The organism is Simiduia agarivorans SA1 = DSM 21679 (assembly GCF_000305785.2).
In the GTDB taxonomy this organism is placed as follows: domain Bacteria; phylum Pseudomonadota; class Gammaproteobacteria; order Pseudomonadales; family Cellvibrionaceae; genus Simiduia; species Simiduia agarivorans.
The window spans coordinates 1,040,001-1,270,686 of record NC_018868.3; the positions used below are offsets into that span (position 1 = coordinate 1,040,001).

Annotated in this window: 212 protein-coding genes and 1 tRNA gene (1 of these 213 running past the window's edge); 99 read left to right on the forward strand and 114 right to left on the reverse strand. The window is 56.2% G+C overall.

All coding sequences use genetic code 11. The features are described 5' to 3' along the window. Positions 1–26 precede the first annotated feature (26 nt). The 19 genes from der to trmJ all read right to left on the reverse strand — a co-directional run bounded on the left by der (position 27) and on the right by trmJ (position 18,032). On the reverse strand, positions 27–1,598 hold the full coding sequence (gene der, locus M5M_RS04680) for a ribosome biogenesis GTPase Der (RefSeq protein ID WP_015046315.1): 1,572 nt from the start codon (positions 1,596–1,598) through the stop codon (positions 27–29). Positions 1,599–1,675: 77 nt separating this feature from the next. Next, positions 1,676–2,866, reverse strand: coding sequence for an outer membrane protein assembly factor BamB (bamB, locus tag M5M_RS04685; protein WP_015046316.1), 1,191 nt, complete (start codon positions 2,864–2,866; stop codon positions 1,676–1,678). Continuing rightward, positions 2,866–3,534, reverse strand: a complete 669-nt coding sequence (locus tag M5M_RS04690; protein ID WP_015046317.1) for a YfgM family protein — start codon at positions 3,532–3,534, stop codon at positions 2,866–2,868. Before M5M_RS04690 ends, bamB begins: the two co-directional genes overlap by 1 nt. Positions 3,535–3,582: 48 nt before the next feature. Continuing rightward, the gene (gene hisS / locus M5M_RS04695; protein ID WP_016389221.1) at positions 3,583–4,851 is read right to left on the reverse strand and encodes a histidine--tRNA ligase; all 1,269 of its coding nucleotides are present in this window, start codon (positions 4,849–4,851) and stop codon (positions 3,583–3,585) included. 28 nt (positions 4,852–4,879) lie between these two features. Beyond that, entirely contained in the window at positions 4,880–5,992 is a 1,113-nt protein-coding gene (gene ispG, locus M5M_RS04700) for a flavodoxin-dependent (E)-4-hydroxy-3-methylbut-2-enyl-diphosphate synthase (RefSeq protein ID WP_015046319.1), read from the reverse strand. Between the two features lie 27 nt (positions 5,993–6,019). Beyond that, positions 6,020–6,910 carry a RodZ domain-containing protein gene (locus M5M_RS04705; RefSeq protein WP_015046320.1) on the reverse strand — a complete coding sequence of 297 codons (891 nt, stop codon included), beginning with the start codon at positions 6,908–6,910 and terminating at the stop codon, positions 6,020–6,022. A 32-nt stretch (positions 6,911–6,942) separates the two neighbouring features. Further along, positions 6,943–7,701 carry a type IV pilus biogenesis/stability protein PilW gene (gene pilW, locus M5M_RS04710; protein WP_015046321.1) on the reverse strand — a complete coding sequence of 253 codons (759 nt, stop codon included), beginning with the start codon at positions 7,699–7,701 and terminating at the stop codon, positions 6,943–6,945. Between the two features lie 11 nt (positions 7,702–7,712). Further along, positions 7,713–8,870 carry a dual-specificity RNA methyltransferase RlmN gene (gene rlmN, locus M5M_RS04715; RefSeq protein ID WP_015046322.1) on the reverse strand — a complete coding sequence of 386 codons (1,158 nt, stop codon included), beginning with the start codon at positions 8,868–8,870 and terminating at the stop codon, positions 7,713–7,715. A 27-nt stretch (positions 8,871–8,897) separates the two neighbouring features. Then, positions 8,898–9,323, reverse strand: a complete 426-nt coding sequence (gene ndk / locus M5M_RS04720; protein WP_015046323.1) for a nucleoside-diphosphate kinase — start codon at positions 9,321–9,323, stop codon at positions 8,898–8,900. A 137-nt stretch (positions 9,324–9,460) separates the two neighbouring features. Then, a complete protein-coding gene (locus M5M_RS04725) occupies positions 9,461–9,871 on the reverse strand; it encodes a SufE family protein (RefSeq protein ID WP_015046324.1) in 411 nt (136 codons plus the stop codon). An 18-nt stretch (positions 9,872–9,889) separates the two neighbouring features. Continuing rightward, positions 9,890–10,417: a putative Fe-S cluster assembly protein SufT gene (gene sufT, locus M5M_RS04730; RefSeq protein ID WP_015046325.1), complete on the reverse strand. Its 528-nt coding sequence runs from the start codon at positions 10,415–10,417 to the stop codon at positions 9,890–9,892. Continuing rightward, positions 10,417–10,776, reverse strand: a complete 360-nt coding sequence (locus M5M_RS04735) for a HesB/IscA family protein (RefSeq protein ID WP_015046326.1) — start codon at positions 10,774–10,776, stop codon at positions 10,417–10,419. The genes sufT and M5M_RS04735 overlap by 1 nt, the downstream gene beginning before the upstream one ends. A 9-nt stretch (positions 10,777–10,785) precedes the next feature. Further along, positions 10,786–12,009: an aminotransferase class V-fold PLP-dependent enzyme gene (locus M5M_RS04740; RefSeq protein WP_015046327.1), complete on the reverse strand. Its 1,224-nt coding sequence runs from the start codon at positions 12,007–12,009 to the stop codon at positions 10,786–10,788. Beyond that, entirely contained in the window at positions 12,006–13,232 is a 1,227-nt protein-coding gene (sufD, locus tag M5M_RS04745) for a Fe-S cluster assembly protein SufD (protein WP_015046328.1), read from the reverse strand. Before sufD ends, M5M_RS04740 begins: the two co-directional genes overlap by 4 nt. Then, a complete protein-coding gene (gene sufC / locus M5M_RS04750; protein WP_015046329.1) occupies positions 13,232–13,987 on the reverse strand; it encodes a Fe-S cluster assembly ATPase SufC in 756 nt (251 codons plus the stop codon). Before sufC ends, sufD begins: the two co-directional genes overlap by 1 nt. Positions 13,988–14,011: 24 nt before the next feature. Then, the gene (sufB, locus tag M5M_RS04755) at positions 14,012–15,448 is read right to left on the reverse strand and encodes a Fe-S cluster assembly protein SufB (RefSeq protein WP_015046330.1); all 1,437 of its coding nucleotides are present in this window, start codon (positions 15,446–15,448) and stop codon (positions 14,012–14,014) included. 60 nt (positions 15,449–15,508) lie between these two features. Then, positions 15,509–16,657 carry an aminotransferase class V-fold PLP-dependent enzyme gene (locus tag M5M_RS04760; RefSeq protein WP_015046331.1) on the reverse strand — a complete coding sequence of 383 codons (1,149 nt, stop codon included), beginning with the start codon at positions 16,655–16,657 and terminating at the stop codon, positions 15,509–15,511. Continuing rightward, entirely contained in the window at positions 16,654–17,139 is a 486-nt protein-coding gene (gene iscR / locus M5M_RS04765; protein WP_015046332.1) for a Fe-S cluster assembly transcriptional regulator IscR, read from the reverse strand. Before iscR ends, M5M_RS04760 begins: the two co-directional genes overlap by 4 nt. A 101-nt stretch (positions 17,140–17,240) precedes the next feature. After that, positions 17,241–18,032 (reverse strand): tRNA (cytosine(32)/uridine(32)-2'-O)-methyltransferase TrmJ, encoded by a 792-nt coding sequence (trmJ, locus tag M5M_RS04770; protein WP_015046333.1) that lies wholly within the window; start codon positions 18,030–18,032, stop codon positions 17,241–17,243. 223 nt (positions 18,033–18,255) lie between these two features. On the opposite strand from trmJ, the gene M5M_RS04775 reads away from it, so the two are divergent. Then, on the forward strand, positions 18,256–19,065 hold the full coding sequence (locus M5M_RS04775; RefSeq protein ID WP_015046334.1) for an inositol monophosphatase family protein: 810 nt from the start codon (positions 18,256–18,258) through the stop codon (positions 19,063–19,065). Positions 19,066–19,183: 118 nt separating this feature from the next. Here M5M_RS04775 and M5M_RS04780 read toward each other — a convergent pair whose 3' ends face one another. From M5M_RS04780 to M5M_RS04810, 6 genes are all read right to left on the reverse strand, one after another. After that, on the reverse strand, positions 19,184–21,208 hold the full coding sequence (locus tag M5M_RS04780) for a PAS domain-containing hybrid sensor histidine kinase/response regulator (RefSeq protein ID WP_015046335.1): 2,025 nt from the start codon (positions 21,206–21,208) through the stop codon (positions 19,184–19,186). A gap of 103 nt (positions 21,209–21,311) precedes the next feature. Beyond that, a complete protein-coding gene (gene secF, locus M5M_RS04785) occupies positions 21,312–22,232 on the reverse strand; it encodes a protein translocase subunit SecF (RefSeq protein ID WP_015046336.1) in 921 nt (306 codons plus the stop codon). A gap of 10 nt (positions 22,233–22,242) precedes the next feature. Next, entirely contained in the window at positions 22,243–24,117 is a 1,875-nt protein-coding gene (secD, locus tag M5M_RS04790; RefSeq protein WP_015046337.1) for a protein translocase subunit SecD, read from the reverse strand. 153 nt (positions 24,118–24,270) lie between these two features. Continuing rightward, positions 24,271–25,398: a tRNA guanosine(34) transglycosylase Tgt gene (gene tgt / locus M5M_RS04795; protein WP_015046338.1), complete on the reverse strand. Its 1,128-nt coding sequence runs from the start codon at positions 25,396–25,398 to the stop codon at positions 24,271–24,273. A gap of 18 nt (positions 25,399–25,416) precedes the next feature. Further along, a complete protein-coding gene (gene queA / locus M5M_RS04800; protein WP_015046339.1) occupies positions 25,417–26,472 on the reverse strand; it encodes a tRNA preQ1(34) S-adenosylmethionine ribosyltransferase-isomerase QueA in 1,056 nt (351 codons plus the stop codon). 525 nt (positions 26,473–26,997) lie between these two features. After that, positions 26,998–27,084, reverse strand: a tRNA-Leu gene (locus M5M_RS04810). A 201-nt stretch (positions 27,085–27,285) separates the two neighbouring features. Here M5M_RS04810 and M5M_RS04815 point away from each other — a divergent pair. Continuing rightward, entirely contained in the window at positions 27,286–29,157 is a 1,872-nt protein-coding gene (locus M5M_RS04815) for a DUF885 domain-containing protein (protein ID WP_015046341.1), read from the forward strand. A gap of 85 nt (positions 29,158–29,242) precedes the next feature. On the opposite strand, the gene M5M_RS04820 is transcribed toward M5M_RS04815, so the two are convergent. Then, positions 29,243–30,529 (reverse strand): aminotransferase class V-fold PLP-dependent enzyme, encoded by a 1,287-nt coding sequence (locus M5M_RS04820; protein WP_016389222.1) that lies wholly within the window; start codon positions 30,527–30,529, stop codon positions 29,243–29,245. Positions 30,530–30,713: 184 nt separating this feature from the next. Between M5M_RS04820 and M5M_RS04825 the strand changes: the two genes are divergently transcribed. Genes M5M_RS04825 through maiA form a run of 4 tightly spaced genes read left to right on the forward strand, consistent with a single transcriptional unit; the run spans position 30,714 to position 34,534 of the window. Next, positions 30,714–31,193, forward strand: a complete 480-nt coding sequence (locus M5M_RS04825; RefSeq protein ID WP_015046343.1) for a MarR family winged helix-turn-helix transcriptional regulator — start codon at positions 30,714–30,716, stop codon at positions 31,191–31,193. Positions 31,194–31,251: 58 nt separating this feature from the next. Beyond that, positions 31,252–32,553, forward strand: coding sequence for a homogentisate 1,2-dioxygenase (gene hmgA, locus M5M_RS04830; RefSeq protein ID WP_015046344.1), 1,302 nt, complete (start codon positions 31,252–31,254; stop codon positions 32,551–32,553). Between the two features lie 27 nt (positions 32,554–32,580). Continuing rightward, positions 32,581–33,891 (forward strand): fumarylacetoacetase, encoded by a 1,311-nt coding sequence (gene fahA / locus M5M_RS04835; protein ID WP_015046345.1) that lies wholly within the window; start codon positions 32,581–32,583, stop codon positions 33,889–33,891. Between the two features lie 13 nt (positions 33,892–33,904). After that, positions 33,905–34,534, forward strand: a complete 630-nt coding sequence (gene maiA / locus M5M_RS04840) for a maleylacetoacetate isomerase (RefSeq protein ID WP_015046346.1) — start codon at positions 33,905–33,907, stop codon at positions 34,532–34,534. 33 nt (positions 34,535–34,567) lie between these two features. Here maiA and tpx read toward each other — a convergent pair whose 3' ends face one another. Then, the gene (tpx, locus tag M5M_RS04845; protein ID WP_015046347.1) at positions 34,568–35,065 is read right to left on the reverse strand and encodes a thiol peroxidase; all 498 of its coding nucleotides are present in this window, start codon (positions 35,063–35,065) and stop codon (positions 34,568–34,570) included. Between the two features lie 163 nt (positions 35,066–35,228). Between tpx and M5M_RS04850 the strand changes: the two genes are divergently transcribed. Both M5M_RS04850 and M5M_RS04855 read left to right on the forward strand, forming a co-directional pair. Continuing rightward, the gene (locus M5M_RS04850; RefSeq protein ID WP_015046348.1) at positions 35,229–36,122 is read left to right on the forward strand and encodes an adenylate/guanylate cyclase domain-containing protein; all 894 of its coding nucleotides are present in this window, start codon (positions 35,229–35,231) and stop codon (positions 36,120–36,122) included. A gap of 2 nt (positions 36,123–36,124) precedes the next feature. Beyond that, a complete protein-coding gene (locus tag M5M_RS04855) occupies positions 36,125–36,571 on the forward strand; it encodes an RDD family protein (protein WP_015046349.1) in 447 nt (148 codons plus the stop codon). A 9-nt stretch (positions 36,572–36,580) separates the two neighbouring features. Here M5M_RS04855 and M5M_RS04860 read toward each other — a convergent pair whose 3' ends face one another. From M5M_RS04860 to M5M_RS19320, 3 genes are all read right to left on the reverse strand, one after another. Then, a complete protein-coding gene (locus tag M5M_RS04860; protein WP_015046350.1) occupies positions 36,581–36,766 on the reverse strand; it encodes a hypothetical protein in 186 nt (61 codons plus the stop codon). 27 nt (positions 36,767–36,793) lie between these two features. After that, complete coding sequence (locus tag M5M_RS04865) at positions 36,794–37,834, reverse strand: M15 family metallopeptidase (protein ID WP_015046351.1); 1,041 nt, start codon at positions 37,832–37,834, stop codon at positions 36,794–36,796. Between the two features lie 291 nt (positions 37,835–38,125). Then, the gene (locus M5M_RS19320; RefSeq protein WP_015046352.1) at positions 38,126–38,800 is read right to left on the reverse strand and encodes an outer membrane protein; all 675 of its coding nucleotides are present in this window, start codon (positions 38,798–38,800) and stop codon (positions 38,126–38,128) included. A 99-nt stretch (positions 38,801–38,899) separates the two neighbouring features. On the opposite strand from M5M_RS19320, the gene M5M_RS04880 reads away from it, so the two are divergent. After that, a complete protein-coding gene (locus M5M_RS04880; RefSeq protein ID WP_015046353.1) occupies positions 38,900–39,655 on the forward strand; it encodes a substrate-binding periplasmic protein in 756 nt (251 codons plus the stop codon). 68 nt (positions 39,656–39,723) lie between these two features. Continuing rightward, positions 39,724–42,732 carry a D-2-hydroxyglutarate dehydrogenase YdiJ gene (gene ydiJ, locus M5M_RS04885; RefSeq protein ID WP_015046354.1) on the forward strand — a complete coding sequence of 1,003 codons (3,009 nt, stop codon included), beginning with the start codon at positions 39,724–39,726 and terminating at the stop codon, positions 42,730–42,732. A 27-nt stretch (positions 42,733–42,759) separates the two neighbouring features. Here ydiJ and M5M_RS04890 read toward each other — a convergent pair whose 3' ends face one another. The 3 genes from M5M_RS04890 to M5M_RS04900 all read right to left on the reverse strand — a co-directional run bounded on the left by M5M_RS04890 (position 42,760) and on the right by M5M_RS04900 (position 47,470). Next, positions 42,760–44,385, reverse strand: coding sequence for a thiamine pyrophosphate-binding protein (locus tag M5M_RS04890; protein WP_015046355.1), 1,626 nt, complete (start codon positions 44,383–44,385; stop codon positions 42,760–42,762). A 169-nt stretch (positions 44,386–44,554) separates the two neighbouring features. Then, positions 44,555–46,576: an oxidoreductase gene (locus M5M_RS04895; RefSeq protein WP_015046356.1), complete on the reverse strand. Its 2,022-nt coding sequence runs from the start codon at positions 46,574–46,576 to the stop codon at positions 44,555–44,557. Positions 46,577–46,600: 24 nt separating this feature from the next. Further along, on the reverse strand, positions 46,601–47,470 hold the full coding sequence (locus M5M_RS04900) for a crotonase/enoyl-CoA hydratase family protein (protein ID WP_015046357.1): 870 nt from the start codon (positions 47,468–47,470) through the stop codon (positions 46,601–46,603). 95 nt (positions 47,471–47,565) lie between these two features. Here M5M_RS04900 and M5M_RS04905 point away from each other — a divergent pair, with 95 nt between their 5' ends. Next, complete coding sequence (locus tag M5M_RS04905) at positions 47,566–48,177, forward strand: TetR/AcrR family transcriptional regulator (protein WP_029879881.1); 612 nt, start codon at positions 47,566–47,568, stop codon at positions 48,175–48,177. A gap of 97 nt (positions 48,178–48,274) precedes the next feature. Next, the gene (locus M5M_RS04910; protein WP_016389223.1) at positions 48,275–50,233 is read left to right on the forward strand and encodes a VacB/RNase II family 3'-5' exoribonuclease; all 1,959 of its coding nucleotides are present in this window, start codon (positions 48,275–48,277) and stop codon (positions 50,231–50,233) included. Positions 50,234–50,287: 54 nt separating this feature from the next. On the opposite strand, the gene rpoS is transcribed toward M5M_RS04910, so the two are convergent. From rpoS to M5M_RS04975, 13 genes are all read right to left on the reverse strand, one after another. Then, positions 50,288–51,298, reverse strand: coding sequence for an RNA polymerase sigma factor RpoS (rpoS, locus tag M5M_RS04915; protein ID WP_016389224.1), 1,011 nt, complete (start codon positions 51,296–51,298; stop codon positions 50,288–50,290). A gap of 193 nt (positions 51,299–51,491) precedes the next feature. Then, complete coding sequence (locus M5M_RS04920; protein WP_015046361.1) at positions 51,492–52,298, reverse strand: peptidoglycan DD-metalloendopeptidase family protein; 807 nt, start codon at positions 52,296–52,298, stop codon at positions 51,492–51,494. Between the two features lie 87 nt (positions 52,299–52,385). Next, on the reverse strand, positions 52,386–53,348 hold the full coding sequence (locus M5M_RS04925; protein ID WP_029879878.1) for a polyprenyl-phosphate transporter: 963 nt from the start codon (positions 53,346–53,348) through the stop codon (positions 52,386–52,388). Positions 53,349–53,361: 13 nt separating this feature from the next. Beyond that, entirely contained in the window at positions 53,362–54,003 is a 642-nt protein-coding gene (locus tag M5M_RS04930) for a protein-L-isoaspartate(D-aspartate) O-methyltransferase (protein WP_015046363.1), read from the reverse strand. A gap of 93 nt (positions 54,004–54,096) precedes the next feature. Beyond that, positions 54,097–55,056, reverse strand: a complete 960-nt coding sequence (gene truD, locus M5M_RS04935; protein WP_015046364.1) for a tRNA pseudouridine(13) synthase TruD — start codon at positions 55,054–55,056, stop codon at positions 54,097–54,099. Further along, a complete protein-coding gene (gene ispF / locus M5M_RS04940) occupies positions 55,053–55,532 on the reverse strand; it encodes a 2-C-methyl-D-erythritol 2,4-cyclodiphosphate synthase (RefSeq protein ID WP_015046365.1) in 480 nt (159 codons plus the stop codon). Before ispF ends, truD begins: the two co-directional genes overlap by 4 nt. Next, the gene (gene ispD / locus M5M_RS04945) at positions 55,532–56,233 is read right to left on the reverse strand and encodes a 2-C-methyl-D-erythritol 4-phosphate cytidylyltransferase (RefSeq protein WP_015046366.1); all 702 of its coding nucleotides are present in this window, start codon (positions 56,231–56,233) and stop codon (positions 55,532–55,534) included. Before ispD ends, ispF begins: the two co-directional genes overlap by 1 nt. After that, positions 56,230–56,523, reverse strand: coding sequence for a cell division protein FtsB (ftsB, locus tag M5M_RS04950; protein ID WP_015046367.1), 294 nt, complete (start codon positions 56,521–56,523; stop codon positions 56,230–56,232). Before ftsB ends, ispD begins: the two co-directional genes overlap by 4 nt. Before the next feature lie 80 nt (positions 56,524–56,603). Next, positions 56,604–57,896, reverse strand: a complete 1,293-nt coding sequence (gene eno / locus M5M_RS04955; RefSeq protein ID WP_015046368.1) for a phosphopyruvate hydratase — start codon at positions 57,894–57,896, stop codon at positions 56,604–56,606. Between the two features lie 91 nt (positions 57,897–57,987). Next, positions 57,988–58,836, reverse strand: coding sequence for a 3-deoxy-8-phosphooctulonate synthase (gene kdsA / locus M5M_RS04960; protein WP_015046369.1), 849 nt, complete (start codon positions 58,834–58,836; stop codon positions 57,988–57,990). A gap of 12 nt (positions 58,837–58,848) precedes the next feature. Beyond that, on the reverse strand, positions 58,849–60,483 hold the full coding sequence (locus M5M_RS04965; RefSeq protein WP_015046370.1) for a CTP synthase: 1,635 nt from the start codon (positions 60,481–60,483) through the stop codon (positions 58,849–58,851). Between the two features lie 253 nt (positions 60,484–60,736). Continuing rightward, positions 60,737–62,068, reverse strand: a complete 1,332-nt coding sequence (gene tilS, locus M5M_RS04970) for a tRNA lysidine(34) synthetase TilS (RefSeq protein ID WP_015046371.1) — start codon at positions 62,066–62,068, stop codon at positions 60,737–60,739. A gap of 215 nt (positions 62,069–62,283) precedes the next feature. Beyond that, positions 62,284–63,723: a phospholipid carrier-dependent glycosyltransferase gene (locus M5M_RS04975; protein WP_015046372.1), complete on the reverse strand. Its 1,440-nt coding sequence runs from the start codon at positions 63,721–63,723 to the stop codon at positions 62,284–62,286. Between the two features lie 169 nt (positions 63,724–63,892). On the opposite strand from M5M_RS04975, the gene M5M_RS04980 reads away from it, so the two are divergent. Further along, a complete protein-coding gene (locus tag M5M_RS04980) occupies positions 63,893–65,827 on the forward strand; it encodes a prolyl oligopeptidase family serine peptidase (protein WP_016389226.1) in 1,935 nt (644 codons plus the stop codon). Here the strand turns inward: M5M_RS04980 and M5M_RS04985 are convergent. Further along, positions 65,809–66,585, reverse strand: a complete 777-nt coding sequence (locus tag M5M_RS04985; RefSeq protein ID WP_015046375.1) for a hypothetical protein — start codon at positions 66,583–66,585, stop codon at positions 65,809–65,811. The two genes, M5M_RS04980 and M5M_RS04985, sit on opposite strands and share 19 nt — an antisense overlap. A gap of 8 nt (positions 66,586–66,593) precedes the next feature. Then, entirely contained in the window at positions 66,594–69,278 is a 2,685-nt protein-coding gene (locus M5M_RS19325; RefSeq protein ID WP_024330383.1) for a protein kinase domain-containing protein, read from the reverse strand. 227 nt (positions 69,279–69,505) lie between these two features. On the opposite strand from M5M_RS19325, the gene M5M_RS04995 reads away from it, so the two are divergent. From M5M_RS04995 to M5M_RS05005, 3 genes are read left to right on the forward strand one after another with little or no spacing between them, the layout of a single operon-like run. Beyond that, entirely contained in the window at positions 69,506–70,972 is a 1,467-nt protein-coding gene (locus M5M_RS04995) for an aminoacyl-histidine dipeptidase (protein WP_015046377.1), read from the forward strand. Between the two features lie 47 nt (positions 70,973–71,019). Beyond that, entirely contained in the window at positions 71,020–71,373 is a 354-nt protein-coding gene (locus tag M5M_RS05000; RefSeq protein ID WP_015046378.1) for a glycine zipper family protein, read from the forward strand. Between the two features lie 19 nt (positions 71,374–71,392). Continuing rightward, positions 71,393–72,517 carry a M14 family metallopeptidase gene (locus tag M5M_RS05005; RefSeq protein ID WP_015046379.1) on the forward strand — a complete coding sequence of 375 codons (1,125 nt, stop codon included), beginning with the start codon at positions 71,393–71,395 and terminating at the stop codon, positions 72,515–72,517. A gap of 84 nt (positions 72,518–72,601) precedes the next feature. Here M5M_RS05005 and M5M_RS05010 read toward each other — a convergent pair whose 3' ends face one another. The 5 genes from M5M_RS05010 to grxD all read right to left on the reverse strand — a co-directional run bounded on the left by M5M_RS05010 (position 72,602) and on the right by grxD (position 77,569). Then, positions 72,602–73,342, reverse strand: coding sequence for a PepSY domain-containing protein (locus tag M5M_RS05010; protein ID WP_081640108.1), 741 nt, complete (start codon positions 73,340–73,342; stop codon positions 72,602–72,604). Next, on the reverse strand, positions 73,279–73,854 hold the full coding sequence (locus M5M_RS05015) for an FMN-binding protein (RefSeq protein ID WP_015046381.1): 576 nt from the start codon (positions 73,852–73,854) through the stop codon (positions 73,279–73,281). The genes M5M_RS05010 and M5M_RS05015 overlap by 64 nt, the downstream gene beginning before the upstream one ends. Positions 73,855–73,905: 51 nt before the next feature. After that, the gene (locus M5M_RS05020) at positions 73,906–75,138 is read right to left on the reverse strand and encodes a porin (RefSeq protein WP_015046382.1); all 1,233 of its coding nucleotides are present in this window, start codon (positions 75,136–75,138) and stop codon (positions 73,906–73,908) included. 141 nt (positions 75,139–75,279) lie between these two features. Next, positions 75,280–77,082, reverse strand: a complete 1,803-nt coding sequence (locus tag M5M_RS05025; protein WP_015046383.1) for an SLC13 family permease — start codon at positions 77,080–77,082, stop codon at positions 75,280–75,282. A gap of 163 nt (positions 77,083–77,245) precedes the next feature. Beyond that, positions 77,246–77,569, reverse strand: coding sequence for a Grx4 family monothiol glutaredoxin (gene grxD, locus M5M_RS05030; protein WP_015046384.1), 324 nt, complete (start codon positions 77,567–77,569; stop codon positions 77,246–77,248). A 195-nt stretch (positions 77,570–77,764) separates the two neighbouring features. Here grxD and M5M_RS05035 point away from each other — a divergent pair, with 195 nt between their 5' ends. The 3 genes from M5M_RS05035 to argF all read left to right on the forward strand — a co-directional run bounded on the left by M5M_RS05035 (position 77,765) and on the right by argF (position 81,313). Further along, positions 77,765–79,048, forward strand: coding sequence for a flavohemoglobin expression-modulating QEGLA motif protein (locus tag M5M_RS05035; protein WP_015046385.1), 1,284 nt, complete (start codon positions 77,765–77,767; stop codon positions 79,046–79,048). Positions 79,049–79,175: 127 nt separating this feature from the next. Continuing rightward, positions 79,176–80,351: an acetylornithine transaminase gene (locus M5M_RS05040; protein ID WP_015046386.1), complete on the forward strand. Its 1,176-nt coding sequence runs from the start codon at positions 79,176–79,178 to the stop codon at positions 80,349–80,351. Positions 80,352–80,389: 38 nt separating this feature from the next. Next, the gene (gene argF, locus M5M_RS05045; RefSeq protein WP_015046387.1) at positions 80,390–81,313 is read left to right on the forward strand and encodes an ornithine carbamoyltransferase; all 924 of its coding nucleotides are present in this window, start codon (positions 80,390–80,392) and stop codon (positions 81,311–81,313) included. An 18-nt stretch (positions 81,314–81,331) separates the two neighbouring features. On the opposite strand, the gene M5M_RS05050 is transcribed toward argF, so the two are convergent. After that, on the reverse strand, positions 81,332–82,561 hold the full coding sequence (locus M5M_RS05050; RefSeq protein ID WP_015046388.1) for a glycosyltransferase: 1,230 nt from the start codon (positions 82,559–82,561) through the stop codon (positions 81,332–81,334). 90 nt (positions 82,562–82,651) lie between these two features. Here M5M_RS05050 and M5M_RS05055 point away from each other — a divergent pair, with 90 nt between their 5' ends. The 5 genes from M5M_RS05055 (at position 82,652) to M5M_RS05075 (ending at position 87,998) form a co-directional block, all read left to right on the forward strand. Then, positions 82,652–83,134 (forward strand): asparaginase domain-containing protein, encoded by a 483-nt coding sequence (locus tag M5M_RS05055; protein ID WP_015046389.1) that lies wholly within the window; start codon positions 82,652–82,654, stop codon positions 83,132–83,134. Positions 83,135–83,242: 108 nt separating this feature from the next. Beyond that, complete coding sequence (locus M5M_RS05060) at positions 83,243–84,169, forward strand: kinase-like protein (RefSeq protein ID WP_015046390.1); 927 nt, start codon at positions 83,243–83,245, stop codon at positions 84,167–84,169. Beyond that, complete coding sequence (locus M5M_RS05065; protein ID WP_015046391.1) at positions 84,135–85,007, forward strand: HAD-IIB family hydrolase; 873 nt, start codon at positions 84,135–84,137, stop codon at positions 85,005–85,007. Before M5M_RS05060 ends, M5M_RS05065 begins: the two co-directional genes overlap by 35 nt. 2 nt (positions 85,008–85,009) lie before the next feature. Further along, positions 85,010–86,230 carry a glycosyltransferase family protein gene (locus tag M5M_RS05070; RefSeq protein WP_015046392.1) on the forward strand — a complete coding sequence of 407 codons (1,221 nt, stop codon included), beginning with the start codon at positions 85,010–85,012 and terminating at the stop codon, positions 86,228–86,230. A gap of 19 nt (positions 86,231–86,249) precedes the next feature. Then, the gene (locus M5M_RS05075; protein ID WP_015046393.1) at positions 86,250–87,998 is read left to right on the forward strand and encodes a sugar phosphorylase; all 1,749 of its coding nucleotides are present in this window, start codon (positions 86,250–86,252) and stop codon (positions 87,996–87,998) included. Positions 87,999–88,014: 16 nt separating this feature from the next. On the opposite strand, the gene M5M_RS05080 is transcribed toward M5M_RS05075, so the two are convergent. Continuing rightward, positions 88,015–88,386 (reverse strand): diacylglycerol kinase, encoded by a 372-nt coding sequence (locus M5M_RS05080; RefSeq protein WP_015046394.1) that lies wholly within the window; start codon positions 88,384–88,386, stop codon positions 88,015–88,017. A gap of 570 nt (positions 88,387–88,956) precedes the next feature. Here M5M_RS05080 and M5M_RS05085 point away from each other — a divergent pair. The 3 genes from M5M_RS05085 to M5M_RS19330 all read left to right on the forward strand — a co-directional run bounded on the left by M5M_RS05085 (position 88,957) and on the right by M5M_RS19330 (position 93,791). Further along, the gene (locus M5M_RS05085; RefSeq protein WP_016389227.1) at positions 88,957–91,848 is read left to right on the forward strand and encodes a ribonucleoside-diphosphate reductase subunit alpha; all 2,892 of its coding nucleotides are present in this window, start codon (positions 88,957–88,959) and stop codon (positions 91,846–91,848) included. A 420-nt stretch (positions 91,849–92,268) separates the two neighbouring features. Further along, positions 92,269–93,048 carry an SIMPL domain-containing protein gene (locus tag M5M_RS05090; RefSeq protein WP_015046396.1) on the forward strand — a complete coding sequence of 260 codons (780 nt, stop codon included), beginning with the start codon at positions 92,269–92,271 and terminating at the stop codon, positions 93,046–93,048. Next, positions 93,048–93,791 (forward strand): sterol desaturase family protein, encoded by a 744-nt coding sequence (locus M5M_RS19330; RefSeq protein ID WP_015046397.1) that lies wholly within the window; start codon positions 93,048–93,050, stop codon positions 93,789–93,791. Before M5M_RS05090 ends, M5M_RS19330 begins: the two co-directional genes overlap by 1 nt. 87 nt (positions 93,792–93,878) lie before the next feature. On the opposite strand, the gene M5M_RS05100 is transcribed toward M5M_RS19330, so the two are convergent. Further along, positions 93,879–95,201 carry a spinster family MFS transporter gene (locus tag M5M_RS05100; protein WP_015046398.1) on the reverse strand — a complete coding sequence of 441 codons (1,323 nt, stop codon included), beginning with the start codon at positions 95,199–95,201 and terminating at the stop codon, positions 93,879–93,881. Then, positions 95,198–96,349 (reverse strand): mechanosensitive ion channel family protein, encoded by a 1,152-nt coding sequence (locus M5M_RS05105; RefSeq protein ID WP_015046399.1) that lies wholly within the window; start codon positions 96,347–96,349, stop codon positions 95,198–95,200. The genes M5M_RS05100 and M5M_RS05105 overlap by 4 nt, the downstream gene beginning before the upstream one ends. 217 nt (positions 96,350–96,566) lie before the next feature. Between M5M_RS05105 and M5M_RS05110 the strand changes: the two genes are divergently transcribed. The 11 genes from M5M_RS05110 (at position 96,567) to M5M_RS19340 (ending at position 105,542) form a co-directional block, all read left to right on the forward strand. Next, positions 96,567–98,048, forward strand: coding sequence for a type VI secretion system contractile sheath domain-containing protein (locus tag M5M_RS05110; RefSeq protein ID WP_015046400.1), 1,482 nt, complete (start codon positions 96,567–96,569; stop codon positions 98,046–98,048). Between the two features lie 120 nt (positions 98,049–98,168). Then, entirely contained in the window at positions 98,169–98,774 is a 606-nt protein-coding gene (locus tag M5M_RS05115) for a DNA-3-methyladenine glycosylase I (protein WP_015046401.1), read from the forward strand. Positions 98,775–98,783: 9 nt separating this feature from the next. Further along, complete coding sequence (locus M5M_RS05120) at positions 98,784–99,245, forward strand: OsmC family protein (protein ID WP_015046402.1); 462 nt, start codon at positions 98,784–98,786, stop codon at positions 99,243–99,245. A gap of 9 nt (positions 99,246–99,254) precedes the next feature. After that, positions 99,255–99,482, forward strand: a complete 228-nt coding sequence (locus tag M5M_RS05125; protein WP_015046403.1) for a hypothetical protein — start codon at positions 99,255–99,257, stop codon at positions 99,480–99,482. Positions 99,483–99,626: 144 nt separating this feature from the next. Then, positions 99,627–100,052: an NINE protein gene (locus M5M_RS05130; RefSeq protein ID WP_015046404.1), complete on the forward strand. Its 426-nt coding sequence runs from the start codon at positions 99,627–99,629 to the stop codon at positions 100,050–100,052. Next, positions 100,049–100,522: a lysozyme inhibitor LprI family protein gene (locus M5M_RS19335; RefSeq protein WP_015046405.1), complete on the forward strand. Its 474-nt coding sequence runs from the start codon at positions 100,049–100,051 to the stop codon at positions 100,520–100,522. The genes M5M_RS05130 and M5M_RS19335 overlap by 4 nt, the downstream gene beginning before the upstream one ends. A gap of 119 nt (positions 100,523–100,641) precedes the next feature. Next, entirely contained in the window at positions 100,642–101,604 is a 963-nt protein-coding gene (locus tag M5M_RS05140) for a DMT family transporter (protein ID WP_015046406.1), read from the forward strand. A gap of 39 nt (positions 101,605–101,643) precedes the next feature. Beyond that, positions 101,644–102,486 (forward strand): hypothetical protein, encoded by an 843-nt coding sequence (locus M5M_RS05145; protein WP_015046407.1) that lies wholly within the window; start codon positions 101,644–101,646, stop codon positions 102,484–102,486. Between the two features lie 32 nt (positions 102,487–102,518). Next, positions 102,519–102,797, forward strand: a complete 279-nt coding sequence (locus M5M_RS05150; RefSeq protein WP_015046408.1) for a hypothetical protein — start codon at positions 102,519–102,521, stop codon at positions 102,795–102,797. 14 nt (positions 102,798–102,811) lie between these two features. Continuing rightward, positions 102,812–104,164: a M28 family metallopeptidase gene (locus tag M5M_RS05155; RefSeq protein WP_015046409.1), complete on the forward strand. Its 1,353-nt coding sequence runs from the start codon at positions 102,812–102,814 to the stop codon at positions 104,162–104,164. An 88-nt stretch (positions 104,165–104,252) separates the two neighbouring features. Further along, a complete protein-coding gene (locus M5M_RS19340; RefSeq protein ID WP_144062393.1) occupies positions 104,253–105,542 on the forward strand; it encodes a serine/threonine-protein kinase in 1,290 nt (429 codons plus the stop codon). 244 nt (positions 105,543–105,786) lie between these two features. On the opposite strand, the gene M5M_RS05165 is transcribed toward M5M_RS19340, so the two are convergent. Continuing rightward, positions 105,787–106,068: a peptidylprolyl isomerase gene (locus tag M5M_RS05165; protein ID WP_015046411.1), complete on the reverse strand. Its 282-nt coding sequence runs from the start codon at positions 106,066–106,068 to the stop codon at positions 105,787–105,789. A 71-nt stretch (positions 106,069–106,139) separates the two neighbouring features. On the opposite strand from M5M_RS05165, the gene M5M_RS05170 reads away from it, so the two are divergent. Further along, positions 106,140–106,553 (forward strand): glutathione S-transferase N-terminal domain-containing protein, encoded by a 414-nt coding sequence (locus M5M_RS05170; RefSeq protein WP_015046412.1) that lies wholly within the window; start codon positions 106,140–106,142, stop codon positions 106,551–106,553. A 69-nt stretch (positions 106,554–106,622) separates the two neighbouring features. On the opposite strand, the gene M5M_RS05175 is transcribed toward M5M_RS05170, so the two are convergent. The 3 genes from M5M_RS05175 to M5M_RS05185 form a co-directional block, all read right to left on the reverse strand. Beyond that, positions 106,623–106,955 carry a glutaredoxin family protein gene (locus M5M_RS05175; protein WP_016389228.1) on the reverse strand — a complete coding sequence of 111 codons (333 nt, stop codon included), beginning with the start codon at positions 106,953–106,955 and terminating at the stop codon, positions 106,623–106,625. Between the two features lie 81 nt (positions 106,956–107,036). Continuing rightward, positions 107,037–107,984 (reverse strand): acetyl-CoA carboxylase carboxyltransferase subunit alpha, encoded by a 948-nt coding sequence (locus M5M_RS05180; RefSeq protein ID WP_015046414.1) that lies wholly within the window; start codon positions 107,982–107,984, stop codon positions 107,037–107,039. 203 nt (positions 107,985–108,187) lie between these two features. Then, on the reverse strand, positions 108,188–108,946 hold the full coding sequence (locus M5M_RS05185; protein ID WP_015046415.1) for an oxygen-binding di-iron domain-containing protein: 759 nt from the start codon (positions 108,944–108,946) through the stop codon (positions 108,188–108,190). A gap of 273 nt (positions 108,947–109,219) precedes the next feature. Here M5M_RS05185 and M5M_RS05190 point away from each other — a divergent pair, with 273 nt between their 5' ends. After that, positions 109,220–109,870, forward strand: coding sequence for an OmpW/AlkL family protein (locus M5M_RS05190; RefSeq protein WP_015046416.1), 651 nt, complete (start codon positions 109,220–109,222; stop codon positions 109,868–109,870). 119 nt (positions 109,871–109,989) lie between these two features. On the opposite strand, the gene dnaE is transcribed toward M5M_RS05190, so the two are convergent. Both dnaE and rnhB read right to left on the reverse strand, forming a co-directional pair. Further along, positions 109,990–113,613, reverse strand: a complete 3,624-nt coding sequence (gene dnaE / locus M5M_RS05195) for a DNA polymerase III subunit alpha (protein WP_015046417.1) — start codon at positions 113,611–113,613, stop codon at positions 109,990–109,992. Beyond that, positions 113,613–114,233 (reverse strand): ribonuclease HII, encoded by a 621-nt coding sequence (gene rnhB / locus M5M_RS05200; RefSeq protein WP_015046418.1) that lies wholly within the window; start codon positions 114,231–114,233, stop codon positions 113,613–113,615. Before rnhB ends, dnaE begins: the two co-directional genes overlap by 1 nt. 112 nt (positions 114,234–114,345) lie before the next feature. Between rnhB and M5M_RS05205 the strand changes: the two genes are divergently transcribed. The 3 genes from M5M_RS05205 to lpxB are packed head-to-tail and all read left to right on the forward strand — an operon-like array spanning position 114,346 to position 117,546. Continuing rightward, positions 114,346–115,284 carry a Gfo/Idh/MocA family protein gene (locus M5M_RS05205; RefSeq protein ID WP_015046419.1) on the forward strand — a complete coding sequence of 313 codons (939 nt, stop codon included), beginning with the start codon at positions 114,346–114,348 and terminating at the stop codon, positions 115,282–115,284. Positions 115,285–115,309: 25 nt separating this feature from the next. Next, a complete protein-coding gene (locus M5M_RS05210; protein WP_015046420.1) occupies positions 115,310–116,404 on the forward strand; it encodes a DegT/DnrJ/EryC1/StrS family aminotransferase in 1,095 nt (364 codons plus the stop codon). Then, positions 116,401–117,546, forward strand: a complete 1,146-nt coding sequence (lpxB, locus tag M5M_RS05215) for a lipid-A-disaccharide synthase (RefSeq protein ID WP_015046421.1) — start codon at positions 116,401–116,403, stop codon at positions 117,544–117,546. Before M5M_RS05210 ends, lpxB begins: the two co-directional genes overlap by 4 nt. Before the next feature lie 27 nt (positions 117,547–117,573). Here lpxB and M5M_RS05220 read toward each other — a convergent pair whose 3' ends face one another. Then, positions 117,574–118,473: a LysR family transcriptional regulator gene (locus M5M_RS05220; RefSeq protein ID WP_015046422.1), complete on the reverse strand. Its 900-nt coding sequence runs from the start codon at positions 118,471–118,473 to the stop codon at positions 117,574–117,576. Positions 118,474–118,573: 100 nt separating this feature from the next. Between M5M_RS05220 and M5M_RS05225 the strand changes: the two genes are divergently transcribed. The 4 genes from M5M_RS05225 to M5M_RS05240 all read left to right on the forward strand — a co-directional run bounded on the left by M5M_RS05225 (position 118,574) and on the right by M5M_RS05240 (position 123,768). After that, entirely contained in the window at positions 118,574–119,425 is an 852-nt protein-coding gene (locus M5M_RS05225; protein WP_015046423.1) for an SDR family oxidoreductase, read from the forward strand. 274 nt (positions 119,426–119,699) lie between these two features. Then, positions 119,700–121,883, forward strand: a complete 2,184-nt coding sequence (katG, locus tag M5M_RS05230) for a catalase/peroxidase HPI (protein WP_015046424.1) — start codon at positions 119,700–119,702, stop codon at positions 121,881–121,883. A gap of 89 nt (positions 121,884–121,972) precedes the next feature. Beyond that, positions 121,973–122,503, forward strand: coding sequence for a DUF6265 family protein (locus M5M_RS05235; RefSeq protein ID WP_144062394.1), 531 nt, complete (start codon positions 121,973–121,975; stop codon positions 122,501–122,503). 32 nt (positions 122,504–122,535) lie between these two features. Further along, positions 122,536–123,768 carry a Xaa-Pro dipeptidase gene (locus M5M_RS05240; protein ID WP_015046426.1) on the forward strand — a complete coding sequence of 411 codons (1,233 nt, stop codon included), beginning with the start codon at positions 122,536–122,538 and terminating at the stop codon, positions 123,766–123,768. Here the strand turns inward: M5M_RS05240 and M5M_RS05245 are convergent. Next, on the reverse strand, positions 123,758–125,206 hold the full coding sequence (locus tag M5M_RS05245; RefSeq protein WP_015046427.1) for an aminotransferase class V-fold PLP-dependent enzyme: 1,449 nt from the start codon (positions 125,204–125,206) through the stop codon (positions 123,758–123,760). The genes M5M_RS05240 and M5M_RS05245 overlap by 11 nt on opposite strands. Before the next feature lie 139 nt (positions 125,207–125,345). Between M5M_RS05245 and M5M_RS05250 the strand changes: the two genes are divergently transcribed. Further along, positions 125,346–125,798, forward strand: coding sequence for an Lrp/AsnC family transcriptional regulator (locus tag M5M_RS05250; protein ID WP_015046428.1), 453 nt, complete (start codon positions 125,346–125,348; stop codon positions 125,796–125,798). 30 nt (positions 125,799–125,828) lie between these two features. On the opposite strand, the gene lpxL is transcribed toward M5M_RS05250, so the two are convergent. The 15 genes from lpxL to rpsB form a co-directional block, all read right to left on the reverse strand. Continuing rightward, positions 125,829–126,746, reverse strand: a complete 918-nt coding sequence (gene lpxL, locus M5M_RS05255; RefSeq protein WP_015046429.1) for an LpxL/LpxP family Kdo(2)-lipid IV(A) lauroyl/palmitoleoyl acyltransferase — start codon at positions 126,744–126,746, stop codon at positions 125,829–125,831. Beyond that, positions 126,746–127,516 carry an acyl-ACP--UDP-N-acetylglucosamine O-acyltransferase gene (gene lpxA, locus M5M_RS05260; protein WP_015046430.1) on the reverse strand — a complete coding sequence of 257 codons (771 nt, stop codon included), beginning with the start codon at positions 127,514–127,516 and terminating at the stop codon, positions 126,746–126,748. Before lpxA (M5M_RS05260) ends, lpxL begins: the two co-directional genes overlap by 1 nt. 11 nt (positions 127,517–127,527) lie before the next feature. Beyond that, complete coding sequence (gene lpxA, locus M5M_RS05265) at positions 127,528–128,331, reverse strand: acyl-ACP--UDP-N-acetylglucosamine O-acyltransferase (protein ID WP_015046431.1); 804 nt, start codon at positions 128,329–128,331, stop codon at positions 127,528–127,530. 36 nt (positions 128,332–128,367) lie between these two features. Beyond that, on the reverse strand, positions 128,368–128,805 hold the full coding sequence (fabZ, locus tag M5M_RS05270; RefSeq protein ID WP_015046432.1) for a 3-hydroxyacyl-ACP dehydratase FabZ: 438 nt from the start codon (positions 128,803–128,805) through the stop codon (positions 128,368–128,370). Between the two features lie 36 nt (positions 128,806–128,841). After that, the gene (lpxD, locus tag M5M_RS05275) at positions 128,842–129,861 is read right to left on the reverse strand and encodes a UDP-3-O-(3-hydroxymyristoyl)glucosamine N-acyltransferase (RefSeq protein ID WP_015046433.1); all 1,020 of its coding nucleotides are present in this window, start codon (positions 129,859–129,861) and stop codon (positions 128,842–128,844) included. Between the two features lie 93 nt (positions 129,862–129,954). Further along, positions 129,955–130,458 carry an OmpH/Skp family outer membrane protein gene (locus tag M5M_RS05280; RefSeq protein ID WP_024330376.1) on the reverse strand — a complete coding sequence of 168 codons (504 nt, stop codon included), beginning with the start codon at positions 130,456–130,458 and terminating at the stop codon, positions 129,955–129,957. Between the two features lie 38 nt (positions 130,459–130,496). After that, positions 130,497–133,151 (reverse strand): outer membrane protein assembly factor BamA, encoded by a 2,655-nt coding sequence (gene bamA, locus M5M_RS05285; protein ID WP_015046435.1) that lies wholly within the window; start codon positions 133,149–133,151, stop codon positions 130,497–130,499. 63 nt (positions 133,152–133,214) lie between these two features. Further along, on the reverse strand, positions 133,215–134,570 hold the full coding sequence (rseP, locus tag M5M_RS05290) for an RIP metalloprotease RseP (protein WP_015046436.1): 1,356 nt from the start codon (positions 134,568–134,570) through the stop codon (positions 133,215–133,217). A gap of 10 nt (positions 134,571–134,580) precedes the next feature. Next, positions 134,581–135,771, reverse strand: a complete 1,191-nt coding sequence (ispC, locus tag M5M_RS05295; protein WP_015046437.1) for a 1-deoxy-D-xylulose-5-phosphate reductoisomerase — start codon at positions 135,769–135,771, stop codon at positions 134,581–134,583. Next, positions 135,768–136,601 (reverse strand): phosphatidate cytidylyltransferase, encoded by an 834-nt coding sequence (locus M5M_RS05300; RefSeq protein WP_015046438.1) that lies wholly within the window; start codon positions 136,599–136,601, stop codon positions 135,768–135,770. Before M5M_RS05300 ends, ispC begins: the two co-directional genes overlap by 4 nt. Continuing rightward, a complete protein-coding gene (gene uppS / locus M5M_RS05305) occupies positions 136,594–137,289 on the reverse strand; it encodes a polyprenyl diphosphate synthase (protein ID WP_042455427.1) in 696 nt (231 codons plus the stop codon). The genes M5M_RS05300 and uppS overlap by 8 nt, the downstream gene beginning before the upstream one ends. A gap of 62 nt (positions 137,290–137,351) precedes the next feature. Beyond that, on the reverse strand, positions 137,352–137,909 hold the full coding sequence (frr, locus tag M5M_RS05310) for a ribosome recycling factor (protein ID WP_015046440.1): 558 nt from the start codon (positions 137,907–137,909) through the stop codon (positions 137,352–137,354). Between the two features lie 2 nt (positions 137,910–137,911). Continuing rightward, positions 137,912–138,652: a UMP kinase gene (gene pyrH, locus M5M_RS05315; RefSeq protein WP_015046441.1), complete on the reverse strand. Its 741-nt coding sequence runs from the start codon at positions 138,650–138,652 to the stop codon at positions 137,912–137,914. A 126-nt stretch (positions 138,653–138,778) separates the two neighbouring features. Next, positions 138,779–139,654, reverse strand: a complete 876-nt coding sequence (gene tsf / locus M5M_RS05320; protein WP_015046442.1) for a translation elongation factor Ts — start codon at positions 139,652–139,654, stop codon at positions 138,779–138,781. A 102-nt stretch (positions 139,655–139,756) separates the two neighbouring features. Further along, positions 139,757–140,503, reverse strand: a complete 747-nt coding sequence (gene rpsB, locus M5M_RS05325; protein ID WP_015046443.1) for a 30S ribosomal protein S2 — start codon at positions 140,501–140,503, stop codon at positions 139,757–139,759. A gap of 286 nt (positions 140,504–140,789) precedes the next feature. On the opposite strand from rpsB, the gene map reads away from it, so the two are divergent. From map to nth, 4 genes are read left to right on the forward strand one after another with little or no spacing between them, the layout of a single operon-like run. Then, positions 140,790–141,560, forward strand: a complete 771-nt coding sequence (map, locus tag M5M_RS05330) for a type I methionyl aminopeptidase (RefSeq protein ID WP_015046444.1) — start codon at positions 140,790–140,792, stop codon at positions 141,558–141,560. Next, positions 141,560–144,253: a [protein-PII] uridylyltransferase gene (locus M5M_RS05335; RefSeq protein WP_015046445.1), complete on the forward strand. Its 2,694-nt coding sequence runs from the start codon at positions 141,560–141,562 to the stop codon at positions 144,251–144,253. Before map ends, M5M_RS05335 begins: the two co-directional genes overlap by 1 nt. Before the next feature lie 44 nt (positions 144,254–144,297). Then, positions 144,298–145,491, forward strand: a complete 1,194-nt coding sequence (gene dapC, locus M5M_RS05340; protein WP_015046446.1) for a succinyldiaminopimelate transaminase — start codon at positions 144,298–144,300, stop codon at positions 145,489–145,491. Then, positions 145,488–146,159, forward strand: coding sequence for an endonuclease III (gene nth, locus M5M_RS05345; RefSeq protein ID WP_015046447.1), 672 nt, complete (start codon positions 145,488–145,490; stop codon positions 146,157–146,159). The genes dapC and nth overlap by 4 nt, the downstream gene beginning before the upstream one ends. Before the next feature lie 25 nt (positions 146,160–146,184). Here nth and M5M_RS05350 read toward each other — a convergent pair whose 3' ends face one another. Beyond that, positions 146,185–146,640, reverse strand: a complete 456-nt coding sequence (locus M5M_RS05350; RefSeq protein ID WP_015046448.1) for a hypothetical protein — start codon at positions 146,638–146,640, stop codon at positions 146,185–146,187. Between the two features lie 253 nt (positions 146,641–146,893). On the opposite strand from M5M_RS05350, the gene M5M_RS05355 reads away from it, so the two are divergent. Continuing rightward, positions 146,894–147,232 (forward strand): ArsC family reductase, encoded by a 339-nt coding sequence (locus M5M_RS05355; RefSeq protein WP_024330375.1) that lies wholly within the window; start codon positions 146,894–146,896, stop codon positions 147,230–147,232. A 22-nt stretch (positions 147,233–147,254) separates the two neighbouring features. Beyond that, positions 147,255–148,274 carry a 2,3,4,5-tetrahydropyridine-2,6-dicarboxylate N-succinyltransferase gene (dapD, locus tag M5M_RS05360; RefSeq protein WP_015046450.1) on the forward strand — a complete coding sequence of 340 codons (1,020 nt, stop codon included), beginning with the start codon at positions 147,255–147,257 and terminating at the stop codon, positions 148,272–148,274. A 60-nt stretch (positions 148,275–148,334) separates the two neighbouring features. Here dapD and M5M_RS05365 read toward each other — a convergent pair whose 3' ends face one another. Beyond that, positions 148,335–151,268 (reverse strand): PAS domain-containing hybrid sensor histidine kinase/response regulator, encoded by a 2,934-nt coding sequence (locus tag M5M_RS05365; protein WP_015046451.1) that lies wholly within the window; start codon positions 151,266–151,268, stop codon positions 148,335–148,337. Between the two features lie 111 nt (positions 151,269–151,379). Here M5M_RS05365 and dapE point away from each other — a divergent pair, with 111 nt between their 5' ends. The 8 genes from dapE (at position 151,380) to M5M_RS05405 (ending at position 161,660) form a co-directional block, all read left to right on the forward strand. Next, positions 151,380–152,510, forward strand: a complete 1,131-nt coding sequence (gene dapE, locus M5M_RS05370; RefSeq protein ID WP_015046452.1) for a succinyl-diaminopimelate desuccinylase — start codon at positions 151,380–151,382, stop codon at positions 152,508–152,510. An 84-nt stretch (positions 152,511–152,594) separates the two neighbouring features. Continuing rightward, positions 152,595–153,980: an oxygen-independent coproporphyrinogen III oxidase gene (gene hemN, locus M5M_RS05375; RefSeq protein ID WP_015046453.1), complete on the forward strand. Its 1,386-nt coding sequence runs from the start codon at positions 152,595–152,597 to the stop codon at positions 153,978–153,980. A gap of 32 nt (positions 153,981–154,012) precedes the next feature. After that, a complete protein-coding gene (gene moaC, locus M5M_RS05380; RefSeq protein WP_015046454.1) occupies positions 154,013–154,504 on the forward strand; it encodes a cyclic pyranopterin monophosphate synthase MoaC in 492 nt (163 codons plus the stop codon). After that, the gene (moaD, locus tag M5M_RS05385; RefSeq protein WP_015046455.1) at positions 154,497–154,745 is read left to right on the forward strand and encodes a molybdopterin converting factor subunit 1; all 249 of its coding nucleotides are present in this window, start codon (positions 154,497–154,499) and stop codon (positions 154,743–154,745) included. The genes moaC and moaD overlap by 8 nt, the downstream gene beginning before the upstream one ends. A 1-nt stretch (position 154,746) precedes the next feature. Then, a complete protein-coding gene (moaE, locus tag M5M_RS05390) occupies positions 154,747–155,202 on the forward strand; it encodes a molybdopterin synthase catalytic subunit MoaE (protein WP_015046456.1) in 456 nt (151 codons plus the stop codon). 323 nt (positions 155,203–155,525) lie between these two features. Beyond that, a complete protein-coding gene (locus tag M5M_RS05395; RefSeq protein ID WP_015046457.1) occupies positions 155,526–158,510 on the forward strand; it encodes a TonB-dependent receptor in 2,985 nt (994 codons plus the stop codon). Positions 158,511–158,610: 100 nt separating this feature from the next. Further along, complete coding sequence (locus M5M_RS05400) at positions 158,611–160,143, forward strand: tryptophan halogenase family protein (protein WP_211217006.1); 1,533 nt, start codon at positions 158,611–158,613, stop codon at positions 160,141–160,143. Continuing rightward, a complete protein-coding gene (locus M5M_RS05405; protein WP_015046459.1) occupies positions 160,140–161,660 on the forward strand; it encodes a tryptophan halogenase family protein in 1,521 nt (506 codons plus the stop codon). The genes M5M_RS05400 and M5M_RS05405 overlap by 4 nt, the downstream gene beginning before the upstream one ends. On the opposite strand, the gene M5M_RS05410 is transcribed toward M5M_RS05405, so the two are convergent. After that, positions 161,645–163,144: a tryptophan halogenase family protein gene (locus M5M_RS05410; RefSeq protein ID WP_015046460.1), complete on the reverse strand. Its 1,500-nt coding sequence runs from the start codon at positions 163,142–163,144 to the stop codon at positions 161,645–161,647. The genes M5M_RS05405 and M5M_RS05410 overlap by 16 nt on opposite strands. Before the next feature lie 66 nt (positions 163,145–163,210). Beyond that, positions 163,211–163,753 (reverse strand): dihydrofolate reductase family protein, encoded by a 543-nt coding sequence (locus M5M_RS05415; RefSeq protein WP_015046461.1) that lies wholly within the window; start codon positions 163,751–163,753, stop codon positions 163,211–163,213. A gap of 175 nt (positions 163,754–163,928) precedes the next feature. Between M5M_RS05415 and M5M_RS05420 the strand changes: the two genes are divergently transcribed. Together M5M_RS05420 and M5M_RS05425 are read left to right on the forward strand one after the other, a co-directional pair. Further along, positions 163,929–165,317: an L-serine ammonia-lyase gene (locus M5M_RS05420; protein ID WP_015046462.1), complete on the forward strand. Its 1,389-nt coding sequence runs from the start codon at positions 163,929–163,931 to the stop codon at positions 165,315–165,317. Positions 165,318–165,425: 108 nt separating this feature from the next. Beyond that, positions 165,426–166,040, forward strand: a complete 615-nt coding sequence (locus tag M5M_RS05425; protein WP_015046463.1) for a DNA-3-methyladenine glycosylase family protein — start codon at positions 165,426–165,428, stop codon at positions 166,038–166,040. Here M5M_RS05425 and M5M_RS19345 read toward each other — a convergent pair whose 3' ends face one another. From M5M_RS19345 to M5M_RS05440, 3 genes are all read right to left on the reverse strand, one after another. Then, positions 166,041–166,652, reverse strand: coding sequence for a hemerythrin domain-containing protein (locus tag M5M_RS19345; RefSeq protein ID WP_015046464.1), 612 nt, complete (start codon positions 166,650–166,652; stop codon positions 166,041–166,043). Positions 166,653–166,749: 97 nt separating this feature from the next. Then, the gene (phrB, locus tag M5M_RS05435) at positions 166,750–168,177 is read right to left on the reverse strand and encodes a deoxyribodipyrimidine photo-lyase (protein ID WP_016389231.1); all 1,428 of its coding nucleotides are present in this window, start codon (positions 168,175–168,177) and stop codon (positions 166,750–166,752) included. Positions 168,178–168,182: 5 nt separating this feature from the next. After that, positions 168,183–169,181 carry a YbgA family protein gene (locus M5M_RS05440; RefSeq protein ID WP_015046466.1) on the reverse strand — a complete coding sequence of 333 codons (999 nt, stop codon included), beginning with the start codon at positions 169,179–169,181 and terminating at the stop codon, positions 168,183–168,185. 68 nt (positions 169,182–169,249) lie between these two features. Here M5M_RS05440 and M5M_RS20095 point away from each other — a divergent pair, with 68 nt between their 5' ends. Then, positions 169,250–169,534 carry a hypothetical protein gene (locus tag M5M_RS20095; protein ID WP_015046467.1) on the forward strand — a complete coding sequence of 95 codons (285 nt, stop codon included), beginning with the start codon at positions 169,250–169,252 and terminating at the stop codon, positions 169,532–169,534. Between the two features lie 3 nt (positions 169,535–169,537). Here the strand turns inward: M5M_RS20095 and M5M_RS05450 are convergent, their stop codons facing one another. Continuing rightward, the gene (locus tag M5M_RS05450; RefSeq protein WP_015046468.1) at positions 169,538–170,350 is read right to left on the reverse strand and encodes a class I SAM-dependent methyltransferase; all 813 of its coding nucleotides are present in this window, start codon (positions 170,348–170,350) and stop codon (positions 169,538–169,540) included. A 21-nt stretch (positions 170,351–170,371) separates the two neighbouring features. Next, on the reverse strand, positions 170,372–171,580 hold the full coding sequence (locus M5M_RS05455) for a M24 family metallopeptidase (protein ID WP_015046469.1): 1,209 nt from the start codon (positions 171,578–171,580) through the stop codon (positions 170,372–170,374). Positions 171,581–171,799: 219 nt separating this feature from the next. Between M5M_RS05455 and M5M_RS05460 the strand changes: the two genes are divergently transcribed. After that, positions 171,800–173,158, forward strand: coding sequence for a substrate-binding domain-containing protein (locus M5M_RS05460; protein ID WP_015046470.1), 1,359 nt, complete (start codon positions 171,800–171,802; stop codon positions 173,156–173,158). A 7-nt stretch (positions 173,159–173,165) separates the two neighbouring features. Here the strand turns inward: M5M_RS05460 and M5M_RS19835 are convergent, their stop codons facing one another. After that, entirely contained in the window at positions 173,166–173,585 is a 420-nt protein-coding gene (locus M5M_RS19835) for a hypothetical protein (protein ID WP_144062395.1), read from the reverse strand. Then, entirely contained in the window at positions 173,582–174,238 is a 657-nt protein-coding gene (locus tag M5M_RS05470) for a YiaD family glycine zipper/OmpA-like lipoprotein (protein ID WP_015046472.1), read from the reverse strand. Before M5M_RS05470 ends, M5M_RS19835 begins: the two co-directional genes overlap by 4 nt. Before the next feature lie 162 nt (positions 174,239–174,400). Between M5M_RS05470 and M5M_RS05475 the strand changes: the two genes are divergently transcribed. Further along, positions 174,401–174,910: a leucine-rich repeat domain-containing protein gene (locus M5M_RS05475; RefSeq protein ID WP_015046473.1), complete on the forward strand. Its 510-nt coding sequence runs from the start codon at positions 174,401–174,403 to the stop codon at positions 174,908–174,910. A gap of 9 nt (positions 174,911–174,919) precedes the next feature. Here the strand turns inward: M5M_RS05475 and M5M_RS05480 are convergent, their stop codons facing one another. Continuing rightward, positions 174,920–175,192, reverse strand: a complete 273-nt coding sequence (locus M5M_RS05480) for a PilZ domain-containing protein (RefSeq protein WP_015046474.1) — start codon at positions 175,190–175,192, stop codon at positions 174,920–174,922. A gap of 766 nt (positions 175,193–175,958) precedes the next feature. Continuing rightward, entirely contained in the window at positions 175,959–176,561 is a 603-nt protein-coding gene (locus tag M5M_RS05485) for a peroxiredoxin (RefSeq protein WP_015046475.1), read from the reverse strand. Positions 176,562–176,861: 300 nt separating this feature from the next. Here M5M_RS05485 and M5M_RS05490 point away from each other — a divergent pair, with 300 nt between their 5' ends. Both M5M_RS05490 and bfr read left to right on the forward strand, forming a co-directional pair. Next, positions 176,862–177,068: a bacterioferritin-associated ferredoxin gene (locus M5M_RS05490; RefSeq protein WP_015046476.1), complete on the forward strand. Its 207-nt coding sequence runs from the start codon at positions 176,862–176,864 to the stop codon at positions 177,066–177,068. A 155-nt stretch (positions 177,069–177,223) separates the two neighbouring features. After that, positions 177,224–177,694 (forward strand): bacterioferritin, encoded by a 471-nt coding sequence (gene bfr / locus M5M_RS05495; RefSeq protein ID WP_015046477.1) that lies wholly within the window; start codon positions 177,224–177,226, stop codon positions 177,692–177,694. A 25-nt stretch (positions 177,695–177,719) separates the two neighbouring features. Here bfr and M5M_RS05500 read toward each other — a convergent pair whose 3' ends face one another. Next, entirely contained in the window at positions 177,720–178,142 is a 423-nt protein-coding gene (locus M5M_RS05500) for an HIT domain-containing protein (RefSeq protein ID WP_015046478.1), read from the reverse strand. 165 nt (positions 178,143–178,307) lie between these two features. Here M5M_RS05500 and M5M_RS05505 point away from each other — a divergent pair, with 165 nt between their 5' ends. After that, the gene (locus tag M5M_RS05505; RefSeq protein WP_015046479.1) at positions 178,308–180,032 is read left to right on the forward strand and encodes a proline--tRNA ligase; all 1,725 of its coding nucleotides are present in this window, start codon (positions 178,308–178,310) and stop codon (positions 180,030–180,032) included. Continuing rightward, positions 180,032–180,592: a lytic transglycosylase domain-containing protein gene (locus tag M5M_RS05510; RefSeq protein WP_015046480.1), complete on the forward strand. Its 561-nt coding sequence runs from the start codon at positions 180,032–180,034 to the stop codon at positions 180,590–180,592. Before M5M_RS05505 ends, M5M_RS05510 begins: the two co-directional genes overlap by 1 nt. On the opposite strand, the gene M5M_RS19355 is transcribed toward M5M_RS05510, so the two are convergent. The 4 genes from M5M_RS19355 to M5M_RS05530 form a co-directional block, all read right to left on the reverse strand. Next, a complete protein-coding gene (locus M5M_RS19355; protein ID WP_015046481.1) occupies positions 180,593–181,048 on the reverse strand; it encodes a BLUF domain-containing protein in 456 nt (151 codons plus the stop codon). Between the two features lie 69 nt (positions 181,049–181,117). After that, positions 181,118–182,407, reverse strand: a complete 1,290-nt coding sequence (locus tag M5M_RS05520) for an NAD(P)/FAD-dependent oxidoreductase (protein WP_016389233.1) — start codon at positions 182,405–182,407, stop codon at positions 181,118–181,120. A 69-nt stretch (positions 182,408–182,476) separates the two neighbouring features. Then, the gene (locus tag M5M_RS05525; RefSeq protein ID WP_015046483.1) at positions 182,477–183,745 is read right to left on the reverse strand and encodes a valine--pyruvate transaminase; all 1,269 of its coding nucleotides are present in this window, start codon (positions 183,743–183,745) and stop codon (positions 182,477–182,479) included. A gap of 40 nt (positions 183,746–183,785) precedes the next feature. After that, the gene (locus M5M_RS05530) at positions 183,786–184,673 is read right to left on the reverse strand and encodes a LysR family transcriptional regulator (RefSeq protein WP_015046484.1); all 888 of its coding nucleotides are present in this window, start codon (positions 184,671–184,673) and stop codon (positions 183,786–183,788) included. A gap of 52 nt (positions 184,674–184,725) precedes the next feature. Between M5M_RS05530 and M5M_RS05535 the strand changes: the two genes are divergently transcribed. Then, entirely contained in the window at positions 184,726–185,400 is a 675-nt protein-coding gene (locus M5M_RS05535) for a histidine phosphatase family protein (RefSeq protein WP_015046485.1), read from the forward strand. 15 nt (positions 185,401–185,415) lie between these two features. On the opposite strand, the gene M5M_RS05540 is transcribed toward M5M_RS05535, so the two are convergent. The 4 genes from M5M_RS05540 to M5M_RS05555 form a co-directional block, all read right to left on the reverse strand. After that, a complete protein-coding gene (locus M5M_RS05540; RefSeq protein WP_015046486.1) occupies positions 185,416–186,027 on the reverse strand; it encodes an MCP methylation inhibitor CheC in 612 nt (203 codons plus the stop codon). 9 nt (positions 186,028–186,036) lie between these two features. Next, entirely contained in the window at positions 186,037–186,402 is a 366-nt protein-coding gene (locus M5M_RS05545) for a response regulator (protein WP_024330371.1), read from the reverse strand. 64 nt (positions 186,403–186,466) lie between these two features. Next, the gene (locus M5M_RS05550) at positions 186,467–186,916 is read right to left on the reverse strand and encodes a TlpA family protein disulfide reductase (RefSeq protein WP_015046488.1); all 450 of its coding nucleotides are present in this window, start codon (positions 186,914–186,916) and stop codon (positions 186,467–186,469) included. Further along, positions 186,913–188,256, reverse strand: a complete 1,344-nt coding sequence (locus M5M_RS05555; protein ID WP_244431074.1) for a YihY family inner membrane protein — start codon at positions 188,254–188,256, stop codon at positions 186,913–186,915. The genes M5M_RS05550 and M5M_RS05555 overlap by 4 nt, the downstream gene beginning before the upstream one ends. 128 nt (positions 188,257–188,384) lie before the next feature. On the opposite strand from M5M_RS05555, the gene arsC reads away from it, so the two are divergent. The 5 genes from arsC (at position 188,385) to M5M_RS05580 (ending at position 192,023) form a co-directional block, all read left to right on the forward strand. Further along, positions 188,385–188,729 carry an arsenate reductase (glutaredoxin) gene (arsC, locus tag M5M_RS05560; protein ID WP_015046490.1) on the forward strand — a complete coding sequence of 115 codons (345 nt, stop codon included), beginning with the start codon at positions 188,385–188,387 and terminating at the stop codon, positions 188,727–188,729. A 1-nt stretch (position 188,730) separates the two neighbouring features. Next, positions 188,731–189,324: an NAD(P)H:quinone oxidoreductase gene (gene wrbA / locus M5M_RS05565; RefSeq protein ID WP_016389234.1), complete on the forward strand. Its 594-nt coding sequence runs from the start codon at positions 188,731–188,733 to the stop codon at positions 189,322–189,324. Further along, entirely contained in the window at positions 189,321–189,716 is a 396-nt protein-coding gene (locus M5M_RS05570) for a DUF2069 domain-containing protein (protein WP_015046492.1), read from the forward strand. The genes wrbA and M5M_RS05570 overlap by 4 nt, the downstream gene beginning before the upstream one ends. A gap of 42 nt (positions 189,717–189,758) precedes the next feature. After that, a complete protein-coding gene (gene sppA / locus M5M_RS05575; protein WP_015046493.1) occupies positions 189,759–191,582 on the forward strand; it encodes a signal peptide peptidase SppA in 1,824 nt (607 codons plus the stop codon). Between the two features lie 87 nt (positions 191,583–191,669). Further along, positions 191,670–192,023: a hypothetical protein gene (locus M5M_RS05580; RefSeq protein ID WP_015046494.1), complete on the forward strand. Its 354-nt coding sequence runs from the start codon at positions 191,670–191,672 to the stop codon at positions 192,021–192,023. Here the strand turns inward: M5M_RS05580 and M5M_RS19360 are convergent. Genes M5M_RS19360 through M5M_RS05595 form a run of 3 tightly spaced genes read right to left on the reverse strand, consistent with a single transcriptional unit; the run spans position 192,020 to position 195,357 of the window. Further along, entirely contained in the window at positions 192,020–193,522 is a 1,503-nt protein-coding gene (locus M5M_RS19360) for an alpha/beta hydrolase (protein WP_015046495.1), read from the reverse strand. The two genes, M5M_RS05580 and M5M_RS19360, sit on opposite strands and share 4 nt — an antisense overlap. A gap of 27 nt (positions 193,523–193,549) precedes the next feature. Further along, positions 193,550–194,275, reverse strand: coding sequence for a DnaA regulatory inactivator Hda (hda, locus tag M5M_RS05590; RefSeq protein WP_015046496.1), 726 nt, complete (start codon positions 194,273–194,275; stop codon positions 193,550–193,552). Then, positions 194,275–195,357: a DUF2066 domain-containing protein gene (locus M5M_RS05595; protein ID WP_015046497.1), complete on the reverse strand. Its 1,083-nt coding sequence runs from the start codon at positions 195,355–195,357 to the stop codon at positions 194,275–194,277. Before M5M_RS05595 ends, hda begins: the two co-directional genes overlap by 1 nt. 151 nt (positions 195,358–195,508) lie before the next feature. Between M5M_RS05595 and purM the strand changes: the two genes are divergently transcribed. The 10 genes from purM to M5M_RS05645 all read left to right on the forward strand — a co-directional run bounded on the left by purM (position 195,509) and on the right by M5M_RS05645 (position 203,183). Further along, complete coding sequence (gene purM / locus M5M_RS05600) at positions 195,509–196,558, forward strand: phosphoribosylformylglycinamidine cyclo-ligase (protein WP_015046498.1); 1,050 nt, start codon at positions 195,509–195,511, stop codon at positions 196,556–196,558. After that, positions 196,558–197,211: a phosphoribosylglycinamide formyltransferase gene (gene purN, locus M5M_RS05605; protein ID WP_015046499.1), complete on the forward strand. Its 654-nt coding sequence runs from the start codon at positions 196,558–196,560 to the stop codon at positions 197,209–197,211. The genes purM and purN overlap by 1 nt, the downstream gene beginning before the upstream one ends. Before the next feature lie 11 nt (positions 197,212–197,222). Beyond that, a complete protein-coding gene (locus M5M_RS05610) occupies positions 197,223–197,993 on the forward strand; it encodes a DUF3108 domain-containing protein (protein ID WP_015046500.1) in 771 nt (256 codons plus the stop codon). Positions 197,994–198,040: 47 nt separating this feature from the next. Beyond that, positions 198,041–198,529, forward strand: coding sequence for an FKBP-type peptidyl-prolyl cis-trans isomerase (locus tag M5M_RS05615; protein ID WP_015046501.1), 489 nt, complete (start codon positions 198,041–198,043; stop codon positions 198,527–198,529). A gap of 168 nt (positions 198,530–198,697) precedes the next feature. Then, positions 198,698–198,871, forward strand: a complete 174-nt coding sequence (locus M5M_RS05620; RefSeq protein ID WP_015046502.1) for a periplasmic nitrate reductase, NapE protein — start codon at positions 198,698–198,700, stop codon at positions 198,869–198,871. Positions 198,872–198,881: 10 nt separating this feature from the next. Further along, entirely contained in the window at positions 198,882–199,349 is a 468-nt protein-coding gene (locus tag M5M_RS05625; RefSeq protein WP_015046503.1) for a ferredoxin-type protein NapF, read from the forward strand. After that, positions 199,346–199,651 (forward strand): chaperone NapD, encoded by a 306-nt coding sequence (locus M5M_RS05630; protein WP_015046504.1) that lies wholly within the window; start codon positions 199,346–199,348, stop codon positions 199,649–199,651. Before M5M_RS05625 ends, M5M_RS05630 begins: the two co-directional genes overlap by 4 nt. Next, positions 199,638–202,124, forward strand: coding sequence for a nitrate reductase catalytic subunit NapA (napA, locus tag M5M_RS05635; protein ID WP_015046505.1), 2,487 nt, complete (start codon positions 199,638–199,640; stop codon positions 202,122–202,124). The genes M5M_RS05630 and napA overlap by 14 nt, the downstream gene beginning before the upstream one ends. A 10-nt stretch (positions 202,125–202,134) precedes the next feature. Continuing rightward, a complete protein-coding gene (locus M5M_RS05640; protein ID WP_015046506.1) occupies positions 202,135–202,587 on the forward strand; it encodes a nitrate reductase cytochrome c-type subunit in 453 nt (150 codons plus the stop codon). A gap of 8 nt (positions 202,588–202,595) precedes the next feature. Then, positions 202,596–203,183 carry a cytochrome c3 family protein gene (locus M5M_RS05645; RefSeq protein ID WP_015046507.1) on the forward strand — a complete coding sequence of 196 codons (588 nt, stop codon included), beginning with the start codon at positions 202,596–202,598 and terminating at the stop codon, positions 203,181–203,183. A gap of 49 nt (positions 203,184–203,232) precedes the next feature. On the opposite strand, the gene lptG is transcribed toward M5M_RS05645, so the two are convergent. Next, a complete protein-coding gene (gene lptG / locus M5M_RS05650) occupies positions 203,233–204,297 on the reverse strand; it encodes an LPS export ABC transporter permease LptG (protein WP_015046508.1) in 1,065 nt (354 codons plus the stop codon). After that, positions 204,290–205,420: an LPS export ABC transporter permease LptF gene (gene lptF / locus M5M_RS05655; protein WP_015046509.1), complete on the reverse strand. Its 1,131-nt coding sequence runs from the start codon at positions 205,418–205,420 to the stop codon at positions 204,290–204,292. Before lptF ends, lptG begins: the two co-directional genes overlap by 8 nt. A 172-nt stretch (positions 205,421–205,592) precedes the next feature. On the opposite strand from lptF, the gene M5M_RS05660 reads away from it, so the two are divergent. From M5M_RS05660 to M5M_RS05680, 5 genes are all read left to right on the forward strand, one after another. Next, complete coding sequence (locus M5M_RS05660) at positions 205,593–207,065, forward strand: leucyl aminopeptidase (RefSeq protein ID WP_015046510.1); 1,473 nt, start codon at positions 205,593–205,595, stop codon at positions 207,063–207,065. Then, complete coding sequence (locus M5M_RS05665; protein WP_015046511.1) at positions 207,065–207,484, forward strand: DNA polymerase III subunit chi; 420 nt, start codon at positions 207,065–207,067, stop codon at positions 207,482–207,484. The genes M5M_RS05660 and M5M_RS05665 overlap by 1 nt, the downstream gene beginning before the upstream one ends. A gap of 15 nt (positions 207,485–207,499) precedes the next feature. After that, on the forward strand, positions 207,500–208,456 hold the full coding sequence (locus M5M_RS05670) for a hypothetical protein (RefSeq protein WP_015046512.1): 957 nt from the start codon (positions 207,500–207,502) through the stop codon (positions 208,454–208,456). A gap of 49 nt (positions 208,457–208,505) precedes the next feature. Then, positions 208,506–211,268 (forward strand): valine--tRNA ligase, encoded by a 2,763-nt coding sequence (locus tag M5M_RS05675; protein ID WP_015046513.1) that lies wholly within the window; start codon positions 208,506–208,508, stop codon positions 211,266–211,268. Between the two features lie 255 nt (positions 211,269–211,523). Continuing rightward, complete coding sequence (locus tag M5M_RS05680) at positions 211,524–212,486, forward strand: coiled-coil domain-containing protein (RefSeq protein ID WP_015046514.1); 963 nt, start codon at positions 211,524–211,526, stop codon at positions 212,484–212,486. A gap of 21 nt (positions 212,487–212,507) precedes the next feature. On the opposite strand, the gene M5M_RS05685 is transcribed toward M5M_RS05680, so the two are convergent. Beyond that, positions 212,508–212,744, reverse strand: a complete 237-nt coding sequence (locus M5M_RS05685; protein WP_016389236.1) for a DUF2789 domain-containing protein — start codon at positions 212,742–212,744, stop codon at positions 212,508–212,510. 219 nt (positions 212,745–212,963) lie between these two features. Between M5M_RS05685 and M5M_RS05690 the strand changes: the two genes are divergently transcribed. Then, positions 212,964–213,506, forward strand: coding sequence for a porin family protein (locus M5M_RS05690; protein ID WP_015046516.1), 543 nt, complete (start codon positions 212,964–212,966; stop codon positions 213,504–213,506). A gap of 59 nt (positions 213,507–213,565) precedes the next feature. Here the strand turns inward: M5M_RS05690 and M5M_RS05695 are convergent, their stop codons facing one another. Continuing rightward, positions 213,566–216,541, reverse strand: a complete 2,976-nt coding sequence (locus M5M_RS05695) for a TonB-dependent receptor (RefSeq protein ID WP_015046517.1) — start codon at positions 216,539–216,541, stop codon at positions 213,566–213,568. Positions 216,542–216,867: 326 nt separating this feature from the next. On the opposite strand from M5M_RS05695, the gene M5M_RS05700 reads away from it, so the two are divergent. Next, positions 216,868–218,049: a PilT/PilU family type 4a pilus ATPase gene (locus tag M5M_RS05700; RefSeq protein WP_015046518.1), complete on the forward strand. Its 1,182-nt coding sequence runs from the start codon at positions 216,868–216,870 to the stop codon at positions 218,047–218,049. Positions 218,050–218,247: 198 nt separating this feature from the next. Then, entirely contained in the window at positions 218,248–218,796 is a 549-nt protein-coding gene (locus M5M_RS05705; protein ID WP_016389237.1) for an outer membrane beta-barrel protein, read from the forward strand. Between the two features lie 63 nt (positions 218,797–218,859). Here M5M_RS05705 and M5M_RS05710 read toward each other — a convergent pair whose 3' ends face one another. Both M5M_RS05710 and M5M_RS05715 read right to left on the reverse strand, forming a co-directional pair. Continuing rightward, positions 218,860–219,189 carry a hypothetical protein gene (locus M5M_RS05710; protein WP_015046520.1) on the reverse strand — a complete coding sequence of 110 codons (330 nt, stop codon included), beginning with the start codon at positions 219,187–219,189 and terminating at the stop codon, positions 218,860–218,862. A gap of 139 nt (positions 219,190–219,328) precedes the next feature. Further along, positions 219,329–221,485, reverse strand: coding sequence for a S9 family peptidase (locus tag M5M_RS05715; RefSeq protein ID WP_015046521.1), 2,157 nt, complete (start codon positions 221,483–221,485; stop codon positions 219,329–219,331). 360 nt (positions 221,486–221,845) lie between these two features. Here M5M_RS05715 and M5M_RS05720 point away from each other — a divergent pair, with 360 nt between their 5' ends. Continuing rightward, complete coding sequence (locus M5M_RS05720; protein ID WP_016389238.1) at positions 221,846–223,303, forward strand: right-handed parallel beta-helix repeat-containing protein; 1,458 nt, start codon at positions 221,846–221,848, stop codon at positions 223,301–223,303. A 63-nt stretch (positions 223,304–223,366) separates the two neighbouring features. Here M5M_RS05720 and M5M_RS05725 read toward each other — a convergent pair whose 3' ends face one another. After that, a complete protein-coding gene (locus tag M5M_RS05725) occupies positions 223,367–224,800 on the reverse strand; it encodes an amidohydrolase family protein (RefSeq protein WP_015046523.1) in 1,434 nt (477 codons plus the stop codon). Positions 224,801–224,859: 59 nt separating this feature from the next. Continuing rightward, positions 224,860–225,924: an AraC family transcriptional regulator gene (locus M5M_RS05730; protein ID WP_016389239.1), complete on the reverse strand. Its 1,065-nt coding sequence runs from the start codon at positions 225,922–225,924 to the stop codon at positions 224,860–224,862. Between the two features lie 115 nt (positions 225,925–226,039). Here M5M_RS05730 and M5M_RS05735 point away from each other — a divergent pair, with 115 nt between their 5' ends. Further along, positions 226,040–226,648 carry a hypothetical protein gene (locus tag M5M_RS05735; protein ID WP_016389240.1) on the forward strand — a complete coding sequence of 203 codons (609 nt, stop codon included), beginning with the start codon at positions 226,040–226,042 and terminating at the stop codon, positions 226,646–226,648. Positions 226,649–226,680: 32 nt separating this feature from the next. Here the strand turns inward: M5M_RS05735 and M5M_RS05740 are convergent, their stop codons facing one another. Beyond that, positions 226,681–227,823, reverse strand: coding sequence for a pectin acetylesterase-family hydrolase (locus M5M_RS05740; RefSeq protein ID WP_211217007.1), 1,143 nt, complete (start codon positions 227,821–227,823; stop codon positions 226,681–226,683). Positions 227,824–228,559: 736 nt separating this feature from the next. On the opposite strand from M5M_RS05740, the gene M5M_RS05745 reads away from it, so the two are divergent. Further along, a complete protein-coding gene (locus M5M_RS05745) occupies positions 228,560–229,330 on the forward strand; it encodes a hypothetical protein (RefSeq protein WP_015046527.1) in 771 nt (256 codons plus the stop codon). Between the two features lie 266 nt (positions 229,331–229,596). Then, positions 229,597–230,686: the 5' portion of a protein kinase domain-containing protein gene (locus M5M_RS19365; RefSeq protein ID WP_016389242.1), read on the forward strand. 443 nt of this gene lie beyond the right edge of the window; the window shows 1,090 of its 1,533 coding nt (coding positions 1–1,090); the start codon lies at positions 229,597–229,599; its stop codon lies off the right edge, out of view.

The window sequence follows — 230,686 nt, forward strand, 5'->3', positions numbered from 1 at the left end:
CGGGTGTTTTTTCGCCAGATCGGTCCTTATCTGGGCTTATTACCGGACGGTTTAGTCACATGGGTAGGCTTACGACGGGTCTGCCCCGCCCCTCCACGCACCGCGGGCTTGGCAACCGCCGGCTTCGCTTTGGGCTTGGCCGTACTCGCCGGCTTTTTGGTGCCCGGCTTCACTGCCGGGTCATTGCCTTTACGAGCCTGATAGCTGCGTTTGGTCTCTCCCGCCTGCCGCTTACCAGTCTGTATCTTGCCATCCCGTCTGCGCACCTTGGGTTTGGCCTTTTCTTCGTAGGGGTTTTCGCTGGAACGGAATTCCAGGCGGACGGGAGTGCCGTGCAGATCCAGCGCCCGACGGTAGGTACGCTCCAGGTACTTCACATAGGCATCAGGCAGCTCACCGGTCTGGTTGCCATGAATCACTATGATAGGTGGATTATTGCCACCGGGATGCGCATAGCGCAGCTTGATCCGGTGCCCCCGAATCATGGGCGGCTGATGCTCCCGCACTGCATCCTGTAACACCCGGGTCAAAAAGTTAGTAGACATCTTCTCGGTGGCAGCCTGATACGCCCGCTCAATGGAGTCATACAGGTGTCCGACACCAGTCCCGTGTTTGGCGGAAATGTAATGGATGTCTGCAAAATCGATGAAACGTAACCGGCGATCAAGTTCGTTTTTAACATACTCTTTGTGAGAGTCTTCCAGACCATCCCACTTGTTCAGAGCAATAACCAAGGCACGGCCAGCCTCAATGGTGTGCCCTAGCAAGTGCAAGTCCTGCTCCACCAAACCTTCGCTGGCATCGCACAAGAGCACGACCACATTGGCGTCGTCGATCGCTTGTAACGTTTTGACAATAGAAAACTTTTCAACAGTTTCTTTAACATTTTTGCGCCGCCGGATACCGGCTGTATCAATGAGCGTGTAATTGGCGCCGTGCCGCTCATAGTTAATGTAGATACTGTCCCGGGTCGTGCCGGGCATATCAAACACCACCACCCGATCCTCACCTAACAGTCGGTTTACCAAGGTAGACTTGCCGACGTTCGGGCGACCGACCACAGCAATTTTGACCCCCTGAGGTGTTTCAACTTCCTCAGCTTCCGGCTCGGGGAATTCGGAAAGCACCGCATCCAGCATGGCCCTGACACCTTTGCGGTGGGTAGCCGTAGTGGGAAATATTTTACCCAGCCCCATCTCATAAAAAGGCGCCAGGGCAATATCCGGGTTGGTGCCATCGACTTTATTGGCCACCACAAACGTGGGTTTGTTGCGGGTACGCAGATGGCGGGCAATCATTTCATCAGCAGGCGTCAGGCCGGCCTTACAGTCCACCAGAAACAGCACCGCATCGGATTCTTCAATGGCCTGCAACGACTGACCCGCCATCACGCTATCGATACCTTCCTCTTCACCACTGATACCGCCGGTGTCGATCACCATAAAACTGCGGCCACCCACTTCACCCTCGCCGTACTTCCGGTCGCGGGTCAAGCCAGCATAGTCGGCCACCAGCGCATCGCGGCTGCGGGTAAGGCAATTAAACAGGGTGGACTTACCCACATTGGGGCGGCCAACCAAGGCCAGCACAGGAACCATAAAATCTTCTCTGCAACAAAAGCAAAGCCAGAAGAGCAACTCTTCTGGCTGTTATTAAACGGAGGATAGCTAAAAAATCAGCGGGGCTTATTGCGCCACGCGCTCAATTCGCCATCATTATCAAGGACATACAATAAATCGCCATCCACCAGGAGCCTGCCACGCACAGCTGCACCCAACTGCTCCCGACCCGCCATCGCGCCGGTGTTGCGATCCAGTAAATGCAAATAGCCGTCAAGGTCGACTACGGCGACATAACTGCCCCACACCATGGGTGCAGACAACTCCCGCCGCAATAGGTCGGTATTCTCCCACTGCAGTACTCCTGTACTGCTCGAAAAGGCCTGCACTTTATCCATCGCACCGGCAATGTAGACCTGATTATAGTCCGAACTCGGGCCCTGAACCGAACTGGCGTCCTCACCCCACAAAGGGCGGCCGGTACTGGCTGCAAAGGCCACCAAGCGACCTTGGTAACTGACAACATACAACAGATCACCGGCAAGTCTCGGGGTGCCGTCAATATCTACAATGCGCTCCAGCTCTGACTTGCCCTTGGGAATGGCCACTCGCTGTTCCCACTGTATCAGTCCGGTTTCCGCTTCAAACGCGTAGATTTTGCCATTATCAAATGCGGCCAGTACCGTATCACCCATAACCACCGGCGCACTGGTGCCCCGCAACGTCAGCACCGGCTGCACGCTTTCGAACATCCACTTTTCTTTACCGGTCTCGGCATCCAGACCATAGAGCTTGCCGTCACTGGTGGTGGCAACCACTACACCCGCTGTTTCGGCCGGTTCGGACAGGATCTCGGAAGACAACTGGGTACGCCACAGGAGTTCGCCATTATTACGATCCAGCGCAATTAACTCGCCCTTATAGCTTCCTAACAACAGTCGCTCGCTGGATACACCGATGCCGGCACTGACGGGTACTGGCTTAGGGGAAGACCAGAGCGCGCTGAAAAAGCCCGTTGCCTCAACGCTGTCTTCAAGCGCCACCTCCCAACGGATCTTGCCGTTGGTTTTATCCAGTGCAAACACGCGGCCTTCGATATCGGCAGCATAGATCGTATCGCCATAAATCGCTGGTACCAGGCGGGTGTAGCGAGCATCCTGACCACTGCCCACGTCTCTCGACCACACGTCGTCCAAGGTGACCGACTCTGCAAACTCTTCAAGTTCTTTGGGTTCAAGTTCCAGTTCTTCAGTGGATGCACAGGCACCCAACAGCAGTGCAGCCAGCACCAGGGTGTATAACTTCATTAAAGGCTCCCGGCCGCAACTGGTTGCAGGCTGTTAAGCTTCATGCGAAGCCCTGCCGCCAACCCTGCTTGTTCTGGCGTCAAGGCATCCAGAGCAGCCTGATAAGCCTCCGAGGCCGCCGCTGTGTCACCCTTGGCAGCTAACGCATCGGCCTTTAACTCGATGTACAACGCTTTGAACGCCGGGCCAACGGTCTGCTGAGCTATTGCCAATGCGTCATCGCGCTTGTCCTGTGCCAGCAACACGCGTCCTAGACGCAAGTTAACCAGCTGCTTGACGTTTGCAGTATCGGCCTTGGATTCCGCCCAACGTAACTCCGATTCTGCTGTCGCCAGATCATTGGCCTCAACCGCCTGCTTGGCCAATAACATAGCAGCCTGCACGCCGTAGAAGGTATCTGCGTGCCCCTGCTTCAGTTCCTGCGCCAGATGCGACAAGGTGCTCTTATTCTCGTCGGTCAGGGCTTCCTGTTGACGCAATAATTCGGTGATTTCTTCATACTTGGCGGACGCTATTTCTGCGTTTTGCTGGCGGCTATCCTGCCAGCCGTTATAGCCAACGTAACCACCCACACCCAGCACAACCGCAATAACCAGTGATTTGCCATTTTCAGACCACCAACGTTTGAGGGCCTCTAATTGTTCTTCTTCGGTCAAATGTGCTGACACAGTCTATCTCCAACAAGTCGTGTTTCAATTATTCGATGAATGCGCCTATCAAAGCGCCTTTAACAAGTCTGACAACGCAGCCCAGGCAATAGTTTCCTGCTCGCGCCCATCCCTTAAATACTTAACCGCCACTGTACGCGCGGCCACCTCATCCTCACCCAGGATCAAAGCCACCGAAGCGCCGCTTTTGTCGGCCTTTTTGAACTGGCTTTTAAAGCTGCCACCGCCACAATTGAGCTGCACGGCCATGAAAGGCAGCTCATCGCGCAGAGTTTCAGCCAGCGCCAGAGCGGCTGCCCCCACCTCGCCGACCGCGACAATATACACGTCTGGCGTCTGGCTGGCAGCATCAGGTACTACATTCAATGCTTCCAGCAACAGCACCAGTCGCTCAACGCCCATGGCACAACCCACGGCAGGGGTGGGGCGACCACCCAACTGCTCTACCAGGCCATCATAGCGGCCACCGGCACATACTGTGCCCTGGGCACCGAGTTTGTCGGTTACCCATTCGAATACGGTTTTGGAGTAATAATCCAGCCCCCGCACCAGGCGGGTATTGATCTCATAGGTGACCCCTGCCGCATCCAGCAACAGGCACAGCGACTCGAAGTGCGCCCGGGATTCGTCATCGAGATAATCCGACAGCCGGGGAGCCTCGGCCAGCAGCGCCTGCGTTGCGGCATTTTTTGAATCGAGGATCCGCAGCGGGTTGCTGCCCAGACGCCGCTGACTGTCTTCGTCCAGCTGCTCTTTGCGCGCAGACAGGAATTGCACCAGTGCCTCGCGATAGGTCGCCCTCGCCTCCGGGGTCCCCAGGCTATTCAGCTGCAACGTCACTGCGTCGGCAACACCCAACTCCTTCCACAACCGGTGGGTAAGAATAATAACTTCCGCATCAATATCCGGCCCCTGCATACCAAAAGCTTCGATACCGATCTGATGAAACTGGCGTAAACGCCCTTTCTGCGGTTTTTCATAGCGGAACATGGGGCCCATGTACCAAAGCTTTTGCACCTGATTGTACAAAAGCCCGTGTTCTTCACAGGCCCGCACACAACAGGCCGTACCTTCAGGCCGCAAGGTCACACTTTCTTCATTGCGGTCGAGAAACGTGTACATTTCTTTTTCCACAATATCGGTCACTTCACCGATAGAACGCTTAAACAGCTCCGTTTGCTCGAGCACGGGAAAACGAATTTCCTGATAAGCATACCGACGTAATACATCGGAGACTGTATTTTCCAGGTACTGCCACAGGCCGGATTGCGCCGGCAGCAGATCATTCATTCCACGTATCGCTTGAATCTTCTTCACATCAACTTCCTGATTGCAGCATCCAACATCAATCGCGGGCAATAATCGCTGCGTCTTGTTCCGCTTTCTGGGCGGCTTTTTTGCGAATAAGTTGCTCCAACTCATCCACCAGATTATCGGCCTTCAACTTGGAGTTGGGTTCGCCGTCAATATAAACCAGATTATTGGGTGTACCGCCGGCCAGTCCGATGTCGGCTTCCTTTGCCTCACCCGGCCCGTTGACCACACACCCGATCACCGCCACATCCATCGGGGTGGTAATATCTTCCAGGCGGTTTTCCAATTCATTCATGGTCTTAACCACGTCGAAATTCTGGCGCGAACAGCTTGGGCAGGCAATAAAGTTAATGCCCTTGGAACGAAGGCGCAGGCTTTTCAGCATATCCCAGCCCACTTTCACTTCTTCAACCGGATCTGCAGCGAGCGACACGCGAATGGTATCGCCTATGCCATCCATCAATAGCAAGCCCAGTCCAATGGAGGACTTTACCGTACCAGACCGGAAACCACCGGCTTCTGTTATACCGAGATGCAATGGCTGTTCTATCTGAGTGGCCAATTTGCGATACGCCGCAACGGCCATGAATACGTCAGAGGCTTTAACGCTGACTTTAAAGTCCTGAAAATCGTAGCGATCCAGGAACTCAACATGACGCAGCGCAGACTCCACCAACGCGTCGGGCGTAGGTTCACCGTACTTTTTCTGCAAATCTTTTTCCAACGACCCCGCATTCACGCCAATGCGAATGGGAATGCCAAGATCCTTGGCTTTGGAAACAACAGCCTCAATGCGCTTTTCCCGACCGATATTGCCCGGATTTATGCGCAAGCAATCAACGCCCAGGTCAGCCACCCGCAGCGCGATACGATAATCAAAGTGGATATCTGCCACGAGTGGCACAGGCGACTGCTTTCGAATCAAACCGAAAGCCTCCGCCGCTTCCATACTGGGAACAGACACCCGCACGATATCAGCTCCGGCCTGCGCAAGACGCTGAATCTGCGCAACGGTCGCCTGCACATCGGTGGTTTCCGTATTGGTCATGCTCTGAATGGAAATCGGTGCATCACCGCCCACGGGGACATTGCCAACCATGATCTGGCGGGATTTCCGACGCTTAATGGGAGATTCAAAATGCATATACTACTCGCCTGAGCCCTGGCTCAACTATTCAACCTGTATTCGCAACGCGCGATTGGCGCCGTTTGGCGTGGTATCCACCGGACGTCCGTTTAATACCACGCTGGCCGCCCTGGCGTTACCTAACATCACATTAAACGGCGCGGTGCCCCGCAACTCCACACGGTCGCCTGATTGCTTGAGATCTGCGGCCAGCACGTCGCCTTTTGCGTCACTGACTTCAAACCAGCACTCTTCCGAAAATACCACTGTGAGTACATCACCAATAACTGTCGGATCGCGCTCTACCGCATCGCGAGTAACCACTGGCGTTTGCGTTTGTGCGGGCTCAACCCCCTGTGGACGTTCATCCGGCAGGACCGGCGCCTTATCTTCCAACGGTGCAGCCCCATCGGCCGACACCGTCACGTCCGGGCCTGATGATTGCGCACTATCCGGCACTGCGACTTGAGCTGACACCGGTGCGGGCCTGTTCTCGTCCATACGAGCCTGCTCTGGTTGCAGCCAAAACCACCCTGCAACCAGTACCACCAATATAAAGGGCACAAACCAGAACCGTGCAAGCACCGGTTTAAACATTTGCGCCGGTGTCACCTGTGGCGATTCCACCAGCTGACTCACCTCGCGGTTGGCGGCAAGGAATTCCTCGTATCGACCGATCATCTCAGCCTCGTCCAACCCAACCAGCTTGCAGTAAGCGCGGATATAGCCCCGCACAAATGCCTCCGCAGGCATATCCGCATATTGATCGGATTCCAGCGCTTGCAGCTTGGCGCGACTGATACGCAATACATTAGCCACCGTCTCCAGCGACAGTGACTTGCTCTCTCGCGCCTGCTGTAATGCCGCGCCCGGACTTAGCAATGCCTCAGCGGGATTCGCGTTATCTCCCGCCTCAGGCGTATTTTGATTGATCATGGTCTTGGCCGTAGTGGTTTTTATTGTTGGGTTTAACGGCTTTCCTTGCTTTTCTTATATTCCAGATATTCCTTGCTGTAGGGAAACAGATTCTTCAGCGACAACGCCTGACTGGCCTCTTTGTCCTTGTTACCGAAAATCCGCTCGATCTGGATACCCACCCAGAGACTTCTAGATGACGCTTTTGCATAACGTTCAAATTGGTTTAACGAACGCTTGGCTTCCGCGTACCGCTTCTCTTTTAAATGATACTCGGCCAGCTCCAGATGCGCCGCGGCCAAAGAGGGTTGCAGCAGTACAGCGTGTTCAAACGCAGCGACAGCTCGCTCCTCGCGATCCAGCTTTAACGCGGACACACCAACGCCATACAAACACACGGCCCGGCGCTCATAGTTCAGGTCTTCACTGGCCTTCTGATAGTGGTCATAGGCCTCCTGAAACCGGTCATGGTTGAACAGGAAGGTAGCGTAATTCAATCTGGCCTGCGTAAAAGAGGGATTCTTGCGCAAGGCCTGCTTAAAGTGCTTTTCAGCCAATTCCGGCTCGCCTTCCAACTGGTACAACAAGCCCCGGCCATTCAGCATGCCCGGATCGTCTGAATCCAGCTCGTACGCCTTATTCAAATGAAAGCGTGCGGAATCAAGATTTTTCTCGCCAATGTAGCCCAACCCCAGCTTGACGTGCGTCGCCAACGCCTTTTCCGGGTTTGGCTTGGAAACATCCTTTTCCATGGTGGTAATGCAGCCCGACAGAGCCAACACCAGGACCGCGAAAAACATTGCTTTTTGCATGTACACTCCGGCTAGTTTCCTACAATTCTCACAGCTTCTTCCTGCTGCGCCATCTGCCGGCGATAGCGTTCCGCCCGCCGGGTCAAATCATTTACGCTACCGGCCAACTGACCGCAGGCAGCGTCAATATCGTCGCCACGCGTGGTACGTACCGTGGTGACATAACCCGATTCAATCAGGATGGTCTGGAACCGGCGCAAGGCATTGTTGCTCACGCGCTTGTAATCCGACTGACTGAAAGGGTTGAATGGAATCAGGTTGATCTTGACCGGCACGTCGCGTAACAATTCAGCCAGTTCATGCGCATGCTCTGGCCGATCATTCACATGATCGATCAGGGTATATTCGATGGTTATTTTGCGATGGGTATCCGGCAGCTGCTCAATGTAGCGCTTGGCCGAGTCGAGTAACATCGCAATCGGGTATTTCTTGTTAATTGGCACCAATTCATTGCGCAGTGCGTCATTCGGCGCATGCAAGGAAATCGCAAGACATGCATCGGTGTATTCGCCCAAGCGATCCAACGCCGGCACTACACCAGACGTACTGAGCGTCACCCGACGCTTCGAAATACCATAACAATTATCGTGCATCATCAGGCTCATGGCATCCACCACATTGTCGAAATTCAACAAGGGTTCGCCCATACCCATCAACACAACGTTGGTCACTTTACGCGGGCCATTTACGCCCAACTGACCAAAGGATTTAGCCGCAATCCAAACCTGCGCGATAATCTCAGCGGCGGTCAGATCGCGATTGAAGCCCTGCTTTCCGGTGGCGCAGAAACTGCAGTCGAGCGAACAGCCGATTTGTGATGACACACACAAGGTGCCCCGCTCGCCGTCCGGAATGAACACCGTTTCAACGGCACTGCCACCTTCAACCTTGATAAGGAATTTGCGGGTACCGTCCACCGAGTCAAGCTGCTTCATGACTTCGGGGAAACGAATCTCCGCAACATCTTTCAACTTGTTGCGGAGATCCTTGCTGATATTGGTCATCTCGTCAAAGTCGACCACTCCCAGCTGGTGAATCCATTTCAATACCTGTTGGGCACGGAAGCGCTTTTCGCCAATGGACTCAAAAAACGCTTCCATTTTCGATTGCGACAAACCCAGCAAATTCGTTTTTGCCGGTACGCTTGCGACTTCCTGCACTTCAACCATGGGATTCACCTCAACGACTACCCGCGATTAGCGTGGGCAGATTTCAGTTACGGCGAAGAAATAGGCAACTTCACGCGCAGCAGAGGTTGTAGAGTCAGAACCGTGAACGGCGTTCGCATCGATGCTCTCTGCAAAATCCGCGCGAATGGTGCCGGCCGCCGCTTCTTTGGGGTTGGTTGCACCCATCAGCTCACGGTTTTTCAACACCGCACCTTCACCTTCCAGCACCTGCACCATGACAGGACCAGAGGTCATGAAGGCCACCAGGTCAGCAAAGAAACCGCGCTCTTTGTGCTCGGCGTAGAAGCCTTCAGCTTCAGCTTTGGACAGGTGTTTCATCTTGGAGGCCACCACTTTCAGGCCAGCCTTCTCGAAACGGGTGTAGATCTCACCGATTACATTCTTGGCTACAGCATCTGGCTTGATGATGGACAGGGTACGTTCAACGGCCATTTAAAACTCCGAAATAGACTTCAGTTTGTTGGAAATTGCGGAAAACGCCATAAACTCGCGATTTACAGCTTTCCCATACTAAAAACCCGCCGATTATACGCGGGTTTCTGGGGATTTTGTATGGATGGGGTCAGATTCTACGCAGCGGCCGCCGCCAGGGTTTTGATCCGGGCCACCATGGCCCGCAGGCCATTGCCACGGGTCGGACTCAGGTGCCGCTCCAGATCGAGTCGGGCAAAGTAGCCATCGATATCAAACGCGAGGATCTCGGCCGGGGCCCGGTCGTTATAAGCCGCCAGCACCAGCGCCACCAGCCCGCGGACGATCACCGCGTCGCTGTCTGCCAGGAACTGTAATTTGCCCGCTTCAACCCGTGGTTCTATCCACACATTGGACTGGCAGCCTTTGACCAGGCGCTCGGGGGTCTTCAGCGCGTCGCACATCACAGGCAAGGCCTTACCCAGATCAATGATGTATTTGTAGCGCTCTTCCCAATCGTCGAAAAACGCCAGGTCTTCCAGTATGTCGTCTACAGCGGGCAGGGTCATGACAGTGTCTATCCAGAATTAAAAAAACAGGCCGGCTTCCAGCTGAGCCTCTTCGCTCATCATCTCGCGCGACCAGGGCGGATCAAACACCAGATTGACCACCACCTTCGCCACGTTTGGCACCTTGCCGACGCGGTACTCCACGTCGCTCACCAAGACAGGCCCCATACCGCAGCCAGGGGCCGTCAGCGTCATATCGATACTCACTTGCCCCCCTTCTACTTCGACCTTATAAATCAGGCCGAGCGAGACAAGATTAATGGGTATTTCGGGGTCGTAAATGGTCTCCAGCGCCGCCCACACCTGTGCTTCCTGGACCCGACCGGATCCATCATCGGTAAAATCGAGCTTCTCCGGCTCACAGCCAATGGCGTCGGCATCCGTCCCGTCAATGCGCAACATATTGCCCTGCCAGGTAACCGTGTAGTTACCGCCCAGGCTTTGCCGGATATTGACGAACTCGCCTTCCGGAATGTCTACCGGCACGCCAGACGGCACTCTGCGCGCAGGCGTCTGCCGGCGGGTTACCACCATTTGCTGCTGCATTATTCCTGCACCGAAAAGCTTTCACCACAACCGCACTCAGCCACCACATTGGGGTTGTGGTACTTGATGACGCGATTCACCCCCTCAATGGCCATATCGATTTCCGTGCCGCGAATCACCGGAACAGCTTCCGGGCTGACAGCCAGCTGCAATTCAGGCGACACCTGCACCAGATGATCACCGGGCTCGGCGGATTCCACGGTATCCAGTACATAGGCAAAACCGGTGCATCCGCTGTTCTTTATCGACAAGCGGACCAGCTTGCCACCCTGCGATTGCAGCTTGCTGACAAAGTGGCGGGCCGCCTTGTCGGTTACTGATATAACGGGGGCATTGGGATCAAACGTCGCAACACTCACTGTATTACCTCACGCCAGCATAAACCTGACTTTGTCGAGCGCCGCGAAAAGCGCATCCACTTCGTCAAGCCGATTGTATATAGAAAAAGACGCACGCGCCGTCCCCGGCACACCCAAACGGTTCATCAGAGGCTCGGCACAGTGATGGCCGGTGCGGATGGCGATACCCTGTCGATCCAACAGGAATCCCACATCGGCCGGGTGCCCGCCGTCCATCAGGAAACTGAGCACACCGGCTTTTTGCGGTGCAGTGCCCACAACCCGTAAACCGTCAAAATCAGTGGCCAGTGCTTCCGCCCTCGCCAGCAATGCTGCCTCATGGGATTGAAGGCCGGCCAGATCCAACTCACCGAACCACCGCACCGCCTCTCCCAACCCGATAACACCGGCAATATTGGGCGTACCCGCTTCCAGCCGGTAAGGCAACCGATTCCACTCGGCAGACTGATAGCTCACGCTACTGATCATTTCACCACCGGTTTGCCACACCGGCCATTCAGCCAGAATCGATTCACGCCCCCACAACACACCAACCCCGGTGGGGCCAAACAATTTGTGCCCGGAAAATGCGTAAAAGTCACACCCCAATGCCTGCACGTCAACACCGCCGTGGGCGACACCTTGCGCGCCATCCACCAACACCAGCGCGCGCGGGGCCAGCTCGCGCACTTTAGCCACCATGGTCCCGACGGGATTCACAGTACCCAGCGAGTTGGACACATGGGGAAACGCAACCAACCGGGTGCGGTTACTGAGGCAGGCAGCAAAAGCATGCTGGTCCAATTCGCCAGTATCGAATATGGGCGCGATGTTAAGCGTGGCACCAGCTTTGGCACACGCCTGCTGCCAGGTCACCAGGTTGGCATGGTGCTCCAACTCGGTCGCGACCACTTCGTCACCAGCAGACAATTGCTGCGCCAGCCCGTGTGCCACAATATTGATCGCTTCGGTAGTACCGCTGGTCCAGATGACTTCCTCGCGCTGACCGGCATTGATAAACCGGGCCACCTGATCACGCGCCGCTTCAAACCGGGTAGTTGCCTCGTCGGCAAGGCGATGTGCCCCGCGGTGCACATTGGAATTACATTGAGTGTAGTAGTCCACCAGCGCATCAATCACACACTGGGGTTTTTGGGTGGTGGCAGCGTTGTCCAGATACACCAAAGGATTGCCATCAATCCGGCGGGACAGTATCGGAAACTGCGCCCTGACGGCTTCTACATCAAAACTCATTGCGCTTCCATCCTCGCGAAACGCTCGCGCAAACGAGGCCGCAACCATTCTGCTAGCGCGGCGTTAGGCATTGCATCCACCAGCTCATTGATAAATCCGAAGTTGAGCATGATCTGTGCTTGCGCCTTGCTGATTCCTCGGCTCTGCAAATAATAAAGCGCCTGCTTGTCAGTTTCGGCAATGGTGGCACCGTGCGCACAGCGTACATCGTCGGCGTAGATTTCGAGCTCGGGCTTGGTATTGACCTCCGCGCCCTCGGACAAAAGCAGATTGCGGTTATTCAATTCAGCCAGGGTTTTTTGTGCATCGCGATGAATGTGAATGCGACCATTGAAAACCGCACGCGCCTTATCCGCCACGATACCGCGAACATTTTCTTCCGTGGTCCCATTGGGCGATGCGTGCTCAATGGTGGTATGGAGGTCGAACAATTCGCTGCCATCCAATAAATAAATTGCATTCATGGCAGCCGTGGCAAACTGGCCTGCGTGGATCACGTCCACGTCCAGACGGGACAAGTCGGATCCGAAACCCACCAAAGTGGAATTGAGTTCGCTTTTACCGGCCAGTGAAAAATGACAACCGCCAATGTGCAGCGCCGCACCACCGTTCAGAACGAAACGGTAGTGTTCGAGGTGTGCTGATTCCTCCAGCAGATACTCCGCATAGGCGCAAGTAAAACTTTCAACCGCGGACTCACTGTGTTCAATCACGGTGGCACGGGCACCGGCAGCCAACTTCACCAGCACACGCTGCTGAACCTGCTCACCCTCGCCAGCCTGATATACCACCCGCAACGGCCGCTCGACTTCGACGCCGGCCGCCACCTCGATATACACACCGGTGGTTGCCAAGAGGTCGTTAACCAGGCCGAATAAATGGCGCTCGGGCTTGACGCTGCCAAACAGGGAAACGGCCTTGGCATCTGACAAGAAGGCAATACTCACACCTTCTGGCAATCCCTCGGGCAGGATTGGCATGCCATCGCGCAGCACAATATCCAGCGTCTCCAGATTTCCGATCGCGGGTGCCGGTTCAGCGGGCAACGTTGCCTGCACAAATGCCGATTTCTCCAGCGCGCGCACGGGCGTGTAGCGCCAGTCTTCCACTTTACGCCCCGGCCAGCGGGCAACGCTTAACGCTTCCCGCGCGCGAGCACGCTGAACCTGAAGACCGTCTTCCACAGCGGGCCGGTCAAGCACCTGGTTAAGCCAATTACTCATCAGGCGCTTACCTCGTGCCCTGCCAACCAGCTATAGCCCTGAGCTTCCAGCTCTTTGGCGAGCTCAGGACCACCACTGCGGACAATTTTTCCATCCGCCAATACATGAACATAGTCTGGTTTGATGTAATCCAGCAGACGCTGGTAGTGCGTGACCACAACAAACGCACGCTGCTCACTGCGCTGACTGTTAACACCTTCAGCCACCACTTTAAGCGCATCGATATCCAGACCAGAGTCGGTTTCGTCGAGAATACACAAGCTGGGCTCAAGCAAAATCATCTGCATGATTTCGTTGCGCTTTTTCTCACCGCCGGAAAAACCTTCGTTGACGCCGCGCTTGAGAAACTCAGCCGGCAGATTAACCTGTTTGCAGGCCGCACGCGCAAGCTTCAGAAAATCGGCAGAACTCAGAGCATCTTCGCCGCGGGCCTTGCGAACAGCATCCACTGAGGCCTTGAGAAACTCCAGGTTGGACACGCCAGGGATTTCTACCGGATACTGGAACGCGAGAAACAGACCTGCACGCGCGCGCTCTTCGGTTTCCAACGCCAGCAAATCAGTGCCATTGAGCATGGCACTGCCCTGCTCTACCTCATAGCCATCGCGGCCCGACAATACATAACCCAAGGTGCTTTTGCCGGCGCCGTTCGGCCCCATAATGGCGTGCACTTCACCCGGCTTCACCTCAAGGTTGAGACCTTTCAGGATGGTTTTTTCTTCTACCCGGGCATGTAAATTTTTAATCGATAACATTCTACTGACTCTCCAATGCCCGCCTTAACCGACAGAACCTTCTAAACTGATTTCCAATAACTTGCCCGCTTCAACGGCAAACTCCATGGGCAACTCTTTAAACACTTCCTTACAAAAACCGTTCACGATCATCGACACAGCCTTCTCTGCATCCAGCCCGCGCTGCTGGCACAAAAATAACTGATCATCGCTGACCTTTGAGGTGGTTGCCTCGTGCTCGACAATCGCGGATGGATTGCGGCTTTCAACGTAAGGGAAAGTGTGCGCACCGCACTGATCGCCAATCAGCAGCGAGTCGCATTGCGTAAAGTTGCGAGCCCCTTGCGCACCGGGGTTCATGCGTACCAGGCCGCGATAGCTGTTGTTGCTCCGACCGGCCGAGATACCCTTGGAGATAATGGTCGAGCGGGTATTTTTACCGAGATGAATCATTTTTGTCCCGGTGTCGGCCTGCTGCTTGCCACGGGTCAGGGCAACGGAGTAAAACTCGCCCACACTGTCATCGCCTTTGAGCACACAGCTGGGGTATTTCCAGGTGACTGCCGAGCCGGTTTCAACCTGGGTCCAGCTGATCTTCGCGCGGTTATGGCACACGCCACGTTTGGTCACGAAGTTATAGATACCGCCCCGACCCTCTTCGTCGCCCGGATACCAGTTTTGTACCGTGGAGTATTTAATTTCGGCATCGTCCAGCGCCACCAATTCCACCACCGCTGCGTGCAACTGGTTTTCATCGCGCTGGGGCGCCGTGCATCCTTCGAGGTAACTCACATAGCTGCCTTCGTCAGCCACAATCAAGGTACGCTCAAACTGGCCGGTATTCTGTTCGTTAATGCGGAAATAGGTGGACAATTCCATCGGGCAACGGGTGCCCTTGGGAATGTACACAAAGGACCCGTCCGTAAAGACTGCGCAATTGAGCGCCGCAAAAAAGTTGTCCTTTGTGGGCACTACGCTGCCCAGGTATTTTTGCACCAACTCGGGATACTTATGCACTGCTTCTGAAATGGGGCAGAAAATAACCCCGGCTTCGGCGAGCTTTTCGCGAAAAGTCGTCACCACAGACACCGAATCGAACACCGCATCCACGGCGACGCCCGCGAGCATCTGTTGCTCCACCAGCGGGATACCGAGTTTTTCATAGGTCCGCAGCAATTCCGGGTCCACCTCGTCCAGCGACTTGGGCTTGTCTTTCATGGACTTGGGCGCGGAGTAGTAGGAAATGGCCTGGTAGTTGATTTTGTCGTATACCACGTGCGCCCACTCGGGCTCTTCCATGTCCTGCCACACGCGAAACGCCTTGAGTCGCCATTCCAACATCCATTCAGGCTCGCCTTTCATGGCCGAAATGCGACGGATCACATCTTCATCTAAACCGGGCGCAAAGGTTTCCGATTCAATGGCCGACACAAAGCCCGCTTCATATTCGCGCTTGAGTGCTTTATCAATTTGCTCTGTCATAGGCTCTACTGCTTTTTTCACTGGGGCCGGCTGCGGACTCCGCGCCGCCGGACACCTGGTTCAGGCGACGGCCAGTTTGCCGATCACCGTACGTATATGTTCTATGGCCCGGTCCACATCGGCCATGGTTGTGAAACGGCCCAGCGAAATCCGCACGGAGCTGTGCGCATCCGCATCGGATAAACCCATGGCCTTGAGCACATAAGACGGCTCCATACTGGCCGAGGTGCAGGCCGAACCGCTGGAAATCGCTATGTCCCGCAAGGACAGCAGCAAGGTTTCACTGTCGATACCACTGAAACACACATTCAGATGAATCGGGCTCATGGCTTGCGGGCAACCATTGCGCTTCACGCCAGCCAGGCCGGCAATCCCCGACCACAAATGGTCGCGCAGCCGGGCCGTTCGCTCACTGTCTTCGGCCAGCTGATTTCGGGCAATCGCCGCCGCTTCACCCAACCCGACCAATTGGTGAGTGGGCAAGGTGCCGGAACGAAGCCCCCGCTCGTGCCCACCGCCGTGTATCTGCGGCGCCAATTGCCGTGCAATAGCGCGGCGCACATACAATGCCCCCACGCCCTTGGGTCCGTAAAATTTGTGGGCCGACAGACTCAGCAAATCCACCTGAAGCGCTTCCATATCCAAAGCAAGCTTTCCCGCTGATTGGGCGGCATCCACATGAAACAGAACGCTCTCCTGCCGGCACAGCGCGCCAATCTCGGCCACCGGATTCACCGAACCGACCTCATTGTTGACGTGCATAAGCGACACCAAGCGGGTATCAGGCCGCAGTGCTGCGCGCACGTCCGCGACCGGCACCACACCATTGGCATCGGGCCGCAACCAGGTCACGTCCACCCCGCGCGCCTCGAGCCACTTGGCCGGATCGATCACCGCCTTATGTTCGCAGACACTGGTGACCAGATGCCCCTTGTAGCCAGCCGCCTCGAAAACGCCCTTTATCGCTAAATTGTTGGACTCAGTGGCACCGCTGGTCCACACCACTTCGCGAGGGTCGGCCACCAACAAATCGGCCACCTGACGGCGCGCATGCTCCACCTTCTCTTCTGCCTGCCAACCATAGATATGCGAGCGCGAGGCAGGGTTGGCAAACACGCCCTCTTGGGTCAGGCAGGCTGCCATGGCCGAAGCGACCCTAGGGTCCACGGGCGTAGTGGCGGCATAATCCAGATAAACAGGCAAGCTCACTGAGGCGCTGCCTCCAGATTTTTCTCAACCAGGGTAATGGGTTCCAACAGGGTATCCTGCCGGCTGCACACTTCGCGCACATCGTGCCGTTCCATCAATGCTGACAGGCTGATGGAATTCAAGAACTGGTGAATTTGTTCGGACAGGTCTTTCCAAAGATGATGTGTCAGGCACACCTTGCCATTCTGGCAGTTGCCACTGCCACCACAATTGGTGGCGTCGATAGATTCATTCACCGCATCGATAATCTGCGCGACAAATATGCGCTCAGCGGGACGACTCAGGCGGTATCCGCCGCCGGGGCCCCGCACACTGGTGACCAATTCAGACTGCCGGAGCTTGGAGAACAGCTGCTCAAGGTAAGACAGGGAGATCTCCTGGCGCTTGGAGATATCGGCCAGACTGGTGGGGCCCTCCTGCATGTGCATGGCCAAATCCAGCATTGCAGTCACGGCATAACGGCCTTTGGTGGTTAATCTCATCAGCAAATTCCTGTAATCAGCGGCCCGACGCGGCCGGCATTATAAATAACCCACTAACTTAGTCAAGAATATAACATACTAAATTACTAGGGTATTATTGGCTAGTCCTTGGCCTTCTGATCCAGCGCCCTGAGCTTGTTGTCCGTGTGATAGATATAGTTCTGGGTCGCAGTGAGTATGCCCCGGATAATATTCAGCTCCATCTGGTCCAGACGGGCCCGATTGTACAGGCGCCGCAGTCGGGTCATGGTCTGACGGGGGTTTTCCTGGGTAATAAAGTCGAGCTTCTCCAGCGTCTCCTGCAGATGCTTGTAATAGTATTCAAGCTCCTGACTGTTGGCCGGCGGCTGATCCCACTCATCGTAATGCGGTTCTTTGCCCTGACTGTCAGTCAACCAGGCCATGCGCAGCTCATAGCACACCACCTGTACTGCCGTTGCGAGGTTAAGCGCACTGTATTCCTCGTTAGCTGGTATATGCAGGTGCAAGTTACACACCTGCAACTCCTCGTTGGTCAAGCCCCGATCCTCGCGGCCAAACACAATGGCCACTTTATGACGCCGGGCTTCCACTGGCATTGTGGCAGCGGTTTCGCGGGGCGTCTGAATCGGCCAGGGGATACTGCGACCACGGGCACTGGTTCCGATCACCAGACCACAGTCGGCGACCGCCTCTTCAAGGGTTGCCACAACGGTGGCAGAATCCAGCACATCGGTAGCATTGCCGGCTCGCCAGGTGGCCTCCTCGGCCGGGTATTCGCGAGGCTCAACCAAGTACAGGTCTTTCAGCCCCATGTTCTTCATGGCTCTGGCCGAACCACCAATATTGCCCGAGGCCTTGGTGTTCACCAGTACGATGCGGATGTTATCCAACCAGTTAGGTGCTTCGGTCATAGGAAGTTCCGACTCAGAAAAGGCGCGCAGTTTAGCAAATGGCGCCTGGGATGCGTAGCAAAAATGCCAGAGCCTCGCAGAATCCTCTATGCTGTTGGGCAGAGCATTGTTATACTCCGCGCCCTTCTTTTACCCCGCAGCCCAAACACTGCACAGCGGTAACTGCGCTCTCTGACAACTCATCCGCCCACAAGGCCTAACTGACCAGACACCGGAGTCCCGAATGGAGCCCATGCTGAACATTGCCCTGCGTGCCGCGCGCAAGGCAGGAGAATTGATTGAACGCGCCATGGAGCGTGTTGAATTTGTCGCCATTGAGTCCAAAGGCCAGAACGACTTTGTGACCGAAGTTGACCGGGCGGCCGAGAAAGAGATTATTTACCACCTGCGCAAAGCCTACCCCGATCACGCCATTCGCGGCGAGGAAACCGGTCTTACCCCCGGCAAGGCGGAAAGCGATTACGAGTGGATCATTGATCCGCTTGATGGCACCACTAACTTTATCCACGGCATTCCCCATTTTGCCATTTCAATCGCCTGCAAGCGCAAAGGCGTACTGGAACATGCTGTGGTTTACGACCCCATCAAGCGCGAAGAATTTACTGCCAGTAAAGGCAAAGGCGCCGCGCTCAACGGGCGTCGCATCCGCGCCTCCAGCCGTCGAGGCCTCGAAGGCGGTCTGATCGGCACCGGCATTCCGTTCAACGGTTGGGCGCTGGAAAACATTACCCCCTATCTCGCGGCCATGCAGGAAATCGCGGGCCAGACCGCCGGCATCCGCCGACCGGGCGCTGCCTCGCTGGACCTCGCCTACGTGGCTGCCGGTCGTTTCGATGGATTCTGGGAAATGAACCTGAACGAGTGGGACATCGCGGCCGGGATTCTGCTGGTCAAAGAAGCCGGTGGCATGGTGGCCGACTTCAAAGGTGGCAACAAGTTCATGGACAGCGGCAATCTGGTGTGCGCAGGACCCAAAGTGTTCAAACCGCTGCTTCAGATTGTGGAACACCACATGGGACATATTCAGAAGTAACACAAACAACACCCTGAAAAAGCCCGGCAATCGCCGGGTTTTTTTATGGGTTATGAGGTTTATCGTAGGCCAGCGATGGATGACAGCGGCCAAAACAAAGGGCCAGCCCCACCCGGCACTATTTCACCAATCGGTTCAACGTCTGGATCAGGCGGTTGATATCGATGGGCTTAGTGAGGTATTCGAAAAAACCGGCCTTGCGTCCGCGCTCCACATCAAAATTCATCGCATTGGCAGATAAGGCCAACACCGGAATATCGGCAGTACCGGCATCCGCCTTCAACACTTCCAGCACTTCGTAACCGTCCATACCCGGCAGGTTGATATCCAGGATCACAATATCAGGCTCGAAGGTGCGCGCCTTATAGAGCCCCATAAAGGCCTCTTCCGCTACCTCGAGTTCGAGCAACGGAAACCGTTGGCAAAACTGGCGGATAACGCGAATATTTGAAGGGTTGTCTTCAATGTAGAGCACCTTGTGAGGTACCGATATATTCAACTCTGCCCGGGCAACCGGTGCATGGGTATGCGGCTCGGGCTCAATATCCGGCTGCTCCACCTGCTCAAACGTCAACCAGAATGTCGTGCCCGTCCCCACCCGGCTTTCAAAATCAATGCTCCCGTGCATCATTTCCATTAACCGGCGGGTAATGACCAGACCGACGCCGCTGCCCTCAACCTTGCCACCTTCGGCACCCAAACGGTTGAATGGCTGATACATTTCTTTGCGTTTGTTTTCCGGAATCCCGTGGCCGGTGTCGCGCACTCCAATGCGTAAACCCGACTGGCCATCCCCCGAAAAAATCACTTCGACCGAACCGCCCATGCGGTTGTACTTGATGGCATTACTCAGCAAGTTCAGCATAACCTGCTTAAATCGTACGCTGTCAGCCAGAATAAAGGCATTCGCCAGACGCCGGAAATCCGTGCTGATTTTTATCGCCCGGCCATCTGCCAGGGACTGCACCAGCTGGATGCACTCCCGCACAATCCGCGACGGTAAAACCGGCTCGAGTGACAAGGTCAATTTACCGGACTCAATTTTGGCCAGGTCCAATACGTCGTTAATCAGTTGCAACAGATGGCCGCCGGCCTTGCGAATTTCCCGCAGGTTTTCCAGCTGCTCTGATGTCAGGTTATCGTCATAGTCGAATAACTGGGCAAACCCCATGATCGCATTTAACGGGGTGCGCAATTCATGGCTCATGCTGGAAAGGAATTCAGATTTGGCGCGGTTGGCGTTTTCGGCTGCATCGCGGGCCTGTAAAACCCGCTGCTCGGCCTCCTTCAATAACGTGATATCCAGATTGCTGCCCGCCATGCTGATGACTTCACCATCATCACCCAGCACTACCGAGCCCCGGCCTTTAATCCAATGCACCTGGTTGTCACCGCCCAACATCCGATATTCGATATCGAATGGCACCTTACCCTGCACATGACTGGCAAGCATCTCCTTGAACCTTGGCAGATCTTCCGGGTGCATGTAATCAAACCACACCTGCAATTCATTGCGTTCACCTTCGGACGGCCGTTCAACCCCGATCATTTCCCAACAACGGTCGGTAAAGTCCAACGACTTGTCTTCCCGGTTCCACTCCCAGATTCCATCATTGGACGCACGCAGAATACGTTCGTGGCGGGCCTCGCTTTCACGCAGGCGAGCCTCTGCCTGCTTAAGATTGGTGATATCAATATTCACCCCGGATAAATACCGGATTTTTCCGTCGGCCTCGCGCCGCGAATTACCCCGGGCTTCAGTCCAGCGGTAATCGCCACTCAGATGCCGGATACGGTAGACCACATAGTAGGGCTCGCCTTGCACCACATGCCGCTCGACCGCCCCCTTGATCAGATCTACATCTTCCGGATGAACAAATCCAAACAGATCATGGCCGGTGCGAATCTGGGTTCGCACCTCGTTGTCATAACCCAGCTCTGCCCAAAAAGAGCCTTCCCAATGCAGTTGGTTAAGCTCCAGATCCCACTCCCAGAAGCCGCATCCTGAACCGTAGAAGATGCGTTGATAGCGGGCAGCCCGTTCGCGCAGCGCATCGGCATCCGCACTCGCGAGCTGCGCTTCGGTCATCGAAAGGTAGCGATAGCGTGAATCTTGCTCTGCGCTTGGTGGCTGATCAGTCATGTTCGGGGCTCCCAGTTCAGGCAATAACTATAAAGGAGGAGACACAAAAAAGGCGACAAATGTCGCCTTTTTTCGAGCACATAAGCTCAGAAGACACAATAGATCAGGGCATCTCATCCACTTCAGCACCTTCTTTCACTGGCGGCATCAGATCTTCTTTGACGATGTTCAAGCCAAGCAGCAAATTGGAAGCCACGTAGATGGACGAGTAGGTACCAATGACAATACCCACCAGCAACGCCGAGGAGAATCCACTGAGCAATTCGCCGCCATACATATACAACACCACCAGCACGATCAGGGTTGTACCCGAGGTGACCAGGGTACGATCTAGCGTCTGGGTCAGGGATACGTTAACCACATCCACAGACTCGGTTTTACGCAGCACAGGGAAGTTCTCCCGGATGCGGTCGAATACCACGATGGTGTCGTTGAGCGAGTAACCCACAACCGCGAGAATCGCTGCCAGTACAGACAGGTCGAAGCCAACACCCAGAATGGAAAAGAAACCCAACACAATAATCACGTCATGGGCCAATGCGGCAACCGCCGCCACCGCAAACTTCCACTGGAAGCGCATGGCGACATAGGCCATCACCACCACCAGCGCAAACAGCATGCCGATACCACCCTGGTCGCGCAGCTCTTCACCGACCTGAGGCCCTACATATTCGACGCGCTTGAGGGTAATCTCTCCCTCTTCCACCGCGGTCAGGTGGCGGAGCACCTCTTCCCCGATGCCGTCTTTAAAATCCAACTGCATGCGGATCAGGACATCTTCGTCGGACCCGAAATTAACCACCACTACATTCACGTAGCCGGCTTCGGACAAGGTAGAACGGATTTGTTCCAGATCGGCCTTGTGCTCGTACTCAACCTCCACCTGCAAACCACCGGTGAAATCGAGGCCGAAGTTCAGACCGTTAACCACCAGAGAGCCCACCGAACCCAACAACAACAACGCTGAAAACAGCGTGGCAATCAGGCGCGTACCCATGAAATTAATCACTTTATTACTTTCCATCATACGCTCCTTAAATCCACACTTTCTTCACGTTACGGCCACCGTATATGAAGTTCGCGATCATGCGCGACACCATAATGGCCGTGAACATTGAGGTCAGAATACCCAGACTCAGCGTTACCGCGAAGCCTTTTACCGGCCCGGTACCGATGGCGTAGAGAATCACCGCCACAATCAAGGTGGTGATGTTGGCGTCCAGAATGGTGGTAAAGGCCCGCTCATAACCAGCATTGATTGCCGACTGCGTTGGCAAACCGTTGGCCAGTTCCTCTTTGATACGGGAGAAAATCAACACGTTGGCGTCCACCGCCATACCCACCGTCAGCACGATACCGGCGATACCTGGCAAGGTCAGTGTTGCACCCAACATGGACATACAGGCTGCCAGCAACACCACGTTCACGGCCAGTGCAATATTTGCCGCAATGCCAAACACCTTGTAATAGGCCAGCATAAAAATCAGTACTAACGCGAACGCAATCTGTACGCTCAATACACCAACCGCGATATTTTCAGCCCCCAATGACGGCCCAATAGTGCGCTCCTCCACGAAGTACATGGGCGCCGCCAGGGCACCGGAACGCAGCAAGAGCGCCAACTCGCTGGCTTCAGCCACATTATCCAGGCCGGTAATACGGAACTGAACGCCCAAGGCACTCTGGATAGTGGCAAGAGAAATCACTTTTTTCTCTACGATCTGGCGCGGTGTCACCACTTCTTCACCGGCCGCATTGGTGGTGCGGTCGAGGCGGGTTTTGTATTCGATAAACAGCACGCCCATGCGACGCCCCACGTTGGAGCGGGTGGCGCGATGCATCTTGGTACCGCCGGCACTGTCCAGGTTGATATTGACCTGAGGCTGGTTGGTTTCAGGATCAAAACTGCTTTGGGCGCCCGACACGTGGTCACCGGAAATAATCAGTGCACGTTCCAGTTCTGCGTTACCGAAGCGACGCTGGTCTAACTCGCTGCGGAATTCAAAGCTTTCTTTATTGGTCACCAGATCGCTGGGCTTGGCTTCAAGCCGGAACTCCAGGTTGGCGGTTTTGCCGATAACCCGCTTGGCTTCGGCGGTATCCTGCACACCCGGCAACTCCACCACAATCCGGTTGCGCCCCTGGCGCTGAACGATGGGCTCAGAAACACCCAGTTCGTTGACCCGGTTACGCAACGTTGTCAGGTTTTGCTGAACCGCATAGTTTTCGATTTCGCGGATGGCGGTTTCGCTGAAGGTGGCCTTGACCGTAAAAGTGCCATCTTCATTGTCGACACTTTCGCGCGTCAGGTCCTGAAATTCCTTGCGGAAAATGGCTGCGGCCGCATCGCGATCCTCAGCTGACCGGAACACACCTTCAATGGCGCCAGCCTCGGTGAATTCCACGCTGACATAACGGATACGCTCTTCGCGCAGCTTGCTTTTAAACTCGGTAAGAGAGGACTCCTGTCGCTTGGCAATGGCCGAGGCAGTGTCTACCTCCATCAGAAAGTGCACACCACCCGATAAATCCAGACCCAGCTTCATGGGGCCGGCGCCAAGACTGCGCAGCCAATCGGGGGTGGTGGAGGCCATATTCAGCGCCACCACGAAACTGTCTCCCAAAGCGCGCTGGATAGTGCGCTTGGCGGGCAACTGATCGTCTGATGAGTGCAGACGGATCAACGCATTCTTGGGGTTTACGGTTTCGCCGAAGTGCTCGATACCCGCCTCTTCCAACGCCTTGGTGGCGCGATCAAGTACGGCTTGATCCAGCTCCATGGCACTGGATTCACCGGAAATCTGCACAGCCGGATCGGGCGCGTAGAGGTTGGGCATGGCAAACACAAAGGCCAACCCTATCACTGCCAGAATCAGCAGATTTTTCCAAAGGGGATAGCGATTCAACATAGGAAGTCCATGAAGGGCCTGGCGCCCCGTTGCACGTGTGTATTTTTTGATCAATTGCACCGCTGCGTGCAGGGCGCTGTTTATTGTTTGGAGTAGATGTGGGCATCAGCCCCCAATTACAAGGGCGCGATTATACGCAGATACCACGCGCGCTTAAACCGCGTCGTCGGGACCAGGTGGCACCGGCAGCCCCTGACGGCGGTAAAACTCGGCAACATAGTCTTCCAAACGATGGTTGGCGATGGCATCGCGCAGCTCGGCCATGACCCGCTGATAGAAACGCAGGTTGTGAATGGTATTGAGCTCAGCCCCCAGAATTTCGTTGCATTTATCCAGGTGGTGCAGATAGGCCCGACTGAAATGCGTGCAGGTATAGCAATCACACCCGGGGTCCAGCGGGCCGGTATCATGCCGGTGCACGGCATTGCGGATTTTGATCACACCTGCCGTGGTGAACAGATGGCCGTTGCGGGCATTGCGGGTAGGCATCACGCAATCGAACATATCCACACCGCGTCGCACGGCCTCAACAATGTCCTCGGGCTTGCCCACGCCCATCAGATAGCGGGGTTTATCGGCGGGCATTTCCGGCGCCAGGTGATTCAGCACCCGGATCATGTCTTCCTTCGGTTCACCCACCGATAAACCGCCAATGGCATAGCCATCGAAACCGATATCGGTGAGCCCTTTCAGCGACTCGGAACGCAGGTCGGTATACATACCGCCCTGCACGATGCCGAACAGCGCCGACGGATTGTCGCCGTGTGCGGTCTTGGACCGCCTGGCCCAACGCAAACTCAGCTCCATGGAGTCCCGCGCCTGCTTTTCTGACGCCGGGTAAGGCGTGCACTCGTCAAATATCATCACGATATCCGAGCCCAGGTCGCGCTGGACCTGCATGGCGATTTCGGGATTCAGCTCTACTTTGCTGCCATTGATAGGTGATTTGAACGTAACACCTTCCTCGGTGATTTTGCGCATCTTGCCCAGACTGAACACCTGAAATCCACCGGAGTCGGTGAGAATCGGGCCTTGCCATTGGATAAAGTCGTGCAGATCACCGTGCGCCTTTACCACCTCGGTGCCCGGCCGCAACATCAGGTGAAAGGTATTACCCAGAATGATCTCGGCGCCAATGTCTTCGATATCACGCGGCAACATGCCTTTGACGGTGCCATAGGTACCCACCGGCATAAACGCCGGCGTTTCTACCGTGCCGCGCGGGAATTTCAGACGCCCTCGGCGCGCGCGGCCATCGGTCGTATCGAGTTCAAATTGCATAAACGTCATGGGATTTCCTTACAGCGTATCGCCAATGGGGTCATCACAGGCATTGGGGTTGCGGGTGATGAACATGGCATCCCCGTAGCTGAAAAAACGGTAGCGGCTGGCCACCGCCTCGCGGTAGGCATCCATGGTATTGCGGTAGCCAGCGAACGCAGACACCAGCATCAACAGGGTCGATTCGGGCAAATGAAAATTGGTCACCAATGCATCCACCACCTGATAGCGATAGCTGGGGTAAATAAATATCTGGGTCTCGCCCTGATAGGGCCTTATTTCACCATCCCGGGCCGCCGTTTCCAGACAGCGCACACTGGTAGTACCCACGGCAATCACCCGCTTACCGGCGGCCTTCGTGGCTTTTACCTGCTCACACACCGCCGGTGTCACTTCCATCACTTCGCTGTGCATCACATGGGTCTTGATGTCGTCAACCCGCACCGGCTGAAACGTCCCGGCCCCCACATGCAGGGTCACAAAGGCCAGCTGGACGCCTTTATCCTTAAGCGCATTCAACAGGCGATCATCAAAGTGCAAGCCCGCCGTGGGCGCCGCCACCGCACCGGCTTTGGTGCCGTATACCGTCTGGTAGCGCTCCCTGTCGGCTTTGGCGTCGGCACGGTCTATATAGGGGGGCAATGGCATGTGGCCAATAGCCTCTAATAACTCGAGGGCCGGGACCGGGAATTGCAGCAGAAACAGGGCCTCTTCGCGTCCGGTAACGGTAATTTCGGTGCCATCCTCCAGCGCAATCACAGCGCCAGGTTTGGGTGATTTACTGGACCGTACATGGGCTTTGACGTTGTACCGGTCGAGCACCCGCTCCACCAGTATCTCCACCTGCCCCCCGGTGCTCTTCTGACCAAAGACCCTGGCCGGAATCACACGGGTATCGTTGAACACCATCAGATCACCAGGTTCCACCAAACCCAGAATCTCCTCAAACTGGCCATGAGCCATGGCTCCGGTGGGGCCATCCAGCTGAAACAGCCGACTCCCGGTTCTCTCCGGGGTGGGCTCGCGGGCAATCAACTCATCGGGCAGTTGGTAAAAGAAGTCCTGACGACGCATGTGTTCAATAATTGATCAGTGGTTTTTCGGGGATGGCAAGGGTATCGGAAAATGGGGGGAATTGTTAGATGGAGTGGGATATTGGGGGGCTTTGCCGGCGGTGACGCTGCTCGTCAGTGCCACTGGTACCAAATACGAAAAACCCCAGTCTTTTGGGCTGGGGTTTTCAGACCGTGCTCGCAGGCCGTGGCCGGAAGTTATCAGAACAGCCTAAGAGCTGTTCTGACCCGTGGACTCGCGTCGGCCTGACGCTCGGCCTTCGGCCAGCAAAGCTGCCAAAATCGGTAATCCTGCCGATTTGTCAGGGCTGCGCGGCAAGGCCGCTTGTGCTAACAGCTGTCGCTGTTGTTACTCAAACAGCCTAGGGGCTGTTTTCGCCCCTTCGGGGCTGCGCGGCAAGGCCGCTTGTGCTAACAGCTGTCGCTGTTAGTCGCTCCGGCGGTCCGACGTTTCGGGTTCCGGTCTCGCCGGCTCACTGGCGCCAAACAAAAAAGCCCCGTCCATTCGGACGGGGCTTTATTTGTTTGGTACCAGTGGCCGGACTCGAACCGGCACAGTGTTGCCACCGGCGGATTTTGAATCCGCTGCGTCTACCAATTTCGCCACACTGGCAAAGGCTTGGCCTTTGAGAGTGCGTGATTATAGTCATGGGCCCGGGCGCGTCAACTGAATTTTGTTTCGTTGGTCTATTTTCCCTTTGCCGCACGTTGACGTCGCTTGGTCGCAGTGTACAAGGCGCGGGCGACAAGGCAGGATAGATTGACTCGTTCAACGCCAATCCCATAACAACAACTGATCATCGAGAGAAATCCCATGACCTTTAAACGTGCACTTTTGCCCGCCATGGTCGCCGCCGCTCTGCTGAGTGCTTGCGACAATCCGAAACAAGCCACCACAGCCGATACTCCCGCGCAGCAAACACAGGCAGCCACGCAGGCTCCCGAACAGGAAACGCTACGCCTGAACAAGTGGCTGGACGAACAATACGAAGAACAATTGCAGTTCAGCCCTATTCAATTGAGCTTTCTGGGACGCAAAGACAAATACGACCAGATTGACGACATGAGCGAGGAGGCCTTTGTGCGCCAGCTGGCCTGGGCCAAAAACAGCGTCGAACAACTGAAGGCTAATTTCAATCGCGATGCATTAACTGAAGAAGGCAAGAGTTCCTACGATCTCTGGGTTTTCCAGTACGAGCAGGACGTCAAAGCAGAACCGTTCAAACGTCACCGCTATATTTTTGAACAAATGGGCGGCGTGCAATCACAATTGCCCAACTTCCTGATGAATTTCCACAAGGTGGAGACAGAGCAGGATATGAAAGACTACATCACCCGTATCGGCGGCGTTGCGCGCGCTATCGATCAATTACTGGTGCACGCCAAAGCCAGTGCCGAAATGGGCATCCGCCCGCCCCGCTTTGCCACCGAAGGCGCCATTGATCAGGCCACCAAACTGATGACCGGCGTGCCATTCGACAGCAGCGACGTCGATGCCCCCTTATTTGCCAATGCCAAGTCAAAAATTGACGCCCTGCTGCAAGCCGGCACCATCGACCAGGCCAAAGCTGACGAGCTCACCGCCGCCGCTCGCAGCGCTATGGAAACCCAATTCGGTCCAAGCTATAAAACGCTGATCAACTGGCTGAAAGAAGACATCAAATTGGCCAGCGCCGAGCCGCAGGGCGCAAGCACTCTGCCAGACGGAAAAGCCTTCTATCAGATGCGTCTGGAACAAAATACCACAACCTCGATGACCGCTGACGAAGTACATCAGCTGGGCCTGAGCGAAGTGGCGCGCATCCGAAAGGAAATGGAAGCAATCAAAAACCAGATGAAATTTGACGGCGATCTGCAGGCGTTTTTCAAATTTTTGCGTGAAGACCCGCAATTCTACTACCCCAATACCGATGAAGGTCGTCAGGCCTATCTGGACGATTCTACGGCCTTCCTCGACAACATCAAAGCGAAACTGCCGGAGTATTTCGGCATATTGCCGAAGGCCGACTTGGTGGTGAAGCGCGTGGAAGCGTTCCGTGAGCAACCGGGTGGTGCCCAGCATTATTATCCCGGCACGCCAGATGGCTCGCGCCCCGGTGTGTATTACGCTCACCTGGCCGACATGACCGCCTACTCCACCGCCGACATGGAAACCGTGGCCTATCACGAAGGCAACCCGGGCCATCACATGCAGATTTCCATTGCTCAGGAGCGCACCGACATTCCCCAGTTCCGCACCCAGGCAGGCTTTACCGTATACACGGAAGGCTGGGCGCTCTACTCGGAAAAACTGGCCAAAGAAATGGGGGCGTTTGAAGACCCCTACAAATTATTCGGTCACCTGACTGCAGAAATGTGGCGCGCCATCCGCCTGGTAGTTGACACCGGTATGCACGACAAAGGCTGGACCGAAGAACAAGCGGTGGCTTACTTCCTGGAAAACTCGGCCATTCCGGAAAAGGCTGTGCGCTCCGAAGTGCGCCGTTACCTGGTGTGGCCAGGCCAGGCGACCTCTTACAAAATCGGCATGATGAAAATCCAGGAACTGCGTGCCAAAGCCGAAAAGCAATTGGGCGACAAGTTCGATATCCGTGGGTTCCACGATACGGTGCTGAGCGGTGGCGCACTGCCATTGCCGGTACTGGAGCGTCGTGTGGACGGCTGGATTAAGGCCAAGCAAGCGTAAGTGTTAACGGCGCAGTGGGTGCAATGCGCTTTGCTTATTGCACCCTACGCGAACACCTGTCTTTCAATTAATTCATTTCACCTGCTCAGGCCAGGGCCGCAATCGCGGCCACGGCCTGATCGATTTCTTGCTCGCTGTTCAACAAACTGGGGGCAAAACGCGCGTAGCTTTGCCGGTAAGGCGTTGAGCTCATGATAATGCCCTGCTTGTGCAATGCCTCTACCACCGCATCCGGCGCCATACCCTGCACATCAAAACACACCAGGCCCGAGGACAAGCTAGCCTCCATAGGCGTATAAAGGGTCACATGTTTAAGCGCCGATAAGCCTTTTTTGGTTTGCGTATTGAGTGCGTGAATACGTTCCTGAACCGATTTCTTACCCAACTGAAGATGCAAGCGAAAGGCTTCTGGCAGTGCCCATCGGTGTTCAAAGGAATGAAAGCCGCCAGGCGACATATGCTCACCCACCGGCACATCGGCTTGCGACATATTGCCCAACCAGACTTCATAACTGGCACTGAAACTGGGAATCACCGGGTCGCACTGCGACCAACCTTTATCACTGCCCCAAATCACACCGGTACCGCGCGGCCCGAAAATCCATTTGTGGGTACCGGCTACAAAAAAGTCACACCCCAGCTCTGCAATATTTTGATCCTCAATGCCAAACCCGTGCACGCCGTCGACGCAAAACAGTATTTGCGCATCTGCGCGCCGGCTTTTATTGATAGACGCAAGCTTTTCCGCCATGGCGGCAATGGGGAGCTTTACCCCGGCGGAGGAATGCACCCAGGTCACCGCCAACACCCGCGTTTCAGGCCCGATGGCCTCCGCCATGCGTGCCAGCACCTGATCCACATTCACCGCCGAAGGCGAATCATAAAGCGTGCACTGACGCACCTCGACGCCGGTTCTGGCCGCCCGCCAGGCAATCGACATATCGGTGGAATAGTGATCGTGGGTAGTCTGCAGAATTTCATCGCCCGGCTTGAGTTTCAGGCCGCTATACAGCAGGCCCAGCCCCATGGTGGTGCTGTCGGTGAGCGCCACCTGATGCCCTTTGACTCCCATGTATTGCGCGGCAGCATCCGCCACCTGAGCATCGATGGTCAAAAATTTGCTGTGCCAATAGTCGGCCGGGTTTGCATCGAACAGCTGCCGGTGGGTGGCAATGGCCTCAGCCACCGGCTTCGGGTGGGATGCCAGCAGGAAGGTGGCGAGATGGGATTTGTTCTGTACCAGCGGAAAAAGCCGCCGCAGCCCCCGCCAATCCGCTTTAGCCAATGGCGCGGCCACCAGCTCACCCACCTGACTGAGCAGGCCTGCGCTCAGGACCAACCCCGAATTCCTTAAAAATGCCCGCCTGTCCATGTGGCGTCTCCTTTATAGGTTAAGCCCATGAGTATAGGCCGGGATTATCCGTTGCCTCATTCCTATACAGTCTATACAGACAATTCCAAATGTCGGAAATATCTAACAGGCCGTTGAAAAACCCCTTTTAGTAACATTTGTTACTTTAATAAAAAGTCGCTACACTGGCTGCAACCTGACCCGCATGGATGACCTGCTGCCGATGCCCGAGCCTCTGAACCTGAGTGGTTTTCTGCCCTACCAGCTGTCTGTATTACAAGCGCGCCTGAGTCACCAGATTGGCGGCTACTACCGCAACGCATTCGGACTGAGCCGCAATGGCTGGCGGGTGATGGCAGCACTGGCCATGCAACCCGGCATGAACGCCCGCGAAGTGGGCCAGTTTGTGGAGCTGGAAAAAATGCCGGTGAGCCGGGCGGTGAAAGAATTGGAAGCGCGCGGGTGGATCAGCGCCGGCGTTCAACAGCAGGATCGGCGCGCAAGCCAGCTCCGACTGACCGCACGCGGACGCAAGGTATATGAACAAATCGTGCCCGAGTTGCTTGTGCGCGAGCAACAAGTGATGTCGGTGCTGAGCGCGGACGAGCGCGCTGCACTCGAGCAGATTACCGGCAAACTGCTGGCGCACTTATCTGTGCCGGCCAATAGCCAGACACCTGAATAACACACGACAGCGAAACAAAAAAACAACTAACCTGAAGCAGTCTTATCGGAGACCCAGCATGAACGGTGATTCACTGACCTACCTGAACGGCTTTGGCAACGAACACGAATCCGAAGCGCTGCCCGGCGCCCTGCCCCGCGGCCAGTTCAGCCCCCAGAAGGTGCCTTATGGCCTGTATGCCGAGCAATTGAGCTCAACCGCCTTTACCGCCCCGCGCGCACACAACCGGCGCACCTGGACCTACCGTATCCGCCCCTCTATTGCGATGGAGGACTTTGCGCCCAGGCCATCCAATCTGTGGGAATCCGCGCCCATCAGCCAGCCGGCGCCGCCCAATGTGATGCGCTGGGATCCGCTGCCCATACCGGAGCAGCCGGTGGATATCATCGACGGCATGATCACCATGGCGGCCAATGGCTCAGCCCACGGGCAGGCCGGTATCGGCATTCACCAGTACTGCGCCAGCGCCTCCATGGACAAGCGCTATTTTTACAATGCCGATGGCGAGTTGTTGTTTGTGCCCCAGCAGGGACGACTGCTGGCACTGACGGAACTGGGGCGTCTGTCGGCACGACCCGGCGAAATTCTGGTGATTCCGCGCGGCATCAAATTCCGCATGGAATTACCGGATGGCCCGGTGCGCGGCTATGTGTGCGAAAACTACGGCAACCCCCTGGAATTGCCCGAACGCGGCCCCGTAGGCGCCAACGGCTATGCCAACGACCGCGACTTTCACTACCCAATTGCCTGGTACGAAGACCTGGAAGGCGAATTCGAACTGGTAGCCAAGTTCGGGGGACATTTTTTTACGGCGCCCATCGCTCATTCGCCGCTGGATGTGGTGGCCTGGACCGGTAATTCGGCCCCGTATAAATACGATCTCGCGCGTTTCAATGTGATGAACACCGTGAGTTTTGACCACCCGGACCCGAGCATTTTTACCGTGCTCACCTCACCTTCGGGGACGCCCGGCGTGGCCAATGTGGACTTCGTCATTTTCCCGCCGCGCTGGATGGTGGCCGAGAATACTTTCCGTCCGCCCTGGTACCACCGCAATATCATGAGCGAATTCATGGGCCTGATTGAAGGCGTGTACGACGCCAAGGAAAAAGGCTTTGTACCTGGCGGCATGAGTCTGCACAACTGTTGGACGCCGCACGGTCCGGAGGCCGAGGTGTTCGAGAAAGCCTCCAACGCGGAACTCAAACCCGAGCGCTATAAAAACACCCTGGCGTTCATGTTTGAATCCCGTTACATCATTGCGCCCACCCGGTTTGCGCTGGACACCCCCGCGCGCCAGAAAGATTACCTGGGTTGCTGGAACGGATTGAAAAAGCATTTCAACCCCGCCAAACCCTGAACTGATTGCTGACCACGAGGAATTAACATGTACGCACTGAACGAGACACACGATCCCGCCCTCACCAGCTGGGTGGCCAGCGCCAATACACCGGACACGGATTTCCCGATCCAGAACCTGCCCTTTGCCAGTTTCCGGCGCCAGGGCTCAAGCGAAGCCTTCCGCGGCGGTGTTGCCATCGGCGACCAGATTCTGGATCTGGCCGCAGCCGCCAACAGCGGTGTATTCAACGACCTGCCGTTAACCGCGCTTATGGCCTGTGCCGGCCCCGACCTGAATCCGTTTATGGCCATGGGCCGCGACGCCTGGTCGGCCCTGCGCCTGGCATTGTCCCAGACCCTGCGCGCCGGTGCGCTGGCCGAGTCAGCACTGACCAACTGTCTGGTACCGCAGGCACAGGCAGAATACAAACTGCCTTGCCACATTCACGACTACACGGATTTTTACACCAGTATTTTTCACGCCACCGCAGTGGGCTCCCTGTTCCGTCCGGATAACCCCTTGCTGCCCAATTACAAATGGGTCCCCATTGGCTATCACGGCCGCGCCTCCAGCATCGGCGTATCGGGTCAGTCATTCCCGCGCCCCTGTGGCCAGACCAAAGCGCCGGATGCCACCGAGCCGAGCTTCGGCCCATGCAAGCGGCTGGATTACGAAGTGGAAGTGGGCATTTATGTGGGCAAAGGCAATGCGCTGGGCGATACCGTCAGCATTGATGAGGCCGAAGACCACATCTTTGGTTTGTGCCTGTTCAACGACTGGTCTGCGCGCGACATCCAGGCCTGGGAATACCAGCCATTGGGTCCATTCCTGGCCAAGAATTTTGCCTCCACCGTGTCGCCCTGGATCATCACCAACGAAGCGCTGGCGCCCTTCCGTTCCGCCTTTACCCGCGATGCTGCCGACCCACAGCCGCTGCCTTACCTCACCGGCGATAACAACACGGCCCAGGGCGGTTATGACCTGACGCTGGAATGCTTTATCAAGACCGCAGGGTCTGACGCAGAGAACAAGGTGTCCACCTCCAATTTCCGCCACTCCTACTGGACCGCGGCGCAAATGCTGGCCCATCACACAGTCAACGGCTGCAACCTGCAACCCGGCGACCTGATCGGCAGCGGCACCCAATCCGGCCCGGATCACAAAGAAGCCGGCTCGCTGCTGGAGCTGACCCGCGGCGGCAAAGAACCCCTGCCCCTGGCCAACGGCGAAACCCGCACGTTTTTGCAGGACGGCGACAGCGTGATCATGCGCGGCCATTGCGAAAAAGCCGGTGCCCGGCGCATCGGTTTTGGCGAAGTGGTGAGCACAGTGCTGCCGGCCCGCGTGCGCGCGTAATAAGGAGCCACCCATGAAGCTTTACGGCTATTTCCGCTCCTCGGCGGCTTACCGTTTACGCATTGCGCTGAACCTGAAGGGCCTGAGCGCCGAGCAGGTACCGGTCAATCTGTTGAAGGGTGAGCAAAAAGGCGAAGACTACAAGCGCATCAATCCGCAGGGGTTGGTGCCCAGCCTGGCCACAGACCAAGGGGCTATTCTGACCCAGTCACCGGCCATTCTCGAGTGGCTGGAGGACACCTATCCGAATGTCCCCCTGTTACCGGCGGATCCCTTGCTGCGCGCACGCGTGCGCAGCCTGTGTATGCAGATCGCCTGCGATGTTCACCCCATCTGCAATTTGCGGGTTCTGAAATACGTGGCTAACGATCTGGGTGCAGGTGAAGAGGGTAAAATTGCCTGGATTCATCACTGGATCAGTGAAGGCTTCGCGGCAATGGAGTCGCAGCTCGGCGACGGGCCTTATTGCCTGGGTGAATCACTGACGCTCGCCGATGTGTACTTGATTCCGCAGGTGTTTAACGCCCTGCGATTCAAGGTCCCTATGGCGCAGTTCCCTAAAATCATGGCCGTTTATAACGCCTGTAATCAGGTACCGGCCTTTCAACTGGCGGCGCCCGATCAGCAACCGGACGCCAGCTGAAACCAACCGGTGCACGGGGTGCACCGGTTTTTATCAGGCCAGCGCTTTCAGCGCGGCATCGTAATCGGGCTCACTGGCCACTTCCGCCACCTGCTCGGTGTAAATCACCTTGCCATCGGTGCCAATCACCACAACAGCCCGTGATAACAGCTGCGCCAGCGGGCCTCCGGCAAACGCCACACCATAATCCTGACCAAAACTGGAACGGAAACTGGACCCGGTTTTCACGTTGGAAATGCCTTCGGCGCCGCAAAACCGCGCCATGGCAAAAGGTAAGTCAGCTGCCACACAAACCACCACCACATTGTCCAACCCGGCCGCACGCTGATTGAACTCACGTACCGATGTGGCGCACGTTGGGGTGTCGATGGACGGGAAGATATTCAACACCACCCGCTTGCCCGTGAGGGATGCCAGTGTGAGGTCAGATAAATCTGCCGCGGCCAGCGTGAAAGCCGGTGCCTGGGTGCCAACCGCAGGCAGATTACCCACAGTTTCAACGGGGTTACCCTTCATTGTTACAGTCGCCATGTGTAGATTCCTTTTGAAAACGTGGCTGGGTCGCCAAGAGTAGCAGAGCGGCCCATAAAAGCTACACGCGATTCAGTGGCAAAGAACACAAGTACTGCTTTTATTTGTCAGTCGCACCATCAAAGCGCATAATTCAGCCTTCATGACTCCAGACCCCGAGCCGATGCCCGATTCCCCAACCCAGCGCGCCATACTGTTTGCCGATATTTGTGGCAGCTCAGGGCTCTATAAAGCGCTGGGTAATCACGCGGCAGAAATGAAAATACGGGAATTATTGGGGCGCGTGATCAGCGCAGTGGCCGATCATAAAGGCACGGTCATCAAAACCATTGGCGATGAAGTCATGGCAAGCTTCGCCAAACCGGCACATGCCCTCACCTGCAGCCAGGCCATTCAACGGCAGTTTCATCGCAGCGCCGGCGCCCTGCAATTGCGACTGGGTGCCAGTTATGGCGACGTGGTGATTAACGAACAGCAGGATGTGTTTGGCGACACCGTCAATGACGCGGCCTTTGTCGCCCGTATCGCGCGGGCGGAGGAAATCATTGTCACCCATGGGTTTTTCCAGGCACTGCCCGACACACGCGCATTGGAATGTCGTGAGTTTGACCGGGTATCGCTTAAAGGCGGTGATGAGCGTCAGATGATTTATCGGGTTCAGTGGCAAAGCGAAACCTCGCCCAGCGCAACGCAGGTTATGAATCTGGTCCACACTACCCAGCAAATCAAGCGCCAGCTACTCACGCTGCAAATCCAGGACCAACCATTGCAAATCGGCCCCGAAGATACGCCGTTCCATTTAGGCCGGTCTGATCAGAACAGTGCCGTGGTTGACAGCCAGTTTGCCTCGCGTGAGCATTGCCACATTCTCTACCGGCGCGGCAAATACGTGTTAATTGACCACTCCACCAACGGCACATATGTACAGCCTGACGGTCACCGGGAAATCTATTTACGCCGGGAAGAATTGCCACTGGAAGGCCAAGGCCAATTCAGTCTCGGCCAGCCCGTCAGCGCCAACGACTGCCCACTTCACTATCACAACAAACAGCACTAAACATGTCCGACGTAGAATTTCCCTCCCTGCTCCGCCGCCTTGGCGCCATGGTTTATGACAGCCTGCTGGTGATTGCCGTGTGCCTGCTGTACGGCGCCATCGCACTGGCCGTTCAGGTCAACCTCAGCGGCGGCCTGGCCGACGGGGAAAAAGCCAATTTAGGGCCACTTGGGTTCGTGGGCATGCTGGCCGTCATTGGCCTTTATTTCACGTTTTTTTGGGTCCGCTCAGGGCAAACACTGGGCATGAAAACCTGGCGTCTGAAAATCGTCGCGCACGACGGTCGGCGCCTGGGATGGGGACAAGCCTGGCTGCGTTGGCTATTAAGTTGTTTCAGTTTGGGGCTTGCCGGTACCGGCTTCCTGTGGGCACTGATCGACCGCGAAAATCAAACGCTGCACGATCTGCTTAGCAAAAGCCAAACCCGGTTATTGCCGAAAGGTCAGTGAGCGCCCCCACTATCGGGCTTCGGTTTTCCCTTGCCCACAGCGCTCGCACCGGAGCAAGGTGACCAATCGCCCCTGTTTGACGTCAAACTGGCTTTCCTTCACCACAACCCAGCGATGGAAACCCTCGCGGCACAGACTCCGGCCTTTGAACTTGTCTTTGAGCTTCGGCCGTTTGAATGGAACTACATCGCCCATATTACCTCTCCTGCTGAGAGGCTGAGTTTACACCACCTTGATGTGCCAGGGCTCGAACCTCACCCCCAGGCGATTATCCTCGGTATAGCGAATCTGCACGTAGCCCAGATCCTGCATGCGTTTGAATTCGTCGGTTTCGGCAAATTTGTCGGAAAAATTGGCGATGCCCCACCCCACTTTACCCACATCGAAATCCCCGATGCCATGGTAGGAATGCCCGGGTGGCGCGAGCGATCGGGATGCCTTTGACAGGTTGTAGTTGGATACCGATGCCTTCGCCAAAAACAGGTGCATCTGTTTCACATTGCTGCGTATACCCGAGGTCAGGATAATGCTGTCGCCAATATCCTTTTTGATTTTCTGGTAATAGGCTTCCGACTCGCCGCGGAAAACATACTGGCCACTGTAGGGAATTTTCAACACGTCCCGATCGGCGATGGTCGCGGTTAGTTCTGTAGAGACTCTGTCGCCCAGGAAGCCGTAATTGGTGGCATCTTCAAAAAACAGGCGTTCAATGAAAGCGAGTTCCGGCTTGCTGAAACTCCCCACCTGACTGTATCGATCGGCGATCTTCAGGAGGTAATCAAAACTGCAGATGTTGTAGTTGCCATGGCCAATAAGCGCTTCTGCTCTGCTGAGCCGCTGGAGGACTGAATGCATCAGAATGCGTTCATCCTGATTCAGGTAGATGTCATCTGCAAACTCCTGTTCGAAGTTGCGGACTTTATCCAATATGCGATCAGCCTGGTCATTGGCCGCAACCTCGGGCTGAGGCTCAGGCTGCTTGACCACCGCGGCTTTAGGCGGGCTGGCCTTGAGCTCTGCAAACGCGGGATCGGGGGTTTTCTGCACTACCCGGTCCGTGGTCGCCGCCGGACCGGCATCGCGAATCACGTCGACCGCGGCCAGCTGGCGGACGCTTTCGGAGTCAGAGATATTGCCGGTCACCAGCGGGTCCTGCGCCGTATTCGGGCTGAAGGTATCCTGCGCGTATTTCCACAGCAGACCATTGGAAAGGGCAAAGCCGGAGGTGGCAAAAAGTCCGGTTAAAAGCTCACGTCGTTTCAAGGTAGTTCCTGCGATTCCATGTTTTGAGACTTTATCCTTACTAAAAGATAGTTGAGAAATAGCCAATTCGCACAAGTATCCGCATCAACTTCCGGCCTGGTTATAAAAAAGCCAGCCTGATTTTTCACCAATGCCCTGCAGGGTTCGCCAATCCTGGGCCGCAGCCAGATTCCCAAAGGTTATCCACAGGCATTTCCAGTGCTTTTGTGGAATACGCTGCAATACCGGCACCCATAAAAAAACCCGCATGTCGCGGGTTTCTCCAACCAACCACTGATCATTTTTTGATCATCAGAGCATAAAACCGATCTCAATGCGCCCCAGATCAAAGCGCTCTTTCTTGTTGCCGGCGTCTGCCCACATCGCCGTGTAGCCGGCGCGGACAAAAAAGTCCCGATTGATTTCATAACGCAAACCGGCACCCGCATTGTAGGAAAACTCACTGCTGCTGTAGGTGGCCCAGGTGCACCGATAGGTCATCCACCAAGGATCCCACCAACAGATCTGGGAACCCTGCTGGGTCAGATTGCTGTCGAACGTAGACCAGCCTCCGCCCAGCTGCACGTAGGGCGTGAATGCGCCGGCCATGAAATGGTAGGTCCCGTTGAATTGCGCGTGATAAATGGAAAGCTTGTGATTGATGGTGCGCGTTCCCCCCCCTTCTTCGGCCAGCACGGCCGTATATTTGGGGTTGCTGGAATCCATGTTAAAACCAAAATTCCAATGATTATCGAAATTATAGGCAAGCCCGAAAGACCAGCTATTGGCCTCTTTGACATCGATCGACGCCCCGTTAAGTTCCCGGTCCCACGCGGAGGTTTTGTGGCCCCCGAACGTGACCTCCATTCGACCGGCACGGTCTTTATAAAGTGCTTCAAACCCCCTGCTCTGGGCTTCAGCGGCAACAGGCGTGACCAATACGCCGACCACTACCAACAAACCTGTTATGAACCCTGCTCGAATCACAGCGCGCTCCTTGTGAGTGAAAACCCCATTATAGGCCTCGCAAAGCGGGTAACAAAAGCACAACTGCTACACTGACAGGAGCAACGCTGACGGTGCCTCATGCTTAAAACTCTCTCTTTTTTACTGCTTTTTCTCGTGCTCCCCGCGCAGGCGGCCGACCCTTTGACGGAAATCAGGCTCCAGACGCTGGGACCTGACACAGCCCGGTTTCCAGGCCTTCTGCACTATGAGACCGACGCTAACGGGACCTTAGCGCTCAGGGGCCGCTATCGGGATTTACTGGACTGCACTGCCAGTCAGCTGGGCATCAGGGTTGTGTATACGGGTAAGCCTTTCATCCGCGCACAACGGGACGCCGTATCCGGCCAGATCCACGGTTTTTTCCCCGCCAACCGCACGGCCCGGCGAAACAGTTTTGCCATTCCCTCTGAACCGCTGTTCGAAGACCGCAAAGTACTGCTGGCCCGCCCGGAGTTTTCAAAAGGGACCAAGGACCCGCGTAAACTCACCAACTACATCGGCGTCATGCGCGGTGCCCAATACGAACAGGCACTGGCAGAAACCCTTGAGCATCCGCTGTCCGTTGTGGATAGCTATGAGCAGTTGCTCAAGATGCTCGAGACCCGCCGGGTAGGCGCCATCGTAGTGTCGGAGATGTTTATCAACAGCACCCTGACCTACCTCGATATCAAGGTGGATTTGCGCACCAAAGTGCTGGAACAGGCGCCTATGTACGCCTATTTTTCACAGGCGTTTGTGGATCAGTACCCCACCTTTCTCGATCAATTCAACAACGCGCTCGACCACTGCCGGACGATCCCCAGGCCACTACAGCCGCCAGGCCAGCATTTTTAGTTGTTCGCAAGTGGGCAGGAAATCGCTAAAATGCGGCCTCAGAAATTCAGTTATTGCTCAGACACCCCATGATTCCTGCTATCAGCGCCACGTCTCCCGTCCAGTCCCATTACCTCGCATTTATTGAGGCTCTCAAGGCGGAGGGTTTTGCCGGCGAATTGAGCCCGGACTATGCCAACCGGACGGTGCTGTCGACCGACAACTCCATCTATCAGGTTCTGCCTCAGGGGGTGATTTACCCCCGTCACCGGGACGACTTGCTGCTGATCACGGCGCTGGCGGCCAAACCCCGCTTCCGGGACATCGTATTAAGCCCCCGTGGCGGTGGCACCGGCACCAATGGCCAGTCCCTGACCGATGGTCTGGTTGTGGATACCTCCCGCCACATGAACCGGATTCTGGAAATCAATGTGCAGGAGCGCTGGGTACGGGTCGAGTGCGGGGTGGTAAAAGACCAGCTCAATGAAGCCCTGAAACCGCACGGGCTGTTTTTTGCGCCCGAACTGTCCACCTCCAACCGCGCCACCATCGGCGGCATGATCAACACCGATGCGTCAGGCCAGGGCTCTTGCGAATACGGCAAAACCCGCGATCACGTACTGGCCCTGCAGAGTGTCTGGCTGGACGGCAGCCTGTGGGGATCAGAACCCCTGACTGACGAAGAATTGTCGGCTGTGTGTGAACGCCAGGACCGGATCGGTGAGGCCCATCGGGTGTTGCGGGAAATCGCCAAGCACCACGGGTCTGCCATTAAAGAAAAGTTTCCGCCGCTCAACCGCTGCCTGACCGGCTATGACCTCGCGCATATTTATTCCCAGGATGGCCGGCTGGATCTGAACAGTATCCTGTGCGGCGCAGAAGGTACCCTGGCGTTCATCACTGAAGCCAAACTCAACTTGCTCCCCATCCCCAAATTCACGGCGCTGGTCAACGTGCTTTACCGGGATTTCGATGCCGCATTGCGCGATGCCACCGAGCTGATGAAAGCCGCACCCACATCGATTGAGACGGTGGATTCCAGGGTGTTCGCCCTGGCCAAAAACGATATTGTCTGGCACTCGGTGGCCGACTTTTTTCCGCCGGTCGACGAGTCGGTGGCCGGCATCAATCTGGTGGAATACACCGCTGAAACCGAGCAGGCGCTGGAACAAAAGCTGGCGCCCCTGATCGAACAGCTCAATCAGGTGAAAGGCCAAACCGGTAAAAACTGCGACTTCGCCGTGGTGCGTGGCCAGAGCAATGTGAACAAAATCTGGGGCATGCGCAAAAAAGCCGTGGGCCTCTTGGGCAATGTCAATGGCGAAGCCAGGCCCATGCCGTTCGTGGAGGACACTTGCGTACCGCCCGAACACCTGGCGGATTTCATTGCAGAGTTCCGCACACTGCTGGACAGCCGCAGCCTGCAGTACGGGATGTTTGGTCACGTGGACGCCGGCGTTCTGCACGTGCGCCCTATTCTCGACATGAAAGATCCCGCGCAGATAACTGCGATACGGGAAATTACCGATGCGGTGGTGGCCCTGGTTCAGAAATACAACGGTTTATTGTGGGGTGAACACGGTAAAGGTTTACGCTCGGAATACGCACCGGCGTTTTTTGGCGACCTTTACCCGCAACTGCAACGCATTAAGGGGGTGTTCGATCCACACAATCAACTGAACCCCGGCAAAATTGCCACACCGTCCAATGACCATGCGCTTACGCCACTGGATGCAGCGCCAACCCGTGGCGATGAGGACCGCAAAATTCCGGTGCAGGTATGGGAAGGCTACAGCGAAGGCATGTTTTGTAACGGCAATGGCGCCTGCTTTAACTGGAACCCCAACGATGCCATGTGCCCCAGCTGGAAAGTCACCCGCGAACGCACCCAATCACCTAAAGGTCGTGCGTCCCTGATCCGTGAGTGGCTGAAACAAATGACCGAACGAGGTATCGATCCGGTTAAAGAAGCGCAGGCAGACTCGGGTTTCTTGCGCAGCCTACCGGCGCGCATCCGCAATACGCTCAAAAACGATTACGACTTTTCACACGAAGTCATGGACTCCATGGCCGGTTGCCTGGCGTGCAAATCCTGCGTAGGCCAATGCCCCATTAAAGTGGATGTACCCGAATTCCGCTCCAAGTTTCTGGAGTTGTACCATGGCCGCTACCTGCGACCGCTGAAAGATTATTTCATTGGCGGACTGGAATTCATGGTGCCCACCCTGGCGAAGGTAAGCTGGCTGTACAACGGCATGATGCGCATGGCGCCTGTCCGCTATTTGCTGAAACGGGTGGCCGGCATGGTGGATAGCCCACTGCTCACGGGTGTCAGGCTGGAACAGGCCCTGAGTGACGCAGGCATATTGTGGGCCACGCCGGAGAACATTGCTCAACTGTCTGCCGACCAGCGTGCCCGGGCCGTTGCCGTCGTACAGGACGCCTTTGTTTCCTACTTTGAAACACACGTTCTGATGGACAACCTGGCGCTGTTGAAACAACTGGGCTTTACGCCGCTGTTGGTTCCCTATCGCCCCAATGGCAAACCCCTGCACGTACACGGCTTCCGTAAAACCTTTACCCAAGTGGCCAAAGAAAACGCGCAGCTGTTAAACCAACTCACCGAGCAAAAAATCCCACTGATCGGCATCGAGCCCTCCATGACGCTGGCCTACCGGGCCGAATACAAGAAAGTGCTGGGTGACCTGGCGCCCGACGTTCAGCTGATACAGGAATGGCTCGCCAAAGCCCCCTGGGAATACAAAGCCCACCAACCACTCACGTATAAATTGCTCGCTCACTGCACGGAAAAAACCAATGCCGCTGCCAGTATCAAAGACTGGCAGACGGTGTTTGCTCGCGCAGGCCATCAGCTGACGGTGGTCGATACCGGGTGCTGTGGCATGGCGGGCACTTACGGGCATGAAACCCGCAACCGGGACAACTCGGAAAAATTGTTTGACATGAGCTGGCGCAAGCAACTGGGTGAAGACGGCCAACACTGTCTGGCCACCGGCTATTCCTGCAGGAGCCAGACCAAACGGCTGGCAGGACACCAATTACAGCACCCCATTCAGGCATTACTGACAGGCAATTGAAAAAACTTGCCTGCCAAGTGTAAACATTCAACAGGCCAATGCTTTTTGGTTAGCCGCGAGAAAACCAGTGGCAAAGCGGTCCAGGCGCGCCGTGCGGCTTTGCTGGCACAAGCGCGCATCGATCAGGGTAAAACAATCGTTTCTGCCTAACGCCTGCTGCAGCGCCGCGCGTAATGCCACAGTACTTGACGCCACCAGTCCCTGCCCGCCCATTGCTTGCGCCAGCAGCGAATAATCCCAGCCTCCTAGTGCGGTACAGGATAAGTCAGGCGAAAACGCCTGAATCATGTCCCAACGCTGATTATTGAACAACAGGATAATGGGTGAGTAACCGTAGCGCCGGCAATGGCCCAACTCCATTCCGGTCATTTGAAAGGCGCCATCACCCACCAGTACCACTGGTCGCAAGCCGGTGGCCGCTTGCACCCCGAACGCCGCCGGGACTGCATAGCCCATCGAGGCATAGAAGGCAGGCGCCAGTAAAAATTTCGGGTCGGCCTGCATTGAGGCAAACAAACAATCACCCACATCAGAAATGAGTGGCACCACAGAAGATTGCTGGGACAAAACGCTATGCAGTTCACTGACCACACCGGTCGAAGTGAGCGGCTCATCATCTTCCGGGGACTGTATCAGCGAAGCAGGCCTGAGATCTGCCAGAGGAAAGCACCGATCCGCCAGCGCATTCAGAGCCTTGAATAATTGTGCCAGGGGTGCACGAAAGCTCGTGTTATCAAGCGCGGGTTCACCTTGCTGTATATCAATGACCTTGTTGGCGGGAAACAGGTCACTTTGGGCAGCAAAATTGCTGTCATTTTTGATCACACCGGCCATCACAATCAGATCCGCCTGCGCCAGTAGTCGCGCGGGCTGCTGATCGGATTTATCCAGAAAAATGCCGCCATAAGTGGGACCGGACGAATCCAGGCAAGCGCGCCCCATCAAGGTACTGAGCAGCGGAATCTGGGTTTTTTCAGAAAACGCCTGCAAGGCATCAACCGCATCAAACCGGCGCATATCGACACCCGCCAATATCACCGGCCGTTGCGCCTGGCGAATTCGATTCCACACGCTTTCTGCTATCCATTGACAGGCCGTGCTGTGTTCCTGCCGCTCAACTGGTACGGGCAGATCTGCCACGTCAAAATTCACCGCATCGCGCGGGAATTCGATCAGCACCGGCTGGGATTTTTCAACGCAGGTATCCAATGCCTGCCTGAGCGCGACACCCGCCGTTTCCGGGTCATCCAGCCGGACCTGAGCACAGGTTATTTCGCGATAAATATCCCGCTGGGAATCCACGGCCTTGGCCTGATGGTGAATCAACAGCCCACGTTCAATTTCGGCGCGCGCAGGAAAGCCGGCAATCACCACCAGCGGCACATGCTCCACATAGGCCTGTGCGACGGCATTGACACCATTTAACGCACCTGCACCATAGGTAAGCAACACTGCGCTGGGCTTATTCATCATGCGCGCGTGCGCATCCGCAGCGAACACCGCCGAAGGTTCGTGACCGAGGTATAGCAAGGGGATTTCGTTTTGGCTTTGGATGGCTTCAAATAGCGGCAGAATAAAATCGCCGGGAATACCGTAGAGGCAACCCACTCCAATGCGTTGCAGTTCGTTTTGCAATAAACGTGATAATTTCATAAGGCCTCCGTAGAGAGCTCAGTCTGAAGACAGTCTCCACAGAGGCCTTTGCGGTAGATCAATAGTTACAAAGCCGAACCTGTTCAATTCGGGGTAAGTGACTACCCCGAAGTAAATAGTGGCGAGCAGGCTGTTGATAAAGCCCTCACATACGCGGGCTTTCAGGCTGCTAAAGTGACGCCGCCAGCCGTGTGCCCTGATCAATCGCGCGCTTGGCATCCAGTTCCGCGGCCACATCGGCACCACCGATCAAATGAACGGTTTTGTTCAAGCCTTCAACCAGTGCGCGTTGGGGCTCTTGGCCGGCACACAGAATCACATTATCCACCGGCAACACCTGTGGTTCACCGTCGATCTGGAGGTGCAAACCCTGATCATCGATCTTCACATATTCGCAAGCAGGCACCATGTTGACGCCTTTGTTTTTAAGGCCTGTGCGATGAATCCAGCCCGTGGTTTTACCCAATCCTGCGCCCACTTTGGTGGCTTTGCGTTGCAATAACCAGACTTCGCGATCTGACGGGTGCGCCGACGGCTGAACGCCTGCAATCCCACCGCGCGCGGTCATGGTCATGTCAACGCCCCACTCGGCCATAAAGGCCGGGATATCCAATGACGTGGATTTGCCCGCATGGGTGATGAATTCCGCCACATCAAAACCAATGCCACCGGCGCCGATAATGGCCACTTTTTTACCCACAGGCTTGCCCGCAAACACGTCCAGATAGCTCAGCACTTTCGGGTGATTCACGCCCTCTATCGACGGCGTGCGCGGGACAATGCCGGTCGCGAGAATAATTTCGTCAAAGTCGGTCTCATTTAATTGATCCCGACTGACTTCCGTATTCAGTTTGAGTTCCACACCTGTCAACGCCAATTGTTTGCCAAAATAACGCAGGGTTTCATAGAACTCTTCTTTGCCGGGCACGCGTTTAGCGATATTGAACTGGCCGCCAATTTCGGACGCCTTATCAAACAAAGTCACCTTGTGTCCGCGCTTAGCCGCGGTGGTGGCAAAGGCCAAGCCCGCAGGGCCGGCACCGATCACCGCCAGCTTCTTCGGCTTTTCGGTGGGTAAAATCAGCAATTCAGTTTCATGGCAGGCGCGCGGATTGACCAGACAGCTGCTTAATTTCAGGCTGAAAACATGGTCCAGGCAGGCCTGATTACACCCGATGCAGGTATTGATTTCATCGGCCCGATTTTCCTGCGCTTTTTTGACGAACTCCGGGTCGGCAAGAAAGGGACGCGCCATGGAAATCATATCGGCATCACCGCGGGCCAATACCTCTTCAGCCACTTCCGGTGTGTTAATGCGGTTAGAGGTGATCACTGGCACGCTAAGCGCCTTGCGCACTTTCGCCGTGACCCAGGTGAAGGCCGCGCGCGGCACCTTGGTCGCGATCGTGGGAATGCGTGCCTCGTGCCAGCCAATGCCGGTATTGATAATCGTGGCGCCCGCTTTTTCGATGGCCTGGCCAAGCTGAACCACTTCCTCATAACTACTGCCCTGCTCCACCAGATCGAGCATGGACAGACGATAGATAATGATGAACTCGGGTCCAACTCGCTCGCGCACGGCGTTAACCACTTCCACCGCAAAGCGCATGCGGTTTTCGTAGGCGCCACCCCATTGGTCATTGCGCTTATTGGTATGGGTGACAATAAACTGGTTGATGAAATAGCCTTCCGAGCCCATCACCTCAACGCCATCGTAACCCGCGTCCTGCGCCAGCTTGGCACAGCGCGCGAAATCATCGATTTGTTTATGGATATCTTCTTCCGTCACTTCACGCGGGGTAAAGAAATTGATTGGTGCCTGAATGGCCGAGGGGGCGATCAGTTTCTCAGAAAAAGCATAGCGGCCCGTGTGTAAGATCTGCAGACAGATCTTACCGTCGGCCTCATGCACGGCATCGGTGATAATCTTGTGCTTGGCCACATCATCGGCGGTTTCCAGACTACCGGCGTGGTCTGCAGTCGCGCCTTCGCGGTTGGGTGCAAAACCACCCGTCACCATTAAACCCACACCACCCCGAGCACGCTCGGCAAAATAAGCCGCCATGCGCTCAAAACCGTCGGGGGCTTCTTCCAGGCCCGTGTGCATGGACCCCATCAATACGCGGTTTTTCAGTTGGGTGAATCCCAGATCAAGGGGTTCTAACAAATGCGGGTAGGTTGGATGGCTCATAAGCTGTCTCTCGAAGAAAATAAGTTATTGGTTTTTTGTCAGAATGGGTTGGTTCGGCTGCAGATCCGCGTAGGCCGGTGCCCGCTTTTCCATGGCCGCCGTCATGGCCTCCAGCACCTCGGTGGCATGGAACATTCCGCCCTGCCAGGTGGCGGCATAGCGCAGGCCTTCATCCACGCTGTGGTCGCGGGCGTAGTTGAGCATTTCTTTGATGCCATTGATCGCCAGTGGTGAATGTGATGCCATTTGGTGTGCCAGCGCCATCACGGCGTTCATCATGCTGGCCTGATCTGCAAAAGTCTGGTTCACAAAACCATAGCGGGCGGCCTCCTGCGCAGAAAATTTGCGTCCGGTAAACGCCAACTCTCTTACCACCCCTTGCGGCATGAGTGTCGGCAATCGTTGCAAGGTGCCCAGATCGGCAGTGATGGCCAGATCAATTTCTTTAATGGTAAAAAACGCATCCTCGGTGGCGTAGCGGCAATCGGCGGCGCAAATCAGGTCGATGCCACCACCGATACAACCACCCTGCACTGCAGCCAACACAGGAATTCGCAGGCTTTCGAGTAGGTTAAAGGCCGATTGCAATTCCAACACCCAGCGCCGGATCATTTCCGCCCGGCGCGAGGCTTCGAGCTGAAATTCGGGGCCATTGAGCCCGGCAAACACCTCCAGGTCCATGCCGGCGGTGAAATGCTTGCCCGTGGATGACACCACCAACGCGCGGATTTCCCCGCTTGCGCCAATGGTACGTAACGCGGCAGGCCATTCAGACCAGAAGTCCCGATTGAACGTATTCAATGCTTCAGGCCGGTTGAACTGTAAATGGGCAACCTGCCCCTCCTGGTGGTAGGCAAGCGACTTCATGCCCGCTAACTGCTCATTGAGGCTCACAATCTGGCTCTCCTGCGTCTTGTTTAATAACTTAACAGCGTCAAGATTAAGATCACATTTTGACAGTGTCAAGATTGACTGCTATGTTCGCGCCCATGAGTAAAGCACACACACCCGCAGCAACCCGTAGCTATCACCACGGCGATCTGCGCCAAAGCCTGATGCTGGAGGCCTCCGCGCTGCTGGACAGCGAGGGCATTGCCGGCCTGAGCCTGCGCAAACTCGCCGACCGGGTGGGCGTTTCCCGGACCGCGCTTTACCACCATTTCACCGATAAAAACGCCCTTCTATGCGCCATTGCGGCCGGCGGCTTCAACCTGCTAGAGGAACTGATGGCCCCCCTGGCACAGGATGCGGGGCTGGCGCCGGGACAACGCTACAGCCGCTTCGCCCGCCGCTACATCGACTTCGCCATCGCCCACCCGGCCCGCTACAGTCTCATGTTCGGGCACACGCTCTGGCATCAGGGGCTGGCCAACGAGGACCTGAAGCAAGTGGCCTTTGAAAGCTTCAAACGCCATCGGGAGGCCGTAGCCCGCTGGCAGAGTGCCGGTATTCTGCCCTCTGGGCTGGATTCGCTCCGGCTAACCCAAGTCACCTGGGGCACCTTGCACGGACTGGCCCAGCTGGTGCTCGACGGTGTTTATGCCGATGCCACCCATCTGGATGAGATCTGTGACACCGTGGGCCAGCTGTTCTGTGGTTGAGCACGGCTAACGCAACGCCAATTCGGGCCTTTTGCCGGTTATTACTGTTCCCAACTGCTGGTATGATGGCCGCTTTTTTACAGACAGAAGACCGCCCATGCTCGACGCCTCCGCCCTGCAACAGCTTTCCCAGCTCAAAAAAGATATCCGTGCCAACAAAGACATCGCGCAGGGTACCGTGCGTGGCACCCAATCGCGCTACGGTTTTGTTCATCTGGATGACGGTCGGGATGCCTTTCTGGCGCCGGATAAGATGGACCGGGTGTTTCCGGGCGATCGGGTTCAGGTCAACGTCATCGACGTCAGCGACGGCGCCGGCACCAAATTTGAGGCTGAATTTGAGAAGCTGTTGGAATCCCCCCTGTCCTACTTTGTCGGGCAGTACGTGGTGCGCGGCCAGGGCCATTTTGTCGCCCCCGACGTGCCCGGTTTCAGCCGCTGGATTTTTGTGCCTCCCAAAGCCCGCAAAAACGCCAAAGCCGGTGACTGGGTAGCTTGCCGGATTACCCAACACCCCTACCGCAAAGAAGGCAAAGCACAGGCCCAGATCCTGGATGTTTTCGGCGCCGAACAGGACGCAGGCATTGAAGCCCGCTACATGCTGGCGAAATTTGAACTGCAAGCCAACGCCAACCCGGCATTGGATGCAGCCGTCAACGCGCTCAGTGCGTCACTACCGGAAAAACTCAACGAACCGGGCCGCCAGGACCTCACTGACCTGGATTTCGTTACCATTGACGCCGACACCACGCGCGATATGGATGACGCACTGCACATCGAGTCAACGTCCGAGGGCTACCTGCTGCGCGTGGCCATTGCTCAGCCTGGCGCATTGTTAGGACCTCAGGATCCACTGACACGCCATGCCCAGTCGCTGGCCAACACACTGTACTTCCCTGGCACACAGCAATTGATGCTGCCAGGGCCCTTGTCCCACGACGTGTTTTCGTTAGTTCAGGATCAGGTACGGCCGGTGCTGGTAGTAAGCCTCCAGTGCGATAAGGACGGCAAGGTCACCGGCAGCGACTTCAGCCTCGCGCGCATGCGCTCGCGCGCCAAGCTGAGCTACCAGCAAGTCGCCGCTCTGCTCGACGGTAAGCCGCATACCATTGCCGAGGGACTCGCCTCCATGGTTAACGTGCTGGGAGAATGGTCGCGCAAGGCCAACGCGCAACGCAGCCGCGATGCACTGATCATGGAAGACCGTGCGGATTACGATTTCGTGCTTAACGAACAACAAAAAATCCAACAGGTAGTGCAGTTGGAGCGCACATCCGCTCATCAGGTGGTCGAGGAAGCAATGCTGGCGACCAACGTCGCGGCCGGGCAGCTGTTTGCCGAACACAAGTTACCCGCACTCTATTCCTCTCACGCAGGGCCGCGTGAAGACCGGCTGGACACTATCGCGCAAATGCTGGCGCCCTATCCGGAACTTGCAGCGCTTAACGTCACCGAACTGGAAGGCTACGTGAGCCTGATACGCAACCTGAGTGCAGCGGGCCAGGAACACCTGCTGTCCAATCTGCGTCGCCAGTTGCAGCCCGGCAAATTGAGTTTGTCACCTGCCCCGCATCTGGGACTTGGCTTCCGGCATTACGCCACAATTACGTCCCCGATCCGTCGCTTCAACGACCTCTACAATCAGATGGTCATCGCACACTGGCTGGGTCTGGGCGAAGCGCCCAGCCTCGACGAAAGCGAACTGGAAACCTTACAGGATGTAATCGGCCGGGGTCGTCAGGCCGTGCGTCAGGCAGAAAGCTGGATGCTGTGCCAGTTTCTTGGCAGCCAGATTGGCAGCGAATTCGACGGCAAAATCAGTATGGTCAACAGTGCTGGCTTTGGCGTGCGCCTGAGTGATAACAGCGCAGAGGGGTTTGTGCTGGTGCGCACCAAAACCTGCAAACCCGATTTTGATCCGATTGCACTGACGCTGACGTTGCCCGAACAAGGCGTCACCTACCATCTGGACAAACCGGTCAGGGTAAAACTGGAAGCGATTGAGTCGGATTCAAGGCGCCTGACATTATCGCTTGTGGAGAGCGGCGAAGCCTGATCCAAACACATAAAAAAAGCCGGCATCGCCGGTTTTTTTTATGTCTGGCTCAACTCACAGTGCACCAAAAAGTGCCTCGCCATCGAGCCCCTGCTTTTCCAGGATATCGCGCAGGCGTTTAAGTGCCTCCACCTGAATTTGCCGTACCCGCTCGCGGGTCAGGCCGATTTCGCGGCCCACTTCTTCCAGCGTGCTGGTCTCAAAACCCCGCAGGCCAAAGCGACGCGCAATCACTTCACGTTGCTTCTCTGTCAGTTCACACAGCCAGTTGTCGAGGCTATCGTGCAGATCCGAATCCTGCAGCAGCATGACGGGGTCACAGCATGACGGGTCAGACTCCTGCTGATCCGGAATGGAATCCACCAGCGCCTTATCGGAACCCGGGCCCATGGGCACATCCATCGATGTCACCCGCTCATTGAGCTTGAGCATGCGCTCCACATCCTCGACAGGCTTTTCCAGCAAGGTTGCAATTTCTTCCGGCGACGGCTCGTGATCCAGTTTCTGAGTCAGCTCGCGCGCCGCTCGCAGGTATACATTCAGTTCCTTAACCACATGAATCGGCAGTCGGATAGTGCGCGTCTGGTTCATGATGGCCCGCTCAATCGTCTGGCGAATCCACCAGGTAGCGTAAGTCGAGAACCGGAAACCGCGCTCCGGATCAAACTTTTCAACCGCGCGTATCAAGCCCAGATTGCCTTCTTCGATCAGATCCAACAGCGCCAGACCGCGATTTACATAACGACGGGCGATTTTTACCACCAGGCGCAGGTTACTCTCGATCATGCGTTTACGTGCAGACTCGTCCCCTTTCAGCGCTTTGCGTGAAAAGTAAACTTCTTCTTCTGCAGAAAGTAACGGCGAAAAGCCGATTTCATTCAGATACAGCTGGGTTGCGTCCAGCGTTTTGTGGTAGGTATTGGCCTCTTCAAAGGCACTGGTAAGACGTGTTTTCCCGTTCTCGCTCTCTTCTTGTGCACTCGCCAACAGCTCTTCTGCACTGTGCACAGCTGCACCTTTGGTTGCCAAAGACGCTCTGTCCCTTTTGTTCTCATGTACTGCCATAGTTCTAGCCCTTTCACTCGGTTAGCAAAATCTAAGAAAGCCCCAACCGGCACTTCCCAAACCCTACACCCTTGACGGACTATTTAGCCTGCAGTTGTTCACTGCCTGTTGCGCTCTTGGCGCTATTTTTTTGGCTAAATGTCGGCTTGCATTCACTCCGCGGCCAGCTATTATTTTTCCGTCAATACCTTCGCTATCGCTTGGGTAAGTACAACAACGGATCTACTGGTTCTCCTTCGCGTCGTATTTCGAAATGCAGCTTAGTGGTATCTGTACCACTTGACCCTATTTCGGCAATTTTCTGATTGCCTTTAATAACCTCCCCTTCTTTTACCAATAATTTACTGTTGTGCGCGTAAGCGCTTAAAAATTGATCATTGTGTTTGATGATCACCAACCGCCCGTAACCTCTGAGGCCATCACCGGCGTAAACAACGGTGCCTGGGGCAGCGGAAAGCACAGGCTCTCCCAAACGGCCCTCAATATCAATCCCTTTGTTTAAGCCACTCTTCGGAGAGTATGCCCGCAGAATTCTGCCATTGGCCGGCCAGGTCCAACGGAAATCCGTGAATTGCACCGTTCTGGCAGCAGGTTTTGCGGGCTCAGACACTGGCTTTTTGGCCACTTGGGTTCGCGATTTAGCCGCAGGTTGCTTTGCGACCGGCTGTGACTTATTGGTCACAGGTGTATTGCTGACATCGAGATAAATGAGTTGGCCCGGATAAATCGTATAGTTTTTCCCGATGCCATTTCGCCTGGAAAGTTCTTTGTAATCAACGCCATAGCGAAACGCGATGGAGTACAGCGTCTCGCCTTTCTGGACCCGATGGGTCTTAGCGCCAACACGGGTCTGCGCCTGTGTTCGTTCATAGACCGGGGCTCCGCCACCAGGTCCTGCACATGAAATCAGGGCAGACAGCAAAACCAAAAGGAGGCCAACTTGGCCAATGCGCCGGCTGTCATAAAACCGCAACAAACCCCTTTCGATCCAGGCTTTCATGACCCTCGCTTATTCGTTTTCGTAATTAATATGAAAAACTTATTATAAAGAAGTCTAAAATAACGGACTGTTTTTGTGAGTTAGTCATCATTTTTCAGCGGGTTCCGGACCAGACCCCTGTGCCAACTTAGCCGCCAGCCATTCGATGCCAAACACCAGCGTGATACCTACCAGCATAGCAAGTACACAGGCCGGCCATTGAGAGTCCAAGCCGGTCGCCTGCTCATAGACTGCAGGCAACACGTTGTTCTGGATAAACGGTACTTCCTCACCCCGACTGTTGATGCGCGTTTGGACAACTTCCTTCCAGGGCCAGATCACACTCAGCGAACCGAACAGAAACCCTGTCAGCAATGCCAGGGTTTTGGCCCGGAATCGGCGCAACAGCCAGCCCAGGAAATGGGAAAAGCTGAGCAAGCCTACGATACAACCCGCCAGAAAATAGCTGAGCATCACCAGGTCGGGCGTTTTCAACGCATGCAAAAACAAGGGGTAAGCGCCGATCAACAACAAAATAAAGCTGCCGGATATGCCGGGCAGAATCATCGCGCAAATGGCCAGCGCGCCGGCAAAAAACAACATCCAGTCGTAAGGCGGGAAGTCGGTAGGGCGGACAATACTGATCAACCAGGCAATCAATAACCCGGCCACAAGCGCGACCCACTCGCCTGAACCGCGGGTCTCCAGCTGCCGGAACATGTACAACGCCGACGCGAGAATAAGACCAAAAAATAATGACCAGACCAGCAAGGGATAGGTTTGCAGACAATAACTGATCAACCCGGCAAAACTGAACAGGCTGGTGACGATGCCAGCCACCACAGCCAATAAAAAATTGCCGTTAATCGCCAGCCAGGCAGCCCCCGGTCCTTCGCGCAATAAAAGCTTTACGGTAGCCGGCCGAATACTGCGCAGGCTGTTCAGGAAATCATCGTAGATGCCGGTCACAAACGCCACCGTACCGCCAGAAACACCGGGCACTACGTCGGCGGCCCCCATGGCCATGCCCTTCAGGTACACGGGGAGATAACGCTTGATTGGATGAGTCATAAATAATCTGTCGTCAGCGGGTAGTACCCGACAATAGGGGAACAAACTTGACCGGCTCAATGACCCGGGTAACGAATTTATCGCTATCGCCGTCGCGCATAACGAGTTGTAACTCCTGCTGCTCGCCACCCACCGGAATCACCAGCACGCCGTTGGGCGCTAACTGCTGCTTCAGGCTTTCAGGCACAGAACGGGGCGCGGCGGCACTGAGAATTGCATCATAGGGGCCCTGCTCCGGCCAGCCAAAACCACCGTCCGCGTGGCGCAGCAAAACGTTGCGCAAGCCCAATAGCTTAATGCGCTCACGGGCTTTCTCCTGCAGCGGACGTATGCGTTCCACCGAATACAGGCTCTTGACCAATTGCGCAAGAATCACAGTTTGATAGCCAGAACCCGTGCCTATTTCAAGCACCCTGTCGAGTTTGGCCGCAGCACCCACAAGAAGTTCCGTCATGCGCGCAACAATGTAGGGCTGAGATAGCGTCTGCCCATACCCGATTGGTAGGGAACTGTCTTCATAGGCCCGGTGTGAAAGCGCTTCATCGAGAAAAATATGGCGCGGGGTGTTGCGAATCACATCGAGCACCTGCTCGTTGCTGACCCCTTGCTCTTGCAAGCGCGAAATCAGGCGCTCGCGGGTGCGCTGGGAGGTCATGCCAACCCCTTGCAGTAACAACGTATTCAAGCAAGTTTCTCCGAACCTGTCTCAGGCGGAGGTCCCGCCACATGATGTTTGCCGTGAACTATATCACACTGATCCGATGTCTAAATCCGGCGTTTTCAATTGCGCCAGCTCTCTGAGTAACGCGGTCGCGAACTGCCCAGGGGGTAAGCCGAATTGCAACAACAAATCGTCCCCGTCCCAATGCCATTGCAGGTCCCGCGGTTGCAGGATTAATGCCCTCCGTTCCTGGCTCAAGCCTGCATGTTCGAGGCCCTGAAGCCAGGTCTGCCAAGGGGCCAATGCCTGCATTTCCAGCGCACAGACAGACTCAGGAGCAGGATTTCGCCCCCGCCCCCACAGCGGCCCCGTTAATTCCGTCTCCCCGGGCAAAAAATCGCACCAGTTACCCGCCTGCACGCGCGCGGCCAACACCTGATTAAACAACCAGCTGCGGGCGGCAGATAGCACCATGGCCTCCTGGGTGTTTTTCCTGCCGCGCTTGGCCAACACCGTTTCTACGCGCTGCAGATTGTCGGCATCGCGGCCAAAACGTTGCTCGCCAAAATAATTGGGGACACCCAGGCGGGCAATCTGACTGAGGCGCTGCTCTATATCCTGTCGATGGGAGGCACAATCCCGCAGCCGGATTTCAAACGTATTACCGGCATGTTCTCCCCTACGCAACTTGCGTGTGTGGCGAACGCTTTGCAGCCAGTGAATGGTATCGCTGTTGAGTGCAGCCCAATCCGGTGCGTCGCCCTTGGGCAGGTACACACTGAACCACTGGCGGGTAACAGCCCGCCGGTCTTTCATACCACAGTAGCCTACATCGCGCGGACTCACGCCACACAGCCGCGCCAGCTGTTTAGCCACCCAGGGCGTATTGTCGTCACGCTTCAGTATTTCCACCAGCCAGTGCTCGCCCTGCCCCGCAGGCTCCAACCCCAACTGCTCTACTACCACGAAGTCTTCACACGCCTGCCGGAAACCCGCAACGGCGGCGGGACGGCCATAAGCAAAGGGAAAATCGAGCGAAAAATTCATGCGTTTACCGCTTCCAGCAAGACCACTGCGTAGCAGGCAATACCTTCTTTACGACCGGTAAAACCCAGTTTTTCAGTGGTAGTGGCCTTCACATTGACCTGCTGAGGCGTGGCTGATAAATCCTCAGCGATATTTGCCACCATCCGCTCTATGTGAGGCGCCATTTTCGGCGCCTGAGCCACAATAGTCAGATCCGCATTGCCAAGACGAAAACCCGCGTGACGGACTTTCGCAAACACCATGCGCAACAGCGCACGACTGTCGGCATTCTTGTATTGCGCATCGGTATCCGGGAAATGCTTGCCGATATCACCCAATGCACAGGCACCCAAAAGCGCATCGCACAACGCATGTAACAGCACATCGCCATCGCTGTGTGCAATCAGCCCCTGCTCGTGGGGAATCACTACACCACCCATGACAATTTTTTCACCCGGGCCAAAGGCATGCACATCGTAGCCGTGTCCGATTCTCATTAGCTCTCCTCCTGGGCACGCAAGATCAGTGCGGCCAGCGCTAAATCCTGGGGCTGGGTAATCTTGATATTGCCAGGCGCGCCGGGCACGACCGCAACGGTATGACCCGCCCACTCCATGGCACTGGCTTCATCCGTCACCGGGACGCCTTCGGTCAAGGCTGCATCCAGCGCCTGGGTCAGGGTAAATAAGGGAAACATCTGGGGGGTTTGTGCCGCCCATAAATGTGATCGATCGACCGTACGACCGATGGTGGATTGCTCAACCCATTTCAAGGTATCGGCAACCGGCACGGCGAGAATGCCGCCCTCGGTTTCCGAAGCCACTTTTTCGCAAAAGCTGTGCAACAGGGAAACGGTCAGGCAAGGTCTCGCCGCATCGTGCACCAACACCCAATCGTGGGACGCCGCGCGTTTGGCCAGGTAACGCAGGCCGGCCAGCACGGAATCCGCGCGCTCACGACCACCGACAATCGGTTGCACCCGGGGGTCCCGTGCCACAGCCAGGCTGCCGAATCGTTCATCTTCCGGGCCCAGCGCCACTATCACACCGGCCAGTTGTGGCGTTTGCAACAACACATTGAGCGTATGCTCGAGCACTGGCTGACCATTGAGTGACAGATATTGTTTCGGGGTTTCGGATTGCATGCGCGAGCCCGTGCCCGCAGCGGGAACCAACACCCAGATTTTTGGTGTATTCACGGTTTGGCTGGCCGGTTTTTGGGTTCCACCATCATGTAGAAGGTTTCTCCGTCTTTGATCATGCCCATTTCCTGACGCGCTCGTTCCTCGACACTATCCAACCCGGTTTTCAGTTCTTCCACCTCGACTGCCAGCACCCGATTGCGTTCACGCAATTTGTCATTTTCAATCTGCTGACGTTCAATCTCCTGCTCCAGCCGGTTGATGTGCGCATAGCTGCCTTCGCCGACCCACAGCCGGTACTGTAAGCCTGCCAGCAACATCAGCAGTAGCGGTAACATCCATTTCATAGCGGGTTCGCGGTTGGTATTTTGTCTAGCTTAAACGAAAAACGGGCAGCAAGCTGCCCGTTCTGATTCATCGCCTGTAACTAGGCTTTGAATTCCGCACGCCCACGGTAAGGAGCAACGGTGTTACCCAGTTCAGCCTCAATGCGCAGCAAACGGTTGTATTTGGCCACGCGGTCAGAGCGACACAGAGAGCCGGTTTTAATCTGGCCCGCTGCAGTTGCCACCGCCAGGTCGGCAATGGTGGTATCTTCGGTTTCGCCGGAACGGTGAGAAATAACCGCCGTGTAGCCTGCATCCTGAGCCATTTTAATGGCGTCCAGTGTTTCAGACAGCGAACCGATCTGATTGAATTTAATCAGAATGGAGTTAGCGATTTTCTTTTCGATACCTTCGCGCAGGATTTTGGTGTTGGTCACAAACAGGTCATCACCGACCAATTGGACTTTTTCACCCGCTTTGTTGGTCAGATCTGCCCAACCGTCCCAATCGCTTTCGTCCATACCGTCTTCGATCGACAGAATCGGGTACTTGTTGGCAAGACCGGTGAGGTAGTCTGCGAACTCGGGTGCTGTGAACACCTTACCTTCACCCGCCAGATCGTATTTGCCATCTTTATAGAATTCAGAGGACGCACAATCCAGCGCCAGGGTCATGTCTTCACCCAGCTTATAACCGGCCTTTTCAACGGCTTCGGCAATCACCTGCAGCGCCGCTTCGTTGGATGGCAGATTGGGGGCAAAGCCACCTTCATCACCCACAGCGGTATTTAAGCCGCGCTCGGACAGGACTTTTTTCAGCGCATGGAACACTTCAGCACCCTGGCGCAAGGCTTCGGCAAACGAAGTAGCTTTCACCGGCTGAACCATAAATTCCTGAATATCCACATTGTTGTCGGCGTGCTCACCGCCATTCAGAATGTTCATCATCGGCACGGGCATGGTGTATTTGCCCGGCGTGCCATTCACATCGGCAATGTGCGCATACAATGGAACGCCTTTGGCCTGGGCCGCAGCTTTGGCGGCAGCCAGTGACACGGCCAGAATGGCATTGGCGCCCAATACTGATTTATTGTCAGTGCCGTCGGCTTTGATCATGGCGTCATCCAGCTCGCGCTGGTTTTCCACTTCTTTGCCCACCAACAGGGGACGAATGGTGTTATTGATGTTGGCAACAGCCTTCAGCACACCCTTGCCCAGGTAACGACTCTTGTCGCCATCGCGCAGCTCCAGCGCTTCGCGCGAGCCAGTAGACGCGCCACTGGGTGCACACGCAGTACCCACAATGCCGCCTTCCAGAATTACATCGGCATTCACGGTCGGGTTGCCGCGGCTGTCCAGCACTTCAAAAGCGCGAACGTCAACAATCTTTGTCATCTGTGTAAACTCCAACTAAGTTCCGTAGGTAAAATTTTCCGGGTTGCGCTCACGTCGCCTACTTCAGCACAACCAAAACCTCTGTGGGCTTTTAATCAATGTGTAAGGGGGCGAATCCCTTAACCAGATCATCCACCGCTTTCACCTGGGCCAGGAATGGCTCCAGCTTATCCAGCGGCAGTGCACTCGGGCCATCGCATTTGGCCTGATCGGGATTGGGATGGGCTTCTAAAAACAGTCCTGCAAGACCCAGCGCCATTCCAGCGCGGGCCAATTCTGCAACTTGCTGGCGACGACCACCCGAGGCCTTGCCAGAAGGATCGCGTTGCTGCAACGCATGGGTCACATCAAAAATGACCGGCAGATTGTCGGACACGTCTTTCATCACGCGGAATCCGAGCATGTCCACCACCAGATTATCGTAACCAAAACAGGTGCCGCGGTCGCACAGGATCAACTGTTCGTTGCCACACTCGCGGAATTTATCCACGATATTGCCCATTTGCGACGGGCTCAGAAACTGGGGCTTTTTGATATTGATCACGGCACCCGTGGCTGCCATGGCCGCCACCAGATCGGTCTGGCGGGCCAGAAACGCCGGCAACTGAATGATATCTGCCACTTCGGCCACCGGCTGGCACTGGTGAATTTCATGCACATCGGTAATCACCGGCACCTTGAAGGTGTCTTTGATTTCCTGAAATATTTTCAGACCTTCGTCCATCCCCGGGCCACGATAGGAGTGAATGGACGAGCGGTTGGCCTTGTCAAAACTGGCTTTGAATACGTACGGGATGCCGAGCTTTTCAGTCACGTTTACGTAAGCTTCTGCCGTCTTCATGGCCAGATCGCGCGATTCGAGCACATTCATCCCGCCAAACAGGACGAAGGGCTTGTCGTTCGATACTTCAATCGCACCAACGTTTATAACTTTACTCATCCGACAAATTCCTTATTTAACTTTGCGTTCGCTTTGTTCGATCGCCGCTTTGATATAGCCGGTGAACAAGGGATGGCCCTCGCGGGGCTTGGACGTAAACTCCGGGTGGAACTGACAGGCCACAAACCAGGGATGATCTTCAATTTCCACGGTTTCTACCAACGTATCATCCGCCGACCAGCCGCCGATTTTGAGACCGGCTTTCTGTAACTGATCAACGTAGTTGTTGTTCACTTCAAAACGATGACGATGGCGTTCCACAATCACATCCGCGTTGTACAGATCGCGGATTTTCGAGCCTGCCACCAGACGACACTCCTGCGCACCTAAACGCATGGTGCCACCCAGATCGGACTGCTCATCGCGGGTTTCCACCTTGCCGTCTTTATCGATCCATTCAGTAATCAGACCTACCACTGGATGGGGCGACTTTTTATTGAACTCGGTGGAGTTAGCTCCCTCCAGGCCCACCACGTTGCGGGCAAATTCTATCACCGCCGATTGCATGCCCAGACAAATGCCCAGGTAAGGCACTTTGTTTTCGCGGGCATAGCGCACAGCCATCAATTTGCCTTCCACACCGCGCTCGCCAAAACCACCGGGCACCAGAATGGCATCGGCAGATTCGAGAATACCAATCCCCTTCTGCTCCACGTCTTCGGCATCGATATAGTTCACTTTCACGCGGGTTTTGGTGTGGATACCGGCATGGCTTAAAGACTCGTTGAGCGACTTGTAGGCATCCAGCAGGTCCATGTATTTGCCGACCATGGCCACGGTGACTTCGCGCTCGGGGTTGAGCTTGCCGTCGATCACGTGATCCCACTCGGACAGGTCGGCCTCACCACAATCGAGACCAAAGCGCTCAACCACAAAATTATCCAGACCGTGTGACTTCAACAGGCCGGGAATACGGTAAATGGTGTCGCAATCGGGCAAGGGTACTACCGCCCGTTCTTCCACGTTGGTGAACAGGGAAATCTTGCGCCGGGAGTCTTCATCCACCTCCACTTCCGAGCGACACAGCAATACATCGGGCTGCAAACCGATGGAGCGCAGTTCTTTCACCGAGTGCTGGGTTGGCTTGGTCTTGGTTTCACCGGCGGTGGCAATATAGGGCACCAGGGTGAGGTGAATCAGCAGTGCGCGATTGGAGCCCAGCTCCACTTTCAATTGACGCACGGCTTCCAGGAACGGCTGGGACTCAATGTCACCCACGGTGCCACCGATTTCCACCAGCGCCACATCGTAATCGGCACCGCCCTCATAGACCCGACGCTTGATTTCATCGGTGATGTGCGGAATCACCTGTACGGTACCGCCCAGGTAATCGCCGCGACGCTCCTTGCGCAACACGGTTTCATACACGCGACCGGTAGTGAAGTTGTTGCGGCGGGTCATCTGGCTGCGCAGGAAGCGCTCGTAATGGCCCAGATCCAGATCGGTCTCGGCGCCGTCGTGGGTGACGTACACTTCACCGTGCTGGAACGGACTCATGGTGCCGGGATCCACGTTGATATAGGGGTCCAGTTTTAAAATGGTCACCTTCAGGCCGCGGGCTTCCAGGATGGCACCCAGAGAGGCGGAGGCAATGCCCTTACCCAGGGAAGAAACAACACCACCGGTAACAAAAATATAACGGGTCATGAGAACCTTTTATCCAGAGTTTGTGCAGTCGGGCTGCGGTGTTAACAGTCAGCTGGCCGGGCGGTCTGTACCAAAGCACCGGCCTGGGCTGGCTCACACCACACCAGGTTGGACCTGGGTTCACAAATGCACAACACGCCAGAAAGCCTTACCGGAACCGGTGCTTTCCAACGCAGAACAATGTGAAGGGGGAATCTGAGCCACCACCCTTGAGATGGGACGCCAGACTACCAGAAAAGGCTATTTGCCTCAATCAAAAAGGCGGCTGATTTTGCGGTAGCAGCCAGGCCAGGCGCCAGCCCTTCTCCGCGCGCTCAGCCCCTTGCTCCAACCAAAGATCCGCCACCGCCGCCAACCGGTCATCCTGGTACAGCAGTGGCAGCTGATCCCGGAGCCAGGGTGCCAGACCCTGGGCCTGCAGCAGCTTTTTGAGGGTCTGTGAATGACGCCGGCCCACCGGTTGGGCCCGCTCGCCCCCCTGACGGGCGCGTAACAGGAACGCGCCCGACGCCGGCAACGCCAGACCGCCAGCTTCGGGCTCCAGCCGGACCTGGCCATTACCAAACGGCAGGGTTTGACCGGGCGCGAGACACTGTACCTGGGTCGGTACCGGCAATTGAGCGGGCAGCAGCCAGAGCGCCCCGGCAAAACGGCGCAATTCTGCGCCTCCGATCGCAAATTTCACCCCGGCATCGCCGGCTGCGCCGGACACCTGACGCCAGATTTCATCGAGCTGAATCCGGTCCGGGATCAATGACCAACGCGCCAGCCAGAAGCGTAACAGGTTGTTGCGACGCTCCGGCGACAGTGCCGAGAGCCCGTCCAGGGACAATTGCCAGCCCATGGCAGGGGGATGCCGCTCGCCAGACTCTGCCATCAGCCGCTGACCATCCTCCAGCGCCAACTGGTCCAGCAGTCGCTGATTGGCGCCGCACAATTGTGCCGTCTGCGCCAGCCGTTCGGCAGCGGTCGGCCAGCGGTCGCGCAAGCGCGGCATAATGTGCGAGCGGAGAAAATTGCGATCGAGCGCCGTATCCTGGTTCGACTCGTCCTCAACCCAGGTCAGATGATTCGTGCGGGCAAAGCCCTCGAGCGCTGCCCTGGGGACATCAAGCAAGGGGCGAATCAGCCAGAACCCTTTTGCGTCTTTCCGGAACCACTGGCGCGCACGGATCGCCGCCAGCCCGGTGGGGCCTGACCCGCGCATCAGACGCAGCAGCACCGTTTCAGCCTGGTCATCCTGATGGTGCGCTGTCACCAACTGCGCAGCGTCTTCTAAATGCGCCGCAATGGCCCGGTAGCGGGCGTCCCGCGCCGCCTGCTCCAACCCGCCACCCGAACTGCACACGACGACCCTTTCGGTGACCAGAGGCACCTTGAAGCGTTCGCACCAATGCCGACAATGGTCCGCCCACCGATCCGCATTAGCAGAAAGTTGATGGTTAACGTGGATAGCTTTGAATGGCAAGCCGGTCTGCTTCAGCAACGCGAGCAAAACCATGGAATCCAGACCGCCGCTCAGGGACAACCAAATGGGCGACGTATCGCTCAGCTGATGGGACAGGCGCTCGGGAGACAAAAGCATATTCACAGGCTACGGGTTGACTGGCCAGCCAGTGTAGCAGCGGCCATCCAGTCGCGGCAAAGCCGGACCGGTAATCGGATAACCCACTGCGTGCCGCCCAGGCTCACGACTGAATGCAACAACCGTAAGCAGTGATTGGCCATAGTGGACGCCGATACATAACAGGTTCCCAGACATCTGAATTCAACACACTAAGCAGCGTGGCAGAGCGCCGCTCAGATCCAGCTTTTCAGCCACATCAGGCGGTAAAAATGCTTTATGTCGATCGGATAACCCACGGCTATCGGCAACCAATACCAAAATGCTGCCAGCACCAGAACCAGCAACACACCCATACCCACCAGGCCGACAGCATTGCGCCAACGCGAATCCCAGGGTTGACGCACTAAGCACGCCACACCCCAGGCGAGCGCAGCAAAACTGAACACCGAGGCGGGTTGGTAATGATAGGAAAACAAACACCGGCTCACTAACGCCCAGGGCAACAGGTTGGCAGCCAGGCCAATCAGAATGGCCAGTTGAATAAAAAATGTGCGCTCTAGCACACCGCTGACAAACCAGCGCCAGCAGGATTTCAGCAACAAGACCAACACCACCAGCGCGGCAATAAATCCGAGCGGATATAGCGCGGGGTTGCCAAGCTGATGAATCACGCGGTAACTGCTTTCACCCAACGCCGGTTGCAATTCGAACAAATAGCTCATCGGCCGGAGCTGCCACGGCCATTGGTACCAGGCAGAGCAATAGGGGTGGTCATTCGCACCCACTTGTTGCGTATGAAAGCCCCGCATGACCTGATGAATCTCCAGGAACCCCTGCTGCTCCAGCCAGAGATAGGGTTGCCACCACAGCCAGTAACTGAGCAACGGTAACACCACGAGTGCGGCGAGCAATCGAGAGGCATCGGGCCCCCGCCACCGGAAACCGGTCGCCGGCGAAACCGGGCGATAATGATCAACCAGGCTCAGGCACGCACTTACGGTTAAAACCGCAACCGGAATCAACCAAAAACCCAAGCCATTCCACTTGATTGACACCACACTGCCGAACAGCACCCCCGCCGCCACCATCCAACCCATATGCCACCGGGCATCCTCTGCCCGCTGCCAACACCACAGTGCAGCGAGGCCGAGCGCGAGCATGACGATGTTGTTAAGCCCGGCACGGGAATCCACCACCAATGACGCATCGATGGCAACAAACAGGGCCAATAACAATCCCGCCAGTGCGCTTCCAGATAACCTGCGCAACCAGTCGCCCGCAAAAAAAACGCAACAAACACCCAGCGCCGCCGTTAACCAACGGTAGCTCAGCGGATCAATCTGGCTCCATGACTGCGGTACCGAACCATCGACCCAAGGCAGCAGGTAATACAGCCAAATAGCGATCGCGAACAAGTAGTGGGTCAGCGGAGGATGCGCGGTTACAAAGGGCGTGCCGGTTTTTTCATTCAGTATTGCCCAGCCAAATTGCGGAATATTGATTTCATCAAAGTAGGCCACAGGCACATTGTCCAATTGCCAGAACCGCAATGCGCTGCCGAACAAAAGGCAAAGCCCCATCAATACCGGATATTGACGCTCACACCATTCAGCAAACAGAACAGGCCAGGCAAACCGTTCCGATGTGTGAGTGGTATTCATTGTGTTGCTCATCCGCTGATTTCCCTCACTATGAATTCCCCGCCTCATTGGGCACAGAGGTGAATCCTAACGCCCGCGGGTAGCCTTTGCATACCTGCGCCCGGCTGCTGGAATGTAAGGAACCGACACACAACTCTGGTACAGTGCAGGTCTACTCATTGACATTCCGGTATTGAATTCCATGAACGAACCCGAGATCCGCACCTATGGCAGCTGGCGCTCGCCCATTCAGGCTCACATGCTCACACAGGCAGGCGTGCGCTTGGCGGAACCGCGATTGTTCAAAGGCCACAGCTATTGGCTCGAGTCCAGGCCCAGCGAACAGGGCAGATCCGTATTGGTATGCGACAAAGGCAGCGGCCCCGAAGACATCAACCCGCCCGGCGTCAGCATCCGTTCAAGCGTTAACGAATACGGCGGCGGCGCCTATTGCCTGGCTGAGCGCCAAGGGGCTACGCATCTGTTTTATGTAGATGCCGCCGATCAACAAGTCTACAGCCTGAACCTGAGCGACCACACCCGCCAGGCGGTGACAGGTCAGGTGGACGCGCGCTATGCGGATCTGACCTATCACCCCACGCTGGATGTGCTGATTGCCGTGGAAGAAACCGGCGCCCAAAGCAATGCGGAATCCATACATCGCCTGGTGGCTTTACGACCCGATACCAGATACAGACAAATACTGGCCGAGGGCTGCGACTTTTTTGCAAGCCCGGCAATCAGCCCCGATGGCACCGCGCTGTGCTGGCTCAGCTGGAATCACCCCCACATGCCCTGGGACCAGAACCAGTGCTGGCTGTCGTCAATTGATGCCAATGGTTTGCGCGATGTCCGGCCAATCAATCCGCCAAACAGCAGCAGCTTTCAACCAGCCTGGTCCCCCAATGGTCGGCTGCTGGTGGTGAACGATGCCAGCGGCTGGTGGAACCTGTGCGAGTGGAATGGCCGTGAGTGGCACAATATTTTGCCGATGGAAGCGGAGTTTGCCCTGCCCCAATGGCAGTTCGGTATGGCCTGCTACGGTTTTCTGGATGAAAACACCCTGCTCACTTTTTATACCCGCGACGGGCTGTGGCACGCGGGTACATTAGGTCTGGAAAATCGCCATTGGCAACCGCAGGACTGGCCGTTCAGTTCATTGTCTGCGCTGGCTTGCGAACACGGACAGGCGCTTTTTCTGGGAGCCAGCGCGCATCAGGCCGAGGCGGTTATCCGCTGGCGCGGCAAAGATTTCGCAAGTCTGAAGACCTCCATTGCTCAGCACATTGATCACAGCTACATTGCCGCGCCCAAAGCGATCGCATTTGACACCAGTGACAATTGCCAGGCATACGGATTTTATTACCCTCCGACAAACCCCGCGTATCGCGCACCCGAACAAAACCTGCCGCCGTTAATTGTGCTTTCACACGGAGGCCCTACCGGCGCCACCGACGCATCGCTCAACATAAAAATACAATTCTGGACCAGCCGCGGTTTTGCCGTCATGGACGTCAATTACCGGGGCAGTACAGGCTTCGGGACAGCCTACCGCCAACAACTCAATGGCCATTGGGGCATTCGCGATGTGGATGATCTTTGTTATGCCGCACGCTATGCGGTTGAGCAAGGATGGGCTGATCCGGACAAGCTGATCGTAAAGGGCTCCAGCGCCGGCGGCTATTCGGTGCTGGCCGCCCTGGCGTTTCGCGATACTTTCTGTGCCGGCACCAGTCTTTACGGCATCGGCGATTTAACCGCGTTAGCCACCGACACCCATAAATTTGAATCGCGTTATCTGGATGGACTGGTCGCCCCCTGGCCAGCCGGGCGCACGACCTATCTGGAACGATCACCATTGACCTGCCCGGAAAATATCCGCTGTCCGGTGATTTTTTTTCAGGGCCTGAAAGACAAGGTCGTGCCACCAAACCAGGCGCGCGCAATGCACTCGGCATTGGCGAACCAGGGCATCACCACGGCGTTAGTGACCTTTGAAAATGAAGCACACGGATTCCGGCAGGCCGAGGCCATTATCGACCAGCTGGAACTGGAATTAACCTTTTACGGGCGATTATTCGGTTTCGAGGTCTACCCCAACCGGCAGGATCTGGACGATTATTTAAGCAACCCATAAACGCCGATAGCGTAGGCGCGCCGCTCGCGTTCATGATCCAGCGAGCGGACCGCCAGGCTTTTGCCCAGCATCAAATCTCCCGGGTAAGTCCGGGTATCGCCGGTGCCTTTGTCGTGCGCAACGATGACCTGGTCGGGAAAACAGTACGCCAGTATATCGCCCCGCTCCACCCCAACGCTAACCGGAAAACCAACCCGCTGTTTACCCGCCTGGGTCACGGTCAGCAACTTGCTTTCCCAAACCACAAATAAATTACCTTCAACACGCCGCAGCACTTTGACGCGAAAATTGCCCGGCTGGTTAAAATAGGCACCAACGCCGGTCAGGATGCCTTCAGCCGGCAGGGGGTGCGCCAAATCGACCAGTAACAGATTCATATCTGGCTTGGCCGGCGCATCGCCTTTGCGTGCGACCAGCTCGCCGCCCACGTAATCCAGCAAATCCCCTTTAACCAGAAAATCTTTCAGCAAATCAATCTGGCTTTGAACGAAATCACGCATCAGACCACGCAGTTGAGTGGACTCCTGGACCCGGGACGTTTTCTCCGTGCCCATGACCTCCAGAATCCGACTGAGCTCACGCACCTCGCCCTGCAAATTTGCTTCGGAGGATTTCAATGCGGCTATGTCTGCGCGGGCAGTGGCTAATTCTGACTCGAGTTGTTTGTTCTGCTGTTGCAATTGCTGCACATTTTGCGGCGCCTGGCAGGCCGACAAGCTAATCAACAGCAACGGAAAAAGCAGCCTTTTTGACAACATAAGTGACCTCACTCAACTATCTGGAAGCGCTGACTGATCAACAAACGATTATCCAGCATAAGATCTATGTTATAGCCGCCGGCAGAAAATCCTTCCACCGGGCGGTCTATGCGGAATATTTTCTCGCCCTGTTTGCCGGACAGCACCACCGGTACCTGGGCGATCTGGATACTGCGGGCACCGTCAAACAACACGGCCTGAACCACAGCTGCCGTATCGAAATTGGAAAACTGCACACCGATGTAAATGGTCCGGTCCACGCCCTGGACCAAGCCCTGGCGGCCATCAAAGGTCAATGGTTGCACAGCCCCAACCCGCACATCATCCAATCGCGGTTGCCGCGCCGCAATCGCCTGCTGCAGTTCGTTTTTGAGCGCCCGTATTTGTGGGTCCTGCCCGAGTAAAGGTTCTGCCAGCGCCAATTCGCTGCTCGCACGCCCGAACTGATCCTGGTTGATAAAGTCACGCACGTTATCGAGCGTTCGCTGGGTCACAATGGCCAGACCTTCCTTCGCCGCCTGGTTTTGTGGGTCGAGTGCCAGCACCTGTTGAAACTGAGCGACCGCCCCGGAAGTCCCGAACACGTTGCCCGCCGCCAACGCCGATTGCGCAGACTGAACGCCCGCCTGCGCACTGGCCTGCCGCTCACGCAGCTGTTGCTCCAATCTGGCCACTTGCTCACTTTGTGCCAGCAGGCCCTGATGCTTGGGTTGTATGCGCAAGCCACGCGTGACCATGCCCTTGGCTGACAACCAATCGCCGTCCTTCAGGCGGCTGGCCGCCAGTACCTGATAGCGATCGGCTACGGCCTTCAGCCCTGCCAGCGCCTGCACATTGTCAGGCTCCTTGGCGAGCACTGCCTCATAAGATTCCACCGCATTGTCGCCCGCCGGTGAACTCAACGCATCGCGCGCCAGTTGGGCTTTGCCTTGTGCCAGCAACGCTTCTATGGCCTCAGCCGCTTCAAGCTTGCGTTCGAAGCGCCGGAAGCGGGATTCATCCGCCAATGCAGGAAACGCCTTGTGTGCTGCATCCAATAGCTCGCGTACCCGCTCGAGATCCCGCTGGTCCAGAGCCTGTTGCAGCGCATCGGTGAAAAACGCGCGCACCGACTCTACCCCTTGCTGTGCACGTGCGCGGTTTTCCGGCACTTCCATCTGCACGCGATAAATGTCCGCCAATGCGGTCAGGCCGGACAGGTCCGTGGCCAGCCCCGCCAAGAGCGCGTCGGCGCGAGCAAATGGATCATCCATCGGGGCCACCGGATCTTCTGCTGGCGCACGCAGCCCATCATCGGTCAGTACCGGTCGGGTGTCCGCCAATACCTTATCGGCATGAGCGGGAAGCACGGCAGACGCGGGGGGCGTTTTGGGGGCCGGTGACGGCGCGGCAACCGACGGCTTTTCGGGTTCCGTTTGTGGCGTCTGCACCGGCTCGGTTTGTCCGCCTGACGCGCGATCAGTCGAATGCGACGCGCCACCTAATTCATATAACCAGTGCCATTGAGGCTGATCCAGGGGCAGTCCCGCCTGCACCAATTGGTCGAGTCCGCGGTGGTGCCATTCAGTCACCTGGTCAGGCCAGGGTGCGGGTAAATAGCTGCGCAGGAAAAACACTGCAGACACCACCAGCAGCAAAAACAACGCGGTATTGCGCAACCAATGGCTGGCACCAAAAGGGTTGGAAGCCGGCGCCTGCACCACGGTGCGGACCGGCGTGCCCTGGCCGGACTGAGGCCAGTGCATGGCCACAGCGTCCTGCTCGGCGGTATTCGCCGCCTGGATTTCACCGGTCTGGTTTTCATCCAAAGCACTGCTGATCAGCGTCGGGGAGTCGGGGTCGGTTTGGTTATCCTGCAAGCGCTTTGCGGCAAGCTCGATAAGCTCGTCCACGCGTCGCAAATCGTCGTCGCTGATCTGGTCCAGATCCTCCACCAACTCCATACCGGTCTGGTACCGATTGTCGGGATTTTTGGCCAGTATTTTGTCGATCACAGGCTGAAATATTTTGAACGGCGCGGCCATCCGGGGCACGGGCTCAGCCACGTGTTTGATCCCTACCGCCACGGCGGAGTCGGCATCGTAGGGTACCCGACCGGTGATCAATAAAAACAGAACCACGCCCAGGCTATAGAGATCGGAACGGGCGTCCACCGGTTTACCCTTGGCCTGCTCGGGGCTCATGTAATGCGGGGTACCGATGGCGGTCCCGGTCTGGGTCATACCCTGTTCGAGACCGGTCGGCCTGGCGATGCCAAAATCCATTAATACCGCGCGACCATCTTCGTCGTGCAGCATGATGTTTTCAGGTTTCACATCGCGGTGAACGTAGCCTTTGCGAGCGGCGTAATCCAGCGCGCGGGCTATGTCCCTGACAACCTGCAGCCCCTGCGCGCGGGTCAGGCCGGTACGCTTGGCTTTAAGGTCTTTACCTGGCACATACTCCATGGACAGGTAATGGTGCCCTTCGTGAACGCCAACATCATAAACGGTCACGATATTGGGGTGGACCAGACGCGATACGATTTTTGCCTCGCGCAAAAAACGCTCGCCAAATGCAGGGTCTTTGAGCAATTCCGGCGACAGTACCTTAAGCGCCACTTCGCGCTCAAAGCTTTCCTGTATGGCCAGATAAACCGTTGCCATACCTCCTCGGCCCAGGGTATCGATAATTTTATAACCGGGTATTTGCATCTGGCCTTTTATGATTATGAGTTTGCGTGAGAAGATGACAATGTGAGCGATTTGCACACTTAACAGACAGCGCGCCCCAAACCTGCGCCGACACGACTTTATGCCCCTTTGCACCAGTTTAGTCAAATATCCCGGATGACTATCAAAAGCTTTCAGGTATCACTGGAGGGGTAGCGGGGCCCGTTCGTCAGAGTAGCCACTATCGCGACCTTCCCTCAGGAGAATTCATGGCCTCGCCTCTGGCTACACTGGACCCTCAACCACTCTGGCGCCACTTTCAAATGCTGTGCGACACGCCAAGACCGTCCAAACACGAAGCCGCTGTGGTGGCAAAGATTGAAGCTTTCGCAGCGGCACATCAGTTAACGTGCGAACGCGACACGGTGGGGAATGTGCTGATTCGCAAGCCCGCCACCGCAGGCATGGAAGACCGCGTTGGCGTGGTCATGCAAAGCCACCTCGACATGGTGCCTCAGAAAAATAATGATAAGCAGCACGACTTCCTGACCGATCCCATCACGCCCGTGCGCGATGGCGACTGGATACGCGCCGACCACACCACGCTGGGTGCAGACAACGGCATTGGCGCCGCAGCCATGCTGGCCGTGCTGGAGAGCCGGGATATTGCCCACGGCCCACTGGAGGCCCTGTTCACCATCGATGAAGAAGCCGGCATGACCGGCGCCAAAGGCCTTGCGGCCAACTGGATCGAGGGCGAGCTCCTGTTCAACCTGGACACAGAAGATGAAGGCGAGCTCTACGTAGGCTGTGCCGGCGGCGTCAACGTCAACGCTGTTTTCCCGCCCGAATGGCAACCCACCGGCCCGAACATGGCTGGGTACACACTGTCGGTTAAAGGCCTGTTGGGTGGTCACTCCGGCCTGGATATTCACCTCGGGCGCGGCAACGCCAACCAGATGGCAGCCCTGTTTGTTGCGCGCCTTCAGGCAGCGTTTCCGGTTCAGCTGCACGCGTTTAACGGTGGCAGTCTGCGCAACGCCATTCCACGTGAAGCCACCATCGGCCTGGCGCTAAATGCAGAGCAAAAAGCCGCCGTGCTGGCGCTGTTTACGGCTTTTAAAAACGACATGGAAGCGCGTTACCGCCAGACCGAACCGCATTTGTGTATCGAATTGGAGGAATGTGGGCTACCTGCGCAAATCCTGAGCTTGCAGCAGTCGCGCCAACTGATCGCCAGTATCGTGTCCTGTCCCAGCTACCCTACGCGCATGAGCGATGCCCTGCCGGGCGTCACGGAAACCTCAAACAACCTGGCGACCGTCACGTTGGCGCAGGATGCAGTGCGGATCAAGTGTCTGGTGCGCAGCCTGTTGGACAGCGCTCGCGACGATCTCGGGCTGGCGCTGTGCAACCATTTTGCACTGGCCGGCGCCAGCACCCACACCGATGGCGAGTATCCGGGCTGGACTCCGGACCCTGAATCGGCGTTGCTGCAGACCATGCGGACCGTGTACCAGCAACACTACCAACAGGAACCGGCTATTAAGGTCATTCATGCGGGCCTGGAGTGTGGCATCTTGGGGGCCATCTACCCGAATTGGGACATGATTTCCTTTGGCCCGACCATTCGCTGCGCCCATTCCCCGGACGAAAAAGTCCATATTGGCTCGGTCCAGGCGTTCTGGCAGTGTTTGATTAAGGGTCTGTCCGCGGTACCCTGTGTCAACCGCTAGCCGGTAGCGACGTTGGCTATGCTATAGCCAACGTAAAAGGTATCCGCATGAAACACTTACTGGTTTTTATCTTCGCACTGACACTAACCGCTTGTGCCCGCAACAAGCCGATTGTTGACACCAAGGGCATCGACCCGGTGGCCTATGAGCAGGATCTGGCCGAGTGCCAGCAGTATGCCGCCCAGGTTGATACCGGCGGCAAGGCAGCCGGCGGCGCAGTGGCAGGCGCGGTGGTCGGTGGCGCAATGGGCGCGGTTATCAATGGCAGCAAAGGTGCCCGTACAGGCGCGGGGGTTGGCGCCATCGGCAGCACCGCCAAAGGCGCGGCACGCGGTGCTCGCGAACAACAACAGGTCGTCAAAAACTGTTTGCGCGGGCGCGGATACAAAGTACTTAACTGAACTCACAGCAGGATCCAACATGTTTATATCCAGCCAGTTTGATGGCGGCAACATTGATGTATTGACATGCGAGCGGCCATACAACATTCAAGTGGCCATCCGCAAAGACAATCAATCCGACTTTTATCAATGGTTCTATTTCCGCCTCACCGGCGCGGAGGGCGAGGCCTGTAAGATCCACATCACCAATGCGGGCAAAGCCGCCTACCCGGACGGATTCAAATCCTATCAGGCCGTGGCCTCCTACGACCGCACCCATTGGTTCCGGGTAGACACCCAGTTCGATGGCGAACAACTGGTAATAGAACATACCCCCGCTACCAACAGTATTTACTTTGCCTATTTTGCCCCCTACTCCATGGAACGGCACGCTGATCTCATTGCCTGGGCCAGCGCCGACACCCGGGTAGAGTACGAGCGATTGGGCAGCACGCTGGATGGCCGCGATATGGATCTGTTGATCGTGGGCGAGCCTGCAGCCGGCAAAAAAGCCTGCTGGATCATTGGCCGGCAGCATCCCGGCGAGACCATGGCTGAATGGTGTATCGAAGGTTTCCTGGACCGGTTGCTGGACGAAGACGATCCGGCGGCCCGCGAGCTACTTGAGCGCGCCGTGGTGTACGTGGTGCCGAATATGAATCCTGATGGCAGTGCGCGCGGTCACCTGCGCACTAACGCGGTGGGCAGCAACCTGAACCGTGAATGGCAGACACCGAGCCTCGAAAAAAGCCCGGAAGTCTTGTGCGTACTGGAAAAAATGCACCAGGCCGGCGTGGATTTCTGCCTGGACGTGCACGGCGACGAAGCCCTGCCCTTCAACTTCATTGCCGGTGCCGAAGGTATTCCGGGTTGGAACGATGAGAAACAGCGCCAGCTGGATTTTTACAAACAGACGCTGATGACGCTGAACCCGGACTTCCAGATCGAACAGGGCTACGAAGTGGACAAACCCGGATCCGCAAACCTGACCATCTGCACCAACTTCATCGCCCACACCTTCGGGTGCCTGGCCATGACGCTGGAAATGCCCTTTAAAGATACGGCCGACAGCCCCCAATCGCACGAAGGCTGGTCACCGGCACGCAGCCGGCATCTGGGCGCCAGCAATTTGCAAACCCTGCTGAGCTACCTCAAAGCGTTCTGATCAGCCAGCGCTCTTCGCACGGCGCCTGCCCGCAAGGGGCTGGCGTCGTTCACAAAGTCTGAATAGCCGGCAGCATACCAAGGCTTAACGGCGCTTGCGGCCCGCAAGCCAGATGCCCAAGCCACTCAGGCACAAAATAATCGTCAGAATTGCCACCGCATCCATCAACCAAGGGCCCAGGCCAAACACCCGCCCGGCATGCAAATCCAGCATCAGGCGCTCCCAGTTGACTTCGCGGCTCAGCCAACGATCGGTAATGTGTTGCAACACCAGATCCGGAGCCTCCCCGATTGGCAACCGACTGAAATCCGGTTCATCGAGTAAGGTCCAACGAAGGTTGTCCAGATCAAGCGAATAGTAATAAGTGCCTGACTTAAGGCACAGGTCATCGGCACAAAAACCCAGCGCGGTCATCGGTTGCGGAATGCCATAGCTGGCACCGAGGCGCTCGAGTACCTGACCGGAGCGGGCCAACACCAGAATATCCAGATCACACAAAACCGCCCACACATCCTCTTGCAGTGGCGCGACAGAAAATGCACCGGGATAGCAGGCACTGACGCGCTCGCCATCCAGATAGAGGTAATCCCCCGACTGGCTCAGCCATTGCCCCGAAGGCACTTGGATATGGGTGGCGGGCACCTTGTCTACACCGTAAGCGCGCAACAATACCGGGCTACCCAGAGGTGCCTCTGCCAGGTCAAGATCGTCGGTATGATTGAGAAAAATGCCAGTGACCGAGAGCCACAACAATAAAAGAATTAGCGTGAGGCCGATGCGTTTGTGCCAACGCCACAGGATGGGTCGCCAGAATTTCCGTAGCATGCAGGCCCTTCTTCCACGAGTTGCCGATGAAAATAAAGCGCAAGTCTAGCGATTTTTTGCAGCGCACGCACGGACAAGGTAGCACCGGTGATGCCGTCAATCGGATTGGTGAGTTTTTGTTCGGCATCGAGCATCGCGCCATCAAACTGCCGGGTAAAGCTGTCGTAGCGCACTTCGCCACCACGGACCTCCCGGTATTCGAGCACTTTCAGGCTTTGCACCTGATGATTGTCCACCACCACACCCACGGTGATGGGCAACTCCTTGCCAATTTCTTCCAGAATCCAGGCCGTGCGATCGCCCGCACGATAATAACGCGTTCGCAGTCCGGGGTTGCGGCCGAGGATATCGGCCGCACCGGCTTTTTGCTCACCCGACAACCAAAGGGTTTTGGTATCGGGCTTGGCCGTGAAACTGTCGGATACAAATTCATCTACCGTCATGAATACCCCGCGCTGCGCCATTGCAGCACTGGACACCATCATCAGTAATATCACGAGTCCGTATTTCACGCTGATTCCTGCAGTTCGACAGTGCCGCCTGCTGGCAGGCGGCATCACTGATCAGAAAGAGTAGCCTACACCCAGGTTGAAGCCTTCGCGGCGATCTTTACCGGTGGGCACTTCCTCACTCACGATGTCGGCCTTGAGCACGGCGTTAGGCGCGATCCAGTAGTTCACACCCAGCGACCACTCACCGTATTCGGTGTCTGCGCTGCTGCCCGCCTGGTTGTCCCACATGCTGTAACGGGCAAAGGTACCCCAGTTTTCGTTGATGCGGAAAGAAGGCTCGATATACCAGCCATACTGTTCATCGGCACCGGCAGCCACGTCGTTGATCTGGCTGTTCAGGTCCCACTGAGCGTACAGCGCGCGCAGGCCAAAGCCGTTGGCTGATTGGTAAACGGCATGGGCTTCAAACAACAAAGCATCCAGTTTGCCCTGTCCCAGACGGTCTTCGCCCTGCATCATGTCGTCCTGATAGTTCAGGGTAGCCGCCAGTTCGAGACCGGGCACGCCGGTGTACTTGATACGGCCGGTGTAGGCAAAGGTATCGGCTGGTGCGGAAGCAACTTTCTGACGACCGTCGCGGATCTTGTATTTGCCATCGGCCAGGTACAGACCGGAGTGGCCGGCGGCGTTATAGGTCAGACCTTCAGCCAGCTCACCTTTGAAGTTCAGGCCACCTTCCCACCAGGTGGTCGGGATGATGTTTTTCTCAACATTGTTGCGCTCTACACCGTAGAAAGTGTCGGGCTCATGGGTCTCATTCAGAATACCCACGGGAATCAGGAATACACCGGATTGCAGGCTGTGGTTCTGGGCGAAATCCCACTCGATATAGGCCTGTTCCAGCTCCACTTCACCGGGCTTGCCGTCACCTGCCAGCGCGTGTTCCAGCTCAAATTCAGAGTAAAAACGCACTTTGTCATTGAACTGGTGACCGAAGAACAATACAAAACGGTGGAAATCGATTTCGTTTTTGTCGGAAGCGCCATCTATGCCATTCAAACGGTTCAGGTGCAGCTCACCATAACCACCAATAGAAGTTTTGGACGCAGCACCGGCGGCAGCTGACTGCTCAACGGCTTCGGCTGTCGCTTCAATTTTTGCACCCAGATCCTGTTCAGCCACGGCCACCTTTTTGTCGGTTTTTTCCAGCTTGGCTTTAAGCGCTTCAATTTGCGCCTGCTGCTGCTTGATCAACTCGTACAGCTCTTCACTGCTGGGTGTGGCTGCGTGTGAGGCCAGTGTAACGCTGCCAATGGCCAGCGCCAGAACGGCTTTTTTCAACATGGCTAAGTCCCTTGATGTATTGGGTGATTAAAGTGGCGCGGATGTTAATGCTTTTGAGAATAGTTATCAACACCAAATGCAAACAATACCCTTTTATATGATCTGGATCAGTCACACGGGGCTAAAAAGACGGGAAGGCGTTCAGAACGCCCAGATTTGCGGGATAACCAACGTACCCACGAGCCACATAATGATGTTAAGTGGCAGGCCAATCCGTAAGAAGTCGGTGAAACGATAACCACCCGCGGAATAGACAAATGTATTGGTCTGGTAACCGATAGGTGTGGCAAAGCTGGCCGATGCGCCAAACATGACCGCCACCACAAAGGGCCGCGGATCGACACCCATTTGCTGGGCAACACCGATGGCCACCGGGACCACCAATACCGCCACGGCGTTGTTGGACAGAATTTCAGTCAGAATCGACGTGAGCAGGTAAATCAGGCTCAGCATCAACCAGGGCCCGAGATACGGCCCCCATACCAGAATGGTATCGACAATGACCTGCACCAGCCCCACCTTGGTCATGGCAATGCTGAACGCCAACATGCCAAGAATGATCATCAGAATGCGCCATTCCACCGACTTGTAGGCATCGTCCACATCCAGGCAACCGGTGACAATTACGGTCACCGCGGCGATAACGGCAAGGCCTTCGATGGGCATCACATTAAAGGCAGCCAATACCATCACCGACAATATGGACAGAATTGCCAACGGCGCCTTATCCCGGCGGTAGGCCCGCTCCTGCACCGTGTTGAGCGAAATCATGTCGCCATTATCGGAAAATTTCTGGATCTGGCCCGCACTGCCCTCCACCAACATCACATCGCCAAACTGCAGTTGCAGATCATCCAGGTTGGATTGGATGTTTTCATCCTGCCGGTGCACCGCCAGGACGTGAATGCCGTATCGCGCTGTCAGGTTCAGGTCGCGCATTGGGCGGTCGCAATAACGTGAATTGCGACCGACAATTGCCTCCACCAGAATCACGTCGCGGGTGGCAATGGTTTCAAATTTTTCTTCACCGTTGGCGGTAAATTCCAACAGGCCATTTTCCCTTAGTTCAACGACATCCTGCATGTTGGTGTGCAGTATCAGTCGGTCGCCGGCCTGGAGTATGGTGCTGCGGGACGGCTCAGTGAGCTCTTCATCACCGCGGAAAATCCGCAACACCTGATTGCCGCTGTTGCCGTTAAGGTCTGCCTCGGCAATGGTCTTACCAATCATTGGCGAATGGTGAGGCACCATCAGATCGGTCATGAAGGTGCGGTCGCCTGACAAATTCAACTGATTAGTCAGGGTCTCCCGGTCCGGTAGCAGTCGATTGGCAAAGACACCAATAAACACCACGCCCACGCCTGCCATCACCAGACCCAGCAGAGTGATTTCAAACATACTGAACGGGGTCATCCCGTATTCGCGCGCGACGCCGTCGGCCAGAATATTGGTACTGGTTCCCAACATGGTCATGGTGCCACCCAGAATCGTGGCGTAAGACAGTGGAATCAGCAGTTTGGAGGGTTTGATATTGCGGCTGGTGGCGAGGGCAATGGCCACCGGGGTAAAAATTGCCACCACCGGGGTATTGTTGATAAACGCCGACATCACCAATGCCGATAACATCAGCATAATCAAGGCTTGCGAAGGACTGCGACCCGACACCGCTTTGATGCGGCTGGCCAGCCATTCCACGCAACCGGTGCGCTCCAACGCGGCCGACAAAATAAACATGCAGGCAATAGTGACCGGGGCACTGTTGCTCAATACGCCGAGTACTTCTTTGCTATTCAGCAAACCCGCCGCCAACAACACGGCAACGGCAATCCCCACGACCACGTCGGGGCTGAATTTTTCACGCACGAATGCATAAAGCATCCATGCCAGCAACGCCGCCACGAGCAGAAGCGCAAGAGTAGGCGAATTTTCGAGCAAGCCGCTCATAGGGACAAATGCACCAGTGCCATTCTATGGAGTGGGGCAAAATAGAGGATGGTGGTTATAAAGTCTAAGATTATTTGCTGCGGTTTATATAACCAAAAAGGTTAGTGAACACCAAAAACACAAAACCCGGCAAAGGCCGGGTTTTGGTACGAGCGGGAAATACTTACTGGGCCGCTTCGTCAAGCAAAGGCTTCAGTTCGCCCTTCTCGTGCATCTCGGTAATGATGTCACAGCCACCGATCAATTCACCCTTGACCCACAATTGCGGGAAGGTCGGCCAGTTGGCGTACTTGGGCAGCTCGGCCCGGATATCGGGGTTAGACAGGATATCCACATACGCAAACCGCTGACCACAGGCCATAATCGCCTGCGAGGCGCGCATCGAGAAACCACACTGAGGCGCGTTGGGCGAGCCCTTCATGTAAAGAATCACAGCGTTCTCTTCAATCTGCTTTTTAATGGTCTCGATAGTCTGATTTGTGTCCATTGGGCACCCCTGTAACAATTGAACTGCAACGAGCGGCCGTAATTCCTACCTGTCCGCTCAGGTATTGGCGCGCATTCTACAGGAACAAGGGAAGAAGTTGCACCGCTTTCTTTAAGTGGCAAAGCTACTATAAAGTAGCGCCCCTGAGCAGCTATTGTTTCATTTATTGCGCACGCATTTGCCACGGAGCCCCCTATGGCCGCCACACCCGAATACCTCGCCACGGTAAAGGAATTGTCCGACCGCATTGTCGAGGCGCAAAAGCCGATCCGCATTCTGGATGCCGTCAAATGGCGACTGGAAACCAAGCAGGCCTTCTTCAAAAACAAATGCAAAAAAGCGCCCGTCATCGGTGACGGCTACTACGAGGGAAATCCACTGGGATTTGACCCGCACGCCAAACGCAAAGAGTTCCATGACATTGAGCGCGACATCAATCGCCAGCTGGGGCAATTGAGTCCGGTAACCGGCATGATGCGCCGCGCCTGCCGGGAGTATCAGATGGTGGTGCGCATGCTGGAGGCACGTGGCCGCGACGAATTTGGCGATTTGTCCCAGGAACTCTACGGTTCCGCATCCGACGTATTCCATGTGGGAGACCCCACCGTTGCGGAATTGGGCACCAGCATGGAAGAAACGCTGGTCAGCCTGTTGCAGCATGATTCGATGACCGAAGACGATAAAACCATCGACGCCGATGCCGCGGTCGCCGAGCTGAATGCCCGCATGGGCCGCGTGTTCCCCAATGATGGCATCCGGGTGATGATCTCCGACGGCATTACCGCCGATGCAGCCGCCGGCACCGATTACATCAAGATCCGCAAGGGCGCCATGCTCAACAACAATGACATCGATGTGCTGGAAGCGCACGAGGGCTGGGTACATCTCGGCACAACGCTCAACGGTATGGCACAGCCCTACTGCACCTTTTTAGGCAAAGGCCAGCCCTCCTCTACCGTTACTCAGGAAGGTCTGGCGGTTTTGACCGAAATTATCACGCTGCGCTCCACCCCTTCGCGTCTGTATAAATTGATCAACCGGGTACGGGCAGTGACGTTGGCCGAGGATGGCGCCAATTTCATGGACGTGTTTCATTACCTGCGCGACAAGTCCCTGTCCGAAGAGGACAGTTACACCATTGCCAGCCGGGTCTTTCGCGGCAGCACGCCCGACGGCAAGCCCTTCACCAAGGACATTTCCTACATGAAAGGCTTTGTTCAGACCTTTAACTTTATGCGACTGGCGGTGGCCCAAGGCAAACTCGACAAGCTGCCGCTGTTGTTTGTGGGCAAAATCCAGTTGGAAGACATCAAAACCATCGACCAGCTGCTGGCCGAGGGCATTGTGTTGCCGCCTAAATTTGTCCCGCCCCACTTTGCCGACCTCAAAGGCCTGGCCAGCTGGCTCAGTTTCAGCCGCTTTATCGCCGCCCTGAACTTCCAGCAGGTGGAGTCGGACTACGCGTCCCTGTTATCGTAAGGCGATACGGACAAAAAATGTTCTTTCATCTATTGCCAAGCTGAAGCTACAACAATAGAATTATCTGCACTTTGAAACCATCAAAACCGCAGATTCTGCGGTTTTTTATTTCCAGAGAGGAAAATCCATGACCACACCGGCCCTGATGAACAACTATGGCGAACGCAAACTCACCATTGTGCGCGGCCGTGGCAGCCGCGTGTGGGACAGCAATGGCAAGGAATACATCGACGCAATCTCTGGCATCGCTGTATGCGGCCTGGGCCACTGTCACCCGGCGGTCACCGAGGCAATCAGCCAGCAGGCCGATACGCTGGTGCATATCTCCAATCTGTACAACATCCTGCCGCAGGAGCAGTTAGCAGAAAAGCTGGTTGCGCTGTCCGGCATGGACAAGGTGTTTTTCGCCAATTCCGGCACCGAAGCCAATGAGGCCGCCATCAAGCTCGCGCGCAAATGGGGCAACGCACAGGGTAAAACCTGCCCCACCATCGTGGTAATGGAGCACAGCTTCCACGGCCGCACCATGGGTGCACTGTCTGCGACCGGCAACAGCAAAGTCCAGGCAGGGTTTGCGCCGCTGGTGGACGGCTTTATCAGAGTGGCATACGACGATGCCGCAGCGGTTGAAGCATTGGCAAACAATGATCAGATAGTAGCGGTGCTGGTTGAACCGGTACAAGGTGAAGGCGGCGTGCACGTGCCCGCCCCCGACTACCTGAATAAATTACGCGCAATTTGCGATGCCAATGGCTGGCTGCTGATGCTCGATGAGATCCAGTCCGGCAACGGCCGTACCGGCAAGTTTTTTGCGTACCAGCACAACGGCATACTGCCCGATGTGGTCACCACTGCCAAAGGTCTCGGCAACGGTTTTCCCATCGGGGCCACACTGGCACGCGGTGCGGCTGCAGAGGTGTTTCAACCCGGCAATCACGGCACCACCTTTGGCGGCAATCCGCTCGCCTGTGCCGCGGCCTTAGCGGTGGTGAATACGCTGGAATCCGAAGGTTGCCTTACCCTCGCCGCCAATCGCGGCGCTGAAATGCTGGCCCAATTCCGCACCGCCTTTGCCGGCTTGGACACCGTCAAAGACATTCGCGGTGCAGGCCTGATGATCGGCATTGAGCTGTCGGCCCCTTGCGGGGAATTGGTTGAGCGCGGTCGCGACGCCGGATTACTGATCAACGTGACCGCCGGCAATACCGTCCGTCTGTTGCCAACACTCAATATTAACGACGAAGATTTTCAGGCCCTGTGCAAGGGCGTGATCGAACTCGTCAAGCATTTTAAACCGGCCTGAACCGGAATCCATTAAGAAGAGTCACAGAAACCAAGACCATGAGTAACCGTCATTTTTTATCACTGGACGACGTCAGCCGGGAAGAGCTGAGTTCAATAATCGATCGGGCTATCGAGCTAAAAGCCCTGCGCCGTCAGGGCCTCGAGGAGCGCCCTTTTGTGGGCAAAGTACTGGGCATGATTTTCGAAAAATCCTCCACCCGCACCCGCGTTTCATTTGAAGCCGGCATGGCCCAGCTGGGCGGCAGTGCGATCTTCCTGTCGCCCCGGGACACGCAACTCGGTCGCGGCGAACCGATTGAAGATACCGCGCGGGTACTGGCCCGCATGGTGGATATTGTCATGGTGCGCACGTTTTCCCACGAGGGTCTTGAACGCTTTGCGCAGTACTCAAGCGTACCGGTAATCAATGCGCTGACCGACAAGTTGCACCCGTGCCAGCTGCTCGCCGACCTGCAAACCTTCAAAGAACACCGGGGCGATATCACCGGCAAGACCGTGGCCTGGGTGGGCGACGGCAACAACATGTGCCAGAGCTATATGAATGCGGCCCAACAATGCGGCTTCACCCTGCATATCGCCTGCCCGAAAGGCTATGAGCCAGAGCAGCATCTGCTGGATGCGGCCGGTGATAGCGTCCGGCTCTTCCACGACCCACGCGTCGCCGTTGAAGGCTGTGACCTGGTCACCACTGACGTGTGGGCGTCAATGGGGCAGGAAGAAGAACAAAAACAACGGATGCGCGACTTCGAAGGGTTTAAAGTTGACCACGCGCTCATGGCGCTGGCCAACCCGGATGCGATTTTCCTGCATTGCTTACCTGCCCATCGGGAAGAGGAAGTCTCTGCAGCGCTGCTGGAAGACGAAAACATCAGCAAAGTATGGGATCAGGCGGAAAACCGCATGCATGCCCAGAAAGCCTTGATGGAATTTTTATTGACCGGTGGAAGGCAAGACGTTTAACACTCCGGATCCCGGCTGCTAAGGCTGGGATTTGGCCTCAATCCAGCGCGACATAAACTCCGTACTACGGTGCTTTTGCTCATGCAGGATTGCCCCCACAATGTTCCGTTGCCGGTGTTGTGTCAGCTGGGCGCGTAGCGTGTCGATGCACGCCGACAGCTCAGCCTGCCGCAATCCGCAATCGAACAATTGGTTAAATCGTTGCAGTGCTGCACGCTGAGCAGCATTCCAGGCTGAGCGTTGAGTGTACAATCCGACGATCACCTGAGCCCACTGCTCACGACGATCAACTAAGCCACCCGGCCATTCGCCTTGCCCCATGCCTTCTGCGCCAATAGCGGTGGTAACACTCGGTGTTCCGGTCGCCCAGGCATCGGCCAACTTGCCCTTTATGCCCGCGCCAAAACGCAATGGCGCCACACACAGCCGGTATTGCCCCAGGGTTTCCCGGGCCTGCCTGGCCCAGCCCTTAATAAGAAACCCGAGCGCGTCTGAATGCAGCTGAAGGGCTTTTTTAGGCTGATAGGCACCGTAAACATGCATCTCTGCATCCGGTAGAGCGCGCCGGATCGCCGGCCAGATTTCTCGCAGATAGCGCACCGCATCCCAATTCGGAGCATGCCGGTAATTGCCGATAAACACCATGTGGGCGCGATCATCAAACCCCTTCAGAGTCTCACCGGACACCGGCGTTTCCATGAACGGGCAATGATGCAACAAGGATTCAGGCACGCCCATTCGTTGTACCAGCAGTGCGATCTCCGCATCGGAAATCATCAGGCTCAGATCGCAACGATAAATGGCCGCCAATTCCCGCCGCGCCAGTTCCGTAAACAGATCCTCGTCGGCCAGATCCAACACCGGCCGGCCCGCTTTAATGGCTTGTTCACGCCCCGCACGCAGACAATGCAGGTCTTCCGTATCCAGCACCCGCAGGGTACCCGGACTGGCATCGGCCAGGCGCCAGCCAAATTGCTCTTCGGTGACAAAGCGATCAAATATCGCCACGGCCGGCTGCAGTGCAGACACCAGGCGATCAAAGCTCGAACAGTTGAGTGCCAACGGAACCGATTCCACACCCAATGCATCCAGGTCTTCAGCGGTATCACCGCGTTCCGCCGCCGAGCCGAACAACACCCGGTAGCCCGCCGACTGAGCCCAATGAATCAGCTGAATGATGCGGCTGCCTGCCGCCGAAGACGTGGGTTCTGGCCACACATAGCCAATAATCAGTAAGGTTTGTTGCATGCCACTCGTCACACCGGCAAAACCCCTATTCTACCCCATTGGCTATGCTTCTAGAGTTTCTGCCAATGGCCACATTCACGAGGTTCGATAATGAGCGTTACCATCATCACCACCGGCGGCACCATCGATAAAATCTACTACGATGCGAAGAATGACTACCACATCGGTCAACCGCAGGCACCCAAAATTCTCGAGCGCGCGGGTGTTACGCTGGACACGCCGCTGATTCCCCTGTTCCGCAAAGACAGCCTCGACATCACCGATGAAGACCGCGCCCTGATCCGGTCGACAGTGGAACAGCAGCCGGGCCACAACATTGTGATTACCCACGGCACCGATACCATGACCAAAACCGGTGTGTTCCTGCAGGGCATCAAAGGCAAAACGATCGTATTGATGGGTGCAATGTACCCGGCCGAATTCCGCGACTCCGATGCGGTGTTCAACCTGGGTGCCGCCATCATGGCCGCACAAACCCTGCCCGAAGGCGTCTACATCGCCATGAACGGGCGCGTGTTCAATCCCGCCAAGTGCGTGAAAAACGTGGCCGAAAACCGGTTTGAAGAGGCGTGATAAGAAACGTCACTGGTGTTGAGTAAAGGCAAAACCGGCATCGATATTGCGTAGAGATTGCATAGCTATTGCGTAAGGAATTGTCTGGACTCAGGCCAAGGACCCACCATGCCGCTCACACCCTCCGCCCTCAGCGCGTTTGTCGCACAACACCAGCTACCGGATACCTACCTGGCCTTTGCCAACGCCCACTTCAGCCCGCTGCTGACATGGGCTCAGGCAGCGAAAAGCCCGCAAATACTGGGTATTAACGGCAGTCAGGGTTCGGGCAAATCCACCTTGGCGGCCTGGCTGGTGGCAGCGCTGACCGATCAGGGCATTCCGGCGCTGGCGCTGAGTATGGATGACTTTTACCTGGGCAAAGCCGCACGCACCCTGTTAGCCAACAGGGTACATCCGTTGCTCGGCACCCGCGGTGTGCCCGGCACCCACGATGTGGCGCGCGCCATTGAAGTGCTGGACGCACTAAAAGAGTGCAAAACACCGATCATCCCCCGCTTCGACAAGGCCATCGATGACTGCGTACCCGCATCGCACCTGGAGCCACTGCATCATCCCGTAAAAATTATCGTGCTCGAGGGTTGGTGTCTGGGCGCACAGCCGCAAGCAGAAGCAGCATTGATGCATCCCATCAATGCATTGGAGCGGGACGAAGACCAACAGGGACAATGGCGCAGTTGGGTAAACCGGCAGCTGGCTCAGACCTACCAGGCGTGGTTTCAACGGGTGGATCGCTGGGTGATGTTGCGCGCCCCGTCGTTCGAATGTGTCGCGCAATGGCGTTGGCAGCAGGAACAAAAGCTGTGGCAAAAACATAAGTTGGCAGGCATGTTGCAACAGACTGATCATCGCGGGGGTTCCACCACCTCAGGTCTGATGACGCGCGAGCAAGTGCAACGCTTTGTTCAATACTATGAACGACTCACCACGCACATGCTGCACGAAATGCCCGACCGGGTGGAGCACCTGTATCAATTAGATGACAGGCGCAACATTATTCATGAACACCACCGGTCTCACGGAGCACTCCGCTAAATCCCACAAGCATTGGTTGGTATTCACCGATCTTGATGGCACGTTGTTAGACCACTTCAATTACAGTTTCGCCAAAGCCGTACCCATGTTGGCAGCTCTCCGTCAGCATGACATCCCCCTGATCATCGCCACCAGTAAAACGTTTGCCGAAGTACAACCACTGCGCAGTCAACTACGCAATGGTTATCCATTCATTGTGGAAAACGGTGCCGGCATATATTTGCCTTTGTCGTTTTTACCCGAAGAACAATTGCACCAGTTTTCCGGCGTCGCACTGCATCAGGGATACTGGCGCCTGGCGCTGAGCCAACCGAGGGCCTACTGGCAAACCTTGTTAACGCAGGCGGCCAAAGACTTCCATGGCTTGTTCGCGAGCTTTACGCAGTTGGGCACAGAAGGCATCGCGCGCGCCACCGGTCTGAGTCATCAGGATGCCAGGCTTGCCAATGAACGGGAATTTTCTGAACCGGTTTTGTGGCTCGGCGACGATAACCGGAAATCCCAGTTCATTGTGCATATGACGGCATTGGGCGCCAATGTGTTGGAAGGCGGTCGTTTCCTGCACATCACAGGCAATTCAAATAAAGGCCGCGCCATGCAATGGGTTGCCGACGCTTTTGCCTTGCGAGACGGACACCGCTTTACAACGCTGGCCGCGGGCGACGGTAAAAACGACGTACCCATGCTGGAGCTCGCCGACGCTGCGCTGGTAATGCGCTCACCGGTCAATCCGACACTTTGTCTGAATCGCTCTCACGGCTATATCGAAAGCCCCTGCGCAGGCCCACTGGGCTGGGCCAAAGGAATCAATCATTTTCTACAACTCGGAGTAAGCTGACCATGGCAGATTTCTACCAGAACGGCATCATTACCACCTTGCACAACCTCACCCGCCGGCCTGTAGCGGAAATGGAAAAAGAATTGTGCGAATTCTCCGAAAAGCGGCCACTGGGACTGATCCTGCCCTCCCTGTATTCCGAATTGGAAGGCGAAGCGCTACCTAACATTGTTGATCAACTTACCGAAGTGCCCTACCTGAATGAGATAGTGATCGGGCTGGATCGCGCCAATGAGGCGCAGTACCGCCACGCCATCGGGTTTTTCAGTAAATTGCCTCAGCATCATCGCATCCTCTGGAACGACGGTCCGGCCCTGCGCGCGCTGGATGCGGAATTACTGAAGATGGGCATTGCGCCAACCATGCCGGGCAAAGGCCGCAACGTCTGGTACTGCATCGGCTACATGCTGGCATCCAATCGCAGCGAATCCATCGCCCTGCACGACTGCGATATTGTGACCTACGAGCGCGAACTCTTGGCCCGATTGATTTATCCGGTCGCTAACCCGCAATTCAACTATATGTTCTGTAAAGGCTATTATTCGCGTATCGCCGAAGGAAAACTCAATGGTCGTGTGTCTCGGTTATTGGTCACCCCCTTGTTACGCAGCCTGAAGAAGATTTTCGGTGAACTCGATTACCTGCAGTACATGGATACTTTCCGCTACTCGCTCGCGGGCGAATTCTCATTTCGCAAAGATGTGCTCAATGATATCCGCATCCCCAGCGACTGGGGCCTGGAAATTGGCGTCCTGTCTGAAATGTACCGGAACAACTCCACCAATCGTCTGTGCCAGGTGGATATCGCAGACATATACGATCACAAACACCAGGACCTGTCGGCCAATAATGACAAGGGCGGCCTGTCCAAAATGTCCATCGATATCAGCAAGGCCTTGTTCCGTAAGCTCGCCACCCAAGGCAAAACATTTAATACGGAAACTTTCCGGTCTATCAAAGCCACGTATTTCCGCATCGCACTGGATCTGATCGAAACCTATCACAATGACGCCATCATGAATGGCCTTAAACTCGACGTGCACAGCGAGGAAAAGGCGGTCGAAATGTTTGCCCAAAACATTATGAAGGCCGGCGAATCCTTTTTGGAAAACCCGATGGAAGCGCCATTTATCCCCAGCTGGAACCGGGTCATTTCAGCCATGCCCGATGTACTGGAGCGCTTGCGCAATGCCGTTGAAAGCGACAATGCACGATTCGCCTGATGTAACAAGGAGCTCGCGAATGAATGCGATAAACCTGCAACTACGGCAAAAATTGTCGGACCATTTGCACATCATCTACCAACAGGTACAACCTGAGCTTGCAATTGTTGATTGCGTGGATGAACTGCTGGATATTATGCAAATTGCGGCCGACGCCCCCTCGCCCGATGCCTACGCCAATCATTGGAGCGAGCGGGACGCGTTGATGATCACCTACGGCGACAGCTTGCTGGCGCCACAGGAAAAACCGCTGGAGACGCTGAAGAACTTTATCGATGAGCAGCTGGCCGGTGTCATCAACAGCATCCATATTCTGCCTTTTTTCCCCTACAGCTCAGACGACGGTTTTTCCGTTATCGACTATTCCACCGTCAACGAATCACTGGGCGATTGGCAGCACATTCGCGCCCTGGGTGAGCAGTACCGCCTGATGGCAGACCTGGTCATTAACCATTGCTCGGCGCGCAGTTACTGGTTTGAAAACTTCATCAAACAACAATCGCCGGGGAAAGACTATTTTTTTACCGCCAGCCCACAAGCCGATTTATCCGCCGTGGTCAGACCCCGCACCAACCCGCTGCTGCAGGCGGTAGAGACTCAGGCCGGCACCCGCCATGTGTGGTGCACCTTTTCTTTTGATCAGGTGGACCTGGACTTCCGCAACCCGGAAGTACTCAAGCAATTTGTCCGCATTGTGCGTTTGTATCTGGATCAGGGCGTGCGGATTTTCCGGCTCGATGCCATTGCATTTCTGTGGAAAGTGCCCGGTACCAGTTCGATCAACTTACCGGAAACCCACGAGGTAGTGCGCCTGTTGCGTACTTTGATTGAACACGCTGAACCCGGTGCCGTGATCATCACCGAAACCAACATTCCCAACCAGGAAAATCTGAGCTATTTTGGCAACAACAACGAAGCCCACTGGATCTACAACTTCTCGTTGCCACCTCTGCTGGTGCAGGCATTACTGACCGGCAACGGCACGCATCTGAAGCGCTGGATGATGACCATGCCGCCGGCGCGCAACGGCACCACCTATTTCAATTTCATTGCCAGTCACGACGGCATCGGCCTGCGTCCCACCGAGGGCCTGCTGAACGATGATGAGCTCAATGCGCTGACCCATGCGCTCGAACAATTTGGTGGCCGCATTTCCTGGCGCACCAGCGCCGACGGCAGCCCACGCCCCTACGAGGCCAATATTGCCTTGTACGATGCACTCAAAGGCACCATTGCCGGCCCTGACAATTTTAATTTTGAGCGGTTTATTTGCGCCCACGCCATCATGCTGGGCCTGGAAGGTGTGCCGGCGTTTTATATTCACAGCCTGCTGGCCACCGGCAATGACTACCAGCGCATGGAGCATTCGGGCCACAACCGGGCCATCAACCGGCACCAGTGGCAGAAGGCGCAACTGGACAGCCAATTGGCAGACCCCAACAGCCAGCACGCGAGGGTTTTCAACGCTCTCAAGCGACTGATCGGCATCAGGGCTGAACAGCCGGCCTTTCATCCCAACGCCACCCAGTTCACGCTGCACCTGGGCGACAGTATCTTTGCCTTCTGGCGCCAATCCATGGACCGGCAACAGAATATCTTTTGCCTATCCAATCTGGCGCACACTGCGCAGGATGTGCCCTTGTCAGCCATTAACCTGGTGTGTACCGACAATTGGCGGGAATTGATCAGTGGGGAGACCCTCGACCCGCAGGCCGAACTACTGCACCTGGCCCCTTACCAGACAGTGTGGATCAGCAATGGCTGTTAGCCAGTGGTCAAGCAGCCTACCAGACATAGCGCTCTCCCAGGATTAACACCCAGGCTGTGAGCGCGACCAGTATGGTCAGCAGCACCGCTGCAGAACCGACATCTTTTGCCTTGCCCGACAATTCATGGTGCTCGGCGCCTATGCGGTCCACCACAGCTTCAATGCCGCTGTTTATCAGCTCCACGACCAGGATCAACACCGACAACGCGATCAACACTGCCGACTCCACCGCGCTGATATCCAGCCACAATGCAAGGGGTATGAGTACCAACACCAATGGGACTTCTTCGCGGAAAGCCGCCTCTGTACGCCAGGTGGATTTAAGCCCCTGCCAGGAATAGCGGGTGGCATTGATCAGACGGGTGAGGCCCTGTTTATTTCCTTTCATGGTTGCACGTCGTTCCGTTAGGGATGGGTTTCACTGCCTGTCATGCGAGCGGCTCCGATAGAACAAAAAAGTATAACTATACCGACAGACCGGTTCAGCCCCAAGGCACAGCCATGAGCCTGAGTCGCCAGATTAGTAACTACTGACATGGTGAATTAGACACAAGTTATCCACAAACTACCCACAAAGCGGTAGGCTTGCATTGGCCCCGAAACCGCATTATCTTGTAGCGCAATTCAGCCAAACCCCAATATATAGGGATTCCACCGCATCAGATTGACCAGTCGTTAATCGGAATGATCGCGTGTTAGGCAATCCGGGGTGGTACCCGCCGGGCAAGGAAGTCTGACGCACAGGCGGGGCCAACGTAAACAGGGACAGCGTAAGGGACGCAGCAATGGCAAAACGTGACAGGTTGACCCGCACCACTCGCCCGCGCCGCACCCGATTATCTGCTTATCTGCACTTTCTTTACCCCCGCCGGTAACTGGCAGGGGCGGTTTTTGCTTTGCCAAAAACCAACCGGGTTTAACGACACAACAAAAATGACGCCTCATCCGCGGAGACGATATGCACACCGAGACTGAAACCAGCAGCAAACAGCCGACAGTCAACCCCAAAACCGACAGCCAGACTACCGTCAGCGCCACAGCCCCGGGTAAAATCCGGGTAATCAAGCGCAACGGTACCGTGGTGCCCTTCGACGCTTCAAAAATTGAAGTGGCGGTGACCAAAGCCTTTCTCGCCGTAGAAGGTGGCACCGCGGCGGCGTCTTCACGCATCCGCGAAACGGTCAAGAACCTGACTCAAATGGTAGCCGCGGTGTTTACCCGTCGCATGGCCTCCGGCGGCACCATCCACATCGAAGAAATCCAGGATCAGGTGGAACTGGCGCTGATGCGCACCGGCGAGCATAAAGTCGCGCGCGACTACGTGCTCTACCGTGAAGAACACGCGCGCGCGCGCGCAGCCAAAAAATCGGCAGAGCCGGTGGTGGCAGACCCCAAATACCCCACCATCAACGTCACACTGGCGGACGGCAGCAAAGCCCCGCTGGACATGTTACGTCTGCGCACCATCGTCAGCGAAGCCTGTGCCGGCCTGAAAGACGTGAGCGACCAGGCCATTCTGGACGAAGCCATGCGCAATCTGTACGACGGCGTGTCGCTGGAAGACGTAAACACCTCACTGGTGATCACCGCCCGTACCCTGGTAGAAAAAGAACCCAACTACACCTACGCCACCGCGCGTTTGCTGTGCGACAAGTTACGTGCCGAAGCGCTCACCTTCCTGGGTGTGGCCACTTCCGCCACCCAGCATGACATGGAGCACTTGTACGCCGCCGCCCTGCCCGCCTACATCAAAAAAGGCGTAGAGCTGGAGCTGCTGGACCCGGTACTGCTGGAGTTCGATCTTGATACATTGGGCAAGGCACTGATTGCCGAGCGCGATCTTCAGTTTACTTACCTCGGTTTGCAGACTCTGTACGACCGCTACTTCATTCACAGCAACAATGTGCGCTTTGAACTGCCGCAGGTGTTTTTCATGCGCGTGGCCATGGGCCTGGCGGTGGAAGAAGACAATCGCAATGAGCGCGCCATCGAGTTCTACCGGTTGCTGAGCTCTTTCGACTACATGAGCTCTACGCCCACGCTGTTCAATGCCGGCACTTTGCGCCCGCAACTGTCCTCCTGCTACCTGACCACGGTACCGGACGATCTGCACGGCATTTACGGTGCAATCCAGGACAACGCCATGCTGAGCAAATTTGCCGGCGGCCTGGGCAACGATTGGACTCCCGTGCGTTCCCTCGGCGCCTACATCAAAGGCACCAACGGCAAGTCACAGGGCGTTGTGCCTTTCCTGAAAGTGGCCAACGATACCGCCGTTGCCGTGAATCAGGGCGGCAAGCGCAAGGGCGCGGTGTGTGCGTACCTCGAAACCTGGCACATGGACATCGAAGAGTTTCTGGACCTGCGCAAAAATACCGGTGACGACCGTCGCCGCACCCACGACATGAACACCGCCAACTGGGTACCGGACCTGTTCATGAAGCGCGTGTTTGAAGACAAGCCCTGGACATTGTTCTCACCCAACGACGTGCCCGACCTGCACGATTTATTCGGCAAGGCGTTTGAAGAGCGCTACGAGCACTACGAAAAACTCGCCGCCGAAGGCAAGATGCGTTTGTTCAAAACCGTCAAAGCCGCTGACCTCTGGCGCAAGATGCTGGGCATGCTGTTTGAAACCGGACACCCCTGGATCACCTTTAAAGATGCCTGCAACCTGCGCAGCCCGCAGCAACACGCCGGTGTGGTGCACTCCTCTAACCTGTGTACCGAAATTACCCTGAACACCAAAGCCGGCGAAGAAATTGCCGTGTGTAACCTGGGCTCGGTTAACCTGAAACAACACATTGTGGACGGCAAGCTGGATCAGGCCAAACTGCGCGCCACCGTTCGCACCGCCGTGCGCATGCTCGACAATGTAATCGACATTAACTACTACAGCGTGGACACCGCCAAGCAGTCCAACGCCCGTCACCGCCCCGTGGGCCTGGGTCTGATGGGCTTCCAGGATGCGCTGTACGAGCAACGCATTCCCTACGGTTCCGACGCCGCCGTGGAATTTGCCGACACCTCCATGGAAGCGATCAGCTACTACGCCATCGAAGCCTCCAGCGAGCTGGCCGTTGAACGCGGCCGCTACTCAACGTTTGAGGGCTCACTGTGGGATCAGGGCATTCTGCCCATCGATTCCATCGCGCTGCTGATGAAAAACCGTGGCGAGAAATTTATCGAACAAGACCAGAGCCAGCGTCTGGACTGGGCCAGCCTTCGCGCCAAGGTGCAAAAAGACGGCATGCGCAACTCCAACGTGATGGCGATTGCGCCCACCGCCACTATCGCCAACATTACCGGAGTGTCTCAGTCTATCGAGCCCACCTATCAGAACCTGTATGTGAAATCGAATCTGTCGGGTGAATTCACTGTGGTTAACCCCTACCTGGTACACGATCTGAAAGATCGCGGCCTGTGGGACAGCGTGATGGTGAATGACCTGAAATACTACGAAGGTTCTGTGCAACAAATCGACCGCATCCCGGACGATCTGAAACAGCTTTACTCCAATGCTTTTGAAGTAGAACCACGCTGGATCGTAGACGCCGCCAGCCGTCGTCAGAAGTGGATTGATCAGGCCCAGAGTCTGAACCTTTACATCGCCGGCGCTTCCGGTAAAAAACTGGATCTCACCTACCGCATGGCTTGGTTCCGTGGTCTGAAAACCACCTACTACCTGCGCGCCCTGGCTGCCACATCTACCGAGAAGTCCACGGTGACCACCGGTACCTTGAACAAGGTTTCCTCCGGCGCACCCGCTGCACCGGTCCAAGCCGCCGGCCCGGCCGAAGTGCCCAAGGCCTGCTCACTGGACGATCCCGATTGTGAAGCTTGCCAATAAGAGCAGGTTTTAGGGTGTACAAGCCGCGCGTTGCGCGGCTTTTTTTATGGCCATGGATGGCCTGTATGCCGACAAGAGCCATGGAGGGCGAGTCGGCGATGCCGATGTGTCGGACCACCCGCACTCCGGGTGGCGGTTCGCACAGCCAATTTGCCGCTCAACGATACGTCCTTTGTATCGATTCGCTCGCGCCACATCCCTGTGGCTTGCAAACTGGCTGTGCGAACCGCCAAACAAAGACCGCAGAGATGCAAAGCATTCACGGACTTTGTGGCATGAGCTCAGTGGGTAGTTATTGCCGTTGAACCCTTTTGGAATAGAGCCTAAGTTCCCTTCCCCATGTATTTCGGGCAATCTAAGCACTGTCACGCACAATGCGCCTGATTAAGTTCAGGCGCTCAATGTTAAATAAGGAAATTTATGCGCCAGTTTCTTGCCCTAGCCCTCACCTTTTGTGCACTGCCCGCTCTCGCATCACCCGAACTCAAAGGCAGCCCTGACGAGTTGCGTCAATTCCTCCACCCCAGTGAAAACCAGGTCATGCTCTATGCCGAGGCCGAAGAGACCGCTTACTCCGATATTGCTGTTATCGATCTGGTGGTGCGTACGGAAGCCAAAAATCTTGCGGACTCCTTGCAGGCCAACACCCGGATCAGGGAGACCATCACCAAAACACTGATTGCCGAAGGCATCGCACCCGATGCCATCAAGAACGCAAAATTTGCCACTTCACCTCAGTTTGGCTGGTTTGGCGACACGCCCAAAAGCTATGAAGTACTTAACCGCATTACCATCAAGGTATCGGATGAAGCCCACATGCAGCGCATAGCCACCCTTGCAGACAAACACAAAGAGGTGGAATTCGGCGGCACGCGCTTTGAGCACAGTGAGAAAGAAAAGTTTGAAGCTAAAGTCAAAAAGGACGCACTTGCCAAACTGATGCAACAAAAGCTTGAATATGAACAAGCGTTGGGCCTGGACCTGCAACCCATCAGTTTTCGCAAGGCGTCAGTGGAAATGGCACCCACCGCGGGCGCCATGGCGTTAGAAGAGATTGTGGTCACCGCATCCCGTTCAAAGCGGGCGGATTCTTACCTCAGTGACAGCCGTGAACCAGCCCCCGCCGCCACACCAAGTTTTGATGAGATACGCTACCATGCAGGCATTTATGTGGAATTCAGGGTTCAGAAGCCAAAATAATGTTTTTCGATTTACTGAACCCGCTGATCCACTACTGGATTGACGCACCGATTGCCATTGCCTGGGCAATGGCCGCAGTGGCCAACATTGCCATCTATCTGATTGGCGCCTTTGGTGTAAGCCGTATCAGCCAATGGCTGATACGCACGGGTACAGCGCGCTCGTACGATGCGAATGCCGTGGGTTCCCAACAATACCAACGGGAAATACAGTGGAGCTTGTTGACCTGCTTGCTACTTGCCTGCACCAGCCTGTTCACCCGGGAGCTCTATGGTGGGGTCTGGCCCGAATCGCTAACACAGTGGTTTTTTCAGGTGTTGCTGTTCGTGATTTATTACGAAGTCTATTCCTACGGCATCCACCGTCTTTTTCATACAAGGTTATTCAGGAAAGTACATGGCGTTCATCACCGTTCGGTGATCACTACACCATTCAGTGCTTACTCGGTTCACCCTATCGAAGCCTTAAGCATTGGCCTGAGTGCACCACTGTTTATGTTGATGGTAGATTTTTCACTGGGGCCAGCGTTCATTCTGCATGTGTTTGGCATGCTGTTTACCGTGGGCATTCATGCGAACATTGAACTGATGCACTGGGGCAAGCCACTGAACCGATGGACCCGTCATCATCAACTGCATCATGCACTGGGCAATCGGAATTTTGGCTTTACCAGCCTGATTTTGGATAGAGTGTTTGGAACGGCAGGGCCAGCAACGGACCCAGATCTAAAACCGACCAATTAAAACGAGCGGCGTTTTATTTTAGAAAGGTGTTACGGTGGGTTACGCTAGCGCTAACCCACCCTACAATACACCAACCTCTGAATAGACTTAATCGCCTAGCCGCATTTGGCCCAGTTCACGAGAATAAAAACAACTGGCCCGATAAAAACAAAACGCTGCCAATACGCCACCCAAAACCACCGCACTCAGCATGGCATAACGTAAGCCCTCGGCGCCCATGCTGGCACCCAGCCAATCACTGACCAGCCCCACATACACCGGCCCCAATCCCAGGCCGACAATATTAATCACGAGAAACAGCAAGGCCGATCCCATGGCCCGCATGCGGCTGTCGGCCAGATTGTGCGTCACGGCGATTGCAGGGCCGATATAACCGGTCATGATACTGCCGGGAATGATGTACACCAGCAGTGCACTCAGCTTGGCGTCCAATAGCAGTGTCAGTGATAGCAACGGTACGCACGCGAGTAAAATTCCCATTGGAACCCACAGGGCCCAGCGGACATTTTTTTCGCTTAGCCTGTCCGCCAAATAGCCTCCAGCAAAGGTACCTAAAGCGCCTCCCACACCGGCGATCATCGCCAACCAGGAGCCGATTTCTCCGGTACCCATGCCGTGCAACCGCACCAGAAAAGAGGGTAACCAATTCGCCAGGCCATATCCCACAAAGCTGCTGAGGCCCGCACCAATGGCCAGCCAACGCACCGTGCGCTGTTGCCAGAAATGCGCCACCACCTGCAAGAAGGGCACTGTTTCCTGCGCTGCATTTTCTTGCTTAATACTTAATCGCGTGGGTTCATCGACAGTGAATTTAATCAGCAATGCAATCAGGATGCCGGGCGCCGCGACGGCAAACAACGCAACACGCCAACCGTAGAGTTCATTCAACCAGCCACCCAGCAATAACCCCACCAGAATGCCAATATTGATACCGAGAGAATAGGTGGCCATGGCGGTGGCACGGAATTTTTGCGGAAATATATCGGAAATCATGGAATGCGCGGGCGGGCTGCAGCCCGCTTCGCCGATACCCACACCAATACGCGCCGCCAGCAACTGGAGGTAGGACTGCGCCATACCGCACAGGGCGGTCATCAGGCTCCACAGGCTGATCGCCAGCGCAATAATATTTTTACGCTTACCCACATCGGCCCAGCGGGCAATGGGAATGCCGAAGCCCACATAGAAAATCGCGAAGACAAACCCGTTCAGTACTCCCAGCTGGGTATCCGACAACGCAAATTCCTGTTTGATGGGTTCCTGCAAAATAGAAATAATCTGCCGGTCCACAAAGTTGAACACATAGGCCAGCGTCAACAACGCCAACACATACAATCGATAATCCGGGCGCTGATAGCGCCCACTGATCGCCGGCGCGGGCGACGGTACCGTTTCCTTGGCTGAGTTCATCCTGATTCCTTCTGATCGTTGGCCGGCCATTGCCTGATGTAGACATCCTGTTTGGCGTAGGGAATTTCGACACCGTGGGCATTGAACAGTTTATAGATGGTCATATAGAGCTCGTGCGCGATGCGGCCGCGGTCTTCAGGCTTGGTTATCCAGGCCATCAGATTGAAATCCAGGCTGGAGGCGCCAAACCCGCGCAGGCGCACTTTCGGTGCAGGGTCATCACACAGATCCGGGTGTTCCCGCCCCACTCTGGCCAATAACTCACACACCAGATCCACATCGCTGCCATAGGCCACACCCACCACGATGCGAATACGCAGCGCTTCTGGCCCGCCGCTCTCGTTAATAATTTTTGCACTGGCAATCACGCCATTGGGAATCGTGATCTCCACATCATCCCGCGTCAGTAAGCGGGTACTGCGCAATCCGATTGCACACACCTTTCCGCGCTCACCCGAATCCAAATTAATGTAATCGCCAATTTTGTAAGGCGCATCGGCTACGATAAAAAAGCCGGAAAACAGATTGGCCAACGTATCCTTGGCCGCAAAGCCCACAGCCAAGCCCGCAATACCCGCACTGGCGAGCCAGCCCACCGGATTGATACCCCAGATCATCAGCAGCAGATAACTGCCGATCATGATGGCAATCAGCTTTATCGTGAGGTCAAACAACGGGACGGTGCGGGAATCGACAATCCGGAAACGATGTGCATTGCTGAGCGCATCCAGCACGATGGAGGTCACCTTCAACGCGGCACTCATCCAACTGGCCACTATCACCGAGACCGCCAGCTTGACCAGGGTTTCACCACCCCACGGCAGCTGTACCACGGCGATGGCCAGCGACACCCCAAAATAGAAAATGGTATTGAAAATAGGTTTTTTCAGCGCGGCAAGTACCCGATCATCAACGGTGGATGCCGTGAGTCCGGTGAGCTTGCCCACCAGCCCCACCAGCACAGTGCGCAGCGCGAGCCCGAGCAGGTAAAAACCCACAACGATGATCAGCGCACCGAGCCAGGGGTGATCAATAACCAGCGTCCAGAATGACAGCAATGGTTCTGGTAACCACTGATTCACATCCAATAGCTGATCTGAAATGGAGATTGGGGTGCTATCGCCGGTATCCGCTGGCGCCTGGGACATGGAGTTTCCTGATTATTGTCTTTATTCAGGCCATCATTACAAAGCCCGCAAGGACAGGCAACCGCAATTTTCCAGCCCTGAAACCAACGTACCAAGACAAAAGCAGAATCGGTGGTTTTATCCCCTATTTCGCCTGCAATCCATAACGCCCTGTTCAGTCCCTGCGAGTAAATCATTACACTCCGCCTTCGACATATTGCTGCAAAGAGGGATCTCAATGACACGCGCCAGCATCCATACCGGCGGAATCGTTTTCGGTTCCGGCGACGACCTGCACTCCCCCAAAGCCCTGCCCACCGACGACGCCGGCATGCCTCTGCACATTCTGCTGATGGCCGATCTGGGCGGAACCGGCAGCCGGCGTGAAACTCCCTTGAGTGAACGGAAAATACTGGAGATCAACCGGGATAATTTCGAGCAACGGTTTTCTGCACTGAACGTTGCTTTGGACTTACCCAATGAGGACGAATCACTTGGTTTTGCCGAATTTGATCATCTGCACCCGGACTATTTGTACACCAATACGGCCCTGTTTAAGCAACTGCGTGCGTTAAAACAGCAATTGGCCAATCCCGCCACCTTTAACACCGCTTTGCAGCAACTCACGGGTGAAGATACCCCGGTCGCACCGGCCTTGTTTGACCAATTGTTGGCTGGCGCACAAAGCGGCGACTCGCACGACCTGCTTGATCAGGTACGCGACCCCGATGCGCTCATCCGATCAATCGTGTCACCCTTCATTGAACCCGCGGAAGACCCCCGCGCAGCCCCACTTGTCGCGAGCGTGGAGCAGGCGAGCCAGCAAGCCTTGCGTAAACTCATGCACCGCGGTGGTTTTAAGCGCCTGGAAGCCAATTGGCGCGCGCTCGACTTTTTGTGTCGAAACATCCAATCCAGTGCGCAGCTCAAACTATTTGTCTTGGATATCAGCGAGGCAGAACTGCGCGAGCAATTCAATCGCAGCAACGACATCACCGAGACGGAGATTTACCGTCGCACCGTAGCAGAGCCTTCACAACCGGGCGGCGTCCCCTACTCGGTTCTGCTCAGCGATATCACTTTGCAAGACCGGGTCGAGGACATCCGCGTTGCCGCTGGTCTGTCCGCCCTGGCAGTTTACTCAGACGGCATTGCGCTGATCAGTGGCAGTGAGCGCATTGCCGGGTGTGAAAGCCTGTCGACTACGCCCGATCCACGGGACTGGACACACCAGTCCGACGCAGAGTTCTTACAGTTGTGGTCGGTATTGCGGGCCGAGCCGCAGGCCGAATCCCTGTTGATCGCCGCCCCGCGATTTCTGTTGCGGTTGCCTTATGGCGCTAAAACCGCACCGCTGGAATATCTGGCGTTTGAAGAGCTGGATCATCAGGCGCCACATGAAAACTACCTTTGGAGCCCGGGCGCCTACCTGGCTGCTCTGCTCATTGCCAACACCTTTGAGCAAAACTATTGGGATTTCAGCGACCGGGTATTGAATCAGGTCAACGACCTGCCCTTGCATATCCGCCCGGACGAAGACGGCGACCCCATTGCGCAAGCTGTGGCGGAAATCTATATGACCGACACCACTGCCAGTGCGCTGATCAACGCCGGACTCTGCCCATTACGCTCAGTGAAAAACGAAGCGGCTGTGCGCGTTCCTCAACTGGTTTCCGCAGCGTCCCCTGCCACGCCGGTATTGGCAGCTATTTCTGCCTGAGTCTTTGGGAATGTAAGGGCTTATCAACAGCCTGCCAGGGCAGCCACGCAACTGGCTGCCTGCATTCCTCTCCTGTTACACTGGCAGTAAGGGTTTCCGTGCACCAGACAGGACACTATCATGACGGATTATTTTATCGCACCCGACCAGAAGCCCCGCTGCCAATGGACCGGTGCCGCGCCTGAATTTCTTGCCTACCACGATACTGAATGGGGGTTTCCCGTTGCGGACGATATCCGTCTGTTCGAAAAAATCTGCCTGGAAGGTTTTCAGTCAGGGCTGTCCTGGCGCACCATCCTGGCCAAACGGGAAAATTTCCGCCTTGCCTTCAAAGGCTTCGACTTCAAAAAAGTGGCGCGCTTCAACGAGAAGGATATTGCCAGATTACTGGCTGATGAAGGCATTGTACGGCACCGAGGCAAAATAGAAGCCACCATTAACAATGCACAACGAGCACTGGAGCTCATTAAAGAACAGGGCTCCCTGGCGCATTATTTCTGGCAATTTGAGCCTTCCCCATCCAGCCTCGGCACACCGCAAACCCAATCCACGTCGGATGTTTCCAAAACCATCTCAAAAGATCTGAAAAAGCGCGGCTGGAAATTTGTAGGGCCCACGACGGTTTATGCCTTTATGCAGGCCATGGGATTGATCAACGATCATGTGGAGGGTTGCTGCATCCGCGCCAAAGTAGCCAGCGCCCGAAAATCGTTTAAACGCCCCTAAGGAAGTCGAATGAGCCACTACACCGCAACCGTCGTCTGGTCCCGCCAGCCCGACGAAGTATTCACCGATAACCAATACAGCCGTGGTCATCAATGGCAATTTGATGGTGGAGTAACCGTGCCGGCTTCCGCGTCGCCGCACATAGTCCCCTTGCCCTGGTCTGTAGAAGCCAACGTGGACCCGGAAGAGGCCTTTGTCGCGTCCATCTCCAGTTGCCACATGTTGTTCTTCCTTTCACTGGCCGCCAAAAAACGCTGGTGCGTTGACAGTTATACCGACGCGGCAATTGGCACAATGGCAAAAGATGCCGAAGGCAAAATCGCCATGACCCAGGTCACACTTCGCCCCACCGTGACCTTTACTGGCGACACGCCCAGTCGGGAGGCTCAGGAACAATTGCACCACAAAGCCCATGCGTTGTGTTTTATCGCCAACTCGGTGAAAACCCTCATTACCACTGAACTCCAATAAGGAAATCCCATGGCACATATTGAAATGTCGCTGCTGTCAATCGAATGCTTTACCAATGACGGCAAGCTCGACGCCGATGAATTAGGTAAATTAATCGCTCTGGCAGAGCGGGATGGCGTCATTACCCAGGAAGAAATCAGTGTCCTGACCAGCATTATCAAACGCATCAAGCCCGAAGAGGTTACCGCTGATATGCGGGCACGCTTAAAGGCGCTGGGTAATAAATTCGGCATCTGATAAGCCATTGATAGCCCCCTCACAGGCTCAGCGAGGGGGTGTTCAACAGCCTGCTAACGCACACCTCGCACTGCTGGCCGCAACCGGGCTGACGTCGGCAGTGTCAGGCCCTACATTAGTGCTTCATGCGCCAAGGATCGAATGATGAATACGCCAACCTCTCCTGCAAACCGGGCCAACGATACCCACAACCTGCCCATGGGCTATCTGTTCTGGATTTTTGGCTTTATGGGCGCCCACCGCTTTTACTATGGTCGCCAACTGTCCGGCACCTTGTACTTTTTCACCTTTGGTCTGTTTCTGATCGGCTGGATTGTGGACCTGTTTCTGATTCCCTCCATGGAGCGCACCGCCGACCGCCGCTACACCGAAGGCAATACCGATTACACCCTGAGCTGGATATTCCTGACCTTCCTTGGTTTTTTCGGTGTGCACCGGTTTTACATGGGTAAATGGATTACCGGCATCATCTGGTTTTTCACCTGCGGCCTGTTTTTGTTCGGTTACCTCTACGACCTCTGGACACTCAATGAACAGATCGACGAGGTTAACGCCGGAGCAACGCGATGAAACCTGTCTTGCCGGGCTTGCTGGTATTCGCACTGATGACCTTCGCGTGTCAGGCACAGGACACTGACATTCAGCCACCGGCACAACGCATGCATCCCAGCTGGGACCTGAACGGCGATGGCATCAATGATTGCGAAACCGATGGCAGCTGCGATCATTCGGTGGATTACACCCAGCCACGCAACACCCAACCCACCTTTGACTGCCGGCTGGCCGAAAGCCAGGTCACTGAGCACATATGCGCCCACCCGCAACTTGGCCTGCTGGACCAACACCTTGCCCGCGCTTTCAGACTGGCCCAATCGCAGGCCGCCGATCCTGCAATGCTGAAAGCCGAACAACGCGGCTGGATCAAAGGCCGGGACGACTGCTGGAAAAGCGATGACCTGAACGCCTGCATTACGGATGCCTACAAGCGTCGCATAGCGGAGCTGGAATCAGGACGGTTTGCAGGGCAGTCACTGAATTAAGTGGGTGATACCGCCAACGGATTTCTGGGATTGCCGCCAATGATCGTCTAGAGTCCTGTCCTGTTAATTCACCGATTACCTGGACAGCGCACCCGTTGTTATCCGATCCGAGGCCACCCATGCTCCATTCCACCCGCTTTGCCCTGTTTATGTTGGTATTGGTTTGCGCCATCTGGGGGGTGGGCTTTGTGGTGACCGAACACGCGCTCGGCAAGCTCAGCACGCAATCACTGAACGCACTGCGGTTTGCATTAGCCGCCCTGTCATTGCTGCCACTCTGGTATTGGAGCGGCAATCGCCGTGCTTTTGCAGAGCACGGCAAAATGCTGCTGGGTGCCAGTGCCGGCCTGGGCTTTGTTCTGTTTCTGGCGTTTTACACCCAGACCGAAGGTTTGCGTCACACCAGCGTGTCTAACGCCGGATTTATTACCGGCATGCTGGTGCCATTGGTACCCCTGCTGAACTGGCTGCTGTTCCGCCAGCGCATTGGCAAACATGTATTGATCGCCGTAGCCCTGTCGTCGCTGGGGCTTTGGTTACTCACCGGTGGGGCGTCGGCGTTGAACAAGGGCGACTTACTGGTACTGGCAGGTGCAGTGGGCTACGCCACCCATATCGTGCTGACCGGCCACTATGCCCGCAAGTTGCCGGTTTTGGCGCTCGCCATGCTGCAGATGGTGGCCGTCAGTGTGTACAGCCTGCTCGCCTCGGCCATATTCGATGCCGACCGGTCCCAGACCGTATTCGTCCTCAGCGTCGAGCATTGGGCCAACCTGTTAACGCCCGACATCATCGGGGCCTTTATCTGGATGGCCGTGCTCTCCACCGCCTTCGGTTTCTGGGTACAAACCCACTGCCAGCAAATGCTGGAAGCACATAAGGTGGCGCTGGTGTTTGCACTGGAGCCGATTTTCGCGCACATTGCCGGTGCGATCTGGCTGGATGAACGCCTGACTCTGGCCGGCTGGCTGGGCGCCGGTGCCATCATCGGTGCCATGTTGCTGGCCGAGCTGGGCGATCGCAAAGCCAACGCCAAACTGCATCCCGGTGACCTGGCCGTGGCGCCGGACCCGGGCGACTGAAAATGCTATAGTCAGCCTTCGTTTCAGACAGGCTCAACAATGCGTCCCAGCCCTTTGCTCACACTGGCCATTACCACCAGCACGCTCGCCTTCGCAGCCCCTGCGCATAGCCAGAAGGCCGGCAGCTTTTGCTTTGCCATGGCCTCCACCTACTATGAGCAGCTGTACTGCGAAATCAGCGCCCGCGGTGAAGGGGCAAGCCTGCCTGCCTTTTACCAGTTTAAAAACAACAATGAACAGACCCAGGCGCTGCTGTTAAAGCGGCCCGCCGCCCGCATCGGGGTGGAGGTAAAACCGCCCATCCGCCGGGCCACGCCAACAGTTGCCAGCATCGCGCCGGCACGCGCAACGCCTCTGAAAAATTCCGCTGCGACCGCCCCGGCACCAACAGTGCAAGCGACCCAAAGCCGGCAGCCGGATTGCGCCCTGACCGGCACAGACATCCATTGCGATGGTGTCCGCTTCAGCCTGTTAACCAATCGCCAGAATCGCCATCTCGCTAAGGGCGCGTTGGATGCCGACAACCAGATGGCCTTGGCCCCGTTTAACGGCGATATGCAAAACGAAAATCAGGTGCGCGACTACTTGTATGGCGCCTACAGCCAATACCTGGATGCCATGCACCGCATTGGACTGGGCGGCGTGACCACCAGTTTTGGCAAGTTCAGCTACCTGTTTTACGATTACCATGAGCGCGGCATCGGTTTTGAGCAACGCTTTGAAACCCTTTACCATTATCTGAAAAAAGACAAAGCCAGTTTGCCGGTAAGCGATGCACCGGCAGACACACAGAACCTGAACCTGGCCAGCTGTGCGCCATTGCAATCACGCTTTATGGTGTGCGAACACGGTAACCGCAACCTGGTGTTTGCCGCGCAATAACCGGCCTTTTACCCAACCATGAGACCCTTGTAATGAGTGGATTTAGCAAGCAAGACCTGGAGCGCGAAAGCAACGCCGAATTAGGCCAGGGCCACATGTGTACCAACAATATCCACCCGCACCACCTGAAAATCTACCGGGTAAAAAAAATAGACGGTAAACCTCAGAAACATTGGGAGCTGTTCAGTTTGTGGCTGGCCACCGCCGAGGATGTAGCGAATGGTGAGGCAGAAAAAGAAGACGAAGTACTGAATCTGTCGTCCATTGAAATTGAATTCTGTCCCTTTTGCGGTACTCAACTCGCCCAGTAACGGAACCCATTACCATGCGCTATTTATTCCTCGCTGCTCTGACCTGCGCCCTGCCCGCCTTCGCCAGCCAGTGGCAGGCCCCGCCGGCGGAAAAGGCAGAACTCTATGCCATCGGCAACGCGGCCAGCGCAGAACGAATTGAACGCGATATCACCAAACTGGTGTCCTTCGGCACCCGCCATACCCTGTCGGATACAGTCTCGGACACCCGCGGCATAGGCGCGGCCCGGCGCTGGATTGAAAGCGAATTCAAACGCATCAGCAAGAACTGTGGCGGCTGTCTGGAAGTCATCACCGTGACCGATACCGTCAGCGGCAAACGTATTCCCGAACCCACCGAAGTGGTCAATGTGATTGCCATTCAACGGGGTAAAACAGACCCCCAGCGCGTGGTAATGATGGCCGGCGATATCGATTCGCGGGTCACCGATGTGCTCAATGCCAGCGCTGATTCGCCGGGCGCCAACGACAATGCCAGCGGCGTTGCCGGCGCACTGGAAGCCGCGCGGATACTCAGTCAGTACCGCTTCAATGGCACCATTGTTTATGCCGCCCTGTCCGGTGAAGAACAGGGGCTTTACGGCGGCGCCATCCTCGCCAACTACGCCAAACAACAAGGTTGGAACATCGATGCGGTACTCAACAATGACATGATCGGCAATATCGCCGGCATCAACGGTGTGATCGACAACCGCACGGTGCGGGTATTTTCCGAAGGCACCCGGTATGTGGAAACCGAAGACGAGGCGCGCCTGCGCCGCTTTACCGGCGGCGAAGTGGATTCGCCCTCGCGCAATCTGGCGCGCTACATTAAGAAAGCCGGCGAGCAATACGTGCCCAACCTGGATGTCATGATGATTTACCGGCTCGACCGGTTCGGGCGCGGCGGCCACCATCGTCCCTTTAACGAGGCCGGCTTTCCCGGCGTGCGGATCATGGAGACCTGGGAACACTACGACCGCCAGCATCAGGACCTGCGCACGGAAAATGGCATCACCTACGGCGATACGCTGGACGGGGTGAACTTCCCCTACGCTGCCAAACTCACAAACCTCAATGCGGTAACGCTCGCCAGCCTGGCATGGGCGCCGGCGCCACCGGCCGACGTGTCCATTGAAGGCGCCGTCAGCCCCGATACCACCCTCAAGTGGAAAACACCGGCTCACGCTGACAAGCTGGCCGGTTACCGGATTTACTGGCGACTCACCACCGATTCAGAATGGCGTTACAGTCGTTATGTGGGTAAAACCAATGCCTACACGCTGAACAATATTGTGATCGACAATTACTTCTTTGGCGTTGCCAGTGTGGCGGAAGACGGCAGCGAAAGCCCGGTGGTATTTCCAGGCCCGGCCGGTGCCTTCTGACCCGGCCAACGCCAGGCATCTGCGGGTATCTATTTGATCGGCCTGTAAAACGTTAAAATACCGATCCGAGCCATTGCTGCCGTTTACCATGCACCCGTTGATAAAAACATTGCCCGCGAAAACCATCCAGCCCATCGGTTCGGTGGTGCGGGGCTGCCTGTTGCTACCCCACGCCATCGGCGACAAGACACTGGCCAAAGACTGGCTCGCGCGCGCCCATGGCGCCTGGCTGGCCACCTTGCTGGTTGTCGCCTATTTGCTGTTCGCCAACCAATGGCTTGCCGGGGTACTGGCGGACTGGCGCTACCCGCCGCCCAAGGAATCCCTGGGCAAGCGTATCGTCCAGGTGTTTAACCCTAATGTCAGTCACAAGCATCCCTTGCGGGATTCCCAACAGCGTCTCTATGCGCGTTACGGCTACTGGAGCCTGGGCATTCCGGTACTGCTACTGCTTGGCGCACTGCCGGGCGCCGTGCGCCGGCAGGCGTTGAATGCCTCTGGCTCAGACCAGGATCTTGCCAGCACTCAGGTGCGTTCAGGGCCAGCGATACCTACACAGGTGTTTCAGCCAAAGCCCGAGCTCGGCCTGGTAGGCGAAGGCCAACGTTATCGGCTGGACGCTTTGCTGGCATCGGGCGGTGCGGGTGTCGTTTACCAGGGTTTTGATACCCGCTTGCAGCGCGCGGTGGCAATTAAGAAACTACTGGGCCACCTCGAGCAGGATCCGGTCATGCTCGCCCGCTTCAAGACCGAAGCGCTGAGTTTGGCCCGACTCAACCATCCTCATATCGTTCAGGTGTTCGATCTGTTTGAGGACAGGGGAAATCAATGGTTGGTGATGGAATGGATGACCGGTGGCAGTCTCGCCGACGTGATCCATGAGCATAAAAAGCTGCCCGCGGCGCGCGCAATCAGCATTGCCCGGCAGGTAGCGGATGGTCTCGCTCAGGCCCATGCCGAGGGTATTATCCATCGCGACATCAAACCCGATAACATCCTCTTTGATGGCCGGGGCAACGCCAAAATCTCGGACTTTGGCATCGCCCGCACCGGCAACAATAACCACCAGACCCAGGCCGGTCTGGTCATAGGCTCCCCGGGTTACATGAGCCCGGAGCAGGCTGCAGGCGAAGCGGCCAGCTCAGCCAGCGATGTCTATGCGCTGGGCGTCACCGTTTACGAAATGCTGGCCGGCGAGTTGCCGTTCACTGGGGAAACCACGCAGGTGTTGCTCAAACACATCAGCCGGCCACCACCACTGCTTCACACGCTAATGCCCGAACTGCCCGGGCCGCTGTGCGCGCTGGTCGATCGGATGTTAGCCAAAGACCCCACGCAACGGCCAACCGACATCGCCCAAAGCCTGCGCACGCTGTAAGACTTACACTATTTTTCATCCGGGCTATTTACAATTGGCCAGTACAAGCCTAGCTTTATGGCGTGGCCGCGCGCGCGTGGGCACTTTCCCCGGCGCAGCGTCACGCTATTCAGCCGAGGAAAATTCCCATGAGTAAAGAACTCCGCTCCAGTAAAGAAGCCAAGAAAAAAGCCCTGTTAACCCCCAAGCAGAAAAAGGCCGCCAAACTCGCCAAAAAGCAGAGCAAGGTCTTCCTGCCCGAGGATTAATCGTCCCGATAGATTGTCTCGATGAGATGAAACCCGAACTGGGTCTTGATCGGCCCGTGCACTGTGAGCACGGGCTTTTTGAACACCACCTGATCGAATGCCTTGACCATTTCACCGGGTCTGAATTCGCCCAGATCCCCGCCTTTACGGCCCGAGGGGCAAAGTGAGTGTTTTTTAGCCAGCTGACCAAAATCAGCGCCCTTTGCCAACTGCTGCTTGAGTTTTTCCGCCTCAGCCTTGGATTTGACCAAAATATGGCGCGCGCAGGCTTTTGCCATGATTTACCTCTGGAAAATGTGATCTGAATCCCTATAATGCGCGCCAATCTTAACCGGTGGAGTCAACTTCCATGAAGTTTTTGCTCAAACTGGTGCGCGAAGGACTGGGGCGCATCATTATTGCTGTGGATTTTATCACCCGCCCTCGCCCATTGAAGCGCAGCAAGCCCGAACAGGCCAAAGTACATGCCCAGCTCAACAATCTGGCGCTGTACCAGTTCTATGCCTGCCCCTTCTGTATTAAAACCCGACGGGCTTTGCGCCGCCTGAATTTGCCCATGCAAACCCGCGATATCGCCGACGGTTCGCCATACCGGACAGAGTTGGAAAAGCATGGCGGCAAAATTCAGGCGCCCTGCCTGCGGATTGAGTCCGACGGCAAGGTAGAATGGCTGTACGAGTCCAAAGCCATTATTGCGTACCTGGACAATCGGTTCGGCGTGGTAGCCGGCCACGTGAGCACATCTGAGGCAGCTACCAGCTAGGCTAGCCCTCCTGGTCTGACTGGCACCGGGTTTAGCTGTTCCTGCCGGAACAGCTCACCATCCACAGAACTATTTGCTTGCACTTGCAAGAATTTGCTTGGGGTTGTATCCGCGAATTACATCGCCATTTACAACCAGCAGCGGAATACCGCTGCCATTGAGCGCTTTATATTGCACAAGTCCTTCAGAAGACTTTTCAATGTCATATTCCACGTAAGGGATACCGTGCTCCGCCAATAAGCTGCGGGTCTTTTTGCAATAACCACACCAGGCCGTGGCATACAGCACAACCTCAGCATTGTATGTCCGACTATCATCCGGTGCGGTTGTGAACGGACTACGGATAACATCAAATTTGATCAGCAGCGCAACGGCAGCCACGAGCAATAAGAGCTTCTTCATAAAATCAGACAGGGTCCATTTGTCGTTTGTAAAGCAATAAAAAAAGCCGCATGAGCGGCTTTTACAGTCCAGATTTACCCATCAATTACCGTAACTCATCAAACGCTTATAGCGTTTTTCCAGCAAGTCGTCGGTGCTGAGTGCAGACAATCGATCCACTTGTTCGATCAGTCTGGTTTGAAGGTTGACAGCCATGGTATCGATATCGCGATGAGCACCGCCCAGGGGCTCCGGGATGGTCTCATCCACGATACCCAACTCTTCCAATACTGAGGACGTCACACCCATGGCTTTGGCGGCATCGGGCGCTTTTTCGACGGTTTTCCAGATGATGTTGGCACAACCTTCAGGGCTGATCACAAAGTAAGTGGAGTATTGCAGCATATTAAGCTGGTCACCCACGCCGATAGCCAATGCACCGCCGGATGAGCCTTCGCCAATCACGGTACAGATAATAGGGGTGCGCAGACGCGACATCACCGCCAGATTCTGGGCAATGGCCTCGGAAATGCCACGTTCTTCGGAATCGATGCCCGGATAAGCACCGGGGGTGTCGATCAGCGTGAGCACAGGCATCTTGAATCGTTCAGCCATTTCCATCAGGCGCAGCGCCTTGCGGTAACCTTCGGGCTTGGGCATGCCGAAGTTGCGCATCACCTTCTCTGGCACAGACCGGCCCTTTTCTTCACCGATCACCATTACAGGCTTGCCATCCAGACGGGCAACGCCGCCAATGATGGCCTTGTCATCGCCAAAGTGACGATCACCGTGCAGCTCATCCCAATCGGTGAACATGCGCTTGATGTAGTCGGAGCTGTAGGGACGCTGCGGGTGGCGAGCCACCTGCACGATTTGCCAGGGACTCAGATCCGAGTAGATATTGGCCGTGAGCTTTTTGCTCTTGTCCTGCAGCTTGGCAATTTCTTCGTTGATGTTGAGGTCGTTATCAGACCCCACCAGCCGCAACTCTTCGATTTTCGCTTCGAGAACCGCGATAGGTTGTTCAAAATCCAGATAATTAAGATTCATCTTCGCCATCTATGGGTTGGGGGCCTGCGCCCTCTTATTTTGCCTGCTGACCGCTTGTCCACAGGGCTAAAATTGCCGCTAAAGATACGCGAATCTCATCCCCCCGTCACCCTTGACGGCGCAAAAAAAGGCCTGAATACACCCCATTTATGTCGTAAATGGCCACCTTTTTTCTTCATCTTCATCAAACGTACGTTTGAATTCTACCCCATCAAATCAGTGCCACAGGGCAGATCATAAATCCAGTCCAAAAACTGCTGCACTTGGGCCTTGCCCACAAACGCACTGCCATGCTGAGGCACCAGCATGTGGATGTCCAAACGCGATACCCGCTCAACCCACAGCTGGCAGGCCCGGTTATTGGCCATATAACGCTGGTGGAAGCCGCGCATCAGGGGAATATGCGCATTGAAATCCTGAACGCCTTGCACCGGTGGGCTGTCCACCATGGAGGCGCCCATGTCTCCGCTGAACAGAATACGGGCCTTTTGGTCGTAGAAATGGAAATTACCCGCCGAATGCAGGAAATGGGCAGGCACGGCCTTGATCACTGACTGGCCCAGCGCAATATCCATGCCCTCGTCCGGAATTGCCACTATCCGTCCGCCCACCGAGGTCGCCATTTTGCCGGTGACGAAACCGGAGGCAAGGTGGGGCAAGAAGCGTGACCAGAGTTTAGAGGTCACTACCTTACATTGGGTATGCATCAACCAACGGGGTAAGGAAGCAATAATGTCCGGGTCCTGATGGGAGGCGAACACATAGGTCAATTGATTAGCTTTGATGTGCTTGCCGATTTCTATTGATAACGGGGTATAAGTCAGATCACCACCCGGGTCGAGTAAGGCAGCCTCGGCGCCATCAACAATGAGAAATTGGTTGGCCTGCACACCATCGCCGGTAACCAGGTCAGTAAAACTCAAACATTTATGCTCGCCCTGCTGAAACAGTGTGATCGCCATAACCTCTCCTGCAATCTGACATTCCGGCATTCCTGCCGGACAAAAAAAGGAAGAGCAGGCTACGCACGTTGTCCACAAGTGGTATTGCGCTACATCAACAAACCCGGCGCCAACAAGGTTTGCGGTGCCACATTTTCGGCAACCGATCTACCTCCATTTTTTCCTGCCAGAAAAAATAACTGACTCTCCGTCTACTTAATCTGGATCAATAAAATGGGTACACCAAATCGATACAGTGCACCCATACAAATCACACAGCGATGAGGTTTAACGATGAAATCACTGACGACGTTGGCATTGGCAATTGCAGCCCTGTCCACCCAGCAAGTAAGTGCAAACGACTGGATAGTCCGCGCAGGTGTTACCAGCGTGCAGCCCAACACCAGCAGCAGCTTTATTGCCATTGATGGCACCGCCACCGACAGCAAAGTCGACATCGGCAGCAACACCCAACTGGGTCTGACCGCAACCTATTTGGTGGACGATAACTGGGGCATTGAATTGCTGGCAGCCACACCGTTTACCCACAAAATCAAAGCCAAAGGCGGCGCACTGAATGGTGCCGGCGTAGGCGAAACCCAGCACCTGCCGCCCACACTCAGCGCAGTTTACTATTTCACCAATGGCGATCTGCGCCCCTATGTTGGATTGGGTCTGAATTACACAACGTTCTTTTCCGAAGATGTGGATGCCGATCTGGAAGGCATTCTGGGTGCAAGTAAATTAACGCTGAAAGACTCCTGGGGCCTGGCGGCGCAAATTGGTGTGGATTACAACCTGAACGATCGCTGGCAGCTGAACGCCTCCATGCGTTATATCGATATCAACACCGATGCGAAAATTACCAACGGCACCAATGTGGTGACAGCGGACGTGGATATCGATCCCTACGTTTACAGCCTGATGGTGGGCTATAAGTTTTAATATGTTGCTAGTTGCTAGTTGCTAGTTGCTAGTTGCTAGTTGCTAGTTGCTAGTTGCTAGTTGCTAGTTGCTAGTGAGAATTTTACTAGCGACTAGAAACTAGTCGCTAGTAACTTCCATCAATAAACCATCCGCACGGCTTCTTCGCCAAAAATATCACGAAGCTCTGTCAACAATTGCTCGGACGCATTGACTTTCCATTCTGAGCCAAACAACACCCGGCCCCGGGCGATGTCGTTTCGTAAATCCACCGACACCGGGCAGTTGCCACCGCGATGCTGGTTCAACACCTGTATCAGCGCTTCAACCTGTTTATCGGCTATGGCTTCACGTTGCCATTCCATGTGAACACCCCGCGCAAGACCGGCGCGTGCTTCGCCCAGTGTGTTGACGCTGTCAGCACGCATTTTCAGCATGCCGGAATAATCGTCGTGACTCACCTGCCCTTCAATTACCAGCATGGCGTCTTTGACAATTTTTTCCCGGTAGTTGTTATAGGTATCGGAAAACAACGCCACTTCAATGCGTCCCGAACGATCATCCAGCGAGACAAACGCCATAGTATCCCCACGTTTGGTTTTCATTACCCGCATCGCCACCACCAGACCGGCAACCCGCTGGTTGGATTTTTCCGGCTTAAGATCGGCGATGCGGTTGGACACCAGGTACTTCAACTCACGCGCGTATTCATCAATGGGGTGGCCAGTGAGATACAAGCCCAAGGTGTCGCGCTCGCCCTCAAGGCGCTCGCGCATAGTCCAGCTTTTCACGCCGCGGAATTCGCTGTACACATCATCATCTTCGGCGGCCGCTGTGGGTACAACCTCACCAAACAAGTCCATCATGCCCGCCGCTTCATTGGCGTGGCTTTGCTCGGCGGCTTTCACCGCCTCGCCGATGGCCGACATGAGTACGGCGCGGTCGTAATCCAGGCTTTGCTGCGGACCGATAGTGTCAAAAGCGCCTGAACGTACTAACGCCTCCAATGCACGCTTGTTCACTTTGCGCGGGTCGATGCGGGCACAGAAATCAAACAGACTGGTAAAGGGGCCGCCGCTGTTGCGGGCCTGAATAATATTGTCTACAGGGCCTTCACCCAGGCCTTTGATGGCACCCAGGCCATAGACAATGGCACCTTCAGGATTCACGTTAAACATGAACTCGCCCGCATTCACATCCGGCGGCAGGAGCTTGAGCCCCATCTCCCGGCATTCTTCAATAAAGGTCACCACCTTGTCGGTTTTATCCATGTCCGACGACATGGTGGCAGCCATGAAGTGGGCGGGGTAATGCGCCTTGAGCCACGCAGTCTGGTAGGACACCAACGCGTAAGCGGCGGAGTGGGACTTGTTAAAACCGTAGCCGGCAAACTTTTCCACCAGGTCGAAAATTTTCATCGCCAGATCCGGGTCCACGCCCTGATCGGCTGCGCCGTTTTCAAAAGTGGAGCGCTGCTTGGCCATTTCCTCGGGTTTTTTCTTACCCATAGCCCGGCGCAACATGTCAGCGCCACCGAGCGTATAACCGGCCAGCACCTGGGCAATCTGCATCACCTGCTCCTGGTACACGATCACCCCGTAGGTGGGTTCCAGAATCGGCTTGAGTGACATGTGCTGGTAAGTGGCATCCGGGTAAGCCACCTTGGCGCGGCCGTGCTTACGGTTGATAAAGTCATCCACCATGCCGGACTGCAGCGGGCCAGGACGGAACAGAGCCACCAGGGCGATCATGTCTTCCAGATTGTCGGGCTGCAGCCGCTTGATCAGGTCTTTCATGCCGCGCGATTCGAGCTGAAATACTGCCGTGGTTTCTGCGCGTTTCAACAGCTTGAAGGTTTTCTCATCATCCAGCGGCAGGGCGGAAATATCGAGCGGTGGCTCGCCGGTTTTTTGCCGGTCGCGATCAATCATTTTGACCGCCCAATCGATGATGGTGAGCGTGCGAAGGCCGAGGAAGTCAAACTTCACCAGGCCTGCGGATTCCACATCGTTTTTGTCGTATTGGGTCACCAGACCGCCGCCGGTTTCATCGCAATACAGGGGCGCAAAATCGGTGAGTTTGGTAGGCGCGATCACCACGCCACCGGCGTGCTTACCCACGTTGCGGGTGAGGCCTTCCAGCTTCACTGCCATTTCCCAGATTTCACCCGCCTCGCCGTCGGTTTCGATAAACTCCTTCAGCAGCGGCTCTTCTTCCAACGCCTGCTTGAGCGTCATGCCGGGCGTGGGCGGGATCATTTTTGAGAGTTTATCGGCCAGGCCGTAACTCTTGCCCTGCACCCGCGCCACGTCGCGCACCACCGCTTTCGCGGCCATGGTACCGAAAGTAATAATCTGGCTCACCGCATCGCGGCCGTATTTGTCGGCCACGTAGCTGATGACCTTGTCGCGGTTTTCCATACAGAAATCCACGTCGAAGTCGGGCATGGATACCCGCTCCGGATTCAGGAACCGCTCGAACAGCAGGTCGTATTCGAGCGGATCCAGGTCGGTAATTTTCTGCGCATAGGCCACCAGCGAACCGGCACCGGAACCCCGGCCAGGTCCCACCGGAATGCCGTTGTCTTTGGCCCACTGGATAAAGTCCATTACGATCAGGAAGTAGCCGGGGAATCCCATCTGCATGATGATGCCGAGCTCAAACCGCAACCGGTCAATAAACGCCTGTCGCTTGCTGTCGTAGTCCGGATCATCGCGCTGAAGAATGCGTTCGAGCCGCCATTCCAGACCTTCATAGGTGATTTTCTGGAAAAACACATTCACACGCAGCGCTTCGGCATATTCGGGCGTGGACTCCTTGCCTTCCCATTTGCCCGCCATGGCCGTGCGCGCTTCCTCGCGCATGTAGTCCAGCGGATAGATGGAAAAAATCTCGCCTTGCTCAAAGTCATCCGGGATCGGGTAGTCGGGCAGGAAGTAGGTGCCGAGCTGGATATTCACCGAACAGCGCTTAGCAATTTCCACGGAATTCGCCAGCGCTTCCGGAATATCGCTGAACAAGTCGGCCATTTCCTCGGCCGAACGGAGGTATTGCTGCTCGCTGTACCGGCGCTCGCGGCGCGGGTCATCCAACGCCCGGCCCTCGCCGATGCACACGCGCGCCTCATGCACTTCAAACTCATCGGCGTGCAGAAAGCGCACATCATTGGTGGCCACCACCGGGCACTGCATTTTCTCCGCCAGCGCCACAGCTGCGTGCAGATAATCTTCTTCGTTTTCGCGCCCGGTGCGGGTGAGTTCCAGATAAAACCGGTTGGGAAAATCCGCCTGCCAGGCCGCCAGTAATTGTTCTGCCTGCTGCTTGCGGCCGGCGATCACTGCTTTACCCACATCGCCAAACCGTCCGCCGGATAAAGCAATCACACCTTCGGCATGATCGCGCACCCAATCGCGCTGGACCCGGGCGGCACCGTGATACTGACCGTGTTGCCAGCCCTTGGAAATCAGTTCGGTAATTTTTTTGTAGCCTACATCGTTCATGGCCAACAGGGTGATCAGGCTTTCGTTGCCCTCCTCATCCACCAGCGTCAGATCGGTACCGGCAATGGGTTTGACGCCACTGCCCTCACATTTGGTGTAGAACTTGATGAGGCCGTAGAAATTGGCAATATCGGTCACGCCGCAGGCGGGCATTTCCAGCTCTTTCAGCCGGTTGATCAACGGCCCCACCCGCACCACACTGTCGGTGAGGGAAAACTCTGTATGCAGGCGCAGGTGGATAAAGCCCGGGGTTGCAGCAGTCATTAAAAGAGATCCATTTGTTCAATTTGCTTGCGCACCGGCCCGAAGGATTGGCGGTGGTGTGGGGTAATACCGTGTTCGGCGATGGCCGCCAGGTGATCGGCGGTTGGGTAGCCCTTGTGCCCGGCAAAGCCGTATTTGGGGAATTGTTCGTGCAGCGCCACCATTTCCCGGTCGCGGGTGACCTTGGCCAGAATGGAGGCCGCTGAAATCGCCGCCACCCGGCTGTCGCCTTTAACCACACACTCGGCCGGGTACTGCCAACGCGGGATTTTGTTGCCATCCACCCAGACGTGCTCCGGCTGGGGATTCAGCCCCTGAACTGCGCGGGTCATGGCCAACAGGCTGGCCTGCAGGATATTGAGTTTGTCGATTTCAGCCACACTGGCCCTGGCAATGCAAAAGGCCAGCGCCTTGGCCTGAATCTCGGGAAACAGGGCTTCGCGCTTTTTCTCGGTGAGTTTTTTGGAGTCGTTCAGGCCCTGAATCGGGTTGGCCGGGTCCAGAATCACCGCCGCCGCTACCACATCACCTGCCAGGGGCCCACGGCCCACTTCATCCACGCCTGCCCCCAAGCTGCCTGAATAAACACTGACAAAGGGCCCCAGCTCTACCTTGCTCATTTATTGATCAAACCACCCAACACTGCAAAGGCGGATAATAGCACCGGCAGCCTTAGCACCCCACCCCCCTATCCGCTACAATAGCGCCCCTATGCATTCCCTGAGGCACACCATGACCACTCTGCGCACCGCCGTGATCGGCGTCGGCTATCTGGGTAAATTCCACGCCGACAAATATGCCGCCCTGCCCAACAGCCAACTTGTGGCGGTGGTGGATGCAAGCCCCGAGAACGGCAAAACGATTGCCGACAAGCTTGGCTGCGAGGCGCTCACGGATTATCGCCAGTTGTTCGGCCGGGTTGATGCCGTCTCCATTGCCGCCCCCACCAGCTACCACTATGCCATTGCCAAAGACTGTATCGAGCAAGGCATTCATGTGCTGATCGAAAAACCGATTACCGTGACGGTCGCCGAGGCCGATGAACTGATCGCACTGGCCAAGGCGCGTGGGGTACTGATCCAGGTGGGCCATCTGGAGCGTTTTAATGCCGCCTTGCTGGCACTGGGGGATCGCTTGGGCACACCGCGCTTTATCGAGTCGCACCGCTTAGCACCGTTTAATCCACGCGCCAATGATGTGAATGTGGTGCTGGATCTGATGATCCACGATATCGACATTATCCAGAATATGGTGAAAAGCCCGATCAAATCGGTGGCCGCCTCCGGCACCGCCGTGCTCACCAAAATTACCGACATTGCCAATGCCCGCATCGAATTCGAAAACGGCTGTGTGGCGAACGTGACCGCCAGCCGCGTCAGCATGAAAACCGAACGCAAAATGCGGGTTTTCCAACAGGAATCCTGCATTACCATCGACTTTCACAACCGCGCGCTCAAGCTCTACAGCAAAGGCGACAAGGAAATGTTCCCCGGTATTCCGGAAATCGAAAGTGAAGAAAGTGTGTTCGACAACAACGACGCACTGAAAGTGGAAATCGAAGCGTTTTTACACAGCATTCAAACCGGCGCGCCCACTCAGGTGTCCGGCGAAGACGGCCGCCAGGCACTGGCCACGGCCCAGGAAATTTCGCGTTTGTTAAACGACGCCTGACTTATTATTTAAGAGATTTTGCGCTATGAAAATCCCGATGGTGGATCTGAAAGAACAGTACCACAGCTTAAAAGAACAGATTGACGCCGGCATCATCGCCGCCATGGAATCCTCCGCGTTTATACTGGGCCCCAATGTGCAGGCGTTTGAGCAGGAAGCGGCCGCCTACCTGGGAGTAAAACACGCCATTGGTGTGGGTTCGGGTACCGATGCGCTGCACCTGGCGCTGCTGGCCCTGGGCATTGGCCCGGGCGATGAAGTGATCACCACGCCCTTTACCTTTGTGGCCACCGCCGAAGCGATCAAATACGTGGGCGCCACGCCGGTGTTTGTGGATATTAATCCGGACACCTTCAATATCGATCTCACCTGTGTAGAAGCGGCCATTACCGACAAAACCCGCGCGGTCATCCCGGTGCATTTGTTCGGCCAGCCGGTGGATATGCCAGCGCTGAAGACCCTGTGCGATGCACGTGGGCTCAACATCGTAGAAGACTGCGCCCAGTCTTTTGGTGCACATATTGATGGCAAGCAAACCGGCAGCTTTGGCGATCTGGGTGCGTTCAGTTTCTTCCCGTCCAAAAACCTGGGCTGCTACGGCGACGGCGGCATGGTGTCCACCAACAGCGATGAACTGGCCGCATTGGTCAAACAATACCGCAACCACGGCAGCAAGGTGCAATACCACCACAGTCTGGTGGGCTACACCTCGCGTCTGGATGAATTACAAGCCGTGGTGCTGCGGGCCAAGTTGCCGCACATCGACAGTTACAATGCCAATCGCCGGCGCGTAGACCAGACCTACAAAAAGTACCTGGCCGGCACCGGCATCAAAATGCCGCACCTCGACGACGTGGGCCTGCACGTATTCCACCAATACTGCTGTCTGCATCCTGAGCGCGACAAGATCCTGGCCGCCCTGCGCGCCAACGACATTGCCTGCGCCATCTACTACCCGGTGCCGCTGCACAAGCAGGAAGTGTTCGCGCAAGATTGCGCAGGCTTAAGCCTGCCCATCACCGAAAGCGTGATGAGCCAGTGTTTTGCCCTGCCCGTGTACCCGGAACTCAGCGAAGACAAAATCCAACTGATTGCGGACACCATTAAGTCTGCCCTATGAGCCACCACATCATGATCAGCGCCGGAGAAGCCTCCGGCGATTTACATGCCGCGAATCTGGTGCGTGCTTATCAGACATTCGCACCCGAGACCCGCTTTACCGGCATGGGCTCGGACCAGTTACGCGAGATTGGCGTTGAGTTATTAGTGGATTGTGCCGATATTGCAGTGGTGGGCATCTGGGAAGTGATCAAAAACTACCGCACCATCAAGCGCGCACTCAATACCCTGATTGCCGCACTCGAATCAGACCGGCCCGATTTATTGATTCTGGTGGATTACCAGGAATTTAATTTCCGGCTCGCGGCTGAAGCAAAAAAACGCGGCATCAAAGTACTTTTTTATATTTCACCGCAGGTGTGGGCCTGGCGTCCGCATCGCGTACACGGCATGGGCGAGAAAATTGACCACATGGCGGTGCTGTTTCCATTTGAGGAAAAGTTCTACCACGACGCCGGCGTACCCTGTACGTTTGTCGGCCATCCTCTCGTGGATGAGGTGAAACCCACCCGTTCGGCAGAAGAATCCTTGCAACGTTACGGCCTGACCAACGATAAACCCGTAGTCGGCTTGTTCCCCGGTTCGCGTAAAAGCGAAGTGGCCCGGGTGCTGCCCATTCTGCTGGAAAGCGCGCGCGAACTCCGGAAATCCAAACCGGATGTGCAGTTTGTCCTGCCCAAGGCCAGCACCGTGGGTGACGACAATATCGCGCCCCTGCTCGCCCGCTTCCCGGAACTCAATGTCAAAGACGTGCGCGACAAATCCTACAATGTGATGCAGGTCTGCGATGCCATCATGACCGCCTCGGGTACCGCTACGTTGGAAATCGCGCTCATGGGCGTGCCCAATGCCATCGTCTACAAAATCGCGCCCCTGTCCTACTGGATTCTGAAGCGCATGGTCACCATCGACAACATCGGTCTGGAAAATATTGTTGCGGAGAAACGTGTCGCGCAGGAATTCATTCAGTCCGACGCCAGGCCACGCGCCATCGCCAGAGAAATGCTGCGTTTGCTGGATGACACCGCGTACAGAGACCAGATGATTGGCGAATTGAATCAGATTCGTGGCAAGCTCGGTAAAGAAGGCGGTTCCGCCAATGTGGCCAGACTGGCATTGGATATGATTGAAGGGCGCGTGTAAACACGCCACCTCCATCCATGGGCGGCGCTAGAAACTAACGCCTTGCGTTTGCCGCAACTGCGCCACGGCGTCGAGCACGAGAGCCAGAAATGCAGAATTTTTCTTGGAATGGTATTCGCGGTTGCTATAGACCAGATAAAAATCGGAGGCCGGTGCACGCTCGGCCGCCAGTACTTCGGCGAGCGATCCCCGCGACACCGCAGGTATGGCGTCATATTCGCTGATGTAGGTATACCCCAGCCCCGCTTCTGCAGCCTGAACACACTGGCTTGGGTCTTCGAGCATCAGCGCCGGTTTCTCCGGCACCCAATCCTGATTTCTGAATCGCCAGGGCAAAGGCCGCCCGTCAACCCCAATCGCGACTACCGGTTGCCCGGTTAAATCCCCCGGCTCGTTAATAGCCCTCCCCCGCGCGATCAGTTCAGGGGCTGCATAAACACCGTAGTGGATGCCAAACAGCCGGCGAGCAATCAACGAGGAATCCGGCAAAGGCCCCTGCCGGAAGGCAAAGTCCAGTTGGTGAGCCTGAAAATCCAGATACTCGTTGCCGTGCAACAACTCAACCGCAACCTGGGGATAATGGCGTCGGTAATCAATCAGCCATGCGGTCAGCGGCCCGCGGGCAAAACTGACCGGGGCCGTCACCCGCAGCCGCCCAGTTGGGGCCTGGGTATGGCTATCGCGCCATGCCTCTATCTCATCGCGCACGTTGCAAAGTGATTGTGCAATGGGTAGCAGGCTCTCGCCTTCCGGCGTCAAGGATAACGCCCGGGTCGTACGTTGAAGCAGTCGATAACCCAGGGCGCGTTCAAGTTGTGCTATCCGCCGACTGACATTGCTTGCCGGTTGTTTCAGGTGTTTGGCCGCCGCATTGAACGAACCGGTACGAACCACCGCCACAAACCAGGTCACGGCTTCCAGGTCCATGATTATCCCATATATGATTTATTCATAATCACTTTAACCCACTTATTAGATAAATATAACTCCGGCAATCTACCTGACCATCGAACCAGGAGGATGCACGATGAAAAACATTTCAATCATTGGCGGTACCGGGATGCTCGGCGCACCGGTCGCAAGAGAATTCGCCCGTCGGGGTTTTGCTGTAAAAATCATTACCCGTAATGCAATTGCGGCTTGCAAGGCCCTGGGCGCCGACTTCGAATACCTTGAAGGCGACCTGTTCCAGGCAAGCTTCCTCTCTGAGGCACTCGCCGATTGCGATGGGCTGCATATCAACATGAGTGGGCAATGCAAAGCCACCTACTATAAAAATCATGTGGTTGCCACCCAGCGCATTCTGCAAGCCATTTCGCATCGTCCACCGGAATGCATCAGCATGATATCGTCGGCATCGGTGTACCCCGAGCAAACCGACCGCTGGGATACGCTGTACAAGCTGGAAGCAGAACGGTTGCTGATCCATTCCGGTATTCCCTACCTGGTGTTCATGCCCAGCTGGTTTATGGAGTCACTACCGCTGTTTATCCAGGACGGGAAACTGATCCAGATCGGACCTTCCGTCCAACCGATTCATTGGCTGGCGGCACAGGACTATGCGCGGCTGGTGGTGGACTGTTTCCAGAATCCCCGGTGCAGAAACCAGCGGCTGCCCATTTATGGGCCCGAGGGCATCACTATGCATCAGGCACTTGCAGCGTTTTCAGCGTCCCGGGAGATTCCCCTGCAAAAAATGCCCGTGTGGCTTGCCAAAGTATTCGGCAAGCTGACCGGTGATGACCGGCTTATTGATGTGGCTGATTTGTTGGTGCACTACGAAAAATGGGGTGAAAAGGACATTCCCAATGCCCTGCGCACTCACACCACGCTGTCGCAGTGGATCAGCCACTCCATCGCTACCGCCGAACCAGAATAACAGGCGATGCCAGGATAAATTAATCGGGCTTCCAGCAAACCCCGGGGCGATGAAGGCCGAAAGCAGCCGTTTAAACCCATCGCCAGGGGCCTGGACTTGTTCAACCACGCACACAGGGCTGTCGCCGCCCTGCTGCAGCCCAGCCAACCATCCAATTTATCGAAGATAACAACCTGATTATTCGATTTTTTAAATACCCCTTACCCGTCTATGCTGAGGACTCAATGAACTGAGTGGGCAGTGGTTTTTTTGCCCGAGCAACGGGAGTGACACCATGAGTAACGACAAATCAACAGGCCAATGCCCCATGATGCATGGCGCCAATACGCACAGCACGCAGACGCCCATGGCCTGGTGGCCCAACGCACTGAATCTGGACATACTCCACCAGCATGACCGCAAGACCAACCCGCTGGCTGAGGACTTCAACTACGCCGACGCCTTTAACAGCATCGACTACGCTGCGCTCAAACACGATCTGACCCAATTAATGACCGACAGCCAACGCTGGTGGCCGGCCGACTGGGGCCACTATGGCGGACTGATGATCCGCATGGCCTGGCACGCCGCAGGCAGCTACCGGGTGGCCGACGGCCGCGGTGGTGCCAACACCGGCAACCAGCGCTTTGCGCCGCTCAACAGCTGGCCCGATAACGGTAACCTGGATAAAGCCCGGCGCCTGCTCTGGCCCATCAAGAAAAAGTACGGCGACAAAATTTCCTGGGCCGACCTGATGATTCTGGCAGGCAATGTGGCCTACGAGTCCATGGGTTTCAAAACCTTTGGCTTTGCCGGCGGCCGGGAAGATATCTGGCACCCGGAGAAAGATACTTACTGGGGTTCAGAGACCGAATGGCTGGCGCCCAGTGGCAGTGAGGGCAGCCGCTATTCCGGCGAGCGCGACCTGGAAAACCCGCTGGCCGCAGTGATGATGGGCCTGATTTACGTCAACCCGGAAGGGGTGGATGGCAAGCCCGATCCATTGAAAACCGCCCAGGACATGCGCGTAACTTTCGCCCGCATGGCCATGAACGATGAGGAAACCGTGGCCTTAACCGCCGGCGGCCACACCGTGGGTAAAGCGCACGGCAACGGCGATGCTGCAAATTTAGGGCCGGCGCCGGAAGGGGCTGACTTGCACACCCAGGGCTTCGGCTGGATGAACGAAAAAGGCCGGGGCATTGGCCGCGATACGGTAACCAGCGGCATCGAAGGCGCCTGGACCAGCAACCCCACCCGGTGGGACAACGGTTATTTCGACATGTTGCTGAAACATGAGTGGCAACTGACCAAAAGCCCCGCCGGCGCCTGGCAATATGAGCCGGTATCTATCGCCGACGCAGACAAGCCCGTGGATGTGGAAGACCCGTCGCACCGCTGTATGCCCATGATGACCGATGCGGATATGGCGCTGAAAGTGGACCCTGTTTACCGCAAAATTTCAGAGCGGTTTCATCAGGACCCGGCCTATTTTAACGATGTCTTCGCCCGCGCCTGGTTCAAGCTGACCCACCGCGACCTGGGGCCGAAAAGTCGTTACCTGGGGCCAGAGGTACCTGCAGAAGACCTGCTCTGGCAGGACCCGGTGCCGGCAAACTCAACCACGCTGTCCGAGGCTGATATTACCGATCTGAAAGCACGCATTGGGGCTGCCGGATTAAACAGTGCAGACTTAATCGCCACCGCCTGGGACAGTGCCCGCACCTTCCGCGGTTCGGATTTCCGCGGCGGCGCCAACGGTGCACGCATTCGCCTGGCACCGCAAAAGCACTGGCAGGGCAACGAACCCGAGCGCTTGGATAAGGTGCTGAAAGCACTGGAATCGATCCAGCAGGCATTTGGCAAACCCGTTAGTATGGCCGACCTGATTGTACTGGCGGGCAGCGCCGCGGTGGAACAGGCCGCCCACGCCGCCGGCGTTCATGCGACCGTGCCGTTCACACCGGGACGGGGTGATGCGACCGACGAGCAAACCGATGCAGAGTCGTTCGAGGTACTGGAACCGGTACACGACGGTTTCAGAAACTGGCTCAAGCAGCACTACACAGTGCAACCCGAAGAGTTGCTGCTCGATCGCGCCCAATTGATGGGGCTGACGGCGCCTGAAATGACGGTGCTGTTAGGCGGCCTGCGCGTGCTCGATGTTAACCATGGTGGCAGCCAGCATGGCGTTTTTACCGACCGCCCGGGCGTACTGAGCAATGATTTTTTCATCAATCTGACCGACATGCGCTTTAGCTGGAAACCCACCGGCCGCAACGAATACCAGCTGGTTGACAGAGCCACCGGCGATGCCAAATGGACCGCCACCCGGGTCGACCTGGTATTTGGTTCCAATGCCATACTGCGCGCCTATGCCGAAGTGTATGCGCAGGACGACAGCCGGGATAGGTTTGTGCACGATTTCATCCGCGCCTGGGTGAAAGTCATGGATGCAGACCGATTTGATGTGAAGTAAATCCCTTCAAGCACAGGCCCGGATTCTTGCCGGGCCTTTTTTGTATACGGAATTCACCTCGTACTACCACACACCAAAACGTGCTACTTTTGCATAAACTCGAATATTGGTCTCCGGACATGCTCAACGCCCTGCCCATCTGTTGCATTCTGTTGCTGGCAAACATTGCCTACGCAGAACCCATAGACAAAGCCGGTTGGTTAAGCGGCTGCTGGCAATCGCAAAGTCAACCATCCACCCGGACGATAGAAATCTGGACCCAACCGCAAGGTGGCATCATGTTCGGTCTGGGTTATACCCTGCGCGATGACGCCGTTGTGAATCATGAAACGCTACGCATCGAATCTGTTCCTGATGCCACGGGCAATGCAGTATTGCAATACGTTGCCCTGCCCTCTGGCCAGACACTCACCCGGTTTCAGGCGACGCAAATTTCAGATAACCGACTGGTGTTCAGCAATCCTTCGCATGATTTCCCACAACACATCAGCTACCAGCTCACCGACAACCAGCAGTTGATCGCCCGTGCCGCCACCGGCGAACAAGGTTTTGAATTACGTTTCACAAAAATCTCCTGTGACACATTGATCAAAAGCAACCAGGCTTTGGAGGCAAAATGAAAAGATTCCAACCACACTTATTGGCGTTGCTAATGAGCTGTATCGCAATACCCGCTGTTGCAGACAGCCACTATGTTCTGGCTGGCCAGATGATAGACACCCTCAAAGGCAAAGTGATACAGGCGCCACTGGTGGAAATTGACGGCGATAAAATCATTAAGGTTACCGCCAACGGCACCGCGCCAGCCGACGCAAAGGTGATTGATCTGGGTGCTGCCACCTTGCTGCCCGGTCTGGCCGATCTGCACACACACCTCACTTACAATGTCACCGATTTCGGTTATCCCGGCCTCGCCATTTCCGATACCGACCAGGCCATCAGCGGTGTGGCAAATGCCCGCATAACCCTGATGGCGGGATTCACCAGCGCGCGCAATCTGGGTGCTTCGGGTTATGCCGATGTGTCGCTGCGCAATGCGATTGACGCAGGCAAAGTGCCGGGCCCCAGGCTGCAGGTTTCGGGCCCCTCCATTGGCGCCACCGGCGGCCATTGCGACAACAATTTATTGCCGGCGAAATACGACGCCGTGGCCGATGGCGTGGCAGACGGCCCCTGGGAAGCCCGGAAAATGGTGCGCCGCCACGCCAAATACGGTGCCGACGTGATTAAAATCTGCGCCACTGGTGGCGTGCTCAGTAAAGGTACCAGCCCCGGTGCCCGCCAGCTGACGCGCGAGGAAATTGAAGCCATTGTGGACGAAGCCCACAATCGCGGCATGAAAGTCGCCGCCCACGCGCACGGCACTGAAGGCATCCGTTACGCCATAGATGCCGGCGTCGACTCCATTGAGCACGCCAGCTTAATCGACGCTGACGGATTAAAAGCAGCAAAAAAGCGCGGCACCTTTTTATCAGTCAACGCCTACACGCCCATTTTCATGCTGGAGAAAGGTGCATCGGTGGGCATGTTGCCCGAGTCTCTGGAAAAAGCCCGCCAGCTGAAAATCCAGCGCTTTGAAACCTACCGGCGCGCCATCAAAACCGGCGCCAATATTGTGTTCGGCAGTGACTCTGCCACCTACCCGCACGGCGACAATGCGCGTACTTTTGCCGTCTATGTGGAACTGGGTATGACGCCCATGCAGGCCATTCAGTCGGCAACCACCGTGGCCGCCAGATCGCTGGGTTGGGAAGGAAAAACCGGCGCCATAGCACCGGGTTATTATGCCGACATGATCGCCGTGGCTGGCAACCCGCTCGAGGATATTACCGAGCTCGAACGGGTCAGTTTTGTGATGAAAGGCGGCGAAGTTTTCAAGCGCTGACAAGCGGGCGCCAGATCGCAGGCACGACCGCTTCGGCTCCGGTGAGGTCGGCCTCTGTCAGGGTCGCCACACCGGCCACCGCATCGGCAATTACGTCCACATCGGCAATGGTCATGGACGGATGAAAACTGATGCGCACCCAGCCCGGTTTATCTGCACCGTCATCCTGATCCAATAGGTCGGTAATGGATTTGGACGTGCAGCGATCGATACCCAGCAAAATATGCCCATAGGTACCGGCGCAGGCACAACCACCACGCGCCTGCACACCGTAGCGCTCGCTCAATAATTTTACTGCCGTGCGGTAATGCAGACCTTCAAATACGATGGAAAAAATGCTCAGGCGGTCGCGGTGTTGGGGCGCGAGAATGCGAACGCCGTAGATGTTTTCAATGCGTTTGAAAAAGTGCGCATTCAACTGCTGCTCGCGCGCATGAATGCGCTCGACCGCCATCTCTTCTTTTAATTGAATCGCCAGCGCGGTTTTAAGGGTTTGCAGAATACCTGGTGTGCCGCCGTTTTCCCGCTGCTCAATGTCCTGAATAAACCGGTGCTCGCCCCAGGGGTTGGTCCACACCACGGTACCGCCACCCGGTTGTTCCGGTACGCGATTGGCGTAAAGTCTGGAGGAAAATACCAACACCCCCTGACTGCCCGGGCCGCCTAAAAATTTATGCGGGGAAAAGAAGATGGCATCCAGTGATTCTTCCGCATTCGGGTGCATGTTGATGGCGTCATAGGGTGCGCTGGCTGCGAAATCCACAAAGCACATTCCGTTGACCCCATGCAGCATAGCGGCGATACGGTGGTAAGGCGTGCGCACACCGGTCACATTACTGGCGGCGGTAATGGAGGCGGCCAGTTGACGCTCCGGGTCAGCTGCCCGCTCCTCGCGCAGGTCATTGGCCAGCCAATCGAGATCAATGCAGTCATCGTCGGCGGCCGGAATCAGGCGTACTTCCGCCAGGCTCTCGAGCCACATGGTGTGATTGCTGTGGTGCTCGCGGTGGGTGATATACACCAATGGCCGGCGACGCCCCTGCTCGCGCCAGTTGGCCAGCACCAGCGGCTTATGCTGTTCGTGCGCCCACCAGCCCATCATGCGGATAAATTTACCCAGCGCGCCGGTCATACCGGAACCGGTTGAAATCAGCACGTCCTCCTTGGTGGCTCCCACGTGGCGCTTGATCACCGCCTCCGCCTGATGGTACCAACGGGTCATGGTGCGCCCGGTCAGGCTGTCTTCCGTGTGGGTATTGGCCATATAGGGACCGATTTCCTCACTGAGGCGCTGTTCAATGGGCTGGTACAGACGACCACTGGCGGTCCAGTCCGCGTAATGTACATTCTGGTCAGCCTGCACTATGCCGGCACGGATGGATGCCCAGTAGGCCTCGGCGTCAGGATGTTCAACGGGGGTGGCAGCGAAGGGAGGCATGGTGTGCTCCTCTGGGTCTCTATTGGGCAATGGAATACCAGTGTAGACGCATCTCAACCCAAACTTTTGCTCATATTTTCCCTTATTAGACTACAATAAAGGCAATACATACCACAATATTACAAAAGGAAAGCAAATTTTGCTCGACGCAATCGATAAACACATACTGGCGTTGCTGCAACGAGACGCCACCCTGTCAGTGCAATCCATTGCCGACCAGGTCAATCTCACCACCAGCCCCTGTTGGCGGCGCATCCAGACGCTGGAGGCGGAGGGCTATATCCAGCGCCGGGTGGCGCTGTTGTCGCGGGACAAACTGGATCTGGGTGTGGACGTGTTCGTGTTTATCCGCACCGATCAGCACAACGATGAATGGATGAACCATTTCGCCCGCACGCTCGATGCCTTGCCCGAGGTGGTAGAAGCCTACCGGATGAGTGGTGATGTGGATTATCTGTTGCGGGTGGTGGTGGCCGACATCAAAGCCTACGACCGGTTCTACAAGCGGTTGGTGAGCGAGATCAAACTGGCCGATGTGAGTTCAAGCTTTGCCATGGAAAGCATGAAATACACCACTGCCCTGCCCCTGTGATCTGGCGCTTGAAAGCTCGGCACCCGTTGGCTAATAAACCGGTGCCTCACCTTCAGGACGGGTCTTAAATCGGCGGTGGACCCAGAAGTATTGCTCGGGGGTTGCGCGCACCTGCGCTTCAATCAGGTCGTTAATGCGTTGGGCATCAGCAACCTCATCCTCTGACGGAAAGTTTTCCAGCGGCGCACTGAAACTCAGGTGATAACCGCCAGCGCCCGGCTTGCGCACAAAATCCACCATCACCACGCGGGCCTTGCCCATGCGGGCAAAATTTGCGGTGGCCGATACGGTCGCGGCCGGCACGCCGAAAAACGTGGCCCAGACCGAATGCTTCATGCCGTAATCCTGGTCAGGTGCATAGAGCACAGACACACCCTGACGCAAACTGCGCATCATGGTACGGGTCTCTTTGCGCTCAAAAGCAAAAGCATCGGGATTCAAACGTTCGCGGCCTTTGCGCTGGACGTAATCCAGCACCGGGTTTTTATGCTTGCGGTACATGCCCGCCGCGGGATGAAACAGCGTCACAGCCACCACCGCCAGCTGAACGCAGCTGGTGTGGCGGATGACCAGAATCGCGCCTTGGTTTTTCAAGCTCTGCAGGTGTTCCAGCCCTGACACGGTAACCAATTTATCGAGCCGGCGCCTGGGCATAAACCAGGCCATATTCTGCTCCATCAGGCCAATGCCCATCGCAGACATGTTACGCTTGAGCAACGCTTCGCGCTCCGCCTCAGTCAATTCAGGCAAACACAGCTGCAGATTTATCCTGGCAATGCGGCGGCGAGCGCTGGCAAACCGGTTCAGGAGTTTTCCTGCACCCAATCCCAGCCAGAGTTGCACGCGGAATGGCATCTGCGCCAGGAACGCATTCAGGCCGATGGCCAGCCACAAAGGCCAGTGTTTCGGATGCAACAGTGCGCGGGAAAATACCGGGGCGGCAGCCATTACTTCACGATGCCGCGCTTGCTGCCGGTAACGAAATCCACAAACATGGCCACTTCCGGATAGGCTTCGGCCAAGGGCGCCAATTGTTCAAGCGCCTCTGCACGACCAACCCGGTTGCGCACCAGTAGCTTGTAGGTTTTGCCAATGGCATCAATCAGTTCCGGACTGAAACCTTTGCGCTTCAAGCCCACCTTGTTAATGCCAAAACTGCGAGCATAGTTACCACTGACGATCACAAAGGGTGGCACATCGCGATTGATGGCGGCGGCCATACTGGTAAAGGCGTGACTACCCACACGACTGAATTGATGTACCAGTGAGAAACCGCCCAGAATGCATTGATCACCCAACTCCACGTGGCCGGCCAAGGATGCTGAATTGGCGAACACGTTTTTATTGCCCACAAGGCAATCGTGTCCGATATGTACGTATGCCATCAGCATGTTGTCATCGCCGATGCGTGTCAGGCCGCCGCCTTTAGGAGTACCGCGACTCAATGTCACAAATTCGCGGATGGTATTGCGGTCGCCGATCTCCAGGCGCGTGGGCTCGCCTTTAAAGCTCAGGTCCTGCGGCTCTTCTCCGATGGACGCAAACTGGAAAATCCGGTTGTCACGGCCGATACGGGCGGGGCCGTTGATGCACACATGGTGGCTTATGCGGGTGCCGGTCCCGATTTCAACAGCGGGCCCAATGACAGAGTAGGCTCCCACGGATACCCCTTCGGCCAATCGTGCTGAGGGATCAATAATTGCTGTAGGGTGGATCATGGACGCTTCCGTTAGCGTACGATACCGCGCTCAGACGCGCGCAACGACGCAATCAAAGTTTCAAGGGCGGGTTCTGACTGAGACAGCTCGGATACAGCCGCAATCGCCTCTTCCAGCCGTAAACCGCGACGATAGATAAGCTTGAACGCCTTGGTTACCAACGCGATCTGCTCCTTACTGAAGCCCCTGCGGCGCAAGCCCTCTGCATTAATGCTTTTGGCTTCGGCGGGATTGCCCGACACGGTGACAAAGGCCGGTACATCTTTGCCAATCGCAGAACCCATGGCGGTAAATGCGTGGGCGCCGATTTTGCAAAACTGATGCACCAGGGTATAGCCACCCAGAATCACCCAGTCTCCCAAATGGACATGGCCTGCGAGTGCGGAGTTATTCACCAGCACACAGTGGTTACCCACCACGGAGTCGTGCCCCACATGTACGTAGGCCATCAACAGATTGTCATTGCCAATGGTGGTTTCTGCGCGATCCTGAATCGTACCCCGATGGATCGTCACCCCTTCCCGGATCACGTTGTTATCGCCAATCACCAGGCGGGTGTCTTCGCCTTTGTATTTCAGGTCGGGCGTCGCATCGCCTACGGTGGAAAACTGGAAGATGTGATTATTGGCACCAATGCGTGTCGGGCCTTTGATCACGACGTGCGACTCCACAATAGTGCCTGGACCGATCTCAACACCCGGTCCAATCACTGAAAACGGCCCCACGCTGACATCATCGGCCAGCTTGGCAGCGGGGTCCACTAGAGCACGAGGATCGATCAACAGTGATTCCTTGTGGTTAATTGAATAATGCATGCTGTGCGCTGGGGAAATTATAGCGTCAACGTGCGTTTATACTTGCCGGTCAGCACACAAAATGGTGGCCGATGCCGCCAGCTGGCCCTCAACGGTGGCTTTGCATTCAAATTTCCAGATACCACGCTTGGCAGATACCACCCGCGACTCCAGCCGCAGCTGATCACCGGGTACTACCTGACGCTTGAAACGCACATCGTCTATGCCTGCGAACAAATAGATTGAGCCGTCTGAAGGTTTTTTATTCAGGGTTTTAAAGCCGAGAATACCGGATGCCTGGGCCAGCGCTTCAATAATCATTACACCCGGGAAAATGGGGGCATCCGGGAAGTGGCCATTAAACACATCCTCATTGGCGCTGACATTTTTCAGCGCGACAATGTGTTCGCCCTCGACCAACTCAATCACGCGATCCACCAGCAAAAAAGGATAGCGGTGGGGCAAATACTCCTTGATCTCGCGAACATCCATCATCTGAATTCCTTACACCTTGAGTAGTAGCAAAAAGCGCTATTTGGATTTTTCCAAGTCTTTGACGCGTCGGCTCAGCTTATCCAATTGGTTAAAACGCGCAGCCTGCCGGCGCCATTCACCCGTGGGCAACATGGGCGTTCCGGAGGACCAACTGGTGCCAGGTTCCATAATCGATTTGGTGACCACGGTCGCGCCAGAAATATGGACGTCGTCAGCAATTTCAATATGCCCCGTCACTGCTACGCAACCAGCGATGGTACACCGACGACCAATGCGCGTTGAGCCCGCCACGGCAGTGTGAGCAGCTATCGCGGTATGGTCACCAATCACCACGTTGTGACCGATCTGGATCAGGTTATCCAACTTTACGTCATTGCCGATAATGGTATCGTCCAATGCACCGCAATCGATACAGGTATTTGCGCCAATCTCTACCTGATTCCCGATGCGCACCCCACCCAATTGATGCACTTTCGTCCACCCCTCGGGTCCCGGTGCGAACCCGAAACCGTCGGCCCCTATCACAGCACCGCCATGGACAATGCAGGCATCGCCTATGACCACTTGAGGATATACAGTCACATTAGCGGCCAGTCGGGTATTGGCGCCCACTACGCTGCCCTCACCGACAACGGTGGCGGCACCGATGTAGGCACCGGCACCAATCCTGGCGCCCGCGGCGATAACTGCGCGTTCACACACACTCGCACTGGGATCTACCCAGGCATCCTCAGCCACGACTGCAGACGGATGGATACCGGCGGCAACATCGGGCAGTTTTGAATAGAGCGCGGTGATTTGTGCGTAACATTGGTAAGGATTACTGTGCACTAGCTTATTGCCAGCATAGTGCTCCGCCATATCCGGGTGCAGCACCACACAACCGGCCTGAGTGTCGGCCAGAAAGTTAGCGTAGGCCTTGTTCGCCAAAAAGCTTAATTGCCCGGACTGGGCGCTTTTCAATGTTGCCAGGCTATGGATGGCGTATTCGGCATCTCCGACCAGAGTGGCGCCGGAAATATTGGCCAGCTGCGCCAGAGAATACGACTGCGACATAGCGTTTCTCCCCATTCAATGCTGAGAAATGGCAAAAAGGCGAGCCTGTTTACACAGACGTCGCCTTCCGATGAACCCAATAATAAAATGAAATTATTTGGCTTTGTTCAGCTTTTCAGTCACTTTAGCCGTAATGTCCAGTGAAGGCTCGGCGTAGTAGGCTGTTTGAGTAGACAGCACCAGGCCAATACCATCGGCGGCAATCACATCTTTCAGCGCCGCTTGCGCTTTGGGGCCCAATTCCTCGAGCACGCGCTGAGCAGTAGCCTTTTGCTCTGCCTGCAGCTTCTTCGCTACCAATTCCAGATCGGCACGGGCATATTCCATTTTCTTGCGGTGCTCGGCAGTCTGCTCCGGATTCCAGGTCACACCATTTTTTTCCGCATCTTTTGCCATTTTTTGCAGATCAGCCCGCAGCGATTCGAACTTAGCCTGTAAGCCTGCGAACTCCGCGTTTGCCTGCATTTCCTGGATGCGCTTTTTGGCCAGGTCAGTGTTGAGAATGGCGGATTGCAAATCGAACACAACCACTTTATCGGCAGCCATGGCTACCGGAGCAACCAACAAAGCAATAGCCAGTACAAAAGCATTTTTCATTTTAAACACGTTTCATCTCCATGTTGTTATAAACAGCGTCAGAATGCAGTGCCCAGAGAAAACTGGAACGTCTCACGCTTATCAAATTCGTTGTATTGGAAGGGGCGGGACAAGCTGAAGGTCAAAGGACCAAAGCCTGAGATCCAGGTTAACCCCACACCGTATGACGCCGACAATTTAGTAATATCTACGTCAAAACAGTTCTGCTGGTAGAAGCCGCACTGTGTATTAAACACGTTACCGGAATCCACGAAGAATGCTGCCTGCAGCATCCGCTGATCTTTGATAAAGGGCAGAGGGAATAACAATTCGATAGAGCCTTCAATCAGCACGTTACCACCGAAGGGTAAATCATTGCGACCTGAAACAGTCGCCATTGCCTTGTCTTGAAGGCAAATAATAGATCCCTGATTGAATTGAATGTCCGTAGGGTTTTCACACAGGACATACCCTTTAGCTCGTTCATCGAGACCGTAGACACCGTCCCCGTTAAAGTCTCGTGCGGCGATATCCTGTATTGAATACACGGCGGGAGGGGTCGACCTGGGTCCCAGTGTATTGCGCTTAAAGCCGCGCACCGAGCCAAAACCACCCGCATAGAAGTGCTCGAAAAATGGCAACTGCGAGGTCTTTCCGTAGGAGTCAGCATAGCCAAGATCGCCACGGAACCTGAAGGTGAAATCGCCATAGACCGGCAAGAAATACTGACCCGAGTAGCGGAGCTTATAAAACTCCATGTCCGAGCCTGGCACGGAGAATTCCAGAGATACGTTGTGCGACTGTCCCCGGTTGGCAAGCTGGCCACGGTTCAAGGTGGACTTTGCCCACGACAGCGTAAACGGAAAGCTGTTAAACCGGTCGCCGTTTTCATCAATAAAACCGTCAGGGTTATTGATGGTATTGTCGCCGTCAACCAACTCCTTCCAGAAGTAATCCAGATCCGGCGCCCCACCGGGAATGGGATTGGCACTGGCCTCGGCGATCAATCGATTCAGTTCAACCAGATCGGACTCAGTTATATACCGTGGTGCAAGCCCTTCAACCAAATTTGGCGTGCGCTTGATTTCCTGCACCGTGTAATCGCCGGTCTTGATATACATGTTGGTGTAGCCAATACCGAAGCCAATGCGCTCAACTTCGGATATGGGATAGCCAAAGTTCAGATTCATACCGTAGGTATTGGTTGAATAGCTGGCCACGTTCACTTCACTGAAGTCTGTGGCACGATAGAAAACACTGAAACCCCGGCTAACGCCATCCACGGTAAAATAGGGATCAGCATAGTTGAAGCTATATACCTGCTGGTATTTGCTGGTATTGATATTAAACCCAACTCGCTTACCGGTACCAAACCAGTTATTTTGTTGGATATTAGCACCCAACACCAAGCCTGTTCCTTGCGCAAATCCTACGCTTGCGCCAATAGAGCCGGAGGGTTGCTCCTCAACGGTGTACTCAACGTCGATCTGATCCGAGGTACCGGGCACCTCTTTGTTCTCGACTTTTACCTCTTTGAAAAAGCCCAGACGCTCCAGACGAACCTTGGAATTTTCGATGGCGATGGACGACGCCGATGCGCTTTCCATCTGGCGCATTTCCCGACGAAGTACTTCATCTTTGGTCTTGGTATTGCCCCTGATCTCCAGCCGACGCACATAGGCGCGCTTGCCCGGATCAATGAAGAACGTAATATCGACCAAACCGGTTTCAGCATTGACCTCTGGAATGCCTTTGACTTCTGCAAAGGTATAACCCTCGTTGCCCAAGCGCTTGGTCATATAATCCGAGGTTGTGGTCATCATCACCTGAGAAAAAGTCTGGCCTTCGCGCACCAGCACCAGCCGGCGCATCTGATCCTCAGGGATCACCGGGTCACCCGCCAGTTCAACTTTACCGACTTTAAAAATTTCGCCTTCTTTGATATTTACCGTGATGTAAACGGATTTCTTATCCGGGCTGACGGATACCTGAGTGGAAGGCATGGCAAAATTCAGGTAACCCCGGTCCATATACCAGGACTCCAGGCGCTCCAGATCACCGGTGAGTTTCTCCCGGGCGTATTTGTTGTCGCTGGTAATCCAGGACAGCCAGCCGGTGGTTTTCAACTCAAATAATTCCAGCAATTCTTCATCGCTGAAACTGGTGTTGCCCACTAAATTGATGTGCTCGATGGACGCAACTTTACCTTCATCAATCGTAATCTGCAGTTTCACTTGGTTGCGCGGCAGATCAATGACTTCGGTCTTAACGCTCGCACTGTAACGACCCTGCGCGACGTATTGACGCTGCAACTCATTACCCAGTCCTTCCAGGGTCACGCGCTTAAAAATCTGGCCTTCAGACAAGCCATTGTCCCGCAGCCCCTTCATCAGGTCTTCGGTTTTGATTGCCTTGTTACCTTCAAGCACAATCTCACTGATAGCCGGCCGCTCTTTTACCGTAATAACCAGCACGCCCTCATCGCGTCCGACTTCGATGTCACTGAAATAGCCAGTGGCAAACAGGGCCCTTGAGGCATCCTGAATTTCCACCGTGTCCATGTAGTCGCCCACGCGCACAGGCAAAGCGGCAAATACCGAGCCGGCAGAAACACGCTGCAGGCCCTCAACGCGAATATCGGTTACGCGGAAGCTTTCTGCAAAAACCAAAGCGGCCGTTAAAAAGGAGACAAGGAATAAAACAAGACGCTGCATAAATCTGATTCTGATGATTTTTATAGTTGCCCCGCCGGGCGTTATGTCCCGCAATTGCGGATTTTAAATATGGCGCATGATGTCGTTGTATATAGCCAACATCATCACACCCAGTACGACGAGCAACCCCACCTGATACCCCAACATCTGAATGCGCTCAGACACCGGACTGCCTTTAACCAATTCAATGGTGTAGTACAGCAGATGACCGCCATCCAACACCGGAATGGGCAGCAGATTGAACACGCCAAGGCTCACACTAAGCAGAGCCAGAAAGCCGACATAGTAGGCAAGGCCCGCCTGAGCTGAGGCGCCCGCCACTTTAGCAATGGTTATGGGGCCACTCAAGTTTTTAGTGGAGATTTCCCCCACCAGCAGCTTTTTCACCGACAGCAGGACAAACCAGGAGGTTTCTCCGGTTTTCTCGATGCCACGCCACAAGCCCTGAACCAGGTTGTACTCGGTCCGGCGCAGGTATTCTTCAGGCCATTCAGGTGCCTGGCTACCGACGCCAATTCGCCCCACCCGACGCCCGTCAACTTCCAGTGAATCCGGGATCAGGACCACATTGAGTTGTTCGACCTCCCGTTCGACAGTTAGTTCAACTTCCCTGCCCGGGTTTTGCTCAATCACATCGGCCATGGCCTGCCAATCACTTACTGGCTCACCATTCACCAACACTACCCGGTCTCCGGCAACCAGACCCGCACGATCAGCCGGCCCCCCTTCAACAACCATCCCCAATTGATTGGTGGGCTTGGGCGAAAAGAGTTTGATACCGATACCTTCCAGCGGGCGCGGCTCATCTTCACCGGCTAACCAGCTGTTCAATTCAGCTTCCGAGGTGTACTGAAGTGTGGAGTTGGGATAGGTCACGGTAAATGAAATAGTGCCTGTTTCGCCCAGCCGCTCCAGCAGTCGCTGGTTTAACGCCTGTGCAGACGGGGTTTCTACCCCGTCGACCGCAATGATCTCCTGCCCCGGTTCCAACCCGGCACGGGCGGCAACCGAACCAGGCTCGACAGCGTCGATCACCGGCACAAGGTGGGTTACCCCCGGCATGACCATCCACCAGAACAACAGAATGGCCAGTAGAAAATTAGCCACCGGCCCGGCCGCCACTACTGCAATACGGGCCAGCACAGGCTTGCGCGTGAACGCCTGGTCGAGCAGCTCAGCAGGCACGTCGCCCTCGCGCTCATCCAGCATTTTCACATAGCCACCCAAGGGAATCGCGGCAATACAGAACTCGGTGCCTTCGCGGTTGTACCAGCGCCACAGCGGCTTACCAAAGCCAACGGAGAAACGCAGCACTTTGACGCCGCAACGACGGGCCACCCAATAATGACCATACTCGTGAATCGTCACCAGAATGCCCAAGGCAACCACAAACCACACAATTGTCTGTAAAAGCGCCACTCACTACCTCCTAGAGGGACTTAGAGCCTGACAGGTTACCATGTCGCAACCACTGATTGGCCAGTGCACGCGCCTCTTGGTCCTGCGCCAGCACCTCTTCAACCGACCGGGCCACCGGCCCCGCAAGGCGCGTCATGACGTCGGCATTGAGACGGGCAATGTCGTTAAAACCGAGTCGCTGATCCAGAAAGGCGTCCACCGCCACTTCGTTTGCCGCGTTCAGACAAGTGGACGCGGAACCGCCTTTGGCCGCCTCAAACGCAAGCGCCAGACAGGGAAAGGCGTCCAGATCGGGCGCCTCAAAATCGAGAGACCCCAAGGTCAGAAAATCCAGATCAGCCACACCCGAGCCGATGCGCTCAGGCCAGGCGAGCGCGTGTGCGATTGGCGTACGCATATCAGGATTGCCCATTTGCGCCAGGACCGACCCATCCTGATAGCGCACCATGGAATGAATAATACTTTGCGGGTGTACCACCACTTCCACCTGATCTGGCCGCAAACCAAACAGCCAGCACGCTTCGATCAACTCAAGCCCTTTGTTCATCAGGCTGGCAGAGTCCACCGATATTTTACGGCCCATCGACCAGTTCGGGTGTGCGCAAGCCTGATCCGGCGTCACTGCGTCCAGCGCTGCCCGCCCCCAGCCACGGAATGGTCCACCAGAAGCGGTGAGCACAATACTGCTGACGCCGGCATGCGCTGTATCGGTGAAGCCCGGCGGCAGGCACTGGAATATGGCATTGTGCTCGCTGTCGATGGGCAGCAACTGCGCCCCCTGCTCCTGCACCGCACGCATAAACAAATCGCCCGCCATGACCAGGCTTTCTTTGTTGGCTAACAGGATCTTTTTACCCGCGCGGGCCGCCGCAAGATTCGGCAGCAGCCCCGCAGCGCCGACTATCGCGGCCATGACGGTATCTACTTCGTGCGCAGATGCCACTTGGGCAAGTGCGTCTTCTCCGCTCAGTACTTCGGTGTCCGTGCCGGCGAGCGCCTCGCGCAGCGAGGCCGCGTGAATCGGGTCAGCCAGTACGGCATAGCGCGGTTTGAACTGGCGGCATTGGTCCGCCAAACGCTGCCACTGGGACGCGCCCGTAAGCGCATACACGGTAAAGCGATCCGGGTGGCGCGCCACCACATCCAGCGTGCTCTGCCCAATGGAGCCGGTCGCCCCCAGAACGGTCAGAGTCTGCTTCATGAAAGGCTGAAACCGGTCATGTATACACCCAACGCCACCAATGGCGCTGCGGCGGTGATACTGTCGATGCGGTCCAGCACGCCGCCATGGCCTGGCAGCAATTGACTGGAATCCTTGATGCCACGGTGGCGCTTGAACATACTCTCCAGCAGATCACCCAGCACCGACACCAGGCTGGCTGGCACCACGATGGCGAGCAACAGCCATTCCCTGCCCTCGCCCAGCCAGAAACCCAGGGCCAGCGCCCAAATGACGTTGGTGACCAGCCCACCCCAGAATCCTTCCCAGGATTTACCCGGGCTGACCTGGGGCGCGAGCTTGTGCTTACCAAACCGGCGACCCACAAAAAAGCCACCGATATCGGCACCGGCAACCACCGCCACCACCAGAATGACCAACCACTCGCCGTGCGCCAGCTCGCGCAAATAACAAAGTCCGACCCAGGCCGGAATCATCACCAACCAGCCGAGCATCAAACGCGTGGTGCGAGCACCCCACAAAACGGTACTGCTGGGGTAACCCTGAATCCAGAGCAGAGACAGCGCCCACCAGACGCCTCCCGCGATGAGCAGGCCTTCGAGGACAGGGCCGTTCAATGTGGCCGACAAGCCAACCCAGTAAGCCGACGCCGCCATTAACCCAGCGGTCACCGCCACATAGAGCGCGCGCTGCCAATAGGCCTCAAGCCCGCCCAGGTTTGACCACTCCCAGGTCGCGATCAATACCGCGGTGGCAAGCAAAAGCTGGAACAGAGGCACCGGCAGGTAAAACAAGGCCCCGAACAGGACCGCCACCAACACTAGCGCGGTAATAATGCGTTGCTTAAGCACCTTGTGCCTCCGCGATTTGTTCAGCCGTTTTACCAAAGCGACGCTGGCGCTGGTAGAAGGCTTCAGCTGCAAGTTGCATGGCCGTTTCGTCGAAATCAGGCCACAAGGTGTCACAAAAATAGAGTTCGGCGTAGGCCGCCTGCCAGAGCAGGAAGTTACTGATTCTGATTTCGCCACTGGTGCGCACCAACAGATCCAGCGCCGGCAAATCAGCCAGGCAGGTATGCTGGTTCAAGCGATCTTCGTCGATATCGGCCAGTGCCAGCTCGCCATCGACCACCTGCTGTGCCAGCTGTCTGGCGGCTTCGGCAATATCCCAACGGCCGCCGTAATCGGCGGCAATCACCAGGGTCGTCTCCCCCCCTTGAGTGAGCGCCTCGGCCGCCTCAATCGCCGCCAGCACTTTCGGCGAAAACCGGTCCCGGCGCCCAACCACGCGCAGTGCTACACCCTCGGCCTTGAGCTTCTTGGCTTCCCGCTGCAGATAAAGGAGAAATAACGACATCAGCGCCTCCACCTCTTTGGGCGGGCGCTGCCAGTTTTCACTGCTGAAGGCAAACAGGGTCAGGGTTTCTACCCCCAGGGATTTGCACGCGCGCATGACATCGCGGATGCGCTCCACGCCAGCCTTGTGACCGGCAACACCGGGCAAGCCTCGCTGCTTTGCCCACCGGTTGTTGCCGTCCATGATGATGCCAACGTGACGCAGGCCTTGTTTGGACACAATAACTTCCTCGGAAAAGGATGGCCTCAGATGGCCATCAGATCCTTTTCCTTGGCTGCCAGTGCTGCATCCACTTCTGCTACGTATTTGTCGGTGATTTTCTGCACCTCGTCCTGGGCACGGCGCTCTTCATCTTCGCCGATTTCCTTGTCGTTGAGCAGAGATTTGATTTGCGCCAGCGCATCACGGCGACTGTTGCGAATGGCCACACGACCGTTTTCAGCCTCAGCCTTGGCCTGTTTGGTAAAGCCCTTGCGGGTCTCTTCGGTCAGCGCAGGCATAGGCAGGCGAATGACGTTGCCCGCCGTTGATGGGTTGAGACCCAGGTCGGACTTCATGATGGCCTTTTCAATTTCCGGCACCAGGTTGGACTCCCACGGCGTGACCGACAAGGTGCGACCATCTTCCACAGAAATATTGGCCACCTGACTCAACGGCGTCATGCTGCCGTAGTAGCTCACCTGTACGGTATCCAGCAAGCTGGGATGGGCGCGACCGGTACGGATTTTATTAAAGTTATTACCCAGGGCCTCAAGGGTTTTTTTCATGCGCCCTTCGGCATCTTTCAGGATGTCATTGATCATGGTTATTCTCCCTGGTGAGTTTCTTCGATCAGCGTACCCTCATCATTGCCCACAGCAATATTGAGCAGCGCGCCGGCTTTATTCATTTTAAATACCCGAACCGGCATGGCGTGATCCCGGCACAAACAGATGGCGGTCAGATCCATTACACCCAGTTTCTTATCCAGCACTTCATCGTAGCTCAGCTGGGTATAGCGCTCGGCGTTGGGGTCTTTCATCGGGTCGGCGGTATACACGCCATCCACTTTGGTGGCTTTCAACACGATGTCAGCCTGCACTTCAATACCGCGCAGACAAGCGGCGGAGTCGGTTGTAAAGAACGGGTTACCGGTGCCTGCAGAGAAAATCACCACCTCGCCCGCCTTCAGGAAGCGAATAGCGCGACGCCGGTCATAATGTTCAACAATACCGCTCATTGGAATGGCCGACATGACCCGGGAAGAGATATTGCAACGCTCCAACGCATCGCGCATGGCCAATGCATTCATCACAGTGGCCAGCATCCCCATGTGGTCGCCGGTCACCCGGTCCAGGCCGGCGGCAGATAAGGCCGCGCCGCGGAACAGGTTGCCGCCGCCAATCACCAGGCCCACCTGCACGCCAATACCCACAAGCTGGCCGATTTCAAGCGCCATCTTGTCCAGCACTTTAGGGTCGATACCAAACCCCTCCTGCCCCATCAGCTCTTCACCGCTGAGCTTCAGCAGGATGCGCTTGTACTTCTTGTCCCGGGAATTGGCCATTGTCTGCTCCACGCCTAAAAAATTCCGACGATTTTAAGGTACTGCCCTGCAATGTGCCAGCGCCGCCGCGCAGGCAAAAAAAAAGCCGAGCGCGTGTCCCGGCTTTTCTGGCTTTCAGAAGGGAGATTAGCCCTTGGAAGCCTGTACCTGAGCGGCCACTTCAGCGGCGAAATCCGCTTCGGCCTTCTCGATACCCTCACCCACTTCAAAACGGGTGAAAGAAACCACTTCGGCACCGGCGTCTTTTACCAGTTTGCCCACGGTCACTTCGGGGTTCTTCACGAAAGGCTGTTCAGTCAGGCTGGACTCTTTCAGGAACTTGTTGATGCGACCTACCATCATCTTCTCAACGATCTCGGCAGGCTTGCCGGCCATATCAGGCTGAGCCTTGATGATGTCCTTTTCTTTTTCTACCACTTCGGCAGGCATCTGATCGGGGTTAACCACCTGCGGGTTAACGGCAGCAACGTGCATGGACACGTCTTTAGCCAGCTCCACGTTGCCCGCTTTCAGCTGGGTCACAACCGCGATACGGTTGTTGGAGTGAACGTAGGCACCCACACAGCCGTCGGTGGCTTCGATAACGGCAATGCGACGCACACCGATGTTTTCGCCGATCTTCTGTACCAGTGCAGAACGGGCATCTTCCAGCTCACCGGCCATCAGCGCGGCAACATCGGACTGCTTGGCAGCGAAAGCGGCATCAACCACTTTGCCCACGAAGCCCAGGAAGTTGTCGTCGCGAGCAACGAAGTCGGTTTCGGAGTTGATTTCAGCCAATACGGCGTAGCTGCCGTCATCTGCCACTTTCACTGCCACAACGCCGTCGGCGGCGGTGCGGTCGGCTTTCTTAGCCGCTTTCAGGCCAGAGGCCTTGCGCAAGTTTTCAATCGCCAGCTCGATGTCGCCATCGGCCTCAACCAGCGCTTTTTTACATTCCATCATGCCGAGGCCAGTGCGCTCGCGCAGTTCTTTTACCATTGATGCAGAGATAGCAGACATGGGCCTATCCTCTTCAAATAAGTGATCGTTAGATTGTAAAAAGGGGGCCAGGCCCCCTCTTCCGGGCACCCGTAACCGGGCGCCACCGTGACAAGTCAGCGCTTACTGAGCAGCGGCTTCGTCGTTGGCTTCAACGTACTCGTCTTTGTTAACCACTGCAGCACCAGATGCAGCAACGCCTTCCAGGCAGGAGTCAGCAGCAGCGGTAACGTACAGCTTGATGGCACGGATGGCATCGTCGTTGCCGGGAATGACGAAATCAACGCCTTCCGGGTTGGAGTTGGTATCCACGATACCGAACACTGGAATACCCAGGTTGTTGGCTTCCTGAATCGCAATGCGCTCGTGATCAACGTCGATCACAAACAGCGCGTCGGGCAGGCCGCCCATGTCTTTGATACCACCGATAGAGTCTTCCAGCTTGGCCATCAGGCGAGTGCGCATCAGCGCCTCTTTCTTGGTCAGCTTGTCAAAGGTACCGTCCTGGCTCTGGATTTCCAGATCGCGCAGACGCTTGATGGACTGACGGATGGTTTTGTAGTTGGTGAGCATACCGCCCAACCAACGGTGGCTAACGAAAGGCTGGCCAGCGCGCTGGGCCTGCTCTTTGATCACCTTCTGAGCGGCACGCTTGGTGCCCACAAACAGTACTTTCTTCTTCTGAGACGCCATGGTCTTCAGAGCGTCCAGTGCGCTGTTGAACGCAGGTACAGTGTGCTCGAGGTTGATGATATGAATCTTGTTGCGGGCACCGAAGATGTATTTGCCCATCTTGGGGTTCCAATAGCGGGTCTGGTGACCAAAGTGAACACCAGCCTGCAGCATTTCGCGCATGCTTACTTGAGACATCGAATTTTCCTTTCGGGTTAGGCCTCCATGACCCCCACCGACCAACCCTCAAGCCAGCAAACATGCGGCTTTCAGGCACCCAGGTCAGGCGTGACGGACCATGTGTGACGTTGTATGTAATCGCTGGATCTGTTCCAGCGGCGCGCTTTATACCATAGATGGCCCCGATCTCAAAGCCAAATCCGCTTTTTCAACCCGATCTGGCGGCTGCCGGAACACGTCCTTTGGGGTACAATGCGCCCCTTTACCTCTTCCGGGGTAGGATTCACTGAACATAGAGGATTGCATGTCTGTCACCATTCGCACACCTGACGAAATCGCCAAAATGCGTATTGCCGGCCGCATGGCCGCCGAGTGCCTGGAGCTGATCGAGCCCCATGTGGTACCGGGTGTCACCACCGCGGAACTGGATCAGATCATCCACGACCACATCGTCAATGTGCAGAAAGCCATCCCCGCCTGCCTGGGTTACAAAGGCTTTCCCAAGTCCGTGTGCACCTCGGTCAACGACGTGATCTGCCACGGCATCCCGTCCGAAAAGCAGACATTGAAAAAGGGCGACATCGTCAACATCGATGTCACCGTCATCTACGAAGGCTACTTTGGCGACACGTCCAAGATGTACCTGGTGGGCGACGTGCCGAACCACGCAGAGCGGCTGGTCCAGGTGACCCAGGAATGCCTGTACAAGGCCATCGAAATCGTCAAACCGGGCGCCCGGCTGGGCGACATCGGCGCCGTCATCCAGGCGCATGCAGAGGCCAACTACTATTCCGTGGTGCGCGAATACTGCGGACACGGGATCGGCGACGTTTTCCACGAGGATCCGCAGATCCTGCACTACGGCACCGCCGGCACCGGCATGGAAATCCGCGAAGGCATGTGTTTCACCATTGAACCCATGATCAATGCCGGTAAAGCCGGCACTAAATTGCTGGGCGACGGCTGGACCGTTAAAACCAAAGACCGGCGTCTGTCCGCGCAATGGGAGCACACGCTGGCAGTCACCAGCAGCGGCGTTGAAGTACTCACTGCACGCAAGGAAGAACGCTTTTGATGCGCCCTTTTATCTCGGACGCTACCCCCTATTTCGACCGCACCCCGTTTTTTTTCGACCAGACGCTGTTCCGGCAGCGCCTGGCCGACGGCAAACCTATTCCCGCCTTCAAAGATGCACTCAATGCCGCCAAGGTTCAGTTCGATAGCCGGTTCAGGGAAGGTGAGGATATTCGCACACTGGTGTATGAGCGGGCCCACTTCATCGACTTTATCCTGCACTACGCCTGGCATCAGTTCGACTGGGCCGAAGGCGCATGCCTGGTTGCCGTGGGCGGCTATGGCCGGGGCGAGCTGCACCCGGCATCCGACATTGATTTACTGCTGTTATTGGCCGAAGAAGACTCGCGACCGTTACTGCCCGCCATCGAAGGTTTTTTTACCTTCCTGTGGGACATTGGACTCGAGATCGGCCACAGCGTCCGCACCATTCCCCAATGCATAGAAATTGCCCGCGACGACATCACTGTTGCCACCAACATCATGGAAAGCCGGGTATTGTTTGGCTACAGCGATCTGCGCGATCAACTCTTGGCGCACTCGGGGCCGGATCACATCTGGTCGGCCGACGCGTTCTTTGAGGCCAAGTGGCGTGAACAGCAGGAGCGCCACGCCAAATACGCCAACACCGCCAACAACCTCGAGCCCAATGTCAAAAACGCCCCCGGCGGTCTGCGCGATATCCAGATGATTTCCTGGGTCGCCAAACGCTACTTCAACGTGCGCACCATCAAACAGCTGGAAGGACGCGGTTTTTTTACCGAGGAAGAGTACGCCATCCTGCTTTCCGGTGAAGAGTTCCTGTGGCGCGTACGCTACGGCCTGCACATGCTGGCCGGGCGCGGCGAAGAACGCCTGCTGTTTGACCACCAGCGCGAACTGGCCACCTTGTTTGGCTACAAAGATACGCCCGAGCGGCTCGCAGTCGAACAGTTCATGCATCGCTACTACCGGGTGGTGCAGGCCCTGCAAGAATTGAACGACGTCCTTTTGCAATTTTTGAGCGAAGCCATTCTGCAATCGGGCGCGCCACAAACACTGGAACCGATCAACGCCAACTTCCAGTTGCGCAACGGTTTTATCGAAGTGGCCTACACCAAAGTGTTTCTGGAAAATCCCAGCGCATTGCTGGAGATTTTTGTGGTCATGGGGCGCGACAACCGTATCCGTGGCGTGCGCGCGTCCACCATCCGCCTGATCCGCGAATCGCGCCACCTGATCGATGAACAATTCCGGCAAAATCCCGCCAACGCCGAACTGTTCATGGAGCTTATGCGCTCGCCATATAGCCTGGTACGTCAACTCAAGCGCATGAAGCGGTACGGAATACTGGGCCGCTACCTGCCGGAATTTGACAAAATTACCGGCCAGATGCAGCACGACCTGTTCCACATTTACACCGTGGATGAACACACCTTCAAAGTCATGACCAACATGCGCCGCTTCCGTCTGCCCGAAGCACAGGACACCTTCCCTGTTGCCGCGCACATAATGAAGCGACTGCCCAAACCCGAGCTGCTCTACATCGCCGGCCTCTATCACGACATTGCAAAAGGACGCGGCGGCGACCACTCCATGCTGGGCAAGGTCGACGCCGAAGCCTTTTGTGAACGCCACGGCCTTTCACCGCGAGAAACCCGGTTAGTGGGCTGGTTGGTGGAAATGCACCTGTTGATGTCTGCCGTGTCGCAGAAGCAGGACATTTCCGACCCCGAAGTGATCCACAAATTCGCCGGCATCGTGGGCGATCAGCGCAGGCTCGATTACCTGTACCTGCTGACCGTCGCCGATATCAACGGCACCAACCCCGATCTCTGGACCACCTGGCGCGCGAGTCTGATGCGCCAGCTTTATCTGGAAACCAAACGCGCACTCAGACGCGGGCTGGAAAACCCCATCGATCGCCACGACCTGATTGTGGAAACCCAGCAGGCCGCCATCCGCAAGCTTGCCGACAAACACTTCTCCGAGCAGCGGGTGCGGAGCTTGTGGGGCGACATGGGCGAAGATTATTTCCTGCGCGAGAGCCATCTGGATATCGCCTGGCACACGGAAGCCATTGCCTGCCACGGCAGCGATGAGCCCCTGATCCTGATTCGTCAGAGCCGGATTGCCGGCATGGAAGGCGCGACACAGATTTTTGTGCGCACCAAAGACCAGAACAACGTGTTTGCCGCCGCCGCCAACGCCCTGTCGGGCTTGCAACTGGACATCCAGGATGCCCGCATTTACAGCTCGCCCGACGGCTACACCATCGATACATTTTTCGTGCTCGATGAAAACGGCGAGCCCACCAGCCCCGATCGTTTCGATCTGATCCGCCGGGCGCTGCTGGACGAACTGGCACTGGTCAACAGCTACCCGGAAATCATTTCCCGCCGCACGCCGCGCATGCTGAAACATTTTTCCATGCCATCGCGCACCAGACTCAGCAACGACCTGATTGCCGGTACCTCGGTACTGGAAGTCATCAGCCCGGACCGCCCCGGATTGCTGGCGGCGATTGGCCGGGTGTTCCTGCAGCACGGTATTCAACTGCAGAACGCAAAAATCGCCACCTTGGGTGAGCGGGTTGAAGATATCTTTTTTATTACTGACCACGACGGCAACCCACTGTCGGACCCGGCCCAATGTGAACAGTTGCAAGACAACATCAGAAAGGCGCTGGACGATATTGTCGGCAAAAAGCAGTAACGCCAACGGCCCATCGACCCGCGAAAAAAACAAGAGTCACATCCATGAACCCTGATTTACAACAACTCCAAGCCTATCCATTCGAGCGCTTGGCAGCGCTCAAGCACGGGGTTACGCCCGCTGATTTGCCCCATATCGCACTCAGTATCGGCGAGCCCAAACATCAGCCTCCCGGTTTTGTGCTGGAAACGCTGGTAAACAATCTGGACCGGCTCTCCAACTATCCGGCCACCAAGGGCCTGCCCGAATTGCGCAGCGCTATTGCGCATTGGCTTAACCGGCGTTTTCAGCTTGGGCGCACCCCGGTGGACGCCGACACACAAGTGCTGCCCGTCAATGGCACCCGCGAGGCGCTGTTTGCGTTCGTTCAGGCAGTCACCGACCGCCGCAAACCCCGGCCGCTGATTGTCAGCCCCAACCCGTTTTATCAGATTTACGAAGGTGCCGCGTTTCTGGCCGGGGCGGACATTCACTTCCTCAATTGCGACAAACACAATGGCTATATACCGGACTACGACGCCGTGCCGGAGCAGGTATGGCGCGACTGCCAACTGCTGTTCGTCTGCTCTCCCGGCAATCCCACCGGCGCAGTGACCCCGGTTGAGACCATGAAAAAACTGATCGCTCTGGCAGACAAGTACGATTTCATCATCGCCAGCGATGAGTGCTATTCAGAGCTTTATTTCGACACCCCGCCACCGGGGCTGCTCGAAGTGTGCAACGCGCTGGGACGGGACGACTTCCGTCGCTGCGTGGTGTTTCATTCCTTATCCAAGCGCTCCAACCTGCCCGGGTTACGCTCGGGTTTTGTGGCCGGCGATGCCGAGGTCCTGAAACCGTTTTTGCTGTACCGCACCTACCATGGCTGCGCCATGCCGGTGACCAGTCAACTGGCATCGATAGCCGCCTGGCAGGATGAGCAGCATGTACAGGAAAACCGCCGACTTTACCGGCAAAAATTTGATGCCGTATTGACCATCCTGGCGGGTTGCCTGGACGTGGCCTTGCCCGAAGCCAGCTTCTACTTGTGGCCGCGAGTGCAAGGCAGCGATACGGCGTTTGCCAAAGCATTATTCCAGGCGCAGAACGTGACCACGCTGCCAGGCACATTCATTGCGCGCGACACCCCCACCGGCAACCCCGGTGAACACCATGTGCGACTGGCACTGGTGGCGGAACTGAGCGAATGTGAAGCAGCGGCTCAACGAATCAAAACGTTTGTAACTGCAGGCGCATGACTTCCACAGCGAATCCGACTAAAGCCCAACGGGTAGAAAAAATTCTCCACGAGCTGGAGCGACTCTATCCCGAAACACCGGTGCCATTGGATCATAAAGACCCATACACTCTTCTGGTCGCCGTACTGCTATCGGCCCAGTGCACCGACGAGCGGGTTAACAAAGTCACGCCTGCACTCTGGCAATTGGCTGACAACCCGTTCGACATGGCGCGGGTACCGGTAGAAAAAATACGCGAGGTGGTGCGCCCCTGCGGCCTGGCACCCAAAAAATCCCAAGCGATCAGCGACCTGTCAAAAATCCTGGTGGAAAAATATCAAGGCGAGGTTCCGCGCTCGCTCGATTTGCTGGAAGAGCTTCCCGGCGTGGGGCACAAAACGGCCAGTGTGGTTATTGCTCAGGCGTTCGGTGTGCCCGCCTTCCCGGTCGATACCCACATTCATCGCCTGGCGCAACGCTGGGGGCTGACGTCCGGCAAGAACGTGGTGCAAACTGAAAAAGACCTTAAGCGGCTATTCCCCGAGCAGCGCTGGAACAAGCTTCACTTGCAGATAATTTTCTACGGCCGGGAATACTGCACCGCGCGCGGATGCGATGGTACCGTCTGCCCGCTGTGCCGGTGGTGCTACCCCAACCGCAAACGGGCAAAGTTAACGAAGAAGCAGTAGCGCGCGGACAGCAGACACGGGGAACTCAAAAGCCACCGCTGACGTCGCGAGACTCAAACAGGCTTTTGCGGGTGGGTTCACCGGTCGAAATTTCCCGGGTACCGGGTCTGGCGGGCGGTTCTGAAAACTTGGGCGCAAGGCTCATATCATCCGCGCACAAACCGGGTTGTAAAAAGCTCGGACGGTGGCGCCGGGCGAGCTCGCCGTCCAACTTGACCACCTGGGTTTTCTCTACCCGGCAGACCCCACCAATACCCTGTACGGCCCGGGCAAATGCCTTGGCCTGGGATTCCGACAAGCCGGATTTAAGCACCACCAGTCGACCGGAAAAAAAGCGTTGGGCTTGCCCCGGTTCGCGCAGCTTAAACAGCGCGATGAAGCGTTCGATGAGCTGCTTGCGGGCCACGCCATCGGCAGGCTGCCCCCAGAACACCACTTTGAAATGACCGCCGTTGGCGGCTTGGGTTGGTACTTGATTCATATCGCGATTGCCACGTCCTGTGTGCACCTTTAACAAATGAGAACACCGCAGATAAGTCTCCCCATTCCATGTGGGGGCTTTCTACGCACTCTTTTAGTGTATGTAAAGGATTTAGGCGCCATTAGACAATTTTGGTTTAACCATAGACCTGTTAACGATTTCTTTAGTGCATTTCGGTCTAAAACGCGCTTTATGCAGCCAGATTGCAAGTCTGGTATCCTTGCGGCCCTTTTTTCGCTGGCTGGGAGAAACCATGGTCACCCTGTACGGGATAAAGAATTGCGACACGGTAAAAAAAGCCCGTAAATGGCTGGAACAACACCAGGTCGAATACCGTTTTCACGATTTCCGCGCCGACGGCATCACGCTGCCGCAAATCCAGGCTTGGCACACTGAGTTGGGTGACGCGTTGATCAACCGGCGCTCTACCACCTGGAAGCAACTGACCGATGCCGAGCGCAGCCAGGCTGAGGCCCAGCCCGCCGGCCTGTTACTGGCAAACCCCACCCTGATTAAACGGCCATTACTGGATACCGGCACACAGCGTGTGTGCGGCTTCAAGGCCGACGAATACACCACAATATTTAAATAAAACGCGCGTCACAGGAGTAAACATGTCTCTCTATGCAATCGGATTTGGTGTGGGCACACACAACCGTCAGGGCCAGTGGCTCGATGTCTTTTTCCCCACACCCCGGATTCAGCCCGCGGCAGCGTTATGCCAGGTATTGGTCGATGCCCTGGGCGGTACTGGCACGCGGGCGCTGGATGCCAGTAAAGCCAACGACCTGGCCGCTGCCCTGGCGCCACTGGATGCCGCCCTGGCTGAAACCCTGAAGACACTGAGCGAAAGCAAGCAACCGCTGGTGGCCGTTCTGCTGGCCGAAAACAGCGCACCCGCCAGCGTGCCAGAGGCCTACCTGAAGTTGCATTTGCTGTCGCACCGATTGGTCAAGCCCCACGGGACTGTGCTCGATGGCATTTTCGGCCTGCTACCCAATGTGGCCTGGACCAATGAGGGCGCTATCGATCTGGCGGAATTACCCGCTCGCCAATTGGCGGCGCGCGTAGCCGGCCGGACGCTGGAAGTTTCGTGCGTGGACAAGTTCCCGAAAATGACCAATTACGTTGTACCCTCCGGGGTCCGCATCGCCCACACGGCGCGCGTGCGACTCGGAGCCTACCTGGGAGAAGGCACCACCATCATGCACGAAGGCTTTGTGAATTTTAACGCCGGTACTGAAGGCCCGGGCATGATCGAGGGCAGGATTTCGGCAGGCGTGTTTGTCGGCAAAGGCTCTGATCTGGGGGGTGGTTGCTCCACCATGGGCACCCTGTCCGGTGGCGGCAATATTATTATCTCGGTGGGCGATAACTGCCTCATCGGCGCCAATGCCGGCATCGGCATCCCACTCGGAAACCGCTGTACCGTTGAAGCGGGGCTGTACCTGACGGCAGGTTCTAAAGTGCGCCTGTTAGACGACAAAGGTGAGCTGGTGCGCGAGACCAAAGCGCGCGATCTGGCCAACCAGGACGACCTGCTGTTCCGCCGTAATTCAGTGACCGGTGCCATCGAGTGCAAAACCAATAAATCGGCGATTGCACTGAACGAAGCCCTGCACGCCAACAACTGATAGCGTCCGAGCGCACAACCCGATGGGTCTTACATGGCCAACCGGGTTGTGCGACAGGCTTCATTCCAACCCTTTCAAGCGTTCAAATTCCGCTGCCGCATCGCCCAGTGCGGTACGCAACTGCTCAATCGTGGTACGACAGCCGGCCACCTGCGAGGTCTCGGCCTGATGCTGCAATTGGGTACATAATTGATAGACGCGGGGGATCGCAAGATTCCCGGCCACGCCTTTCACTGCATGGGATTGTTCAGCCAATTGAACCCAGTCACGCGTTGTCCACAGCGCATCAAATTGTTCCGCGGCCTTGCCGTACTGCGCGAAAAAGCTGTCCAACAGTGAATAGAGCCTGTCCTGGCGCCCCCGCACCCGGGCCAGGCCCTGCGCCAGATCGATGGCGCCTGCCGCGCCCGGCTCGACCATCTCCGGCTCTGCGCTTTCCGTTTGCCCGTCGGCACAGCAAGTCTCATGTTCAGTCTCAGGCCGCGCAAGCCACCTCACTAATGACTGCTCCAGTGCCCGGCGGTCTATCGGTTTTCCAATATGGTCGTTCATACCCACACTGAGCATGCGCTTGCGGTCCTCATCCAGAACATTTGCCGTCAGCCCTACGATGGGCAGTGCTTCCATTGAATAACGTTCACGCAACTTTTCAGTGGCCGTATAACCGTCCATGACCGGCATTTGGATATCCATCAAAACCAGCGCGTAATTGCCCTGCTCTACCATGGCCACCGCCTCGGCCCCGTTGCGGGCGGTATCGATGTGAAGATTCAGCGGCGCCAGCATTTCCAGCGCAACCTGCTGATTGATTTCATTGTCTTCCACCAACAATACTGGCGCGCCCCGTAAATCCACCGGCTGATCGCCAGACGCCTGCAATTGCTGGTTCGCCGCTTCGGCATCCGCCCTGCCCACATTGATGGTAAATTCGAACACACTGCCGGCTCCGGGTTCACTTTTGACGCGGATGTCGCCCCCCATCATTTCGACCAACCGCTGACTGATCGCAAGCCCAAGCCCTGTGCCCCCGTACTCGCGGGCAACGCCGGCGTCCGCCTGCTCAAATGCCTGAAACAGCTGCCCTAACTGCTGCTCGCTCAACCCCACGCCGGTATCTTCCACCATGAAACGCAGAATCTGGCGCTCGCCCATGTCCACGCTCATGCGCACCGCCAGATGTACATGCCCTTCACGCGTGAACTTCACCGCGTTGCCAATCAGATTGGTCAGCACCTGGTGCAGGCGCAACGCATCGCCATTGATAAAGCGCGGCGTATTGGGTTCGATGGTCTGGCGAAACGCCAATCGCTTGCGGCTGGCCTTCAGCGCCATAATGGAGCCGAGGTTTTCAATCATTTGCAATAAGTCAAAGGGCTTGGGGTTCAGGCCCAGCTTGCCGGCTTCAATTTTAGAAAAATCCAAAATATCGTTGACGATGCCAAGCAGATTCTCCGCCGAATAATGAATTTTTTGCACGTAATCTTCTGTCTTGGCGCTGAGCTCTGTAGACAACGCCAACTGACTCAACCCGATAATCGCATTCATCGGGGTGCGTATTTCATGGCTCATGTTGGCCAAAAACTGGCTCTTTACCTGCAATGCGGCTTCAGCTTTCGCTCTGGCCTCTTCCAATGCCGATTGCGCGTGTTTGAGCTGGGTGATTTCCATTGACACGGTAATCACCTTATCGACATTCCCCTGTTCATCGAACAATGGATTGTTGTAAGCCAGAAAGTGCCGCACCTTGCCCAACTGATCTTTGAGAATGTACGGTTCCTTCACCGGTTGATGGGTTTGAATAATATGCTCGACTATGGCTGTGGCGCGCTCACCCAATTTTCCGGAGAAGACATCGGATACTTTTTTGCCTACGAACCGGGAACGGTCCATGCCGACCACACTTTCGAGCAGCCGATTGACCCGTACAAAACGGAAGTCCCGCCCCACCAGCGAGATCATGGCATCGGTGCTGTCCAGAACGTCCTGCAACAACCGCTGCTCCCGATCAGACGCCTGCGCCAGCAGATAGCCACGGGTGACATTCTGATAGGTTTTCAATACCCCCACACACTCGCCGTGCGCATCCCGCAAAGGCACATGGCTGCAACGCAACCGGCGCGACTTCTGGCTGGGCAGGGTGAGCTGCTGCTCCAGATCCAGCAAGGGCTGGCCGGCGCTGATAACGTTTTCATCCTCCTGCAGTATTTCCGGCACCTGCGCCGACCACCAAAAATCGTAATCGGTTTTGCCCACGATATCGTCCGGGGAGGTCAACCCGGCAACGCGGGCAAATTGCGTGTTGCAACCCAGGTAATTACCGTGCACATCCTTCCAGCAAATACTGACCGGCACAGTATCCAAAACCTGTCGCAACCGCGTCACCAGATCCTGACGCGCCTGTTCCGTGGCCCGTAACTGATCCTGCTGCTGACTCAGTCGCTGTTGCAACTGTTCGTTCATCGCGGCGATGGTGCCCACATGCACTTTGCGTTCGCTGATATCTTCAACGCCACCGATAGCAAGCCGCAATCGTCCTTTGCGCCCCCTCAGCAAACTGACACCGTGCAACCGCACCCAGGGCTTGCGGCCCAACCGGCGATGTAAACGGCACTCGATAGTAAATTCGGGGTGATGGTGAACAAAATGACGCACGATGCGGTTGAGTCGCAAATGATCATCCGGGTGCACAATGGGCAGCACTGCATCCACAGATTCAACCACTTTATTCACGGTGTATCCGAGGTGAGACAGCCCTTTACCCACCAGAATAATCTGTTGCCGTTCAAAATCCCAAAGCCATACCGCGAGCAGCCGGTCACACACCAACGAACGCAAAGGCTGAAGCGCGAGCAGGGCCAGCAATGCGCGTCCACGGCCAACGCGCACCAGACAACGCAACCAGAAACCAGGCCAGACGTATAACGTCAACGCCAACAGTGCAAGGCAGGAAAAAAGGCAGGCAAGTGTCACCAACATCAGCTGGCTCAGCGTCATAGGGACTCTTTTGTCAGATTTTCATTCCATTGTAGCCGTTTTCTGCCGCCCATCCCGGGCTTTCTTTGCTAAAATGCCGGCCCGCTGAATTTCACACCCACAGGACAGAGCATGGCCACGCCCACACTTCAACTCGCTTGCGACCTTATTGCCCGCCCTTCAGTCACCCCCAACGACGAAGGTTGTCAGGACATGATGATTGCGCGTCTGGAGGCCATCGGTTTTCAGGTGGAGCGCTTGCGCTTTGGCGAGGTGGATAATTTCTGGGCTGAACGCGGGAGTGGGCAGCCATTGTTGGCATTTGCTGGCCACACAGACGTAGTCCCCACGGGACCTGCCAGCGCCTGGAAATTTCCGCCGTTTGAACCCACGCTACACGAGGGCATGCTGTACGGACGCGGCGCGGCCGACATGAAAGGTAGCCTTGCGGCCATGGTCACAGCCTGCGAAGCGTTTGTGGCAGCGCATCCCGACCACAAAGGTCGCATCGGTTTTCTGATCACCTCTGATGAAGAGGGACCGGCCGTGGATGGCACCGTCAAAGTAGTGGAATGGCTCAGCGCACAGGGCAAAGCTATTGATTGCTGCCTGGTGGGCGAACCCTCCTCTACCCATGAGGTGGGCGATGTGATCAAGAACGGCCGGCGTGGTTCGCTCGGCGCCAAACTGATTGTGCGCGGTATTCAGGGCCATGTAGCCTACCCCCACCTGGCCGAAAATCCCATCCATACCCTGGCGCCGGCACTCACCGAGCTGGCCAAAGAAGTGTGGGATGAAGGCAATGAATTTTTTCCGGCCACGTCTTTCCAGGTCTCGAACATCAATGGCGGCACCGGTGCCACCAACGTGATTCCGGGCGAAGTGGAGCTGCTGTGTAACTTCCGCTTTTCTACCGAAGTGACCGAGGCAGAATTAAAACAACGCACCGAAGCCATCCTCGCACGCCACGGCCTCAAATTTGACGTGGAGTGGAATCTTTCAGGCCAGCCCTTCCTCACCCGCCAGGGCGATCTGGTGGATGCCGTGGTGGGTGCCATCGCCGATATCAAAGGTCGCCAGACCGAACTGTCTACCGCCGGCGGCACCAGTGACGGCCGTTTTATCGCACCCACGGGCAGCCAGGTGGTGGAACTGGGCCCGGTCAATGCCACTATTCACAAGGTGGATGAATGCGTGAAGGTGCAGGATCTGGAAGACCTGCACCTGATTTACCGGCGCACGCTGGAACGGCTGCTCGCCTGAACGACCCGCCCCCCTTGATCCATATCAAGGGCGCCACCGGCCAAACACCCTACACTGGGGCAGTTTTCCGGTGGCAGTACTTCCATGACGCAAGCAGCATTTACCTGGGATCAGGACCTGATCGATCGCTACGACCTGTCGGGCCCGCGCTATACCTCCTACCCGACCGCGCCCCAGTTCCACAACCTGATCAGTGAACAGGACATTCACCAGGCGCTGGCGCGCAGCGACGCCAGCCAGCGGCCACTATCCATTTACTGCCACATCCCTTTTTGCGATACGGTTTGCTACTACTGCGCCTGCAACAAAATCATCACCGCCAACAAAGCCCGCGCTGTGCCCTACCTGGAGCGGCTGTTCCGTGAAATGCGCCAGATGGCCGAGCGCATCGACGTGAGCCGGCCGGTGGATCAGCTGCATTGGGGCGGCGGCACGCCAACGTATTTGTCGCTGGAGCAGATGACTGCGCTCATGCAGCACACCCGCTCGCTGTTTAACCTGCACAATGATGACTCGGGTGAATACGCGCTGGAAATCCATCCGGCCAGCGTCACACCCGCCACCATTAAAGGCCTGCGGGCACTGGGCTTTAACCGCTTGTCGATGGGCATTCAGGATTTCGATGCCCGGGTGCAAAAAGCCGTCAATCGCTTCAACAGCGTCGAAGAAGTCACTGCCCTGACCCGGGCCGCGCGCGACGTGGACTACCATTCCATCAGCATGGATCTGATTTATGGGCTGCCACACCAGAGCGTTCAATCGGTGAGCAGTACGTTGGATCAGGTTCTGGCGCTGGCACCGGATCGCTTATCGTTGTTCAACTACGCGCACATGCCGCACCTGTTCAAAGTTCAAAAGCAGCTGGACGAGCGCGCCCTGCCTGCCGCCGCTGAAAAACTCGATATGCTGCACATGGCCATTGACCGGTTAACCCGCGAGGGCTATGTGTACATCGGCATGGACCACTTTGCCCGCCCCGACGATGAACTGGCCCGCGCGCAGGCAGCCGGTCAGTTGCACCGCAACTTTCAAGGCTACGCCACCCATGGCCATTGCGACCTGCTCGCCTTTGGCGTGTCGGCGATCAGCCAGATCGACAATCTCTACTTGCAGAACCACAAGGCGATTGAAGACTATGACGCCGCATTGGACGCCGGCGCCAGCCCGGTGGCCAAAGGGTTTCTGATGTCGCAAGACGATGAGTTGCGCAAGGCCGTCATCATGGCGCTGATTTGTCAGTTCGAACTGGATTTTGCGCGCATAGAGCAGCAATTCGGCATTCAGTTTAACGATTATTTTGGTGCCGCACTGGCAGCGCTCCAACCCATGCAAGCCGATGGCCTGCTGAGCCTCACAGACCGGCGCATTCGCGTCAAACCTGCCGGCCGCTTGCTGATCCGGCGTATCTGCATGGCCTTCGATGCCTATATACCGGCCAATACCGAGCAACGTTTTTCGCGCATTATTTGATAAACTGCGGTTTTAGAGCAAAGATCAGCACCATGTCCGACTTTACCCACATCGACACGCACGGTCAGGCCCACATGATTGATGTGGGCAGCAAAGCCGATACCGAGCGCGAGGCGCGCGCTGAAGCTTACGTGCGCATGGCACCGGCCACGCTGGAACTGATTGTTTCGGGCGGCCATAAAAAAGGCGATGTACTCGCCACCGCCCGCATTGCCGGCATCATGGCAGCCAAAAAATGCAGCGATCTGATCCCGCTGTGCCATCCGCTCATGCTCACCCACGTCAAAGTGGTGCTATCACCTGAACCTGAACGCAACCGCGTGCGCATCGAAACCTGCTGCCGGCTGAAAGGTCAGACCGGCGTAGAAATGGAAGCGCTCACCGCCGCCAGCGTGGCAGCACTCACGCTGTACGACATGTGTAAAGCGGTGGATAAAGACATGGTCATTGACGGCGCGCGGGTGTTGGAAAAATCCGGCGGCAAAAGCGGCCACTACATTGCGGCGGAGTCAGCCCATGATTGAAGTCAAATTTTTCGCCCGACTGCGCGACCAACTGGGCCAAACCGGCCTTGCCTTACCGGCCACCGCTATTCACACAGCAGCCGACGTGCGATCGGCATTGCTTGCCCAACATCCTCATTGGCAAGACACCTTGTCGCAACCATCCGTATTAGTGGCGGTCAATCAAACCATGGCACAGTGGGAGTCGCCTGTAGCAGAAGGCGACGAAGTGGCGTTTTTTCCCCCGGTCACCGGCGGTTGAAATGACCAGCCACATTGCCGTTCAAACGGAAGACTTTGATCACACCAGCCTGTACCAGCGGCTGCTCAGTGACACGCCGGAGATTGGTGCCATTGTGACCTTTACCGGTCTGGTGCGCGATCTGAATCTGGGCGATGCCGTGGCCGGACTCTTTCTGGAACACTATCCCGGCATGACCGAAAAATCGCTGCAGGCCATCGTCGACGAAGCCCGACAGCGCTGGCCAATAATGCGGGTCGAGTTGATTCACCGGGTTGGCCAACTGGCCCCGGCAGACCAAATTGTTTACGTGGGGGTCAGCGCCAGCCACCGCGGCGACGCCTTCGCTGCCTGTGAATTCATCATGGATTACCTCAAAACCCGCGCCCCCTTCTGGAAGCGGGAAGCCACGCCCGAGGGCGATCGCTGGGTGGATGCCCGCGATTCCGATCATCAGGCGGCAACGCGGTGGAAATAATTTTATATGGTCGTTTTGACTATATAAATTTAGCATCCGCGTACAAACGCTATATTTGCCCCTCTTCCGAATGATATTTAGCCTAACAATCGATTAATTATAGGAAATCAGTCCTGCTAAGCCGTCAAAAAAGACCTTATATTCATATTGAACATAAGGTCTGATTGTAATACTGTTGATTAAAGTCAGATTAACCATTACAAATGGGTCACCGCTCTGGCTTTCCGGTGTTACTTCAGGCCACCTGAAACCGGTAAGGACAACCACCGCACCACAGGTGTTGTGGCAGTATAAAAATAAATCCCAATTCAAGAGGGGAAAGCATGAGCAATTCTAAGTCATCGTTCCAACGCACCTTACTGGCGTCCAGTATTGCTGCCTGTGTATTCGCAGGGGGCAGTCAGGTTGCAGTGGCGCAGAGTTCCGCCGAAGGCATCGAAGAAGTCACCGTTACCGGTATTCGCAAGGCGCAGGAAGACTCTGTCAGTCTGAAACGCGATGCCAGCCAGATAGTGGACGGCATTTCCGCAGAAGATATCGGCAAACTGCCCGATGTGACCATTACCGACTCACTCCAGCGGATTCCGGGTGTTTCCATTCGGCGTTCCGCAGGTGAAGGTTCAACACTTATCGTTCGCGGTCTGCCACAGGTGGGTAGCCAGCTGAACGGTGAAGCGTTTATGAGTGCTGGGTCTATCACTACCGTCCAGCCTTCCTATGGCGACCTCCCTTCGCAGCTCTTCAAAGGCGCGGATGTGTATAAAACATCATCAGCCAATCTGAGCAATGCTGGTATTACCGGTACCATTAACCTAAAAACCCATCGCCCCTTCGATTTCGATGACGGATTTACAGCCGCAGGAAGTGTGGAGGTTCAACAAGGTCAAGACACGGGTGAAACTGATCCGGTGGCTAGCGGTCTGGTCAATTGGAAAACCGACACTGTTGGAGTAATGGTGTCCGCCTCCTATGCGAATACCAATCTGGCTAACTACTATAACGGCTTTAACACCGGTAATCCTACAGGAGACGCCAGCTGGGTAAACGGCATCAACTCCTGGGGCGGCAATGAGCCTATTAACCACTTGTCACCTCAAGGCTTTGCCGCCTGGAACCAAGTAACGGAACGCGAGCGTGTAGGTTTCAATGGCTCGTTCCAGGCCGACTTGGGCGAAGGTTTCCAATTCACCGCTGATGCGTTCTTTACTCAACAGGACGAATACAACCGCAAGGTTGGGATGAGCGTTACAAACAAGTGGCAAGGCCTCGACTGGTTTAATGACGTACAGGGTCGCAACGTTGGTGTCCAAGCGAACGGCCAAGAATGGATGACAGTTTCACGATGGGACATGAACCCCAAACGCTTAAAATCATTCACCCAGAACGATAGCTTCTTGTCCGATTCAACAAACGTAAGCCTGCAGCTGGATTATGACAATGGCGGTAAGCTCACTGGATCTATGCGCTATGTGCAAGGCGATGCCACGCGCAAACGCCGTCACGGCTATAACGAAGGCGACATGACCGACGGCACCTCTACGGGCATCGCGGGAGGCACCTTTTATCCGGCAGAGTACTGTGCTGGAGTTGCCGCAGTTGGCGATGATGGTGGCTGCTACCTTCCTACCAACCCTCTGGGTTATACCGATAATCCACAACTGGTTCTGGATACCAGCGGTTCGCATGGCGTGTGGAGCGGATTCAACAATACAGTGAATGGTGGACTGGGAGCAGGCGCTACTATTTCTGACTATATGTCGAATTTAGATAGTTATAATATTGGTGCCTTTTCCTCAGAAAACAACGCCGATAGCCAAGCCGATTTTCGAGCTTTCCGAATGGATGGAAGCTATGCCTTCGATGAAGGCAAGTTCTTTACCAGCGTCGACATCGGTCTTCGTTCATCTACACGCTCAGTCGAAGAAACTCGGTTTCATCTGTTTTCCCCTTTCTACGCCGGATACAAAAACCAAAATGGTGACCTAGTTGAAGATGGATGTGGCGTTCAATGGAAAGCCACCGACGTTATTCTGGGCAATCCTGATGGTTGTACGGCAGGCGAAATGGTAAATGGCGACTTCGTTGGCTACACCGCACTCCCACCAACGGCATTGGATCAACACAATAACGTTATGTGGGTAACCGATTTTGGTCCTGTGAAAGGAATTCCGGGCGTTTGGGCTGTCAACCCCAAGGACTATGACGACCCAGTGGCATTCCACAATCGCGTGTTCGGCTCCACCCAGCGAATGGTCATTCCGGGCACTTCCTACGGCGTAGAAATGAAAGAAAACAGTTTCTATGTTCAGGGCAATTTTGAAGCTGGCATCATGAGCGGTAATGTTGGTGTTAGAGTAATCGAAACAGACCTTCTTATTGTACAAAACCTGGTAGGCGATGGTATTCCCTATGGGAACACTAACGTAGACAACGGCGACAACGTTAGCAAACGATCCTATGTAGATATCCTGCCTAGTCTCAACTTAGCTTTCGACGTGACCGATGCAGTAAAAATTCGGGCAGCCTACGCTAAAAACATGACTCCATTGGATTTAGCGGCATGGGGTGACGGACGAACTATCAGTACCTCACTGGATTCTACAACCGGCCAGTTTGAACCCAATGCTGTATCCGACGGCGGCAACCCGAATCTGGACCCTTGGAGGTCAGATAACTTTGACCTGTCAGCCGAATGGTACGTCGGTGACGCATCGATGGCCTCTATTGGCACATTCCTGGTCGACGTAGAAAGCTTCCCAATTGGCGCGTCCTACGATGAAGACTTCATTCTTAGTAATGGATCAATTAGAACCATCCCGGTCTCCGGCCCGACCCAAGGCGAAGGCGGCCAGATTACCGGTGTCGAAATCGCTGGTAAACTCGCTTTGTCAGACTTAGCAGATGGATTTATAAGTGGGTTTGGTATAGACGCAAACTTTACTTACTCTCCTTCAGAAAGCGACCAAAGGGACATCAACGATAAAAAGTTGCCATTCCCTGAAAACTCCGAGACGCAGTACAACCTGGTATTGTGGTATGAGCAATATGGCCTACAAGCTCGAATTGCTTACAACTACCGTTCAGAGCGTTTCAATGGCACTCATATGAACATGGCAATTTTTCAGAAAGAAGCGGCCTATGTTGATATGTCAGTCAGCTACGACATTACCGATGATTTCACCGTTTACATGAACGGCTCAAATATCACCGGAGAATACGAGGACTATTACATGCAATGGGAGGATCAATATGCCTTCCAGAACTACTATGAACCCCGCTACACTCTGGGCCTGCGCGCCCGCTTCTAAGAGTTTTTTCTCTTAGTAGTAACCAAGGCCGCCGATTGACCTCGGCGGCCTTTTTTTTGCGATCGAATACAGGCACACTGAAAATAAAAAAGACACGAGCATGATGAAAAGCGCAACACGCCAACAACCTGTACGCCAATTAGTAATAGCCGGAGGCGGCACTGCTGGCTGGATGGCCGCGGCCTCGTTGGCCAGACATTTTCAACACACACCTTTGACCATCACGCTGGTGGAATCACCAGAGATAGGCACCATTGGTGTGGGAGAAGCCACCATTCCCACCATCCGGCGTTTTTATCGGAATCTGGGCCTCTCAGATGGTCAGGTAATGATGGCCACTCAGGCCACCGCCAAATTGGGGATTGCATTTGATGGCTGGCGCGCGCCGGGCGAGCAGTTCATTCACCCCTTTGGCCGCTTCGGACAGGATCTGAATGGCATCGGTTTTCACCACTACTGGCAGCGGCTGGCGAGTATGGGCGACACACGCCCGCTGTCGGACTACTGCCTGCCCATCCAATTGGCCGAAGCCAACAAATTCACCACACCTGCCCCCAACCCCTCCAATTCACTGGGCGTATTCGATTGGGCGCTGCATCTGAACGCCACTGCTTTTGCCAAACTGCTGAAAGAAACCGCACTGCAAATGGGGGTTCAGCATGTTGAGGGCAATATCACACAGGTGCAGTTAGAGTCTGACAATGGCTTTATTTCTGCACTGCAACTTGCCGATGGCCGGCAGCTACCGGGCCAGCTGTTTATCGATTGCACCGGTTTCCGGGCACGGCTGTTGGGTGAAGCCCTGGCCGTGCCCTTTGAATCATGGCAAGACCAGCTTCTGTGCGATCGTGCTGTGGTGGTGCAGTCTGAGTTGGCATCCCCCACTAATCCGCCATCCTTTACCCGCGCTCGCGCCATGCGTGCCGGCTGGCAATGGCGCATCCCTCTGCAGAGCCGGCAGGGCAATGGATTGGTATATTCAAGTCACTTTCTCTCTGAGGATGAAGCCACAGCGCACATGCTGGACGATTGCGGTGCCTCACCACTGCAGGAGCCGCGCCATCTGAGATTTACGCCCGGCATGCGTAAAGTCAGCTGGGAAAAAAACTGCATCGCACTCGGCTTGGCCGCCGGATTTCTGGAGCCACTGGAAAGCACCAGCATTGCGTTGATTGAAACCGCTATTGAAAAAATCAAACTGCTGTTCCCCAATGCCGATTGTGATCGAGCCATTATCGACGAGTTCAACAATATGACCCGGCTGGAATATGAACGGGTGAAAGACTTTATTCTGCTGCACTATGTACTCAACGGCCGCCAAGGTGAAGCCTTCTGGCAAGCCTGCCGGGAAGTCCATCAGCCCGACACACTGAAAAATAAGCTTTCGCTGTTCAAAGCCCGCGGGCATCTGGTGAAATACCGCTGGGAAATGTTCCAGCCCGCCAGCTGGTTGGCGCTTTTTTCAGGCTTCGGATTCCAGTCAGATATGTATGATCCCGCAGCCGATGCCATACCGGAACAACAACTGAAATCGATTATGGATAGCATGGCTAAAGGCATTCAGACTGCAGTGGCCGATTCACCCAGCCATCAGGCATTTCTTCAACATCTGAAACAGGCGGCCGGCGCATGAAAACCAACCGATGGATCATTGTGGGCGGCGGCACCGCTGGCTGGATTGCAGCCAGTGCCCTCGCCCACCAATACCGCAACCAAGCGGTGTCTATCACCTTGGTGGAATCGTCCGAGATTGGCACCGTGGGCGTGGGCGAAGCGGTGATACCGCCCTTTATCACCTTTATCCGCAACCTCGGGCTGGACGAACAGCAATTTATTGCCGCCGTGGGTGGCACCTTTAAGCTGGGTATCGAATTCAAAAACTGGCGGCGGCAGCATCACAGCTACTTCCACCACTTCGGCGACCTTGGCCGGCCGCTGAATGGCAATGACTTCTATCATTGTTTTTTGCATGCCGGGCGCGCGGGCGACTGCGGCGACTTAATGGATTACGCACCCAGCGCCGTCATGGCCCGACAGCACCGGTTTTTTCTGCCATTCAAACTGGCCCCCGACTCCGGCCTCAACGGCGCCAACTATGCCCTGCACTTTGACGCGAGCCGGGTCGCGGCGGAGCTCAGGCGTTTTGCCTGTGACGCTGGCGTTAAGCGCGTAGACGCTAAAGTCGAACGGGTACTGACCGATGACGCAGGCACTATTCAGACCTTGCAACTGAGCACCGGCGAACAGCTGGATGGCGATTATTTCATCGACTGCAGTGGTTTCCGCTCACTGCTGCTTGGGCAAACACTGAACATTCCTTACGACGATTGGAGCGACCTGCTGCCCTGCAACAGCGCCGCGGCCGTACAATCTGAGCACACAGGCGACACACCGCCTTACACCACCGCCAGCGCACAGGATGCCGGCTGGATCTGGCGCATTCCGTTACAGCACCGCATGGGCAACGGCTACGTATTCAGCAATGACTACATCAGCGACGACGAGGCGTGCGCAAGCTTGCTGGCGCAATTGACCGGTAAGCCACTGCACGATCCGCGTATTCTTCGCTTTACCACGGGCATGCGACAACAACTGTGGGCGAAAAACTGCATCGCGCTCGGGTTGGCGGGCGGTTTTCTGGAACCACTTGAATCCACCGCGATTCACCTGGTCACCCGCGGCGTGCAATTCCTGTTGCAGCTACTACCGACGGTCGCAACCACCGAAACACAATGCCAGGCCCTCGCCGCTGAATACAATCAACGCATGCGCGCAGACTACGAAGAAATCCGCGACTTTCTGGTGTTGCATTACTGCCTGACCGAGCGCGACGATTCTCCTTTCTGGCGTTACGTACGCGACATGCCCCTGCCCGCTTCGCTCAAGCACCGATTGGCGCTATTCGATGCCAGCGGCCAATTGCCCCCTGAAAATGACGAGCTGTTCAGGAAACCCAGCTGGCAGGCGGTATTGCACGGAATGGGCAGACGCCCCGCTCACTATCACCCGGCGGTCGATCAATTGGATGCAGCGCAGGTTAACCAGGCGCTCAATGCGGCACGCCAACAGATGGCGAATGCATGCCAGCAACTGCCCACCCACAACGAATTTATTCAGCAGTTCTGCGCCACACCTCAGGCCGCACAGTGACGTGCAATAAACGCTGCATGTGAGAGCGGTTGGTTCGCCGCGGATGCAATCTGGCTGCGCATGCTGGCGAGCGCACGGGCAATGTCATCCGGGCTGGCGTTCAGTACCGCCGGATCAGGCTGGCAGGGTGCCACGCCAAAGCCTTCGTAAAAGGTCAACCAGCTCGCGGGTTCGAACGACTCCAACTCCCGTTGCTGGAGGTGACCGCGGGATTCGAACAGCGCAATTTTTTGCGCCAACGAATCAGGCAAGGGCATATTGCGGCAGTATTCCCACAGATCCCCTTGGCGACCATTGCGGCAATAATGCAGGATCAGAAAATCCCGGATGCGTTCCATTTCAATCCGTGCGGTGCGATTGGCTTCTTCGACTTCGGCGGCGTCGATGCCGGCGAGCGGCAGGAACATCAACAACCGCGACAGCCCCGTTTGAATCAACGCAATGCTGGTGCTTTCCAAAGGTTCAAGAAAACCACTGGCAAGCCCCAGCGCCACACAATTTTTCTCCCAGAACTTTTGTCGCCGGCCGGTGACAAACCTGATCCGGTTGGGCGAGCCGGTCGCCGCGCCCTCCAGGCCCGCCATGAGATCCTCAACGACCCGCGATTCATCAATAAACCGGCTCGCGAACACAGAGCCGTTGCCGGTGCGATGCTGCAAGGGTATCTGCCATTGCCAGCCGCCATCGCGTGCAATCGCGCGGGTATAGGGGCGAAGTACCGGCGCGGGTTCAGCCGCCACCGCATAGGCACCATCCACGGGCAGCCAATGGGACCAGTCTTCAAACGGCACCGATAATGCTTCGCCCAACAAAAGCGAACGAAAGCCGCTGCAATCAATAAAGAAATCGCCCGCAAGCTCCAGACCGGATTCCAGCTTCAACGCCTGTATGTGACCATTTGCCGGGTCTTTTACCACTGACGTCAAACGATCATCGACGCGTTCAACCCCACGGGCTTCTGCATAGTGGCGCAAAAACGCGGCGTAGGCAGTGGCGTCAAAATGAAAAGCGTATTTGTAATCCGCAAGCGGATTGCCTGGTTCGGCGTGGGGTTGCGCAAAACGCTGCTGGCCGGCCAGCATGGCGGAAAAACTGTATTCATGCAGCGCGCCAACATCAAGGCCGAGCGCCCGGGCACGATAAAACCACTGATGAAACGGCGTACCGGCAATGGGCGCACCGTAATCGGAAAAGGGGTGAAAAATGTCAGACGATTGCCCTGCCCACCCTTCGAACCGGATCCCCAATTTAAAGGTGGCGTTGGTAGCGCGAATAAACGCCCGCTCATCGATACCCAGACTGGCATTGAAGTTCCGTAAACCCGGCAGCGTGGCCTCACCCACACCCACCGTGCCCACTGCCGATGACTCCACCAGTTGAATGCGCACCTGCGTGCCTCGCAGCTGGTGACTCATGGCCGCTGCGGCCATCCAACCGGCGGTGCCGCCGCCGAGAATAATCAATCGGTTGAGGGGTTGTTGCATGCGGGCCTCGCGTTTTTTCTTTATGGTTGCAGCCCGACCACTAATAGTCAATTGGAATATTATGTATCAGCCGGACTGACTAAAACGATAATGGCTTTGTACCACCCCATTGGCCCAGGTAAAGGTTTTTTCGTGGAACCACAACTGATCACCCGCGTTGGCTTTCAGCTTGCCGAATAACGGTAAGCCGTCGCCGATAAGCACCGGAATCCGGGTCAGAATCAAACGCTGAACCAATCCATCCGCAATAAATGCCTGGATGGTTTCACCGCCATCGATATAGGCATGCTGAAAACCTTCGGTGCCGAGAGCATCCAGGAGCGCACGCGGGCTACCGGACATAAGCGCCACATTTTCTAATTCCGCAGGAATCTCTACCCCCGAACGGGACAAGACACGCACCGGCATGTGATAGGGCCAGCGGCCAAAACTCAGCACTTTTTCAAAGGTATGACGCCCCATCACCAACACGTCCACCGTACTGACAAAATCGCCATAGCCCATGTCATTGCGCGGGTCCATGGCGGGCAGCCAATCCAACTCGCCATCGGGTCTGGCGATGAACCCATCCAGGCTGGTGGCTATAAATACCGAGGCGTTACAGGTCATGGCAGTCTCCTCCGGTATTTGAGTGTAGCCACTTTTACTCACGCGACCCGTACATTCAGACAAAAGTTGCCTATTGGAAACTATTGTTGACTATTGGAAACCACATCCCTAGCATGGCCCACCGGTCACGCTCTTCGGAGCTACACTGAAACCAAGGTTTAGCAGGAACCCGCAAATGGCAATTTCCGTTTTCGAGCTGTTTAAAATCGGCATCGGCCCTTCCAGTTCACACACGGTAGGCCCCATGGTGGCCGCCCGACGGTTTTTGCTCGAGTTGCCCTGCCCGCTCGCCCAGGTGGACCGGGTGGTGGTCGACTTGTTCGGCAGTCTGGCCATGACCGGCGAGGGCCACGGCACCGATATCGCGGTATTGTTGGGCCTGGCTGGCATGCAGCCGGCAACCGTCGCGGTTGAGGCCATTGCGCCCTTGCTCGCAAGTATCCGCGAGCATCACAGTTTGAAACTGAATGGCGAACACGAGATCCGCTTTAACGAAGCCAACGACCTGATTTTCAACAAAGGGGCCAGCCTGCCATTGCACCCCAACGGCATGACCTGCAGCGCCTTTGATGCCGACGGCAACCCGTTGATGCGTAAAAGCTATTTTTCCATTGGCGGTGGCTTTGTGCTCGCCGAAGATGAGTTTGCCGACGCGGAAAATTCCGGTTTCGATGCGCCCTACGATTTTCAATCGGCCAGAGAGCTGCTCGCCATGGGCAAGCGCGACGGCAAATCTATTGCCGAAATGGCCATGGAAAACGAACAGGTATTAAAACCCCGGCAGGATGTTATCGACGGCGTCTACCAGATCTGGAAAGTCATGGACGCCTGTATTCAGCGTGGGTGCAGCACCCGGGGACTATTGCCGGGCAGCCTGAAGGTCAAACGCCGCGCCGCTGAAATGCACGACGATTTGCAGGAACGGCTGGAAAACGGCGTACCCGATGCCCTGGCAGTGATGGATTGGGTCAGTCTGTTTGCCCTGGCGGTCAATGAAGAAAATGCCGCCGGTGGCAAAGTCGTGACCGCACCCACCAATGGCGCGGCCGGCGTAATCCCTGCGGTGCTCGCCTATTATGTGAAATTTGTTCACACGCCTGACATGGGTGGCCTGAAGCATCAGGTGGTGACATATCTGCTCACCAGTGCGGCCATCGGCATGTTGTTCAAACGCAATGCGTCAATCAGTGCTGCAGAAGTGGGTTGTCAGGGCGAGATCGGCGTGGCGTGTTCCATGGCGGCGGCAGGTCTCACAGCGCTGATGGGCGGCACCAATGAACAGATTGAAAACGCGGCTGAGATCGGCATGGAGCACAACCTGGGCCTGACCTGCGACCCCATTGGCGGGCTGGTACAGATTCCCTGTATTGAGCGCAATACCATGGGCGCTATCAAAGCGATCAATGCCTCCCGGCTGGCCTTGCGGGGCGATGGCAGTCACCGGGTATCGCTCGATTCGGTCATCGAAACCATGTTCCAGACCGGCATCGACATGCAGGCGAAATACAAAGAAACTGCCGAAGGTGGCCTGGCTATCAATGCGGTGAACGTGGTGGAATGCTGACCTGCGAAGCCGGTCAGCGCGAGAGCGCTACGGAAAGCAAGCGCTGCCCACCCGACTGGCGCCGGTAGCCAGCAATGTTGCGTTGTCCTCTCAACCCATGAGGCATCCATGTCCAAGCCCATCCACAAGCACCTTCTGACCGCCAGTGCCTCCCTGCCGCATCTCCACCAATTAATCTGCCACAACGGTGTGCTGCAGCTGCAAAAGCGCGAGCCCGCCGAGCTGTTTGAGTATCTGTGTCAGACGGTGGTGGGGCAGCAGCTCTCCAACAAAGCTGCCGAAACCATCTGGCTGCGCATTACCGGTTTTTGTGAAGAAAAAGACAAACCCTTGTTCCAATTGCTCACGCCTCGCTACGCTGAAAAAATCCGCAGCTGTGGGCTGTCGCGGGCAAAACTCAAAGCCATGATGGGCTTGCGGGACGCCATCAAACAGGGGCAGTTGAACGAAGACATTCATACCTGCCAGGACCCGCAACGGATCATCAACGCGATCACCGGGCTGTGGGGATTTGGCACTTGGTCAGCGGAAATGGCCGCATTGTTTTTCTTCGCCCAACCGGATATCTGGTCCGAAAAAGACGCCGCACTTGCGCGCGGTTTATCGATTCTCAGCAGTCGCGAGCACTGTCACGAGCAAGTACTGCTCGATGCAATGCGCCCTTACCGTTCTTATTTTGCTCTGCATGTCTGGCGCGGATTGGATCAAGGTAATCTGGTCTGATTAAAGTCCGGACTTTACAAATCCGCCATCTTTTTCAGGCCGCTGGCCTTGGGTCATTGCCGCTTCATGAACCAGTTCAGCACCCAGATGCTGATACTGTGCGCGTTGCAAACTGCCAAACAAACCATCTTCACGTTCCGGCACCGCTTCTGCCACGGCATCCATATCGTCGTCGGTCAACAACCTTATCAATAACGGATACAGGCGTGCATTTTCGCGATGAATATGAGCCAACTGGCCGTGCACAAAGCCCCGGGTTTCTTCTATCAATCGCTCACGCGGTACCACATGGCCAGCGGCAATCTGCTGGTATACGCGCTGGGCAATTTTGGTTTGCGCTTCCAGGCTTTTGTGTTCGGCCATCAGCCAATCCACTTCTTTGGCCTGTTCATCCGCGCGAGCGTGCAGTTTTTTAACTAACGCATCTTCCAGCGGGTGGTGCCATTGCTCGGGATAAGTCTTGAGGTAGTCGAGCGCATCCACCACCAGCATGACGTTAAACGGACGCTCCATCTGGCCCGACTCCAGCATGTCCACTTCGCGCTGCACGCAGTTCAACAATTTGAGAAAGTTGTAATGGTCCTGTTGCAGGGTTTTCATCAGGGGATGCATAACCGCCTCCGGGAATTGCGCCACTTCACCTGCCCAAGTGTAGACAAGCAACCACCCCCAGCCTAAACCAGCGGCAGAGACCTTAGGTTGATCTACATCATAGGGCGGCGAATGCGTCGATGGCCTGCTGGCGGGACAGCTTCAGGTCCACGATTGGCGCCGGATAGTCGCCGCGCAAGGCGGGTTTGGGCAGGTGAATCTGCTTGTTGTCCAGATGCGCCAGTTCAGGCAACCAGTGCCGGATGAATTGCCCTTCCGGGTCGAAGCGTTGCGACTGGCTGACCGGGTTGAATACCCGGAAATAGGGCGCGGCGTCGGTGCCTGTAGAGGCACTCCACTGCCAGCCGCCATTGTTGGCGGCAAAGTCGCCATCCACCAGCTGCTGCATAAAATAGGCCTCGCCCCGCCGCCAATCCACCAGCAGATTTTTGGTGAGAAACATGGCCACCACCATGCGTAACCGGTTGTGCATCCAGCCGGTGGCGTGCAATTGCCGCATCGCCGCGTCCACCAGAGGGATACCGGTGCGGCCCTGGCACCAGGCGAGAAAATCTTCGTCGGCAGACCGCCAGGCCAACTGACGTGTTTTCTCCACAAAGGGCTGATTGCGCGACACCCGGGGAAAATGCCACATGATGTATTGGTAAAAATCCCGCCAGCCCAGCTCGCTCAACCACACGTCACTGCGGGGATGATGCCAATCACCTTCACTGGCGAGCAACCAGGCGTGAGCACATTGACGCGCGCTGATGGCGCCCACCGCCAGGTAGGGCGACAAACCGGACGTACCCTCAAGCGCAGGAAAATCCCGTTGCTCGCCGTACTGCATCAGGCGCTCTCGCGTAAAGCGCACGAGCCTTTTGTGCGCTTCGCTCTCGCCCGCCGGCCATAAGGCCGCCATCGCGGGCACATCTTCAGACAGGCCAAACGCGTCGCGCGAAATCGTCGGCGCGTTCACTTTACCGGGTTGTACTCTGGGCTTGGGCAGATTCGCAACACCGCTGGCTTTGAGTGCCTCCAGCCAACGTCGCTTGTAAGGCGTGAACACTTTGAAAGGCGTGCCGCCTCCGGTCAGCACCGATTCGGGCGGCACCAATAAACGGTCATCCAACACCTCGGTAGCCAGGTTTTCCTGGGTACAGCGTTTACGCACTGCCAGATCCCGCTGACGCTCGTCCCACCCCACTTCGCGATGCCACACCACTTTGCCGGCACCCAATTCAAGTGCCAGCTTAACCACCGCCTCAGCGCATTGGGAAAACAGGGGCACTTGCAACACATGCAATGTAATACCCAGTTCCCGCAATTGCTGTCCCAAGGCCAACACAGAACGGTACACAAAGTCGCGTTTGTTCACGCCCCAATCGTGCCGCTGCCATTGCTGGGTGGTGCAGACAAAAACGGCGTGCACCCTGCCCCCCTCCGCCATTGCGCTCTGGCAAGCGGCGGTAAGTGCCGGATGGTCAGTCACCCGCAGATCGTTGCGGAACCAGATCAGCTGGTTCGGATGTTTCGCTCTCGACATCGCCGTCAGATAGCTGACCGCAGGCCCAGGCCGGCGTCGTGTGGCTGCCAGTATTTCTGCTCGGACAGATAGTTACCCGGCAAACGCTTGACGTGATGCTTCATCAACACCAGAGGCGTTACCAACGGCGTAATACCGAGACGGTATTGGTCGATATGGCTGAGCATTTCCTGCCGGTCATCCTGCGACAAATGTTTTTTGAAATAGCCCAGCATATGCAACAACACGTTGCTGTGGCTCTTGCGGTTGGCCAGTACTTTGAAGCCATCCATCAGCACGGCAATAAACTCATCCGCCAGAATATTTACCGGCTTGCGGTCGTGATTCGCCAACAACCGACCCACCGCTTTGTACGCCGTCTGCGAGTGGGCCATCAGCAAATACTTGTAAGGGCTGTAAAAACGGATCAGGTCGCCCATGGTCAGGGTTTCGCGGCTCAGCTTCAGCAGGCGCCAGGCGCGGTAGACACCTAAGCGAACCATGAAGTTTTCGCGAATCACCGGATCGTTCAGGCGACCGGCATCTTCAACCGGCATCAAAGGCGCTGCCGCCATAATGCCGGCCGCATACACGCCCACGCCCTTGCGCGTCGCCTGATAGCCATTGGTGCGGTAGGTCTTGACGTTGACGCTCCCGCAACTGGGGGAATCGTTCATGAAAATGTAGCCATCCAGGTCGTCGTGAGCCGCCAGGAATTCCGACGCTTTGGCGGCCAGCGCCGGTGCAAAGTCCACCACCTCATCGCCCGCTTTGGGCTTGCTCCACTCGACCGCAATCACATCGTCCCGGTGCACCTGCCGGATGGCCGGCCGGGGAGTCGGAAGGCCTATCGCGACTTCCGGGCACATAGGCACAAGATTGGCGATGTTGACGAGCTGATCGGCGCAGAATCCATGGCGTTTATGGCCTGCATTGAAGCGAACCTCATGCCCCATCAGACAGGCACTGATACCGATCTTGAAGCGTTCAGATTGAGCGTTTGCGGTCGATTGTTGTGATTTCATGGCACACCTCATTGGTTTGCCTTTAATACGCGCAAAAGGGCCCACTGGATCAATGCTATGATGATCAGATGTACCGGAAAACTCCCTCACGCAAACACCCGCTGGCCGCCTTGAAAGCCCATTATCAGGCGCCCTTGCTGGTGGCATTTGCCCAGTTCAAATTGGGCGCCATGCTGTTTTTTTTCGGGTTGGTGCTCGTGTACATGGCCAGCCAATTGATGGCGGACTCCTTCGAGCAGGAACTGGCCATGGCCGTCGGGCTGATATGCGCCGCGATAGGGTTTGTCATGGCCATGGCCGCTCACCTGCGCATGGTGATCAGCCGTTTGTGGGCTTTTTTTACCCAGAAATGACGATCAGACGTCAACGTCCGGCAAACGATCCGGCATTTTTCTGAGTGTATAGATATCAAACCGGCTGGACTTACCCGTCAACGCCAGGGCCGGCTTCTGACCCGCCAGCCAGGGCGCTTTGCGCGGGCGTTTGACCACCACCCGGTAACGCGCCGCATCCAGGGCTTGCGCCAGGAGCCCATCCTGATCCGGGTCTTCACCCACCAGACTGTGGAACGCGGTCATTTCCTTTTTCACTGCAGCGCTTTTTTCCCGGCTTGGGAACATGGGATCCAGATAAACCACATCCGCCACCGCCATACCCTGCTCCGAGCTGCACAGGTCCGGTGCCAGGCTCAGCCTCCCGGCCACGGCAAGCAAATCCGGCGCTTGCGATTCTGCAACCTGCCGCAAACGGTTCAGGCCGTCCGACAACAGGCTGTAGACCACCGGATTGCGCTCCTGCATGTGAACCTGCGCGCCGAGGCACGCCAGCACATAGGCGTCGCCACCCAGACCTGCGGTGGCATCCAACACCTGCGGGTTCACTCCGGCTTTCAATCCTACGGCTTTGGCCACCATCTGACCGCGTCCGCCACCGTACTGGCGTCGGTGATCCGCTGCGCCATGGGCAAAATCCACCCACACGGGGCCAGGTGCCTTGCGGCCGGTTTGCTGAAGTTTGAGACCGGAATCATCCAGCCACAACACAAAGGCGTGGTCGGTGATCTCGCGCGGATCACCCAGACCGGCGTAGGGTTGCCGGGCCAGCTCGGCCCAGCGCAGACCCTGCTCGGCAAGCACCGGATGGGCGATGTAAACGGGGCATGAAGACATAAGCAGCGCCCCTTCAAGGCGTTATAAATTTAACGGGTTATCAATGGATTCTGAGGGTTCGGTGAACCAGCGGGGGCCATTGTCCGTCATGTAAAAATGATCTTCCAGTCGCACACCAAATTCACCCGGCAGTACCAACATGGGTTCGTTGGAAAACACCATGCCGGCAGCCAACGGTTGATCGTTGCCTTTCACCAGATAGGGCCACTCATGAATGTCGAGTCCGCAGCCGTGACCGGTGCGATGCGGTAAGCCGGGCAATGCGTAGTCAGGCGAAAACCCGTGCTCGGCCAATACCCTGCGCGCGGCATCGTCGGCGGCACCACAGGGCCGACCCAACTGGGCGGCCTCAAACGCGGCGGCCTGCGCGGCCTTTTCTGCAGCAAAAGCCTGGCGCTGGCGATCGGTAATGTCGCCAAACGCGTAACTGCGGGTAATGTCGGAGTTATAGCCGTGCAACACACAACCGGTATCGATCAGCACCCAATCGTTCTCTTTAAGCGTCTGCGCATGTTTGACCCCATGGGGAAAGCTCGAGGCAACGCCGAACAATACAATGCAAAAGGAAGAGCCGGCGGCACCCACGCGTTTATGAGCGGCATCAATGAACTCGGCGACCTCAAGGGTGGAAATGCCGGGACGTAACATGGACGCTGCGGCGCGGTGCACGGCCATGGTCATGTCTTTGGCGCGCTGCATCAATGCGATTTCCGCCGGTGATTTATGCATCCGGCAACCCGCGGTTACCGCGTCGGCACTGACCCATTGCAAACCGGGTGCCGCCTTGGCCAGACCGTTGGAAATAAAGAACGGGCTGCTTTCATCTATCCCCACCGTGCGCGCACCCCACTGCGCAAGAATCCCTGCAGCCAGCGCATAGGGGCTCTCGTGTTCCTGCCAACCTTGAAAGTCGCCCGCCACCACTCGGTATTGGTTGAGCGTGTTCTCTTCAAACGCAGGGCCCAGATATACCGGTTGACCGGTTTTGGGTAGCAAGACTCCCACCAGCCGTTCACTCGGCCACCAGCGGGTGCCGGTGAAGTAAAACAGGTTGGTTCCCGCGTTGAGGTAGACGGCGTCCAAGCCCTGTTGCGCCATCAACGCTTGTGCACGGGAAATGCGGGCCTGATACTCCGGTTGGCCGATGGGTTCGACACCCTCTGTCATATTGCTGAGTGCGGCCAGCGCCGCCTCGGGTGTCTGGCCACCCACGCCTTTGGTATAAGTCATGTTAATCTCCTGCGATTGAGTCAATTTTCCCTGCTGCAGGTTTAGCTTGTTATTGTGCCTTATGAGACTGACTTGAACGAAAGTTCCACAAGAATTTCTCTGCCTGAAAGGCGTTTTCATACCGCTGTAACACATTTGTCATGTTTCCGTCATAGATTCGACCCCCTTCCAAATTAAAGTAAAGGTGTGTGCACACCTCACCCGAATCAGGAATGCAATATGAAATGGTTTGCCATGCGTTTGTGGGCACTTTTCCTCGCTTTCAGTCTGTTATTCAGCGTATCTCTACAAGCAAATGACATTGTTCTTGAACCCTTTGACAGCGCCACCCGCGGCAAGTTGTTCACGGTAAAAGGATCCAATACGGTGGGTGCCGCGTTAATGCCGGCGTTGGTAGAGGCCTACCTGTTAGCCAAAGGCGCAAATGACGTGATTCGTGAGCCATCGGGTATCGAAAATGAATCGCGCATTGTCGGCACATTCACCAACGGCACTCAGGTTTTTGTGGATATAGCCGCGCACGGCTCCTCTACCAGCTTTCAGGGCCTGGCCGATGGCAGCGCCGATCTGGGCATGTCTTCCCGCCCAATCAAACCCACCGAAGCGGAAAGCCTTGCCCACCTTGACGACATGCAAAGCTTTGAGGCCGAAAAGGTTCTCGCTATCGACGGTCTGGCCGTCATCGTGCACCCTGAAAACAACGTGGCGCGGTTGACCACGAATACCGTCGCCCGCATATTTGCAGGCGAAATCAAACGTTGGTCTGAGTTGGGCGGGAAAGATATTGCAATCAACCTGTACGCGCGCGATGACAAGTCAGGTACGTGGGACACCTTCAGCTCACTGGTGCTAGGCAAAACCTTCACACTGGATAAGCACGCGCGACGATTTGAATCCAATGACGCATTATCAGGCCGCGTTGCCGGCGACCCGGGTGGCATCGGGTTTGTGGGTCTTGCTGCGGTCAACCGGGCAAAACCACTGGCCATTTATGATGAAGGCACAGAACCGCTGCTACCGTCACAAATGACCGTCGCCACCGAGGACTATCGTTTGAGCCGTCGCTTGTTTCTGTACATGCCGCCGGCCAGCGATCCTTTGCTGGCTGAATTTGTGGCCTTTGCCCAGAGCGCCGCCGGCCAGACCCAGGTGGCCAACATTGGTTACGTTTCCCAGGTGCCGATTGCAGTCACGCCGGATTTGGAAGGCATCACCAATGAAGACTACCTGCAGGCGGTGACTGGTGCAGAGCGCCTGTCGGTCAACATCCGTTTTCGCGAAGGCAGTGCTGAGCTGGACAATAAAGCCCGGCAGGATATTTTGCGCCTGGCGGCGTTGATGCAATCGCCCGACAGACGTCACCAAAAGATTTTGCTGGTGGGTTTTGGCGATACCAAAGATACAGAAAGCCGCTCGCGCGTACTCTCAAAACTGCGGGCAACTCAGGTGAAATCAGCGCTTTACCAACTCGGGATTGGCACTCAGCCGGTGCAGGGATTTGGTGCCATTATGCCCGTGGACGGCACCGACAAAACCCGTAATCAGCGGGTGGAAATCTGGCTGACAACCGAACAATAAAACGTTTTCAGAGAGGCCTCTGGTCGCGCTCGGCATTGAGCGCGGCTATTGCCTCGCCCGCCTCGGATTCCGGGGTTGCCTCACAGGCAATGAAATGCACCGGCTGCTCACGAAATTGCGCTACCCGGTCGGTCATCGTCACCAGATAGCGATGTTGTTCCTGTAACAGGTTGACACAATTGCCGTCGGCCAACACCTGCACAACCCGGCTTGCGCCCTGCTCGCCCCAATGGTCAAGCACTTCGAGGCGGTAATGCACCTGCCCAACCGCCAGGGTGCCAGGTTGACTCATGCCGATGTTGTACTGGAACTGGCGCTCCAGCACATTGGCAAGCAACAGTTGCTCGGACGCACCCGCAGCGGCTGCCAGCAGTATGAAACCGCTGGCGATCAAACCGTTTTTAGTGTGCGCCCGACGCCTCATCACTTACCTTCCAGGGCAACCAACTCGAGCTCTACCCGACGGTTTTGTTCGCGGCCCGCCGCCGTCTCATTGGTCGCGATGGGATAGCGCTCACCCATGCCCTGTGCGTGCACCCGGCCAGATGGAATCTGTTGTCCCACCAGATATTGTGCAACGCTGTTGGCGCGCTGCTCGCTTAACACCTGGTTGGTGCTGTCGCTGCCGGTGGAATCGGTGTGGCCGGTAACTTTGATCGCGGTCTTGTCAAACTTTTTCAACACTTTGGCCACGCTGTTCAGCGTCGGGTAAAAGTCGCCTTTGATCTCGTAACGACCGGTTGCAAAAGTAATATTGCCGGGCATGATCAGTGTCAGCTTATCGCCATCGCGCTGAACGCGAACGCCGGTGCCTTCAAGTTCGGCACGTAAAGCCGCTTCCTGCTGGTCCATGTAGTAGCCAATGCCACCGCCTGCAGCACCACCCAGTACTGCGCCGGTCGCGGCTGCACGTCCACGGTCTTTACCTTTTGAGGTGGCGGCGCCAATCACTGCACCCGCCACGGCACCCACGGCGGCGCCGGTGGTGGCATTGCTGGTTTTCTGTTCGCCGGTGTAAGGATCTACGGTTTGGCAAGCGGCAAGGCTGAGTGCAGCTGCCAGGGCAATCAATGGGCGCATGGGAACTCCTGCTAGTAGATGAACAAGGCCGTCAATGGAAGACTGACAGCCACAAACCGGCAGCAGTATAACTGGCGGATCTGAAGGAATTAAGCGCCGGAGGGGGAATTGCCACAAAATAAATGTAAAGTAGCGACCAACGCACACACACGGATAAATCGCATGCAGGTTAAGTCTTTATTCAGCTTGGGTTCTCTGGCCGTTTTACTGGTGGCCTGTCAGGGCTACGAGGTGTCGGTGAATGAACGTCAGGTTTACACACCGCTCCCGCTTTTCACGCAGTTCAGGGTCGCCGATCCGAACCTGCAAGAGTGCATTGATCAACACATCGAAGACAAACAGATAACCCGCGCCATTCAATTGGAGAGACTGAACTGCCGCCATGCCGGCATTACCCAGTTGGCAGGCATAGAAACCTTTGCAGGACTGCAGGAACTGGACCTTTCAGACAACGCACTGCAAAGCGCAACAGAGCTGGGCAATCTCAGCCGGCTTACCTGGCTGAACCTCGCCAACAATCAACTGACCAGCGCAGCGCCTTTGCTTACCCTGCTTCGGCTGACGGACCTTGATCTCACTGGCAACGCCGACCTGGATTGTACCGACCTGAAGCAACTGGGACAGGTGCAATCGGTGCGCATGGTTCGACCTGGTCATTGCGCCCAGGACTGATCTGGCCCTTTACCGGGGCAGAAACATCAGGCCAAGCAGCTGGTTGTTGTGGTGCCGCACTTGCATCGGCACCGGCGCCTCATTGATCTGGCCGCCGATCTTATGAAAGACCACCTGCACCTGGGTTCCCACCGGGGGCAGGACATCCACCTCCAGTTGTACGGCAGCGCCGCCATCGGAAATATCGCGGGTATAGCCCACCAGAGTGCCAAAACTGGGGTGGGTCATTTCAACCCGGATGGAGGTGGATTGGCGGGCAAATTTACGGCGCTCAGAGTACAAACAGTTTCTCCCACAGCAGGTGTTCCTTTTTATCCGGGCAGATGCATCATTCAGCCGGACCTTATCAGATCAGTATAGGAAGTTTTCCCGCAATGGGCGCAAGTAAACCGGAATTACGGGATAAACATAACCCGATTCACTAACCCCAATGAGCCCCGACGGGCAAAAATAAAACCTTTGTACGAATACATCGCTCAGGCTTGTGGACAAATATTACTCAGCCGCCATTAATCCACAGTTTCTGTGGATAAGTCTGTGCATGAGCCCTGAGAAAACGGCGCGATTGCCCATCATATGGGGCCCCAACACAGATTGATCAATATTTGATCAGAGCAAATATTTTCCTTTAATTTCAATAAGTTACAATTGTCAATATCGATCCATGATCGTTTTTCAGCGGCTGATATCTGATCAGTGCCGCACCGAGCCGGAAGGTGTGGAAATATCTGTCAGGTTAGACAGGTTGCATATCACAAAGGCGTGAAGGACTCACTAACATGAACCAAGATTCTGTTTTTTTTAATACTTCAGGGCATATGAAGCTTATAAAAACATGAAAAACAATTCTTACGCGGAACATCTGATGTCATATACATCCCGTAGGGGAACCGCCCGGCCTGGCGTGCCTAGGGACCGGCACTGAAAGGCCAATCCGCGCAACCACTCGCTGGCGACCAGGACCTGATAAAACTGGGTTCATGACCCAATACCCCAATAAAAAAGCCCGGCCAATAGCCGGGCTCTTTTACGTCGGGAGAAGCGGCAATTACAGCTTGCCAGCGTTCTCTTTCAGGTAGGCAGCAACACCCTCAGGCGATGCAGTCATGCCTGCATCACCGTCCTTCCAACCCGCCGGGCACACTTCACCGTGCTGCTGGTGGAATGCCAGGGCGTCAACCATGCGGATCATTTCGTCAACGTTACGGCCCAGAGGCAGATCGTTAACCACCTGATGGCGAACCAGACCGTCTTCATCGATCAGGAAAGAGCCACGGAAAGCCACGCCACCTTCGGACTCAACGTCATAAGCCTTACAGATGGCGTGATTGATGTCGGCCACCAGGGTGTATTTCACGGGACCGATACCGCCGTCTTCGATCGCAGTGTTGCGCCATGCATTGTGGGAGAAGTGCGAATCGATGGATACACCGATCACTTCCACATTGCGCTTCTTGAACTCTTCTACGCGGTGGTCGAATGCCAGCAGCTCAGAAGGACATACGAAGGTAAAGTCCAATGGGTAAAAGAACACAACGGCTTTCTTGCCCTTGATGGTGGCAGCCAGGTTGAAATCCTCAACAATCTCGCCATTGCCCAATACCGCCGCTGCGGTGAAATCGGGAGCCTGCTTACCTACTAATACGCCCATGATTCATCTCCTTGTTCTGTGTGAAGTCAGGGTTTGGAAAACTGGATGGACACCGTTGAGATCAACGACGCCAAGGCCGGGGTACAGACTGGCATACCCCGGTTAAAGGCGGCAATGGTAAACCCTTTGCACAACCGGGACAGGACCATCGCCATTGAATTTGTATATGGCGACGATAGCAGTAAATTCAAGTACCGCCTCCAAAAAGGTTATTAACAAGAATTATTCTCATAAATTATTGACAATAATTCTCATTACCTTAAACTTTAGCGCATCGAACACGGTTTATGAGCGACTACCATGTACGTTTGTTTGTGCAAAGGCATCACCGACACCCAAATCACCGACGCAGTGGCTGGCGGTGCCACCAACCTGCGCCAGGTCCGCAAGGCGCTGGGCGTTGCCAGCCAGTGCGGCAAGTGCGGTGTACTGACCCAGGAAATCATCAACGAAACCCTGAGCATGCATACATCCGCGGGTACCGAGCTGTTCTACGCGGCCGTTTAACTGAACGATTCGCATTTTTACCTCGTCTCAGATACCCACCTCAGCTCTCAGTAAAACCCTTGCGGATCAACCACTTACAGCGTTGATCCCTTGACAGCCCCGCGCCGTGGTTCCAGACTTGCAGCTTATTACTCATTGCAATGGATGGAACTCCTATGAAAGGCGACCCGCAGGTCATCAAACATCTCAACATCGCGCTCGGTAACGAGCTGGTGGCCATCAATCAATACTTCCTGCACGCACGCATGTACAAGGATTGGGGCCTGAAGGAGCTGGCAGACAAGGAGTATCACGAGTCCATCGACGAAATGAAGCACGCCGACCAATTGGTGGAGCGCATTCTGTTTCTGGAGGGCATTCCCAACCTGCAGGATCTGGGCAAGCTGCTTATCGGCGAAAACGTTGAGGAAATGCTGAAGTGCGACCTCAAGCTGGAGCTCAAGGCGATCCCTGACCTGAAAGCCGGTATATCCTACTGTGAGTCGGTGCAGGACTATGTAAGCCGTGACCTGTTAAAGGATATTCTGGAGTCCGAGGAAGAGCATGTGGACTGGCTGGAAACCCAATTGGGTCTGATTGACCGGGTCGGCATCCAGAATTACCAGCAGTCACAGATGGAAAGCTGAGTCAGCCACGCTGGCTGGGGAGGTATTACGCCGCCTCAAACCCCTCCCCCGCCAACGCACTCACCAACTTATGCACCCTGGCGTTGAATTCGGCCTCTGAATACGCCTTTGCTGGCACCCGCCCCCACACGGGACCAGGCCAGGCAGCATCCTGCTCGAAGCGCGCAATGTGATGGATATGAAGTTGAGGCACCATATTGCCCAACGCCGCCACATTGATTTTTTTCGGATCAAACAGGCTCACCATGACCTCTGCCAGCCGGCAGGATTCGTTCATCAGCTGATGCCTGTCCGCTTCGCTCAGGTGATGAATTTCTGTCACCGCTTCGCGCTCTGGAATCAGCAGACACCAGGGGTAATTGGCATCCAGCGAAAGCCGGACCTGACACAGGCTCATGCGGCCGATCAGGTGGGAATCTTTTTCTAACTGGGCGTGTAGGGAAAACATAGGGCAATTCCGGTTCCGAAAGTAGCGGGCTGTGAGGGTGTGACGCGCAGGCCGGTCACGGCCTCAAGCGGGCCGGAACATCTTCTGCGTTCAACACCTGTACCCGATGGCGTTAGCTCATTAGAATAGCCGGTTTCTACAACCCGAGCTATGGAAGACTACCCCATGCGCGCCAGCCGTTTCCTGATCGCCACCCTCAAAGAAACCCCACATGACGCCGAGGTTATCAGCCATAAACTGATGCTGCGCGCAGGCCTGATCCGCAAACTCGCATCCGGCCTGTACACCTGGTTGCCGCTCGGCTTGCGCGTGTTGCGTAAAGTGGAAAACATCGTGCGCGAGGAAATGAACGCAGCCGGTGCCCAGGAAGTATTAATGCCCGTGGTCCAACCGGCCGAGTTGTGGGAAGAGTCCGGCCGCTGGCAACAATACGGGCCGGAATTACTGCGGGTAAAAGACCGCCACGACCGCCCTTTCTGTCTGGGACCAACCCACGAAGAAGTCATTACTGACCTGGTGCGCAATGAACTCAATTCGTACAAGCAGCTGCCCGCCAGTTTCTATCAGATTCAGACTAAATTCCGCGACGAAATACGCCCGCGTTTCGGCGTGATGCGCTCGCGTGAATTCATCATGAAAGATGCCTACTCGTTCCACGCATCCCAAGACTGCCTGCAGCAAACCTACGATGTGATGCACAAGGCGTACTGCAACATTTTTGACCGCATCGGTCTGGCATACCGGCCGGTGCTGGCCGACACAGGGTCTATTGGCGGCGCTTTCTCGCACGAATTCCACGTACTGGCCGACTCCGGTGAAGATGCCATTGTGTTCAGCGACGGTTCCGATTACGCCGCCAACGTGGAAAAAGCCGAAGCCCTGGCGCCGGCGGGCGAGCGCCCAGCCGCCACCGCATCTTTGACCAAAGTGGCCACGCCCGGCGTCCACACCATTGACGAGGTGTGCAAAGCGCTGTCCATTGCGCCCGGCCAATGTGTAAAAACCCTGATCGTACTGGGACAAGCGGACGACGAAGGCAGGCAGCCACTGGTAGCGCTGGTGCTGCGTGGCGACCACGAGCTGAATGACATCAAAGCCGAAAAACTCGACGGCGTGGCGGCGCCACTGACCTTTGCTCCGGAAGAGCGCATCAAAGCGGAATTGGGTGTCGGCACCGGCTCCCTGGGCCCGGTCAACCTGCCCATTCTCACCCTTGTCGACCGTGCCGCAGCGCACCTGGCAGACTTTGCCTGTGGCGCCAACGAAGACGGTTTCCATTTCACCGGCGCCAACTGGGACCGCGACGCAAAAGCGGCGCGCATCGAGGATCTGCGCAACGTTGTGGACGGAGACCCGAGCCCCTGTGGCCAGGGCACCCTGGCCATCAAACGCGGCATCGAAGTGGGCCACATTTTCCAGCTCGGCACCAAGTACTCCGAAGCCATGGGCGCCAAAGTGCTGACCGAAAACGGCAAAGCGGAAACCATGACCATGGGTTGCTACGGAATCGGCGTGACCCGCGTGGTGGCGTCGGCCATTGAACAGAATCACGACGACAACGGCATCATCTGGCCGGCCGCAATCGCCCCCTTCCAGGTAGCGCTGGTGCCCATCAACATGAACAAATCGGAGGCCGTGCGGGATGCCTGCGAATCGCTGTATCAGTCGCTATTGGCCGCCGGTATCGACGTGCTGTTCATGGATGAAGAAAAAGCGCGTCTGGGTGTCATGTTGGCCAACACCGAACTCATGGGTATCCCACACCGCCTGGTGGTGGGCGACCGCGGCCTGGAAAACGGGGAAGTGGAATACAAAGGTCGGCGCGATGCGGAATCGGTCAACATTCCTTTGGCAAACGCCATCGATCACCTGAAGGCTGCACTCAACTGATGCTGCTCCGCGGTTTGGTGTGGATTGCGCTGCTTTGCTGGCTGAGCGCGGGCGCGTCTGCACAAACCGTGGAAAGAGACGAGGAGCTCAAGCGCCTGCTCAGCCAGGCGGTAGCGTCTTCCGACTCCTTTACCGATAAATACGATGCCGAGGCCTGGCTGATGCTGCAGTCGGGCAAACTCGCGCGCTTTATCAAAGACCCGCAAAAGCGCCTGACGGTACTCAAGGCCGTCCACAGTGAAGCCAAACGGGCGGGCCTGCAGCCAGAATTGGTGCTCGCCGTGATTGAAATAGAAAGTGCCTTCAATCGCTACGCCGTTTCTCGGGTGGGTGCCCAGGGCATGATGCAGGTAATGCCATTCTGGAAACACGAAATCGGTCGTCCTGAGGATAACCTCATCGACATGATGACCAACCTCCGCTACGGCTGCACTATCCTCAAACACTACCTGAACCGGGAAAACGGCCACTGGGCCCATGCGCTGGCCCGCTACAACGGCAGCTATGGAAAATACTGGTATCCGGAAAAAGTCCTCAACGCCTGGCAGCGTTGGCGCTGACTATTGGTTGCCGCGGAAGCGGATATCCGGATGCGCAATCAACCGTTTGATCCAGCGACCGAGTTCAACGCCGTTGGGTTTTTCATTGGCGAGATAAGCGTCGCGGAAATGCCCTATCTCCTCGCCGGGCAGGTCCGGGTGATCATCCAGTAAAAACACATCCATGTTCCAATCCTTGAACGATTTGGCGGCGATCGGTTCATCCATCAGAATGTTGACGTTTTTGTGGCGATTGTCAGCCAAAATCGAATTCATCAGCGCGTCGATGGCCCGGGTACTGCCTTCAAGAATTTGTACAAAATGTCCCTGATCGACAATCAACACCCCACACACATCCAACTCGGCATTGCGCTGCTTGGCAGTACGCTCTATGTCGGCCAGTCCTGCAGCCATTTGCTGCGGGTCCTGTTCCATCAATGCGCAGGCATCACTGGTGTACATTAACAGGCGGGGCATGGGCGGGCTCCAATGGGCTATCTACACCAGCATAGACCAAGCCCTACCCCATACAACCCGCCAAACCAGTTAATGCAATTTGAGCCGCGGTCTGAACACCCGGCTGACCTTCTCGCTGATGCTCAACAAGAGCGTGCGAAGCCAGCCATGTATTGCCGCCTGGTGCATGCGATAGAGTGATATGTACATAATTCTCGCCAAGCGCCCTTCTATCATCATGCTGCCGCGGGTTAGGTTACCCATCAGGCTACCCACGGTAGAGAACCGGCTGAGCGAAACCAGCGACCCGTGGTCTTTGTACTCGAACGCGCGCAACGGCCTGGAGCGACTGATAGCCAATAGGTTGTCGTATACGCAATCGGCCATTTGGTGCGCGGATTGCGCTCTGGGCGGCACATTTTTTCCATCGGACAATGCGCAGGCAGCGCAATCGCCCAGGGCAAAAATCCGGTGATCGCGGCTGGTTTGTAGCGTGGGTTTAACCACCAGTTGATTGATGCGATTGGTTTCCAAGCCGGCGATGTCTTTCATAAAGTCGGGCGCCTTGATACCTGCAGCCCACACCATCAGATCGGCCGTAATCAATTCCCCCTCTGCAGTGCGCAGACCGCCAGGTTCGGCCGCAGCCACCCGCGTCGACACCCGCACCTGCACGCCCAGCTCGGTCAGCTCACGGTGTGCCTTACCCGACAACCGCTCTGGCAACGCGGGCAGAATACGGGGTCCCGCTTCCACCAGAGTGACCGCGAGACTGTCCCGGTTCAGATTCGACAAGCCATAGATACTGAGCCATTCGGCGGCGTTATGCAGTTCAGCAGAAAGCTCAACGCCGGTTGCACCCGCTCCGACAATCGCAATGGCCAGTTTGGTATTGTGTTTCCGATCCGCATCCACGCGAATAAAGCCGTTCAGCATATGCTGGTGAAAACGCTCGGCCTGACGCGGTGCATCGAGAAAAATACAGTGTTCGGCCACACCCGGCGTACCAAAATCATTGGTGACCGATCCCAGCGCCAGCACGAGATAGTCGTAAGACAAACGGCGCTGCCCTACCACTTCACGACCGCGGTCATCCTCAATGGCCGCCAGGGTGATGTCGCGCGCCTCGCGGTCGATGTCGCACAGCGCACCCTGCTGAAAATGAAAATGGTGGCGCCGGGCATGGGCGCGATAGCTGACCGCATCCATGCCTGAGTCCAGCACGCCGGTGGCCACTTCGTGCAATAGCGGCTTCCAGATATGCGTGGCATTTTTATCTACCAGGGTGACAGTCGCCCGCCCCGGTTTGGCCAGTTTACGGCCAAGCTTGGTGGCGAGCTCAAGGCCCCCTGCACCGCCTCCGACAATGACAATTTTCATGGTTACGACTCTCAAGGTTTAAAAACTGGGAGGGCGGATTGCCGCGGGCAAAACGCATCAGGCACTGTGTCATTGGGCACCACCGTAGGCGCGCCGGACTTCTTCACCAATGATCTGAAAACCCTGCTGCACCGTGTGGCTATCCTGCGCGTAGTTCACGCGGATGCATTGGTGTCTGTGGGGCCATTCATGCACGAGGCCGGGGAAGAAGTGATGGCCGGATACCACCAATACACCGCGCGCTTTCAGGCGCTCGTACAAAACCTGACTGGTGATCGGCAAGTCCGGGAACCACAACCATAAAAATATCGCGCCTTCGGGCTTGTGTATCCGGGCAGGCGTGCCGGCCAGCGCCGCGCGTGCCACCGCCACGGCTTCAGTCACTTTGTGCTGATAATGCGGGCGCACCAATTCGTTTGACATGCTGATCAATGCGTCGTTATCGAGCCACGGTTGAACAATCGCGGCACCCATATTGCCACTGGCCAGATTCAACACCGCATTGGCGTTACTGAAGGCGCGGATCACCGCTTCATTGCCCACCACGATGCCCGTGCGCGCACCCGGCAGCCCCAATTTGGATAAGCTCAGTAACAGAATTGTGTTGTCGTTCCACAAGGGTTTGGCATCGGTAAACAGAATATTCGGAAACGGCGTGCCGTAGGCATTATCAATAATCAATGGCACGTCAGCAGCCCGAGCCAACTGATCCAATCGTTGCAATTCCTCATCGCTGATCACATTGCCGGTGGGATTGGTGGGGCGGGAAACGCACACGGCAGCACAATGCTCATCAACGGAAAACTGCTGAAAATCGACGTGGTATTTGAATAGACCGCCGTCCAGCAGCTCGATCGCGGGCTCACTCGCGTGAAAAAAATCCGCACTGAGGCCACTGTCGGCGTAGCCGAGGTATTCCGGTGCCAAGGGCAACCGTATCACCTTGTGACTGCCATCGGATTGCACGCCGGCGAGCAAATTAAACAGGACAAAAAAGGCCGACTGGCTGCCGTTGGAGACGGCGATATTTTTCTCGGTCAGTGCCCATCCGCATTGGCGTTTGAGCATCGCCGCCATGGAACGCAGAAAACGGCTATCGCCCTGGGGAGACTTGTATACACCGAGCGCACCAAACAATTGCGCAGGCTCGTCTGCGATGGCCGCCAGTCGCTGCTTGAATGCGGCTTCCATCGGCGCTATCCGGCTCGGATTGCCGCCGCCCATGAACAACATATCGGGGTTGTCATTCAGTGCGTTACCCAGGTCATCCATCAAGGATGATGCGCCGGTTACGCCCGCGAATTTTTCACCAAACGCCGACAGCTTGATCCCGCTCACACATACCCCCTTAACAAACTCTGCCTACTTTACCGCAACGTCAGTGATTTTGCGGGATTAGTAACTGACGCAACCATTGATGCGCCGCCAGTGGCTCCGAGCGTTTGTGCCAGTACAGGTGCAATTCCAGCTCGGGCAAATCAAATGGCAGTGGTAAGCTGGCCAGCCCGAATCGGTCAGCCAGGCGTACCGGCAGTGTCCACACCAGATCCGTTTCGCGCACAATGTCGGGCGCAACCAGGTAGTGTTGGACCCGCAATTGAATAGTGCGTGCCACCCCCAGCTGCGCCAGCGCCTGATCCACATAGCCCAGGCCCATCCGCCGGCTCGAAACGTGCAGGTGATTGAGGGCCAGATAGGCGTCCAGGTTCCAGGCCTGCGCCAACGCCGGGTGATCCGGTCTGAAAGCGCAGATGTATTGCTCGCGCATGAGCATGGCGCTGAACAGATCGGCCTGGGGCAGTACCGGCGCGTCGATGGCAAAATCCAGTCGTCCGCTGGCCAGTTCTGCCGGCACTTCCCGTCTTGGCAGGGTAAAACTCGATACCGATACCCCCGGGGCCTGCTGACTGACTTGCCGCAGCAGCGGCCCCAGCACCAAGGATTCCGCCAGATCGTTCATGGCAAAATGAAAGGTCTTGTCCGACCGCGCGGGATCAAACAGGCGCGGGCCATCGACACTGGCCGCCAACAAATGCAGTGCGTCGCGCACCTGGTCAATCATGGCATCGGCCGCGGGCGTCGGTACCATGCCGGCCGGCGAACGCTCGAACAGGGGATCACCCAGGCGATCGCGCAGGCGGGCCAGTGCATTACTGACGGCCGGCTGGGTTACGTGCAATTCGCGCGCAACCCGGGTGAGATTGCGTTGGCGGTAAATTGCTTCAAAAACCACAAACAGATTAAGATCCAGCTGGTTGAAATGCATCTACACCATCACTCAAATTGATAACACGGAAAGCAGAACATAGGGATTAATAATGGCAGAGATTTGGCTTGTACGACACGGGCAAGCGTCACTGGGGACGGACAATTACGATCAATTGTCCGATCTGGGCCACCAGCAGGCGCGCTGGCTTGGGCAGCACCTGCGCGCCCGCGCGGCTGACCGGCCGGTACATCTGGTATCGGGCCAAATGGCAAGACAAATCCAAACCGCCGATGGCATTGCCGAGTCGCTGCCGCTAGCAAGCCGCGCGCAAATGGACGCATTTAACGAGTTCGATTTTGAATCGGTGGTGATGAGTTGGCTGGAACAGAACCCCGGCTACCCGTTGGCGCCAAGCCCCAGCGCGGCGGAACTCCGACGACTGCTGTACAGCGCTATGGGCGCCTGGGCCGAGGGGCAGCTGTCATTGCCTGCGCACAAGGAATGCTGGCCCGCGTTTCATCAGCGGGTGGCCAGCGGTTGGCAGCAACTGGCGCCTGCCGCGGATTCAGTCATGATGGTGGTGAGTTCCGCGGGTGCCATTGCCTCGGTTTTACGTCATGTAATGCGCCTGGACAACGCCGCCACGCTCGAACTCAATCTGCAGATCTGCAATGCCAGTCTCACGCGTCTGGTGCGCACGGAATCCGGCACCGCGCTCACCGCCTTCAACGACGTGAGCTATCTTGAGTCGGGCGACAGAGCACATGCCATCACGTTTGCTTAGCCCGACGGGACAGGGTCAGCCGGCCAGCACCTGATCCAACAGATCGAGCAGTGGCTGGTTGAGACTTTCGGGGAATAAAAGCAGCAAATCACACTTGAACGGGTGGTTTTCCAACCGGTAAGGAATTTCAATACTGGTCACATAATCCACCGATACCAGGTCATCCAGGCTGAGCGCCTGCAGATCCTGATGCATGGACGCAACAAAGACCGGCTCAATGGCCAGCTCTCGGCCCGCTAACTCAGCCAAAGTGGCAATGCAGGTTTCGCAGATCACGCTGGTCAACGAAGTCAGTAAATCGCGTTCTTTTTCTTCGCTGTCGAGTGCCAGACCGCGCAGTATCGCCAGGTCGGCCAGTGCTTCATCGGCCACCACCACCATCGCATAGGCCGCGCCCTTGTCAGTACTGAACGACTGGACCGCACCCGACACCCTGGATGCGTCCTGCAAGTGGGGCATACTTTCATACAAAGCCGCCGGCGCCACATAGCGGATCACCGGCACCGGTAATTCCACAAAGGTACCGGTGTAAGCCGCCAGGGATTCGCCCGCCGCGCCCATGGCCACATTGGTCAATTCCTGCAGGCAGTCGCGGTGGGTTTCTGAAAATGGCAGGTCAAAACTCATGGCCACCTCCTACATCAAGCCATACTGGTGCAGCACTTCCGCCAGCTTGTCTTTGTTGATCGGCTTTTTGATGAATTCCAATGCCCCCAGTGCCAACACCCGGTCGCGCGCCTCCGGCTGTATGTCACCAGAGATGACAATCACAATGGATTTGTGGCGTTCGGCCCTGATCGCTTCCAGCACTTCATAGCCATCCATCTCCGGCATGGTCAGGTCCAGAAATACCATTTCGCCTTTGCCGGCCCTGATGGCCTCGATACCCTCCAGGCCATTGGCGGCATAAGTCACCTCCACGTCCCAGCCGTCGGGCAGTGACCGTGTCACCTGCTTGCGCGCCATGTTGGAGTCGTCGCAGATCAGAAGGGGTATAGCCATAAGGAATTAGCGCCAAACACTGAAAACTGTTTCCAGTATAGACAGGGTTGAAGGGAATACGGGGTTATTGCGCGGGAATTTCCAGCCCATGCGCGGAAAAAGCCGCCGCTAGGCTGGCATAGGTCTGCTCGCCCCGAAGCACGGCCACCGTCTCCCCGGCGGGGTTAATCAGGTAACTGGTCGGCAACGCGGAAGGTCGGGGCAATGCCAGGTCACCGGACGCCAGCACGGGGAAACCAATAGCCAGCGCGTCGCGATCGCGCTGTAACTGTGCCAACGGCGGACGATCAAAATTCACCCCCAGCACGGCCAGCGACGGCACCGCCTCAGCCAGTTGATTCAGCTCGGGAATCTCCTTGCGACAGGGGCGACACCATACGGCCCAATAATTCACCAGCTGCCAACGCCCCTCTAGATCCAGGCTTATGACATCATCGCCCACCAGGTACCGGGGTTGTTTTGTACAACTTGCAAGCAACCAGACCAACAGTGCAAACAGTCCCAGGCGACTCATGTGGATTGATTGCCCGCCTTGGCGTCCTGTTCCCAATCGGCCGTGTCGGCAAGTGCCGGCAACGCGGTGTCGGTATCACTCAGCTCGCTGCGCAGCATTTCCAGTCCTTCGCCTTCATCAGGGTATTCCGGTGCTTCGCGCCGGGTGTCAAAAATCGCCGCCAGCGACACATCAAACTGGTGTTCCATGTGGTGATCGATCGACAGCAACCGTGGCGCCAACGCCTCAAACCAACCGAACTGCTGCAAATAGTCTGAGACGCCGGGCATCTGAGGCTCCACACCAACGATATCGGCCAGCGCCCGTAAAGTGAGTGTGGTGAGATCCCGACAAAGGACGTAATCGCCTTGCGCGGTGATAGTGATGACCTTATGCGCCACGAAGGCATCGCGCAGACGCTGCCATTGCTCCGAGCCCACGCCGACATTCAATAAGTCCGCGTCCGACAAACTGTCGCCCTGATGCAACCGGCTGCGGAATTCCCACAATACGATCATGGCAGCCACCAGATCCGGGTATTTCACACTCAGGGTCACTTTATTGTTGGTGGACAACACCCGTACCAGAATCGCACCGCCCAGAATCAGCATCCAGGTGATATTCACCCAGATCAGAAACAGCGGTAAAAACGCAAAAGCGCCATAGATAACGGTAATCGATGACTTGGCCATGATCGCGCCAAAGGCGCGCTTGAGCAGCTCGAACAGGATAGCCACCACCACGCCGCCAATCGCGGCCTTGCGCAGGGGTACGCGGCAGTTGGGCACGGCGGCAAATAACAGCGTGAAGGCAGCAAAAGTCAGGAACAGCGGCAGATAGCTGATCAAGGTACTGGTAATGCTCGCGCCGGCATAGTCGTGCAGCAGGTAGCGCATACTCAGCAAATAGGTGCTGATGGCCAGGCCGGCGCCCAACAGCAAGGGCCCAAGGCTCAGGATTGCCCAATAAATCAGAAAGTTGCTCAGCCCTCTGCGGCCCTGTTTGACACCCCAGATGCGATTAAACGACTTTTCGATGTTTTTCAGCATCAGGTAAGCAGTGACAATCAACAGCGGCACACTGGCCAGGTTCAGCTTGCGCGCCTGGGCACTGAAATCTGCCAGATACTGGGTCACTTCCGAACCGGCCTCGGGCAGAAAATTACTGAAAATCAGTTGATTCAGCTGTTCATCAACGCCGCTGAAGGCCGGGAACAGCGAGAACATGGAGTAGCTCACCGTCATCATCGGCACCAATGCAAACAGGGTCATAAAGGTGAGTGCACCGGCACTCATCTGGCACTGTTTGGCCTGAAACTGTTGCCAGACTTCGCCGATCAGGCGCCACATAGTCATAAACACATTGGTCAAACGGATTCTCCCCGGAGCGCACAGGTATTTTTCAAGCGGCGCTTTCTCAGCATACAATACCGCCATTCTAGCCCGCCAGCGCACTGGCGGTCAGTCATTAACACAACCGGTTCACAGAAATGGTTAAAATTTATCACAATCCCCGCTGTTCCAAATCGCGCGAAACCCTGGCGCTGTTGGAAGCCAAGGGGCTCACGCCCGAGGTGGTGAAGTATCTGGACACGCCACCCACGGTGGCAGAACTCAAGCGACTGCTGAAGGCATTAGGCATCGGGCCAAGAGATCTGTTACGCACGGGCGAAGATGACTACAAAGCGCTCAACCTCGCCAATCCGGCGTTATCGGATACGGCGCTGGTGGAGGCCATGGTCGCCCACCCCAAACTGATCCAGCGTCCGATTGTGGTCAACGGCGACAAGGCCGCGCTGGGCCGGCCGCCGGCGGCTGTGCTGGACATACTCTGATATGAGCCCGTATCTTCTGGTGCTCTATTACTCGCGCCATGGCGCAACAGCCGCGATGGCAGCAGAGATTGCACGCGGCGCCGAAATGGCGGGCATGGCGACCAAAGTGCGGACGGTGCCACCAGTTTCAGCCGATACCCACGCGAGTCAACCCGCCGTACCCGAACAGGGCGATGTGTACTGCACCACCGACGAACTGGCCGGCTGCAGTGCACTGGCATTGGGCAGCCCCACCCGCTTTGGCAATATGGCCGCGCCGCTGAAATATTTTCTGGATAGCACCTCCGACCTCTGGCTCAACGGTGCACTGATCGATAAACCAGCCACCTGCTTCACCAGCACCGGCAGCTTGCACGGGGGGCAGGAGAGCACGCTGTTATCCATGATGTTGCCGCTGCTGCACCACGGCATGGTTTACGCCGGTCTGCCCTACTCCGAACCGGCGTTGCACACCACCCTGAGTGGCGGAGGCCCCTATGGTCCAAGTCACCACGCCCACAGTACAACACCGGTACTCAGCCAGGATGAAATCACCCTGTGCCGCGCCGCGGGAACCCGGCTGGCCAAACTAGCGAACGCACTGAAAAACACATGACCGAACACAACCTTTACCACTTCCCCGACGCCGCCCGTAAAGCCAGACTGGGGCAACGTATTGCACTCATCTCCACCGCGGCATTGATACTCAACGCAGCGGTGGAGCAACTGACCGAACCCTCCGTGCGCTGGACCCTGTTGCTGTTACAATCGATACCGTTACTGATGTTTGTGCCCGGCATGCTGGCGAATCATCACCGCACCTACAGCTGGCTCTGTTTCGTGGTGCTGTTTTACTTTATTGTTGGCGTCACCAACGTCATGTCGCCACTGGCTGATACCTTTGGTTGGGTCTTGCTGGCTGCCAGCACCCTGCTGTTTATGGCGGCCATGATGACAAGCCGCTGGCTGCAACAGGCGTCGGTACATAATTTACCTAAACCGGACTGATAAGATACCGGTCACATTACACTCTTTGTCAGGGACGTTTTCATGTCACAGAAACCCGGCTTTATCCGCCGCTTGTTTTCCGGCCTCTGGGGCGCAATCACCTGGATTCGCTCGCTGCTGGCAAATCTGATTTTTTTGGTGATCGTGCTGGTCATTTTTGCCGCCATCACCGGCCACGAGCCGTTTGAAATGCCGGAAAAAACCGCGCTCAGGATTGCCCCGCAAGGGCTGCTGGTGGATCAGCTCACTTACGTCGACCCCATGAGCCGGTTAATGAGCGAAGACAATGGCCCTCAGGAAACCCGGGTCAAAACCCTGATTGATGCGATCAACCGCGCCGCCGATGACAACCGTGTCACCACCCTGGTGTTGGACCTTAATTACCTTCTGGGCGGCGGCATCAGCAAAATGGAAGAAATAGGCGAGGCGCTGGAAAACTTCCGCAGCCGGGAAAAAGCCATCATCGCCTTTGCCGACAGCTACAGCCAGGACACCTACTATCTGGCCAGCTATGCCGATGAGGTGTATATCAACCCGCTCGGGTCGGTATTCCTGACCGGTTACGGTCGCTACCGCAGCTATTTCAAAGATGCACTGGATAAATTGCAGGTGGATTTCCACGTGTTCCGCGTCGGCGAATACAAAGACTTCATTGAACCCTTTACCCGCAACGACATGTCGGGGGCCTCGCGCGAACACAACAGCCAATGGCTGCACGAGTTGTGGAGCACCTATACCAGCCATGTAGAAGAGCGTCGCAATTTGCCCGTGGGCGCCATCGATAACTACATCAACAGTGCCGATGACTTGCTGGCAAAAGCGGAAGGCCACTCCGCCAACCTCGCCAAAGAGACCGGCTTGGTGGATGGTATTCTGAATCGCACCGGCCTTAAGACCATGCTCACAGAACGCTTTGGTTACGACGAGGAAGCGGAAGATTATCAGGCACTCGATGCAGAGTTTTACCTGTCCGTCACCGACGAAGAACAGAAAAAATTCAATCAGCACGTGGGCCTTGTGGTGGCCAGCGGCTCTATCATGGATGGCGATCAACCGGCCGGCAATATCGGTGGCGACTCCACCGCCCGCTTGCTCGAAATGGCGCGCAATGACGACTCCATCAAAGCCGTGGTATTGCGCGTGGACAGCGGCGGCGGCAGCGCCTTTGCTTCTGAAGTCATCCGCGAACAAGTGGTAGCGCTGAAACAAGCCGGCAAACCGGTGGTGGTTTCCATGGGCTCAGTGGCGGCTTCCGGCGGCTACTGGATTACCGCCGGCGCCGATCAGGTATGGGCCACCCCCACCACCATTACCGGCTCCATTGGCGTATTCGGTGCTTTCCCCACACTGCAAAACAGCTTTGCCAAACTGGGCATCCACAACGACGGCGTCGGTACCACTGAGTTGGCAGGCATCCGCATGGACCGGGCACTGCCAGAAAAAGCCGCACGCGTGATCCAGATGAGCGTGGATAACATTTATCAACAGTTCCTGGCACTGGTCGCCGATGCGAGGGGCACCACCCCCGAGGCCATTCACCAGATTGCACAAGGCAGGGTCTGGACCGGCGCGACTGCGCAGGACATCGGCCTGGTTGATCAGCTGGGCAGTCTGAACGATGCCGTTGCAGCCGCCGCAAGCCTGGCCAACCTGAGCGAATACGGTGTCACCGAAGTGGTAAAACCCCTGTCACCGGGCGAAGCCTTTATGGAACAGCTGATGAAAAATGCCCATGTGGATATGGGTCTCGCGCCATCAGGTTTGCGCACCGCCCTCGCCCCACTGGTTAAACCTTTTGCCATACTGGCGGAAATGAACGATCCGCGCGGCGTTTACGCACGTTGTGAGGAATGTTCCGCGCTGTAATTCCCATACGCCGCACAGGCCACGCCTGTGCGGCTTTCCGATGACCGCCATGGTCCGCTATAATCCAGTTTTCCCAAGGACTTACCGGTGCGATACACCCTCACTTCGCTGATTCTGATGTACGCCCTCACGAGCTGTGCGAAGTACCAGCTGTTACCTGATGACACCATCGACGACGCCTTCGACAATACCAAACAGCTCTACGACGAACATAAATTAAAAAAATCGGGAGCCAAAAAGCGCCAGTACTCCATCGAGTTGGACACCCGGGATCAGGACTGGAAAACAACCAACCGCGAATGCATTGCGCTCATCCAGAACCGCGCACAGGAGCAATCCGCCCAGGCCCCGGTTATTGTCAAGGAATCCAGCAAATACAATAAAAAAGCCGGTTTGATACGGTGTGAAATCACCGCCTTTATATGGCCTGTCGCCAATTAAAAACGTCGTTTCTCTGCGCGGAAACTGCCATGCAGCTTGCCAATACCACCAGCACCCTCTGCTTTACATATCGAAAACACAAATAAGCTTTTGCGTGAAACCTGGAAGCTGTCACCTTTGCTGGTAATACTGGCGCCCGCCCAGTCAATACGACTACCAGAAACCTTCATTGCCTGTTCGGTATGAATTGTCAGGCCGGTGCCGATCAGCACTGACTCATTAGCCTCCAACACCACACCAGAACCGGCCAATAACACATTGTCCAGTTTTACCACGCTGTCCTTTACCAGCAATTGGCCGATAGTCGCGTCACGGATTTCCAGGTATGCACAGTCTTTCACTGACAACCTGGCGTATGCACCGCTCAAAGGGGTGTTCGGGCAACCGGCAAGCGCGAGTGTAAGCATTTCCCCGGACGGTTGCCGAGGCTGCCAACGAAACCTGTCGATGAATGATGGCTCCAACAGTGTGCCCTGAATCCAGCGAACCACTTCTTCAGAATGGGTCGCCATCGGCACATGCCCGGCGTCCGGCAAGATGCTCAATTCCGATTCCGGGAAGGTGGCACGTAGCATGTACCCTGTGCGCAAGGGGGCCACCCTGTCTGCATCGCCCCACAAAATATACATGGGCAGAGGCAGATCTTCAGGCAAGTCAGAAAAATCAGTTTGCGCCAACGCTAGTGCAGCTTTTGCTGTGGGGGACTTTCCAAGCGCGAGCTCTCGGATCTGCCTCTGGTTTAGTACCTCGGAGGGGTCTCCCAACAAACTGACCTGTTCGATCAATGCGCCGGCAAAATCTACCGCAGAATAGGATCGGGCTTTAATCTGTTCAGGTAGCTGATCCAACGGAATCGGTCCTGTAGCCAACGACTTAACAAATGCCGTTCGCTCCAGAATGCCCGCAGCATCAACCAAGGACAAAGAGGTAAACAATTCGGGTCTTTTGGCGGCAGCATATAACGCAACAGCTCCTCCCATGGAGTGTCCAAGCAGGTGTGGCCTGATGTGCTTTTCCAGTACCAACCAATGCAGCAGCGCAGCGTAATTCGCCGGCGAATAGTCGCCCGCGGGTTGCGCTGAACGCCCGAAACCCGGCAAATCAATGGCAATCACCCTGAACTGTTCTGCGAGCCCAGGCAATGTTGGCAACCAGTCTTGCGCCGCGTGGGCACCCAAACCGTGCACCAGAAGCAAGGCGGGCTTATTAAGCTCGGCTGAGTCCAACAATGACAGCTCACTGTTAAACACCGGCTCAATTACGTGGGTCAGCGACCAATGGCGTTCACGGGCAAAAACCACCAGGGGATCGTCCTGTTGCCAGGGCTCTGCGCGGCTTGGCGACTGGCTATCAGCGGACTCAAACCTGGCTTCAACCACCTCTGACCAAGCATGCACTTTATCTTTGGCGTCTTGCCACCAGCTTGCCTGCCCGGGCGCAGGCCAACACAAACCGAGCCATAAAGTGACCTGACACACATACACATGAACGCGACGCATCTGCTGTCCTTGCAAATAAAAAAGAAATTAACTCCGGGCGTCAGTCTCTAGCACCTGCCGCACAAACGGTATTGTCAGCTTGCGCTGCTGTTGCAGGCTGGCGCGATCCAATTCATCGAGCAAACGGAACAAACCGTCCAGGTCGCGGGCAACCCGTTGAATCAGGTACTGGGCTACCTCGGGTGTGAGCTGAAGTCCACGTGCCTGGGCCCGCATTTGCAGCAATTCCAGTTTCTCTTCGTCATTCAACGGCTGCAATTGGCAAGACAACCCCCACTGCAAGCGCGATTTAAGGTCGGCCAACCCCACCTGCAAATGCGCCGGATTTTCACGCACGCACACCAACAGTGGCACGCCGGCATCGCGCAGACGATTGAACAGGTGAAACAGCCCCCGCTCCCAGTCCTTGTGACCCAGCACCTGATCCAGATCATCCAGACAAATGAGGTCCAGGTATTCCAGCCCGGACAAGGCCGCTTCTATGCCTTCAGCATCAAAGGCGTAATCACGCATAGTGGCCAGCGGCAGGTACTGCACCTGCCAACCGCGCGCCGAGGCTTCCAGACACAGGGCCTGGGCCAGATGACTGCGACCTTTGCCACCCCAAAGACAGACGTATTGCTCATCGCCACTGAGCAAGCGCTGGGCAGCGGTCAGCGCGAACTGGTTGGCTGAATCGGGCCGGGCATAAAAATTATCGAGCCGGGCATCGTCCGACAGGCCGATGCCGAGGGATAACTGCTGGGGGGGCATCAACGGTACCAGCGATACATCAAAGGGTTGGTTTCCGATCCGTCGGGGGCCTGCAGGGTTTGCATGGGTACCAACTTACGATCCAACTGCAGTGCCCGTTGCAAATGCGCCAGGTCGGCCTCCGGAGACAAATACAACACCAGGGTCGTGCCCTCGGCACGCGCCACACGCACGTCGCGCAGGGCTTCATGGTTTTCGAGATAGGTCAGCACTTCCCGGTAACGGGCAAAGCCATCCACATCGTTAACCGTCAGCACCAACTGACCGGTCAAGTCCTGGCCGGGCACAATGGCATAGCGGCTGGCCAGCAGATCGGCCAGCTGATCGATCATCGGTGCTGACCAGGCAGCGAGCGTCTGCGCCTGGGCATCGACCATATTCTGGGATTCGCCATCGAGCCACTGCCAGACGCCGCGGAATTCGCCGCTGCTGGTGCGACTGAAACGGCCGACCACAATGACTTCCGGTTGGTAGCGGGCCGAGGCTTCACGGATACTGGTTTCGTCAAACGACCACAGCTGATCGATGTTCACCACCATCTGGTCCTGCAGGTCCCACAACGGAAACTGAATGGGCAGGCCGCGGCGCAGGGCTTCCTGCCTAATAGACTGTTCCAGCTCCGGGGCTTTCACCAGCGCGCGCCCGTTCGGCCACTGATCTTCAATCAGCCAGACCAACAGGCTCGGACGGCTTGCGGGCCAATTGGGCAACTGTAAGCGCTTGAGCAATTTCTCCACTGCCGGCTCCGAGAACCGGAAAGTCAGGGCGAAGGCAGGCGACTCGACACCCTGCTCGTCGGTCAATGTCTGGTCAGAACGACCGTAGCCAAACTGCAGCACATAGTTTTGAGCCTGCGACAAATGGCTCGCCACCTCGGGCAGATCGGCTATTTTCCGGTCACCGGTGACCCGCACCAGTACCCGCGCCAGCGCATCGGCCGCCGCCACCTTGCGCGCCTCGTTCGACTGGCTGGCCACCAATTCCTGCACCTGATAAAGATCTACCCGTTGCTCAGCCTGCACCGACAATGCCACTACCGAAGCCATCATTGCCAACCAACGCCAGCAACCCGATCCCATCATATCCTTCTCCAGACCTGTTAGAGCGCGCCATTGTAGCAGCCCCACCGGCCGCTGAAAGGGCTGTTTTCACAAAGCCGGCAAGAGTGTCTTTACGCGGCTGGGGCTGGTAGAATGCACGCCTTTTTGCCAATCCAGTTTTGCGGATACATCCATGAGTTCAGACAAGCCCCAATCCCTCAGTTACAAAGACGCCGGTGTTGATATCGACGCAGGCGACGCCCTGGTAGAACGCATCAAGAGCGTAGCCGTGAAAACCCGCCGGCCCGAAGTGTTGGCAGGCCTGGGCGGATTCGGCGCCCTGTGCGAGATTCCCGAAGGTTACAAGCAGCCGGTACTGGTCAGCGGCACCGACGGCGTGGGCACCAAGCTGCGCCTGGCCATGGACCTGGAACACCACGACACCATCGGCATCGACCTGGTGGCCATGTGCGTAAACGATCTGGTGGTCGCCGGCGCCGAGCCGCTGTTTTTCCTGGATTATTACGCCACCGGCAAACTCAATGTGGATATTGCCGAGAAAGTGGTTATCGGTATCGGCGAGGGTTGTGAGCTGTCAGGCTGCTCCTTGGTAGGCGGCGAGACCGCCGAAATGCCCGGCATGTACGAGGGCGAAGACTACGACCTGGCGGGCTTCTGCGTGGGCGTGGTGGAAAAGTCCGAAATCATCGACGGCAGCAAAGTAGAAGCCGGCAATCTGCTGATCGGCCTGCCCTCCTCCGGCCCGCATTCCAACGGTTATTCCCTGATCCGTAAGATCATTGAAGTGTCCAAGGCAGACCTGAGCGAAACGCTTGAGGGCACGCCCTTGTCCGAATTGCTGATGGCCCCTACCCGCATCTACGTGAAAGCCCTGCTGTCGCTGATCAAAGGGTCCCAGGTGAACGCCATGGCCCACATCACTGGCGGCGGCATCACCGAAAACATTCCGCGCGTACTGCCCAAAGGCACCAAGGCCGTGATCGACCTCGACAGCTGGACGCTGCCACCGGTTTTCCGCTGGTTACAAGAAAAAGGCAATGTACAGGCGCGGGAAATGTTCCGCACCTTTAACTGCGGCGTGGGCATGGTCATTGCCATTCCGGCCGAACGCAAAGATGAAGCCCTGACCCTGCTGCGCAACGCCGGTGAAGCACCCTTTGTTATTGGCGCTATCGCTGAAGCCTCCGATGGCGAAGCCCAGGTTGAGCTCAAAGGTCTGTAATGACGGAACCCCGTATCGTGGTGCTGCTGTCCGGCAGCGGCACCAACCTGCAGGCACTGATCGACGCTGAAGCAGGCGGTGAACTGGGCGGCAAAATCGTTGGCGTCATCAGCAACCGCCCTGGCGTCAAAGGCTTGCAGCGCGCTGAAGCGGCAGGCATTGACGCGCAATTGCTGGACCACACCGGCTTTAGCTCCCGGGACGCCTTCGATGCAGCGCTGCAGTCTTTGATTGACCAGTATCGCCCCGACCTGGTGGTGCTGGCCGGCTTCATGCGGATTCTGACCCCGGCGTTCACAGAACACTACCAGGGCCGCATGCTCAACATTCATCCCTCGCTGCTGCCCAAATACCAAGGGCTGCACACGCACCAGCGCGCACTTGACGCCGGCGATGACTGTCACGGTGTCACCGTACACTTCGTCACGGCGGAACTGGATGGCGGACCCGCGGTCATACAAGCCATAGTGCCCATTATTGAGGGCGACACGGCAGAAAGCCTGTCAGCCAGGGTTCAGGTTCAGGAACATAAGATTTACCCCATGGCGGTGCGTTGGTTTGCCGAGGGCAGACTGAAGTATCACCAGGGTAAAGCCTGGCTGGACGAGCAATCCCTTTCGGTTGAAGGCTTTCAAATAGACACCCGTCACTGACAGGAGTTGATATGACGCTGAAGCAACTCAGAGGGATAGTGTTACTGATTTGCCTTGGACCACTGGTGAGCCACGCGCAGCCAGTGGCAGATACCCCTATGGTCGCGCCTGCTGAAGCCCAACCGGTGTTTCAGCTGCCCAAACCCTTTAAAGCCATTTACAAAACCCGGCTCTATGGCATCAAGCTTACTGCGACGCGCGAACTGGTGCAGCAGGAGGACGGACGCTGGTTCCTGCGTTTTGACATTGAGTCCTGGGTGGCCGGCCTGAAAGAACGTTCGCAATTTGAATGGGGGCAGGACGGCAAGGCCTTCAGTCATCATTATGAATTTCATCGCACCGGCCTGGCGCCAGATCGCCATATGGTGGTGGATTTCAACTGGGAAAAATACACCGCCACGAACACGCTCAACAAAGAGCCGCCCTGGACCATGGAGATCCCGGACGGTACGCTGGACAAACTCAATGCCACCATGCAGATTCGCGCAGACCTGAAAAACGGCAACGATACGTTGGTCTACTCGGTGGCCGATGGTGGTAAATTAAAGAAATTCCGCTTTGCCATCGATCGCGAAGAAACCATCGACACCCCGGTGGGCAAGCTCGAAACGGTGGTGGTCAAAACCCTGCGTAAAAACAAAAAACGCGAGACCTACAGCTACTTCGCCAAAGACTGGGACTATGTGTTGGTGCGCATCAGCCAAAAAGAACCCAACGGCGACAGCGCCACGGTCGATATCCAGCAAGGCTGGGTAGACGGCGAGCCCATTAAGGGCCGCTGATTATTCACGGGCGCAAGCCCTCATTCACCTGCAAAACAGGACTTCCCATGAAGGTTACCGACAAAGCCGTAGTGAGCATCCACTACACCCTCACCAACGACGAGGGCGAAACCATCGACTCATCCGCAGGTCACGATCCGCTGGATTACATTCAGGGCGTGGGCAATATCATTCCGGGCCTTGAGCGCGCGCTGGCCGACAAAGCAGTGGGCGATAAACTCCAGGTAACTATCGAAGCGGTTGACGGTTACGGCGAATTCAATCCGGAGCTGGTGCAGGAATTGCCCCGCAGCATGTTTGAAGGCGTAGACAATATCGAAGTCGGCATGGCCTTCCACGCTCAGACCGCTGCCGGCACCCAGGTGGTGGAAGTGATGGAAGTGGATGGCGACACCGTGACCATCAATGGCAACCACGCCCTGGCCGGTCAGCGTCTGCATTTTGATGTGGAAGTCACCGCGATCCGCGAAGCCACCGAAGACGAGCTCAGTCACGGCCACGTGCACAGTGCCGGCGGCTGCGGCCACGATCACTGATACACCTGCCTGAGGGACACACGCCCCTCAGGCATCCCCTCCCCTTCCAAACCGCCCACAAACTACCCACTTATTGATCTCGGTCATTTTTTGGTCATACCTCCTTTGGTTTACTAGACTTAATCCAGCCGCCATGGCCCCAGCGGGTCAAAGCCAAAGGGAAGAATAATGCCAAAGTATGAAGGACCGGAGACCCAAGCCCCCGTCTCCCGACGTGAAGAGCGCCACGCCTTTCTGGCGCTGGCCGTATTCGCCGCCCCTGTATTCGCCGTGGTTCTGGTTGCAGGCTACGGCTTTGTGGTCTGGATAAGCCAAATGCTGGCAGGGCCACCCAGTTACTGAGGTCGCCCGCATGAATGCGCTGTCACGCCGCGCGCTTTTACGCGCCCGGCCTGAAAACCCGGCTCCACGCCTGCCCTGGTTGGCAGATGATGCCCTCAACCGATGCACCCGCTGCGGCGATTGCATCAACGCCTGCGAGGAAGCCATTTTAATCAACGGCGACGGGGGCTTTCCGGCCATTGATTTCAACCTGGGCGGCTGCACTGCCTGCGGCGCCTGCGCCGACAGCTGCGCGCAGTCGGTGTTCGACCGGGCACTGCCGCTGTGGCCCCAACACGTGAACATTGGCGAGCAGTGCCTGGCGCGCAATGGCGTTTACTGCCAAAGCTGCCGCGATGGCTGCGGGCCGGCTGCCATCGCATTCGCACCAGCCCGGCCCATGCCGCAGCCGATGATCGATGCCAACGCCTGCACCCGTTGCGGCATGTGCATCGCCCTTTGCCCCGCCGACGCCATCAACTGGAGCCTGCCCGCATGATTGCCACCGATGCCACATTGCATATCGCCAGCCTGATTGTGCAGTGTTTGCCTGCCGCTCAGGCGCCGCTGAAACTGTTAATTGAAAGTCACCCCGGCGCAGAAGTGGGCGCCGAAGCCAGCGGCAAGCTGGTGGTGGTGATTGAAGCCACACACACCCAACAGATCATGGATTTCATTGATCGGGTACAACTCGAAGCCGGCGTTTTGTCAGCCACGCTGGTGTATCACTGCGACGATGCCGAAGGCGACGTCAGCCCCATTGACCCAAGTACACAGGAAGTCTGCTATGAAGCGCCGTGAATTTATCAAAGCCCAGGCCCTGGCCACCGCTGCTGCCGCCGCCGGCATTCAGGTTCCTGCCGGCGCCGCCAATCTGGTGACCGATGCCAGTAAAACCCAGCTTACCTGGAACAAGGCGCCCTGCCGTTTTTGCGGCACCGGTTGCGGTGTCAATGTCGCCACCAAAGATGGCAAGGTGGTGGCGACCCATGGCGATATCCAGTCGCCCGTCAATCGCGGCCTGAATTGCGTAAAAGGCTACTTCCTGTCAAAAATCATGTACGGCAAGGATCGCCTCACCACCCCCATGCTCCGCAAATCCAACGGCAAATACGATAAAAATGGCGACTTCACGCCCGTATCCTGGGACGAAGCCTTCGACATCATGGAAGAAAAATTCAAAGCGGCACTGAAAGAAAAAGGTCCGCAAGGTGTGGGCATGTTCGGCTCAGGGCAATGGACGGTGTGGGAAGGCTATGCTGCAGCCAAACTCTACAAAGCCGGCTTCCTGTCCAACAACATCGACCCCAATGCGCGCCACTGCATGGCCAGCGCCGTGGTCGGCTTCATGCGCACCTTCGGGATCGACGAACCCATGGGCTGTTACGACGACTTTGAAGCGGCCGATGCGTTTGTACTCTGGGGCTCCAACATGGCGGAAATGCACCCCATACTGTGGACCCGCATTACCGACCGCCGCCTGTCGCATCCGCACGTAAAAGTGGCCGTGCTCTCTACCTACGAACACCGCTCTTTTGAGCTGGCCGATATACCCATGGTGTTTTCACCGCAAACGGATCTGGCCATCCTCAATTACATTGCCAATTACATCATCGAAAACGACAAGGTGAATTGGGACTTCGTCAATAAGCACACCAATTTCCGCCAGGGCACCACCGATATCGGTTACGGTCTGCGCCCCACCCACGAAAAAGAAAAGGCGGCAAAAAATCCCGGTAGCGGCGATTCCAAACCGATCACTTTTAAAGAGTTTGCCGGCTTCGTCAAAAAGTACGATCTGGACTACACCCACAAATTATCAGGCGTGCCCAAAAACCGGCTGCAGGAGCTGGCAAAACTCTACGCCGATCCCAATACCAAAGTCATGTCGCTCTGGACCATGGGCTTCAATCAACACACCCGAGGGGTCTGGGCCAATAATCTGGTGTACAACATCCATTTGCTCACCGGAAAAATTTCTACACCGGGCAACAGCCCCTTCTCGCTCACCGGTCAGCCTTCGGCCTGCGGCACCGCGCGCGAAGTGGGCACCTTTGCCCACCGCTTACCGGCGGACATGGTGGTCACCAACCCCGAGCACCGGGCCTTCTCGGAAAAGAAATGGAAACTCCCCAAAGGTCTGCTGCCGGACTGGGTGGGCGCACACGCGGTATTGCAAAACCGCAAACTGAAAGACGGCGAAATCAACGCCTACTGGGTGCAGGTCAACAACAACATGCAGGCCGCCGCCAACATGATGGAAGAAGGTCTGCCCGGCTATCGCAACCCGAAAAACTTTATTGTAGTGAGCGACGCCTATCCAACGGTTACCGCACAGGCTGCCGACCTGATTTTGCCTACCGCCATGTGGGTTGAAAAAGAAGGGGCTTACGGCAACGCCGAACGTCGAACTCAATTCTGGCATCAACTGGTTGACGCGCCGGGCGAGGCGAAATCGGACTTGTGGCAGTTAATGGAATTTTCCAAGCGCTTCACCACCGATGAAGTCTGGCCTGCCGACATACTCAAAAAGAACCCGGGCTACAAAAACAAGTCTCTGTTTGACGTGCTATTTGCCAATGGTCAGGTCAACAAATACCCGAACGCGGATATCGCTGAAGGTTTCTCCAATCACGAATCGGAAGCCTTTGGCTTTTACGTGCAGAAAGGACTGTTCGAGGAATACGCCAGCTTCGGCCGGGGCAAAGCGCACGACCTGGATGCCTTCGACAACTACCACAACAACCGGGGTCTGCGTTGGCCCGTGGTGGACGGCAAGGAAACCCTCTGGCGGTTCCGTGAAGGCTCGGACCCCTATGTGAAAAAAGGCAAAGGCTTTGAGTTTTACGGTAAACCCGATGGCAAGGCAGTCATCTTCGCCCTGCCCTACGAGCCCGCTGCCGAAAGCCCCGACAAAGACTATGACCTGTGGCTGTCTACCGGACGCGTACTGGAACACTGGCATTCAGGCTCCATGACCCGGCGCGTGCCGGAACTGCACAAGAGCTACCCCAACGCCCAGGTGTTCATGCACCCTGACGACGCCAAAGACCGGGGCTTGCGCCGGGGCGATCAGGTCAGAGTCAAATCCCGACGCGGTGAAATTCTCACCCGGGTGGAAACCCGTGGCCGCAACAAGCCGCCACGCGGGCTGGTGTTTGTGCCCTGGTTTGATTCCAGCCAGCTGATCAATAAAGTCACCCTGGACGCCACGGATCCCTTATCAAAAGAAACGGATTTCAAAAAGTGCGCCGTTAAAGTGGAAAAGGCCTGAGGAGAGCATCATGAATAAACTGATTTGCTGCGCACTACTGAGTCTCGGCTGCCTGGCCACCCCCGTTGCACTGCAGGCCGACGACAACATTGCCACCACCCGCAATTACTCACTGGCCACAGACCCCGAGCCGCCACGGATGCCCAATGTGATTAATAACGATCAAAAACAGGCGCGTAGCTACCCCATGCAGCCACCGACGATCCCACACAAAATCGACAATTACCAGGTGGATATCAATACCAACAAATGCCTGAGCTGCCACAAGCGTTCGCGCACCGGTGAATCGCAAGCGCCCATGGTCAGCGTCACTCACTTCATGGACAGAGACGGAAACTTCCTGGCCGAAATATCACCCCGGCGCTATTTCTGCGAACAATGCCATGTGGTGCAGACCGACGCAAAAGTACTGGTGGATTCGGACTTTGTGGACATGTACGAACTGATTGAGAAAGGTCGCTAGGAGGCGAAATGCTACAGAGAATCAAGCGTTTCTGGTACGTCATCCGGCGCCCCAGCGTGCACTACAGTTTAGGCGCGCTGACACTGGGCGGCTTTCTCATGGGCATCATATTCTGGGGCGGATTCAACACCGCCATGGAATTCACCAATACCGAGACATTCTGCACCGGCTGCCACGAGATGCGTGAAAACGTTTACGCCGAGCTGCAAAATACCATCCACTTTTCCAATCGCTCCGGCGTGCGGGCAAAATGCTCTGATTGCCATGTGCCACACGACTGGACCTACAAGATCGCGCGTAAAATGCAGGCATCGAAAGAAGTCTGGGGCAAAATATTCGGCACCATCAATACCCGGGAGAAGTTCCTGGAAAAACGCCGCGAGCTGGCCGAGCACGAATGGGCGAGGCTGAAAGCAAACAATTCACTGGAATGCCGCAATTGTCACGAATTTGACTACATGGATTTTACCCGCCAATCCAAACGGGCTGCCGACATGCATTCAACCGCATTGGCCAGCGGCGAAAAAACCTGCATTGACTGCCACAAAGGCATCGCGCACGAACTGCCGGATATGAGTGGGGTTGAGGGTTGGTAGGATTTCTAGTTTCTAGTTACTAATAACTAGAAACTAGAAACTGTTTCTATCATCGCGTACGCGACAACAACCAGGCGCCAATCAGGAAACATATCCCGATCGGGATCATCACGGCTACAAAAGGTGAAAAGCCAAACACCAGACTCGCGGGCCCGAGCAACTCCTGACTCATGCGGAACACAATCGCCACGATCACGCCGGTAAATACCCGATAGCCCATGGTGACCTCCCGCAAAGGCCCGAAAATAAAACTGATGGCAATCAACACGAGGCCCGCCGTCGCCAATGGCTGCAGTGTTTTGTGCCAGAACGCCAGCCAATAGGCAGCGCTTTTCTGTTCGTGTTGATCCAGGTAGCGGGCGTATTCAAACAGGGTCTGGATGGCCAGCGTACGCGGTGGCATCACCAGCACATTGACCAGATCGGGCGACAGGTTAGTATCCCAGCGACGGGTCAGAAAATCGCTGGTGGTGAGCGTTTCGCCCTGATCGAAATGAGTGATCACACCTTGTTCCTCTAGCCAGTGATCGCCCTGAAACGTCGCCTGCTGAGAAAAGCTTGCGCTGATGAGTTCATGATTGTCGTCATACAGATAACGCGACACACCCAACAGTTTTCCGTTCGGCATCACCACATTGAAATGCAGAAACTCATCACCTTCCCGACTCCACAAACCCATCTGGCCGTCCAGATTGACTTTGTTGCCCTTTTTTACGGCCTTGTGGCTGGACGCCATTTGATCGGTGTGGGGCGTCACGTACTCACCCAGTGCGGCGCCAGCGAGAATCAGAACAAACACGGGCTTCATGACCGACCAGGCAATGCGCCCCACACTCACCCCGGCCGCCCGCATTATCACCAGTTCACTGGTGGCGGCCAATTGGCCGAGACCGATGAGGCAACCCGTCAAAGCCGCGAGCGGCAGTGTATTGTAAATCCGGGTGGGCAGCGTCAACGCCACATACATCATGGCGTCCCGAAAGGTATAGGTCCCTTTCATTTCGTCGATTTCATCCACCACCGCGGCGATCACATCGAGCGACAAAATCACCAGAAACACCACCAGAATGGCGCCAAAGACCGAACGGCCAATGTATTGGTCGAGCTTACGCATGGCCGGCCTCCTGGCTGCTGCTCGCAACCGGACGCTTCAACCAGCGGCGCAAATTGGCCCAGTTGAACATCACCAACGCCAACAGGAAAAACGCCAGATGAACCACCCACAAACCCAGCGCCGGATCGAGTTTTCCTGCCTTCACCTGATCCCTGGCCGCATTCAGCACCACCAGATAGACAATGTACAGAAAGATTGCCGGGATCATGCCGAGGTAACGGCCCTGACGGGGATTAGTGCGCGATAAGGGTATCGCCAGAAAACAGACGATAATAACGAGCAACGGCAGACTGAGCCGCCACTGCAAGCCGGAAATATGAATGGGCTTATCGGAACTCAGCAAGGTCGCCGTTGGTTCCGCTTCCACCTTGTAGCGCGCCTTCACTTTGGGCAGGCTGGTTTGCATCAACTGGCCGAAGGTATCAAAGGTCACTTCCTGATAGTTGGGCAAACCGGGGATGCCGGAATAGCGACGGCCCTCTTCGAGCACGAAGTAACGCCGCTTGTGTTCAGGGTCAAACAGCTGCAGCGCGCTGTCTGCCCTGACCACCGCCGATTCATCACCGGTCACCACCGTGCCGGGACTGATGTCGGCGATAAACACTTCGGTCAGGCGGTCCCGGTTTTTGCTGATTTTTTCCGTGTAAAAAGTGGCCTTGCCGCCGTTCATCGGCTGAAATTGTTCGGGCAACAACAAGTCGAACTCTCCGCGCGACTTTTGCGCTGCCAGCAAGTCCTCTACCGCAGCCACCCCTTTGGGCGCCAGCACCAGACTCAGATAGGCCACCACGAGAATAATCGGCAGCACGGCCAACAAGGTGTAGCCCAACAGTCGCCGCTGACTCAGGCCGCAGGCCGACAGCACCACCATTTCACTTTCTACATACAAGCGGCCATACACCAGCATGACGCCGATGAAGGTGCCCAGCGGCAGGATCAATTCGAGAAAACCGGGTAACCGGTAGGCCATGATCACCAGCAAGGCCGTGGGCGATAAATCCCCGGCTGCTGCTTCGGCGAGGTACCTGACAAAGGTGCCACTCATGAATATCAGCAGCAACACGCCACACACGGCCACCAACGTGAGCAATATCTCACGCGCTAAATAACGGAATATAATCAATGAACGCTCTCGCTCACTCTGGGCCTGATCGGACTGCGCTACGGGCAGGAAATTGTCGCCACGGGCAGCCCTTCGGCACAGGCTCTGTTAAACTCACCAGCAATGCGGGCATTATCCCCAATTGGATAGCCCTTGTCTGTACAGAGACACCAATTCAAGGAATACCGACACCATGAAGTTTACCGTTTCAAGCGCCGATATCATTGCTCAAAAAACCGCCTGCCTGGTTATCGCCAGCTTTGAAGATGGCGCCAGCAGCACCGAAACCGCCATTGATCAGGCCACCAGTGGCTTGCTGACCGCACTGCGTAAGCGCAAAGACTTTACCGGTGAAAACGGCCAGACACTGCTGATTCCCGCGACCAACTTGTCTGCGGAACGCCTGCTGCTGGTGGGATTGGGTAAACGCAAAGCCCTGACCCTGGACACGTTGCGCAAGGCGTTGGCTAAACTGGCCGACAGCTGCAAAACACTCAAAGCCAAAGACGCCGTGTTTGCCCTCGACGGTCTGGAGGGGATCAACGCCGACGCCACTGCCCGCGCACTCGCGCAGGCGCTGACCTGGTCGGCCTACAGCTACAGCACCACCAAATCAAAGAAACCCGATACCCCCGCGCTGACCAAAGCCACCTTCGCCATTAACAGCGGCACCCACAAAAAAGCAGTCAGTCAGGCACTGGACCTGGGCCTGGCTATTGGCGAAGGCTGCAACTTCACCCGCGAACTGGGCAACCTGCCGGCCAACATCTGTACCCCGACTTACCTCGCCGATATCGCTAAATCCTGGGCCAAAAGCCACGACAAGCTGAAAACCACTGTGCTTGATCGCAAGGACATGGAAAAGCTCGGCATGGGCAGCCTGCTGTCTGTGGCCGCCGGGTCCGACCAGCCTCCCAAATTGATCGTGATGGAGTACAACGGCGGCAAAGCCGGCGCCAAGCCGGTGGTTCTGGTGGGCAAAGGCGTGACCTTCGACACCGGCGGTATCAGCCTGAAGCCGGGCGAAGCCATGGATGAAATGAAATTCGACATGTGCGGCGCGGCCAGCGTGTTCGGCGCCATGCACGCCACGCTGGCCATGGGCCTGAAAATCAACCTGGTGTGCATCGTGCCTGCCACCGAAAACATGCCCAATGGTCACGCCACCAAACCCGGCGACGTGGTCACATCCATGTCAGGCCAGACCATCGAAGTGCTGAACACCGATGCCGAAGGTCGCCTGATTCTGTGTGATGCCCTCACCTATGCAGAACGCTTCAAACCCAAGTGTGTAGTGGATGTTGCGACCCTGACCGGCGCCTGCGTGATCGCCCTCGGCCACCACGCCACCGGCCTGTACGCCAACCAGCAACCCCTGGCCGACAAACTGCTCGCCGCGGGCGTGGCCGCCGGCGATAAAGCCTGGCAGATGCCATTGTGGGATGAATACCAGTCGCAACTGGATTCCAACTTTGCCGACATAGCCAACATCGGCGGCCGCCCGGGCGGTTCTGTTACCGCGGCCTGCTTCCTGTCCCGCTTCACCGGCAAGTATCAGTGGGCCCATCTGGATATCGCCGGTACCGCTTGGAAATCCGGCGCGGCCAAAGGCGCCACCGGTCGCCCTGTGCCATTGCTGTGTCAGTTCCTGATTGATCAGGCCTGATGACGCGGATTGATTTTCTGGCAGTGAACGACGCCTCACCCGAGGCGCGTTTACATCTGGCTGCCCGGCTGACACAACGCGCACTCCGGGAAGGCCGGCGGATTTTGATTGCCTGCACAGATGCGGGACAACAAGCGACACTGGACAGCCTGCTGTGGACCTTCGAGCCAGAAAGCTTTATTCCCCACGCAACCGACATTGCCGACCCGCAATCGCCGGTAACGCTTTGCACGGGTGAAGAATGTGGCGACCATCACGACGTACTGATCAATTTACAAAGCCCGGCGCCTGCGTTTTTTTCGCGCTTTGAGCGATTGTTTGAAGTGATTTGTCAGGATCCGTCGATACTTTCCAGCACTCGTGCGAACTGGGCCTATTACAAAAGCCGGGGCTATCCATTAGACTACAAAACGGTGTAAGTCGCAGACATCTTCATGGACGGCAAGAATCAACCCAAAACCAAAGCAGAGCTGTTGCAGGAACTGCAATCCATTCAATCCCTGCTCGATGAGCCGGAGGATGAACAGTTTCCGGCACTCGACGACGATGACATCCCTCTGCTGGACGAATTCCTGCTCGATGATGGTGAAAGCAATCCGGAGGAAGACGATTTCAACACCCTTCTGGATGAGGCGGCTGACGAAGCGTTAGAAGCCGATACATTGGATGCGCTTAATGCAGCCTACGCAGCCCTGACCGACGACCTGGCTTCCGAACAGCCTGAGGACAGAGACCATGAAACGGCCACCCAATCAACGACGCAATCGGCGCAGAATTCAGCAACGCCAACACCACGCCGAGATGCGCCACAGAACCCTGCACAAGCAGATCCGCAAGCTGCAGCTGCGCTGTCAGATGCTCAACAGCGTGCAGATGAGCCCGAAAATTCAATCGAGCCTGGTACGCGCCACCGTGAAGGCGCTGAAGCCGGAGTAACCAGCGAACATACGGACCCAGCCTCGCCCGCCCCCTTACCCGGGCAGCAAAGCTTGTTTGATGCGCCCAAGTCCGCACCGGCAACCTCCGCCAAGGAAGCCAAGCCGGCGTCCAGGCCCGAGCGCCAACCCCTGCCGCAAAAAGCCCGCGGGGAAAACCCGTTTCTCCCACAGCACATCCGCGAACGCCTGCGCGGCAATCAGGTATTGCCCAAAGCCGACTTCCTGCAACCGTCCACGCCGCCCGCGCATCAGGACCTGCCGGCCATGGTGGCGGAAAAACCGCCAGAATCCCCCAAGGCGCCACTGGCCGCTGAAACCGCGGTTTCCATCGATACCGAGCCCGATTTGAGCCCTTTGGTCGACCAGCTGGTGGCCGAAATCCTGCCCACCGTGGAAGCCCGCCTGCGCGAACTCATCGCCGAGCGCCTGACCAAGGACCCCCACGACCACTGACTCTTCAGGTATAATCGCCGCTTTTGCCAGTTCGACTGTTGAGAGCCCGATGGATAAGACGTATCAGCCAGCCAGCATTGAAACCCAGTGGTACCAGACCTGGGAGAAAAACGGCTATTTCAAGCCCTCAGGCAAGGGTGACCCCTACTGCATCATGATTCCGCCGCCCAATGTGACGGGCAGCCTGCACATGGGCCACGGTTTCCAGGAATCCATCATGGACGCCCTCATCCGCTATAACCGCATGAAGGGCAAAAACACCCTCTGGCAGGTTGGCACCGACCACGCCGGCATCGCCACCCAGATGGTGGTTGAACGCTTGCTGGACGCCGAAGGCGTGTCCCGCCACGACCTGGGCCGGGAAAAATTCCTGGAAAAAGTCTGGCAGTGGAAAGAGGAATCCGGCGGCACCATCACCCGCCAGCTGCGTCGCTTAGGCGCCAGCCCCGACTGGTCGCGCGAGCGCTTCACCATGGACGACGGCTTCTACAAAGCCGTGCAGGAAGTGTTCATCCAGCTCTACAAAGATGGCCTGATTTACCGCGGCAAACGGCTGGTGAACTGGGACCCGAAACTGCACACCGCCGTGTCCGATCTGGAAGTGATCAGCGAAGAAGAGAAAGGCTTCCTGTGGCATTTCCGCTACCCGTTGGCCGATGGCTCCGGCCATATTGTGGTGGCCACTACCCGCCCCGAAACCATGCTGGGCGATACCGCCGTGGCGGTTCACCCGGAAGACGAGCGCTACCAACAGCTCGTGGGCAAGATGATCAAGCTGCCGCTCACCGATCGCGAAATTCCCATTATCGCCGACGATTATGTGGACAAGGATTTCGGTACCGGTTGCGTGAAGATTACGCCGGCACACGATTTCAACGACTATGAAATGGGCAAACGCCACAACCTGCCCATCATCAACATCCTCACCGACGATGCCGATCTGAATGATGACGTGCCGGAAAAATACCGCGGCATGGAACGCTTTGCTGCGCGAAAACAAATTGTCGCCGATTTCGAGGCGCTGGGTCTGCTGGAAAAAATCGACGACCACGTGCTGAAAGTCCCCCGTGGCGACCGCACCGGCGTGGTCATCGAACCCTACCTCACCGACCAATGGTACGTAAAAACCGCGCCCTTGGCTGAGCAGGCGATCAAAGCGGTGGAAGACGGCGACATCAAATTCGTGCCGCAACAATACGAGAACATGTACTTCTCCTGGATGCGCGACATTCAGGACTGGTGCATTTCCCGCCAGCTGTGGTGGGGTCACCGGATTCCCGCCTGGTACGATGCCGAGGGCAACATTTATGTGGGCCGTTCGGAAGCTGACGTACGCGCGGAAAATAATCTGCCTGATGATCTCGAGCTCAAGCAGGACGACGACGTACTGGACACCTGGTTCAGCTCCGGCCTGTGGACCTTCGGCACCCTGGGCTGGCCGGAAAACACCGAAGAACTGAAGACCTTCCACCCCACCGACGTGCTGGTAACCGGCTTCGATATCATTTTCTTCTGGGTCGCCCGCATGATCATGCTGACCCTGCATTTCCGCAAGGAAATCCCCTTCCACACGGTGTATGTGCACGGTCTGGTGCGGGATTCCCAGGGTCAGAAAATGTCCAAGTCCAAGGGCAATGTGCTGGACCCGATCGATCTGATCGACGGCATTGATCTGGAATCGCTGGTGGCGAAACGCACGGCCGGTATGATGCAGCCGCACCTGCGCGACAAAATTGAAAAACAGACCCGCAAGGAATTTCCCGACGGCATCAACGCCTACGGCACCGACGCACTGCGCTACACCTACTACTCGCTCGCCTCCACCGGCCGCGACATCAAGTTTGACGTGGGCCGCATCGAAGGTTTCCGCAACTTCTGCAATAAAATCTGGAACGCCACCAACTATGTTCTGATGAATTGCGAAGATCAGGATTGCGGTGCCGACGGCAGCGCTGACTATGAGTTGTCGTTAGCGGACAAATGGATCATTTCCAAACTGCAGGAAACCGAAATTGCCGTTGCAGAGGGCGTGGAAAGTTACCGCCTGGATCTGGCGTCACAAGCCCTGTACGACTTTGTCTGGAATGAATACTGCGCCTGGTATCTGGAGCTGTCCAAGCCCGTACTGTGGGATGACAACGCCAGCGCCGCCCAGAAAAAAGGCACCCGCCGCACCCTAATCCGCGTGCTGGAAGTCATCCTGCGTCTGGCGCACCCGCTGATGCCGTTTATCACCGAAGAAATCTGGCAGAAGGTGAAAACCCTGGCCGGCCAATCCGGTGACACCATCATGCATCAACCCTACCCGGTGGCCGATACTTCCAAAATCGATGCCGCGGCCATTGCCGACCTGGAGTGGATCAAGCAGGCGGTGGTTGCCGTGCGCAACATCCGCGGCGAAATGAACATCGCCCCGGGCAAAGCCATTCCGGTGCTGGTGGTCAATGCCAACACCGACGACTTGCGCCGCATTGAGGAAAACCGCCCATTCCTGACCAAACTGGCCAATCTGGAATCCATCGCCCCGCTCGAGGGTGAGGCGCCCATGTCGGCCACCGCGCTGGTGGGCAAGATGGAATTGCTGGTACCCATGGCCGGCCTGATCGACACCGCCGCTGAACTGGCGCGCCTCGACAAGGAAATCGAAAAACTCACCAAGGAAGTCGTCAAAACCGAAGGCAAGCTGAACAATCCCAAGTTTGTGGACAAGGCTCCGACCGAGGTGGTGGACAAAGAGCGGGAACGGCTGGCAGATTTCCAGGCCTCCATTGCCAAATTAACGGAACAAAAAGCCAAAATGGCCGCCCTATAAGCCTACCGGCGAATCCGCCACGGTTCCGCCGTGGCGGTATTCCTGCCAACAACCCCACTCTACCCCGCAATTATTGGTACAAAATTCCGCCAAACTGGGGATTTTCCACACGTTATTCGAATTATGAGGCTTAGTGCGGACTTCCTTGCTTTCTAGAGGCCAGCTCTCATTCTTCCGACTGAATCGAGTAAAATGCCGCCCTTTTCGGGCCCGACGCCCCGTTCAGGCCAACACCCGCAACTTCCGGAGTCATTTATGATGTTACGACTGCTTGTATTGATGGTTGCTCTTTCTGCCCTTAACGCACCCACCTACGCCCAGAGCAGGGCCCAGATCAGTGCCAATATCAACACCCTTGAGACCCGACTGGACGCCAAACAGGAAAGTGTCACCACCCTGACCCGACGCCTGGAAAGCTACCAGGAACGTGTAAATGACGCGCAGGAAAAGCTCGAAAAAGCGAAAACCGACGTTTTTGAAGCCAACAACGCCGTCATCAGTGCGAATCAGGCCACAGGCAAAGATGCCGCTACGCAACAGGAGCTGGCCGCGAAAAAGCTGGATCTGGCTCACAACGCACTGGAAAGCCGCCAGCGTCGCCTGGAAATGACCGCAAACAAGCAAGCTGCAATCGAATCTGAACTGACCAAAACCCGCAATGAAGTTGCACAACTTCAGGGCCAGCTGATCGAACTGAATAAGCAGCTGAAAGTTGCACAGGCGCAACCTGCACCTGCACCTGCGCCAAAGCCCGCGCCGGCCAAAGTAGTGGCAGCACCCCAAGCGGTTGACGCGCCGTCACTCGCCAGCGCTGCGCCAGTTGCAGAGCCAGCCCCAGCCCCGGTTGCGGCTCCCCAGGCAGAACCTGAGGTGGCACCTGCAGCCGAATTGACGCCCGAGCAGAAACGCGCCCGGGCCGCCATGCGGGCACTGAATGAAAAAGTCCGCGGCGCAGACCTCAATGGTTACCGGCAGTTCGGCGAGATGTACGTCCGCCACGATAACGGCCGCGAAGAACTGGAATTTTTGGGCAATGCACAATACTACGCAGAAGTGACCCTGCCGCGCGGCAGCAATCGTCTGAAAATTCAGTCGCGGACCTTCCGCGTTGACGTACCGGATGATCAGCACAACAACACCTTCGCGATCATCTACGATGCAACCAATCGCCAAAAAGCCGACTTTTCAATCTTCAATAAATCGTTGATTGAAGATTAATCTGCAGCGCCAGGGATGGCGCTAGCGCCGCAATAACACATCCAATTCGTCCACTGACTCAGACCAGTCGCTGTCTGCATCTATGGCCTGCTTGATCAGCTGCGCCTGCGCCGGCGTCCAGAAAATAGCGCGATAGAGCTCGCCATCCTCCTTGCGTAACTGGTGCGTCCGAATGAACCGGTCTATGGCTGCAGGCGAATTATTAAGCCCCAGCTGGGCAAAAAGCTCCTGCATGGGGTGATGTGCATGGATCTCCATGACGGCCTCCGCGTGTCGGTGAGGTTCCATCATAACCACCCCGATCATGCCTGCTGAGACCTTTTTACGATGAGTAAGCGGCACCTTATAGCCAAATAACGCATTCAGGCCCCCGGCCCGTGGCGCCAAACTAAGACTTAGGTCGCAATTCCACCCCGGACCCGCCCTACCCCGCGTCTGCCAGGTATACACTGGGCTCACTTTCGGGAGGAAATCGACATGAAAAAAACACTACTTGCCAGCACCTGCCTGATCCTGGGCTTAGCTCAGCCGGCCTTCGCCGGAGACGAAACCGGGTTCTACCTCGGCGGTTCTGTCGGCAGCTCACAACTCAGCTACAAGGGCGACGGCAGCAGCATCGATGATGACGATGTGGGCTACAAAGTTTTTGCCGGCTATAACTTCGGCCTGATCCCGCTGATCAACCTCGCGGTAGAAGGCAGCTATGTGGATTTTGGCAGCCAGACCGGCGACATACTGGGCGACTCATACACCCTCACCAGCACCGGTCTGCAAGGGCACGCGCTCGCGGGCGTTAATCTGGGACCCGTGGGTTTATTTGCGAAAGCGGGCGTGATGAACTGGGATTCAAAACTCAAGGGCGACGCGGAGACTACCAACGAGTCGGGATCCGACCCTGCCTACGGTGTCGGCGCCAAGTTTCAACTGATGTCCTTCCAACTGAGAGCAGAGTATGAACGCCTGCAGTTGGATGATGCAGACGTAGACTTTTTCTCGGTCGGTGCGGCTTATACTTTCTGACGCCAACTCGCCATTCATAAAAAAAGCCGGGCAAGCCCGGCTTTTTTTATGTCGAACGATCAGTACTTGTAGCTTACGCCGAAAGTGATCCGACGATCGGTAAGCCCCTGGAAGCACAACAGAGAACCGCTGTTGACACAGGACTGTTCCACTTCGGATTCAGTCAGGTTGATCGCTTCCAGACCCAATGCCAGATTATCGGTCACATCATAGTTGATGCTGGCATTCAGCTGACCGCGCGCTTCCTGCACCACAGGGAAACCCCATGGATAGCTCGAAGTACTGCCGAAGTCTTCGGACCGGTAGCCGTCGCGCCAGGTGTAACGGGCGCGGGCCGACAAGCCATGCTTCTCGTAGTAGAGGGTAATGTTGTAGGAATCCTCAGACAAATCAAGCAACTGCGCCTTCAGCTGAACATCGGTCGCGCCCAACAGAGAAAACACGGTAGCAGCACGGCTGGTGGGATAGAGATACTCATCGCCACCCACGAACTCCTGCTTGGTGTAGTTTGCCGCCACCCCAAAGCCCGAGGCCCAGCCCAGCTGATCCTCAAAGTTTGATAAATCGTATTGGAACGCCATCTCCCAACCACGCTGGGTAGTTTTGCCGGCACCATTACCTGTGGTTGCTGCGTCAACACATACGCCCACGCCCGGGTTAGGACCGAACACGTTGATATCCGCGATCGGGTTCCACACACCACCCTGTTCACAGTTAGGCCCTACGGTATCGCGGTAGCCGGTGTTCGGATCCTGATAGGCACTGTCGATGGAATCCACAAACAGGTTGGTGCGATCTTTGTTGAAATATCCGAGGCTGACCACGGCTGCCGGCGCAAAATACCATTCCACACCGATGTCCCAAGAGGTGACTTCTTCAGGCTCCAGATCCGGATTACCGATAGAGACCGACGCATTCGGGCTGGTTTCATAGGTGGCGGATGTGGACAGGTCATCAAAATCCGGACGACGGATATCTTTCGACCAACCCGCGCGAAGCAATACATCTTCATGCACAGAAGCAACCACATTCAAACGCGGAAGTACAAAGGCGTAGTCACTCTTAGTGGTGGTCTGAGTCACAATTTCATTGCCATCATCATCAGTAGTAATGGCATTACCTACTGAGCTCACGTCAGTCTGAACGTAGCGCAGACCGAAGTTACCGCGAAAAATGCCTTGTTCGAAGTTTGCCTGAACAAACAATGCGTTGGTGGTTTCATCAATATCAAAGAAAGCCGATGATGTTGAGGTTGGCGAACTGATCGGCCCGCGGTTTGAACCTGTGATCGCATTGTTGGCTTCAATCGCATCATTCAGCGCAGCCAGCACAGCATCCGGGTTTGACAACGCCTGCTCCGGATCAATGATCAGGAAATCCCGCACGAATAACGCACGGCCATCGGCCGCATTAAAATTGTCCGGGCCGGCGGTCAGAATACTGGCGAACAGATCACCTGTCGGACTGTCAATCATATTGCGCAGTCCAACATTTGAACCTGAATCGTCATTCAGACTGGAGCTTTTATTGTAACGGTAGCCGGCATCCACAGACGTGAAAAACGGGTTGGTATCGGTGAGGTCGTAGGACACGTTAGCGACAAACGCGTTTTCGCTGCTTTCATTTTTGTCCCGCGACTGATTCACATCGCGCAACACATAATTTGCTGGGTCCAACAGTTGTGCCACAGTGGGCGCATTCGCTTCGCTGGAGGCGATGCCAAACGCCAGGCTGCCGCCGGTCAGATCGTATTCGAATGGCGTGCCGTTTTCGTTAGAGGAATTGGTGGCCACGTTCGGGTTGATGAAGTTCAGCGTGGTAGAGAAATCCGGATTAACGGTATCGGAACTGGACAAGGCCACCTCGACCCGGCCGGACCAACGATCTTTGTTCCAATCACTTCCAAGGCGGAAGATATTGGTTTTGGTTTTTCGAGAGCCGGTATCGGTAGACATGCGCAGGTTCGGGTCTGCGTCACCAGCCTCGACTGGAATTATGCCTTTGGCGGCGGCCTGAATAGTGCCAAGGTACTGGCCATCGAGCGAACCGAAGTCTACCGTTTCAAACTCGGATGGCACGGCCACATTGCGCAGGTCGCTCACGCCCGAAGCCTGAACACGGGTACTTTCCTGCAGGCGGGTCTGGTCGTTTACAATGGCGTCAAAGTAAAGTGTGACATTATCGTTTGGTGCCCACTCCACCGAGCCGGCAAAGTTGATGGTCTCATATTCAAAGTTGTCGTAGTCCTGATTAAGGAACTGAATCGGCAGGAAATCAAAAGACTGCGCACTGGCAGCACCGCTGTCTGAGGCCACCGAGTTATCGCGGTCGGCGCGTGGACGGAACGCGGTTACATCTGATTCGGCGTAGCTACCGCTCAATACAACACCAAACTCACCGGCGTCCGTTTCCCACACATCACCCCAGGTACCGGAGAGACGTGGCGTCATCCCGTCGGTGGAAAGACTGCTGTGTTCACCCTGAACGCGCAAGGCACCCAGTGTTTCTTCCAGCTCCAACGGGCGAATGGTTTTGAGGTTAATGGTACCACCCACAGATCCCTCAATGGTTTTTGCTTCCGGCGCTTTGGTCACTTCAACCGATGCGATCATAGACGCTGAAACATCTTCAAAGCTGATGCCGGTGCGGCCAGAACCAGAACTGGCGGTAGACACTCCGTTGATTTCAGTGCGGTTAGCATTGGTGCCACGAATCTGGGCGCCCGTGCCCACACCGGCAGTCCGGGTGATCTGCACACCTGGGATGTTTTCCAGGACTTCGGCAAGGTTCTGATCGGGCAGCTTCCCGATGTCTTCCGCTTTGATCACTTCAACCAGATTATTGGAGTCGCGCTTCTGATCAAGCGCGCCAGCGAGTGATGCGCGAATGCCGGTAACCACTACCTCCTCAAGCGCGTCCAGGCCTTCGTCCTGAGCAAGCGCAGACTGGGCAAATGCCAGGGTAGCAGTGGAAATTGCGACGGTATTAATTGCTCTGATGGCCGTTGAAAGGCGGCCTTTTGGGAAATTTATCATTTTATTAGTCCTCTCCTTAGATGAGTCACCACAAGCAGTTACCTGCTTCCGGATTCACGGAGTTAACTCCTTCCCAATCATCATGTCAACCAATTAATCTGATATAGAACTGCAGATTGATCTGACCAATACCATAACCATCTGTATTTATTAGATTTTTAGCAGCCCGCGGCTTATCTGTGCCAAATCCATTTCCGGATACCTGAAAACATAACCCTTTTACCTATCTGACCAATTTAAACACCGCTCCTGCAGTGGTCGCAGGCCTGCAAAAGAGCAGACGCGGTTAGCTTGGCTATTCTTGAGATACCCGAACGGAGCCGACAATGACTACCCCAATAGATAACTACCTCAACATCCTCGCCAAGAAAGACGGCTCAGATCTTTATCTGAGTGCTGGCGCCCCACCCTGTGCCAAATTCCAGGGGCAACTCAAACCCCTGAGCCAGACCCCGTACAAATCCGGTGAAATTGACGCCATCGCCCAGGCCCTGATGGATGATGCCCAACGGGCGGTATTCGAAGAAGAACTGGAAATGAATCTGGCGGTCTCCATTGCCGGCGTCGGCCGCTTTCGCATCAATATTTTCAAGCAACGCAACGAGGTGTCTATCGTTGCCCGCAACATCAATACAGAAATACCCAAATTCGAAAATCTTGGGCTGCCCGAGGTATTGAAAGAAGTCATCATGACCAAGCGCGGACTGGTACTGTTTGTGGGCGGGACCGGCTCGGGCAAATCCACCAGCCTTGCGGCGTTGATTGATCACCGCAACAGCAATTCCGGCGGCCACATCATCACGATTGAAGATCCGGTGGAATACGTTCACCGCCATAAAAAAAGCATCATCAACCAGCGCGAAGTGGGCGTTGATACCCGCAGTTTTCGCAATGCCCTGAAAAACACGCTGCGCCAGGCGCCGGATGTCATCCTGATCGGTGAAATCCGGGACCGCGAGACCATGGAACACGCCCTTGAATTTGCCGACACCGGCCATCTGGCCATTTCGACGTTACATGCCAACAACGCCAATCAGGCGCTCGAGCGCATTATTAATTTTTTCCCCGAAGAACGGCGCCCGCAATTACTGCTGTCGCTGTCACAGAATCTGCGCGCCTTTGTTTCCCAGCGCTTGATCCCCACCATCGACGGCAAACGCTGTGCGGCCGTTGAAGTATTGCTCGGCACCAAAACCATCCAGGAAATGATCTACCAATCCCGCTTCCATGAAATCAAAGAAATCATGGAGAAATCCGAAAACCTGGGCATGCAAACCTTTGATGGCGCGCTTTTTCACCTTTACGTCGCCGGCAAAATTTCACACGACAATGCCATTGCCAATGCCGACTCCGCCAACAACCTGAGATTACGGATCAAATTGCATGAGAAAGGCGAAGCCTCCACTGCACCAAAACCGCAAGAGCAATCAAGTCAAGAAAGCAAGCCGCTCAGCTTTGGCAACCTGACGCTGGAGGCGATGGATGAAGACGAGGACGAGCCCGAATAAATATTGACGCGCTAATCCTCTTTACACCGGAACTCGCAGGCCTTTCTCCTTTCCACCCCATGCCCCAGGATATCAGGCGAAAAGCCGTTGAAATTCGCCGCCTGGCAATCCGGATTCAAAAGGTAGCTGACGGTTCAGTTTGGGTTCATTTTCGTCGCGGTATAAATGCTCCACACATTCATCGCATTGGAGCGAATCATGAAACTGAACCCATCACTCTCCGCTTTGGCTTTAGTAGCAGCCTTGATGGCCGCCCCGGTATGGGCCGGCAACGAAACCGGCCTGTATCTGGGCGGCTCGGTTGGCAGCGCGCAACTCACCTACGACAGTGCAGACGCCTATATCGATGACAGCGATGGCGGCTACAAAGTATTTGGTGGCTACAATTTCGGGTTAGTGCCCGCTGTGGACCTGGGTATTGAAGTGAGCTACACGGATTTTGGCGATCATCACGGCAACACCTTTGCCGGTGACGGCCGCTTTTCCAATACCGCCTGGCAGGGCCATTTAGTGGGCGGTTTGAATTTGGGGCCGGTGGGCCTGTTTGCCAAGGCGGGTGTCGCCAACTGGGAAACCAGATTCAGCAACGACCTGTTTACCGGTAAAGATGATGGCTCGGATCCGAGTTATGGCATTGGCGCCAAATTCCAGATTGATGCACTGCAATTGCGCGCGGAATACGAACGCCTGACCATGGACGACGCTGATCTTGATTTTTATTCCATCGGTGCAGCGCTGACCTTCTGACGCGACCGCACCATCGCCAGAGGGCGGATTCTGATCCGCCCTTTTCTATTTTGCGCCAGGCGTTTAAATGGCCGCCAATTCATCCACGGAATCATTGGCCCAGATCAGCGCGGTTTTAATGCCCTGGGTTAACGCCAACGCGCGCGCATGCGCACGCGGCGGCACATCCATCGACAAGAGTTGAATGAGTACGGCGCCTGAATAGGCCTGCTGATGGGGCTGGCAATGCACCAGTGAACGACTGACGAGTTCATCGCGGTCGGGCTGTACCAGAATGTGTTGCTTTACATAAAGCTGCACACACTGTTGAAGTGCCTGCTCGGCATTGTCAGCCTGTGCAACCGAGGCGCCCGCGAGGCAGCCTGATACTATCCATCCCAATAGGCATTTCATGGCAAATACTTCCTGTGTCTGACCTGTACCCATAGTGCACAAGGCCATTCACAAGCGCCAATACCCATTCGTTATAGAATTTCAACAACACTGTGCCCTTTCACCGGGTGGCGCGCCACCCGGCGACGGTCAATGGAGATCAGCGTTTAATGCCGTGAGACAGCAACGTAAACGTGAATTCCTCTGCGTAATCTCTCAGGCGGCCATAGCGACCGCTGTTGGCGAAGTGCCCCGCGCCCATGTTCATCCGCATAATCAATAAGTTGTCGTCGGTTTTATGATGCCGCATGGCGGCGGTCCATTTAGCCGGTTCCCAATAGGTGACGCGCGGATCATTCAGGCCGCCCAATACCAGCATGGGCGGGTAATCGCGCGGAGTGATGTTGTCATAGGGCGAATAACTGCGCAGCAACTCGAACGCCGCTTTATCCTCAATCGGATTTCCCCATTCGGTCCACTCCGGCGGCGTCAATGGCAGCGACGCATCCAGCATGGTGTTCAACACGTCCACAAAAGGCACGCCCAGAATCACACTGCTCCAGAGTTCCGGCGCCTGAATCACTGCCGCGCCCATCAATTCGCCGCCGGCCGAGCGACCGGAAATACTGATATTGCCTGCACCGGTATAGCCCGCCGCAATCAGACCCCGAGCGGCATCGACAAAATCATTGAAGGTATTGGTGCGCTTGGTGAGTTTGCCATCCAGGTACCACTGGTAACCCATTTCATCGCCACCGCGCACGTGCGCAATGGCATACACCATGCCACGATCCACCAACGACAACACGTTAGCGGAAAAACGCGTGGGCATGCCATAACCGTAGGCGCCATAGGCGTAAAGGTGCAGCGGATTTTTACCATTCAGCTGCAGGCCTTTGCGGTACATCAGGCTGACCGGCACCTGAACGCCGTCGCGCGCGGTGATCATGATGCGTTGGGTTTCATACTGGCTCTTGTCGTAACCCGATGGAATCCGGTCGACTTTTCGCTCCACCAGTTTTTTCTCCGCCACCTGATAATCGAATACCGTGGCCGGGGTAATCATCGACGTGTAATTCAATCGCAGGTGGGCCTGGTCAAACGCGGTATTGCTGAACATGGAAACGGAGAAAACAGACTCGGGGAACGCCAGCGCATGCGCGTTGCCCTGGTAATCCCGGATCTGCATCTGCTCCAGACCATTCACTGATTGTTTGATGGCAAAAAAGTCCTTGAAGGCTTTGATATCGCGAATATACACACTGTCGCTGCCGGCAATCACCGTGGTCCAATTGGCATGCTGTGGCGCATCATCCGGCGCCGTGGCCAACCGGAAATTCACATGCTGGTCATTGGCGCGGAACCAGAACTTGCCGTGGGCGTGATCCACTTCATACTCGAAGCCGGCCTCGCGCGATGCCAGCAATACCGGTTCGGCGTCCAGCTGGTTTTGCGGTAGCACGTAATATTCGCTCACGCCGCGCTTGCTGGCACCCACCACCAGATACGCCTGGTCCGAGGTCTCCCGAAAGCCCATGAAAAAGCTGTCGTCAGATTCTGCCAGCAACACCTGGTCTTCACTCACCGGCTGGCCGAGTCGGTGGCGATTGATGCTTTTAATCCGCCATTTCACTGGCTCCAATGATTCGTAAATCAAAGAACCATCCTGCGTAAATAACACCGAGCCGCCGGCATCGGTGATTTCATCGGCCAGGTAGTCACCCGTGCTCAAATCCTTGATCCGAATCACATAGCGCTCGTCACCAGCCGTATCTACGCTGTAGGCCACATAGCGGTTATCCGGGCTGATGCTGTAATCACTAAGGACAAAATACTCGTGCCCCTGCGCCAGCGCGGTTTCATCCAGGAACACCGTTTCTTCACTGGCCGGCGCACCCACCGGCTTGCGCAAGCGGGTTCTGTATTCCTGACCCTCGCGGAACTCCCACCGGTATTCATAGCCGTTCGACACCCAGGGCACCGACGTTTCGGTTTCATCCAGCCGGCCTTTGAACTCCTCAAACAGGGTATCGGTGAGGGCCTTGTTAGGCGCCAGCCAACGGTGAAAATAGGCGTTTTCCGCGTTCAGGTAGTCGAGTACCGGCTGATCGTTGACCGTGGGGTAATCCTGATCACGCAACCAGTGCCAGGGATCAGACACGCGAATGCCATGGTGCGAAAAATGATGTTCACGCTGCTCAGCCGCGGGAGCATCCGGCAACGCCTTCAAATGTGATTGTGTCATGTTGTTTTTTTCACCCGCATCGCAGCCCAGGAGGGCAAGTGCCGCACCCGCCGCAAAGAGAAAATGTCGCATATGCATGATCCTTCTCGCCACACGTTTTTATTGAAATATTTATCCTATGTCCTATCGCTTTTTAGCGACTTATTGCAACGGTTTACCGGAGACAACCAGAAGACATAAACGCCCCCGACGATAAAGTTGCCGACACCGAAAAGCAAACCCCAATCTCCGGATGCGATGCTTTGTGTTGCCCTGTCCCCCACCCCAAAGTGATTACTTTTTAACCAGCAATAAAAAGGGTGAATTATTGCGCGGTAATCAAAAAACAACCAATTGGACTTACTGTAAGGTTGTCAGGCCAATTTAAAGGCGCTAGATTCCATTCACAAGGCCCAATGCCTTGCCCGACAACAATAACAAAGGTCCCATGCAATGAAGAAAATCCCTCTCACCCCCCTCGCGCTCGCACTGACCACCGCCCTGGCCAGCCAGCCAACCCTCGCAGCCACGTTAAACGTTTACAATGGCCCCGATTTACAGCAGGCCATGCAGGCGGCGAAAGCGGGCGATGAGATCGTCCTGCACCCTGGCAATTATGAAAGCGTCGCAACCAGTAGCCTGAGCGGCCATGCCAATGCGCACTTCTTTGGCAGCGCCAATGGTACCGCCAGCAGCCCAATCACCCTGCGCAGTGCCAGCACAACCAACCCGCAGGAGTTGCGTGGCGCGACCCCCGACAAAAAAATTGTGCTCTACATCACCGGCGACCATTGGCGGGTGAAAGACCTGAGTGTGACCAACGGCCAGAAGGGCATCATCCTCGACAACGCTAACCATGTGGTCATCGATAATGTCAGCGTACACGGCACCGGACAGGAGGCGATTCACCTGCGGGACAACAGTTCCAACAACCTGGTCAAAAATTCACGCGTGTACAATACCGGGCTGACCAGCGCCGGCACCGGCGAAGCCTTCTACGTGGGCTCGCACCCGGGCAGTGCCGATGGCAGTGGTTATGTGTATGGCCCTGCCTGCAATAACAACGTCATCGGCGGCAACACCATTGGCCCCGACGTCAGGGCAGAGCACATCGACATCAAGGCCGGCACCAGCGGCACGATTTTCGAATACAACATCATGGACGGTACCGGCATTTCCGGCGCCAACTCGGCAGACAGTTTTGTCGACATCAAAGGGGAAAACGCGGTAATCCGCGGTAACAAGGCCTACCGCAATGGCGAAGCCAAAGTAAAACACGCCTTTGAGACGCACGATGTGGCCGACGAAAATACTTTCATCGGCAATCAGGTAGACCTGGATGGCACCAGCAACTACCTGTTGTTTGCGTCGGTAGGCGTCAACCATGTGAGCGGTGACAATGTCCGCCTCGACGGTCGCAGCGATCGCATTGCCAGCGGCTGGAGTGCCTCTACTATCGACAGCAATATCCCGGCCGGCATCCCCGCTCCCGGTAATTATGGTGGCTCGCCAACCCCAACCCCGACGCCAACTCCGACTCCGACTCCGACTCCGACTCCGACTCCGACTCCGACTCCGAATCCGACTCCGACGCCGACGCCAACACCGACCCCAACGCCCGGAGCCTGCAGCACGATCCAGGCGGTGAGCTGGGATGTAAAAACCGAAATCAGTCTTGCCAATGGAAACTGTTTGCAGTTCAGCCAGTCACTCGCGGGTAACAACCTGCAAGTGTGGGATAGCGATACCCATACCGCCTGTAATTTCCGCGGCACGTTGAACTCGGTCGACGGCAATGGCAGCCTCAATGTCACCAGCAACTATGTGGCGAGTGCCGCGTTTACCGGCACCACCCTCAAGGTCACGCCGGATGCCAGCGGCTGTCAGTTCCTGAAGGTACGCGCTTACTGACCCGGCACTGGATAAGGGAAGCCCGGCTTCCCTTTTCACCTTTCCTTATTCCCTCGCTCGCCCTTACCGGCGCCACCCTCGTTGCGTCAGGTCGTCCAACAGATTGCCGGCACCCACCCACCAGGGCGCGGTTTTTTCCGCACTTGCCCGCAATGCCGACAGTTCGTATTGGCCCAACCACTGACCGCCTTTGATCACCGCGGTGATCTGGTCCAACGCGGCTACATCCGCAAGGGGATTGGCACGGGTGAGCACCAGATCAGCCACCTTGCCCGCCGCTACAAGGCCGTAATCCGCGTCAATGCCCAGGGCCTGCGCCGGTGTCAGCGTGGCGGCACGCAATACCGCAGCCGGTGGCAGGCCGGCCGTTTGTAACAAACGCATTTCACGGTGGGTGCTGTCGCCCGCCACCATGTAAAACGTGCCGGCATCCGATCCCACCAGCAGGCGGATACCCGCAAGGTGCAATTGCCGGGTAATGTGCAGAAGGTAATCGTGCTCGCGCCGGTTCCATTCAGCCTGAGCCTGATCTGCCTGCAACCAGCGTTTGCTGGCGAACTCATAGTTCAGCCAGGTGAAAAACGGGTTCAGAAACCGGGTGGGCAAACCCGCCACAAAGGCCTGCTTGTGTTCGCTCAGCAGCGTGAGATGATTAAAGGTCGCCAACGTGGGCGTCACGTAGCTGTCCACCTGGCGCAATGTGCCAATAAAATTTGCGAGCCGCGCATCGTCGAAGGTGTAATTCAACGGGCCCTGGAATATGTCTTCCACATGCTCCAGCGACTGTAACCCCTGCAGGGGCGACAGGTCGCCCTCACCATTGTGCGGCGCGTGTTTTGCCACCGGCAGGCCAAGTTCAGCCGCCCGCGCAACCAGTGCCGCCAACACATCCGGTGCGAGGTAGCCGTAGGCTTTGATCAGATCCCAGCCCTCGCGTTGGTAACGTTCCACCCGTGCCCTGGCCTGAGCCGGTGTGGTAATCACTTCCTGCAATGCGTGGGCATAGTCTGGCCCGTCGAGCGCGGGCGAGGCCGTGACCAGGCTGGCACCCAGCCAGCGCCCTTGCTGCAGTTCCTGTCGCCAGCGCAAATGCATGGGCATACCGCGCAGGTTGCGCACCCGGGTCACGCCGTAGGTCAGGTTCAGCACCAGCTCCTTGCGATCGTACACATGCACGTGCATGTCGGTGAGACCGGGCAGGACAAAGGCGCCCTGCCCATCGCGCCGTGCAATGTCAGCGCCATGCGGTGTGCCAGCCGGCGCAATGGCCGCGATACGTCCCTGCCGGATAAGCAGCTGCTGATCACGCACCAGACGACCCGCGGCCACATCGACGATATGCACCTTATCAATCACATAGTCCGCGGCGGGCGCTACCGCTGGCAGGTCGTCGGGGTAATACCAACGAGCGGCCACAAGCGTGAGCGTCGCCACAATCAACGGTGCAACGATCAGGCCGCACAGGGTGATACACAAGGTTCTGAATGCAAGGGCCATAGTCTGTCCTCCTTTGAAAACCGCATGGTGTCAAAGGCGCGGGAGGAACAGGTGCGCAATCAGGATTCCGTACGTGCGCTTTCCGGATTGCGTACCAGACTGGCCAGGTAAGCACTGGGCGTGGTGCCCAGGTGCTGTCGGAAGGCTTGATTAAATGCGGTTTTGGAATTGAACCCCGCCTGATTGGCCAGGGTGGCAATGGGCAGATCCGGACGTTCGGCGAGCAAACGCTGTACATGGCCGATACGCAGACCATTGATATAGTCGCTGAAACTCTGGCCACCCCCGCGGTTGATGGCACCGGATATATCTTTTACGCCCAGTCCGAGGGTCTCGCTCAGTTGTTGCAACGACAGCCGGGGTGTCAGGAACAGCGCCTTGTCCGACACCTGTTGGTGGATGTGTTCAAACAGGCGCCGGTCGGTCTGATCGTCTTCGGGCGCCGAGCGCGACACCACGTCCTGCTCATACACTGACAATTGCTGAAATACACCGGGTTGGCGAATCGCCATGGTGATCAACCAGACAAAGGCCGCCGTCACTGACAGCTGATGCAAAAAGTACCAGCTAGCGCGCACATCGAACGCCACATAAGGCTGACTGTTCACCCGCACCGCATCGGTTGCGGCCAGCAGGGCAAACAGCACCATAAAGCGGGTCAACCAACGCAAAGCCTGGGATTCCGTGTCCACACTCATCTGCCCAAGCGCCTCGTGATAACGTCCAACCAGCCGAAACGTCAATAATCCGTACACCAGCAACGACAGAGTGCCCAGCGCCAACACGCCCTGAACATGGACGGTAAACGGCAATGCACACAGTGCCGGCACAAAATGGCCCGCCTCCCGCCACTGCCACGGTTTGTCCGCATACACCAGATGATGCACGAATAAATAAAACGCCGGGCCCGTGCACAGACTGAAAACCGGCGTAATCAAATACTGCAGGCCACCGGTTTCTTCTGCAAAATTGAAACCCAGCAATAGGGATTCCAGCAACAGTAAACCGCTCAGGCCACGCATCCTCGGCGAGGTCACAAGTAATACAATGGCAAACAGATAAATTCCCATACTCATCAACTGCAGCATATTGACGGGCAGGAGCATTTGAGGGGCGGTTAACATCCGTATTCACTTCCGGTCTGCAAACCCCTAGTTTACACACATTGATGCCCGGGTGACTGGTCAGGCACCGCGTTTTGGTCTATGACTGAAACACAGCATGTGACAGGGACGCATTATGAAAATGAAACAGCCTTTGATAATAGCAACGACCTGTATGGCCGCAGGCGGCTTGCTTTTCTGGTCTTTTTCTTCCGATGCGCCGCAACCCTCGACCAGCGCAACACCGCCTGCCGGATTCGGCAATGCCTACCCCGGCGGGACCACCCGGGCCACCCCTCAATCGCTCGAGCAGGAGCCCGAAGTTGCGGCCTATCTCCAGCGCGAAGCGCAAAAGCAACAGTTGCAAGCCTATTTTGCGGACACCGGCGATATGGATGCGGAAGAAGCCTGGGCGCTGATTGAAACGCTGGAACAACAACAACGGGTGCTGGGCTTTGAAGCCTTGCATCTGAAACTGGCCTGGCTGGAAAAACAGCACGACAACCGGGATGACTTCGAAGCCGCTGCCAAAGCGCTGATGGAAGATTACCGACAACGCGCGGCATCACAAGCGCCCTACCGACCGGAAGATATTCCCGGCTATACCGACTACAAGGCCCGGGAACTTGCCATCATCGAACACGTCAATGGCATGCATTCGTTTCCCAATGGCATGAGCCGGGAGGAATACCTCCGGCAACAATTGTTAGAAGCCCGGATGGAAGCCTACGGTGAAAAGCGCTGATGCGCTTTTCACCTCGCTCAGATCAGAACAGATCAGAGTAAACCACCCACCAGATCGTAAAACCAATTGTGATTATTCTGGTAGTCCGAAACAGGATCTGTCTCAACTGCCCGCAGCGGCGCGCCGCCCTGATAATTCACCACGTTGTGCATGAAGTCATACAGGTTCAGATTCAGCTCGGCAATTTCACCGTATTCAAAATCGAGAATACTGGTGCAATGGCTTTCATTGAAATTCCGGTATAGCGGGAAGTAGTAGCTCCAATTGTGGGTCTGCTCCAATAAAGGAATCAGATTATTGTGCGTATCCTGTTGCCACTTGGCCCGCAATTTGGCGAGTTTCACATCGGCGTCCGGCTCGTCACCGATATCCGGATAAAACCGCTCGTACGAATAGGAGCTGAAATTCCCGTCGGCCAGGAAGTGGGTGAGCCCTAAGCGATCGGCCGGAAATTTCGACGACAAGGCGGCGTACAAACTGGCCAACCGGTTAGTATCAAAGCCGGGGGTGATTGCCCGCAACATGTTGATCGGATTTTCCGCGTTCGGGTCTCCCCCGGGCGTAAACATGGTCCAGCTATCCAACACCTCCTGATGCAATGGCAGCGACGGATAATCCACCGTGTTATTGCTGTTGAGCGGCGCATCGTATAAAGGCCCCGAATCATCTACGAGATAGCCGTAACTGGACTCCATATGCCCGCGCAATTTGGAGTAATTCAGCAAGGCACCAATAGAGCCGGCGCTGCAGCCCGCCACCGCCATTTGCTTTGGCTTTTTCAGGTTGTTTTTCACCCACGAGACCACCGCCTGCACATTGCGCAGACCGTTATGATGCCAGATCAACGGCGGGTTATTACCGGCGCTGTCTGCATACACCTCGGTTTTATCCCCCACATAAATATCGCCAGTGCAATAAGGCACGTACACCAGATTCCATTCACCGGTTTTAAACTGGTTATAGGGATGGTGCGTGTAAATCAGCGGTGATACTGCGGCAGTGGCCAGATTGGCCATGTTGGAGAAGTCCAGCAAATTAATGTTCTGAACATAATTATCCGGAATGCCGTTGGGGTTGCGCGCACCTCGCACCCCGGCCTGCCCCGAGCAGCTTTCGTAATCCCAACAGGCGCCGCCGCCCTCAAAGTAAAACAGCGTATTGTTGGTATCCGGCACCCGATACACAAAAACTTGAACGGGGTGCCATTGCCGCACATGGCGCCGGTACTCAATGGCACATCAACTTTTTGCCATTTGTCGTAATCGCCCGGTTTAAAACCGTAATTGAAACCCGACTGCGGTTGCGACAACGGATACATGCCCTGGGTTTCAGCGAAGGAGACCGGATCATCGGCCTTCTCAGGGCTGAACAAATTACCCAGCGTTTTCCAGAAGCCGTAATCACCCGGTTCTGCGGAGACCGTATTGGAAAGTGAAAAACAGGAAAAGATGAAGCAGAGATACATCACAGGCTTACGAAACCCTTTCATATTGCGCCTCTCATTGTTTTGTTCTTTTGATGTTCATTGCCCGCGCAGGCTATAGACAGAGACTGACAAGTAAAATCCGCAATAGCCTGCCAACACGCCAAAGAATGCCCACCCGCTCCGGCGCTGACTTACCAGCCTAGCGCAGGCCCCGGCACCTGATTGGAATGAATTGGAATGCGACCCGTCGGTCACTGTTTACTGTGGCGATAAACATGCATGGCATATCCGCCAATCCAATGAAACAAAAAACCGCCTTGGTACTTAATACTTAAGGAATACCCCGAAAGCGGGCCGGCAGTCAGCGCCCGAGGCAAGACCAGCGATGGTGTCAACGCTCTGGACAAACCGATTGGCCGGGCCCAGAATGCGCGCCGCCCGGCCGCGTTCTGCAAGCCGGCCTTACCCCCCATTGCGGATTTTTCATGCGTAAATTAAAGCTGGGCTTGTGCCTGTTGGTTTGCTGCAGCCTGGTTGGCTGCGCCACATCGCTTATCGTTGGCAATCAGATGCAAAATCGCCTGATGGGCGCATTGATCAAACCGCTGGTAGGCTTTGATCCGAACGACGTTAACTTGTTCGAAATTCCGGTGGTAAAAGAACGGATGACCAACCTGCTCGGCGAACACTACGAACCCACTATGGCGCTCCTACGCACCGCCCAGGAAATACAACAGGAAGGCGCACTCTACTATGTTGTCTCGCGCTATGCCCCGGAGGAGGTGACTCAATACACCAATCAGGCCGCCATGATCTGGAATGCAGACACCAACCAACTGGCCGTACTATTGATAGAAGATGGATTGCCAGCGATGTTCGCTGAACCGGTGGAGGGAATGGTCGAGGCCATTACACCCACATTGCCCACTGAGCTGGTTGAAGGCTACGAGCAGGCCGTGGCCTACAAACAGCAGATAGAAAATACGCACAAACAGTTACAAGCCTTACCCGACGCTATTGAAAAATCCATACAGGATTCAGTAGAACATACTGTTCAGGATTCCGAACCCTACAAAGCGTATAGCGAGGTTATGGGTTACAAACAGTCACTGGAAAAAACAAAGGAACAGGTTGAACGGATACCCGATGAAGTGGAAAAGTCCCTTCAGCAATCCGGTGAAAAAACCCGTACCCGGCTGGGAAAAAGTGCCACAAGCCTGCCTCAAGGCACCAGCGCGCCCGCATCTGGTTCCTGACGCAAACGCTTTAACTCTTAGCCTTTGAAGAGACAGCCCTGACAAGGTCATGTCTTCTAGCAGGCTGTTGAAAAACGTCGGCGAGGCAGTTTACGCAAGGCAAAAACATCCGAAAAAGTGCAGTTTATGTTAGATAAATGAGCATTTTGACGGGGCGGCCCGTGCCGGCTGTTTTTAACGCCGCGACAACAACGCAGGTAGTTTTTCAACAACCTGCTAGGCAAATACTGGCTATCCTTTAGTCTGGTATGGGTGTGAGATGCGGCGTGACGACAACAATCAATGGTTATCAATTCAAGAGCCTGCTCGGTGGTGGTGGCTCTGCGCAAGTATGGCTGGCGCTTCAGCTATCGCTGGAGCGGCCGGTTGCCATCAAAGTCTTATCGTACGACCTGATGGATGACGCCAGCTGCCAACAGCTGTTTGCCCATGAATCCCGGCTGATTGCCCGGCTCAATCACCCCAATATTGTGCAAGTGATTGAACAGGGCAAAACCGACCAGGGCCAGCCCTACTTTGTGATGCCCTACATCAAAAGTATCGCCCTGTCTGCCGTGATGGCGCGCCAGGATGTTGCCATTGCACGCAAGCTGGACATCCTGATCCAGCTTGCCGCCGCACTCACCTATGCGCACCGCAACGGTGTGATCCACCGGGACATCAAACCCGCCAATGTGCTGGTGGACTACGAGGGGCACGTACGTCTGGTGGATTTCGGCATCGCCGGATTTTTTGATCTTGGACGGGATGTGATTGCAGGCACCCAGGCCTATATGGCTCCAGAACAAGCCCAGGGCATTTCACAGACCAGCCACAAAAGTGATCTATACAGTTTTGGATTGCTCATGCACCAACTGCTTTATGGCATCAGCCCCGGAGCAGAGCATGCCAGCCAGACCATCGACCGATTACACGAAAGCCAACCGCGCTTGCGCGCACTCTACCCCGTTATTCAACAATGTCTGGAACCTGACCCCACGCACAGGCCTGACTCTGCATTGGCCATCAGGGAAACGTTACTCCTGTGCGCAGCAGGCAAGCACCTGGCAAATAACCGCTGGGGTATTGAAAGCGAACGCGACCAACTCCCCTCGAACTACACGCTGCTGGATGTACTGAAAGAAAATCCTGTTTCTTCTACTTATCTAGTGAACGATCCGAATAAAGCCAGATTATTGGTGATAAAAAAACAACCCGCCAATCAGCAGGACAGAGCAGCCCGCAGTGCCGCCAAACTCACCCAGATCCGCCATCCACACATTGCACGGTTATTTGGTACCGGTAAAAACCATCGGGTATTGATTACCGTGACCGAATACCTCCCTGCCGGCAGTCTGGCAGACCGACTGAGCCAGA

Excerpts from the sequence above, each read along its gene's own strand:
- der (WP_015046315.1), bottom strand. The coding sequence starts at position 1,598 with ATGGTTCCTGTGCTGGCCTTGGTTGGCCGCCCCAATGTGGGTAAGTCC.
- bamB (WP_015046316.1), bottom strand. The coding sequence starts at position 2,866 with ATGAAGTTATACACCCTGGTGCTGGCTGCACTGCTGTTGGGTGCCTGT.
- ispG (WP_015046319.1), bottom strand. The coding sequence starts at position 5,992 with ATGCATTTTGAATCTCCCATTAAGCGTCGGAAATCCCGCCAGATCATG.
- M5M_RS04705 (WP_015046320.1), bottom strand. The coding sequence starts at position 6,910 with ATGATCAATCAAAATACGCCTGAGGCGGGAGATAACGCGAATCCCGCT.
- pilW (WP_015046321.1), bottom strand. The coding sequence starts at position 7,701 with ATGCAAAAAGCAATGTTTTTCGCGGTCCTGGTGTTGGCTCTGTCGGGC.
- rlmN (WP_015046322.1), bottom strand. The coding sequence starts at position 8,870 with ATGGTTGAAGTGCAGGAAGTCGCAAGCGTACCGGCAAAAACGAATTTG.
- ndk (WP_015046323.1), bottom strand. The coding sequence starts at position 9,323 with ATGGCCGTTGAACGTACCCTGTCCATCATCAAGCCAGATGCTGTAGCC.
- M5M_RS04725 (WP_015046324.1), bottom strand. The coding sequence starts at position 9,871 with ATGACCCTGCCCGCTGTAGACGACATACTGGAAGACCTGGCGTTTTTC.
- sufT (WP_015046325.1), bottom strand. The coding sequence starts at position 10,417 with ATGCAGCAGCAAATGGTGGTAACCCGCCGGCAGACGCCTGCGCGCAGA.
- M5M_RS04740 (WP_015046327.1), bottom strand. The coding sequence starts at position 12,009 with ATGAGTTTTGATGTAGAAGCCGTCAGGGCGCAGTTTCCGATACTGTCC.
- sufD (WP_015046328.1), bottom strand. The coding sequence starts at position 13,232 with ATGAGTAATTGGCTTAACCAGGTGCTTGACCGGCCCGCTGTGGAAGAC.
- sufC (WP_015046329.1), bottom strand. The coding sequence starts at position 13,987 with ATGTTATCGATTAAAAATTTACATGCCCGGGTAGAAGAAAAAACCATC.
- sufB (WP_015046330.1), bottom strand. The coding sequence starts at position 15,448 with ATGACAGAGCAAATTGATAAAGCACTCAAGCGCGAATATGAAGCGGGC.
- iscR (WP_015046332.1), bottom strand. The coding sequence starts at position 17,139 with ATGAGATTAACCACCAAAGGCCGTTATGCCGTGACTGCAATGCTGGAT.
- trmJ (WP_015046333.1), bottom strand. The coding sequence starts at position 18,032 with ATGACCGAAGCACCTAACTGGTTGGATAACATCCGCATCGTACTGGTG.
- M5M_RS04775 (WP_015046334.1), top strand. The coding sequence starts at position 18,256 with ATGGAGCCCATGCTGAACATTGCCCTGCGTGCCGCGCGCAAGGCAGGA.
- M5M_RS04780 (WP_015046335.1), bottom strand. The coding sequence starts at position 21,208 with ATGACTGATCAGCCACCAAGCGCAGAGCAAGATTCACGCTATCGCTAC.
- secF (WP_015046336.1), bottom strand. The coding sequence starts at position 22,232 with ATGGAAAGTAATAAAGTGATTAATTTCATGGGTACGCGCCTGATTGCC.
- secD (WP_015046337.1), bottom strand. The coding sequence starts at position 24,117 with ATGTTGAATCGCTATCCCCTTTGGAAAAATCTGCTGATTCTGGCAGTG.
- tgt (WP_015046338.1), bottom strand. The coding sequence starts at position 25,398 with ATGCAATTTGAACTCGATACGACCGATGGCCGCGCGCGCCGAGGGCGT.
- queA (WP_015046339.1), bottom strand. The coding sequence starts at position 26,472 with ATGCGTCGTCAGGACTTCTTTTACCAACTGCCCGATGAGTTGATTGCC.
- M5M_RS04815 (WP_015046341.1), top strand. The coding sequence starts at position 27,286 with ATGACCTTTAAACGTGCACTTTTGCCCGCCATGGTCGCCGCCGCTCTG.
- M5M_RS04820 (WP_016389222.1), bottom strand. The coding sequence starts at position 30,529 with ATGGACAGGCGGGCATTTTTAAGGAATTCGGGGTTGGTCCTGAGCGCA.
- M5M_RS04825 (WP_015046343.1), top strand. The coding sequence starts at position 30,714 with ATGGATGACCTGCTGCCGATGCCCGAGCCTCTGAACCTGAGTGGTTTT.
- hmgA (WP_015046344.1), top strand. The coding sequence starts at position 31,252 with ATGAACGGTGATTCACTGACCTACCTGAACGGCTTTGGCAACGAACAC.
- fahA (WP_015046345.1), top strand. The coding sequence starts at position 32,581 with ATGTACGCACTGAACGAGACACACGATCCCGCCCTCACCAGCTGGGTG.
- maiA (WP_015046346.1), top strand. The coding sequence starts at position 33,905 with ATGAAGCTTTACGGCTATTTCCGCTCCTCGGCGGCTTACCGTTTACGC.
- tpx (WP_015046347.1), bottom strand. The coding sequence starts at position 35,065 with ATGGCGACTGTAACAATGAAGGGTAACCCCGTTGAAACTGTGGGTAAT.
- M5M_RS04850 (WP_015046348.1), top strand. The coding sequence starts at position 35,229 with ATGCCCGATTCCCCAACCCAGCGCGCCATACTGTTTGCCGATATTTGT.
- M5M_RS04855 (WP_015046349.1), top strand. The coding sequence starts at position 36,125 with ATGTCCGACGTAGAATTTCCCTCCCTGCTCCGCCGCCTTGGCGCCATG.
- M5M_RS04860 (WP_015046350.1), bottom strand. The coding sequence starts at position 36,766 with ATGGGCGATGTAGTTCCATTCAAACGGCCGAAGCTCAAAGACAAGTTC.
- M5M_RS04880 (WP_015046353.1), top strand. The coding sequence starts at position 38,900 with ATGCTTAAAACTCTCTCTTTTTTACTGCTTTTTCTCGTGCTCCCCGCG.
- ydiJ (WP_015046354.1), top strand. The coding sequence starts at position 39,724 with ATGATTCCTGCTATCAGCGCCACGTCTCCCGTCCAGTCCCATTACCTC.
- M5M_RS04890 (WP_015046355.1), bottom strand. The coding sequence starts at position 44,385 with ATGAAATTATCACGTTTATTGCAAAACGAACTGCAACGCATTGGAGTG.
- M5M_RS04895 (WP_015046356.1), bottom strand. The coding sequence starts at position 46,576 with ATGAGCCATCCAACCTACCCGCATTTGTTAGAACCCCTTGATCTGGGA.
- M5M_RS04905 (WP_029879881.1), top strand. The coding sequence starts at position 47,566 with ATGAGTAAAGCACACACACCCGCAGCAACCCGTAGCTATCACCACGGC.
- M5M_RS04910 (WP_016389223.1), top strand. The coding sequence starts at position 48,275 with ATGCTCGACGCCTCCGCCCTGCAACAGCTTTCCCAGCTCAAAAAAGAT.
- rpoS (WP_016389224.1), bottom strand. The coding sequence starts at position 51,298 with ATGGCAGTACATGAGAACAAAAGGGACAGAGCGTCTTTGGCAACCAAA.
- M5M_RS04920 (WP_015046361.1), bottom strand. The coding sequence starts at position 52,298 with ATGAAAGCCTGGATCGAAAGGGGTTTGTTGCGGTTTTATGACAGCCGG.
- M5M_RS04925 (WP_029879878.1), bottom strand. The coding sequence starts at position 53,348 with ATGACTCATCCAATCAAGCGTTATCTCCCCGTGTACCTGAAGGGCATG.
- M5M_RS04930 (WP_015046363.1), bottom strand. The coding sequence starts at position 54,003 with ATGACCTCCCAGCGCACCCGCGAGCGCCTGATTTCGCGCTTGCAAGAG.
- truD (WP_015046364.1), bottom strand. The coding sequence starts at position 55,056 with ATGAATTTTTCGCTCGATTTTCCCTTTGCTTATGGCCGTCCCGCCGCC.
- ispF (WP_015046365.1), bottom strand. The coding sequence starts at position 55,532 with ATGAGAATCGGACACGGCTACGATGTGCATGCCTTTGGCCCGGGTGAA.
- ftsB (WP_015046367.1), bottom strand. The coding sequence starts at position 56,523 with ATGAAATGGATGTTACCGCTACTGCTGATGTTGCTGGCAGGCTTACAG.
- eno (WP_015046368.1), bottom strand. The coding sequence starts at position 57,896 with ATGACAAAGATTGTTGACGTTCGCGCTTTTGAAGTGCTGGACAGCCGC.
- kdsA (WP_015046369.1), bottom strand. The coding sequence starts at position 58,836 with ATGAGTAAAGTTATAAACGTTGGTGCGATTGAAGTATCGAACGACAAG.
- M5M_RS04965 (WP_015046370.1), bottom strand. The coding sequence starts at position 60,483 with ATGACCCGTTATATTTTTGTTACCGGTGGTGTTGTTTCTTCCCTGGGT.
- tilS (WP_015046371.1), bottom strand. The coding sequence starts at position 62,068 with ATGCTTTTGTCTCCCGAGCGCCTGTCCCATCAGCTGAGCGATACGTCG.
- M5M_RS04975 (WP_015046372.1), bottom strand. The coding sequence starts at position 63,723 with ATGAGCAACACAATGAATACCACTCACACATCGGAACGGTTTGCCTGG.
- M5M_RS04980 (WP_016389226.1), top strand. The coding sequence starts at position 63,893 with ATGAACGAACCCGAGATCCGCACCTATGGCAGCTGGCGCTCGCCCATT.
- M5M_RS04985 (WP_015046375.1), bottom strand. The coding sequence starts at position 66,585 with ATGTTGTCAAAAAGGCTGCTTTTTCCGTTGCTGTTGATTAGCTTGTCG.
- M5M_RS19325 (WP_024330383.1), bottom strand. The coding sequence starts at position 69,278 with ATGCAAATACCCGGTTATAAAATTATCGATACCCTGGGCCGAGGAGGT.
- M5M_RS04995 (WP_015046377.1), top strand. The coding sequence starts at position 69,506 with ATGGCCTCGCCTCTGGCTACACTGGACCCTCAACCACTCTGGCGCCAC.
- M5M_RS05000 (WP_015046378.1), top strand. The coding sequence starts at position 71,020 with ATGAAACACTTACTGGTTTTTATCTTCGCACTGACACTAACCGCTTGT.
- M5M_RS05005 (WP_015046379.1), top strand. The coding sequence starts at position 71,393 with ATGTTTATATCCAGCCAGTTTGATGGCGGCAACATTGATGTATTGACA.
- M5M_RS05010 (WP_081640108.1), bottom strand. The coding sequence starts at position 73,342 with ATGCTACGGAAATTCTGGCGACCCATCCTGTGGCGTTGGCACAAACGC.
- M5M_RS05020 (WP_015046382.1), bottom strand. The coding sequence starts at position 75,138 with ATGTTGAAAAAAGCCGTTCTGGCGCTGGCCATTGGCAGCGTTACACTG.
- M5M_RS05025 (WP_015046383.1), bottom strand. The coding sequence starts at position 77,082 with ATGAGCGGCTTGCTCGAAAATTCGCCTACTCTTGCGCTTCTGCTCGTG.
- grxD (WP_015046384.1), bottom strand. The coding sequence starts at position 77,569 with ATGGACACAAATCAGACTATCGAGACCATTAAAAAGCAGATTGAAGAG.
- M5M_RS05035 (WP_015046385.1), top strand. The coding sequence starts at position 77,765 with ATGGCCGCCACACCCGAATACCTCGCCACGGTAAAGGAATTGTCCGAC.
- M5M_RS05040 (WP_015046386.1), top strand. The coding sequence starts at position 79,176 with ATGACCACACCGGCCCTGATGAACAACTATGGCGAACGCAAACTCACC.
- argF (WP_015046387.1), top strand. The coding sequence starts at position 80,390 with ATGAGTAACCGTCATTTTTTATCACTGGACGACGTCAGCCGGGAAGAG.
- M5M_RS05050 (WP_015046388.1), bottom strand. The coding sequence starts at position 82,561 with ATGCAACAAACCTTACTGATTATTGGCTATGTGTGGCCAGAACCCACG.
- M5M_RS05055 (WP_015046389.1), top strand. The coding sequence starts at position 82,652 with ATGAGCGTTACCATCATCACCACCGGCGGCACCATCGATAAAATCTAC.
- M5M_RS05060 (WP_015046390.1), top strand. The coding sequence starts at position 83,243 with ATGCCGCTCACACCCTCCGCCCTCAGCGCGTTTGTCGCACAACACCAG.
- M5M_RS05065 (WP_015046391.1), top strand. The coding sequence starts at position 84,135 with ATGAACACCACCGGTCTCACGGAGCACTCCGCTAAATCCCACAAGCAT.
- M5M_RS05070 (WP_015046392.1), top strand. The coding sequence starts at position 85,010 with ATGGCAGATTTCTACCAGAACGGCATCATTACCACCTTGCACAACCTC.
- M5M_RS05075 (WP_015046393.1), top strand. The coding sequence starts at position 86,250 with ATGAATGCGATAAACCTGCAACTACGGCAAAAATTGTCGGACCATTTG.
- M5M_RS05080 (WP_015046394.1), bottom strand. The coding sequence starts at position 88,386 with ATGAAAGGAAATAAACAGGGCCTCACCCGTCTGATCAATGCCACCCGC.
- M5M_RS05085 (WP_016389227.1), top strand. The coding sequence starts at position 88,957 with ATGCACACCGAGACTGAAACCAGCAGCAAACAGCCGACAGTCAACCCC.
- M5M_RS05090 (WP_015046396.1), top strand. The coding sequence starts at position 92,269 with ATGCGCCAGTTTCTTGCCCTAGCCCTCACCTTTTGTGCACTGCCCGCT.
- M5M_RS19330 (WP_015046397.1), top strand. The coding sequence starts at position 93,048 with ATGTTTTTCGATTTACTGAACCCGCTGATCCACTACTGGATTGACGCA.
- M5M_RS05100 (WP_015046398.1), bottom strand. The coding sequence starts at position 95,201 with ATGAACTCAGCCAAGGAAACGGTACCGTCGCCCGCGCCGGCGATCAGT.
- M5M_RS05105 (WP_015046399.1), bottom strand. The coding sequence starts at position 96,349 with ATGTCCCAGGCGCCAGCGGATACCGGCGATAGCACCCCAATCTCCATT.
- M5M_RS05110 (WP_015046400.1), top strand. The coding sequence starts at position 96,567 with ATGACACGCGCCAGCATCCATACCGGCGGAATCGTTTTCGGTTCCGGC.
- M5M_RS05115 (WP_015046401.1), top strand. The coding sequence starts at position 98,169 with ATGACGGATTATTTTATCGCACCCGACCAGAAGCCCCGCTGCCAATGG.
- M5M_RS05120 (WP_015046402.1), top strand. The coding sequence starts at position 98,784 with ATGAGCCACTACACCGCAACCGTCGTCTGGTCCCGCCAGCCCGACGAA.
- M5M_RS05125 (WP_015046403.1), top strand. The coding sequence starts at position 99,255 with ATGGCACATATTGAAATGTCGCTGCTGTCAATCGAATGCTTTACCAAT.
- M5M_RS05130 (WP_015046404.1), top strand. The coding sequence starts at position 99,627 with ATGAATACGCCAACCTCTCCTGCAAACCGGGCCAACGATACCCACAAC.
- M5M_RS19335 (WP_015046405.1), top strand. The coding sequence starts at position 100,049 with ATGAAACCTGTCTTGCCGGGCTTGCTGGTATTCGCACTGATGACCTTC.
- M5M_RS05140 (WP_015046406.1), top strand. The coding sequence starts at position 100,642 with ATGCTCCATTCCACCCGCTTTGCCCTGTTTATGTTGGTATTGGTTTGC.
- M5M_RS05145 (WP_015046407.1), top strand. The coding sequence starts at position 101,644 with ATGCGTCCCAGCCCTTTGCTCACACTGGCCATTACCACCAGCACGCTC.
- M5M_RS05150 (WP_015046408.1), top strand. The coding sequence starts at position 102,519 with ATGAGTGGATTTAGCAAGCAAGACCTGGAGCGCGAAAGCAACGCCGAA.
- M5M_RS05155 (WP_015046409.1), top strand. The coding sequence starts at position 102,812 with ATGCGCTATTTATTCCTCGCTGCTCTGACCTGCGCCCTGCCCGCCTTC.
- M5M_RS19340 (WP_144062393.1), top strand. The coding sequence starts at position 104,253 with ATGCACCCGTTGATAAAAACATTGCCCGCGAAAACCATCCAGCCCATC.
- M5M_RS05165 (WP_015046411.1), bottom strand. The coding sequence starts at position 106,068 with ATGGCAAAAGCCTGCGCGCGCCATATTTTGGTCAAATCCAAGGCTGAG.
- M5M_RS05170 (WP_015046412.1), top strand. The coding sequence starts at position 106,140 with ATGAAGTTTTTGCTCAAACTGGTGCGCGAAGGACTGGGGCGCATCATT.
- M5M_RS05175 (WP_016389228.1), bottom strand. The coding sequence starts at position 106,955 with ATGAAGAAGCTCTTATTGCTCGTGGCTGCCGTTGCGCTGCTGATCAAA.
- M5M_RS05180 (WP_015046414.1), bottom strand. The coding sequence starts at position 107,984 with ATGAATCTTAATTATCTGGATTTTGAACAACCTATCGCGGTTCTCGAA.
- M5M_RS05185 (WP_015046415.1), bottom strand. The coding sequence starts at position 108,946 with ATGGCGATCACACTGTTTCAGCAGGGCGAGCATAAATGTTTGAGTTTT.
- M5M_RS05190 (WP_015046416.1), top strand. The coding sequence starts at position 109,220 with ATGAAATCACTGACGACGTTGGCATTGGCAATTGCAGCCCTGTCCACC.
- dnaE (WP_015046417.1), bottom strand. The coding sequence starts at position 113,613 with ATGACTGCTGCAACCCCGGGCTTTATCCACCTGCGCCTGCATACAGAG.
- rnhB (WP_015046418.1), bottom strand. The coding sequence starts at position 114,233 with ATGAGCAAGGTAGAGCTGGGGCCCTTTGTCAGTGTTTATTCAGGCAGC.
- M5M_RS05205 (WP_015046419.1), top strand. The coding sequence starts at position 114,346 with ATGACCACTCTGCGCACCGCCGTGATCGGCGTCGGCTATCTGGGTAAA.
- M5M_RS05210 (WP_015046420.1), top strand. The coding sequence starts at position 115,310 with ATGAAAATCCCGATGGTGGATCTGAAAGAACAGTACCACAGCTTAAAA.
- lpxB (WP_015046421.1), top strand. The coding sequence starts at position 116,401 with ATGAGCCACCACATCATGATCAGCGCCGGAGAAGCCTCCGGCGATTTA.
- M5M_RS05220 (WP_015046422.1), bottom strand. The coding sequence starts at position 118,473 with ATGGACCTGGAAGCCGTGACCTGGTTTGTGGCGGTGGTTCGTACCGGT.
- M5M_RS05225 (WP_015046423.1), top strand. The coding sequence starts at position 118,574 with ATGAAAAACATTTCAATCATTGGCGGTACCGGGATGCTCGGCGCACCG.
- katG (WP_015046424.1), top strand. The coding sequence starts at position 119,700 with ATGAGTAACGACAAATCAACAGGCCAATGCCCCATGATGCATGGCGCC.
- M5M_RS05240 (WP_015046426.1), top strand. The coding sequence starts at position 122,536 with ATGAGCTGTATCGCAATACCCGCTGTTGCAGACAGCCACTATGTTCTG.
- M5M_RS05245 (WP_015046427.1), bottom strand. The coding sequence starts at position 125,206 with ATGCCTCCCTTCGCTGCCACCCCCGTTGAACATCCTGACGCCGAGGCC.
- lpxL (WP_015046429.1), bottom strand. The coding sequence starts at position 126,746 with ATGGCTGCCGCCCCGGTATTTTCCCGCGCACTGTTGCATCCGAAACAC.
- lpxA (WP_015046430.1), bottom strand. The coding sequence starts at position 127,516 with ATGATCCACCCTACAGCAATTATTGATCCCTCAGCACGATTGGCCGAA.
- lpxA (WP_015046431.1), bottom strand. The coding sequence starts at position 128,331 with ATGCATTATTCAATTAACCACAAGGAATCACTGTTGATCGATCCTCGT.
- fabZ (WP_015046432.1), bottom strand. The coding sequence starts at position 128,805 with ATGATGGATGTTCGCGAGATCAAGGAGTATTTGCCCCACCGCTATCCT.
- lpxD (WP_015046433.1), bottom strand. The coding sequence starts at position 129,861 with ATGTCGCAGTCGTATTCTCTGGCGCAGCTGGCCAATATTTCCGGCGCC.
- M5M_RS05280 (WP_024330376.1), bottom strand. The coding sequence starts at position 130,458 with ATGAAAAATGCTTTTGTACTGGCTATTGCTTTGTTGGTTGCTCCGGTA.
- bamA (WP_015046435.1), bottom strand. The coding sequence starts at position 133,151 with ATGCAGCGTCTTGTTTTATTCCTTGTCTCCTTTTTAACGGCCGCTTTG.
- ispC (WP_015046437.1), bottom strand. The coding sequence starts at position 135,771 with ATGAAGCAGACTCTGACCGTTCTGGGGGCGACCGGCTCCATTGGGCAG.
- uppS (WP_042455427.1), bottom strand. The coding sequence starts at position 137,289 with ATGGACGGCAACAACCGGTGGGCAAAGCAGCGAGGCTTGCCCGGTGTT.
- frr (WP_015046440.1), bottom strand. The coding sequence starts at position 137,909 with ATGATCAATGACATCCTGAAAGATGCCGAAGGGCGCATGAAAAAAACC.
- pyrH (WP_015046441.1), bottom strand. The coding sequence starts at position 138,652 with ATGGCCAATTCCCGGGACAAGAAGTACAAGCGCATCCTGCTGAAGCTC.
- tsf (WP_015046442.1), bottom strand. The coding sequence starts at position 139,654 with ATGTCTGCTATCTCTGCATCAATGGTAAAAGAACTGCGCGAGCGCACT.
- rpsB (WP_015046443.1), bottom strand. The coding sequence starts at position 140,503 with ATGTCTCAAGTAAGCATGCGCGAAATGCTGCAGGCTGGTGTTCACTTT.
- map (WP_015046444.1), top strand. The coding sequence starts at position 140,790 with ATGTCTGTCACCATTCGCACACCTGACGAAATCGCCAAAATGCGTATT.
- M5M_RS05335 (WP_015046445.1), top strand. The coding sequence starts at position 141,560 with ATGCGCCCTTTTATCTCGGACGCTACCCCCTATTTCGACCGCACCCCG.
- dapC (WP_015046446.1), top strand. The coding sequence starts at position 144,298 with ATGAACCCTGATTTACAACAACTCCAAGCCTATCCATTCGAGCGCTTG.
- nth (WP_015046447.1), top strand. The coding sequence starts at position 145,488 with ATGACTTCCACAGCGAATCCGACTAAAGCCCAACGGGTAGAAAAAATT.
- M5M_RS05350 (WP_015046448.1), bottom strand. The coding sequence starts at position 146,640 with ATGAATCAAGTACCAACCCAAGCCGCCAACGGCGGTCATTTCAAAGTG.
- M5M_RS05355 (WP_024330375.1), top strand. The coding sequence starts at position 146,894 with ATGGTCACCCTGTACGGGATAAAGAATTGCGACACGGTAAAAAAAGCC.
- dapD (WP_015046450.1), top strand. The coding sequence starts at position 147,255 with ATGTCTCTCTATGCAATCGGATTTGGTGTGGGCACACACAACCGTCAG.
- M5M_RS05365 (WP_015046451.1), bottom strand. The coding sequence starts at position 151,268 with ATGACGCTGAGCCAGCTGATGTTGGTGACACTTGCCTGCCTTTTTTCC.
- dapE (WP_015046452.1), top strand. The coding sequence starts at position 151,380 with ATGGCCACGCCCACACTTCAACTCGCTTGCGACCTTATTGCCCGCCCT.
- hemN (WP_015046453.1), top strand. The coding sequence starts at position 152,595 with ATGACGCAAGCAGCATTTACCTGGGATCAGGACCTGATCGATCGCTAC.
- moaC (WP_015046454.1), top strand. The coding sequence starts at position 154,013 with ATGTCCGACTTTACCCACATCGACACGCACGGTCAGGCCCACATGATT.
- moaD (WP_015046455.1), top strand. The coding sequence starts at position 154,497 with ATGATTGAAGTCAAATTTTTCGCCCGACTGCGCGACCAACTGGGCCAA.
- moaE (WP_015046456.1), top strand. The coding sequence starts at position 154,747 with ATGACCAGCCACATTGCCGTTCAAACGGAAGACTTTGATCACACCAGC.
- M5M_RS05395 (WP_015046457.1), top strand. The coding sequence starts at position 155,526 with ATGAGCAATTCTAAGTCATCGTTCCAACGCACCTTACTGGCGTCCAGT.
- M5M_RS05400 (WP_211217006.1), top strand. The coding sequence starts at position 158,611 with ATGATGAAAAGCGCAACACGCCAACAACCTGTACGCCAATTAGTAATA.
- M5M_RS05405 (WP_015046459.1), top strand. The coding sequence starts at position 160,140 with ATGAAAACCAACCGATGGATCATTGTGGGCGGCGGCACCGCTGGCTGG.
- M5M_RS05410 (WP_015046460.1), bottom strand. The coding sequence starts at position 163,144 with ATGCAACAACCCCTCAACCGATTGATTATTCTCGGCGGCGGCACCGCC.
- M5M_RS05415 (WP_015046461.1), bottom strand. The coding sequence starts at position 163,753 with ATGACCTGTAACGCCTCGGTATTTATAGCCACCAGCCTGGATGGGTTC.
- M5M_RS05420 (WP_015046462.1), top strand. The coding sequence starts at position 163,929 with ATGGCAATTTCCGTTTTCGAGCTGTTTAAAATCGGCATCGGCCCTTCC.
- M5M_RS05425 (WP_015046463.1), top strand. The coding sequence starts at position 165,426 with ATGTCCAAGCCCATCCACAAGCACCTTCTGACCGCCAGTGCCTCCCTG.
- M5M_RS19345 (WP_015046464.1), bottom strand. The coding sequence starts at position 166,652 with ATGCATCCCCTGATGAAAACCCTGCAACAGGACCATTACAACTTTCTC.
- phrB (WP_016389231.1), bottom strand. The coding sequence starts at position 168,177 with ATGTCGAGAGCGAAACATCCGAACCAGCTGATCTGGTTCCGCAACGAT.
- M5M_RS05440 (WP_015046466.1), bottom strand. The coding sequence starts at position 169,181 with ATGAAATCACAACAATCGACCGCAAACGCTCAATCTGAACGCTTCAAG.
- M5M_RS20095 (WP_015046467.1), top strand. The coding sequence starts at position 169,250 with ATGTACCGGAAAACTCCCTCACGCAAACACCCGCTGGCCGCCTTGAAA.
- M5M_RS05450 (WP_015046468.1), bottom strand. The coding sequence starts at position 170,350 with ATGTCTTCATGCCCCGTTTACATCGCCCATCCGGTGCTTGCCGAGCAG.
- M5M_RS05455 (WP_015046469.1), bottom strand. The coding sequence starts at position 171,580 with ATGACTTATACCAAAGGCGTGGGTGGCCAGACACCCGAGGCGGCGCTG.
- M5M_RS05460 (WP_015046470.1), top strand. The coding sequence starts at position 171,800 with ATGAAATGGTTTGCCATGCGTTTGTGGGCACTTTTCCTCGCTTTCAGT.
- M5M_RS05470 (WP_015046472.1), bottom strand. The coding sequence starts at position 174,238 with ATGCGCCCATTGATTGCCCTGGCAGCTGCACTCAGCCTTGCCGCTTGC.
- M5M_RS05475 (WP_015046473.1), top strand. The coding sequence starts at position 174,401 with ATGCAGGTTAAGTCTTTATTCAGCTTGGGTTCTCTGGCCGTTTTACTG.
- M5M_RS05485 (WP_015046475.1), bottom strand. The coding sequence starts at position 176,561 with ATGGGCGTATTAGTAGGTAAGCAGGCTCCCGATTTCACCGCAGCGGCG.
- M5M_RS05490 (WP_015046476.1), top strand. The coding sequence starts at position 176,862 with ATGTACGTTTGTTTGTGCAAAGGCATCACCGACACCCAAATCACCGAC.
- bfr (WP_015046477.1), top strand. The coding sequence starts at position 177,224 with ATGAAAGGCGACCCGCAGGTCATCAAACATCTCAACATCGCGCTCGGT.
- M5M_RS05500 (WP_015046478.1), bottom strand. The coding sequence starts at position 178,142 with ATGTTTTCCCTACACGCCCAGTTAGAAAAAGATTCCCACCTGATCGGC.
- M5M_RS05505 (WP_015046479.1), top strand. The coding sequence starts at position 178,308 with ATGCGCGCCAGCCGTTTCCTGATCGCCACCCTCAAAGAAACCCCACAT.
- M5M_RS05510 (WP_015046480.1), top strand. The coding sequence starts at position 180,032 with ATGCTGCTCCGCGGTTTGGTGTGGATTGCGCTGCTTTGCTGGCTGAGC.
- M5M_RS19355 (WP_015046481.1), bottom strand. The coding sequence starts at position 181,048 with ATGCCCCGCCTGTTAATGTACACCAGTGATGCCTGCGCATTGATGGAA.
- M5M_RS05520 (WP_016389233.1), bottom strand. The coding sequence starts at position 182,407 with ATGAAAATTGTCATTGTCGGAGGCGGTGCAGGGGGCCTTGAGCTCGCC.
- M5M_RS05530 (WP_015046484.1), bottom strand. The coding sequence starts at position 184,673 with ATGCATTTCAACCAGCTGGATCTTAATCTGTTTGTGGTTTTTGAAGCA.
- M5M_RS05535 (WP_015046485.1), top strand. The coding sequence starts at position 184,726 with ATGGCAGAGATTTGGCTTGTACGACACGGGCAAGCGTCACTGGGGACG.
- M5M_RS05540 (WP_015046486.1), bottom strand. The coding sequence starts at position 186,027 with ATGAGTTTTGACCTGCCATTTTCAGAAACCCACCGCGACTGCCTGCAG.
- M5M_RS05545 (WP_024330371.1), bottom strand. The coding sequence starts at position 186,402 with ATGGCTATACCCCTTCTGATCTGCGACGACTCCAACATGGCGCGCAAG.
- M5M_RS05550 (WP_015046488.1), bottom strand. The coding sequence starts at position 186,916 with ATGAGTCGCCTGGGACTGTTTGCACTGTTGGTCTGGTTGCTTGCAAGT.
- arsC (WP_015046490.1), top strand. The coding sequence starts at position 188,385 with ATGGTTAAAATTTATCACAATCCCCGCTGTTCCAAATCGCGCGAAACC.
- wrbA (WP_016389234.1), top strand. The coding sequence starts at position 188,731 with ATGAGCCCGTATCTTCTGGTGCTCTATTACTCGCGCCATGGCGCAACA.
- M5M_RS05570 (WP_015046492.1), top strand. The coding sequence starts at position 189,321 with ATGACCGAACACAACCTTTACCACTTCCCCGACGCCGCCCGTAAAGCC.
- sppA (WP_015046493.1), top strand. The coding sequence starts at position 189,759 with ATGTCACAGAAACCCGGCTTTATCCGCCGCTTGTTTTCCGGCCTCTGG.
- M5M_RS19360 (WP_015046495.1), bottom strand. The coding sequence starts at position 193,522 with ATGCGTCGCGTTCATGTGTATGTGTGTCAGGTCACTTTATGGCTCGGT.
- hda (WP_015046496.1), bottom strand. The coding sequence starts at position 194,275 with ATGCCCCCCCAGCAGTTATCCCTCGGCATCGGCCTGTCGGACGATGCC.
- M5M_RS05595 (WP_015046497.1), bottom strand. The coding sequence starts at position 195,357 with ATGATGGGATCGGGTTGCTGGCGTTGGTTGGCAATGATGGCTTCGGTA.
- purM (WP_015046498.1), top strand. The coding sequence starts at position 195,509 with ATGAGTTCAGACAAGCCCCAATCCCTCAGTTACAAAGACGCCGGTGTT.
- purN (WP_015046499.1), top strand. The coding sequence starts at position 196,558 with ATGACGGAACCCCGTATCGTGGTGCTGCTGTCCGGCAGCGGCACCAAC.
- M5M_RS05610 (WP_015046500.1), top strand. The coding sequence starts at position 197,223 with ATGACGCTGAAGCAACTCAGAGGGATAGTGTTACTGATTTGCCTTGGA.
- M5M_RS05615 (WP_015046501.1), top strand. The coding sequence starts at position 198,041 with ATGAAGGTTACCGACAAAGCCGTAGTGAGCATCCACTACACCCTCACC.
- M5M_RS05620 (WP_015046502.1), top strand. The coding sequence starts at position 198,698 with ATGCCAAAGTATGAAGGACCGGAGACCCAAGCCCCCGTCTCCCGACGT.
- M5M_RS05625 (WP_015046503.1), top strand. The coding sequence starts at position 198,882 with ATGAATGCGCTGTCACGCCGCGCGCTTTTACGCGCCCGGCCTGAAAAC.
- M5M_RS05630 (WP_015046504.1), top strand. The coding sequence starts at position 199,346 with ATGATTGCCACCGATGCCACATTGCATATCGCCAGCCTGATTGTGCAG.
- napA (WP_015046505.1), top strand. The coding sequence starts at position 199,638 with ATGAAGCGCCGTGAATTTATCAAAGCCCAGGCCCTGGCCACCGCTGCT.
- M5M_RS05640 (WP_015046506.1), top strand. The coding sequence starts at position 202,135 with ATGAATAAACTGATTTGCTGCGCACTACTGAGTCTCGGCTGCCTGGCC.
- M5M_RS05645 (WP_015046507.1), top strand. The coding sequence starts at position 202,596 with ATGCTACAGAGAATCAAGCGTTTCTGGTACGTCATCCGGCGCCCCAGC.
- lptG (WP_015046508.1), bottom strand. The coding sequence starts at position 204,297 with ATGCGTAAGCTCGACCAATACATTGGCCGTTCGGTCTTTGGCGCCATT.
- M5M_RS05660 (WP_015046510.1), top strand. The coding sequence starts at position 205,593 with ATGAAGTTTACCGTTTCAAGCGCCGATATCATTGCTCAAAAAACCGCC.
- M5M_RS05665 (WP_015046511.1), top strand. The coding sequence starts at position 207,065 with ATGACGCGGATTGATTTTCTGGCAGTGAACGACGCCTCACCCGAGGCG.
- M5M_RS05670 (WP_015046512.1), top strand. The coding sequence starts at position 207,500 with ATGGACGGCAAGAATCAACCCAAAACCAAAGCAGAGCTGTTGCAGGAA.
- M5M_RS05675 (WP_015046513.1), top strand. The coding sequence starts at position 208,506 with ATGGATAAGACGTATCAGCCAGCCAGCATTGAAACCCAGTGGTACCAG.
- M5M_RS05680 (WP_015046514.1), top strand. The coding sequence starts at position 211,524 with ATGATGTTACGACTGCTTGTATTGATGGTTGCTCTTTCTGCCCTTAAC.
- M5M_RS05685 (WP_016389236.1), bottom strand. The coding sequence starts at position 212,744 with ATGGAGATCCATGCACATCACCCCATGCAGGAGCTTTTTGCCCAGCTG.
- M5M_RS05690 (WP_015046516.1), top strand. The coding sequence starts at position 212,964 with ATGAAAAAAACACTACTTGCCAGCACCTGCCTGATCCTGGGCTTAGCT.
- M5M_RS05695 (WP_015046517.1), bottom strand. The coding sequence starts at position 216,541 with ATGATAAATTTCCCAAAAGGCCGCCTTTCAACGGCCATCAGAGCAATT.
- M5M_RS05700 (WP_015046518.1), top strand. The coding sequence starts at position 216,868 with ATGACTACCCCAATAGATAACTACCTCAACATCCTCGCCAAGAAAGAC.
- M5M_RS05705 (WP_016389237.1), top strand. The coding sequence starts at position 218,248 with ATGAAACTGAACCCATCACTCTCCGCTTTGGCTTTAGTAGCAGCCTTG.
- M5M_RS05710 (WP_015046520.1), bottom strand. The coding sequence starts at position 219,189 with ATGAAATGCCTATTGGGATGGATAGTATCAGGCTGCCTCGCGGGCGCC.
- M5M_RS05715 (WP_015046521.1), bottom strand. The coding sequence starts at position 221,485 with ATGCGACATTTTCTCTTTGCGGCGGGTGCGGCACTTGCCCTCCTGGGC.
- M5M_RS05720 (WP_016389238.1), top strand. The coding sequence starts at position 221,846 with ATGAAGAAAATCCCTCTCACCCCCCTCGCGCTCGCACTGACCACCGCC.
- M5M_RS05725 (WP_015046523.1), bottom strand. The coding sequence starts at position 224,800 with ATGGCCCTTGCATTCAGAACCTTGTGTATCACCCTGTGCGGCCTGATC.
- M5M_RS05730 (WP_016389239.1), bottom strand. The coding sequence starts at position 225,924 with ATGTTAACCGCCCCTCAAATGCTCCTGCCCGTCAATATGCTGCAGTTG.
- M5M_RS05735 (WP_016389240.1), top strand. The coding sequence starts at position 226,040 with ATGAAAATGAAACAGCCTTTGATAATAGCAACGACCTGTATGGCCGCA.
- M5M_RS05745 (WP_015046527.1), top strand. The coding sequence starts at position 228,560 with ATGCGTAAATTAAAGCTGGGCTTGTGCCTGTTGGTTTGCTGCAGCCTG.